Annotated in this window: 220 protein-coding genes, 5 tRNA genes and 1 CRISPR repeat array (2 of these 226 running past the window's edge); of the genes, 60 read left to right on the top strand and 165 right to left on the bottom strand. The window is 64.0% G+C overall.

The window, feature by feature from the left end; all coding sequences use genetic code 11:
• The 15 genes from dapF to LWF01_RS04960 form a co-directional block, all read right to left on the bottom strand.
• On the bottom strand, positions 1-652 hold the 5' portion of the coding sequence (dapF, locus tag LWF01_RS05030; RefSeq protein WP_349640825.1) for a diaminopimelate epimerase. It extends 257 nt beyond the left edge of the window; only the first 652 of its 909 coding nucleotides appear in the window; it begins with the start codon at positions 650-652; its stop codon lies off the left edge, out of view.
• A gap of 12 nt (positions 653-664) precedes the next feature.
• Positions 665-1,594, bottom strand: a complete 930-nt coding sequence (gene miaA / locus LWF01_RS05025; RefSeq protein WP_349639950.1) for a tRNA (adenosine(37)-N6)-dimethylallyltransferase MiaA — start codon at positions 1,592-1,594, stop codon at positions 665-667.
• Between the two features lie 7 nt (positions 1,595-1,601).
• On the bottom strand, positions 1,602-2,510 hold the full coding sequence (locus tag LWF01_RS05020) for a class III extradiol ring-cleavage dioxygenase family protein (protein WP_349639949.1): 909 nt from the start codon (positions 2,508-2,510) through the stop codon (positions 1,602-1,604).
• Positions 2,507-4,051 carry a tRNA (N6-isopentenyl adenosine(37)-C2)-methylthiotransferase MiaB gene (gene miaB / locus LWF01_RS05015; RefSeq protein ID WP_349639948.1) on the bottom strand — a complete coding sequence of 515 codons (1,545 nt, stop codon included), beginning with the start codon at positions 4,049-4,051 and terminating at the stop codon, positions 2,507-2,509. Before miaB ends, LWF01_RS05020 begins: the two co-directional genes overlap by 4 nt.
• A 42-nt stretch (positions 4,052-4,093) precedes the next feature.
• On the bottom strand, positions 4,094-4,771 hold the full coding sequence (locus LWF01_RS05010) for a regulatory protein RecX (RefSeq protein ID WP_349639947.1): 678 nt from the start codon (positions 4,769-4,771) through the stop codon (positions 4,094-4,096).
• 8 nt (positions 4,772-4,779) lie between these two features.
• Positions 4,780-5,817: a recombinase RecA gene (recA, locus tag LWF01_RS05005; protein WP_349639946.1), complete on the bottom strand. Its 1,038-nt coding sequence runs from the start codon at positions 5,815-5,817 to the stop codon at positions 4,780-4,782.
• A gap of 212 nt (positions 5,818-6,029) precedes the next feature.
• Positions 6,030-6,251: a DUF3046 domain-containing protein gene (locus LWF01_RS05000; protein ID WP_349639945.1), complete on the bottom strand. Its 222-nt coding sequence runs from the start codon at positions 6,249-6,251 to the stop codon at positions 6,030-6,032.
• 18 nt (positions 6,252-6,269) lie between these two features.
• Entirely contained in the window at positions 6,270-6,584 is a 315-nt protein-coding gene (locus tag LWF01_RS04995; RefSeq protein WP_349639944.1) for a helix-turn-helix domain-containing protein, read from the bottom strand.
• Positions 6,585-6,789: 205 nt separating this feature from the next.
• Positions 6,790-7,278: a CinA family protein gene (locus LWF01_RS04990; RefSeq protein ID WP_349639943.1), complete on the bottom strand. Its 489-nt coding sequence runs from the start codon at positions 7,276-7,278 to the stop codon at positions 6,790-6,792.
• 1 nt (position 7,279) lies between these two features.
• Entirely contained in the window at positions 7,280-7,909 is a 630-nt protein-coding gene (pgsA, locus tag LWF01_RS04985; RefSeq protein ID WP_349639941.1) for a CDP-diacylglycerol--glycerol-3-phosphate 3-phosphatidyltransferase, read from the bottom strand.
• Between the two features lie 121 nt (positions 7,910-8,030).
• A complete protein-coding gene (locus LWF01_RS04980; protein WP_349639939.1) occupies positions 8,031-10,766 on the bottom strand; it encodes an FtsK/SpoIIIE family DNA translocase in 2,736 nt (911 codons plus the stop codon).
• A gap of 294 nt (positions 10,767-11,060) precedes the next feature.
• Positions 11,061-11,603 carry a nucleoside/nucleotide kinase family protein gene (locus LWF01_RS04975; RefSeq protein WP_349639938.1) on the bottom strand — a complete coding sequence of 181 codons (543 nt, stop codon included), beginning with the start codon at positions 11,601-11,603 and terminating at the stop codon, positions 11,061-11,063.
• A 16-nt stretch (positions 11,604-11,619) separates the two neighbouring features.
• The gene (locus LWF01_RS04970) at positions 11,620-13,251 is read right to left on the bottom strand and encodes a ribonuclease J (RefSeq protein ID WP_349640824.1); all 1,632 of its coding nucleotides are present in this window, start codon (positions 13,249-13,251) and stop codon (positions 11,620-11,622) included.
• Positions 13,252-13,301: 50 nt separating this feature from the next.
• On the bottom strand, positions 13,302-14,207 hold the full coding sequence (gene dapA / locus LWF01_RS04965; protein WP_349640823.1) for a 4-hydroxy-tetrahydrodipicolinate synthase: 906 nt from the start codon (positions 14,205-14,207) through the stop codon (positions 13,302-13,304).
• A gap of 14 nt (positions 14,208-14,221) precedes the next feature.
• The gene (locus tag LWF01_RS04960) at positions 14,222-14,917 is read right to left on the bottom strand and encodes an HAD-IA family hydrolase (RefSeq protein ID WP_349639937.1); all 696 of its coding nucleotides are present in this window, start codon (positions 14,915-14,917) and stop codon (positions 14,222-14,224) included.
• A 62-nt stretch (positions 14,918-14,979) separates the two neighbouring features.
• Between LWF01_RS04960 and LWF01_RS04955 the strand changes: the two genes are divergently transcribed.
• The gene (locus tag LWF01_RS04955) at positions 14,980-16,125 is read left to right on the top strand and encodes a heparan-alpha-glucosaminide N-acetyltransferase domain-containing protein (RefSeq protein ID WP_349639936.1); all 1,146 of its coding nucleotides are present in this window, start codon (positions 14,980-14,982) and stop codon (positions 16,123-16,125) included.
• Positions 16,126-16,181: 56 nt separating this feature from the next.
• On the opposite strand, the gene LWF01_RS04950 is transcribed toward LWF01_RS04955, so the two are convergent.
• The 3 genes from LWF01_RS04950 to LWF01_RS04940 all read right to left on the bottom strand — a co-directional run bounded on the left by LWF01_RS04950 (position 16,182) and on the right by LWF01_RS04940 (position 18,841).
• The gene (locus tag LWF01_RS04950; RefSeq protein ID WP_349639935.1) at positions 16,182-16,628 is read right to left on the bottom strand and encodes a hypothetical protein; all 447 of its coding nucleotides are present in this window, start codon (positions 16,626-16,628) and stop codon (positions 16,182-16,184) included.
• A 48-nt stretch (positions 16,629-16,676) separates the two neighbouring features.
• On the bottom strand, positions 16,677-17,429 hold the full coding sequence (dapB, locus tag LWF01_RS04945) for a 4-hydroxy-tetrahydrodipicolinate reductase (protein ID WP_349639934.1): 753 nt from the start codon (positions 17,427-17,429) through the stop codon (positions 16,677-16,679).
• Between the two features lie 95 nt (positions 17,430-17,524).
• Positions 17,525-18,841 carry an LCP family protein gene (locus LWF01_RS04940; RefSeq protein WP_349639933.1) on the bottom strand — a complete coding sequence of 439 codons (1,317 nt, stop codon included), beginning with the start codon at positions 18,839-18,841 and terminating at the stop codon, positions 17,525-17,527.
• A gap of 137 nt (positions 18,842-18,978) precedes the next feature.
• On the opposite strand from LWF01_RS04940, the gene LWF01_RS04935 reads away from it, so the two are divergent.
• A complete protein-coding gene (locus LWF01_RS04935; protein ID WP_349639932.1) occupies positions 18,979-21,099 on the top strand; it encodes a TRAP transporter permease in 2,121 nt (706 codons plus the stop codon).
• Positions 21,096-22,088: a TAXI family TRAP transporter solute-binding subunit gene (locus LWF01_RS04930; RefSeq protein WP_349639931.1), complete on the top strand. Its 993-nt coding sequence runs from the start codon at positions 21,096-21,098 to the stop codon at positions 22,086-22,088. The genes LWF01_RS04935 and LWF01_RS04930 overlap by 4 nt, the downstream gene beginning before the upstream one ends.
• A 114-nt stretch (positions 22,089-22,202) precedes the next feature.
• Here LWF01_RS04930 and LWF01_RS04925 read toward each other — a convergent pair whose 3' ends face one another.
• The 8 genes from LWF01_RS04925 to LWF01_RS04890 all read right to left on the bottom strand — a co-directional run bounded on the left by LWF01_RS04925 (position 22,203) and on the right by LWF01_RS04890 (position 31,246).
• Positions 22,203-23,513 (bottom strand): glycoside hydrolase family 15, encoded by a 1,311-nt coding sequence (locus LWF01_RS04925; RefSeq protein ID WP_349639930.1) that lies wholly within the window; start codon positions 23,511-23,513, stop codon positions 22,203-22,205.
• 9 nt (positions 23,514-23,522) lie between these two features.
• Positions 23,523-24,857: a M16 family metallopeptidase gene (locus LWF01_RS04920; protein ID WP_349639929.1), complete on the bottom strand. Its 1,335-nt coding sequence runs from the start codon at positions 24,855-24,857 to the stop codon at positions 23,523-23,525.
• Positions 24,858-27,098 carry a polyribonucleotide nucleotidyltransferase gene (locus LWF01_RS04915; RefSeq protein ID WP_349639928.1) on the bottom strand — a complete coding sequence of 747 codons (2,241 nt, stop codon included), beginning with the start codon at positions 27,096-27,098 and terminating at the stop codon, positions 24,858-24,860. It abuts the gene before it with no gap.
• Between the two features lie 265 nt (positions 27,099-27,363).
• Entirely contained in the window at positions 27,364-27,633 is a 270-nt protein-coding gene (gene rpsO / locus LWF01_RS04910; RefSeq protein ID WP_349639927.1) for a 30S ribosomal protein S15, read from the bottom strand.
• 118 nt (positions 27,634-27,751) lie between these two features.
• Positions 27,752-28,750, bottom strand: coding sequence for a bifunctional riboflavin kinase/FAD synthetase (locus LWF01_RS04905; protein ID WP_349639926.1), 999 nt, complete (start codon positions 28,748-28,750; stop codon positions 27,752-27,754).
• A 192-nt stretch (positions 28,751-28,942) separates the two neighbouring features.
• Positions 28,943-30,001 carry a ribosome small subunit-dependent GTPase A gene (gene rsgA / locus LWF01_RS04900; RefSeq protein WP_349639925.1) on the bottom strand — a complete coding sequence of 353 codons (1,059 nt, stop codon included), beginning with the start codon at positions 29,999-30,001 and terminating at the stop codon, positions 28,943-28,945.
• Positions 30,002-30,182: 181 nt separating this feature from the next.
• Positions 30,183-30,572 (bottom strand): hypothetical protein, encoded by a 390-nt coding sequence (locus LWF01_RS04895; RefSeq protein ID WP_349639924.1) that lies wholly within the window; start codon positions 30,570-30,572, stop codon positions 30,183-30,185.
• The gene (locus tag LWF01_RS04890) at positions 30,572-31,246 is read right to left on the bottom strand and encodes a MarR family transcriptional regulator (protein WP_349639923.1); all 675 of its coding nucleotides are present in this window, start codon (positions 31,244-31,246) and stop codon (positions 30,572-30,574) included. Before LWF01_RS04890 ends, LWF01_RS04895 begins: the two co-directional genes overlap by 1 nt.
• Before the next feature lie 166 nt (positions 31,247-31,412).
• Between LWF01_RS04890 and LWF01_RS04885 the strand changes: the two genes are divergently transcribed.
• On the top strand, positions 31,413-31,964 hold the full coding sequence (locus tag LWF01_RS04885; RefSeq protein ID WP_349639922.1) for a hypothetical protein: 552 nt from the start codon (positions 31,413-31,415) through the stop codon (positions 31,962-31,964).
• On the opposite strand, the gene LWF01_RS04880 is transcribed toward LWF01_RS04885, so the two are convergent.
• From LWF01_RS04880 to rimP, 8 genes are all read right to left on the bottom strand, one after another.
• Entirely contained in the window at positions 31,961-32,647 is a 687-nt protein-coding gene (locus LWF01_RS04880) for a hypothetical protein (protein WP_349639921.1), read from the bottom strand. The two genes, LWF01_RS04885 and LWF01_RS04880, sit on opposite strands and share 4 nt — an antisense overlap.
• 8 nt (positions 32,648-32,655) lie before the next feature.
• On the bottom strand, positions 32,656-33,573 hold the full coding sequence (gene truB / locus LWF01_RS04875; RefSeq protein ID WP_349639920.1) for a tRNA pseudouridine(55) synthase TruB: 918 nt from the start codon (positions 33,571-33,573) through the stop codon (positions 32,656-32,658).
• 9 nt (positions 33,574-33,582) lie between these two features.
• Positions 33,583-34,380 carry a VldE C-terminal domain-containing protein gene (locus tag LWF01_RS04870; protein WP_349639919.1) on the bottom strand — a complete coding sequence of 266 codons (798 nt, stop codon included), beginning with the start codon at positions 34,378-34,380 and terminating at the stop codon, positions 33,583-33,585.
• 132 nt (positions 34,381-34,512) lie between these two features.
• Positions 34,513-34,944 (bottom strand): 30S ribosome-binding factor RbfA, encoded by a 432-nt coding sequence (rbfA, locus tag LWF01_RS04865; protein ID WP_349639918.1) that lies wholly within the window; start codon positions 34,942-34,944, stop codon positions 34,513-34,515.
• 504 nt (positions 34,945-35,448) lie between these two features.
• On the bottom strand, positions 35,449-38,340 hold the full coding sequence (gene infB / locus LWF01_RS04860) for a translation initiation factor IF-2 (RefSeq protein WP_349639917.1): 2,892 nt from the start codon (positions 38,338-38,340) through the stop codon (positions 35,449-35,451).
• A 101-nt stretch (positions 38,341-38,441) separates the two neighbouring features.
• Entirely contained in the window at positions 38,442-38,783 is a 342-nt protein-coding gene (locus LWF01_RS19250) for a YlxR family protein (RefSeq protein WP_432761987.1), read from the bottom strand.
• Position 38,784: 1 nt separating this feature from the next.
• Entirely contained in the window at positions 38,785-39,771 is a 987-nt protein-coding gene (gene nusA, locus LWF01_RS04850; RefSeq protein ID WP_349639915.1) for a transcription termination factor NusA, read from the bottom strand.
• A 68-nt stretch (positions 39,772-39,839) separates the two neighbouring features.
• The gene (rimP, locus tag LWF01_RS04845) at positions 39,840-40,304 is read right to left on the bottom strand and encodes a ribosome maturation factor RimP (RefSeq protein WP_349639914.1); all 465 of its coding nucleotides are present in this window, start codon (positions 40,302-40,304) and stop codon (positions 39,840-39,842) included.
• Between the two features lie 136 nt (positions 40,305-40,440).
• On the opposite strand from rimP, the gene LWF01_RS04840 reads away from it, so the two are divergent.
• Positions 40,441-41,508, top strand: coding sequence for a ferritin-like domain-containing protein (locus LWF01_RS04840; protein ID WP_349639913.1), 1,068 nt, complete (start codon positions 40,441-40,443; stop codon positions 41,506-41,508).
• The gene (locus LWF01_RS04835) at positions 41,505-42,530 is read left to right on the top strand and encodes an aminoglycoside phosphotransferase family protein (RefSeq protein WP_349639912.1); all 1,026 of its coding nucleotides are present in this window, start codon (positions 41,505-41,507) and stop codon (positions 42,528-42,530) included. Before LWF01_RS04840 ends, LWF01_RS04835 begins: the two co-directional genes overlap by 4 nt.
• A 21-nt stretch (positions 42,531-42,551) precedes the next feature.
• Here the strand turns inward: LWF01_RS04835 and LWF01_RS04830 are convergent, their stop codons facing one another.
• From LWF01_RS04830 to rpsB, 16 genes are all read right to left on the bottom strand, one after another.
• On the bottom strand, positions 42,552-43,361 hold the full coding sequence (locus LWF01_RS04830; protein ID WP_349639911.1) for a TSUP family transporter: 810 nt from the start codon (positions 43,359-43,361) through the stop codon (positions 42,552-42,554).
• A 3-nt stretch (positions 43,362-43,364) separates the two neighbouring features.
• Entirely contained in the window at positions 43,365-45,152 is a 1,788-nt protein-coding gene (locus LWF01_RS04825; protein ID WP_349639910.1) for a proline--tRNA ligase, read from the bottom strand.
• Between the two features lie 145 nt (positions 45,153-45,297).
• Positions 45,298-46,164 carry a GNAT family N-acetyltransferase gene (locus LWF01_RS04820; RefSeq protein ID WP_349639909.1) on the bottom strand — a complete coding sequence of 289 codons (867 nt, stop codon included), beginning with the start codon at positions 46,162-46,164 and terminating at the stop codon, positions 45,298-45,300.
• A 22-nt stretch (positions 46,165-46,186) separates the two neighbouring features.
• On the bottom strand, positions 46,187-47,323 hold the full coding sequence (gene ispG, locus LWF01_RS04815) for a flavodoxin-dependent (E)-4-hydroxy-3-methylbut-2-enyl-diphosphate synthase (RefSeq protein ID WP_349640822.1): 1,137 nt from the start codon (positions 47,321-47,323) through the stop codon (positions 46,187-46,189).
• Between the two features lie 27 nt (positions 47,324-47,350).
• The gene (locus LWF01_RS04810; RefSeq protein ID WP_349639908.1) at positions 47,351-48,694 is read right to left on the bottom strand and encodes a M50 family metallopeptidase; all 1,344 of its coding nucleotides are present in this window, start codon (positions 48,692-48,694) and stop codon (positions 47,351-47,353) included.
• Positions 48,691-49,875, bottom strand: a complete 1,185-nt coding sequence (gene dxr, locus LWF01_RS04805; RefSeq protein WP_349639907.1) for a 1-deoxy-D-xylulose-5-phosphate reductoisomerase — start codon at positions 49,873-49,875, stop codon at positions 48,691-48,693. Before dxr ends, LWF01_RS04810 begins: the two co-directional genes overlap by 4 nt.
• Positions 49,876-49,938: 63 nt before the next feature.
• Positions 49,939-51,837, bottom strand: coding sequence for an AMP-binding protein (locus LWF01_RS04800; RefSeq protein WP_349639906.1), 1,899 nt, complete (start codon positions 51,835-51,837; stop codon positions 49,939-49,941).
• 6 nt (positions 51,838-51,843) lie between these two features.
• Entirely contained in the window at positions 51,844-52,401 is a 558-nt protein-coding gene (locus tag LWF01_RS04795; RefSeq protein ID WP_349639905.1) for a DivIVA domain-containing protein, read from the bottom strand.
• Between the two features lie 12 nt (positions 52,402-52,413).
• Positions 52,414-53,577 carry a dual-specificity RNA methyltransferase RlmN gene (rlmN, locus tag LWF01_RS04790; protein WP_349639904.1) on the bottom strand — a complete coding sequence of 388 codons (1,164 nt, stop codon included), beginning with the start codon at positions 53,575-53,577 and terminating at the stop codon, positions 52,414-52,416.
• Between the two features lie 6 nt (positions 53,578-53,583).
• On the bottom strand, positions 53,584-55,014 hold the full coding sequence (locus LWF01_RS04785; protein WP_349639903.1) for an FAD-binding oxidoreductase: 1,431 nt from the start codon (positions 55,012-55,014) through the stop codon (positions 53,584-53,586).
• Positions 55,011-55,571: a histidine phosphatase family protein gene (locus LWF01_RS04780; protein ID WP_349639902.1), complete on the bottom strand. Its 561-nt coding sequence runs from the start codon at positions 55,569-55,571 to the stop codon at positions 55,011-55,013. The genes LWF01_RS04785 and LWF01_RS04780 overlap by 4 nt, the downstream gene beginning before the upstream one ends.
• A gap of 20 nt (positions 55,572-55,591) precedes the next feature.
• Entirely contained in the window at positions 55,592-56,473 is an 882-nt protein-coding gene (locus LWF01_RS04775; RefSeq protein WP_349639901.1) for a phosphatidate cytidylyltransferase, read from the bottom strand.
• Between the two features lies 1 nt (position 56,474).
• Entirely contained in the window at positions 56,475-57,032 is a 558-nt protein-coding gene (gene frr / locus LWF01_RS04770) for a ribosome recycling factor (protein WP_349639900.1), read from the bottom strand.
• A 111-nt stretch (positions 57,033-57,143) separates the two neighbouring features.
• Entirely contained in the window at positions 57,144-57,875 is a 732-nt protein-coding gene (pyrH, locus tag LWF01_RS04765) for a UMP kinase (protein WP_349639899.1), read from the bottom strand.
• A 111-nt stretch (positions 57,876-57,986) separates the two neighbouring features.
• Positions 57,987-58,814, bottom strand: a complete 828-nt coding sequence (gene tsf / locus LWF01_RS04760) for a translation elongation factor Ts (RefSeq protein WP_349639898.1) — start codon at positions 58,812-58,814, stop codon at positions 57,987-57,989.
• A gap of 83 nt (positions 58,815-58,897) precedes the next feature.
• Positions 58,898-59,905 (bottom strand): 30S ribosomal protein S2, encoded by a 1,008-nt coding sequence (rpsB, locus tag LWF01_RS04755; protein ID WP_349639897.1) that lies wholly within the window; start codon positions 59,903-59,905, stop codon positions 58,898-58,900.
• 491 nt (positions 59,906-60,396) lie between these two features.
• Between rpsB and LWF01_RS04750 the strand changes: the two genes are divergently transcribed.
• Positions 60,397-61,554, top strand: a complete 1,158-nt coding sequence (locus LWF01_RS04750) for a peptidoglycan DD-metalloendopeptidase family protein (protein ID WP_349639896.1) — start codon at positions 60,397-60,399, stop codon at positions 61,552-61,554.
• A 182-nt stretch (positions 61,555-61,736) separates the two neighbouring features.
• Here LWF01_RS04750 and LWF01_RS04745 read toward each other — a convergent pair whose 3' ends face one another.
• The 21 genes from LWF01_RS04745 to LWF01_RS04645 form a co-directional block, all read right to left on the bottom strand.
• Positions 61,737-62,744, bottom strand: a complete 1,008-nt coding sequence (locus tag LWF01_RS04745) for a tyrosine recombinase XerC (RefSeq protein ID WP_349639895.1) — start codon at positions 62,742-62,744, stop codon at positions 61,737-61,739.
• A 91-nt stretch (positions 62,745-62,835) separates the two neighbouring features.
• Positions 62,836-64,119 (bottom strand): DNA-processing protein DprA, encoded by a 1,284-nt coding sequence (locus LWF01_RS04740; protein WP_349639894.1) that lies wholly within the window; start codon positions 64,117-64,119, stop codon positions 62,836-62,838.
• Entirely contained in the window at positions 64,116-65,630 is a 1,515-nt protein-coding gene (locus LWF01_RS04735) for a YifB family Mg chelatase-like AAA ATPase (protein WP_349639893.1), read from the bottom strand. The genes LWF01_RS04740 and LWF01_RS04735 overlap by 4 nt, the downstream gene beginning before the upstream one ends.
• A gap of 29 nt (positions 65,631-65,659) precedes the next feature.
• Positions 65,660-66,019, bottom strand: a complete 360-nt coding sequence (locus LWF01_RS04730) for a YraN family protein (RefSeq protein WP_349639892.1) — start codon at positions 66,017-66,019, stop codon at positions 65,660-65,662.
• Positions 66,020-66,225: 206 nt separating this feature from the next.
• On the bottom strand, positions 66,226-66,813 hold the full coding sequence (locus LWF01_RS04725) for a PH domain-containing protein (protein WP_349639891.1): 588 nt from the start codon (positions 66,811-66,813) through the stop codon (positions 66,226-66,228).
• A gap of 64 nt (positions 66,814-66,877) precedes the next feature.
• Positions 66,878-67,195: a DUF2469 domain-containing protein gene (locus LWF01_RS04720; RefSeq protein ID WP_349639890.1), complete on the bottom strand. Its 318-nt coding sequence runs from the start codon at positions 67,193-67,195 to the stop codon at positions 66,878-66,880.
• A 7-nt stretch (positions 67,196-67,202) separates the two neighbouring features.
• Positions 67,203-68,045 (bottom strand): ribonuclease HII, encoded by an 843-nt coding sequence (gene rnhB, locus LWF01_RS04715; protein WP_349639889.1) that lies wholly within the window; start codon positions 68,043-68,045, stop codon positions 67,203-67,205.
• A gap of 5 nt (positions 68,046-68,050) precedes the next feature.
• Positions 68,051-68,770 carry a signal peptidase I gene (lepB, locus tag LWF01_RS04710; RefSeq protein WP_349639888.1) on the bottom strand — a complete coding sequence of 240 codons (720 nt, stop codon included), beginning with the start codon at positions 68,768-68,770 and terminating at the stop codon, positions 68,051-68,053.
• 37 nt (positions 68,771-68,807) lie between these two features.
• Complete coding sequence (lepB, locus tag LWF01_RS04705; RefSeq protein ID WP_349639887.1) at positions 68,808-69,392, bottom strand: signal peptidase I; 585 nt, start codon at positions 69,390-69,392, stop codon at positions 68,808-68,810.
• A 95-nt stretch (positions 69,393-69,487) separates the two neighbouring features.
• Positions 69,488-69,829: a 50S ribosomal protein L19 gene (gene rplS / locus LWF01_RS04700; RefSeq protein ID WP_349639886.1), complete on the bottom strand. Its 342-nt coding sequence runs from the start codon at positions 69,827-69,829 to the stop codon at positions 69,488-69,490.
• A gap of 199 nt (positions 69,830-70,028) precedes the next feature.
• Positions 70,029-70,817 (bottom strand): tRNA (guanosine(37)-N1)-methyltransferase TrmD, encoded by a 789-nt coding sequence (gene trmD, locus LWF01_RS04695; RefSeq protein WP_349639885.1) that lies wholly within the window; start codon positions 70,815-70,817, stop codon positions 70,029-70,031.
• A gap of 14 nt (positions 70,818-70,831) precedes the next feature.
• Positions 70,832-71,347: a ribosome maturation factor RimM gene (gene rimM / locus LWF01_RS04690; RefSeq protein ID WP_349639884.1), complete on the bottom strand. Its 516-nt coding sequence runs from the start codon at positions 71,345-71,347 to the stop codon at positions 70,832-70,834.
• 123 nt (positions 71,348-71,470) lie between these two features.
• The gene (locus LWF01_RS04685) at positions 71,471-71,704 is read right to left on the bottom strand and encodes an RNA-binding protein (protein WP_349639883.1); all 234 of its coding nucleotides are present in this window, start codon (positions 71,702-71,704) and stop codon (positions 71,471-71,473) included.
• Positions 71,705-71,706: 2 nt separating this feature from the next.
• Positions 71,707-72,123, bottom strand: a complete 417-nt coding sequence (gene rpsP / locus LWF01_RS04680; protein WP_349639882.1) for a 30S ribosomal protein S16 — start codon at positions 72,121-72,123, stop codon at positions 71,707-71,709.
• A gap of 208 nt (positions 72,124-72,331) precedes the next feature.
• The gene (gene ffh / locus LWF01_RS04675; RefSeq protein ID WP_349639881.1) at positions 72,332-73,918 is read right to left on the bottom strand and encodes a signal recognition particle protein; all 1,587 of its coding nucleotides are present in this window, start codon (positions 73,916-73,918) and stop codon (positions 72,332-72,334) included.
• 42 nt (positions 73,919-73,960) lie between these two features.
• The gene (locus LWF01_RS04670) at positions 73,961-74,299 is read right to left on the bottom strand and encodes a P-II family nitrogen regulator (RefSeq protein ID WP_349639880.1); all 339 of its coding nucleotides are present in this window, start codon (positions 74,297-74,299) and stop codon (positions 73,961-73,963) included.
• Positions 74,296-75,726 (bottom strand): ammonium transporter, encoded by a 1,431-nt coding sequence (locus LWF01_RS04665; protein WP_349639879.1) that lies wholly within the window; start codon positions 75,724-75,726, stop codon positions 74,296-74,298. Before LWF01_RS04665 ends, LWF01_RS04670 begins: the two co-directional genes overlap by 4 nt.
• A 175-nt stretch (positions 75,727-75,901) precedes the next feature.
• Positions 75,902-77,119 carry a signal recognition particle-docking protein FtsY gene (ftsY, locus tag LWF01_RS04660; protein WP_349639877.1) on the bottom strand — a complete coding sequence of 406 codons (1,218 nt, stop codon included), beginning with the start codon at positions 77,117-77,119 and terminating at the stop codon, positions 75,902-75,904.
• 34 nt (positions 77,120-77,153) lie between these two features.
• Positions 77,154-77,585 (bottom strand): hypothetical protein, encoded by a 432-nt coding sequence (locus LWF01_RS04655; RefSeq protein WP_349639876.1) that lies wholly within the window; start codon positions 77,583-77,585, stop codon positions 77,154-77,156.
• A 114-nt stretch (positions 77,586-77,699) separates the two neighbouring features.
• Positions 77,700-81,275, bottom strand: coding sequence for a chromosome segregation protein SMC (smc, locus tag LWF01_RS04650; protein ID WP_349639875.1), 3,576 nt, complete (start codon positions 81,273-81,275; stop codon positions 77,700-77,702).
• Positions 81,276-81,421: 146 nt separating this feature from the next.
• Positions 81,422-82,048, bottom strand: a complete 627-nt coding sequence (locus tag LWF01_RS04645; RefSeq protein ID WP_349639874.1) for a TetR/AcrR family transcriptional regulator — start codon at positions 82,046-82,048, stop codon at positions 81,422-81,424.
• Between the two features lie 105 nt (positions 82,049-82,153).
• Between LWF01_RS04645 and LWF01_RS04640 the strand changes: the two genes are divergently transcribed.
• Complete coding sequence (locus LWF01_RS04640; RefSeq protein WP_349639873.1) at positions 82,154-82,711, top strand: dihydrofolate reductase family protein; 558 nt, start codon at positions 82,154-82,156, stop codon at positions 82,709-82,711.
• A gap of 30 nt (positions 82,712-82,741) precedes the next feature.
• On the opposite strand, the gene LWF01_RS04635 is transcribed toward LWF01_RS04640, so the two are convergent.
• The 13 genes from LWF01_RS04635 to LWF01_RS04575 form a co-directional block, all read right to left on the bottom strand.
• Positions 82,742-83,155 carry a PIN domain-containing protein gene (locus tag LWF01_RS04635; RefSeq protein ID WP_349639872.1) on the bottom strand — a complete coding sequence of 138 codons (414 nt, stop codon included), beginning with the start codon at positions 83,153-83,155 and terminating at the stop codon, positions 82,742-82,744.
• Complete coding sequence (locus LWF01_RS04630; protein WP_349639871.1) at positions 83,152-83,376, bottom strand: type II toxin-antitoxin system VapB family antitoxin; 225 nt, start codon at positions 83,374-83,376, stop codon at positions 83,152-83,154. The genes LWF01_RS04635 and LWF01_RS04630 overlap by 4 nt, the downstream gene beginning before the upstream one ends.
• Positions 83,377-83,501: 125 nt before the next feature.
• Complete coding sequence (mutM, locus tag LWF01_RS04625) at positions 83,502-84,446, bottom strand: bifunctional DNA-formamidopyrimidine glycosylase/DNA-(apurinic or apyrimidinic site) lyase (RefSeq protein ID WP_349639870.1); 945 nt, start codon at positions 84,444-84,446, stop codon at positions 83,502-83,504.
• Complete coding sequence (gene rnc, locus LWF01_RS04620; RefSeq protein ID WP_349639869.1) at positions 84,439-85,161, bottom strand: ribonuclease III; 723 nt, start codon at positions 85,159-85,161, stop codon at positions 84,439-84,441. Before rnc ends, mutM begins: the two co-directional genes overlap by 8 nt.
• Positions 85,162-85,191: 30 nt before the next feature.
• Positions 85,192-85,395: a 50S ribosomal protein L32 gene (gene rpmF / locus LWF01_RS04615; RefSeq protein WP_349639868.1), complete on the bottom strand. Its 204-nt coding sequence runs from the start codon at positions 85,393-85,395 to the stop codon at positions 85,192-85,194.
• 2 nt (positions 85,396-85,397) lie between these two features.
• Positions 85,398-85,931, bottom strand: coding sequence for a YceD family protein (locus tag LWF01_RS04610; protein WP_349639867.1), 534 nt, complete (start codon positions 85,929-85,931; stop codon positions 85,398-85,400).
• A gap of 271 nt (positions 85,932-86,202) precedes the next feature.
• Positions 86,203-86,682 (bottom strand): pantetheine-phosphate adenylyltransferase, encoded by a 480-nt coding sequence (gene coaD / locus LWF01_RS04605; RefSeq protein ID WP_349639866.1) that lies wholly within the window; start codon positions 86,680-86,682, stop codon positions 86,203-86,205.
• Between the two features lie 55 nt (positions 86,683-86,737).
• On the bottom strand, positions 86,738-87,316 hold the full coding sequence (rsmD, locus tag LWF01_RS04600; protein WP_349639865.1) for a 16S rRNA (guanine(966)-N(2))-methyltransferase RsmD: 579 nt from the start codon (positions 87,314-87,316) through the stop codon (positions 86,738-86,740).
• Positions 87,313-88,959: a DUF6297 family protein gene (locus LWF01_RS04595; RefSeq protein ID WP_349639864.1), complete on the bottom strand. Its 1,647-nt coding sequence runs from the start codon at positions 88,957-88,959 to the stop codon at positions 87,313-87,315. The genes rsmD and LWF01_RS04595 overlap by 4 nt, the downstream gene beginning before the upstream one ends.
• Positions 88,956-89,651 carry an ABC transporter ATP-binding protein gene (locus LWF01_RS04590; protein ID WP_349639863.1) on the bottom strand — a complete coding sequence of 232 codons (696 nt, stop codon included), beginning with the start codon at positions 89,649-89,651 and terminating at the stop codon, positions 88,956-88,958. The genes LWF01_RS04595 and LWF01_RS04590 overlap by 4 nt, the downstream gene beginning before the upstream one ends.
• Positions 89,638-91,911, bottom strand: a complete 2,274-nt coding sequence (locus tag LWF01_RS04585; RefSeq protein WP_349639862.1) for an ATP-dependent DNA helicase RecG — start codon at positions 91,909-91,911, stop codon at positions 89,638-89,640. Before LWF01_RS04585 ends, LWF01_RS04590 begins: the two co-directional genes overlap by 14 nt.
• Positions 91,908-93,653, bottom strand: a complete 1,746-nt coding sequence (locus tag LWF01_RS04580) for a DAK2 domain-containing protein (protein ID WP_349639861.1) — start codon at positions 93,651-93,653, stop codon at positions 91,908-91,910. The genes LWF01_RS04585 and LWF01_RS04580 overlap by 4 nt, the downstream gene beginning before the upstream one ends.
• Positions 93,650-94,627, bottom strand: a complete 978-nt coding sequence (locus LWF01_RS04575; RefSeq protein ID WP_349639860.1) for a thiamine-phosphate kinase — start codon at positions 94,625-94,627, stop codon at positions 93,650-93,652. The genes LWF01_RS04580 and LWF01_RS04575 overlap by 4 nt, the downstream gene beginning before the upstream one ends.
• 220 nt (positions 94,628-94,847) lie before the next feature.
• Here LWF01_RS04575 and LWF01_RS04570 point away from each other — a divergent pair, with 220 nt between their 5' ends.
• Entirely contained in the window at positions 94,848-95,318 is a 471-nt protein-coding gene (locus LWF01_RS04570; protein WP_349639859.1) for a DUF3515 family protein, read from the top strand.
• A 35-nt stretch (positions 95,319-95,353) separates the two neighbouring features.
• On the opposite strand, the gene LWF01_RS04565 is transcribed toward LWF01_RS04570, so the two are convergent.
• Positions 95,354-96,490 (bottom strand): D-alanine--D-alanine ligase family protein, encoded by a 1,137-nt coding sequence (locus LWF01_RS04565; RefSeq protein ID WP_349639858.1) that lies wholly within the window; start codon positions 96,488-96,490, stop codon positions 95,354-95,356.
• A 65-nt stretch (positions 96,491-96,555) separates the two neighbouring features.
• Between LWF01_RS04565 and LWF01_RS04560 the strand changes: the two genes are divergently transcribed.
• Both LWF01_RS04560 and LWF01_RS04555 read left to right on the top strand, forming a co-directional pair.
• Positions 96,556-97,719 carry a trans-sulfuration enzyme family protein gene (locus tag LWF01_RS04560; protein WP_349639857.1) on the top strand — a complete coding sequence of 388 codons (1,164 nt, stop codon included), beginning with the start codon at positions 96,556-96,558 and terminating at the stop codon, positions 97,717-97,719.
• Between the two features lie 92 nt (positions 97,720-97,811).
• Positions 97,812-98,390 carry a mycothiol transferase gene (locus tag LWF01_RS04555; RefSeq protein WP_349639856.1) on the top strand — a complete coding sequence of 193 codons (579 nt, stop codon included), beginning with the start codon at positions 97,812-97,814 and terminating at the stop codon, positions 98,388-98,390.
• Positions 98,391-98,442: 52 nt separating this feature from the next.
• On the opposite strand, the gene LWF01_RS04550 is transcribed toward LWF01_RS04555, so the two are convergent.
• The 6 genes from LWF01_RS04550 to leuC form a co-directional block, all read right to left on the bottom strand.
• Positions 98,443-99,027 carry a YdeI/OmpD-associated family protein gene (locus tag LWF01_RS04550; protein WP_349639855.1) on the bottom strand — a complete coding sequence of 195 codons (585 nt, stop codon included), beginning with the start codon at positions 99,025-99,027 and terminating at the stop codon, positions 98,443-98,445.
• 142 nt (positions 99,028-99,169) lie between these two features.
• Complete coding sequence (locus tag LWF01_RS04545; protein WP_349640821.1) at positions 99,170-100,153, bottom strand: NAD(P)H-dependent glycerol-3-phosphate dehydrogenase; 984 nt, start codon at positions 100,151-100,153, stop codon at positions 99,170-99,172.
• Positions 100,154-100,191: 38 nt separating this feature from the next.
• Positions 100,192-100,899 carry a lysophospholipid acyltransferase family protein gene (locus LWF01_RS04540; protein ID WP_349639854.1) on the bottom strand — a complete coding sequence of 236 codons (708 nt, stop codon included), beginning with the start codon at positions 100,897-100,899 and terminating at the stop codon, positions 100,192-100,194.
• Complete coding sequence (gene murA / locus LWF01_RS04535; protein WP_349639853.1) at positions 100,896-102,215, bottom strand: UDP-N-acetylglucosamine 1-carboxyvinyltransferase; 1,320 nt, start codon at positions 102,213-102,215, stop codon at positions 100,896-100,898. Before murA ends, LWF01_RS04540 begins: the two co-directional genes overlap by 4 nt.
• A gap of 61 nt (positions 102,216-102,276) precedes the next feature.
• Entirely contained in the window at positions 102,277-102,870 is a 594-nt protein-coding gene (leuD, locus tag LWF01_RS04530) for a 3-isopropylmalate dehydratase small subunit (RefSeq protein ID WP_349639852.1), read from the bottom strand.
• A 42-nt stretch (positions 102,871-102,912) separates the two neighbouring features.
• Positions 102,913-104,346 (bottom strand): 3-isopropylmalate dehydratase large subunit, encoded by a 1,434-nt coding sequence (gene leuC / locus LWF01_RS04525; protein ID WP_349639851.1) that lies wholly within the window; start codon positions 104,344-104,346, stop codon positions 102,913-102,915.
• 126 nt (positions 104,347-104,472) lie between these two features.
• Between leuC and LWF01_RS04520 the strand changes: the two genes are divergently transcribed.
• Complete coding sequence (locus tag LWF01_RS04520; RefSeq protein ID WP_349639850.1) at positions 104,473-105,192, top strand: IclR family transcriptional regulator; 720 nt, start codon at positions 104,473-104,475, stop codon at positions 105,190-105,192.
• 195 nt (positions 105,193-105,387) lie between these two features.
• Here LWF01_RS04520 and LWF01_RS04515 read toward each other — a convergent pair.
• The 6 genes from LWF01_RS04515 to LWF01_RS04490 all read right to left on the bottom strand — a co-directional run bounded on the left by LWF01_RS04515 (position 105,388) and on the right by LWF01_RS04490 (position 109,440).
• Positions 105,388-105,460, bottom strand: a tRNA-Glu gene (locus LWF01_RS04515).
• Positions 105,461-105,536: 76 nt separating this feature from the next.
• A tRNA-Gln gene (locus LWF01_RS04510) sits at positions 105,537-105,608 on the bottom strand.
• A 114-nt stretch (positions 105,609-105,722) separates the two neighbouring features.
• Positions 105,723-106,577, bottom strand: a complete 855-nt coding sequence (locus LWF01_RS04505) for an alpha/beta fold hydrolase (protein WP_349639849.1) — start codon at positions 106,575-106,577, stop codon at positions 105,723-105,725.
• A gap of 4 nt (positions 106,578-106,581) precedes the next feature.
• Entirely contained in the window at positions 106,582-108,057 is a 1,476-nt protein-coding gene (gltX, locus tag LWF01_RS04500) for a glutamate--tRNA ligase (RefSeq protein ID WP_349639848.1), read from the bottom strand.
• A 32-nt stretch (positions 108,058-108,089) separates the two neighbouring features.
• Positions 108,090-108,887 (bottom strand): fumarylacetoacetate hydrolase family protein, encoded by a 798-nt coding sequence (locus LWF01_RS04495; RefSeq protein ID WP_349639847.1) that lies wholly within the window; start codon positions 108,885-108,887, stop codon positions 108,090-108,092.
• A gap of 25 nt (positions 108,888-108,912) precedes the next feature.
• Positions 108,913-109,440 carry an adenine phosphoribosyltransferase gene (locus LWF01_RS04490; RefSeq protein WP_349639846.1) on the bottom strand — a complete coding sequence of 176 codons (528 nt, stop codon included), beginning with the start codon at positions 109,438-109,440 and terminating at the stop codon, positions 108,913-108,915.
• 149 nt (positions 109,441-109,589) lie between these two features.
• Here LWF01_RS04490 and LWF01_RS04485 point away from each other — a divergent pair, with 149 nt between their 5' ends.
• Complete coding sequence (locus tag LWF01_RS04485; RefSeq protein ID WP_349639845.1) at positions 109,590-110,513, top strand: 3-methyladenine DNA glycosylase; 924 nt, start codon at positions 109,590-109,592, stop codon at positions 110,511-110,513.
• A gap of 7 nt (positions 110,514-110,520) precedes the next feature.
• On the opposite strand, the gene LWF01_RS04480 is transcribed toward LWF01_RS04485, so the two are convergent.
• The 10 genes from LWF01_RS04480 to serA all read right to left on the bottom strand — a co-directional run bounded on the left by LWF01_RS04480 (position 110,521) and on the right by serA (position 123,612).
• Complete coding sequence (locus LWF01_RS04480) at positions 110,521-111,390, bottom strand: DUF1206 domain-containing protein (RefSeq protein ID WP_349639844.1); 870 nt, start codon at positions 111,388-111,390, stop codon at positions 110,521-110,523.
• A 31-nt stretch (positions 111,391-111,421) separates the two neighbouring features.
• The gene (locus tag LWF01_RS04475; RefSeq protein ID WP_349639843.1) at positions 111,422-113,068 is read right to left on the bottom strand and encodes a hypothetical protein; all 1,647 of its coding nucleotides are present in this window, start codon (positions 113,066-113,068) and stop codon (positions 111,422-111,424) included.
• A gap of 81 nt (positions 113,069-113,149) precedes the next feature.
• On the bottom strand, positions 113,150-114,238 hold the full coding sequence (cds1, locus tag LWF01_RS04470) for an L-cysteine desulfhydrase Cds1 (RefSeq protein ID WP_349639842.1): 1,089 nt from the start codon (positions 114,236-114,238) through the stop codon (positions 113,150-113,152).
• 35 nt (positions 114,239-114,273) lie between these two features.
• Complete coding sequence (gene thyX, locus LWF01_RS04465; protein WP_349639841.1) at positions 114,274-115,059, bottom strand: FAD-dependent thymidylate synthase; 786 nt, start codon at positions 115,057-115,059, stop codon at positions 114,274-114,276.
• A gap of 100 nt (positions 115,060-115,159) precedes the next feature.
• A complete protein-coding gene (gene lplAB, locus LWF01_RS04460) occupies positions 115,160-116,209 on the bottom strand; it encodes a lipoate-protein ligase LplAB (RefSeq protein ID WP_349639840.1) in 1,050 nt (349 codons plus the stop codon).
• A gap of 15 nt (positions 116,210-116,224) precedes the next feature.
• Positions 116,225-117,805: a citramalate synthase gene (gene cimA / locus LWF01_RS04455; RefSeq protein ID WP_349639838.1), complete on the bottom strand. Its 1,581-nt coding sequence runs from the start codon at positions 117,803-117,805 to the stop codon at positions 116,225-116,227.
• Between the two features lie 231 nt (positions 117,806-118,036).
• Positions 118,037-119,401 (bottom strand): MFS transporter, encoded by a 1,365-nt coding sequence (locus tag LWF01_RS04450; RefSeq protein WP_349639837.1) that lies wholly within the window; start codon positions 119,399-119,401, stop codon positions 118,037-118,039.
• A gap of 128 nt (positions 119,402-119,529) precedes the next feature.
• Positions 119,530-120,624 (bottom strand): branched-chain amino acid aminotransferase, encoded by a 1,095-nt coding sequence (locus LWF01_RS04445; protein WP_349639836.1) that lies wholly within the window; start codon positions 120,622-120,624, stop codon positions 119,530-119,532.
• A gap of 175 nt (positions 120,625-120,799) precedes the next feature.
• Positions 120,800-121,846, bottom strand: coding sequence for a 3-isopropylmalate dehydrogenase (locus tag LWF01_RS04440; RefSeq protein ID WP_349639835.1), 1,047 nt, complete (start codon positions 121,844-121,846; stop codon positions 120,800-120,802).
• A gap of 176 nt (positions 121,847-122,022) precedes the next feature.
• Positions 122,023-123,612, bottom strand: a complete 1,590-nt coding sequence (gene serA / locus LWF01_RS04435) for a phosphoglycerate dehydrogenase (RefSeq protein ID WP_349639834.1) — start codon at positions 123,610-123,612, stop codon at positions 122,023-122,025.
• A 161-nt stretch (positions 123,613-123,773) separates the two neighbouring features.
• Between serA and pcp the strand changes: the two genes are divergently transcribed.
• Both pcp and LWF01_RS04425 read left to right on the top strand, forming a co-directional pair.
• Positions 123,774-124,445, top strand: a complete 672-nt coding sequence (gene pcp / locus LWF01_RS04430; protein ID WP_349639833.1) for a pyroglutamyl-peptidase I — start codon at positions 123,774-123,776, stop codon at positions 124,443-124,445.
• A gap of 28 nt (positions 124,446-124,473) precedes the next feature.
• Entirely contained in the window at positions 124,474-125,565 is a 1,092-nt protein-coding gene (locus tag LWF01_RS04425) for a GTP pyrophosphokinase (protein ID WP_349639832.1), read from the top strand.
• 25 nt (positions 125,566-125,590) lie between these two features.
• Here LWF01_RS04425 and LWF01_RS04420 read toward each other — a convergent pair whose 3' ends face one another.
• Complete coding sequence (locus tag LWF01_RS04420) at positions 125,591-127,039, bottom strand: GNAT family N-acetyltransferase (protein WP_349639831.1); 1,449 nt, start codon at positions 127,037-127,039, stop codon at positions 125,591-125,593.
• 103 nt (positions 127,040-127,142) lie between these two features.
• On the opposite strand from LWF01_RS04420, the gene LWF01_RS04415 reads away from it, so the two are divergent.
• Positions 127,143-127,385, top strand: coding sequence for a hypothetical protein (locus LWF01_RS04415; protein WP_349639830.1), 243 nt, complete (start codon positions 127,143-127,145; stop codon positions 127,383-127,385).
• Between the two features lie 22 nt (positions 127,386-127,407).
• Here the strand turns inward: LWF01_RS04415 and LWF01_RS04410 are convergent, their stop codons facing one another.
• The 3 genes from LWF01_RS04410 to LWF01_RS04400 all read right to left on the bottom strand — a co-directional run bounded on the left by LWF01_RS04410 (position 127,408) and on the right by LWF01_RS04400 (position 129,977).
• The gene (locus LWF01_RS04410; protein WP_349639829.1) at positions 127,408-128,253 is read right to left on the bottom strand and encodes an ABC transporter permease subunit; all 846 of its coding nucleotides are present in this window, start codon (positions 128,251-128,253) and stop codon (positions 127,408-127,410) included.
• Positions 128,246-129,223, bottom strand: coding sequence for an ABC transporter ATP-binding protein (locus LWF01_RS04405; RefSeq protein ID WP_432762013.1), 978 nt, complete (start codon positions 129,221-129,223; stop codon positions 128,246-128,248). The genes LWF01_RS04410 and LWF01_RS04405 overlap by 8 nt, the downstream gene beginning before the upstream one ends.
• Before the next feature lie 67 nt (positions 129,224-129,290).
• The gene (locus tag LWF01_RS04400; protein ID WP_349639827.1) at positions 129,291-129,977 is read right to left on the bottom strand and encodes a TetR/AcrR family transcriptional regulator; all 687 of its coding nucleotides are present in this window, start codon (positions 129,975-129,977) and stop codon (positions 129,291-129,293) included.
• 18 nt (positions 129,978-129,995) lie between these two features.
• On the opposite strand from LWF01_RS04400, the gene LWF01_RS04395 reads away from it, so the two are divergent.
• The 5 genes from LWF01_RS04395 (at position 129,996) to LWF01_RS04375 (ending at position 135,698) form a co-directional block, all read left to right on the top strand.
• On the top strand, positions 129,996-130,157 hold the full coding sequence (locus LWF01_RS04395) for a hypothetical protein (RefSeq protein ID WP_349639826.1): 162 nt from the start codon (positions 129,996-129,998) through the stop codon (positions 130,155-130,157).
• A gap of 10 nt (positions 130,158-130,167) precedes the next feature.
• Positions 130,168-131,370 (top strand): sensor histidine kinase, encoded by a 1,203-nt coding sequence (locus LWF01_RS04390; protein WP_349639825.1) that lies wholly within the window; start codon positions 130,168-130,170, stop codon positions 131,368-131,370.
• Between the two features lie 134 nt (positions 131,371-131,504).
• The gene (locus LWF01_RS04385) at positions 131,505-132,134 is read left to right on the top strand and encodes a response regulator (protein ID WP_349640820.1); all 630 of its coding nucleotides are present in this window, start codon (positions 131,505-131,507) and stop codon (positions 132,132-132,134) included.
• A 136-nt stretch (positions 132,135-132,270) separates the two neighbouring features.
• Positions 132,271-133,110, top strand: coding sequence for an ABC transporter ATP-binding protein (locus tag LWF01_RS04380; protein ID WP_432761985.1), 840 nt, complete (start codon positions 132,271-132,273; stop codon positions 133,108-133,110).
• Positions 133,107-135,698 carry an ABC transporter permease gene (locus LWF01_RS04375; protein ID WP_349639824.1) on the top strand — a complete coding sequence of 864 codons (2,592 nt, stop codon included), beginning with the start codon at positions 133,107-133,109 and terminating at the stop codon, positions 135,696-135,698. Before LWF01_RS04380 ends, LWF01_RS04375 begins: the two co-directional genes overlap by 4 nt.
• Positions 135,699-135,754: 56 nt before the next feature.
• On the opposite strand, the gene LWF01_RS04370 is transcribed toward LWF01_RS04375, so the two are convergent.
• The 4 genes from LWF01_RS04370 to abmR all read right to left on the bottom strand — a co-directional run bounded on the left by LWF01_RS04370 (position 135,755) and on the right by abmR (position 138,181).
• A complete protein-coding gene (locus LWF01_RS04370; RefSeq protein ID WP_349639823.1) occupies positions 135,755-136,141 on the bottom strand; it encodes a PadR family transcriptional regulator in 387 nt (128 codons plus the stop codon).
• A complete protein-coding gene (locus LWF01_RS04365; protein ID WP_349639822.1) occupies positions 136,128-136,565 on the bottom strand; it encodes a hypothetical protein in 438 nt (145 codons plus the stop codon). Before LWF01_RS04365 ends, LWF01_RS04370 begins: the two co-directional genes overlap by 14 nt.
• A 103-nt stretch (positions 136,566-136,668) precedes the next feature.
• Positions 136,669-137,463 (bottom strand): putative protein N(5)-glutamine methyltransferase, encoded by a 795-nt coding sequence (locus LWF01_RS04360; protein ID WP_349639821.1) that lies wholly within the window; start codon positions 137,461-137,463, stop codon positions 136,669-136,671.
• A gap of 220 nt (positions 137,464-137,683) precedes the next feature.
• Positions 137,684-138,181, bottom strand: coding sequence for an ATP-binding transcription factor AbmR (gene abmR / locus LWF01_RS04355; RefSeq protein ID WP_349639820.1), 498 nt, complete (start codon positions 138,179-138,181; stop codon positions 137,684-137,686).
• Positions 138,182-138,316: 135 nt separating this feature from the next.
• Between abmR and LWF01_RS04350 the strand changes: the two genes are divergently transcribed.
• Positions 138,317-138,520 carry a hypothetical protein gene (locus LWF01_RS04350; protein ID WP_349639819.1) on the top strand — a complete coding sequence of 68 codons (204 nt, stop codon included), beginning with the start codon at positions 138,317-138,319 and terminating at the stop codon, positions 138,518-138,520.
• Entirely contained in the window at positions 138,517-138,882 is a 366-nt protein-coding gene (locus LWF01_RS04345) for a type II toxin-antitoxin system death-on-curing family toxin (protein WP_349639818.1), read from the top strand. Before LWF01_RS04350 ends, LWF01_RS04345 begins: the two co-directional genes overlap by 4 nt.
• Positions 138,883-138,977: 95 nt before the next feature.
• Here the strand turns inward: LWF01_RS04345 and ilvC are convergent, their stop codons facing one another.
• The 6 genes from ilvC to LWF01_RS04315 form a co-directional block, all read right to left on the bottom strand.
• Positions 138,978-140,006: a ketol-acid reductoisomerase gene (ilvC, locus tag LWF01_RS04340; RefSeq protein WP_349639817.1), complete on the bottom strand. Its 1,029-nt coding sequence runs from the start codon at positions 140,004-140,006 to the stop codon at positions 138,978-138,980.
• Positions 140,007-140,051: 45 nt separating this feature from the next.
• On the bottom strand, positions 140,052-140,564 hold the full coding sequence (gene ilvN / locus LWF01_RS04335) for an acetolactate synthase small subunit (protein ID WP_349639816.1): 513 nt from the start codon (positions 140,562-140,564) through the stop codon (positions 140,052-140,054).
• On the bottom strand, positions 140,564-142,438 hold the full coding sequence (locus LWF01_RS04330; protein ID WP_349639815.1) for an acetolactate synthase large subunit: 1,875 nt from the start codon (positions 142,436-142,438) through the stop codon (positions 140,564-140,566). Before LWF01_RS04330 ends, ilvN begins: the two co-directional genes overlap by 1 nt.
• Positions 142,439-142,714: 276 nt before the next feature.
• Positions 142,715-143,818, bottom strand: a complete 1,104-nt coding sequence (locus tag LWF01_RS04325) for a C39 family peptidase (protein WP_349639814.1) — start codon at positions 143,816-143,818, stop codon at positions 142,715-142,717.
• Positions 143,819-143,822: 4 nt separating this feature from the next.
• The gene (ilvD, locus tag LWF01_RS04320; protein ID WP_349639813.1) at positions 143,823-145,556 is read right to left on the bottom strand and encodes a dihydroxy-acid dehydratase; all 1,734 of its coding nucleotides are present in this window, start codon (positions 145,554-145,556) and stop codon (positions 143,823-143,825) included.
• A 107-nt stretch (positions 145,557-145,663) separates the two neighbouring features.
• A complete protein-coding gene (locus LWF01_RS04315) occupies positions 145,664-146,653 on the bottom strand; it encodes an EamA family transporter (protein WP_349639812.1) in 990 nt (329 codons plus the stop codon).
• Positions 146,654-146,725: 72 nt separating this feature from the next.
• Between LWF01_RS04315 and LWF01_RS04310 the strand changes: the two genes are divergently transcribed.
• Positions 146,726-147,643, top strand: coding sequence for a LysR family transcriptional regulator (locus LWF01_RS04310; RefSeq protein ID WP_349639811.1), 918 nt, complete (start codon positions 146,726-146,728; stop codon positions 147,641-147,643).
• Here the strand turns inward: LWF01_RS04310 and LWF01_RS04305 are convergent.
• The 4 genes from LWF01_RS04305 to cysK all read right to left on the bottom strand — a co-directional run bounded on the left by LWF01_RS04305 (position 147,640) and on the right by cysK (position 150,847).
• A complete protein-coding gene (locus tag LWF01_RS04305) occupies positions 147,640-148,221 on the bottom strand; it encodes a hypothetical protein (RefSeq protein ID WP_349639810.1) in 582 nt (193 codons plus the stop codon). The two genes, LWF01_RS04310 and LWF01_RS04305, sit on opposite strands and share 4 nt — an antisense overlap.
• On the bottom strand, positions 148,221-149,174 hold the full coding sequence (locus LWF01_RS04300; RefSeq protein WP_349639809.1) for a 2-hydroxyacid dehydrogenase: 954 nt from the start codon (positions 149,172-149,174) through the stop codon (positions 148,221-148,223). The genes LWF01_RS04305 and LWF01_RS04300 overlap by 1 nt, the downstream gene beginning before the upstream one ends.
• A 108-nt stretch (positions 149,175-149,282) precedes the next feature.
• Positions 149,283-149,906, bottom strand: coding sequence for a serine O-acetyltransferase EpsC (gene epsC / locus LWF01_RS04295; protein ID WP_349639808.1), 624 nt, complete (start codon positions 149,904-149,906; stop codon positions 149,283-149,285).
• Positions 149,907-149,920: 14 nt separating this feature from the next.
• Positions 149,921-150,847 carry a cysteine synthase A gene (gene cysK, locus LWF01_RS04290; protein ID WP_349639807.1) on the bottom strand — a complete coding sequence of 309 codons (927 nt, stop codon included), beginning with the start codon at positions 150,845-150,847 and terminating at the stop codon, positions 149,921-149,923.
• Between the two features lie 208 nt (positions 150,848-151,055).
• Here cysK and def point away from each other — a divergent pair, with 208 nt between their 5' ends.
• Entirely contained in the window at positions 151,056-151,628 is a 573-nt protein-coding gene (gene def / locus LWF01_RS04285) for a peptide deformylase (protein WP_349639806.1), read from the top strand.
• Here the strand turns inward: def and LWF01_RS04280 are convergent.
• The 3 genes from LWF01_RS04280 to LWF01_RS04270 all read right to left on the bottom strand — a co-directional run bounded on the left by LWF01_RS04280 (position 151,625) and on the right by LWF01_RS04270 (position 155,814).
• On the bottom strand, positions 151,625-152,881 hold the full coding sequence (locus LWF01_RS04280) for a dipeptidase (protein ID WP_349639805.1): 1,257 nt from the start codon (positions 152,879-152,881) through the stop codon (positions 151,625-151,627). The genes def and LWF01_RS04280 overlap by 4 nt on opposite strands.
• A gap of 8 nt (positions 152,882-152,889) precedes the next feature.
• Entirely contained in the window at positions 152,890-153,915 is a 1,026-nt protein-coding gene (locus LWF01_RS04275; protein ID WP_349639804.1) for a hypothetical protein, read from the bottom strand.
• Positions 153,916-154,002: 87 nt separating this feature from the next.
• Positions 154,003-155,814 (bottom strand): gamma-glutamyltransferase family protein, encoded by a 1,812-nt coding sequence (locus LWF01_RS04270; protein ID WP_349639803.1) that lies wholly within the window; start codon positions 155,812-155,814, stop codon positions 154,003-154,005.
• Positions 155,815-155,983: 169 nt separating this feature from the next.
• On the opposite strand from LWF01_RS04270, the gene LWF01_RS04265 reads away from it, so the two are divergent.
• Genes LWF01_RS04265 through LWF01_RS04250 form a run of 4 tightly spaced genes read left to right on the top strand, consistent with a single transcriptional unit; the run spans position 155,984 to position 161,601 of the window.
• Positions 155,984-157,825, top strand: coding sequence for an ABC transporter substrate-binding protein (locus LWF01_RS04265; RefSeq protein ID WP_349639802.1), 1,842 nt, complete (start codon positions 155,984-155,986; stop codon positions 157,823-157,825).
• 13 nt (positions 157,826-157,838) lie between these two features.
• Positions 157,839-158,882, top strand: a complete 1,044-nt coding sequence (locus LWF01_RS04260) for an ABC transporter permease (RefSeq protein WP_349639801.1) — start codon at positions 157,839-157,841, stop codon at positions 158,880-158,882.
• Positions 158,879-159,838, top strand: a complete 960-nt coding sequence (locus LWF01_RS04255; protein ID WP_349639800.1) for an ABC transporter permease — start codon at positions 158,879-158,881, stop codon at positions 159,836-159,838. Before LWF01_RS04260 ends, LWF01_RS04255 begins: the two co-directional genes overlap by 4 nt.
• Entirely contained in the window at positions 159,838-161,601 is a 1,764-nt protein-coding gene (locus tag LWF01_RS04250) for an ATP-binding cassette domain-containing protein (protein WP_349639799.1), read from the top strand. Before LWF01_RS04255 ends, LWF01_RS04250 begins: the two co-directional genes overlap by 1 nt.
• On the opposite strand, the gene efeB is transcribed toward LWF01_RS04250, so the two are convergent.
• The 6 genes from efeB to gatC all read right to left on the bottom strand — a co-directional run bounded on the left by efeB (position 161,580) and on the right by gatC (position 168,443).
• Positions 161,580-162,896 carry an iron uptake transporter deferrochelatase/peroxidase subunit gene (gene efeB, locus LWF01_RS04245; RefSeq protein WP_349639798.1) on the bottom strand — a complete coding sequence of 439 codons (1,317 nt, stop codon included), beginning with the start codon at positions 162,894-162,896 and terminating at the stop codon, positions 161,580-161,582. The two genes, LWF01_RS04250 and efeB, sit on opposite strands and share 22 nt — an antisense overlap.
• A gap of 4 nt (positions 162,897-162,900) precedes the next feature.
• Entirely contained in the window at positions 162,901-164,100 is a 1,200-nt protein-coding gene (gene efeO, locus LWF01_RS04240) for an iron uptake system protein EfeO (protein WP_349639797.1), read from the bottom strand.
• A 28-nt stretch (positions 164,101-164,128) separates the two neighbouring features.
• On the bottom strand, positions 164,129-164,986 hold the full coding sequence (efeU, locus tag LWF01_RS04235; protein ID WP_349639796.1) for an iron uptake transporter permease EfeU: 858 nt from the start codon (positions 164,984-164,986) through the stop codon (positions 164,129-164,131).
• A gap of 156 nt (positions 164,987-165,142) precedes the next feature.
• Positions 165,143-166,639, bottom strand: coding sequence for an Asp-tRNA(Asn)/Glu-tRNA(Gln) amidotransferase subunit GatB (gatB, locus tag LWF01_RS04230; protein WP_349639795.1), 1,497 nt, complete (start codon positions 166,637-166,639; stop codon positions 165,143-165,145).
• Complete coding sequence (gatA, locus tag LWF01_RS04225) at positions 166,639-168,147, bottom strand: Asp-tRNA(Asn)/Glu-tRNA(Gln) amidotransferase subunit GatA (RefSeq protein WP_349639794.1); 1,509 nt, start codon at positions 168,145-168,147, stop codon at positions 166,639-166,641. Before gatA ends, gatB begins: the two co-directional genes overlap by 1 nt.
• On the bottom strand, positions 168,144-168,443 hold the full coding sequence (gatC, locus tag LWF01_RS04220) for an Asp-tRNA(Asn)/Glu-tRNA(Gln) amidotransferase subunit GatC (protein WP_349639793.1): 300 nt from the start codon (positions 168,441-168,443) through the stop codon (positions 168,144-168,146). The genes gatA and gatC overlap by 4 nt, the downstream gene beginning before the upstream one ends.
• A gap of 312 nt (positions 168,444-168,755) precedes the next feature.
• Between gatC and LWF01_RS04215 the strand changes: the two genes are divergently transcribed.
• From LWF01_RS04215 to LWF01_RS04200, 4 genes are read left to right on the top strand one after another with little or no spacing between them, the layout of a single operon-like run.
• Positions 168,756-169,937 (top strand): ABC transporter substrate-binding protein, encoded by a 1,182-nt coding sequence (locus LWF01_RS04215; RefSeq protein WP_349639792.1) that lies wholly within the window; start codon positions 168,756-168,758, stop codon positions 169,935-169,937.
• 9 nt (positions 169,938-169,946) lie between these two features.
• Positions 169,947-170,819: a branched-chain amino acid ABC transporter permease gene (locus LWF01_RS04210; RefSeq protein WP_349639791.1), complete on the top strand. Its 873-nt coding sequence runs from the start codon at positions 169,947-169,949 to the stop codon at positions 170,817-170,819.
• On the top strand, positions 170,819-172,906 hold the full coding sequence (locus LWF01_RS04205; RefSeq protein WP_349639790.1) for a branched-chain amino acid ABC transporter ATP-binding protein/permease: 2,088 nt from the start codon (positions 170,819-170,821) through the stop codon (positions 172,904-172,906). The genes LWF01_RS04210 and LWF01_RS04205 overlap by 1 nt, the downstream gene beginning before the upstream one ends.
• Positions 172,903-173,610 (top strand): ABC transporter ATP-binding protein, encoded by a 708-nt coding sequence (locus LWF01_RS04200; RefSeq protein ID WP_349639789.1) that lies wholly within the window; start codon positions 172,903-172,905, stop codon positions 173,608-173,610. Before LWF01_RS04205 ends, LWF01_RS04200 begins: the two co-directional genes overlap by 4 nt.
• A 99-nt stretch (positions 173,611-173,709) precedes the next feature.
• On the opposite strand, the gene LWF01_RS04195 is transcribed toward LWF01_RS04200, so the two are convergent.
• The 3 genes from LWF01_RS04195 to LWF01_RS04185 all read right to left on the bottom strand — a co-directional run bounded on the left by LWF01_RS04195 (position 173,710) and on the right by LWF01_RS04185 (position 178,271).
• Complete coding sequence (locus tag LWF01_RS04195; protein ID WP_349639788.1) at positions 173,710-174,081, bottom strand: hypothetical protein; 372 nt, start codon at positions 174,079-174,081, stop codon at positions 173,710-173,712.
• A gap of 133 nt (positions 174,082-174,214) precedes the next feature.
• The gene (gene ligA, locus LWF01_RS04190) at positions 174,215-176,440 is read right to left on the bottom strand and encodes an NAD-dependent DNA ligase LigA (RefSeq protein ID WP_349639787.1); all 2,226 of its coding nucleotides are present in this window, start codon (positions 176,438-176,440) and stop codon (positions 174,215-174,217) included.
• Between the two features lie 154 nt (positions 176,441-176,594).
• Complete coding sequence (locus LWF01_RS04185; RefSeq protein WP_349639786.1) at positions 176,595-178,271, bottom strand: HNH endonuclease; 1,677 nt, start codon at positions 178,269-178,271, stop codon at positions 176,595-176,597.
• Positions 178,272-178,938: 667 nt separating this feature from the next.
• Here LWF01_RS04185 and LWF01_RS04180 point away from each other — a divergent pair.
• Complete coding sequence (locus LWF01_RS04180) at positions 178,939-180,234, top strand: ATP-binding protein (RefSeq protein ID WP_349639785.1); 1,296 nt, start codon at positions 178,939-178,941, stop codon at positions 180,232-180,234.
• Positions 180,235-180,319: 85 nt separating this feature from the next.
• Here LWF01_RS04180 and LWF01_RS04175 read toward each other — a convergent pair whose 3' ends face one another.
• From LWF01_RS04175 to LWF01_RS04160, 4 genes are all read right to left on the bottom strand, one after another.
• Positions 180,320-181,375 carry a uroporphyrinogen decarboxylase/cobalamine-independent methonine synthase family protein gene (locus LWF01_RS04175; protein ID WP_349639784.1) on the bottom strand — a complete coding sequence of 352 codons (1,056 nt, stop codon included), beginning with the start codon at positions 181,373-181,375 and terminating at the stop codon, positions 180,320-180,322.
• Positions 181,376-181,467: 92 nt separating this feature from the next.
• Complete coding sequence (locus LWF01_RS04170; protein WP_349639783.1) at positions 181,468-183,498, bottom strand: dipeptidyl-peptidase 5; 2,031 nt, start codon at positions 183,496-183,498, stop codon at positions 181,468-181,470.
• Between the two features lie 129 nt (positions 183,499-183,627).
• Entirely contained in the window at positions 183,628-184,857 is a 1,230-nt protein-coding gene (gene mnmA / locus LWF01_RS04165) for a tRNA 2-thiouridine(34) synthase MnmA (RefSeq protein ID WP_349639782.1), read from the bottom strand.
• Positions 184,858-184,945: 88 nt separating this feature from the next.
• The gene (locus LWF01_RS04160) at positions 184,946-186,166 is read right to left on the bottom strand and encodes a cysteine desulfurase family protein (protein ID WP_349639781.1); all 1,221 of its coding nucleotides are present in this window, start codon (positions 186,164-186,166) and stop codon (positions 184,946-184,948) included.
• Positions 186,167-186,273: 107 nt separating this feature from the next.
• On the opposite strand from LWF01_RS04160, the gene LWF01_RS04155 reads away from it, so the two are divergent.
• On the top strand, positions 186,274-187,593 hold the full coding sequence (locus LWF01_RS04155; protein ID WP_349639780.1) for an MFS transporter: 1,320 nt from the start codon (positions 186,274-186,276) through the stop codon (positions 187,591-187,593).
• Between the two features lie 86 nt (positions 187,594-187,679).
• Positions 187,680-188,666: a TIGR03557 family F420-dependent LLM class oxidoreductase gene (locus LWF01_RS04150; protein ID WP_349639779.1), complete on the top strand. Its 987-nt coding sequence runs from the start codon at positions 187,680-187,682 to the stop codon at positions 188,664-188,666.
• Between the two features lie 112 nt (positions 188,667-188,778).
• Here the strand turns inward: LWF01_RS04150 and LWF01_RS04145 are convergent, their stop codons facing one another.
• The 6 genes from LWF01_RS04145 to LWF01_RS04120 form a co-directional block, all read right to left on the bottom strand.
• Positions 188,779-189,726, bottom strand: coding sequence for an electron transfer flavoprotein subunit alpha/FixB family protein (locus tag LWF01_RS04145; protein WP_349639778.1), 948 nt, complete (start codon positions 189,724-189,726; stop codon positions 188,779-188,781).
• 11 nt (positions 189,727-189,737) lie between these two features.
• A complete protein-coding gene (locus tag LWF01_RS04140) occupies positions 189,738-190,526 on the bottom strand; it encodes an electron transfer flavoprotein subunit beta/FixA family protein (RefSeq protein ID WP_349639777.1) in 789 nt (262 codons plus the stop codon).
• Between the two features lie 179 nt (positions 190,527-190,705).
• Positions 190,706-191,533 (bottom strand): amino acid ABC transporter permease, encoded by an 828-nt coding sequence (locus tag LWF01_RS04135; RefSeq protein WP_349639776.1) that lies wholly within the window; start codon positions 191,531-191,533, stop codon positions 190,706-190,708.
• The gene (locus tag LWF01_RS04130; protein ID WP_349639775.1) at positions 191,530-192,192 is read right to left on the bottom strand and encodes an amino acid ABC transporter permease; all 663 of its coding nucleotides are present in this window, start codon (positions 192,190-192,192) and stop codon (positions 191,530-191,532) included. The genes LWF01_RS04135 and LWF01_RS04130 overlap by 4 nt, the downstream gene beginning before the upstream one ends.
• A gap of 92 nt (positions 192,193-192,284) precedes the next feature.
• On the bottom strand, positions 192,285-193,184 hold the full coding sequence (locus LWF01_RS04125; RefSeq protein ID WP_349639774.1) for a glutamate ABC transporter substrate-binding protein: 900 nt from the start codon (positions 193,182-193,184) through the stop codon (positions 192,285-192,287).
• Positions 193,185-193,239: 55 nt separating this feature from the next.
• A complete protein-coding gene (locus LWF01_RS04120; protein WP_349639773.1) occupies positions 193,240-194,001 on the bottom strand; it encodes an amino acid ABC transporter ATP-binding protein in 762 nt (253 codons plus the stop codon).
• A 105-nt stretch (positions 194,002-194,106) separates the two neighbouring features.
• Here LWF01_RS04120 and LWF01_RS04115 point away from each other — a divergent pair, with 105 nt between their 5' ends.
• Both LWF01_RS04115 and LWF01_RS04110 read left to right on the top strand, forming a co-directional pair.
• Positions 194,107-194,460 (top strand): hypothetical protein, encoded by a 354-nt coding sequence (locus LWF01_RS04115; RefSeq protein WP_349639772.1) that lies wholly within the window; start codon positions 194,107-194,109, stop codon positions 194,458-194,460.
• A complete protein-coding gene (locus LWF01_RS04110) occupies positions 194,448-194,876 on the top strand; it encodes a hypothetical protein (RefSeq protein WP_349639771.1) in 429 nt (142 codons plus the stop codon). The genes LWF01_RS04115 and LWF01_RS04110 overlap by 13 nt, the downstream gene beginning before the upstream one ends.
• A gap of 53 nt (positions 194,877-194,929) precedes the next feature.
• Here the strand turns inward: LWF01_RS04110 and LWF01_RS04105 are convergent, their stop codons facing one another.
• The 3 genes from LWF01_RS04105 to LWF01_RS04095 are packed head-to-tail and all read right to left on the bottom strand — an operon-like array spanning position 194,930 to position 199,509.
• Complete coding sequence (locus LWF01_RS04105) at positions 194,930-196,804, bottom strand: DUF8094 domain-containing protein (RefSeq protein ID WP_349639770.1); 1,875 nt, start codon at positions 196,802-196,804, stop codon at positions 194,930-194,932.
• A 9-nt stretch (positions 196,805-196,813) separates the two neighbouring features.
• On the bottom strand, positions 196,814-197,818 hold the full coding sequence (locus LWF01_RS04100; protein ID WP_349639769.1) for a tetratricopeptide repeat protein: 1,005 nt from the start codon (positions 197,816-197,818) through the stop codon (positions 196,814-196,816).
• Between the two features lie 53 nt (positions 197,819-197,871).
• Entirely contained in the window at positions 197,872-199,509 is a 1,638-nt protein-coding gene (locus tag LWF01_RS04095) for a DUF8094 domain-containing protein (RefSeq protein ID WP_349639768.1), read from the bottom strand.
• 230 nt (positions 199,510-199,739) lie between these two features.
• On the opposite strand from LWF01_RS04095, the gene orn reads away from it, so the two are divergent.
• The 8 genes from orn to LWF01_RS04055 all read left to right on the top strand — a co-directional run bounded on the left by orn (position 199,740) and on the right by LWF01_RS04055 (position 205,827).
• Positions 199,740-200,366: an oligoribonuclease gene (gene orn, locus LWF01_RS04090; protein WP_349640818.1), complete on the top strand. Its 627-nt coding sequence runs from the start codon at positions 199,740-199,742 to the stop codon at positions 200,364-200,366.
• Between the two features lie 172 nt (positions 200,367-200,538).
• Positions 200,539-200,985 (top strand): MarR family winged helix-turn-helix transcriptional regulator, encoded by a 447-nt coding sequence (locus LWF01_RS04085; RefSeq protein WP_349639767.1) that lies wholly within the window; start codon positions 200,539-200,541, stop codon positions 200,983-200,985.
• 86 nt (positions 200,986-201,071) lie between these two features.
• The gene (locus tag LWF01_RS04080) at positions 201,072-201,680 is read left to right on the top strand and encodes a DsbA family oxidoreductase (RefSeq protein WP_349639766.1); all 609 of its coding nucleotides are present in this window, start codon (positions 201,072-201,074) and stop codon (positions 201,678-201,680) included.
• Positions 201,677-202,201, top strand: a complete 525-nt coding sequence (locus LWF01_RS04075) for a tRNA-specific adenosine deaminase (RefSeq protein ID WP_349639765.1) — start codon at positions 201,677-201,679, stop codon at positions 202,199-202,201. The genes LWF01_RS04080 and LWF01_RS04075 overlap by 4 nt, the downstream gene beginning before the upstream one ends.
• A complete protein-coding gene (locus LWF01_RS04070; protein WP_349639764.1) occupies positions 202,198-202,518 on the top strand; it encodes a DMT family transporter in 321 nt (106 codons plus the stop codon). The genes LWF01_RS04075 and LWF01_RS04070 overlap by 4 nt, the downstream gene beginning before the upstream one ends.
• 39 nt (positions 202,519-202,557) lie before the next feature.
• Positions 202,558-202,980, top strand: coding sequence for a DMT family transporter (locus tag LWF01_RS04065; protein WP_349639763.1), 423 nt, complete (start codon positions 202,558-202,560; stop codon positions 202,978-202,980).
• Between the two features lie 412 nt (positions 202,981-203,392).
• Positions 203,393-204,148, top strand: a complete 756-nt coding sequence (locus LWF01_RS04060; protein ID WP_349639762.1) for a hypothetical protein — start codon at positions 203,393-203,395, stop codon at positions 204,146-204,148.
• A 407-nt stretch (positions 204,149-204,555) separates the two neighbouring features.
• Positions 204,556-205,827 carry a hypothetical protein gene (locus tag LWF01_RS04055; RefSeq protein WP_349639761.1) on the top strand — a complete coding sequence of 424 codons (1,272 nt, stop codon included), beginning with the start codon at positions 204,556-204,558 and terminating at the stop codon, positions 205,825-205,827.
• A 301-nt stretch (positions 205,828-206,128) separates the two neighbouring features.
• Here LWF01_RS04055 and LWF01_RS04050 read toward each other — a convergent pair whose 3' ends face one another.
• The 4 genes from LWF01_RS04050 to LWF01_RS04035 all read right to left on the bottom strand — a co-directional run bounded on the left by LWF01_RS04050 (position 206,129) and on the right by LWF01_RS04035 (position 211,360).
• Entirely contained in the window at positions 206,129-207,118 is a 990-nt protein-coding gene (locus LWF01_RS04050; RefSeq protein ID WP_349639760.1) for a patatin-like phospholipase family protein, read from the bottom strand.
• A 609-nt stretch (positions 207,119-207,727) separates the two neighbouring features.
• A complete protein-coding gene (locus LWF01_RS04045; protein WP_349639759.1) occupies positions 207,728-208,507 on the bottom strand; it encodes a DUF6602 domain-containing protein in 780 nt (259 codons plus the stop codon).
• A 1,147-nt stretch (positions 208,508-209,654) separates the two neighbouring features.
• On the bottom strand, positions 209,655-210,518 hold the full coding sequence (locus LWF01_RS04040; protein WP_349639758.1) for a hypothetical protein: 864 nt from the start codon (positions 210,516-210,518) through the stop codon (positions 209,655-209,657).
• Positions 210,515-211,360, bottom strand: coding sequence for a hypothetical protein (locus LWF01_RS04035; protein WP_349639757.1), 846 nt, complete (start codon positions 211,358-211,360; stop codon positions 210,515-210,517). Before LWF01_RS04035 ends, LWF01_RS04040 begins: the two co-directional genes overlap by 4 nt.
• A 55-nt stretch (positions 211,361-211,415) precedes the next feature.
• Here LWF01_RS04035 and LWF01_RS04030 point away from each other — a divergent pair, with 55 nt between their 5' ends.
• Complete coding sequence (locus tag LWF01_RS04030; protein ID WP_349639756.1) at positions 211,416-211,649, top strand: hypothetical protein; 234 nt, start codon at positions 211,416-211,418, stop codon at positions 211,647-211,649.
• 16 nt (positions 211,650-211,665) lie between these two features.
• Here LWF01_RS04030 and LWF01_RS04025 read toward each other — a convergent pair whose 3' ends face one another.
• Complete coding sequence (locus LWF01_RS04025) at positions 211,666-211,893, bottom strand: hypothetical protein (protein ID WP_349639755.1); 228 nt, start codon at positions 211,891-211,893, stop codon at positions 211,666-211,668.
• Positions 211,894-212,073: 180 nt separating this feature from the next.
• Here LWF01_RS04025 and LWF01_RS19245 point away from each other — a divergent pair, with 180 nt between their 5' ends.
• Positions 212,074-212,271, top strand: a complete 198-nt coding sequence (locus LWF01_RS19245) for a hypothetical protein (protein ID WP_432762012.1) — start codon at positions 212,074-212,076, stop codon at positions 212,269-212,271.
• Here the strand turns inward: LWF01_RS19245 and LWF01_RS04020 are convergent.
• Positions 212,264-212,339 (bottom strand) — tRNA-His (locus tag LWF01_RS04020). The genes LWF01_RS19245 and LWF01_RS04020 overlap by 8 nt on opposite strands.
• A gap of 408 nt (positions 212,340-212,747) precedes the next feature.
• On the opposite strand from LWF01_RS04020, the gene LWF01_RS04015 reads away from it, so the two are divergent.
• The 4 genes from LWF01_RS04015 to LWF01_RS04000 all read left to right on the top strand — a co-directional run bounded on the left by LWF01_RS04015 (position 212,748) and on the right by LWF01_RS04000 (position 214,790).
• Positions 212,748-212,823: transfer RNA gene (locus LWF01_RS04015), tRNA-Lys, on the top strand.
• Between the two features lie 348 nt (positions 212,824-213,171).
• Positions 213,172-213,708 carry a hypothetical protein gene (locus LWF01_RS04010; RefSeq protein WP_349639754.1) on the top strand — a complete coding sequence of 179 codons (537 nt, stop codon included), beginning with the start codon at positions 213,172-213,174 and terminating at the stop codon, positions 213,706-213,708.
• Positions 213,705-214,343, top strand: coding sequence for an RES family NAD+ phosphorylase (locus tag LWF01_RS04005; protein ID WP_349639753.1), 639 nt, complete (start codon positions 213,705-213,707; stop codon positions 214,341-214,343). Before LWF01_RS04010 ends, LWF01_RS04005 begins: the two co-directional genes overlap by 4 nt.
• Positions 214,344-214,463: 120 nt before the next feature.
• Positions 214,464-214,790: a helix-turn-helix domain-containing protein gene (locus LWF01_RS04000; RefSeq protein ID WP_349639752.1), complete on the top strand. Its 327-nt coding sequence runs from the start codon at positions 214,464-214,466 to the stop codon at positions 214,788-214,790.
• Here the strand turns inward: LWF01_RS04000 and LWF01_RS03995 are convergent.
• From LWF01_RS03995 to LWF01_RS03985, 3 genes are all read right to left on the bottom strand, one after another.
• Complete coding sequence (locus LWF01_RS03995; RefSeq protein ID WP_349639751.1) at positions 214,787-215,317, bottom strand: DedA family protein; 531 nt, start codon at positions 215,315-215,317, stop codon at positions 214,787-214,789. The two genes, LWF01_RS04000 and LWF01_RS03995, sit on opposite strands and share 4 nt — an antisense overlap.
• Positions 215,318-215,396: 79 nt before the next feature.
• On the bottom strand, positions 215,397-215,738 hold the full coding sequence (locus LWF01_RS03990) for a GroES family chaperonin (RefSeq protein ID WP_349639750.1): 342 nt from the start codon (positions 215,736-215,738) through the stop codon (positions 215,397-215,399).
• 50 nt (positions 215,739-215,788) lie between these two features.
• Entirely contained in the window at positions 215,789-216,148 is a 360-nt protein-coding gene (locus tag LWF01_RS03985; protein ID WP_349639749.1) for a DUF3618 domain-containing protein, read from the bottom strand.
• A gap of 155 nt (positions 216,149-216,303) precedes the next feature.
• On the opposite strand from LWF01_RS03985, the gene bcp reads away from it, so the two are divergent.
• Both bcp and LWF01_RS03975 read left to right on the top strand, forming a co-directional pair.
• Positions 216,304-216,783, top strand: coding sequence for a thioredoxin-dependent thiol peroxidase (gene bcp, locus LWF01_RS03980; protein ID WP_349639748.1), 480 nt, complete (start codon positions 216,304-216,306; stop codon positions 216,781-216,783).
• A 77-nt stretch (positions 216,784-216,860) separates the two neighbouring features.
• Positions 216,861-216,942, top strand: a tRNA-Leu gene (locus LWF01_RS03975).
• 93 nt (positions 216,943-217,035) lie between these two features.
• Here the strand turns inward: LWF01_RS03975 and LWF01_RS03970 are convergent.
• From LWF01_RS03970 to LWF01_RS03960, 3 genes are all read right to left on the bottom strand, one after another.
• Positions 217,036-218,190, bottom strand: coding sequence for an IS481 family transposase (locus LWF01_RS03970; RefSeq protein ID WP_349639747.1), 1,155 nt, complete (start codon positions 218,188-218,190; stop codon positions 217,036-217,038).
• A gap of 335 nt (positions 218,191-218,525) precedes the next feature.
• On the bottom strand, positions 218,526-219,776 hold the full coding sequence (locus tag LWF01_RS03965) for a class I SAM-dependent methyltransferase (protein WP_349639746.1): 1,251 nt from the start codon (positions 219,774-219,776) through the stop codon (positions 218,526-218,528).
• Between the two features lie 151 nt (positions 219,777-219,927).
• Entirely contained in the window at positions 219,928-220,392 is a 465-nt protein-coding gene (locus LWF01_RS03960) for a hypothetical protein (protein ID WP_349639745.1), read from the bottom strand.
• A gap of 265 nt (positions 220,393-220,657) precedes the next feature.
• Between LWF01_RS03960 and LWF01_RS03955 the strand changes: the two genes are divergently transcribed.
• From LWF01_RS03955 to LWF01_RS03935, 5 genes are all read left to right on the top strand, one after another.
• Positions 220,658-222,052, top strand: a complete 1,395-nt coding sequence (locus tag LWF01_RS03955; RefSeq protein WP_349639744.1) for an MFS transporter — start codon at positions 220,658-220,660, stop codon at positions 222,050-222,052.
• A 329-nt stretch (positions 222,053-222,381) separates the two neighbouring features.
• The gene (locus LWF01_RS03950) at positions 222,382-222,936 is read left to right on the top strand and encodes a peptidoglycan-binding protein (protein ID WP_349639743.1); all 555 of its coding nucleotides are present in this window, start codon (positions 222,382-222,384) and stop codon (positions 222,934-222,936) included.
• A gap of 212 nt (positions 222,937-223,148) precedes the next feature.
• Positions 223,149-224,092: direct repeats of the CRISPR family, unit length 29 nt; unit sequence GTGCTCCCCGCAACCGCGGGGATGATCCC.
• Positions 224,093-224,262: 170 nt separating this feature from the next.
• On the top strand, positions 224,263-224,574 hold the full coding sequence (locus LWF01_RS03945; RefSeq protein WP_349639742.1) for a CRISPR-associated endonuclease Cas1: 312 nt from the start codon (positions 224,263-224,265) through the stop codon (positions 224,572-224,574).
• On the top strand, positions 224,574-225,029 hold the full coding sequence (cas2e, locus tag LWF01_RS03940) for a type I-E CRISPR-associated endoribonuclease Cas2e (protein ID WP_349639741.1): 456 nt from the start codon (positions 224,574-224,576) through the stop codon (positions 225,027-225,029). Before LWF01_RS03945 ends, cas2e begins: the two co-directional genes overlap by 1 nt.
• On the top strand, positions 224,956-225,348 hold the full coding sequence (locus LWF01_RS03935; RefSeq protein ID WP_349639740.1) for a universal stress protein: 393 nt from the start codon (positions 224,956-224,958) through the stop codon (positions 225,346-225,348). The genes cas2e and LWF01_RS03935 overlap by 74 nt, the downstream gene beginning before the upstream one ends.
• 95 nt (positions 225,349-225,443) lie before the next feature.
• Here LWF01_RS03935 and sucD read toward each other — a convergent pair whose 3' ends face one another.
• Entirely contained in the window at positions 225,444-226,325 is an 882-nt protein-coding gene (gene sucD, locus LWF01_RS03930; protein WP_349639739.1) for a succinate--CoA ligase subunit alpha, read from the bottom strand.
• Positions 226,326-226,337: 12 nt separating this feature from the next.
• Positions 226,338-227,507, bottom strand: a complete 1,170-nt coding sequence (gene sucC, locus LWF01_RS03925; protein ID WP_349639738.1) for an ADP-forming succinate--CoA ligase subunit beta — start codon at positions 227,505-227,507, stop codon at positions 226,338-226,340.
• A 219-nt stretch (positions 227,508-227,726) separates the two neighbouring features.
• Here sucC and LWF01_RS03920 point away from each other — a divergent pair, with 219 nt between their 5' ends.
• Positions 227,727-228,236, top strand: a complete 510-nt coding sequence (locus LWF01_RS03920; RefSeq protein WP_349639737.1) for a MarR family winged helix-turn-helix transcriptional regulator — start codon at positions 227,727-227,729, stop codon at positions 228,234-228,236.
• 69 nt (positions 228,237-228,305) lie between these two features.
• On the opposite strand, the gene LWF01_RS03915 is transcribed toward LWF01_RS03920, so the two are convergent.
• Positions 228,306-228,755, bottom strand: partial view of a GNAT family N-acetyltransferase gene (locus tag LWF01_RS03915; RefSeq protein WP_349639736.1) — the 3' end only. It continues 456 nt past the right edge of the window; only the last 450 of its 906 coding nucleotides appear in the window; the start codon falls outside the window, past its right edge; the stop codon is at positions 228,306-228,308.

Genomic DNA, 228,755 nt, shown 5'->3' with positions numbered 1-228,755 from the left:
CGATGAGCTCGACGTTGGTGCCGTGCTGCGGCGTCGGCGACACCTCAGGAGCGGCGACCAGGCTGAGGCCGTCAAGTTCGTCGTCGGTGGCAAGCGCCACGACGGTGTGCGGATTTCCCATGTCGACGCTCAACCCCGCGCGCGGAACGTCAAGGTCGTCGATTCGGACCAGGGCATCGGCCCCGCGGTCGGTGGATTCCGGAAATGACCAGTTTCCCATCTCGGCCGAATACCAGGCAGCCGTGCCGTCGTGATAGGGATCCTGAATCCGGGTGACAGTTTTCACGCCGGCGCGGGTACCGACCCGGACAACGGACGTGCCGGTGACGAGTTCGTTCTCGAACAGGTAGTGCACGAAGACGCGCACGCCGTTGCCGCACATTTCCGCCACCGAGCCGTCGGCATTGGAGTAGTCCATGAACCACTCTGCGCCATCCTGTGCCGCCGCGACCGCCATCGGATCGGTCAGTGCGGCGCTTCGGACAACCCGGATGACGCCGTCCGCGCCGATGCCGAAGTGGCGATCGGCAAGGGCAGCGACCTGATCCGGCGTCAGCGCGACCGAGCCGTCGGGATCCTCAATCAGGATGAAGTCATTGCCGGTGCCGTGGCCCTTGGTGAACCTGATGTCGGGAAGCGCTGCTGTATCCATCACGTCACAAGCCTATTGCTTCCACGCCTCGACCACACCTCGCGCCTCCCGGAGCAGAGTCGCCGGGGAACTCGACGCATCGAGCCAGTCCACCCGTTTGTCCCGTCTGAACCAGGTTTCCTGGCGCCGCGCGAACTGCCGGGTCTGCACGATAGTGGCCTCGATCGCCTCGTCCTGCGAACATCGGCCATCGAAGTAGTCCAGGATCTGCGCGTAGCCAAGTGCCCGCCGCGCGGTCGTGCCGGAGCGCAAACCGCGCTCCTCGAGCGTTCGCACCTCGTCGACCAGCCCCTGGTCCCACATCGTGACAACGCGGCGGGCGATCCTGTCATCGAGTATGCCTCGGTCAAGCCGCAGGCCAAGCTGGACAGTCGGCATAACGTAGCGGTACTCCGGGAGCGTTGCGCTGAACGGCTGACCGGTCAGCTCGATCACCTCAAGGGCACGGACGACGCGTCGCACGTTTGCCGGCGCGATCTTTTCCGCCGCGGCCGGGTCTCGGGTCAGAAGCTCTTGGTAGAGCACTCCTGGCCCTTCGGTCTCGGCACGACGCTCGAGTGCCGCGCGGATCTGAGGGTCGTGTCCAGGAAACTCAAGATCGTCGACGACGGCTCGCACGTAGAGCCCGGAGCCGCCGACCAGGATCGCCGGACTCGACTGATCGCGCAGCGTCCTGACCACCGCCCGCGCATCCTGCTGGTAGCGGGCAACTGAGGCATCTTCGGTGACATCCAGTATGTCGAGCAGATGGTGCGCGATTCCACGACGGTGGGAAACCGGAAGCTTAGCTGTGCCGATATCCATCCCGCGATAGAACTGCATCGCGTCTGCGTTGACGATCTCCGCCCCGAGCTCCTCGGCCAGGTCGAGGGCGAGGTCGGACTTTCCGGTCGCCGTGGCACCGATGACGGCGATAGCCAGTGGCGGTGTTGTGGTGTGCACGCCGGCCCTAGCTGGAAGATGGCTTGGTCAGGGTCCAGGTCGCGACGAAATATCGCACACCGAACGGGCGGTTCGTGAAGCGGACGGCGGTGCGGAAGCCGTTTTCTGCCCCGGAACCGTCCGTCGCGGCGCTTTCCGGCAGCAGATGCGCCAGGGCGGCCGCGGTCCGCCACGCGGCGACGCCGGAAACCTGCAGCTCGGTCGAATCGGTAGTGGTCGCCCTGATCAGCGCCTCCGGATCCGATTCGGACAGCGCACCGAAGATCTGCTGGTCGAAGCCATCGGCGTCCGGGTGATAGGGGCCCGGCGACATCCTGGTCGAGCGCGCGCTGCCATCGCCGCACACGAGGACGATTGTTGGCCGGGATGCCGATATCTCCAGCAACCACGCGACCGGTGCCGTGGTTTCGAACTGCCCGGAGCTGTCGATGTGTCCGGGGTCGAAACCGGGCCGGTCAAGCTCGACTACCCGAATCGGACCGGCATCCGCAGCCGAGATCTCGGCGAGCAACAGCAGAGCCACCGTCGCGTTCGGGCCCAGCGGCACTGCATCGTCCGGTGGGACCGAATCCGGTTCCAGCCTTCCATTGCGAAGCAGGACCGTCCGTTCGACACCGAAGCCCGCCAGGGTGCCGTAACTAACGCCGGTGGACGCCGGTTCGCCGGCTGGTCCGGTGGACGCCGGTTCGCCGGCTGGTCCGGTGGACGCCGGTTCGCCGGCTGGTCCGGCGTCGTCCGGGCGCTCGGCCAGCACAAGAATTTGTGCATCCGCGCCGGTGGCCTTCCTCGCGGCAGCGAAGGCCGCGCTGCACGCTGATCTCAGTTCGGCCAGCGCGGCGTCGTCGTCGGCATTGACGCCGTCAATCAGAAGCGGCGTCTGTGGCCAGAAAACGAGTGCTCCGACACCCGATGTCATTTCGCGTGGCTTGCCGGCCGGAGCCCGATGCTCGGCATCCCCAGCATCACTTTCGGCTTACCGTTGCCGCCGTCCGTGCTGCCGGGCGCCGGTACGCCGCAGGAGTCGGCCTGCCTTCGATCCCAGGCGTCACCGGCCCGGGTACGTTCCAGGATGTAGCTCCGGGAACTGTCGGCCAGTAGGTAGAAGGGCTTGGCATCCGTGACTTCGGTGCTGACCAGATCTCCCGGTCGCGGAACGGCGCCGTTCTCCGGCACAGTGAAGTGCACAAGCCGGTTGTCTTCGGCGCGGCCGGAGAGTCGGTGCGACGCACCGTCCTTACGGCCCTCGCCCTCGGCGACCAGAACCTTGACTGTGCGACCGATCTGACGCTTGTTCTCCTGCCAGGAAATCTCGTCCTGCAGCGCCGCGAGCCGCTCATACCTTTCCTGGACCACGTGCTTCGGAAGCTGGTCTGGCAGATCGGCTGCCGGAGTGCCAGGCCGCTTGGAGTACTGGAAGGTGAATGCCTGGGCAAACCGGGACTTTCGAACCACCTCAAGCGTGTCCTCGAAATCCTGATCGCTCTCACCCGGAAAACCGACAATGATGTCCGTGGTGATCGCCGCCTCGGGGATAGCGGATCGCACCCGGTCAAGGATGCCGAGGAACTTCGCCGAGCGATACGAGCGCCGCATCTGTTTCAGGATCTGGTCCGACCCAGACTGCAACGGCATGTGCAGCTGCGGCATAACGGTCGGGGTTTCGGCCATTGCTTCGATCACGTCGTCCGTGAACGCTGCCGGGTGCGGGCTGGTAAAGCGCACCCGTTGAAGCCCCTCAATCTGGCCGACTGCGCGCAGCAGCTTGGCGAACGCTCCCTTGTCGCGGAACTCGGAACCATACGAATTGACGTTCTGGCCAAGCAGCGTGACCTCGATGGCGCCATCGGCAACCAGCGCCTCGACCTCGGCGAGAATGTCGCCCGGCCTACGGTCGCGTTCCTTGCCGCGGAGGGCCGGGACGATGCAGAACGTGCAGGTGTTGTTGCAGCCCACGGAAATGGAGACCCAGCCCGCGTACGCCGATTCCCGACGCGTGGGCAAGGTTGAGGGGAAGGTCTCCAGTGCCTCGAGGATTTCGACCTCGGCCTGCTGGTTGTGCCGTGCGCGTTCCAGCAGGCTCGGCAGCGATCCGATGTTGTGTGTTCCGAAGACCACGTCCACCCAGGGCGCGCGCTTCACTATCGTGTCGCGGTCCTTCTGCGCCAGGCATCCGCCGACGGCAATCTGCAGATCCGGGTGTTCACGCTTGACCTCTGCGAGTTGTCCGAGGTTGCCATACAGCTTGTTGTCGGCATTCTCCCGAACCGCGCAGGTGTTGAACACCACCACATCGGCCTGACCTCGTCCCTCGGACCGCTGATACCCGGCGGAATCAAGCAGGCCGGACAGCCGCTCGGAATCGTGGACGTTCATCTGGCAGCCGAAAGTTCGAACTTCGTAGCTGCGGCCAGACCCGGAGTCGGCGGAGACATTGTGGGTGGTGAGTGATGTGGTCATATCGCTGTCAAGGATACGCCGCAATACCCCAGCAGCCGTAACTCACTCACGCTCCGCGTCCAGGACATCGTTGACGATCGTGAAACTCATTGCCGGCGGATAGCCCTTCCGGCCCAGCATGCTGACCAGACGGCGGACTCGCTTCTCCCGGTCAAGAGACACACTGGATCTCGCCTTCTTCTCCACCAGCAGTCTTGCGCTGGCGAATTCGTCGTCATCGCACACTTGGTCCAGAGCCGCCGCAATATGCTCACCCGACAGTCCACGGGTCTTCAGCTCCCGGGACAGCGCATTCCTGGCCAGGCCCCGGTTTTCGCGCTTGGCGCGGACATAGCTCTTCGCATACTCGGCATCATCGATCAAGGAGACGGCTTCGAGCCGGTCGAGCACTGCTCGTGCCACCCCGGGTTCGACTTCTTTTCCGATCAGCTTCTGCTCAAGTTCGTGACGAGAATGATCGCGAATGCCTAGTTGCCGCAGCGCCAGGCTCTTTGCCTGCCGGACCGCATCGTCTGCGGATGCCGACTCAGTCTCGACATCCGCAACCGAGCCATCAGTGTCCGAGCCATCAGCAACCGAGCCTTCCGTGTCCGAGCAATCAGCGATCGCGCCCGTGCCGGCACCATCCCGTAGTTCGGTTTCCGTGCTCTTTGCGGCGATGGCGTGCCGGAGCTTCTCCAGGAGCTCCGGCTTCGATTCATCCGGTTGCACCGAAGCCATTCGACGACCTAGAAGTCGACGTCGGGCTCGGCAGGCTGGTCGACCTTCGGGCCAAGACCGAGCTTTTCCTTGATCCGCTTCTCGATCTCATTGGCAAGGTCTGGATTATCACGCAGGAAGTTGCGGACATTTTCCTTGCCCTGGCCGAGCTGGTCGCCGTCATAGGTGAACCATGAACCGGACTTGCGCACGATTCCGTTCTCGACGCCCATGTCGATCAGGCTGCCCTCTCGGGAGATCCCCTTGCCGTAGATAATGTCGAACTCGGCCTGTTTGAAGGGAGGCGCAACCTTGTTCTTCACGACCTTCACCCGAGTACGGTTACCGACCGCGTCGGTTCCTTCCTTCAGGGTCTCGATCCGTCGAACGTCCAACCGGACCGAAGCATAGAACTTCAGCGCCTTTCCGCCCGAGGTCGTTTCCGGTGAGCCGAAGAAGACGCCAACCTTTTCGCGGAGCTGGTTGATGAAGATCATTGTCGTCTTGGACTGCGAAAGCGCGCCGGTGATCTTACGCAGCGCCTGCGACATCAGACGGGCCTGCAGACCGACGTGCGCGTCACCCATTTCGCCTTCGATCTCTGCCTTGGGCACAAGGGCCGCGACGGAGTCGATCACGATCACGTCGAGAGCACCGGAACGAATCAGCATGTCCGCGATCTCCAGCGCCTGTTCGCCGGTATCCGGCTGCGAGACCAGGAGCGCATCCGTGTCGACGCCAAGAGACTTTGCGTACTCCGGGTCGAGCGCGTGCTCCGCATCGATGAAGCCGGCGATGCCACCTGCCGCCTGCGCGCTGGCAACGGCATGCAGGGCGACGGTCGTTTTACCACTGGACTCAGGACCGTAGATCTCTACCACCCGTCCGCGCGGCAGACCACCAATACCCAGGGCGATATCCAGCGCGATGGACCCGGTCGGAATGACCTCGACCGGCGCGCGGGTCTCATCGCCGAGACGCATGATCGCGCCCTTGCCGTACTGACGGTCAATCTGACCGAGCGCAACTTCGAGGGCTTTTCCGCGATCCGGTTGTTTTGCGGCCATCGTGTTCTCCTAAGTATCTAAGTGCCGGTTGCGTTAACCGCGTGTAAGCACAAGCTAGCTGCCGGCACCGACAGTCCCGATCCAGCTGGCTGATCTGTGGATAATCCGGCCGCCGGCGGTGTCTGTGGACGCAACTGCTTATGGCCATACTCTACTACGCCGGTGGGAACACGTGTTCGAAATGGGCTCGGCGTGTCCTGGCAGAAATGGGGCTATTTACTCGGCGGCTTCGAGATGCCGAGATGGCGTTCGGCCGGCACGTCTGCGGCCTCGCAGACGGCGAGCCAGACCTGGCGTGGATCCTCTCCGGCGCCAAGGGCCTCTTCCGCGGTGCGGGAACTCATCGTGCTCAACGCCAGGTCGTGAAAGAGCGCCTGAGCGCGCCAGGAACCGAACTCATCGTTCATGAGTTCCCAGAAAGCGGTGTGACGCACGCGCTACCGGCTCGAGGCTTAAACCGCCGGCGACACGAGGTCGTCGACTAGCAGGCCGTCGGTGAGGGACTGCGGAACAGTGTCGGGAACGGCAACGCCCTCGCCGACGGCGATCCGATCGCTGACATCGCGTAGCAGCAGCGACAGCGGCATGTTCAATGCATCACAGATGGACGACAACAGCTCGGAGGACGCCTCTTTCTGCCCACGCTCGACCTCACTGAGGTAGCCGAGTGAGACCCGCGCGCCGTTGGAGACATCACGCAAGGTGCGGCCCTGACGCTGCCGGTTGCTGCGGAGTGCGTCACCAATTTCAGTACGAAGCAAAACCATGATGTGCCCTCCTTAATCTGTGCCAGCAATCTTCGTGTTCACTTGCGACCAGGTGGTCCTCGATTGCTGACAACTGGCTCGTGCAGCATTCAATGGATACAACGTCACAGGGTGATCAATTCGTTCCCACTAGCCTAGCGGTTCGCAGCGACACTCGTCACACCAGCCGTAATCCTCTACTCACCGGCAGGCGATCGGAGGCTCGCTAATCCGACGGCGTACGCAGATGCCCCGCAAGGAGCCGAATCGCCTGGTCGACGGTCTCCGTCCTGATCCGGGCACGACTCCCCTCAAGCCCCAGTTCGGCGGCGTGCACTCCAAGCGAATCAGCCAGCCCGATGAACACGGTGCCGACAGGTTGGCCGTCCTGCGGCTCCGGCCCCGCTACCCCGGTAGTCGACACCCCGATGTCGGCACCCAGAGCGAGACGGACACCTTGCGCCATCTGCCGCGCGACCTCCGGATCCACGGCGCCGTTGCGAGCCAGCAGGCCGGCATCCACCCCGAGCACCCGTGCCTTGACGTCGGTGGCGTAGGCGACGATTCCGCCGAGCACCGCCTGCGATGCCCCGGCTACGTCGATCAACCGGGAAGCCAGCAGCCCGCCGGTCAACGATTCAGCTACGGCGACGGTCAGGCCACGCTCACGAAGCAGGGCGATGGTCGCCGACGCTTGAGGAGTCGAATCCGGCACCTCAGGTTGCCTGGCCTGTTTCCTTATGTTCGCTGGCTTCACGAACCAGCACCCGGGCCTTCAGCACGTAGTCGACACCCGTTACCAGGGTCACCACGATTGCCGCGATCATCACCAGCCAGGCCACGATCGCAACGATGAGCCCGCCGGGCTGGCCTAACAGCAGGTCGATCGGAAGCAGGAAAAGCCCGACTGCGGCCGTCTGCAGCACAGTTTTCAGCTTGCCGCCCCGTGACGCCGGCATCACACCGGATCGGATCACGACAAATCGCAATACAGTAATGCCGACCTCGCGGACCAGTATCACCGCAGGCACCCACCAGGGCAGGATGTCGATCGCCGCGAGCCCGATCAGGCTGGCACCCAGCAGCGCCTTGTCCGCAATCGGATCGGCGATCTTGCCGAAGTTCGTGATCAGGTTGTACTTGCGGGCAAGGTTTCCGTCGATTCGGTCGGTCAGCATCGCGACGGCGAAAACCACTAGCGCGGCAATCCGCAGGCCGAGGTCGTTGCCCAGATCCGAGACGAGGAGCCAGAGAAAGACCGGCACCATCAGGATGCGTAGAACGGTGAGCAGATTGGCGATGTTCCAAACGCTTGGTTCACGCACTTCTGATTGAGCTGGAGTCACGACATCAAGCGTAGCCTGTCCCGGGATGTGACGCGTCAGTCGTGGGTTAATTGCGCATTCGTGGGAAACAACCCACTTCTCGGCAACAAACCCGCGACCAGGTGGTCAATCGGGTCACGGATCAGCCGCGGTCGGTGAGCGACCACGCGTCCTCGTCCGTTTCGGCGTTGACGACCTCGAGCGCCTCGGTGTCCGGCCCCATATTCTGGTAGCCGCTGGTCATCGCCGAGCCCTGGCCCGCGGGCGCGCCGACAACCGGATCGGTATGGTTCGCCGCCGGTGGGTTCGCCACCGGCGGTTCCGTTGCCGGAAGACCAGCCTCAGGCAGCCCGGCCAACGACTGATCCGGGCCGGATTCAGCCGAACCGTGATCGACATCCTCACCCCGCATCAGTGCAAGCGTGCCCGGAAGGTCGTCGACCTTGACCAGCACATCCCGCGCCTTGGAACCCTCGGATGGCCCGACGACACCACGGGATTCGAGCAGATCCATCAGACGGCCTGCCTTCGCGAATCCGACGCGCAGCTTGCGCTGCAGCATCGAGGTGGAACCGAACTGGGTCGTCACGACAAGCTCCGTGGCCTGCAGCAACAGATCCAGATCATCGCCGATATCGTCTTCGATCTGCTTCTTCGGCGCCTGCACCGCGACGTCCTGGCGGTAGTTGGGCTTGAGCTCGCTCTTCACATGCTTGACGACGTCGGCGATTTCCGACTCGGTAACCCAGGCGCCCTGGACCCGCATCGGCTTCGACGCCCCCATCGGCAGGAAGAGCGCATCGCCCTGGCCGATCAGCTTCTCCGCGCCGGGCTGGTCGAGCACGACCCGGGAATCGGCGAGCGACGAGGTGGCGAACGCCAGCCGCGAGGGCACATTCGCCTTGATCAGCCCGGTGACGACGTCGACGCTCGGGCGCTGGGTCGCCAGGACCAGGTGGATGCCGGCGGCGCGAGCCAGCTGAGTGATCCGCTGAATCGATGCCTCGACGTCGCGTGGGGCGACCATCATCAGGTCGGCAAGCTCGTCGACGACCACGAGCAGGTAAGGGTACGGCTGAAGAACGCGCTCGCTCCCAGGCAGCGGCTGGACCTTTCCGGACCGCACCGCCTTGTTGAACTCGTCGATGTGCTTATAGCCGAAGTTGGCCAGGTCGTCGTACCGGGTGTCCATCTCGCGGACCACCCACTCAAGCGCCTCTGCGGCCTTCTTCGGGTTCGTGATAATCGGCGTGATCAGGTGCGGAATGCCCTCGTAAATCGTCAGCTCGACCCGCTTGGGATCGACCAGGATCATCCGGACCTCGTCCGGCGTGGCTCGCATCATGATTGACACGATCATCGAGTTAACGAAGCTCGACTTACCGGCGCCGGTGGCTCCGGCGACCAGGAGGTGAGGGGTCTTCGCCAGGTTGGCGACGACGTAGCCACCTTCGACGTCCTTGCCGACCCCCATCACCATCGGATGCTCGGTCTTCCGGGCAGCCTGTGACCGAAGCACATCGCCGAGCGACACTGTTTCACGGTCGGCGTTCGGAATCTCGATGCCGATCGCCTTCTTGCCCGGGATCGGCGAGAGGATGCGCACGTCCGCGGAAGCCACGGCGTAGGCGATGTTCTTGCTCAGCGCCGTGACGCGTTCCACCTTCACGCCCTGCCCGAGTTCGACCTCATATCGGGTCACCGTCGGCCCACGGGAGAATCCGCTGACTTCGGCATCGATGCCGAACTGGTCCAGCACGTCTGTGAGTGCCTCGACCACGCGGTCGTTGGCGGCCGAACGTTCCTTTGCCGGCGTGCCCGGGGTCAACGCGTCAGATGGGGGCAGCGTGTAGGTGACGTCGCCGGCAAGTGAGAGCTGCTCGACCCGTTGCGGAAGCTGCGAGGTCGGCGGCGGCGCGAGCTTCTCGGTCGGGTTCGCCGGAACCGAAGCGGCAGCGGCTCCGGCACCAGCGGCGGCTGGGCCGGCGATGCCTGTCGCCGCGGCATCAGTTCCCCCGGCATCTGGAGCGGTCATGCCGAGCGAATCCTTCAGCTTCGCGATCGCGGTTTCTTGTTTGGTCGGACGACGCTGGCCCGGCTTGAGGCCTGATGCATTTGCCGCGGCTGCAGAGTTCGCACCGGCCTCCGCCGCTTCGCGCTCGGCGATGATGGCCTGCTCGAACGCCTCGGTTTCGGCGATCTCCTCGTCAGTCTTTTTAGCGCCCCGGCGCCTGCGTCCCACCGGCTTGAGCGTGTTGGTAGCGCGTCCCTGGGCTACCAGGTCGGAGTCGTCGTCTTGCCCGTCCGCTTCGTTCCCAGCGGGGGTCTCTCCACCGGTCAGCCGTTCGTAGCCCGCGCGCAGGCGCTGCGGTATCGCTCGTACCGGGGTCGCGGTGATGACCAGGACGGAGAAAATCCCGAGCAGCACCAGAAGTGGGACGGTGACGTAAACAGTGAAGGCGGCGACAAGCGGCGAGGAGGCGATAAAGCCGATGACTCCCCCGCCGTCGGCCATCGCGGTCCGCGAATTCGCCAGTGTCGGAATGCCGGCCGCCACATGCGCCAGGCCCGAGGCCGCAACGATGAGAGCCAGGACTCCGATGAAGATCCGGGTGTTCTCCCGGTTTTTGTCGCCGCGCAGAATAAGCCGGATGGCGTAACCGGCCAGCAGGAGCGGCAGGGCAAGCGCGACCCGGCCAAGGGTGCCTTCGACTACGCTCCGGATGCCGTTGCCCACCGGGCCGCCGACGTTCCACCATTCGAAGGCCGCGATGACCAGGGCGAGAGCGATCAGGAAGAAGGCGGTTCCATCCCGCCTGGTCGGCGGCGTGTTCTCGTCGGGCTCCTCGACCGCTCTGCGGGTTGAGTTTCCAATCATCTGAGCACATCCCATCCAGGCACCGCGTACGGCACGCGTCGGCATCGATGAGCCCGCGCGTTCAGTTTGAGGCTTCCCCTGCGCACGAGGAGTTGCGGGCCGAGTCGATGTCGTCGCGCCTTTTGGCCGCGACGATCCGCCGGTTGCCCGTTTCGTCGTTCGTTTGGCGGGGGAAGAAGTACTAGTCGCCATAGTTACCCACGCTAGTCGCTGCGGTATCCGATCCCCCGTCTTTCGGCGCCGAGCCGGGGTGCGTGTCGCCGGGCGGGGGCGATCCGGTCTTAAGCGCGGCAGCTAACCTGGCGGCTCGCGTCTCACCGAGGTGGCGTACCTCACAGTGTTCTCCCGTTCGATCACGACTGTCTCCTGACTCGCCCACAGCGACCACCACCAGAGTGGGTCCACCGCGGATTCGGCGTCGGGAGCGGCTGCGAGCTCGAGTTCACGTTCGAGCGCGCGGGAGCGGCGAACCGGCTCCGGCGCCTCGACCCAGAGCAACGCGTCAAGATAACGCCGGGACCGGGCCGAGCCGATTCCGCAGCCTTCGACAATGATCAGCCGGCTGTCCGGCACCTCGATCCAGCCACCATAGCGGTCCTTCGCCCAGTCCCACTCGCGCCAGCGCACCGGCACCGCTGCGCTGCCGTGGCGCAGCGGTGCCAGCACCCAGTCGCTGACCAGGTCGACGGCGCGGTCGAGTCCGTGCCAGCCTGGGCATAGCCGGTCAAGCTGGACGACCGGCGCGGCCCACTGCTCGCCAAGTCGCTCGGCCAGCGTCGACTTGCCGGAACCCGAACGACCGTCGATCCCGACGATGACGGGTCGATGCGACCGCACGTCACACCTGGCTGGATCAGACTTCGACGACAATCGGAACGATCATCGGACGCCGACGAAGTTTCGATGCCGCCCAGCGGCCGATCGTTCGCCGGACCACCTGCTGCAGCTGGTGCTGATCGACTCCGCCGCCGCGATGCGCGTCGAGGACTGCTGCGCGAATCTTCGGCTTGATGTCGTCGAAAACCGCGTCGTCTTCCGCGACACCCCTGGCATGGATTTCCGGGCCGGCGATAACCTGGCCCGTCGTTGAATCGACCGCGAGGAAGATCGAGACGAAGCCCTCATCGGCAAGTATTCTGCGGTCCTTCAGATCGGCTTCGGTGACCGCTCCGACGGAAGATCCATCCACGAATACCAGTCCGCAATCAACCTGGCCGACAATCCTGCTGACCCCGTCGACCATGTCGATCACGGTGCCGTCGTCGGCAAGCACAATGTTCTCCGGCGCGACGCCGGTGGCCTCGGCGAGCTTGGCGTTTGCCAGCATGTGCCTGGTTTCGCCGTGAACCGGCATCACGCCACGAGGCTTGACGATGTTGTAGCAGTACAACAACTCGCCGGCGGAGGCATGGCCGGAGACGTGGACCTTCGCCGTCCCCTTGTGAATCACGTTTGCGCCGAGCCGCATCAGGCCGTTGATCACCCGGAACACCGAGTTCTCGTTACCGGGGATCAGCGAAGAAGCCAGGATGACGGTGTCACCATCGCCGATGTCAATCTTGTGGTCCTGGTTCGCCATCCGGGACAGCGCCGCCATCGGCTCTCCCTGCGATCCGGTGCACATCAGCACAACTTGATCGTCGGGCAGGTTTCCCAGGTCCTTGAGGTCGACCAGTACGCCCCGCGGAATGTTGAGGTAGCCCAGGTCGGCGGCGATCTTCATGTTGCGCACCATCGACCGGCCGACCAGCGCAACCTTGCGGCCGTGAGCACTGGCGGCATCGAACACCTGCTGGACGCGGTGCACGTGCGAGGAGAACGACGCCACGATGACCCGGCGTTCGGCGCGGCCGAACTCGGCCTCGAGCACCGGGCCGATGTCGCGCTCCGCGGTGGTGAAGCCGGGAACGTCGGCATTGGTTGAATCAACCATGAACAGGTCGATGCCCTCTTCGCCGAGCCGCGCGAATGCCCGAAGGTCTGTGATCCGCCCGTCCAGCGGCAGCTGGTCCATTTTGAAGTCGCCGGTGTGCAGCACAGTGCCGGCGCTGGTCCGGATGGCGACCGCGAGCGCGTCGGGAATCGAGTGGTTGACCGCGACGAATTCGCAGTCGAATGGGCCAAGTTGCTCGGTCTGGCCCTCTTTGACGCTCAGCGTGTAGGGCTTTATCCGGTGTTCTTTGAGCTTGGCCTCGATCAGCGCCAGGGTCAGCTGCGAGCCGATCAGCGGGATATCCGCCCGCTGCCGGAGCAGGTATGGAACTGCGCCGATATGGTCCTCGTGGCCGTGGGTGAGGATAACGGCGAGCACATCGTCGAGCCGGTCCTTGATGTAGTCGAAGTCCGGCAGGATCAGGTCGACGCCTGGCTGCTGGTCCTCGGGAAAGAGCACACCGCAATCCACGATCAGCAGCTTGCCTGCGTGCTCGAAAACGGTCATGTTCCTACCGACCTCGCCAAGGCCCCCGAGTGCGACGATCCGCATGGCATCGGGTTTGACGATCGGCGGAGCCTTGAGCTCCGGAACTGTAGCTGTCACAAATATCCGTTCTGTCTCAGATCCTCGGTGAGTACCCGGATCTCTTCATCGGTTGCTGGTAGTAGCGGCAGACGGACCATGCGGTTCGTCAGAACGCCTTGCGCTTCGAGAGCGGCTTTAACAGCTATTGCGCCCTGGGTCCGGGTCATGATGGCCCGGACCACGGGCAGGACTTCGTAGTGCAGTTCCCGGGCCCTGAGCAGATTCCCTGCCCGGACGGCGCCGATCATCTCGGCGTATGCCTTCGCGGCAACGTGTCCGACGACGCTGACCACACCCACCGCGCCGTGCGTAAGCAGTGCGTAATTCAGCGCGTCCTCGCCGGAGTAGTAGGCCAGGTCCGATCGGGCCATCACCCATGAGGTCTCATAGAGGTCGCCTTTGGCATCCTTCACGGCAAGAATCCGCGGATGCTCGGCGAGCCGGACCAGGGTTTCAGTGCTGATCGGCACGCCCGATCGACCCGGGATGTCGTAGATCATCACCGGGAGGTCGGTCGCATCGGCCACCGTCTCGATGTGTGCCTGGATTCCGGACTGCGGTGGCTTCGAGTAGTACGGGGTCACCACGAGGACTCCGTGCGCCCCGGTTTCGGCGGCGACCCGGGCCAGTTGCACGGAGTGTGCGGTGTCGTTCGTTCCGACACCCGCGATCACCCGGGCGCGGTCGCCGACGGCTTCCAGCACGACCTTCAGCAGAGCGTCCTGCTCTTCGTCGGACGTCGTCGGCGATTCCCCGGTGGTTCCACTGACGACGAGTGAATTGTTCCCCAGGTCGACGAGGTAGCTCGCCAGCTTGGCTGCACCGTCCAGATCCAGGGCGCCATCCGCGCGAAACGGGGTGGCCATCGCTGTGCTTACGGTGCCGAAAGCGGTGATCGCCGCGGTGTGCGATTCAGACATCTCAAACATAACCCCTACCGTACCGCCGACCGTACCCGGACGCCTGCATCGTCCAGTACGAAAGCAACCGATCCGAGATCGTCGACAACCGCATCCGCCTCGGCGAGTTGCTGCGCCGACGACGAAGTGCGCACCGCCAGCGTGCTCGCGCCGGCAAGCCGACCAGCGCTCACGCCGGCCGGAGCGTCCTCAACGACAAGGCAGTTCGCCGCTTTGACGCCGAGCCGCTGGGCCGCCAGCAGGTAGGGCTCCGGATCTGGCTTGCCCTTCGTGACGTCGGTCGACGTGACAACGAGGTCGGGACGGCTGATCCCGGCGGACTTTATCCGGACCGCGGCCAGCGCACGACTGCACGATGTGGCGATCGCGGCCCACTGCCGCTCTGCGCCGGCAACCGGCACCAGGAGCGTCTTCAGGGCCTCGGCGGCCCCTGGCAGCACTATGACGCCATCGGTGTCCTGCAGCTCCAGATCGTCGATAACCCGCACCGAGTCCTCAACGCGTTCCGGCGGCACCAAAGAAGCCACGATCTGCCGGGAAGGCACGCCGTGCAGCGTCTCGAGGTCTGCCAGATCGACACCTTCGAGTTCCGCCCACTTCCGCCAGCTGCGCTCGACGGCCGGAATCGAACTGATCAGGGTTCCGTCCAGGTCAAAAAGGACAGCGTCGAAGGTTCGCCCTTCCAGGACGCCAAGTGGGGTATTTGTCACCGAACCAGCCTATGCGACGTAGCGAAGTGCCGAGACAGCGCCTCATGCCGCAAGATGAATACATGCCCAAGTCGACAGAGCGCCTGCACGGCGTTGACGCCGCCCGCGGCCTCGCGCTGCTCGGCATGATGGCAACCCACCTGGTCGCGCTCAGCGACGGCTGGGGCAATCCGAGCTGGGCCGCGCTGTTCTCCGGGCGGGCCTCCGCCCTTTTCGCCGTGCTGGCCGGAGTGGGACTGGCACTGTCGACCGGGCGGGAGGCAGCGCCCTCCGGTCGCGGGTTGGCCGCCGCCCGTGCGGGAGTGCTCACCCGGGCGGCGATCATAGTCGCCATCGGTCTAACCCTCGGCCTGGTGCCGACGACGGCCGCGGTGATTCTCGTGCACTACGGCTTGCTCTTTGGGTTGGCAACTCTGTTCCTCGGCATGCGCAAGCGGGTGCTCGCCATCTGGCTGGTGTTGTGGACCGGCCTCTCCCCTGTGCTGGCGCAGCTCCTGCGCGGAAATGCGCCCGAACTGCAGCAAGCCAATCCCACCTGGGCGGACGTCGTTGATCTGCCAACGCTGCTGAGCACCCTCTTCCTCACCGGCTACTACCCGGTGCTGCAATGGCTGGCCTATCTGATCGCCGGCCTGCTGATCGGCAGGCTCGCCCTCGATCGGATCGGAATTCAGTGTGCCCTGCTCGCCTGCTCCGCAACCGTCGCCGTGCTGGCGAAGCTGGCGAGCGCAGCCCTGATCACCCCGGCTGTTCACACCCGACTGCTGGCGGCGGACCAGCCCTCGGGCGGACTCGACCTCGCCTTGGACACCGGATTCTACGGCTCGACTCCGACGGACACCTGGTGGTGGCTGGCGGTGGCCGGCCCGCACTCGGGTACGCCACTGGACCTGGCGCACACGATAGGGACAGCCGGTACGGTGCTGGCCATCTGCCTGCTGCTTTGCAAGGCGCTCGGCAGGCATCAGGCAGCAATATCACCACTCACCGGCGCCGGGTCGATGACATTGACGCTCTACTCGGCTCATGTGGTCATGCTCGGTTTCATCGTGCCGGTCAGCGCGACCACGCTCTACCTGATCCACGCGCTGGTTGCGCTGGCGATCGGCGGCCTCTTCGCCGCGACCGGCTCCCGTGGCCCGCTGGAACTGCTGGCACACGCCGGATCATCGGCGGCGCGAAAGGTCGTTGCCGCCGGGTCGCGCTAACCGCCGCCGGGTCGCGCTAACGGCCGGAGGGTCGCGCTAACGACCGCCGGGTCGCGCTAACGACCGGACTTTTCCATCGCGACTGCCTGTCGCATCGTCGACCGTGCACGTTTCCGATCACCGGAAACGTCGTAGGCGCAGGAAAGCCGGAACCAGGATCGCCAGTCGTCCGGTGCCGCCTCGGCCTCCTGCTGATACTTCTCGAACTCGGCATCCGCGGCCGCGCGGACTATCCGGCCGCCAGGTGTCCTTGGCAGCTCGTCCGGTGGTAGCCCGCCCTCGGCAGCCAGCTGACCAGCCAGGCGTTCCGTCGCGGCCCCGAACATCAGCTCCCTGCAGAGCGCCCAGACGCCGACCACGGGCAGCAGTAACAGAGCCGCGCCAAGCCCCTTGGACAGCGGCTGGTCGGCAGAGAGCAGCAGCCAACCGCGCTGCGCTGTCAGGACCAGGTAGAACAGCAGCAGGGCGACAAGCAGCGCGACGCCGATCTTGGTCTTAGTCAAAGCTGCCTGCCTGGCTGAAGGCACGTCTTTTTTCCACGTCGTGTCCGTTCACCGCAGGTCGAGGTATTTGTCCAGCCCGACGGTCACGCCCGGATGGTCCTGCACTGAGCGCACAGCGGTCAATATGCCGGGCATGAACGAGGTGCGATCAAAAGAGTCGGTCCGGATCACCAGTTGCTCACCCGGTGAGCCGAAAAGGATTTCCTCGTGGGCGACCAGTCCGCGGAGCCGAACCGAGTGGATGTGCACGTCGCCGACGACGGCGCCACGCGCGCCATCGAGACCGTGCTGGGTGGCATCGGGACTGGCGCCGAGGCCGGCTTTGCTGCGGGCCGCAGCGATCCCCTCTGCGGTGTGCACCGCGGTCCCGCTCGGCGCGTCGACCTTGTTCGGGTGGTGCAACTCGATCACCTCAGCGGATTCAAAGAACCGAGCGGCCTGCGCCGCGAAATGCATGGCCAGTACGGCGCCAATTGAAAAGTTCGGCGCGATCAACACGCCCACCCCGGGCCTGGCGGCGGCCTGCTCGCGAAGTGCGCCCAGCGATTGTTCGTCCCAACCCGTGGTGCCAACCACGCAGTGGATGCCCTGGCCGACCAGGAACCTCAGGTTTTCCTTCGTCGAGGCGGGGACGGTCAGCTCCACGGCAATCTGCGCACCCGCATCGACGACATTTGTAAGATCATCGCCCCGGGAAACCTCGGCCACGAGCTCCAGGTCGTCGGCTTGCCGTATGGCGGCGACCGCCTGCTGCCCCATCCGCCCGTTGGCTCCGATTACCGCGACTTTCAGCGCTGCCATCTTAATCTGTACTCCTCGCTTCGCCGGCCCCCGATGGCCGCGGGCAGCCGGGAGGTGGCATTGGATTTCGTCAAGGTCTAAGTCTAGGCGGCGCCCTAGCCTTCGCAGATCATCGAGTCCTTGGCCTTGGCGGAGGTGTCGGTGCTCGACTCGTCGACCGCATCGCTGTCCGTCGACTTGCCCGTCGACTTATCGCTAGGCGGGTCAGCCGGTTTGTCGGCCGCTTCGTCACCCGGCGTTGCATCCACCGATCCGGCCGTGGCAGCCGCTTCCGGGCTCGATCCCGCCGCGTCGCCGTTCGCAGCCGGTGAGCTCTCGGCCTGGTCCGTCTCAGCCGAAGAATCGTCCCGCTTCTTTCCGCGGATGGCATCGAACAACGATTCGGCCTCCTCCTGCTTCCACAGCACACTCGAGCCATCGCCGGAATCGCCGTTGGGCACGGTGACGAACTTGATACCGTCTTCCGGCAACCCGGCCATCGAGGTGCCCAACTTCCGCATGTTGTTCAGATCACCGAGTTCCGGGTCCGTCGTCACCGACGAGGTCGCGGCGTCCAGGAACGAATAGAGTTTGGTCGGATTGCTGAGCGTCTTCGCCGCGGTCAGGTCATGGAACATGGCCGCGAGGAATTGTTGCTGCCGGTTGATCCGGCTGAGGTCGGACCCGTCGGCCGTTGAATGCCGTGACCTGACAACCCCGAGGGCCTCTTTGCCGTCAAGGGTTTGCCTGCCGGCGGACAGGTCGATTGCTGCCTTGCGATCGTGGATGCTCTCGGCAAGACAGACCTCTACTCCGCCAATGCCGTCGACCATCGATTGAAAGCCGTTGAAGTCAACCACGACATAGTTGTCGATCCGGATGTCCGTCAGCGATTCAACTGTTTTCATTGTGCACGCCGGCCCGCCTTTGGAGAACGCGGCATTGAACTTGTCCGTCGCGGCCGGCGTTGTGCCGCCATCTTCGGTTTTGCAGGACGGAATCGCCACCATGGAATCGCGCGGAATCGAGACGACCTCGACGTCCTTCCGGTCGGCTGAAACATGAACTATCGCCGTGGTGTCGCTGCGGGCGCCCTCCACTGCGCCGTAGCTCGCGGTGCCCTCGCGCGAGTCGGATCCCATCACCAGAATGTTCAGGTCACCGTTGACGTATGGGTCGTCGGCGGTGTCGTCATCCGTCGGCCGGTCATTGCCGACCATCGAGGATATGTCCTCGGTGTTGATGTTTCCGGACAGCTTGGTGAAGGCGAACAGGCCGGTCCCGGCGAGCATGACAACCAGGGACATCGCCGCAATGGCGACGGCGAACCTTGCACGGGTGCGCGGAAGTGAACTGGCATGGCGCGGCACATCATCGATCGGCACAACGTAGCCTGCCTGCCCCCGGGCCGGCCTCTTGGTGGATTTGGACATTTGGCGATGGTGACATCCCGATATGAGAGTTTTCTGAATGTCCGGCCCGGCCGATGGCGAAAGGCCGGTGATCCTGCTACGGCCGGCGAATCGGATGTGACTATGATCATATTCGTACCGCAGAGCACCGTTGTCTCATGAACGAGGAAGTCGATACAGCTGAAATGAATTCCAGCACCGCCCGCAACCCTTCCCCACCCACGCCGGGGGCTGCTCCGAACCAGGCGAGCGTCGATGAGCTGATAGCGCAGTTCGATGAGGAACTACCCTCCCGGCAGCTGTCGCCGAAGCTGGAACGCGCGATTTCGATCGTTTGCTTCGTGGTGTCGCTCTTCGTGCTGCGACAGGTGTTCTTCCCGCTGCAAAGCGGCAACCAGTTCTACCTGATGCTCTTCCTTGCCTGCATCCTGCCGCTGATCTTCGTCTGTTACCGGCCCGGTTTCGTCCGTAAAAAGGGCACCGAGCTCATTGACCGCCATGACGACCCCGGCGTCGTCGACTGGGGCCTGGCCGTCCTGGCCGTGCTGACCAGCCTGTATCCAGTGCTTCCATTCACGATTCTCGGGTCCGGGGGCGGATTCGACGAGTTCCTGAACCGGCAAGGCTCGCTGAGCCAGGTGGACATCGTGATGGGCGGCGTGTTGCTGCTGCTGATCCTTGAGGCGACTCGCCGGACGACCGGGTGGATCCTGCCGGCAGTGTGCGTCGTGTTCTTCCTGTACGCCTACTACGGCGGCTACCTGCCTGTCAGCTGGCCAGGCAGTCACGCCGGCCTGTACTTCTCCCAGATCGTCAACGCTCTGTACAACGACGCCAGCGGGTTCTACGGCGTGCCGCTCGACGTCTGCGCCAGCTACATCGTGCTTTTCACCATTTACGGTGCGGTGCTCGATCGGACAGGTGCCGGGCAGTTCTTCATCGATCTGAGCTTCTCCATCTTCAAGAAGTCCAAGGCCGCGCCCGGACGGACCGTAGCGCTGTCAGGCTTCCTGCTCGGCACCGTGTCCGGCTCGGGAACCGCGACCGCGGTCAGCCTTGGCGCGGTGACCTGGCCGGTGCTGCGCAAGGCGGGCTACCCGAAGGAGAACGCCGGAGGCATGCTGGCCGCCTCCGGCATCGGCGCAATCCTCTCACCACCGACCCTTGGCGCTGCGGCGTTCATCATCGCCGAATTGCTCAATGTCTCCTACGGCGCGGTGCTGCTGTGGGCAATAGTTCCGACCCTGCTCTATTACCTCGGAATTTTCCTCGCCATCGAGATCGATTCGCGAAAGATCGACGTCGAAGAGGTTCCGCTCGCGGATAAGAAGGCCTGGAAGATCCTGAAGCGAGGTGGCTACCACTTCCTGTCGCTTGGAATCATCGTTGTTTTCCTTGCCGTCGGGATCGCGCCCTTCAAGGCTGTCGTCTATGCGACCCTGGTCGGGCTCGGTTTCGCCGTGATCGAGGCAATTGTCAAGCACAGGGGAAATGTCGCGGCGATCGCGAAGGACCTCTGGGACATCGTGTTCGGTGCGCTTGCCGCCGGCATCCGATCCGTTCTTCCGGTGGCGGCGGTGTGCGCGGCGGCGGGGGTTATCGTCTCCACGATCACCAAAACCGGGCTCGGCCAGGTGCTCTCAGACATGTTGATCGGCGCCGCAAGTGCCGTGACCGATGATCCGACCGTAGTGCTGATCCTGTCGGCGATCATGGCAGCTGTGGCCGTCACCATCCTCGGACTCGCGGTCCCGGTCACCGCCTCATTCATCATCAGCTGGGTAATCATCGGCCCTGCGTTGATCGCGCTCGGCGTTCCGGAACCAGCGGTTGCAATGTTCATCTTCTACTACGCCGTGCTGTCCGAGGTGTCACCGCCAACCGCGCTCGCGGCCGTTGCCTCCGCCGCGATAACCGGCGGCAAGGTGATCCCGACGATGTGGCAAGCATGCAAGTACGCGCTTCCCGCCTTCCTAGTTCCGTTGGCATTCGTGCTGACTGCGAACGGAAGCCACCTGGTCTGGCAAGGTTCCATTGCGTCGGTCGGCTGGACGTTCCTGGTCTCCGCCGTCGCTGTCGGCTGCCTTGCTGCGGCTGCCGGTGGCTGGATCATCCGGAAGGCCGGACCGGTTGAGCGGGTGCTCGCGCTGCTGGCGGCACTCTTCCTGCTGTACCTGCAGCCGCTGTCCATCGGGCTCGGATTCGCTTGCCTCGCGCTGGCCGTCGTCGTCCACCTCATTGTGATCCGAAACATCAAAAGGAAAGAAGTACAGCCATGAAGATTCCTGGAAAGAAGCGATTTGCTGCCGCAGCCCTGGTCGCGCTGCTGGCCTTAAGCGGCTGCGGCGGCAAGCGCAGCGTTGAAAGTTCGGGCGAAAGCGCGGGCGCCTGCGAGGCCGGCGAAGGCCGGATGACGATTGCCACCGGCAACTCCACCGGCGTCTACTACATCCTCGGCGGCGGTCTCGCGAAAGTGATTTCGGATAACACCAAGATCAGTGCCACCGCCGCGGAGACCGGCGCGTCCGTGCAGAATGTCCAGCAACTAGTCGCCGGCGATTACGATATCGCCTTCTCACTGGCCGATACCGCTGCCGATGCCATCGAAGGCAAAGGCGCGTTCGACGGCCCGCAGGACGTTTCCGCGCTGACCCGGATCTATCCCAACTACACGCAGGTCGTCGTCCGCAAGGACTCGAACATCAAATCGATCGAAGACTTCAAGGGAAAGACGATTTCAACCGGCTCGCCCAACTCGGGCACCGAGGTGATCGCAAACCGGCTGATCGAAACTGCCGGGCTCGGTAATGGCGACGTGAAGAAGCAGCGCCTTGACCTCACCAAGACGGTCGACGGCATGAAGGACGGCTCGATCGATGGGCTGGTGTGGTCCGGCGGACTGCCGACCGCGGCGATGACCGACTTGTTCACGTCGATCGGGGACCAGATCGAGTTCATCGACATCACGCCGCTGCTGCCGAAGCTGCAGGAGATCAACCCGGTCTACCAGCAGAGCACCATTCCCGCGGACACGTACAAGACGCCTGAGGACGTCCCGACAGTTGCCGTGCCGAACGTCCTGCTGGTGAAGAACGACATGGATGAAGGCACCGCTTGCGCGTTGACCAAGCTGGTCTTCGATAAGAAGGACGATCTGGTCGCCGTGCACGCCGCTGCCAAAGACATCGACCTGAAGACAGCCACCGATCTGGGACCGATTCCGCTGCATCCGGGGTCCAAGCGGGCGCTGGACGAACTGCAGAAGTAGCCTGGCCCGGTTAACCGCGAAACGGTCCGGTTTCTCCCCGAAACCGGTGGACATGGCCGCCGCACTCAGGCAGAGAGCGGACCGTTTCGGGTGAAAGGGGCCGGATGAAAGCGCTCAGGTCAGTTTGCGCAGCTTGGCTAGGGTCAGCAGCACCGTCGATGCCGTCCAGCTCAGTGGCGCGACGTCTGCCGGGGAACCGTCGAACAGCACCTTCTCCGGCAGCGAGCCGGCGCTGGTTCTGTGCTCGCTCAGCCAGTCGAGCGTCGCGATTGCCTTGGTTCGGTCGCCCATTGCGGCATCTGTGAGTCCGAAGAGCGCGGTTTGCGGCGTCCAGCTCACGCCGTCCTGCGGCCAGGACTCCCCCGGTGCGATTCCGCCGGCCGGGCGCGCCATCCCGAACCGGGCCGCTGCGGCCGCCTTCGCGACATCCGGATGCACGGTGTCGGCAAACGGCGGCAGCAGGAAGGCAACCGAGGTGTCGCGGGCGCGGCGTCCCAGGCTGCGCGGGTACCCGTCTGCTCCGTATCGGCCGTGGATGGCGGTCTGCAGCCGGTATGCTGCCCGGGTTGCCTCGGTGCCGAGGGCGGCCGAGCCAAGCATCGGCAGGACTTTCGCCGCCGTTCGCAGTCCGGCCAGCAGGGGTGCGGCTATGCCGAGCGTCTGGGTGAACTCGCGTTTCTCCCAATAGTCGGGTGACGGCGGCGGAAGCGCGTCCTCATTATCGACCGCGGCGATACTGCCCGCGGCACAGTGCCGGAGCAGTGATGCGACAGGCTGCAACAGCTCCGCGGCGTCACCGGGCCAATCGGCGGCGAGCTGCCCGGCGGACCACAGCACCCAGCCAAAACTGTCCAGCTGTTTGGCGCGAGCATCCGGCGTGCCCGACCCGTCCGGGCGGTATCGGGATTCCAGCCAGCCCTCATCGGGCAGGTTACTGTCCAGAAACTGCAGCACCCGGCACGCGTCGTCAAGATGACCGGTCGCCGAGAGCGCTGCGGCGGCAAAGGCAGCGTCACGCGGCCAGACGTAGCGCCACGGCGATGACCAGCCAGCCAGCGCGGCGCCATTGGGCAGTAGCAGAACCCGAAGGTCAAGTAGTGCGCAGCGCAGCAGGTCTGCGTGCCGGCCGGGCCGCAGTGTCCAGTCAGCACCAGTGGCGAACCACTCCTGCTCCTGCCTGAGCAGACGTTCCGCGCCGACGGCTGAACGCAGTACACGGCTGCCGGGATACAACGCAGCAACGTCGGCAGTGTCGACCAGGGCGCGGCTGCCGGGACCGGTGAACGCGGCGGTAGCCGATCGAAGCGCCACCTGTCGCGGCACGCCGCGATACCAGCCGAATCCCGCGCCGGTAAGGCCCGCGCCGACAACGCCGGCGGCGATCAGTGCAGAGCGCCTGCTGATTCCGCGCTGGCGAGTGCCCATTCGAAAACCCTATTGGTGCTTCAGACCTGCGGCAAGCTCATAGACGGAGGCGTCTTCGAACGGCCCGACAAGGCTGAGGCTGCGGGGACGGAAGTACAACTCCGATGCCAGCTCGCGGACGTCCTCAGGTGTTACCGAACGGATCTGTTCGAGTACCCAGGCAAGGTCTTCGTACTCGCCCCGAACGAGTTCGCCGCGGCCCAGGCGGTTCATCCGTGAGCCCGAGTCCTCGAGGGCAAGAACTATCCCGCCTGCCAGCTGGCCAACGGCACGTTCGAGTTCTTCTGCGTTGACGACCTCTTGCGCGAGCTTCTTCCACTCGGCGTCGATAAGTCGCAGCACTTCCTCGGATTTCGCCGGGGTGCAGCCCGCGTAGATGCCGAAGTACCCGGTATCCGAGTAGCCGGCGGCAAAAGAGTAGGTGGTGTACGCGAGGCCGCGCTTTTCCCGGATTTCCTGGAAGAGCCGCGACGACATTCCGCCGCCGAGCACTGCGTTCAACACGCTCATGGTGAATCGTTTCGGCGAGGTTGCGGTCAGACCGGCACAGCCGAGCACGATATTGGCCTGTTCGGTCGGCCGGACAACCAGTTCCGTGCTGCCTTCGGCGGGAACAAGCGGCAGTTCGGGCCGGGGCCGGACCTTGGGCGTTTCCGCTTCGTCAAGCGTCCAGCCGGCTCGTTCCAAGCCTTCCTGGACCAGGCGGCATACCTCGTCATGGTCGAGGCCGCCCGCGGCGGACACCACGATCTCGTGCGGAACGTAATTTTGCCGGTAATGCTCCCACACGGCCTCGCGCGGCACGGCCGTAATGGTCTCCGCGGTTCCGCCGATCGGCCTGCCCAGCGGATGCTCGCCCAGCACCGCCAGCGCGAAACGCTCATGTACGACATCCGACGGATCGTCGTCGTTCATGGCCAGCTCTTCGAGGATGACGCCCCGCTCATTGTCTAGCTCCTGGCCGTCGAGCTTCGAGGCGGCGACCATATCGGCAATTGTCTCGATTGCCATCGGCAGGTCTTCGGCAAGCACACGTGCGTAGTAACAGGTGTGCTCCTTGCCAGTCGCGGCGTTGACCTCACCGCCAACAGCGTCGAAGGAACTCGCGATGTCCATCGCGGTGCGCTCGGCGGTGCCCTTGAACAACAGATGTTCCAGGAAATGGGTCGAGCCCAGGTGCCCGTCGGTTTCATCGCGGGAACCGATCCCGACCCAGAAACCTACCGACGCCGATAGCAGACCGGGCATGGATTCGGTCAGAACACGAACGCCGCCCGGGAGGACGGAGCGCTTGACTACAGCTCCGTCCTCCGCGGACAGCGTTACCGGTGCGTTGTCGGCCACTTACGCGTCGGCGCCTTCGGCCGCGGAATCGGCAGACTCGTCTGCCGAACCATCGGCGACGACAGGCGACAGCGACAGCTTGCCGCGATCGTCCACCTTGGTGATCTCGACCTGGATTTTCTGGCCGACACCGACAACGTCATCGACGTTATCGACGCGCTTGCCGTCAACCAGCTTGCGCATCTCAGAGATGTGCAGCAGGCCGTCCTTGCCCGGAGTCAGCGAGATGAAGGCACCAAAGCTGGTGGTCTTCACGACGGTGCCGAGGTAGCGTTCGCCGACCTCGGGGACCTGCGGGTTGGCGATCGCGTTCACGGCGGCGCGGGCTGCTTCAGCCGAATCCCCGTCCGTTGCTCCGATCAGAACGGTTCCGTCATCTTCGATCGAGATGTCGGCGCCGGTGTCTTCCTGGATCTGGTTGATCATCTTGCCCTTAGGCCCGATAACCTCGCCGATCTTGTCGACCGGGATCTTCACCGAGATGATCCGAGGAGCGGTGACAGCCATTTCGCCCGGAGCTGAGATCGCGCCGTTGAGCACATCCAGGATGGACAGGCGTGCCTCGCGCGCCTGGGTCAGCGCGGCAGCCAGAACCGATGCCGGGATTCCGTCCAGCTTGGTATCGAGCTGGATTGCCGTGACGAACTCAGAGGTACCTGCGACCTTGAAGTCCATATCGCCGAATGCGTCTTCGGCGCCGAGGATGTCGGTCAGCGCGGCGTAAGCCGTCTGTGGACCGGACTCGGTCTCGACAACATCGGAAACCAGGCCCATCGCGATACCGGCGACAGGAGCGCGCAGCGGCACACCGGCGTTCAGCAGGCCGAGCGTCGACGCGCAGACAGAACCCATCGACGTCGAGCCGTTGGAGCTGAGTGCCTCCGATACCTGACGGATCGCGTACGGGAATTCTTCGCGGGTCGGCAGAACCGGAACCAGGGCACGCTCCGCAAGCGCACCGTGACCGATTTCGCGACGCTTCGGGCTTCCGACCCGGCCGGTCTCACCGGTCGAGTATGGCGGGAAGTTGTAGTTATGCATGTACCGCTTGCGGGTAACCGGCGCCAGCGAATCGATCTGCTGTTCCATCTTCAACATGTTGAGCGTTGTCACGCCCAGGATCTGGGTTTCGCCGCGCTCGAAGATCGCCGATCCGTGCACCCGCGGAAGGACGCCGACCTCGGCTGTCAGCGGACGGATGTCGGTCAGCCCACGGCCGTCGATCCGGACCTGCTCGGTGAGAATCCGCTTACGCACGACCTTCTTGGTCAGGCCCTTGAACGCACCGGAGATTTCCTTCTCGCGGCCTTCGAACTGCCCTGCGAGCTGCTCAAGGACGCGCGCCTTGATCTCGTCGGACTTGTCGTCGCGCTCCTGCTTGTCGGCGATCTGGAATGCCGCGGCGAGTTCGTCATGAGCGGCGGATTCAACCGCCTGATACACGTCATCCTGGTAGTCGAGGAAGCGCGGGTACTCGGCGACCGGCTTGGCGGCACGTTCCGCAAGCTCTGCCTGCGCCCGGACCAGTTCGCGGATGAACGGCTTCGAGGCTTCGAGCCCCTGTGCCACGATCTCTTCAGTCGGTGCGGTGGCACCGTTTTCCTTGATCAGGTTCCACGAGTTGTCGGTTGCCTCGGCCTCGACCATCATGATCGCGACGTCGTCACCGACGACCCGGCCGGCAACAACCATGTCGAACACGGCGTTTTCCAGATCCGAGTGGTTCGGGAACGCAACCCACTGGTCTTCGATCAGGGCGACTCGCACGCCACCGATAGGACCGGAGAACGGCAGGCCGGAAAGCTGCGTCGACATCGACGCGGCGTTGATCGCCAGCACGTCGTACAGGTGGTCCGGGTGCATCGCCATCACTGTGATGACGACCTGGACCTCGTTGCGCAGTCCCGAAACGAAGGACGGGCGCAGCGGTCGGTCGATCAACCGGCAGGTCAGGATCGCGTCGGTTGACGGACGTCCCTCGCGGCGGAAGAAGGATCCGGGGATCCGGCCGGCAGCGTACATCCGCTCCTCGACGTCGACCGTCAGCGGGAAGAAGTCGAAGTTGTCTTTCGGGTGCTTGCCAACGGCGGTCGCCGAGAGCAGCATCGTTTCATCGTCGAGGTAAGCGGCGGCGCATCCTGCTGCCTGCTGGGCCAGTCGGCCGGTCTCGAAGCGAATAGTGTGTTTTCCGAAGCGTCCGTTATCAAGGACGGCAACGGCGGATTCAGGGTTCAGACCCAAGTCATGCTCCGTTCGTTGGCGCGCCGGCGAGGCGCGCAGTTGCTTGTCGCCATCGAGGCTCGTGCCACTTCCGTCTTGGTTCCGGTCTTCGATCGAGACCCACGGAGCTCAAGCTTTCACTGCTTCCGGAGGCCACTACCGAGGACCGGTGTGCGAGGTGGCATCGTCGCTCGATGCGTTAAGCCCGGATGGGCTCGTTACTTTCCACTCTAACGAATGAAGACGGCTACGAATCTACGTAGCCGTCTTCACAACGTGTTTTTATTTAGCGACGCAGGCCGAGGCGGGCGATCAGCGCACGGTAGCGCTCGATGTCTACCTTCTGGAGGTAGCCCAGCAGGCGCTTGCGCTGGCCGACCAGGAGAAGCAGGCCACGACGTGAGTGGTGGTCGTGCTTGTGCTCCTTGAAGTGCTCGGTCAGGTCTTTAATGCGCTTCGTCAGAACGGCGATCTGGACTTCCGGAGAACCGGTGTCGCCTTCATGGGTAGCGTATTCGTTGATGATCTGCTGCTTTACGTCAGCGGCAAGTGCCATGATTTCTCCTGAGAAGTCGTTGCGCGGCGCCCAGGTCTGTCGCTTTCGCCCTGAGCACTATGGAACCGCGGCCGATCAAACGGCAGCTAACAGACTATCAGCGCGAGCCTTGGCACCGCTAATCCTTGCCGCTGCGCAGCCCAAGGACTTCTCGGGTCTCGCCGACATCGCTGGTCATCTGCTCTACCAGCGGTTCAAGTCCCTTGTAAGCGACCATCGGACGAAGATGCGCGACGAACTCGACCGTCATCACCCGCCCGTACAGATCGAAATCCATCACGTCTGCGTCCGAACGATCGATGACGTGCGCCTCCACCCTGCGGCGGTTGCCCTCGAATGTGGGATTGGTGCCGACCGAAATCGCCGCGGGATGGCGCTGCTTTTCATCATCGAGCGTGATCCAGCCGGCGTACACGCCGTCGGCCGGAACCAGGCCCTCGGTGTCCTCGCCGAGATTCGCGGTGGGGAAACCCAGATCCCGCCCTCGGGCGTCGCCGTGCACCACTGTGCCGCTGACGACATGCGGACGGCCGAGCATCGTTGCGGCGGCTCCGGCATCGCCCTCACTCAGCAACTGACGAATCTGGGTCGACGACCACCGTCCGCCGGAGGGCAGCAGATCGTCGCCGATCCCTTCAGCGTACGAGCCGAGATCGTCGATCACCTCGACGACGAATCCGTACTTCTCACCGAGCGCGCGCATCGTCGCGAGGTCGCCGGTGTTTTCCCAGCCGAATCGCACATCGCGGCCGACCACGACAGTCGCCGCATTCAGCGCCTCGACGAAGACCGCTTTCACGTAATCTTCCGGCGAGTTTCGGGCTAGTTCCAGGGTGTAGGTCTGCACCAGGACAGCGTCAAGGCCGGTGGCCTCGAGCCGTCTGATCTTCTCGGACAAGCCGGTGATCAGCTCCGGCGCATCGTCCGGGCGGTGCACGAGGGCCGGGTGCGGATCGAAGGTGATGGCAATCGAAGACTGTCCTCGCGACCGGGCGTCCGCAACGATCTCGCCGAGCACCTTCTGGTGGCCAAGGTGCACGCCATCGAAGTTGCCGATTGTCACGGCTGACGGACCGAAATCCGCGGGTATCTCCGCGAGCTCCCGGAACAATTTCACGCCCGACCCTCTTTCTGGACACGTTTACGCACGACTTCAGCGTGTTGATCGTACCTGCCAGCCTGGAACGGCAGGCGCGCCGGGCGGCGATCGTGCCGCCCAGCGCACCTAGTGCCAGCGCGCCCTGTGCCCGGCCCGCCCAGCGCCCGGCCCGCCCGACGCCCGACGCGCCCAGCGCTTTGGGCAGGCTGCTTACCGCTTGCGCGGCTTGTCGGCGTTCGCGGCCTTCGCCAGCTTCTGGAACTCGCGGGCTTTCTGCCGTCTGGCTCGTTCGTCCTTCCTGTCGTTGAGGTAATCCAGCTCGCGCTGCAGTTTCCGGTAGCTCTGGTAGCGGCGCTCGGTGAGCCCTCCGTGCTCGATCGCCTGCCGGACGGCACACCCCGGCTCGCTGTCGTGGGCGCAATCGGTGAAGCGGCAACGTCGTGCCAGGTCCTCGATGTCGGCGAACGATCCGGCGATGCCGTCACCGGCATCCCAGAGCCCGAGGCTGCGGATTCCGGGCGTGTCCATCAGCACCGCGCCGCCGGGCAGTGGGATCAGCTCGCGCGCGGTCGTGGTGTGCCGCCCGCGGTGGTCGGCCTCCCGCACGTCCTTGGTTGGTTGAACCTCGGCGCCCACCAGTGCGTTGATGAGGCTCGACTTCCCGACCCCGGATTGGCCGAAGAAGACCGCCGTCTGTCCGGGCTGTAGCCGGGCGCGCAGTTCGGCGATGCCTTCTCTGGCGTGTGCCGATGTCGGCACAATGTCCACCCCTGCGGCGACCCGGGCGATGGCGGCCTGTTCGCCACCGCTGCCCAGGTCGGTCTTGCTGAGCACGATCAGCGGAACGGCGCCGCTGTCCCACACTGTTGCGATGACGCGTTCCACGCCATTGTCCGATATCGGCCGGTCCAGCGGCACGACGATGGCGACGACATCCACGTTGGCGGCGATCAGCTGAGATTCGGTGAGCCCATCGAGCGCGCGGCGGCGCTCAAGCACGGAGGTTCGCTCGACCAGGCCCACGACGACGGGCCCTTCGTCTGGGTCGTCACACAGGGCCACCCAGTCACCGGTGGCCAGGGCGGCGTCGAAGCCGGCGCGGCGGCCGGCCACAGAGTATTGAGTTGCCGGCTCCAGGCCGGTGTCGCCGGCAACCTGTAGCCGGGACCGGTCGACGCGGGTCACCCGGGCGAGACGGTCTGCGCCGGACGAGATGCGGATGAATCGGCTCTGGACGTCTGGCGTCCAGCCGTAATCGATGAGAGACATGAGGAACTCCAGGCATGTGGTGGTGTTCCCCGAACGTCCTTCTACCGCTGGCGGGCGTCACGGGAAACGACTATGGCTTTTTGCGGTAAGTCGTTGAGCACAGTCATGTCATTCCCCTCCTCGCTGTCGGTCCGTAATCCGACTCTAAGGACGTCTTCCGTCATCGCGCCAGTTATTTTCTTTAGATGAACAGCCATCGGGTCAGCACGCCGATCGCGGTGGCCCAGAGCAGCGAGGCGAGCGTTCCGATGATGAAGCGCTCTGCTGCGCCCACTGTGTTCTTCAGCTCGGCGAAGCGGCCAAGTCCCTTCACCGCGATGACGAAGGCAATCGCTTCCGGATAGCCAGCAAGAATAGCTATGGTCACCGCGAGCCGCTCCAGAATCCCGATCCACAGGCCACCGCGGAGCACCTCACGTTCTGCCGCTTCCGATGGCGCCGGGTCCGATCCCACAATGGTGTCGATACCAGCGGCGTCCCGCGACGTGGCTATCTGCAGGAAGGCTGCAGTCACCGGCCAGCCGAGGACGCCGGACACGGTCACCGCGATTAGCGCCACGACGACATCCATTAGCTTTCTCCTTCATCGTCAGCTCGCGCACGCACTGCCGCCAGTACCCGGCCGGCGGCAATCCGTCCGGCCTCTTCTTCGGTCCAGCCGGAGGTACTGAGCGATTTGCTCACCGCCTGCGGTGTTATGCCCAGCGCCTTCGCCGCGGTCTTCTGCCGGCCTCTGACTGTCTCATATCGACCATCGCCCAGCTTCTTGCGAATCAGATTGACGACACGCCATTGCGCCTCGCTTCTTTCCTGCACGAGCCGACCCAGGAGGCGCAGCACGGCCTGTGCGTCCACGGTGCTCAGTGCCGTCTGATCCACTTCGGCCATGTCGTCGGGCAGAGATCGGACCGCGACGGGCACACCATTGCGTTCGTCCTTCGCCGCTTCGACGGCATCGCGCGCGGCAACGAATGCTGCTCCCCGGGCTTCCCGGCTCGAGGTGGGCATCGGGGAATCGATCGTCCCGATCCCGATCCCGACGTACCAGTCGCCCTGCTGCAGAAGCTGCAGGGTTATGTCGACGGCGGCATCGGCGTGCAGAACGACGCCCTGCACCTCATCGCCGACCGTGCGTTCAAATGGAATTGCGCCGACCCACTCCCCGGAGTTCAGCACGTCGAGCAGTTCCGGAACACGATCGGCACTGTCCCGGCTGTTTCGCTGGTCAATCGTCAGTACGAACATGCTTCCATCCTCGCCGGTTGTTTTACAGAAATCAATCACATGAGGTTGATAACTGGAAATCAAACGCTTGAGGTTGACTGTTGCGGCTCGCGATATCCGCCAATACCGGGAATACTGACAACTTTGGACTCGCATCGCCCTCACCTCGCAAGGAGTAAGCCCCACCATGTTCTCAGCACCGTCTGCCCGGCGACCGGCCCGACGACGACCCGCGGCGTCGCGCCTCGCAGTCGCGGCCACCCTGCTGGCACTCACGGCAGGGACGATAACCGGAACAGCGGCAACCGCCCAGACGCCGTCCGGCGACGACCGGCCCACGGTCACCGGGAACGCCGACGGTTCGGAAGAACTGCGCTACCCGGATGGCTCGCGGTTCCGCACCCAGCCATCGATCGCCGCCGCCGGAACCAATGGGCACGGCAGCTTCAGGTGGAGCAGCCAGTTCAAGAAGAAGGTGAATTCCCGGTCGTGGAAAACCGGTAAACGCGCCAACGTGTACGTCAAGGTCAATGAGATCTCCCGTTGCAACCGAGGTGCCATCAAGCTGGAGCTTCGAGACCGGGAGGGCGATCGTGTCGGCACGACCCGCAAGGTCGGTTGTTCGGGGGGCAGCTACGTCTGGAAGCTGGTCAGAAAAGGGACCTACTACTTCGTGCTCACCGACGACAAGAGCGCCCGGACTACGCACGTGGCAAAGGGCGACGTCCGGTACGACTAATCGATCCTGCGATCAATCCGGCGAAAGGCGAACTCACTCAGCACGTAGGCCGATGACGCAGCGACGATGAATCCGAAGGCATACCAGACCTGTGACTCGTAATCGCCGATCGGCGTTACCGCCTCGGACATGCTCCAGAGCAGCCCGAAACCGATGAAGTAGAAAACGCAGGAGAAGGCATACGTGAGCCGGCCTTCCCAGGCACCCCGGGCCAGAGCGACAACGGCAAGCGTGATCGCGACCAGGGCGAGGATTCTGACGATCAGCATCCAGGGCCATTCCCGGGTCAGGGAATCGGCGATCAGCAGTTGCAGAACCCGGGCGCCACACAGCGCAAGGACCATATCGAGGAACGGTCGCAGCAGAACCCAGCGACCGGGCTCCTTGGCGCCGGCCGAAACCGAATCGGACATCGAAGACCTGACCACACAGCGATGCGCAACCCAATACAACCCAAGACACGCCGCAACGGCGGTTACCGCCCCGACCGGCTTGAACGGGACGTTCGCGACCTCGCGGGTGTCCACGATGACGCCGACCGCGCCGACAAAAAGTGCCAGAGTAAAGCCGAAACGGCGCAGCAGGTAGCCGAGCAGATACCAACGTCGGGGCTCCCCCGCTATGGCTATTGGATGCCGCGACGAGTCAGCGATATGTCGGAGATCCGAACTATTTTCCTGCATTGTTCGACCTAGCTGAAAACGACGACAGGCTTTGCCTTGCCCCGAATGTTTTCCACTATGGCCACCAGGTCGCCCTGCTGGCCAATGCAGGCGACCGGGCCGGGATTACTGCTCTCGGCAATCCACTGCCCATACCCCAGCGCCCGGACATCATCGTCGCTGAGATCCCGCACGGCCAGGCACTTCCTGGCGACCTCGGCCAGCGACATCAGAGCCGGAGTTTCCGCCGGTTCATCCCAGCCAGGTAATTCCAATGCCTCATTGACGGAGAATCGTCCGACCAGTGTTCGCCTGAGTGCGGTCAGATGGCCGCCCACCCCGAGTCCGTTACCGAGGTCGCGGGCAAGCGCCCGAACGTACGTTCCGGAGGTGCATTCGACCGTGACGCTCAGGTCGATGGCTCCCACCTCACGCTGCACGTCGAGCAACTCAAAGCGCCGGATCAGCACTGGGCGCGGCTTGAGCACGACGTCCTCGCCGGCCCGTACCCGCTGATAGGAACGCACTCCGTCCACCTTGATCGCGCTAACGGCGCTTGGCACCTGTTGAATGTCACCGGTGAGCGCTGAGATCCCCGCGCGGATGTCGTCATCCGTGATGCCACCGAGGCGGGTCGGATCGGCGAAGGCATCGGCCGTGCTGTCAGCGTCGTCGGTGGGCGTCGAGGACCCGAGCCGGATAACGGCGGAGTATGTCTTGTCCTCGCCGACCAGGTAGGTCAGCAGCCGGGTGCCCTTTCCCACGCCAAGCAGCAGCAGGCCGGTCGCCATCGGATCGAGTGTGCCGGCGTGGCCGACCTTCTTGGTGCCGAGTAGGCGCCGTGCCCGGGCAACGACATCATGGCTCGTCCAGCCCTGGGGCTTGTCGACTAGCAGGATCCCGGTCGGCGCAGGCGTAGTGTCACCGTCGCGCGCAGTATTGCCCATTCAAACGTCTCAGTTGACCGAGACGTGTACGTGGTCCATGTGGTTCGCCGTAGGGCTGCCCCGGTCTGCCATGCTGCGCCAGCTGCTGCTGCCCGACATCGAGATGCGCTGGCGCCAGATGATGTAGCTGACACCGAACTCGCTCGAGTGGTTCTGCAGGTAACGTGAGATGGCGTCACCCAGCTGCTTGTCGCTCGTCATGATGTCGAGCGCGCGTCCATCGTTGTGGTCCGAGTCGGAATCCTGCCGGATGCCGCCGTAGCTCTTCACCTCGGGAAACGCCTTGCAGATGGCCCGGTGGATCTTGATCGTGTTCGACTGCAGGCCCTGCTCGACCGACGAACCGTGTGAGCACGGCGCATCGCTGACCTCCGGAGCTGCGGAGTCAGGCGCCGAAGATGGCGAGTCATCGCTTGGCTTCGGCTTGGCAGGCTCGTCGAGCTCGGAGACCATGCCGGCCTTGGCCTTCGCAGCCTCTTTCTTGGCCTCTGCCTGCTTGGCGTCCTTCGACTGATCACCCTTGGCGACGTCGTTGGACGCCTGACCCGGCGCCTGGCGCTCACTGCTGCGCGAGGCCGGTTCCTGCGATCGCTCGACCGAGGCCTGGGACTGTGCGGCGACGTTATCAGTGGTCGGTTGGCTGGTTCCGACGAAGGCGCTGCCGACGAGAACTACGACCGTCAGCGCGGCGGGCATTGCCAGCGCCGCGCCTCGAGGCGTGCGTGCCCCGAGCACCTTTCGAGGTGACCGCAGAACGCGGACAGCGTCCGACGCCCGGCTGGCACGTGCTTCGGTGTGTTTACCCAAGCTTGAAACTCCTAATACAGATCGCAGTCGTGATCAATTCGTTACCTTCGTATCGAGTGTAGGGCAATGTAACGAAAAGGTGAAGTTGAACTTTCACCGGACCGCACCGCAGGGGCCCTTAGAGCCGCGGGATCAGTCGTCGGAGTCAGTCTTTTGCCGGTACGGGTCTTCCTCGCCGGCCGGCCGGGCCGAGGAGGCGAGCCTCGAAACTTCGGCATCCCGCTCGGCTGCCGCCCGCAACAACTGGTCCAGTTCGGCCGCCTTCTTGGGGACGGCATCGGCAATGAACTCAAGGGTCGGAGTAAGCCGGATGTTTAGATTCTTGCCCACCTCGCTGCGCAGCATGCCCTTCGAGGATGCCAGCGCCGCGGCGGTCGCCTCAAGATCTGAGTCCTCGCCGTACACGGTGTAGAACACAGTCGCGCTCTGCAGGTCGCCGGTCACTCGCACATCGGTGATGGTGATGAAGCCGAGCCGGGGATCCTTGACCCGCTTCTCCAGCGTCTCGGCCACAACGACCTTGATCCGGTCAGCTAACTTCCTGGCACGTGCCGGATCAGCCATTTGGTAACTCCTATGATTCTTCGATCGACAGAAAACTGATTAAGCGTACGACAAGCTGGGCTGCCGGCGAGGAACGCCCTGCTCGCGAGAGGCCGAACCTTCGAGAAATCGGGGCCAGCGCCAGGGAGTGGTTCGGGCATCAAAGCGAGGCCGCTTGCGGCCGAGCCGGGCGAGGCGTTGGCCCCGATTTCTTGACATGCACTACGAACGCGACCCGTCACGGACGGACCATCCGCGAGGAACGCGAACTTCGTGCAAGAACGCGCCTGAATACGCGCGCGGTCCTACACCCAGTCCGCGTTCTGCCACACCTGCTCGCGAGAGGCCATGGCGCAGGATTTTGGGAGACCCGGCAGGGTGTGGCTCGGGCATCAACCCCGAGCCACACCTGCTCGCGAGAGGCCACACGACGGTTGTTTCGAGCCCTGCCAGGGTGTGGCTCGGGCATCTGTCGCGAGGCACGAGCGACATGGGCGAGGCAGGGCTCGAAACAACCGGCAAACACTACGAACGCGGCTTTTCCCGCATCTCGAAGGTCTCGATGATGTCGCCTTCCTTGACGTCGTTGAACGACCCAAGACCGACACCACACTCGAACCCTTCGCGGACCTCGGTCGCGTCGTCCTTGAACCTACGCAGCGATTCGATCGCAAGGTTCTCGCCGACGACGACGCCATCGCGAGTCAGACGCGCCTTGGCGTTGCGGACCATAACGCCGTCGCGAACGATGGTACCGGCGATATTGCCGAACTTCGAGGAACGGAACACTTCGCGGACCTCTGCGGACCCGGTGTGCACCTCCTCGTATTCCGGCTTGAGCATGCCCTTGAGCGAGTTCTCAATATCGTCGATCGCACCGTAGATGACGGAGTAGTACCGCACATCGACGCCTTCGCGCTCGGCCAGATCACGGGCTTTCGCCTCAGGCCGGACGTTGAAGCCGATGACGATAGCGTTATCGACCGTCGCCAGGTTGATGTCGTTCTCGGTGATGGCGCCGACGCCGCGGTGAATAATCCGCAGCGCAACGTCATCGCCGACATCAATCTTGAGCAGCGAATCTTCGAGCGCCTCAACGGCACCGGAGACGTCACCCTTGAGGATGAGGTTAAGCGTGTCAACCTTGCCCTCTTCGAGCGCCTTGGTGAAGTCTTCGAGGCTGATCCGCTTGCGGCTGCGAGCCTGGGCGGCGTTGCGCTCGATGGCGTCACGCTTTTCGGCGATCTGACGGGCGGTGCGATCATCGCTGGTGACCAGGAAGGTGTCACCGGCACGTGGCACCGAGGACAGTCCGAGCACCTGCACGGGACGGGCCGGACCGGCCTCGTCCAGGGACTTGCCGTATTCATCGAACAGGGCACGGACGCGGCCATAAGCCGTTCCGGCCACGATGGCATCCCCCTGGCGCAGCGTTCCGGACTGGATCAGCACTGTCGCAACCGCGCCGCGTCCCTTGTCGAGGTTCGCTTCGATCGCGATTCCGCGTGCGTTCTTCTCCGGGTTGGCACGAAGCTCAAGCTCGGCGTCGGCGGTGAGCAGAACAGCTTCGAGCAGTTCCTTGATACCCATACGCTTCAGCGCGGAGATCTCGACGAACATCGTTTCGCCGCCGTACTGCTCCGCCACCAGGTTGTACTCGGTCAGCTGCTGCATGACCTTGCTCGGGTTCGCGCCTTCCTTGTCAACCTTGTTGACCGCCACCACGATCGGCACATTGGCCGCCTGTGCGTGGTTCAGCGCCTCAATCGTCTGCGGCATGACGCCGTCATCCGCAGCGACGACCAGGATGGCGACGTCGGTGACCTTGGCACCACGGGCACGCATCGCGGTGAACGCTTCGTGACCTGGCGTATCGATGAAGGTGATCGCACGATCCTGGTCCTCGTGTTCGACGTGAACCTGGTAGGCACCGATGTGCTGGGTGATGCCACCCGCTTCGCCGGCGACCACATCAGAGGACCTGACTGCGTCGAGGAGCTTGGTCTTACCGTGGTCGACGTGACCCATAACGGTGACGACCGGCGGACGTGGCATGAGTTCTGCCTCGTCTTCGGCACTGAGTTCGCCCTCAAGGTCGATATCGAAGGTACCCAGCAGCTCTCGATCTTCGTCCTCTGGCGAGACGATTTCGATCTTGTAGCCCAGTTCCTCGCCGAGTACCGCGAAGGTGTCTTCGTCGAGGGACTGTGTCGCCGTCGCCATTTCACCGAGGTGGAACAGCACGGTGACCAGGCTTGCCGGATCGCAGTTGATCTTCTCTGCGAAGTCGCCAAGCGAGGATCCGCGGCGCAGTCGCAACGACGTGGTTCCGTCGCCGCGTGGCACCGTGACGCCACCGACGCTCGGCGCCTGCATCTGTTCGAGCTCCTGACGCTTCGCCCGCTTCGACTTCCGCCCGCGAACCGGACGACCGCCACCACGACCGAAAGCGCCCTGGGTTCCGCCGCGACCGCGGCCACCCTTGCCGAAGCCGCCGCCTGGACGACCGCCACCGGCAGGAGCTCCACCCGGAGCGCCGCCTGGAGCGCCGCCACGGCCTGGGGCACCGGGACGTCCCGCGCCACCACCGGGAGCCGGACGGCCACCGCCGCCGCCACCTGGGCGTCCGACAGTGCTGCGTCCCGGCATCATCCCGGGGTTAGGACGTGGTCCGGCACCGGGACGCGGGCCTGCGCCCGGACGTGGTGCCGGCGGACGAGGACCGCCCGGCTTCTGGGCAGCGTCGGATCGACCTTCGGGACGCTTGTCTGCGGCGTCCTTACGCTGGCCCGGACGGGGCATGCCCTGCGAGGTAGCGAAAGGATTGTTGCCCGGACGCGCTCCCGGTGTCGGGCGTGGACCGCCCGGACGGGGCATGCCCTGCGAGGTGGCGAATGGATTGTTGCCCGGGCGAGTGCTTGCGGGCTTTTCCTTCGTGGCCGGAGCAGGCTTTGCCGCGCCGGAATCGGCGGGCGCTTCCTTCGCGGCAGGCGCAGCAGGCTTTTCCTTCGCTGCGGGCGCAGCGGGAGCCGGCTTTGCCGCCGGGCCGGGCTTCCTGACCGCAGGCTTGGGAGCCGAAGTAGCCTCGGCCGGCTTCTCGGAAGCGGTTGATTCTTCGGCGGCCGGTTTTGCCGGAGCAGGCTTAACCGCGGTGTCCGAATCGGAGGCAGGTGCTGCCTTCGCCGCTGGACGGGCCGGGCTGGCCGGTGACTTTTCTGCTGGCTTCCTTGCCGGAGCCTTCTTCTCGGCTGAACCGGCGTCTGCCGGGAAAGCCTCTTTAAGTTTGCGGACGACCGGCGCTTCGACTGTTGAAGACGCAGAGCGAACGAATTCGCCCATATCTTTCAGTTTCGCCAGTACGGTCTTGCTGTCTGTGCCGAGCTCTTTAGCCAGCTCATGGACACGGGGCTTTGCCACATCTCTCCTGTCTTGGTCCGCAAACCCTGACAGGCGCGAACCAGCTATTTCAGCGCAGAACTCATCGATAGCTCAATTCGTGCTGCGTCATTACTTGGGACTCATTTCTGAGTTCTCACTTGCAGTCCATCGGTGTCTATACCCGCTTCCACATTGGTTTTCACGTACTGAACAACGGCGTCAACTTCCGTTCGCCCACTGACTTTCAGTGCTCGAACAAATGCATTCCGCCGCTGCGCCAGCTCCACGCACTCTACCGAGCGATGCAACCAGGCACCACGCCCGGACAAAGTTCGTCGCGGATCCGGAACGACTACGTTTGCGCCAGCCGTACCTTGCGTCTCCGCCGCGAGGACGGTTCGAAACAGCAGGTGCTGGCTGGCACGCTGACGACAACCAATGCACGTCCTGACGACGTGCCGCGGTTGAACAGCTTCGACCATTCTACCCTGCTTCTGGCGCCGGGGTGACGCCATCGGACTGGATGTCAATCCGCCAGCCGGTGAGCTTGGCCGCGAGACGAGCGTTCTGGCCTTCTTTTCCGATCGCCAGCGACAGCTGATATTCGGGAACGACGACCCGCGCGGACCGGGCCTCTTCGTCGACGATCTCGACGCTTACTGTACGGGCCGGCGAGAGAGCGTTACCGACGAACTTCGCCGGATCATCGTCGAAGTCGATGATGTCGATCTTCTCTCCGTTGAGCTCCGCCATGACCGAGCGGACCCGTGATCCGAGTTCACCGATGCAGGAGCCCTTGGCGTTGACCGTCGGGTTCGTCGCCTTCACTGCCATCTTGGTTCGATGGCCGGATTCCCGGGCGATCGATACGATCTCCACGGTGCCATCGGCAATCTCCGGGACCTCGTGGGCGAAGAGCTTCTTGACCAGATTCGGATGCGTACGGGACAACGTGATCGACGGCCCCTTCATTCCCTTGTGCACGTCAACCACATAGGCACGGATCCGGGCTCCGTGTTCGTACGTCTCGCTGGGAACCTGTTCGTGCGGCGGCAGAACCGCTTCAACGGTTCCGAGACTCACCTGGATCATGTGCGGGTTGCGGCCCTGCTGGATCACTCCTGCGACAAGTTCACCTTCCCGGCCACGGAACTCGCCGAGCACCGACTCGTCTTCGACGTCGCGCAGTCGCTGCAGAATCACCTGACGCGCGGTCTGGGCGGCGATCCGGCCGAAACCACTCGGCGTGTCGTCCCATTCGCCCACCGGCTCGTTCTCGTCATTGAATTCGGTGGCCCAGATCGTGACGTGGCCGCTTTTGCGGTCAAGCTCCGCGCGCGCCACCGGTTCCGCGCCCTCGGTACGGTGATAGGCCACCAACAAGGCCTGCTCGATCGTGGTGATCAGCACCTCGAGCGGGATTTCCTTTTCGCGTTCCAGCATCCGAAGCGCGGCTAAGTCGATGTCCATGACGGTCCCTTCGTTTTCAGTTGTCGTTTTCAGTTGTCGCCGGCTGCGAGATCCGCCGGCATGCGAGGCTACTTGAACTCGAGTTCGACCTGCGCGGTCTTGATCTCCGGGTACTTCAGCGAGGTTTGCTGACCGTCGATGTCCAGCACAGGACCGTCGTCGGCGACGTCAAGCAGGCGGCCAATCAGCTTATCGCCTTCCTGGGTTTTCACCGCAATGAGCCGGTTGAGCGCCCGCTTCCAGTGCCGCGGTTCGGTCAGCGGCCGGGTCGCTCCTGGGGAAGAAACTTCCAGCGTGTAGGCGCGGCCACCGAATGGTTCGTCCTGATCGAGGACGTCACTCGCTGCGCGAGATACCGAGGCAACCGTGTCGAGACTCACAGATCCGGTCTGGTCCTCGGGCAGGTCAACCACGAGTTGCACGACCCGCCGCGACCCGACGACAACTATCCGGATGTCGTCCAGAATCAAATCGTGCGCGGCAACCGCGGGCTCAAGTGTCCCGGCCAGGCTGCTTTCTTCCTCGGTTCGCAAGTGTTGCCCTTCGTTGATTGATCACTTCAACCACCAACCATAATCGTTCCGACGCGCTCATGGCATGATCGTAGCTACGATGGCTGCTCACCTAATACACCCGCCGGCGCCCCGCCGCCTCCCGTCGCGACGATCGATGCTCCTGACAGCGGTGTTCGGTTCAATCGCATCGCCATTGCTTACCGGCTGCGGCGTCCGGGTTGACGACTTCGGTCCGGCCGAGACACTGACACCCGATGCCGCAGAGCTGGCCCGGCGGGCCGTCTCCGAACCGCTGCAGTCCAGCCTGCGTCAGCTCGCAGAGCTTGAGCCACTGATCAAATCCGGAAGCGACACCTTCGTGCTGGTGCAGCAGTGTAAGGACATGCTGGCCACCCAGTTGACAAGTCTCGGCAGCAAAGGGGGCTCCAGCGCGACGGATGCTCCCACCGGCTCGTCAACGCCCACTCCTTCGGCCACGCCGACACCCACCGCATCGGCCGAGGAACTGGTCAACGGCATTGTGGTCTCGCAGTCCACCGCGATCACCACGGCGCTCGGAGCGCTCGACACCGTGTCCGGCCCGTACGCCCGGCGACTCTCCAGCATCGCCGCCGGAGGCACGACCATGGTGAAACGCTGGCTGGCGGTCAATCGGTTGAAGGATCCGGGCACGAATTTCGCTGACTGGGTCGCCGCCATCGACCGGCCGGACAGCACCCCGTCCGCAAGCCCGACCGACCCGGCATCGGCAAGCGGCCCGGCAACCGGATCACCAACTGACACGCCGGCATCCCAGGCGGAGCTGTCCGCGCTCGGCGCGCTGCTGGCCGGCTGTTACGCCGCCAGCTATGGCTATCAGGTGCTCGCAGTGCGACTGCGGGACGCCGAGCGGACCAACGCGGAACGACGGATCGGCGAGCTCGAAGCGCTGGGTGACGAGCTGGCCGGCATACTCGCCGCCGCGAAGGCCGACGTTCCCTCGCCGGAACCCGGCTACGCGCTGCCGTTCGAGGTGACGTCGCGGGAATCTGCCACCCGCCTGGCAGGGCAGCTCGAGTCCGGACTGTCGGATCTGGCCGGAGATGCTCTGGCCAGCAGCTCCGCCGGGGCTCGGATGAAGCCCGCTGAGTGGATGATGACAACCGCCGTGCTCGCCAGCAGTTGGTCTGGAACTCTGGTCGCGCTGCCAGGTTCCTCGAAGGCCGCTGAACCGTCGTCATGATCGCGATACCCGAGGTCCTCGCCCGCAGCGTACGGCTGGAACTCGGCCACGAGGACGCCGCACGCTGGATCCGGGCGCTACCGGATGTCGTCGACGACCTGCTGGCCCGATGGAAGCTGACTGTCGAATCGCTGAGCGGAACTCCCTGGGCCGGCTATCAGAGCATTGTGCTGCCGGTGCGCACTGTCGACGGCGTTCCTGCGGCACTGCGGGTTGCCTCGCCGATCGCAAACAATCCAGCCGCCCACCAGCAACTCCGCTCCGCCCTGGAGACCTGGGACGGGTTCGGCTCGGTCCGGCTGATGGCGGCAGACGCAGGGCACAATGCGACGCTGCTCGAACGACTCGACCAGACGATCGACCTGAATTCGGTTCCGCTGCAAACGGCCGCCTCCATGTGGGGCGGTGTGGTCCGAGCGCTGTCCCGTCCCGCGCCTCCTGGCCTGGTCACCGTGCAGGGCACGGCGCAACGCTGGATCGATGATTTCCCAGGCAAGGCGGCCCAGTTGCTTCCGTCCTTCAGACTGTTCACCGGCACCGACAACATGCTGGTGCAGGCCACGCTGAACACTGCCCGCGCGCTGGCAACGGCACCGGACGCCTACCTGGTGCATGCCGACCTGCACTACAGCAACGTGCTCTCCAGCCATCCCGACCCAGCGAACGGGCAGCGGACCTGGAAGGCGATCGACCCGTATCCGGTGAGCGGCCCGGTGGCTTTCGCGGTGGCTCCTATGCTCTGGAACCGGTTGGCGGAAGTCCCCGCCAACGAACCCGAGGAACAGGCCGCCTGGCTGCGGGCGCATTGCACAAGTCTGTGCCACGCAGCAGGCATCGACCCGGCTCAGGGCGCGGCGGTTTCAGTGGCCCGGGAGATCGAGAACCTGTTCTGGTATCTCGCCGATTTCGCCCAGGGTGATCAGCGAGCACATGCGGACGCGGCACGCTCACTGTGGGTTGCGCGGGCGATCTCCGGGCACAGCGTCGGCGGGATCGACGTGCATTCGCTAGCCGGCCTCTAGCCCACGTGCTGTCAGAGCCGCTCAGCCGAACAGCGGCGCGAGCACGTCGAAGGCGAGTTTGACGATCAACACGCCAACCACGACGAGGAAGATGACCCGGACGAAACCGCTGCCTCGAGCGACCGCCATCCGGGCGCCGAGGTAACCGCCGGCGACGTTGGCCGCTCCGATCAGCAAGCCGAGGCCCCAGAGCACCGAACCGTGCGGGACGAAAAAGAGCAGCGCACCCAGATTCGTCGCGCAATTCACGATCTTGGCCTTCGCGGAGCCTTCGAGGAATGTATAGCCCAGCAGGCCGACCAGGCTGATTACCAGGAATGACCCGGTGCCCGGGCCGATCAGTCCGTCGTAGAACCCGATGCTCAGGCCGAGCAGCCACGCAATGCCGTGGTGTTTTACCGGCGAGTGCCCGAACCTTAGCGCGGCGGCGGTGCCGAGCGACGGTTTGAACAGGGTGTACAGCGCGACGGCGACCAGCACCACGAGGATTATCGGCATGAACAGCTCTGCTGGCAGCAGGGTGGCGCATACCGCGCCGCCGACGGCTCCGGTCAGCGCCCACCCCGCCATTGGCAAAGCTGTCTTCAGATCCGGCTTCACCCGCCGCACATAGGTGGCGGAAGACGTGAGGGTGCCACAGATCGAGCCGAGTTTGTTTGTCGCCAGGGCCTGTACCGGCGAGATGCCTGGAACCAGCAGCAATGCCGGTAACTGGATCAAACCGCCACCGCCGACTACCGCGTCCACCCAGCCGGCGGCGAAACCGGCAATGACGAGCAGGACCAGGGACAGCAGCGATAGTTCGGCGATGCCGGCGCCACTCAGCTCCACAGCTTAGGCGCGGACACGGTCGACCACGTGGTTGACCACGTCGTCGACCGCAATGTTCTCCGCTTCGCCGGTTGCCCGGTTCCGCACCTCAACCACGCCGTCGGCAAGGCCGCGGCCGACGACGACGATAAGTGGCATCCCCAGCAGTTCGGCATCACCGAACTTGACGCCTGGCGATACTTTCGGCCGGTCGTCGTAAATGACGGTGACGCCATTCTTTTCCAGGCTTTCGGCGATGGAATTCGCGGCCGCGAACAGTTCCTCCCCCTTGCCGGTGGCCACCAGGTGCACATCGGCCGGCGCCAGGTGGCGCGGCCAGACCAGGCCCTTCTCGTCGTGGTTGGCCTCGGCGATCGCGGCGAGCGCGCGGGTGACGCCGATGCCGTAGGAGCCCATCGTGACTGTCTGCAGCTTGCCGTTGACGTCGAGCACCTTGAGGTCCAGTGCCTCCGCGTAACGACGGCCGAGCTGGAAGATGTGGCCGAGCTCGATACCGCGGGCAAGTTCCAGCGGGCCGGAGCCGTCCGGGGCAGAGTCGCCTGCCCGGATTTCCGCCGCCTCCACGACGCCATCGGCGGTGAAGTCCCGGCCATAGACCAGGTCGAAGACGTGTCTGCCGTGCTCATTGGCACCGGTGATCCACCGGGTGCCCTCCACGATGCGCGGGTCGACCAGGTAGCGCAGTTTGCTTGCCCGGTCGATGCCGAGAAGCTGCTCCTCGCCGATTCCCGGCCCGATGTATCCCTTGACCAGGAGCGGATTCCGCGCCAGGTCCGCCTCGGTGGCCTGCTCCACGGCAACCTCTCCGGCCCCGAACACGCCACTGGCCTCGATCCGGCCGAGGTCGACTGCCCGGTCGCCGGGCAGCCCGACGACGGCGATCTCGCGTTCGCCGTCCGGGTGCGTCACTGCAACGACCACGTTCTTCAGCGTGTCGGCGGCAGTCCACTCGCGGTCGGTGCGGGGCTGGTCGGCATTGGCGGCGGTAACCAGGGTCTCGATCGTCGGTGTGTCAGGGGTGTCCTCTACGTGCGCCGCCGGGGCGTCCTGGTAGGGGATGGCGTCTGGCACCACCGTGGTGACGGCCTCGACGTTCGCCGCGTAGCCCCCCGCCGAACGCACGTAGGTGTCCTCGCCGACCGCGGTCGGGTGCAGGAACTCCTCGCTGCGCGATCCGCCCATCGCGCCGGACATGGCTGACACGATCACGTAGTCCAGGCCGAGCCGGTCGAAGATCCGGATGTACGCCGCGCGCTGCGCCTGGTACGACCGGTCCAGCCCGGCATCGTCGATGTCGAAGCTGTAGGCGTCCTTCATGCTGAACTCGCGGCCGCGGAGCAGGCCGGCCCTCGGCCGAGCCTCGTCGCGGTACTTGCTCTGGATCTGATAGAGCATCACCGGCAGGTCCTTGTATGACGAATACAGGTCCTTGACCAGCAGCGCGAACATCTCCTCGTGGGTTGGCGCCAGCAGGAGATCGGCATCCTTACGGTCCTTGAGCCGGAAAAGAGCCTCGCCGTACTCGGTCCAGCGGCCGCTGGCCTCGTAGGGCTCGCGCGGCATCAGCGCTGGGAAGTGGACCTCCTGCGCGCCGATCGCCTCCATCTCTTCCCGGACGATTCGCTCCACCTTGGCCAGCACCTTCAGGCCTAGCGGCAGCCAGCTGTAGATGCCCGGCGCCGCGCGCCGGATGTATCCCGCGCGGACCAGCAGTTTGTGACTGGCGACCTCGGCGCCGACCGGATCCTCCTTCTGGGTTCGCACGAAGAGGGAGGAAAGACGCATGGGCATGGCGGTGGGCTCCTGAAGCTAAATGGGAATGCCAGACAAGCCTATCGCAGCGGTCATCCGCCCGGGGTATCGGTTTGGCACGCCCCGGCCACGGACATTCGCGGATCAAAACCGAACTGTCGCGATCAGAACGACCAGGCGCGGATCAAAACAAAACGGTGGCGAACGAGCCGATCTGCTCGAAACCGACCCGGCGATAGGCGGCAAGCGCCCGCTGGTTGTAATCGTTGACGTACAGGCTGACCAGCGGCGCAATTTCGCGCCTGGCCGCCATCGCAACGGCCGCCATCCCCGGAGCTGCCAGCTGCTCGCCCCTCCGACTCGGGTGCACCCAGACACCCTGAATCTGAACAGCGGACGAGCTGCTGGCGCCGATGTCGGCCTTGAACACAACCTGCCGGGCCCCTTTTGCCGGCCAGCCATCGACGTCGTCCTCGATCCGGGCAAATGACTGTCCGCGTGAGATCAGGGATTCAACCCGGCGCCGGTAGTCGTTACCGCCATCGGAGCTGACCGGCGAGTACCCGACTTCTTCTTCGAACATCGCAACAGACGCGGCGAAGATCACGTCGAGATCGCGCTTTCTAGCCCGGGTCACCCCGGGATCAGCAGCTATCCGCGGCGGCCGGTTGAGCAGCATCAGTGGCTGATTTGCCCGGATCTCGCGCGGATCCGGCCAGGTGGAAAGCTGGGACGCCAAATCCAGCACCGGAGCGGAGAGGCCGACGAGCGACGAACATCGGCGCGGCCGGCTGGCCAGATGCTTAGCGAAGGCGGCTATGGCATCAGGCTGGGCGTTGACCGGGATGACATTCGCACCGTTCCATAACGCCGACACCAGCGTGCTGTCCCGGAAGTAGCCCCACAACTCCCCCGCCATTGAATGCGGATCCGCGCTTCCGGCGCCTTCGATCCGCCCCGCGACGAAGACATTCGTCACCGGGTCCAGATCGCACAGTGCGCGCACGGCGGCCGTGTCTGATCGGCCGAGCAGCCTTAACGATGAGCCCACGGTGCTCCGTTGCCTCGGCCGGTTAGGAGACTGACACTTCGGGTACGCCTGAGGGCGTGCCGTCGGCCTCCATCGACTCGGCGATCTTCATCGCCTCTTCGATCAGGGTCTCGACGATCTGCGCCTCCGGCACCGTCTTGATCACCTCACCCTTGACGAAGATCTGGCCCTTGCCGTTTCCGGACGCCACTCCGAGGTCGGCCTCGCGTGCCTCACCCGGCCCGTTGACGACACAGCCCATTACCGCCACCCGTAGCGGGATCTCCATGCCCTCCAGACCGGCCGTCACCTTGTCGGCCAGGGTGTACACGTCGACCTGGGCCCGGCCGCAGGACGGGCAGGAAACGATTTCGAGCTTCCGGGGCCGCAGGTTCAGCGACTGCAGGATCTGGGTACCGACCTTGATTTCCTCGACCGGTGGCGCTGATAGCGAAACCCGGATCGTGTCGCCTATCCCCTGGGACAGCAGGGCGCCGAACGCGGTGGCCGACTTGATCGTGCCCTGGAATGCCGGGCCGGCCTCGGTCACGCCGAGGTGCAGCGGCCAGTCGCCACGTTCGGAAAGCAGCTCATAGGCACGCACCATGACGACGGGGTCGTTGTGCTTGACCGAGATCTTGAAATCGTGGAAGTCGTGCTCCTCGAAGAGCGATGCCTCCCACACGGCCGACTCGACGAGGGCTTCGGGAGTTGCCTTGCCGTATTTTTCCATCAGGCGCGGATCGAGCGAGCCTGCATTGACGCCGATCCGGATCGATACACCGGCATCGCGCGCCGCATCGGCTATCTGCTTGACCTGGTCGTCGAACTTCCGGATGTTTCCCGGATTGACCCGTACCGCGGCGCAACCGGCATCGATCGCGGCATAGACATACTTCGGCTGGAAGTGGATGTCCGCGATGACCGGAATCTGCGACTTTCTTGCGATGGCTGGAAGCGCCTCGGCGTCATCCGCGCTCGGGCAGGCAACACGAACTATGTCGCAGCCTGCCGCCGTCAGCTCCGCGATCTGCTGCAGGGTCGCGTCGATATCCGTTGTCGGAGTCGTAGTCATTGACTGCACGCTGATTGGCGCGTCCCCGCCGACCTCGACCTTGCCGACCTTGATCTTGCGGGTAGCCCTGCGAGGCGCGAGCACCGGTGGGGGCAGGGCGGGCATTCCGAGATTCACATTCACTGTTCAATCCTAGAAGAGTGTTATTGGTTTAACGATGTCGGCGTATGCCAGGAGCACAGTCATCACGAGCATGACTCCCACGACGACGTATGTCAGGGGCAGCAGCCGCGCGGTGTCTACCGGGCCGGGATCCCGCCGTCTGAAGATTTTCGCAACCCAGCGCCGAAGCCCTTCCCACAGCGCACCGGCGACATGCCCGCCGTCCAGCGGAAGCAGCGGCACCAGGTTGAACGCGAAAAGAAACATGTTCAGGGTCGCAAGCAGGTTGATCCCGATCTGGGACTTGTCCACGATATCGAGCTTGTCGGTGCTCGCGATTTCGCCGGCGACTCGGCCAACGCCGATCAGTCCCACGGGGCCTTCCGGGTCACGTTCTTCCGAGGAGAACGCCGCCTTGCCAACGTCGACGAGCCGGGTTGGCAGGTGAATTATCGCGTCGACGATCGTGGTGAACGTGCCCCAGATCTCGCCGGGCAGCTGGGTCAGGGGCAGTTGCACCCGCTCATTCGTCGGGCTCACGCCGAGGAAACCGGCTTCGACTGTCTTCACCGCACCCGAGTCATCGACGACGGCCCTTCCTTCGTCGTCGACGACCGCCTGCTGGGAGGCGATGATCGCTACCCGAAGGGTTTCTGTCTCGCCGCCGCGCTCGATGACGACCGGCACGGTCTTCCCAGCCTGGGCGCGGATGGCGTCTTGCAGCTCTTTCCAGCTGGCCACCCCGGTGTCCGCCACCGACACGATGACGTCGCCCGGCCTGATACCGGCCAACGCGGCGGGTGCCTTCGGATCGGCCGCGAGGCACTTGTTGCGGCTCTCCGCCGAGCGCTTCTGCGCCTCGTCCGCGCTCACAACACATTCCGACACGCTGCTCACGGTTGTGGTTGGCTGCAGAGTGCCGAATCCGCTGAACACCACGCCGAGCAGGACGACGGCGATCAGCAGGTTCATCACCGGACCGCCGAGCATCACGACAAGCTTCTTCGGCACGGAGAGGCTGTAGAAGGTCCTGCGCTCCTCGCCGGGGGCCACATCCTCGTTCGACAGTTTGCGTGCGTCGTCCATCACTGTCTGGAACATCCCGGTCGTTGACCGGCGCACCGAGCCGTCCCTTGCCGGCGGGTACATGCCGGCCATGGCGATGTAGCCGCCGAGCGGCAGTGCCTTCAGCCCGTACTCGGTGTCACCGCGCTTGCGGCTGAAGATCGTCGGACCGAAGCCGACCATGTACTGACTGACCTTCACCCCGAACAGCTTTGCAGGCACCAGGTGCCCGATTTCGTGCAGCGCGATCGACACAGCAATCCCGAGGATGATCAGGATCACACCTGCGGCGTAAAGAAGCCCGGTCATCGCAGTCGCCGCCCTACCTGGGTGCGAGCCCACTTTTCGGCGGCAAGAACTCCATCGAGGGTCAGCTCGTCATCGGGAACGTGCTCGGCGACGATGTCGGCGGTCGCCCGGACAATGTCCACGAAGGAGAGTCTGCCCTGGTGGAAGGCCTCGACGCACTCTTCGTTCGCGGCGTTGAAAACGGCGGGGAATGTCGCTCCTGCCGTTCCGACCTTTCGGGCAAGTTGGAGGGCGGGGAACGCCGCGTCGTCGACAGGTTCGAAGGTCCAGTTCGCGGGAGACGACCAGTCGTTCGGGGTGACCGAGCCGGGCACCCGGCGCGGCCAGCCCAGCGCGAGCGCGATCGGGAGCTTCATGTCCGGCGGCGATACCTGGGCAATTGTCGAGCCGTCGACGAACTGCACCATCGAATGGATCTGCGACTGAGGGTGGATCACCACGTCGATCCGTTCAAAGGGAATGCCGAACAGCAGGTGGGCCTCGATCACCTCGAGGCCCTTGTTCACCAGAGTTGCGGAGTTGGTGGTGATAACCCGGCCCATGTCCCAGGTGGGATGCACGAGTGCCTGTGCCGGAGTCACGTCCGCGAGTTGCTCTGCGCTGTACCCGCGAAATGGCCCCCCCGAGGCGGTCAGCACCAACCGCTGCACCTCCTCCGGCGAACCGGAGCGCAGGGCCTGGGCGATGGCGGAGTGTTCGGAATCAACCGGAATCAGGCTGGCTCCGTTGCGTTGCGCGGCGTCGAGAACCAGCTGCCCGCCGACGATCAGGGATTCCTTGTTCGCCAGCGCCACGTCGGTTCCACGGGCCAGGGCGGCAAGTGTCGGTTCGAGTCCCACCGAGCCGGTTATCGCGTTGAGTACCATGTCACAGCTAGTGGCAGCCAGGTCCGCGGCGGCCCGTTCGCCGAGCAGAATCTCCGGCTGTGGCACGGCTGTGCCGAGTCGGCCGGCAGCGGCAGCGATCGCCTCCCTGACTTCGCCCACTCCTCCGGGCGGCGAGGCGGCAAGCGCCACGGCATCGACGCCGAGCGTCACAGCCTGTTCGGCCAGCAGAGAGAGGTTCGAACCGGCAGACAGCGCGATGATCCGGAATCTCTCCGGATTCGCTTCGACGACCTCTATTGCCTGCGTTCCTACCGAGCCCGTGCTGCCAAGCAGGACGATATTGCGAATATTCACGGGGCCAATCCTGCCATCTCCGCCTGTGTGTTGGCTCTTAAGGTCAAGCCGTGCGCGTTGAGGTCAGGCAGGGTCGCCACGCAGCACAGGAGTCAGTGCGTCGAGCACTCCGGCATCCTCGATCGTCCCTGGAACCAGCGGCTGAGTGCCCTCGGCGATCTGCCGCATTGTCTTCCGCAGGATCTTGCCGGACCGCGTCTTCGGCAAGGCGGCGACGACGTCGATCCGGCTGAGCGCTGCCACCGGACCGATCTCGGCGCGGACCAGATCGACGAGCTCCGAGCAGATCCGCGGGTTCTCCGAACTGGGAATGCCGGCCTTGAGCACGACGAGCCCGCGCGGCAGCTGTCCCTTGAGCCGGTCGGCCACCCCGATCACGGCACACTCGGCGACGTCCGCGTGGGCTGACAGCACGGCTTCCAGTGATCCGGTCGACAGCCGGTGGCCGGCGACGCTGATCACATCGTCGGTCCGGCCCATCACGAAGATGTAGCCGTCCTCATCGATGTAACCGCCGTCGCCGGTGAGGTAGTAGCCATCGAAGGTCGAGAGGTATCCGTCGACGTAGCGCGCGTCATCACCCCAGACCGTGCTGAGCGTTCCGGGCGGGAGCGGCAGTTTGATCACCAGCTCACCCTCGACTTCCGGCGGCAGCTGTCGCCCCTCGGCGTCGAGCGCCCTCACGTCGTATCCCGGCACCGCGACCGACGGTGAGCCGGGTTTCAGCGGGAGTGTTTCCAGGCCCCGAGGGCTGCTGGCGATGGGCCAGCCGGTTTCGGTCTGCCACCAGTTGTCCACGACCGGTACCCCGAGCAGTCTGCCCGCCCACTCGAACGTGTCAGGGTCGAGTCGTTCACCGGCCAGGAAAAGGGTCTCCAGGCTGCTGATGTCGTGCTCGGCGAGACGCTCGCCGTCGAAGTCTTCTTTCTTGATCGCGCGGATGGCGGTTGGCGCGGTGAAGAGTGCCTTGACGTTGTGCTCGGCCACGATCCGCCAGAACGCCCCGGCGTCCGGGGTACCCACCGGCTTACCCTCGTAAAGCACGGTTGTCGCACCAGCCAGCAGCGGACCGTAAACGATATACGAATGACCGACCACCCAGCCGACGTCACTGGCGGTGAACATCACGTCGCCGGCGCCGACGTCGTACAGGTTTGGCAGCGACCAGCGTAGGGCCACCGCGGAACTACAGGCGCGGACGATGCCCTTCGGCTTGCCGGTGGTTCCGGAGGTGTACAGCACGTACAGCGGGTCGGTGGCCGCGACCTCGACCGCCTCGGCCGGCTGGATCGAGCCGTCACGCATCAGCCGTTCAAGGTCGTACTCGTTTTCGCCGAGCTCAGCAACTGCCTGCGGACGTTGGAAGACGAGAAGTGCGGCCGGCGAGTGCTCAGCGCGCTCCAGCGCGGCAGAGATCATCGGCTTGTACTCCACGATCCGGCTCGGCTCGATCCCCGCCGAAGCCGCGACCACGACCTTGGGCTTTGCGTCGTCGATCCGGCTAGCTATCTCGCCCGCCGCGAAGCCGCCAAAGACCACCGAATGAATCGCGCCGAGCCTGGCGCAGGCAAGCATGGTGATCACGGCCTCGGGGATCATCGGCATGTAGATGACGACCCGGTCGCCGCGTTCCACCCCGAACACCCGGAGCACACCGGCGCATTTCGCCACCCGGTCGAGCAGTTCGATGTAGCTGTAGCTGACCTTCGAGTTGGTGACCGGCGAATCGTAGATCAACGCGGCCTGCTCGCCACGGCCCTCGATCACGTGCCGGTCGAGCGCGTTGTAGGAGACGTTGAGCGTGCCGTCTGGGAACCATTGGTAAAAGGGAGGGTTCGAACTGTCCAGAGCCCGGGTGGGCTTCCTGATCCAGCGGATATCCCTGCCGGCTCGCATCCAGAAGCCCTCGGGATCGCCGATGCTTTCCTGATACGCCTGCTGGTACGTCATCGGCTCGGCCATTACGTCCTAGTCGACCGCGGCCATGACTTCGACGACCCGGTCCAGGAAGGCATCGACCTGATCTTCGTCATAGGCTTTTTCGCCTTTGCAGGTCCGGAACACCGCACGACGGGACTCGTCCACGCTCATGCTGACGCCGTCGTTGAAGTAGCCCCTCAGCTTTTCGCAGAGTGCATCGACATCGGCGGGCTCGTAACCAACTTCTCCCCGGGCGGCGCGATTGAAGCGCTCGCCGTCCGGGCGTTCCAACCGGCCGCGCAGCGATGCCGCGGACCGCGAGAGCTCGGCCATCCAGGCATCCTGGCCGCGCTGCTGGATTAGCCGGTCGCGCTGGCGCTGGGCGAAGGCGTCTTCCAGTCGGTCGAGGGCCGCGTCGACCACGGCGACGTGGTAGCCCTTTCGGACCAGATCGAAGCCGACTGTCCGGACGGACTGCGCCGTCAGATCATCGGCTTCCGGTACGTCACGTTCAAAAGACTCCCGGGCCTTGGTGAAGAACCTGTCGACCTGATCGGGGTCGTAACCGTTTTTCCAGCCCGACATAGTGGGAAACGTGGTGCTCATTGAAATGTCTCCTTACTCCGCCGCCGCCAGCTGGCCGCATGCTCCGTCAATTTCTCGTCCGCGGGTGTCCCTCAGCGTGGTGGGGATCCCCGCGTCGCGCAGCCGCCGGATGAACTCCGCCTCGACGCTTGGCTCGGATGCCGTCCAGATCGAGCCAGGGGTCGGGTTGAGCGGAATCGGGTTGACATGAACCCAGCCGCGCCCGCGCTTATTGAGTTTCTTCGCCAACAGGTCGGCCCGCCAGCCGTGATCGTTCATATTCTTGATCAGGGCGTACTCGATGCTGACGCGACGACCGGTTTGCACAAAATAGTTGTAAGCCGCGTCCAGCGCCTCGTCAACTTTCCAACGGGTATTCACTGGAATGATCTCGTCGCGCAGCTCGTCGTCGGGAGCATGCAGGGAAAGGGCGAACGTCACTGGGATGTCTTCCGCGGCCAGCTTGTTGATCGCCGGAACAAGTCCGACGGTGGACACAGTGATGTGGCGGGCGGAGAGCCCCAGCCCTTCGGGAACGTCCGAAACGAATCGGCGAACCGCGGCCATAACCGACTTGTAGTTTGCCAGCGGCTCCCCCATACCCATGAAGACGATGTTCGTGACCTTGTCGGCCGGAGCGTCATCGCCCCTGGCCAGTCCGCTCAGGTCGCCCGCGGCGATCACCCGGTTCGCCTCGATCACCTGATGGACGATTTCGGCCGTCGACATGTTGCGGGTCAGCCCAGCCTGCCCGGTCGCACAGAAGGGGCAGTTCATCCCGCAGCCCGCCTGGCTCGAGACGCACAGCGTGATGCGTCCCGGGTAGCGCATCAGAACGGATTCGACCAGCGCTCCGTCGAACAGCTTCCAGAGGAACTTGATCGTGTTGCCGTCATCGGTGCGCAGCTGATGCACCTTGTGCAGCAGAGGCGGCAGCATCTCGCCGACCAGCTGTTCCCTGGTGCTCTTCGGCAGATCGGTCATCTCTTCGGGATCGACAGTGTTGTGCCCGAAGTAGTGCTGCGAGAGCTGCTTGGCCCGAAACCCCTGGACGCCGAGCTCCCCGGCCCTCTCCTGACGCTCGGCCAGGGTCAGGTCGGCCAGGTGCTGCGGCGGCTTCTTGCGCCGCGGCGATCGGAACTGCAGCAGCGGGCGATCGCCGGCATTGGGCGTGACTTGCGTTTCGGTGGTAGACATCATCGCCTATTGTTCCACGATGTGCGGCTCGGCCTGTAACGTCGCCGCGACAGTCGCGGCGCTGAAAACCTTGCCGGGATTCAGAATGCCGGCCGGATCGAGTGCGGTTTTGATCGCTGAATGCATGTCCAGCACGGCCGGCTGTAATTCCGCGCGCAGCCCGTCCCGCTTCAACAGGCCGATTCCGTGTTCACCGGTGACGGTTCCGCCGAGGGCTATCGCGTCTGCGATGATCTCCTCGAAGGCGGACTGGGCCCGGTGCCGGGCAGCGGTGTCGCCGACCGGTGTGATCAGCAAGGGGTGCAGGTTGCCGTCGCCGGCGTGCGCAATATTGGCGATCAGAGTGTCGTGCCGGACCGCGGCGGCCTCGATTCGGGCCAGCATCTCCGGAACGAGAGCCTTGGGTACACAGACATCCTCGGTGAGCACCGGCCCGAGTCTTTCCAGAGCTGGATAGGCCAGCCGCCTGGCAGCGAACAACGCATCCGCTTCTTCCTGGTCGGTCGACACCGCCGCCCAGGTCGCCCCGCCCTCGGTGAAGCAGCGCTCGATCGTGGCAGCTTCGACATCGCCGGCCTGGCCGGGAGTGTCACAGCGGCCGAGCAGCACGACGTTCGCATCGACGGAGAGACCCATGTTCTTCCAGTCGTCTACCGCCTTCAGGCAATGCCGGTCGATCAGTTCCAGCGCGGACGGGATGACGCCGGACGCCGAGACCAAGCTGACTGCGAGGCCTGCGTCGACAACCGAATCGAAGTAGCCGGCGATGGTGCGCTCCGCCGCACGGGCCGGACGCAGGCTCACGGTCACCTCGGTGATGACGCCAAGCGTGCCCTCGGAGCCGATCATCAGGCCGCGCAAATCGTATCCCGCGACTCCCTTCGCGGTTCGTCGGCCAAGCCGCACTATCTCGCCGGTGCCGGTGACGACCTCAAGTCCGAGCACGTAATCTCCGGTGACCCCGTACTTGACGCAGCAGACGCCGCCGGCATTAGTGGCGACGTTGCCACCGATCGTGGACCAGGGGGCACTGGCCGGGTCCGGCGGGTACCAGAGCCCGTCGACGGCGACGGCGGCTCGAAGGTCATCGTTCACCACTCCGGGCTGAACCACGGCGAGGCGCTCGTCGGTATTGATTTCCAGCACCGAGTTCATTGCGTCAAAAGCCAGCACGATGCAACCGGCCAGGGCGTTCGCACCGCCGGAAAGTCCGGTTCCCGCGCCGCGGGGCACAACAGCCACCCGGTTGGCGAAGCACCAGCGCACGACGGCAGCGACGTCCTCGGTGGTACGGGGACGCACCACCGCAGCCGCTGGCTCATACTCGGCCCACTCTGCCTCGTCGTGCAGGTAGCCGGCCATGACGTCCGGGTCGGTGACCAGCCTGTCGGCAGCGACGAGCGATGCCAGCGCCTCGATGATCTGTTCTGGGTTCACGAGGCTGCGTCCTCCCGCCACGCGCCCCAACCCTGAACCAATACTCCGCGCTCGAGAATGCAGTGATCCGGCATCAGCAGTCGCTCCCAGGCGGCCAGATCGACCGGCGCGCCGGTCAGCTCGCTGACCAGCAGCAACCACGGCGTGCTATGTCCGACCAGCACCAGATCCTGGCCGTCGGCGTCGGCCTCAAGCCTGGCGACCGCGTCGGTGATCCGACTCCTGGTTTCCCGCGCCGGCTCCCAGCCCTCGGCCACCGGCATGTCCTCGGTGACAAGTGCCCGGTGGATGTGGATGGCGAAATCCTTGACCCAGGTGTTGGGCCGCCGCTGTTCGCCGAGCTGCTCGACCTGGAGGACGGGCGTGGAGGTCAGCCGCTCTGCTGTCTGCAGCGCCTTCGGCTCGGTGGAAGAGATCCAGCGAGCGTCGTCCGGAAGGACGCCGCTTGCCAGCAGCCGGTCGATGTCGTCGTGCCCCGCAGGATCGAGGTCCCAGCTCGCGGGCTCCCGATCCTGGTCGATAAGCGGTGCGCCGTGACGTACTAAGTGAAGTCGCATATTCCTAGTTCATTCCAGATCTAGTTCATTCCGGGGAGGATCATGAAGAGCAGGTAGGCCACAGGAGCGGCGGGCAGAATAGAATCCAGCCGATCCATCACGCCGCCGTGGCCGGGCAGCAGTGTGCCCATGTCCTTGAGGCGGAGGTCCCGTTTGATCATCGATTCGGCGAAATCGCCGAGCGTGGCGGTGACCGGCATAACCAGCCCGAGTACGACGGCGATCCACCAGGGGCCATCCAACAGCCACGGCACCAGCCACAGCCCGATGCCGATCCCGAAGACTGCCGAACCTGCGAAGCCTTCCCAGGACTTCTTCGGGCTGATCTTCGTTGCGATCGGATGCTTGCCGAAGAAGATTCCGATGATGTAGCCGCCGAGATCGCTGGCGACGACGAGCGCGAGGAAGATCAGTACCCTTGCCCAGCCCTCGGGATGCTCCAGCATCAGCACAGTGAAGCAGGCCAGCAGGGCGACATAGCCGATGGCGAAGATACCGAGGCTGACGTCCTTGACCGCCTGCGGCTTGCGCTCCAGAACTCCCCAGAGCAGGATCGCGCCGCAGGCGAGGGCGAAGCTGACCCAGAGTGCTTCTGCTCCGCCGAAGTGCGTTGCGACGACCATGCACGCGCCGCCGACCATCGCCGGAACCCGGGCAACCCGCGCGCCGGTGCGGTTCAGCGCGGCGCCTAGTTCCCAGAGCGCCGCCATCACGCCGGCAATCACCACCAGAACGTACAGGTCCGGCATGATCAGCAAGGAGCAGAGCACAGTCGCCCCGATCAGGGCGCCGACGATGATCGCAGATGTGAGGTCTCTTCCGGCCCGTCCGTGATCGATGACGAGTGGTTCAGCCCGTCGGCGGCCGTGCGACCGGGAAACTTCCGGCGAGGAGGACATCATCCTAGACCTCCAGAAGTTCGGTCTCCTTGGAGGACAGCAGCTGGTCGACGAGTTCGACGTGCTTCTTGGTGATGGATTCGAGTTCGTTGGCGCCCCGGGTCACCTCGTCCTCGCCCGCTTCGCCGTCTTTCTGGATCCGGTCAAGTTCTTCTTTGGCCTTGCGCCGGACGCTTCGGATCGCGATCTTCGCATCTTCGGCCTTGGTGCGAACCACCTTGACGTACTCTTTACGACGCTCCTCGGTCAGCTCAGGGAGCACGACCCGGATGATGTTGCCGTCGTTCGACGGGTTCGCGCCGATGTCAGAGTTACGCAGGGCGTCTTCAATCGCTCCGAGGCTGCTTCGGTCGTAGGGGGTGATCACCAGGGTGCGCGCTTCAGGGTTCTGGAAGGATGCTAGCTGCTGAAGTGGCGTCGGCGAACCGTAGTAGTCAACGACCACCCTGGAGAACAGCGACGGGTTGGCGCGGCCGGTCCGGATGGTACTGAAGTCTTCTTTCGCGACCTCAACGGCCTTGTCCATCTTCGTCCTGGCGTCGCCCAGAGTTTCCTGAATCACTGCGTCCTCGCTTCTTTATGTCTTACGTGTCTTCGCCGGTGGCCTTGTTTGCGTGCGTGCCGGCCAGTTGTGGACATATTCATGTCCACCCGGGGCGTGTCTTACGGTGAGTCAGCCGGCCTCGACGACGGTGCCGATTCGTTCGCCCCGTAGCGCCCTACTCAGGTTACCGTCACCCTCCATACCGAACACCACCATCGGTAAATCGTTGTCCATGCACAGCGTAAACGCCGTACGGTCGGCAAACTGCAGTCCCTGGGCCAATGCCTCGGAATACGTTATCGAATCGATCTTTGTTGCGGAGGGGTCTTTTCGCGGATCCGCGGTGTAAACGCCGTCGACGCCGTTCTTTGCCAGCAGGACCTCGTCGGCCTTGATTTCCAGCGCGCGCTGGGCTGCGACGGTGTCGGTGGAGAAGAACGGCATGCCGGCGCCGGCGCCGAAGATGACGACCCGTCCCTTTTCCATATGGCGAATTGCGCGGCGCGGAATGTAGCTTTCGGCGACCTGCCCCATTGTGATGGCGGTCTGCACGCGGGTGTCCACACCGGCCTGCTCGAGGAAGTCCTGCAGCGCGAGACAGTTCATCACGGTGCCCAGCATTCCCATGTAGTCGGCGCGGGTGCGTTCCATGCCGCGTTGGGACAGCTCCGCGCCGCGGAAGAAGTTTCCGCCGCCGACGACGATCGACACTTCGACGTCTTCGACGACGCTGGCGATTTCCTTGGCGACCCGTGCAACGACGTCCGGGTTGACTCCGACCGATCCCGCTCCGAAGACCTCTCCGGAAAGCTTAAGCAATACGCGTCGTCGACTGATTTTCTCTGCTGGTTCCGGAAGCATTGCGCGGGTCCCTTCGTCGCGGTTTCTACAAGCTTTGTTTCTTTGAATTATCAGCACATGGCAAAGGGGCGATCACATGAAGTGACCGCCCCTAAGCGTGAAGGCACGGTTTTATGCGCCTACGCGGAACCGGGCAAAGCTGCTGGCGGTTACGCCTGCCTCTTCGAGCACCTTGGCGACGGACTTCTTATTGTCCTTGGCGAAAGGCTGATCGAGCAGCACGTTCTCCTTGAAGAATCCGTTGACCCGGCCTTCAACGATCTTCGGCAGCGCAGCCTCTGGCTTGCCTTCGTTACGTGCTGTCTCGTCGGCGATCCGGCGTTCGTTCTCGACGTCGCCCGCGGGAACTTCCTCACGGTCGAAGTACTTCGGTGCGAACGCAGCAATGTGAACCGCGACGTCGTGCGCGGCCTCGGTGTCATCACCCTTGTAGCCGAGCAGAACGCCGACCTGCGGAGGCAGATCCTTGTTCGTGCGGTGCAGGTATGCCTCGACCTTGTCGCCGGTTACCCGGGCGACGCGGCGGAGCACAACCTTCTCGCCGAGGGTGGCTCCACCCTCGTCGATCAGGTCCTTGACCGTCTTGCCGTCGACCTCGGTCGCCAGCAGTGCGTCAGCGGACTCGACGCCGGTCTTGACGGCCAGGTCGAGTACCTGGTTGGCGAGCGCGATGAACTTGTCGGACTTCGCTACGAAGTCCGTCTCCGAGTTCACCTCGACGAGAACGCCTACGCCGCCATCGACGTGCGCGGCAACGAGCCCGTCGGTGGTGGAGCGGCCTTCGCGCTTCGTGACGCCTTTGAGGCCCTTGACGCGCAGGATCTCGATGGCTTTCGACTGGTCGCCGTCTGCCTCGTCGAGAGCCTTCTTGACGTCGAGCATGCCGGCGCCGGTCTTCTCGCGCAGTGCCTTAATGTCTGCAGCCGTGAAATTCTTCACTTCTCTCCTGTCAGTTCCGCCCTGGTTATGGGTGGTGAGCCGGGGGCACGATTAAGGTGTACGTGCCCCCGGCATCGAATGGCTTACTTGTCCTCGGTCGAGCCTTCGGCGTCAGCGGCCGGCGTCTCGGCTGCGGGAGCCTCGGTTGCGGCCGGTGTCTCGGCTGCGTCGCTTGCTTCAGCCGCAGGAGCCTCTGCCGTTTCGGCTGCCTTTGCCGCTTCGGCTGCAGGGGCCTCTGTCGTTTCGGCTGTCTCTGCCGTTTCAGGAGCCTCGGCCGTTTCGGCTGCAGGAGCCGTCTGGCCCTTGTCGCCGGAGCCTTCAAGGAGTTCGCGCTCCCATTCGGCCAGTGGCTCCAGCTCTACGGCCGAAACGTTCTTTTCACCCTGTCCGCTTGCCTTGTTGTGCCGGGCGATCAGACCCTCGGCAACAGCGTCGGCGACGACGCGGGTCAGCAGGGCAACCGAGCGAATGGCGTCGTCGTTGCCTGGGATCTTGTAATCGACTTCGTCCGGGTCACAGTTGGTGTCCAGGATGGCGATGATGGGCACGCCCAGCTTCTTGCACTCGTCAACCGCGAGGTGTTCCTTCTTGGTGTCAACGATCCACACCGCGGAAGGCGTCTTGGTCATGTCGCGGATACCGCCGAGGGTCTTCGACAGTTTGTCCTTCTCGCGACGAAGGATGAGCAGTTCCTTCTTGGTCTTGCCGGAACCGGCAACATCGTCGAAGTCGAGTTCTTCGAGTTCTTTCAGCTTGCGCAGACGCTTGGAGACTGTCTGGAAGTTGGTGAGCATACCGCCGAGCCAGCGCTGGTTGACGTATGGCTGGCCAACGCGCTGAGCCTGCTCGGCAATTGCTTCCTGTGCCTGCTTCTTGGTGCCGACGAAGAGCACGGATCCGCCGTGGGAGACGGTTTCCTTGACGAACTCGTAGGCACGATCGATGTAGGACAGCGACTGCTGCAGGTCAATGATGTAGATGCCATTGCGCTCGGTGAAAATGAAGCGCTTCATCTTTGGGTTCCAGCGACGGGTCTGGTGCCCGAAGTGTACGCCGCTGTCGAGCAGCTGGCGGATGGTGACGACGGCCATGCCGACGCCCTCCTTTCGCACGCGGATTTCCCGCGTCTTGTCGCGGCAACCAGCCCGGTGGGCGGTGACCGCATTCGGTTAATTAGCTGCCCGCCTGTTGACGGGCTTCTCCTGGCGTCCAACGAGAAACCTACGCAGACATCAATCAAGATGTCTGCACCGAAGGAATCTGGCCCGCACTTCGAGGGTCGGCTGCACTAAGGCACTCGATCATCAAGCAGCGGTTTTAGACACGCGTAGTCGACCCAAAGAGTTAGATCTTTAAGTCGCTGGGGTTCATCTTACCCAGGTGCTCCCCTTTCGAGCCAACTGAGGTGCCGACGGCTATTGGGTTGTAGTCCTCGTCACAGCCTGGTTAGTCGTCGTCACAGCCTGGTTAGTCGTCGTCAGGACTGATGTAGTCGTCGTCACAGCCGGACGGCTTGCATGCTTTCTGCACAGATCCTCCCGCCGCGGACATTCTCGCTGCCCATGCGCTGCAGAGTTGGCGCATGGTTCTTCTGCTTCGTCGACTGAGCACGTTCTGCCTGCGCTCGGCGCTACAGCGCTCGGCGCTACAGCGCTCGGCAACTGCCGCACCCTCGGCGGCAGGGCGGCGCTCGGCAACTGCCGCCCCCTCGGCGGCAGGGCGGCGATGTCGCGGACTTCTGCTGGTCGGTTTCACGCTGCTGATCGTTATTGCCGACGCTCAGTTGGGGTGCCCGGTAGCTGCGTCGACCCGCCCGGTAGCTGCGGCGGCGGGCGCTGGGTCTGCCGCCGAAGTTGGGATGCCATCGGCTCAGGAAGCGCCGGAGCGCTGGGAGTGGCCGTTGTTTCCGGTGCCGGAAGTGCTTCGGGCGTTCGACGCGCCCGTGCAGAACTGGCTTCCCGGGCATCGCGGCGTCGACCTTTCTGCCGATCCAGGGCAGGTCGTCCTTGCGCCGGCAGCCGGGATCGTCTCGTTTGCCGGCACAGTCGTCGATCGTCCCGTTGTCACGCTGAGCGTGGATGGCGGCACGAAGATCAGTTTCGAACCCGTGGCCGCGCGGGTCAAGGCGGGCAAGAGGGTCGAAGCCGGCCAAGTGATCGGCACCATCGATGCAGCTGAGTCCCATTGCGTCGGCTGTCTTCACTGGGGCGTGCGGAAGGAAGGCAGATACCTCGATCCGATGTCTTTTGTGATGAACACCGATTCGTCCATCCTGTTGCCGCGGCAACGTGAGCCGAAGCCCGATCCCAAGCCGGAATCCGGGTCCGGCCCGATGGCCTGGGGCGGACACCGGAACGGGCAGATACCGAAATCAGCACTATGTCCGATCTCGCATGCGCCGCACCAGTTTCTCAGGTGTGATGCGGCCCGCTCGGTGGCAGCGATGAACGCCGCGTTCCGCTCCCGGTTCGGCGTTGACCTGGTTATCACCGATGCCTACCGCGACCTTGCCACTCAGCGACTGCTCAAACGCACCAAACCACACCTTTCGGCGACACCGGGCAAATCGAACCACGGCTGGGGACTCGCCATCGATTTCGGCGGCGGAATCAATCGTTTCGGATCTGCGCAACACGTTTGGATGCGGGAACATGCCGGCAAGTATGGCTGGTCCCACCCGGCCTGGGCTCGAGCGGGAGGATCCAAGCCCGAGGCGTGGCATTGGGAGTTCCGAAACTAGCCACGACAACGCAGCTACGTCTCGGGCCAACAGCAACCAGGCTGCTGAAGAACGCGAACCTTGTGCACGGGGGGCAATAAACAACGCGAGCTCGGTGCAAGACCGCGCGCGCATTCAGGGGCGTTCCTGCCAGCAGCCCGCGATCCTCGCTGGCGGAATAATCGCCCGGCGGAATCGCTGGTTTACGCTCTGGGGTGGGCCTGACGGTAACTAGATGTCAATCGTTCCATCGAGACCTGGGTGTAAATCTGGGTAGTTGCCAGGCTCGAGTGACCTAGCAACTCCTGGACGCTGCGCAGGTCCGCGCCGCCATCAAGCAGGTGCGTGGCAGCAGAGTGCCGCAGACCATGTGGCGAGGTGTCAATGGCGTCGGGCACCTGTGCGAGCAGTCGGTGCAGCACGTCACGGATCCGGCGCTGGTCGATTCGACCGCCGCGCGCACCGAGGAACACGGCAGGCGGCGATTGCTCCGTCACGAGTGCCGGACGGCCTCGGCGCAGCCAGTCATCGAGAGCGACGGAAGCGGGCACGCCGTAGGGAACTGCCCGTTCCTTGTTGCCCTTGCCGATCACCTTCAGCAGGCGTCGATCGGCGTCAATATCGTCGATGTCCAGGCCGACAAGTTCCGAGACGCGAATGCCGGTGGCATACAGAATCTCAAGGGCGGCGCGGTCTCGGAGGTGTTCGGGTTGTTTGCCACCGGTCTCCGATGCGCGATCCGCGGCGACATCCATTAAGTCTGTAGCCTGGCCGGCCTTGAGCACCGATGGTAGCCGCCGTTCCTGTTTCGGTGCCTTCAACCGTGAGCTGGGGTCGATCTCAATCAGCGATTCACGTCGGCACCAGGAAAAGAACGTTCGGACGGCGGCCGCTCGCCGGCCGATGGAGCTTCTGGCCAGGCCGGCTTCGGCGATAGTGCCCAGCCAGGTGCGTAAGAGGCCAAGATCGATCAGGTCGAAGTCGTCGCAACCCTGGGCGGCAGCGAAGCGGAGCGCATGCTCGACGTCGGCCAGGTAGGCGCGGACCGTATTGGCTGAGCGGTTGCGCTCCGCGCTCAGATGCCGGCTGAATCGGCTAATAGCGGCAGCGAATGGCTCGGGCAGCGGAGTGTCGCGGCCTTCGGCTGGTGGTCGGTCGGCGGATGATGCTGCACGGGCGGAGCTTTCGAGCTCCCCCTTGGCGCCGGTCATCGTGGTTCCACTAGCTCGCAGGACATAAACCTCAGCCTAACCACGTCGCTCCGCGTAGCCGGCACAACTGTCCGCGAGTCGGCCAGGTCGCTCAGCGCCGGGTGGTCCGCCGCCAGCCGGTTCCGGCTCGAGCTGCCAGTTCTGCCAGTTCCAGGCGGGACAGCCCGGAACGCACCTCGGTCAGCGACATCCCGGCGGACTTCTGCAGCGCGGTGACATCGACGTACTGCCGCACCGGCAGTGCATCGAGCAGCCTGGCGTCCGCTGGCAACAGTGCGTCTGACGCCCGACGTTCGGCCGCCGCCTCGAAGGGGAGCATTGCCGGCGCGGCGGGCGCGGTGACTGTGAGCGGACCGGCAAGTTCCACAAGCTCGCTAATATCGGTGACGCATATCGCGCAGGCCTCGCGCAGCAGCCGGTGGCAGCCCGCCGAAGTGGCCGCGAAGACCGACCCAGGAACCGCACCGACCGGCCGCATCAGCTCGGCAGCCTGATGCGCGGTATTCAGCGCACCTGAACGCCAACCGGCTTCGATAACCACCGTGGCCCGCGACGACGCGGCGATCAGCCTGTTCCGCAACAGGAACCGGAACTTCCGCGGCGAACAGCCCGGTGCTGCTTCGGCCACGATCAGCCCGTTCTCGAGGATCTGGTCGAACAGGGAAGTATTCCCGCCCGGGTAAAAGCGATCGATGCCGCCGGCAAGAAACGACACGGTCGGGACACCAGCTGACTCCCCCACATTGAGCGCACCAACATGTGCCTGGGCGTCAATGCCGTAGGCACCGCCGGAAACCACACAGTACCCTCGGTCAACCAGTCCGTAAGCCCAGTCGGCAGCCAACGCCCGCCCGTATGCCGATGCGTGCCTGGAACCGACCAGGGCAACGGATTCCCGCACCGCGTCCGACAGACTTGGCGCACCTCGAACCCATAGGGCCAGTGGTTCGGTCGGGCCGAGGTCGCGCAGCCGTTCTGGCCACTCATCATCGCCCGGAATGACAAGGCGTCCGCCAAACCGCGCCACGGTGGCAAGATCGCGTTCCGGGTTGAGATCGGGCACCCGGGGCCGCCACCTTTGCAATCCCCTGCCCAGATGGGGCATGAACCCGGCAAGCTCCGGATGGTAGGCCAGCTCGTCGCTGAGCAAGCCCTCGGCACCAGGTCTCTCGGAGGAAGGGCCCTCTCCCAATCCAGCGAGCTGTCGGGCAACGGCGAAGCTCAGCTTCCGTGGCGCCGGCCGATTCGACCTGATCAGTTCGAGCGCCCCGACTGCACCGAGCACCTGGACCAGTGCCCAGGCAGTCTCGTCGCCCGGTTCTGCCAGTCGGGACAGCCCGGCCCGGGCCAGTCGTTCGACGTCAGATGCCGTCATTCCATTCCCTCCCCGCGCTGCCGAAGTAAAAGTGCCGCGAGCACCTCATCGCGGCCCGGCACATCGACCCCGCGCAAGTCGGCAATAGTCCAGGCCACCCGGATGATCCGGTGATAGCCACGAAGGCTCAACATTCCGCGTTCCAGGGTCCGGTCGGCATCCACTGTCGCCGCTCGTGACAGCGCATGGTGTGCCCGGAGCCAGGGAATCTCGGCCTCCGCATTCGTTGTCCAGGCGCACCCGGCGAATCGTGCTATCTGTCTGGCCCTGGCGGCTCGAACCCGCCGGGCTACTTCCGCGGTCGATTCACCGACCGAGTCGTCATGCAGATGAGCCGACCCGACCGGAAACAGTTCAAGTTGCAAGTCGACGCGGTCCAGCAGCGGCCCGGAGAGCTTCGAGATGTAGCGGCGTTTCTGCATTGGCGTGCATTCACAGCGCAGCGCCTTGCCTGTTCCGCGGCCGCATGGGCATGGGTTGGCAGCCATCACCAGCTGAAACCTGGCCGGAAACACGCTGCCGCCCTCGCTGCGCAGAATGTGGAGAGTACCGCTTTCAAGTGGCTGCCGCAGACCTTCGAGCACTCGTCGGTCGAATTCCGGCGCCTCGTCCAGAAAGAGCACGCCGCGATGGGCCAGGGACGCCGCACCGGGCTTCGCAACCCTCCGGCCACCTCCGATCACCGCCACTGCGGTCGACTGGTGGTGCGGATCCTGGTAAGGCGGCCGGGTCATCAACCCGCTGCTCGGGTCAAAGATCCCGGCCACCGAGTGGATTGCGCTGACCTCTTCGGCGGCCTCCTCGTCGAGGTCGGGAAGTATGCCGCTGAGTCTCGAGGCCAGCATGGTCTTTCCGGCGCCCGGAGGTCCGGTCATCAGCAGGTGATGGCCGCCCGCCGCTGCCACTTCCAGCGCCCATCGGCCTTCCTCCTGCCCGGCAACGTCCCGCAGGTCCAAGCTGGCACCCGTCGTTCCAGCACTGGGTGGCTGTATGTCGGCGGGTGGGAGGGGCGGCACCGCGAATTCGCCGCCATGTAAGTTCGCCGCCTCCGCCAATGATTCGGCGGCTCTGACCGTAACGCCGGCGACCATCTGCGCTTCGCGCAGGTTGCCGGGCGCTACCATAAACTCCTTGTTCGTCTTCCGCTTCGCTGCCAGTATGGCCGGCAGCACCCCGGGAACCGCCTGAAGGCGCCCGTCCAGTCCTAGCTCGGCCAGGTGGACAGTTCTGCTCGTGCTTTCGTTGTCGACCCGGGAATCCGCGGCAAGGATTGCCAGCGCAATGCCGAGGTCGAACCCCGTGCCCACCTTCTTGAGGTCGGCCGGACGAAGGTTGACCGTCAGCCTGCGGGCCGGCAGAGTGACACCGGAGTTAGCCAGCGCCGCCCTGACCCGTTGTTTCGACTCGGACACCGACGCATCCGGCAGCCCCACCACGGCTATGCCGGGCAACCCGTCGTTGAACGACGCCTGCACCTCAACCATGTCGCCCCGCAGAGCATCAAGTGACACCGATTTGCTTCGGCCGATAATTGCCCGCGCTACCAATGTGCACCCCTGATATGCGTAAGCTCCGGGCTCGATCCACGCCGTGCCACGATGCCGATCACATCAATCCGGATGCCCGCTGCTTCGACCGTGTGCGCCCGCAACCACAGCGCTGCCAGCAGCCGCAGTGTCGCCAGCTTCCGGTAGGTGATCGCCTCGCAGGGATGACCGGCCGAAACCCCGCGCCGGGTCTTCACCTCGACGACCACAAGGCAGTCTCCGTCGAGGGCCACCGCATCGATCTCGCCGTCCCGACATCGCCAGTTCGTGTCCAGCACGCGGTAACCGAGCGACCGCACGTGCTCCACGGCACGCTGCTCGCCCCACCGCCCCAGTTCGTCCTTGACCTGCATTTTCCGTACACCTCCGCCTGAACCAAGCATGAGATGCGGGGCACAGCCAGGGCGGAGGTGAACGGAAATTGTGGATAACTTACGTTGCGGTGCTTCCTGTGGACGACAGTGTTCTGAGGACTTTAAGGTTCAGCCGGTTCTGACATCCGATCTGGTTCACCTACTCAGCGAAGCAGGTCTGGTCGAGCAGTCCTGGTCGCGACCGCCTATTTAGTTGCAAGATTGATGGCGAGGCTGAGCGTCAGAGTGATAGCTAGCATTACTGCACTCACCCAATTCCAGCGCACCGCCACTCGCTGATCGTTTGCGATCTCGGTCTCTTGCGTCGTCGACTCGAGGTGCCTGAGTATGTGTTGCGCTGCCTCCGGGGCCGCGCGCATCTCCTGAGTCCGCGATGGTTCAAAAGGGACAGCGACCGATGGTCTGCCGCCAACGAGTGAGCCCACCCCTGTTGTCCGGCCAGGGAGGGGCACAGCCCATGCGGCGTGCGTGCCTTCAGGGGTTCTTATTCTCAAAGCCCATCGCATTTCTACTGCGAGTATCTGAGACCACGGCACCGTGATCGTACGAAAAACGTTCCTGATTCTGACGTAGTCAGCGGCTACCTCGAGCTTCGGAATTACGAAGATGAACAGCACCGCAGTCGGAAGAACAGCCAGTTGGGCTAGATCTTGTAGTCCTGCCAAGGGCGTTTCATAGATGAAAGTGAGTATCGGCACGACGATGCTGAAGAGGGCGGTGACAATCAAGACAACGATGCTCCAGCGCTGTCTGTACACATGGGGTTCGGCCATTTGCGTCATCCTTTCAGACCTCTGGCCGAGCTCTCCTCAGGCGGTGTTCTCCGGAACGTACAGCCTAGTTTTCCAGGCCTTTCGGCAGTTCCAGGTCACTCTTTGAAAGTTCCTCGACGTTGACGTCCTTGAACGTGACGACGCGAACTGTTTTAACGAAGCGGGCAGAGCGGTAGACGTCCCAAACCCAGGCGTCCTTCAAGGTCAGCTCGAAGTAGACCTCGCCGTTATCGCTGCACGCCCGCAAATCCACATGGTTCGCCAGATAGAACCGGCGCTCGGTCTCCACAACGTAGCTGAAGAGGCCAACGACATCGCGGTACTCCCGATAGAGCTGAAGCTCCATATCAGTTTCGTAATTCTCAAGATCTTCGGCGCTCATTACTCAATCATGCCTCTACGCCAATGGGCCGCACAGCCTGCCCCGGCAGATCGGACAACCCGCCGTCTGCGGCGAGGCCGACGGCGTCACCAAGGTCCTCGCCGACGGCGTCACCAAGGTCCTCGCCGACGCCACCACCGAGGTCCTCACCAAGCCCGTCGCCAGCGCCAACGACGGGATCCGCAATCAGTCGCCAGGTCTGCCGGTGCAAAGGCGTGGGACCAACCGCGGCAATCCGCTCGCGATGGGCGACCGTGCCATAGCCCTTGTTTACCTCCCAGCCGAAACCCGGGAACTGCTGCGCGCTCTCGACCATGATCGCGTCGCGTGCGACCTTGGCGAGCACGCTGGCAGCTGCGACCGACGAGCAGCGCATATCCGCCTTGATCGACGTGACTACCGGGGGCACATGCACACTGGCCGTGTCGTCAACGTCCGCGCTGCCGAGCAGGTCCAGCTGAAGACCGCGGCCGGAGATCCAGTCATGGTTGCCGTCAAGCAGGACGACGTCCGGAACGGATTGCAACTGACCCAGGGCACGTCGTCCGGCAATGCCCAATGCGGCTGTGAGCCCGACGTCGTCAATTTCCTCCGGCCCGGCATGACCGACCGCGCAACCAACCGACCAGCGACGGATTCCGTCGACGAGCGCCTCGCGCCGCGCCGGTGGCAGTAGCTTGGAATCGCGCACACCGCGCAGGCTGCGGGCGACCGTCACATCGACGAGGACAACGCCGACGCTCACCGGCCCGGCCAGCGCACCGCGTCCGACTTCGTCAACGGCAGCGATCAGCCGGTGGCCTTCTGCCATCAGCGATCGTTCCAGTTTCAGGGTGGGTGCTGCGGACATTGCGGCTAACTTTCCGGGACGTGCGCGAACACATCGGCAGGGTTGGAGATCCAGCGGAATCGCTCCAGTGGCCAGTTAATCACGAAGACTGTGCCGACGACCGACGACACCGGAATCGTTCCGTGCCCCTGCTGGTCCATATGGTAACGGGAGTCCGCCGAGTTGGACCGGTTGTCACCCATCACCCAGATCCGGTCGTCGGGCACCTCGACGTCGAAGGCAATATCTGACGGCGGTGAGCCTCGGTGGACGTACTTCTCCCTGATCGGCTGACCATTGACGATCAGGTTCCCATCAGCGGAACAGCATTCGATCCGGTCTCCGGGAAGACCGATGACGCGCTTGACCACCTGCTCGCCGGCATCCTGCGGCAGCAGCCCGATGAAGGTCAGCGCACCACCGACCACGGAATTCTCCTGCTCGGTCTCCGGCAGCCAGCCGCCCGGGTCGTTGAACACCACGATGTCGCCTCGCTCCAGCGGCATCAGCCCAGGCGACAGCTGGTTGACCAGGATCCGGTCGTCGACATCAAGTGTGGATTCCATCGATGCGGATGGAATGTAAAAGGCCCGCACCAGAAACAGCTTGAACAGCACCGATAGCAGGAGCGCCGCGACGACGATGAAGGCGAGTTCACGCAACCAGCCTGCCACCCGTACCCGCGGCGACGGACGGTCGAACCGGGCAAGTTCGTCGGCGAAAGCCGCCTCGATATTCCTTGCCACTCGTTCTCCTCTTAACTGATGGTCGCGTGCCGACCGGCTAGGACCCGTGTTTTACCGTACCGAAGCGAGCCGGTGGCAGCACAATTCCGGTGACTTTCCCGACCACCCGTCCGGCAGGCAGCATGCCGCCGCCGGGGTCGCCCAGATGGGCGCGGGAATCTGCCGAGTCACTGCGATGATCGCCCATCAGCCACAGTCTGCCCTCTGGCACCGTCACGTCGAAGTCGCGTTCGCTGGGAACGTCGCCATTCTGGACGTACGGTTCGTCCAGTGGTTCGCCATTGACTACAAGTTTGCCGCCATCGGTGCAGCAAGTGATGCGATCGCCACCGACGCCGATCACCCGTTTCACCACATAGGCATTTCTGTTCGTGAGGCCGAACCAGGAGCCCACCTCGGAGCCGAGCGCGGCCAGCCCGGTTGGAACTTCCTCGTCGGGAATGAACGTGCCACGGCCGTCGAAGACAACGATGTCACCCCGCTCAGGCCCGGAGATCGTGTACGCCGGGCGCCAGACCACAATCTGATCACCGACCGAAAGCGTGGGCTCCATCGAATCGGACGGAATCGAGTACGTCTGCACAAGAAATCCACGAATCAGGGCGGCCAGCAGGATCGACACCAGCAACCATGCCGGCCATCGACGCCAAGAAAACCCCCGAGGACGAGCCCTGGGGGTTTTCTCTTCTGAAGCTGATGTCACGCGTGCGTGGCTGATTAGCGCTTTTCGCGAATCTTCGCGGCCTTACCGCGCAGCTTGCGCAGGTAGTACAGCTTGGCGCGGCGAACGTCGCCGCGAGTCAGCAGTTCGATCTTGTCGAGGACCGGCGAATGCACCGGGAAGGTGCGCTCGACGCCAACGCCGAAGCTGATTTTGCGGATCGTGAACGTCTCGCGTACGCCGTGGCCCTGACGGCGGATGACGACACCCTGGAAGACCTGCACGCGCGAGCGGGTGCCTTCCACGACCTTAACGTGTACCTTCAGCGTGTCGCCGGGACGGAAGTCCGGTACGTCGGACCGCAGCGAGGCGGCATCTAGAGCATCAAGCTTGTGCATTGTTTCTCTTCCCTGCAGGTGCCACAGGCCACCCGCGATTTTCACGTGCAGAACTCAAAGGCCTGCATTGTCAAAGTGAGAGTCTGTCTGCCATCAGCTGCCAAACCGCAGCCAGTAGATGACGACTCCCCTGTGGCAGGGCGCCATCGGCAGACACAAGGCTCAATTCTGCCACAGCATCGCCTGCGAGCCGAAATCGTCAGATGTGAGCGCGGATCCGGCCGTCGTCCCCTGGTGTGAACCCGAGCTCGGCCAGGATGGCGAGGTCTGCCTTGTCCAGCTCCGTTGCCGGAAGCTCCTGCAGCAGGTCGGGGCGCTGTCGGGCAGTCCGGCGCAGCGACTCGTCGCGCCGCCACCGGTCGATTTTTGCGTGATTGCCGGAGAGCAGTATCTCCGGAACTGCCAGCCCGCGCCAGGTCGAAGGTTTGGTGTACACCGGATACTCGAGCAGACCGTCTTCGTGCGATTCTTCGGTCAGTGACTCAGGGTTGCCCACGACACCGGGGATCAGGCGCGCGATAGCCTCAATCATCGCCATCGCGGCGACTTCTCCCCCGTTGAGCACATAGTCACCCAGGCTGACCGGGATGACCCTGGCCACTGTCGCTGTGTGATCGAACACCCGCTGATCGATGCCCTCATAGCGACCGCAGGCAAAGACGAGCCACGGCTCGATCGCCAGTTCACGGGCCAGCTGCTGGTTGAACCGTATTCCCGCCGGGCTCGGCACTATCACCAGCGGACGTGGATCACCGTCCGCAGTCGACAGCAGATCGTCGAACGCCTCCCCCCACGGTTCCGGCCGCATCACCATGCCGGCACCGCCGCCGTACGGAGTGTCGTCAACTGTGCGATGCCGGTCATGGGTGTAGTCGCGGAGATCGTGAACCGAAAGCCGGATCGTCCCAGCCGCCTGGGCCTTACCAATCAGTGAGAGCCGCAACGGCGCGAGGTAATCCGGGAAGATCGAGAGCACATCTAGTCTCATACCTGCCAAACTCCTTAAGCGTCCGGCGGGTCGAGCAGACCGCCCGGAGGATCGAGCAGAATCCGGCCGGCGTCGACGTCCACCTCAGGAACGATCTGTTCCACGAACGGCACGAGCACCTCGTGACCTGCAACGTGGCGGAAGACCAGCAGGTCCTGTGCAACGCCGTAATCGACCCGAAGGACCTCGCCGACCTTCCGGCGGCCGTCGGCATCCTCGATCTCAACGGTCAGCCCCTCCAGCTCATCGCTGTCCCAGGCGTCGTCCTCGTCGACGATGTCGTCGGCCGCGACAAGCAGCTCGGTGTTGCGAAACTCCTCGGCGCGGTTCCGGTCGGACAGTTCGTCGAAGGTCAGCAGAAGACGCGAGTTGTGCCATCTGGCCGATTTGAGCGTCAGCGTCCCCCGGTCAGGAAGCGTGGCGAACCCGGCGCCGGCTACGAACCGCTGGTCGGGCGCGTCGGTGCGCACCTCGACGGTCACCTCGCCACGGATGCCGTGCGGCTTGCCGATCCGTGCAACAACATTCATCGTCGTCCTTAGTTCATCTTCGGTGATTCGTCCACTGGGGGCAGAGAGTGCGCTAAAAGCAAAGAAGCGACCTTGAGCTCCGTTCGGAGTCGAAAGTCGCTTCTTCACTCATGCGTCGTTCTTCTAGCAGGTCTCCACAAGATCGACCCGCACCGGCTCGTTTCCGGCTAGGGAGGTCACGACGGTGCGCAGTGCTTTCGCTGTGCGTCCGGCGCGGCCAATCACCCGGCCGAGATCGTCCGGATGCACCCGAACTTCCAGCAACTGGCCGCGGCGGCTTTCTTTCGCGCGGACCTCGACATCGTCAGGGTTGTCTACGATGCCTTTGACCAGGTGTTCGAGTGCTTCAGACAGCATTGTCAGCCCTCTGTGGATTCTTCTGTGCTTGCCTCTTCGGCCGGAGCTTCCTCAGACTTCTTGCTCTTCGGGGTGACGGCTTCACGCACAACCGACTCACCGCTCGGAGCAACGAACTCTGCCTTGGCCTCTGGCTGGCGAAGAGTTCCTTCGGCGCCGGGCAGGCCCTTGAACTTCTGCCAGTCACCGGTGATCTTCAGCAGAGCGGCGACCTGCTCGGTCGGCTGTGCGCCAACGCTGAGCCAGTACTGTGCCCGCTCGGAGTTGATCTCGATGAGCGATGGCTCACGAAGTGGGTGGTACATCCCGATCTCTTCGATGGCGCGGCCGTCACGCTTGGTGCGTGCGTCGGCGACGACAACTCGGTAGAACGGGGCGCGAATCTTGCCGAAACGCTTTAAACGAATTTTGACTGCCACTTGGGTGGTGTCTCCTGGTTCTGTGATTTGTTGAGTCTGGCGAGACATAGCCGTGGGGTTGGCTACGAGTCATGGACTACATGGACACGGCACGTACCTCAGATTTAGAGGGCCTGAAGCACACCGGGTACAGCTAGCTATTGTGCCAGAAAGCCGGGCCGTTCGCCCAATCGCCCCTGCCCGGAGACGACTACCCTCCGGGAAAGGGCTACTTGCCCAGGAACGAGCTGAAATCCTTCGGCAGGTTGGACGGGTCGAACGCGTCCTCCGACTTACCGCCGAATGCCGCACCGGGCTCGGACTTCTTCGCCGTCACGCCGGTGGCTTCCTGCGCCCGCTTCGCCGGGTTGCCCGACTTTCCGCCCTTGCGCTTGTTCTTCGACAGAGCCTTGCCCTTCGACTTCTTGGACCCACCACTGAATCCACCCATGCCCGGCGTCCCGCCGCCCATCCCAGGCATGCCCCCCATACCTGGCATGTTCGGCATGCCCTTGCCGGAGCGCATCTGGCGCATCATCTTCTGCGCCTGGCTGAAGCGCTCCATCAGCTGATTGACGTCCGTGACTGTCATTCCGGAGCCACGGGCAATCCGGGAGCGGCGCGAACCGTTGAGAATTTTCGGGTTGGTCCGCTCGTGCGGAGTCATTGACCGAACGATTGCCTCGACCCGGTCGACCTCACGCTCGTCGAAAGCCTCAAGCTGCTCACGCATCTGCGCGGCACCTGGCATCATAGCGATCATCTTCTTGATCGAACCCATATTGCGCAGGCTGGCCATCTGGGTCAGGAAGTCGTTGAGGTCGAAGTCCTCGCCGCCTTCGAGTTTCGATGCCAGGGCCTCGGCGTCCTTGTTGTCGAAGGCCTTCTCGGCCTGCTCGATCAGGGTGAGCACGTCACCCATGTCGAGGATGCGCGAGGCCATTCGATCGGGGTGGAAAGGCTCGAAGTCGTCGAGGCCCTCACCCGTTGAGGCAAACATCACCGGACGCTGGGTTACCTGGGCGACCGAAAGCGCCGCACCACCCCGTGCGTCGCCGTCGAGCTTGGAGAGCACGACCCCGGTGAAGTCCACGCCGTCGGCGAACGCCTGGGCGGTTTGCACGGCGTCCTGACCGATCATCGCGTCGATCACGAACAGCACCTCATCGGGGCTGACCGCGTCGCGGATATCGGTTGCCTGCTGCATCAGCTCCGCGTCGATGCCGAGGCGTCCCGCGGTGTCGACGATGACGATATCGTGCTGTCTGCTTACAGCCTCTGCCACTCCGGCCCGCGCAACCGCAACCGGATCGCCCACGCCGTTACCGGGTTCCGGTGCGAAGACCTGAACTCCGGCCCGCTGGCCGACCACCTGAAGCTGGTTCACTGCGTTGGGACGCTGAAGGTCGCAGGCCACCAGCAGCGGCTTATGCCCCTGCCCGTTCAGCCATTTGCCGAGCTTTCCGGCAAGCGTCGTCTTTCCTGAACCCTGAAGTCCGGCCAGCATGATGACGGTCGGCGGGTTCTTGGCGAACTGCAACCGGCGGCTCTGCCCGCCAAGAATCTCGACCAGCTGGTCGTTGACGATCTTGACGACCTGTTGCGCCGGATTCAGCGCCCCCGAGACCTCATCCGACAGCGCGCGCTCCCGCACGGCTGCGGTGAACTGCTTGACGACGGGCAACGCAACATCGGCATCGAGCAGCGCACGGCGGATCTCACGGACTGTCGCGTCGACATCGGCCTCGGATAGGCGACCTTTGCCGCGGAGGTTCTTAAACGTGGCTGTCAGCCGGTCAGAGAGCGAAGAGAACATTCTCCTAGCCTACTAGCTCGCAGCGAGGGGCTCAGCGCCCTGCTAAATCGCCGCGGCGCCTTCCTCGCCGGTGCGAACCCGGATGACGTTGTCAACGGTGGTCGACCAGATCTTGCCGTCGCCGATTGCTCCGGTGCGGGCAGTTTCCTGGATGACTTTCAGCACGTCATCGACATCGGACTCCGCAACCAAGAGTTCGATCTTCACCTTCGGCACAAATCCGACAGTGTATTCCGCGCCGCGATAGACCTCGGTGTGCCCGCCCTGCCGTCCGTAGCCACGGACGTCCGAGACCGTGATACCCAGCACGCCCTGCTGTTCGAGGGCGGAAAGAACGTCTCCCAACCGGAATGGTTTGAGGATTGCAGTCACGAGTATCATCGCTTGGCCTCCATACCTGCCAGTTGTTCGGCTTCTTCCATACCGGTGTTCCCCGGCGCACCGGCCACCTGCGTCTGTCCGGGTTCGACCGGGCCCGGGGCCCTGGCGCCGTCGTGAACGCGGTGGGGTTCGCTGCGCGACCCTTCGTTGCCTTCCAGGTCATAGGCCGTTTCGGCGTGCACCGTGAGGTCCACTCCGGTGAACTCGTCTTCCTCCGAGACGCGGAAGCCGATGGTCTTTTCGATCACGATGCCGATGATGTATGCCATCACGAATGAGTAGACGAGAACCGCGACCGAACCGAGCGCCTGCTTACCGAGCAGTTCCAAGCCACCGCCGTAGAACAGCCCGACTCCCCCGGCGGGCGCATCGGCTGAGGCGACCAGGCCGATGAACAGGGTTCCCACCAGGCCGCCAACCAGGTGGACACCGACAACGTCGAGTGAATCGTCGTACTTCCACCGGTACTTCAGCCCGACCGCCAGCGCACAGAGCACGCCTGCAATCAGGCCGAGGACTGTTGCCCAAACCGGCGTGATCGAGTTGGCAGCCGGCGTGATCGCGACCAGGCCGGCCACCGCGCCGGATGCCGCCCCGAGCGACGTCGGGTGCCCGTCCCGGATCTTCTCGATCAGCAGCCAGCCGAGGATCGCGGCGGCAGGAGCCGCAAGCGTGTTGACGAAGGCGTAGCCGGCGACCGCGTTGGCGGCTACCGCCGACCCTGCGTTGAAACCGAACCAGCCGAACCAGAGCAGTCCTGCGCCGAGCATGACCAGCGGAAGGTTATGCGGGCGCATCGCGGCCGAGCCGAAGCCCTTCCGGCGGCCGAGAACTAGCGCCAGGGCGAGCGCCGCAGCTCCCGCGTTGATGTGCACCGCGGTTCCGCCGGCGAAGTCGAGGGCACCAAGCCGGTTGCCGATCCAGCCGCCCCCGCCTTCGCCTGAAACGGTCTCGAAGTCGAAGACCCAGTGTGCCACCGGAAAGTAGACCAGGGTTGCCCAGACCCCGGCGAAGATCAGCCAGGCGCCGAACTTGGCCCGGTCGGCGATCGATCCCGAAATCAGGGCGACAGTGATGATCGCGAACACGGCCTGGAAGGCGACGAACACGATCGCCGGCAATGTGCCCGCCATCGCACCGGTGTACTCCCCGGCGTCATTGACCGCGGTATCCAGCAGGCCCTGCAGGCCGAGGTACTGGAACGGATCGCCGAGCAGACCACCGGCGACATCCGTGCCGAACGCCATGGAGAAGCCGTAAAGCACCCAGAGCACCGAGATCAGCGCCAGCGCGCCGAAGCTCAGCATCATCATGTTAAGGACGCCTTTTGCCCGGGTCATTCCGCCGTAGAAGAGCGCCAGGCCGGGCGTCATCAGGAGCACGAGAGCCGCACTCGTCAAGACCCATGCTGTATCGCCGGTATCCATGTCTCACCTCATAGTCATCCGCACGGTGCGCCGATCGGCGCGTGATGAAACAAGGATTGTTCGCAAATGTTGCCTGCGAGCGCGGCTTATGTTTCGGGCAGATGACGTGGCGGCTGCGGATGTTAAAAGGTGATGAACCTGACCAGCATGTGAGATGGGTCATAGGACAAGCGCCCTAGTCGAGCAGCGCGTCCACAAACCCTTCGGCCGTGAACGGCGCCAGATCGTCGGCTCCTTCGCCCAGGCCGATCAGCTTGACCGGAACGCCCAGCGCACGCTGCACGGCGATCACGATGCCGCCTTTCGCTGTGCCATCGAGCTTGGTCAGCACGATGCCGGTCACGTCGACGACCTCGGCGAAGACCTTCGCCTGTTGTAACCCGTTCTGGCCGGTGGTCGCGTCGAGCACCAAAAGCACTTCGTCAATTGTGTGGCCCTCGCTCAGCGGTCGTTCGGCGATCCGCTTCACCTTGCCGAGCTCGTCCATCAGGCCGACCTTGTTCTGCAGCCGGCCTGCGGTGTCGATCAGCACGACATCCGCGTCGGTCGAAATGCCGGCCGTCACGGCGTCGAAGGCAACGGATGCCGGGTCGGCTCCGTCTTTGTCGGAGCGCACTGTGGGAACTCCTACCCGGCTTCCCCAGGTCTCGAGCTGGTCTGCCGCGGCGGCGCGGAACGTGTCTGCGGCACCAAGGACGACGTCGAGGTTCTCGGCGACGAGCACGCGGGCCAGCTTTCCGACAGTTGTGGTCTTGCCGGTTCCGTTGACCCCGACCACCAGGGCAACCTGGGGATCAGTTCCCTTGCGTGCCACGTTCAGCCGGCGGTCGAGGCTCGGATCGACCAGCTTAATCAGTTCCTCGCGCAGCAGCGCCTTGACTTCCGCCGGCTCCCGGGTGCCGAGAACCCGGACTCGCTGCCTGAGTGTCTCGACCAGCTCAGTCGCCGGGTCGACGCCCACATCAGCGAGCAGGAGGGTGTCCTCGATCTCTTCCCAGGTCTCTTCATCGAGCGTCTCCCGGGACAGCAAAGACAGCAGGCCACGGCCTAGCCCAGAGTTGGACTGGGCCAGCCGGGCCCTGAGCCGGGCGAGCCGCGTCGTGGGTTCCGTCGGCCGGTCGAGAGCCGGGACTTCGGTGGCGACCTGTCCCGGCTGCAGGGTTTCCACTTCGTCGCCGGGCAGCGGGACAACGTCGACATCAGGTCGGGCGGAATCCCTGGGCTCTTCGGCGTCATCGCCAACTCCCGGCAGCGTCTCGGGTGGCGGCTTTGGCTCCCCCCGGCGACGTTTGGCGCGGGATTGCAGCCCGACGGTGATAGAGCTGACAATAACTGCCAGCACGAATACGGCGATGATAAGAGGTAAGGCGTCCACGAGAGACAAGTTTGTCATGCTCGCTGAACCACCCGCGACCGCCGAGTGCGGTTTACTGCCTGTCGGCGCCTTTTCCGAACAGCAGACGCAGCCCGGTCTTCATTCCCGTGCCGGATTCAGGTACCTCCCAGTGACGAGTCCTGGGGCGGACTGTCCAGACCGGCGGGACGGCGTGCCGAAGGTTCTGCAGCATCGGCGCTTCCAGCGGCTGCTCCTCGGCTTCGAGGACGGCGACGCTCCCCTGAGCGCCTTCCGATTCCTGCGCCGTGTCGGGCACTTCGGCCTGATACTCGTCGACATCGTCGAAAAGGCTGATCCCCTCGCGATCGTCGTCGGAGCCCGTCCACGACGATGGGAGCCGGAACGCGTCCGACTCATTGTCGGGAAGCCGGCCCTCGGCCCGGAGCCCCGGCAGCGCGACCAGCAGGACGATTATCGCCGCGATCGCGACACAGACGATCAGTCCGATGACGATAACACTCATCGTGCTACCTCCAAGAGACGGCTCTCAGCCACGTGTTGGCTCCAGTACATCGCGGTTTCACATCTGTCAGGCCAAGCTTAACGTGATTCCGTCAAGCAAAAATCACGTTTTGGTTCAGGTGAGGTCTCTAAGTCGCTGACTAATCACCGTGGTGACCCCGTCGCCGCGCATCGTGACACCGTATAAGGCGTCCGCAACCTCCATGGTCCGCTTCTGGTGCGTAATCACAATCAGCTGGGAAGACTCACGGAGTTCTTCGAATATTGTGATGAGTCTCGAAAGGTTCGTATCGTCCAGCGCGGCCTCGACTTCGTCCATAACGTAGAACGGGCTCGGCCGAGCCTTGAAAATCGCCACCAGCAGGGCAACGGCGGTGAGCGAGCGTTCCCCGCCTGACAGCAGTGACAGCCGCTTCACTTTCTTACCGGCAGGCCGCGCCTCGACCTCGATCCCGGTGGTCAGCATGTCGTCGGGGTCGGTAAGCACCAGCCGGCCCTCGCCTCCGGGAAACAGCCGGCCGAAGACACGTTCGAACTGTGTGGCGGTGTCGTGGAAGGCTGCGGTGAAAACCTGTTCGACCCGCTCGTCGACCTCGCGCACGATGTCGAGCAGATCCCGCCGCGATTTCTTCAGGTCGTCGAGCTGGGTCTCCAGGAATTTGTGCCGTTCCTCGAGCGCGGCGAACTCCTCGAGTGCCAGCGGATTCACCCGGCCGAGCTGGCTCAAGTCCCGCTCTGCCTTCTTCAGCCGCTTTTCCTGCTCGCTGCGAACATACGGTATCTGTTCGGGCGTGTCGGCATCCTCGTCGTCGTCCGTGCCGGTAGACCGTGCCGGGGTCGCGAACACCGGAACCGGCTTGTCGGGGCCGAACTCCTCCATGAGTTTCTCGGCCGAGATGCCAAGTTCTTCGATCGCCTTCGTCTCCAGCGCCTCGATGCGCAGCTTCTGCTGTGTGCGGGCCACCTCGTCCCGGTGCACGGTGTCGGTCAATTCGGCGAGCTCAGCCTGCAGCGCGTCGAGCGCCTTCCGTAGTTCCGCGAGCTGTTCCTCCCCCTCGCCGTGCTGCCGTTCGGCCACGTCTCGTTCCTCGGCGGCCAGGCGCACGGATGCTGACAATGCCGCGGTCAGCCGCTCGGCGCCAATCGCCACGGCCTGCGCGGTCGCGGCCTGGCGCCGTCGTTGTTCGGCCCGTTCCGCCGCGCGTTCGCGGGCGACCCGTTCGGTTCGCGCGGCGTGCTGCAGCGACTGCACCCGGGACGACAGAGCCTTCACCCGCTCCTCCCCGGTGCGCAGGGCGAGGCGGGCGTCCATGTCCGCTGCGCGCGCAGTCCGGGCGACCGCGGCCAGCCGGTCCCGTTCCGCCGTACTCGGCTCGGCGGCGTCATCGGGTGCGCTTTCTGCGTCGGCGAGCCGGCTGACGGCGGCGCTCAGCTTCTCCCGTTCCACGGCAAGCGCGGTCTCAGTGCTGGCAATGGCCTTTTCGGCCCGCTCGGCTTCTGCGGAGGCCGATCGGGCCGCAGAGCCAAGCTGACCAAGCTGCTCGGCGACTGCCGCCAGCCGGGCATCCGATGAGTGCAACCCTTCGAGTGTTCCGTCGGCGGCCTGCTTTGCCGCGGCGTGATCCTCGCGAACCACCTTCAGCTCGAACCGGGTTCGTTCCAGGTCACTCGTGACGTCGTCCAGTGTGCCTTCGGCCTCGGCGTAAGCTGTCTGCAGTTGAAGCAGGCTCGGTGCGTCCTCCTGACTGCCGCCCGACACCACGGTGCCGGACAGCACATCACCAGCCGTGGTCACCGCAGTGAGTTGCGGATGAGCCGCTATCAGTTCCCGGGCCTCCGCCAGACCGGGCACGATGGCGATATCACTGAGCAGTCGGTTGATCGGTGCCGCGACCGAAGCGGCGGGCGTGACGACATCGATCGCCCAGCGTTCCTCGCCGGTGAGTTTCGTCCGGTGGGTAGCAGCAGCCGACGGTTGGCCGCCCGCGACCAGGACCTGGGTCAGGCCGCCTTTGTTGTCCTTGAGGAAGCGGATGGAATCGACCGCAGTGTCGACGGATTCCGCGGCGACACCGAGCGCCAGTTGTCCAAGCGCCGCGGTGATCGCGGTCTCATAGCCGGCCTCGACCGCCACCAGTTCGGTGACCAACCCGAGCAGACCGGGGGTTTCCGATTCGAGCAGGGCACCGGCACCGTCCTTGCGTGCCAGCCCGATGTGCAGCGCCTCGATCCGAGCCTGGAGCGAGTTCCGCCGACCTTCGAGCTCGCGTTCCCGGTCGATGAGTCCGTCAAGCTTCGCCTGGACGGCTTCCAGAGCCGCGAGGGCTTCTTCATGAGCCTGGTCGAGTCCTTCTTCGCCTTCTTCAACCCCGGCCACCTGGTTCTCGACCAGGGTGAATTCTTCCTGTGCCGCGAAATGCCGCTTGTGCGCTTCGGCAAGCGACTCACGAAGCCGGCCGATCTCGGCCTCGGACGCCTCGACCCGGGAACGCTGCGCCGCCACCACGCCGGTAAGCCTTGCCAGCCCTTCCCTCCGGTCGGCGGCGGCCCGAATCAGCCCGGCGATTCGTTTCTCCTCGGCTCCGTGTGCCGCCTCGGCGGCGTTCCGCTCCGCCACCGCCTCATCGAGGGCGGTCTGCAGCCCGGCAACTTCTGCTTTCAAAGCCGCTTCCTCGGCTGCCACCTTCTTGGCCTGGCCCTCGAGTTCGTCCGGGTCCCGCCCGGTCTCCTGCTGCTGCGAGCCGGTGCCGAGTAGCCTGATCCGCTCGGATGCCAGCTGCCCGAGTCCCTGAACGCGCTCCTGAAGCGATGACAACCGGTACCAGGTGTCCCGGTGCCGGCTGAGTTCCGGTGCTGCCTCGGCCAGCTGTTTTTCGAGGTGGTTGTGTCGGGTCCTGGCCACGGCAAGGGACTTCTCAACTGAAGCGCGCTTTGCTCGCAGCGCCGATTCGTCCGCGACTTCCTGCTGCAGGTTGGCGGTCAGCTGTACCAGGTCGTCGGCGAGCAGACGGGCCCGCGCATCCCGGACGGCGATCTGCACGGTTTGCGCCCGGCGGGCGATATCCGCCTGCCGGCCGAGCGGTCCCAGCTGGCGGCGAATTTCGGATGTCAGGTCATTCAACCGGGTCAGGTTGGCCTGCATCGCCTCGAGCTTGCGCACCGCTTTTTCCTTGCGTTTGCGGTGCTTGAGCACACCGGCAGCCTCTTCGATGAAGCCACGCCGGTCTTCGGGTGTCGCTCGCAGCACGGTATCGAGCTGCCCCTGACCGACGATGACGTGCATCTCGCGGCCGAGGCCCGAATCGGACAGCAGGTCCTGGATGTCGAGCAGGCGGGCAGGCGTGCCGTTGATCGCGTATTCCGAGCCGCCGGAACGGAAAAGCGTCCGGGAAATGGTGACTTCTGTGTATTCGATCGGCAGCGCGCCATCGGTGTTGTCGATGGTCAGAGACACCTCTGCCCGGCCGAGCGGCGCCCGGCCAGACGTCCCGGCGAAGATGACGTCCTCCATCTTCCCGCCGCGCAGGCTCTTGACTCCCTGCTCGCCCATCACCCACGACAGCGCGTCGACGACGTTCGACTTACCGGATCCATTCGGGCCAACGACGCAGGTGACGCCGGGCTCGAATTGCAGGGTGGTTGCGGAGGCAAACGACTTAAAGCCCCGGAGGGTCAGAGTCTTCAGGTGCATTTCGGTGCGTTACCTCCCTCCGGCGAGTTGCGAATCCGCTCTTACCTTAGCTAAACCGCCGCGGTTAAGCGGCAAAACCACAATCGGCTACCACCGTGAGTTGCGGGCAACGTTCTGACAGGCCGGGCAAAAGTACGACGAGCGGTTCATGAACTTCTCCCGTAGCGCGCGACGATCGTCCGAGCTGCTTCGTCTATCACTTTGCGCGTCTCTTCTTCGCTGAGCGACCACCCGCCGTGGATGAGGCGGGGCCAGAAGACGACAGTGGAGATCATGCCAAGGAACTGTGCTGCCGCCGTGTCCGGATCGTCGACGTTTGCGGTTCCCGCGGCGTTCTCCGCTCGGAGGTGGCGCCCTAGCGCCGCGAGCACGGGCAAGGTGCCGAAATCGAACGTCCGCTCACGCAGTTCCGGGAACTTCGGGGACTCGGCGATCACGACCCGGATCAGGTCTTCTATCCCGGGCCGGGTCAGCAGCTCCGCGTACGCGATGCCCAAGGCGGTCAAACCCGCATGGAAGTCTCCGGGCGGCAAGTCCACGAGCTCTCCGTCAGGCGTGCCGCCCGCCGCGAGCACCGTGGCCTCGAAAAGCTCCGCTTTCGTCGGGAACTGCTTGAACAGGGTCGCTTTGGAGACTCCGGCGCTCGCAGCGACGCGCGCCAGCGAGGTCCGGTCGTAGCCGGAAGCGAGGAACAGATCCGTGGCCGCGTCGAGAATCGCCGCACGGTTGGTTGCGGCGACCTGTCGATGGTAGGCCGGGAGCTCGCGTGACATGCACCCAGTATGACATGAGGTGAGCCCATTGACTCACCTCATGAAAATCGATACGCTCATTGAGGTGAGCCGATTGACTCACCTCAATGAAAGGAGGAGTCGAACATGGCCAAGCTCATCTATTCGATGATCACCTCGCTCGACGGCTACGCCGAAGCGACGGAAGGTGACCTCGGCAGAGGTCCAGAGGATCCGGAGGTGCATACATTCATCGGCGATGTCTTCCGTCACGTGGGCACGTTCCTCTACGGCCGACGGATGTACGAGACGATGGTCTACTGGGAGACGGTGCACAGCCAGCCCGACGTGCCGCCGCACATCCTGCAATACGCCAACGACTGGAAGGCCGCAGAGAAGGTCGTGTACTCCACAACGCTGGAGTCGGCGTCAAGCGCGAAGACCCGGATCGAGCGGAGCTTCGACCCGGATGCGGTGCGCAGGCTCAAGGCCGAGGCTGATCACGATCTCACAATTGACGGCCCGAACCTCGCCGCCCAGGCGATCGCTGCCGGGCTGGTGGACGAGTACCACCTGTTCATCACCACGAGCGTAGTCGGCGGCGGCAAGCGGTTCTTCCCCGACGGCGTCCGCCTTGATCTCGACCTGGTCGAAGAGCGGACCTTCGACAGCGGCCTGATCTACGCGCGCTACCGGACCCGCTGAACCGCACCGGTTGGTGACACGACCGTGGCGTCACGACGAGGGCTCGACGTACTCGTTCCTTAGGTCGGCCACCCTCGCGATATGGTCGAAGTCGTGGTCCGCGGCCAGCACCGTCGCATCGTTCGCGATGGCGTACGCCGCGATGAGGATGTCGAGGGAGCCCGCCGCGCGAACGGGGCCCAAATTCCACAGGGCGCTCTGGAAGTCGAGCACCAGCGACTCGTCGGGCGCGTGCTCCAGCGGGAATCCGAGGGAGACTTGCTCCCGGTAGCGCGCATGCTCCTCGGGAGTCCGGGCACTGTGGCAGAACTCCAGCACCTGCGGTGGGCAGGTGACGAAGAGATCCGACTGAGCGCGCTCGATGCGCCGCAGCCGCGAGGCGACGCCTGCGTCGCCGGACGCGAGCCTGGCGCAGACGGAGTTGTCGACCAGATAGTCGGTCACGAGACCGGAGGCCTGGGAGACGCAGGCGGGACGACCGGCGCGCCGAGCTCCGCCTCCAGGTCGGTCAGCGCCGCGATGCCATCGATCATCGCACCCTTCTGCTTCGAGGCGATGAGGCGGCGCAGCGCGAGGTCGAGGACGGCGCGGTTCGACTTCTCGCCGGTGAGCGCCCTGGCGCGCTCGATCAGCTGCGGGTCCAGGTCAACGCTCGTCAGTGCCATGATGCGCTCCTCTCGCTATATGGATGTTTATATACTGAATTCGACGCGTCTGCGCCGTTCAGTCGTGTCCACCCGATGAACGAATCGACGGGGCCCTCAGGGCCACGGCTCCGCCCTACCCGTCTTCAGCGTGGTCGCTGACAGACCGGGCAAAAGTACGACGAGCGGTTCATGAACTTCTCCCGCTCGATGATTCCGCCGCACCGCCGGCATTCCTCACCGGCCTGGCCGTACACGTTCAGCGAGCGGTCGAAGTAGCCGGACTCTCCGTTGACGTTGACGTAAAGCGCATCGAAGCTGGTTCCGCCCTGGTCGAGGGCAGCCGTCATGACCTCCCGCACGCCCTCAAGCAGGGACTCGATGTCGGCCTCGGTCAGTGCTTCGGTCGGCCGGGCGTAGTGCAGCCGGGCAAGCCATAACGCCTCGTCTGCATAGATATTGCCGATGCCCGAGATCAGCCCCTGGTCGAGGATGGCGCGTTTGAGGCCGGTTTTCCGGCGGCGGATCGCAATACTGAACGCTTCGGCATCGAAGAACGGATCGAGAGGATCGCGCTCAATGTGCGCCACGGCAGGTGGAATCAATGGCAGAGCCATTTCGGGGTGGGCGCTCAGGCCACCCGGGAATCCGTCCCGTGTCGGCACCATAGGCGCGTGCTGCAGGCCGCCGAAGATCCGCTGATCCACGAAGCGCAGTTCGTCGACCGGCGAACCGCCGGGTTGCGCGGGCGAGTTCGAACCGACGTTGTCCAGCGACATCCGGATTCGCAGATGCCGTTCGTCAGGGGCAGCCGAATCCAGCAGCAGGATCTGACCACTCATGCCAAGGTGTGCGACCATCGCCGTCGGTTCAGCTGTGTCCGGGTGGTCGAGCACCAGCCAGAGGAACTTACCGCGCCGGACGACATCCGTTATCGTCGACATTCTGACCCCGGCGACGAAATCATCCGGCCCATCCAGGTGCCGGCGCAGGCTGCGAGCCTCGAGGACATCGATGTCGGCGATCCGGGCGCCCAGCACCCAGTTCGCCAGACCGCGCCGGACGACCTCTACCTCTGGTAGCTCAGGCATCCTGACCGGCTGCGTCGCCGAACGCGGCCGCCAAGGCGTTGATTGCGGATTCGGCGGCTACCGCCTCCGCCTCCTTCTTAGACTTTCCGCTTCCGGTGCCCCAACGGTCTTCTCCGAGCAGCACTGTGGCCGTGAACACCCGATTGTGGTCGGGGCCGGCACCCTCGACGGCGTACACGGGCACGCCAAGGCCGTAGCCGGAGCTGGCTTCCTGCAGGCTGGTCTTCCAGTCCATCCCGGCCCCGAGTTTCTCGGCGTTGTCCAGCAACGGGTCGATCAACCGGTGCACCAGGTCGTGCGCGGCGGCCATGCCAAGTGTGTTGTAGGTGGCGCCGATCAGCGCCTCGACGCTGTCGGCAAGGATCGAGTCCTTGTCGCGGCCACCGGTGGCTTCCTCACCTTTACCCAGGTAGAGGTGATCGCCGATACTCAGCCGACGGGCGACGCCTGCCAGGGCACGTGTGTTGACCACGGCAGATCTGCGCTTGGCCAACTGGCCCTCCGGCAGCCCAGGATTGTCGTTGTAGAGCGCCGATGTGACGACCAGGCCCAGCACGGAGTCGCCGAGGAACTCCAGGCGTTCATTTGTCGGCAGCCCGCCGTTCTCGAAGGCGAAGGAGCGATGCGTCAGGGCAAGCGAAAGCGTCTCGGGGTCAAGGTTGACCCCGAGACGCTGACAAAGCTGTGCGTCGTCCGCACGAGCAAGATCGCGCACCTTTTTAGGCGATGTCACGAACTGGCTCGATTAGGCGTCGGCGACCTTGCGGCCCTTGTACTCCAGGAACAGCGCGGTGCCAGCCGAGTCTTCCACGACCTTCGCGTGGTGGGGGCGCGAGTACACAACGCGACCGTTCTCAACAGTCTTCACCAGGGTTGGCGCGGTGGCCTTCCACTGCGACCGACGGTGGCGGGTGTTGCTGCGCGAAAGTTTCCGCTTTGGAACAGCCACGTCTAGCTCTCTTTCTTCTCGTCCAACAAACTCTTCAGCGCCGACCATCGAGGATCGTCGCTCTCTTCATTGTCACTCTCAGCACTGTCGCCAGTCTGATAGCTGAACTCGGTGTCGTCCTCTTCTGCCACCGGCCGGAACGGAAGTGCCATAACCATGGCGTCCCGCAGTGCCGGCTCGAAGTCCAGTCGTTCAACGTCGAGGGAATACAATTCATCGTCCGAATCGAACTCCTCGTCCGGGTAGACGAACAGCTCCTGGATCTCTGCAACGATTTCGCGTTCCAGCGGTTCAAGAGTCCGGATATCGATACCGGACGCGAGGCCCCGAACCGTTCCCGAAACGTATACGCCCTCGACGACGGACTCCAGTTGGAGATCCAGCGAGAGGTCGCTTCCCTCTTCGATCCCAATGACCTCGATCTTAAGATCGGCCGGTGCCTTGACGACGAGCTCAAGCTTTCGCCAGGATCCCGGCTTCCGGTACAACCCGAGCTGGCGCGTGTTGAACACCAGATCGGAGCGTGCGTCTGCCACGACACTCCTAAGAGCTAGTTACTTGAGATTCTTCGACAAAGCGCCGTATCCGGGTGTCTTGAACAGACCTCGGCATCAGGCGACTTCTCAGGTTACCGCAGGAAGTGCCAAACACTCAAAACGAGGCCGACGTTCGCGATAAAGCCTAGTGCCGCCCGCACACTTCACCGCATTCCCGGTGGTGAGAACCGCGAGCACGGCGTCAGGCCGCGCGCGTATTCAGACCCGATCCTGCACGCTGCCCGCGTTCCTCGTCGGGTCCTTCCGGCGGTCAGAGTAAACGGAGCCGGTGCAGCAGTGGCCCGAGGACGGCGTCCGGCACCAGGCCCGCGACGTCGCCACCGTGACTAGCGACCTCTTTGACCAGGGACGACGAGACATGCTCGAACCGCGGATCGCCGGGGATGAAGATTGTTTCGAGTGTCGTGAGGTGCTTGTTCATCAGCGCCATCGGAAGTTCGTATGCGAAGTCAGTGCCGGACCGTAGTCCCTTGATCACGGCTGGCGCGTCCACATCGCGGCAGAAGTCGACCAGCAACCCGGCTGACAGTTCCTCGATCCGGACATTACCGAGATCTCCGATGCTGGCCTCGAGCAGTTCGACCCGCTCCTCGATCGAGAAGGTGCCCTCCTTGGCAGGATTGTGCACGACCGCGACAATCACCTCGTCGCAGAGTCTCGCTGCTCGCCGGATGACGTCGACATGTCCGTTGGTCACGGGATCGTATGAGCCTGGGCACACCACTCGCATGGACCAACCGTAACCGACCGTCGTCAGGTACCGGCCGCGGACAGGCCGGCGCGCCCTAAATCGGACGTTCTGCAAACCACAGCATCGTTTCGCCATGCTTCGCGCGACGGTACCGGGCAAGCTCTTCCGGCCAAACAGGCTCCGGCGAACGAGAGGAACGCTCCACCACAATCACACCGCCAGGTTCCAACCAGCCATTGTCGGTGACTGCCGCGAGCAAAGCGGCAAGCTCGGCTTCTGCCAGCGGGTATGGCGGATCGGCGAAGATCAGGTCGAACGGAGTGGCGACGGACTTGTCCAGGAAGCCGTCGACCGGCGACTTCACCACTTCTGCACTGCCCTGGCAGCCCGGGACGGCCTTCACGATCGCGGTGACGTTCGTTTTCGCCGCGGCGACCGCCGGTTGCCATCGATCGACCAGCACGACCTTGCGGGCTCCCCTGCTCAGGCTTTCCAGCCCGAGCGCGCCGGAACCAGCGAAAAGATCGAGCACCCGGGCGTCGTCGATTAGCCCGGCATGTTGTAGAGATGAGAACAGCGACTCACGTACCCGGTCGCTGGTCGGCCGGGTGCTTTCGCCCTTCGGGGTGGCCAGCCGGAGCCCGCCGAACGCCCCGGCAATGATCCTGGTCACTGATTCTGTTTCTGTTTTTCAGCCTCTTCGCTCATTCGCTCCATCCACGACTTCTTCGGCGGGATCGGGTTGCGGGAGGCAAGCATCCACAGCAGTGCGCCAAGCGCGAGGCCGGCGACCAGCACGACCTCGGGCACGGCACCGAGGAACAGTGCGACTCCAAGGGCCAGGCTGCCGATCAGCGCGAAGTCGGGTCCGCGGCGCAGCGAGGCGATCGCCGAGAGCGGTATCGGGCCCGCAGGCGTGGCCACGACGCTGCCCGACCAGTTCGGCGCGGTGCGGTAAGCGCTTCGCAGGCCGGCGGCGGCGAAGCCGGGCACGCTCACCACTCCGAGAAGCACGAGCTGCCAGCCCATTCCGGCAATTCCGGCAATCACGCTGCAGACAACTGCCATCCACACAGTCATCACCACGAGGGCGATAACGCTGCGCACCCGGAAAACCGTTGTCGCCGGCAGCGGCAGCAACCTGTCCAGACTCGGGTTCAGCTCCGCCTGCCGTGCAGATTCAACGCAGGTGAGCGCGGCGAAGTACGCGCTGATCAGCATGGCGACGTAGACCATCGCCACCGACGACAGCACGCCCTGGATGATGGCGACAACCGGCGGCACGCAGGCAAGCACAATCAGTTGGCCGAACCGACGGGGGCTACGAATGAACAGCTTGATCTCGCTGGCCAGCAATGCGGCCACCGGGGTGTCCACCAACCGGAATTTCGCGCTCTTCCGGCGCGAGCGGCTCACCGTCGGGTTCAGCACCCGGGATATTTCCCTGGTGTCGAAGGTCATCACGGACGAGGCCACCCGGCTGGATACGGAGCCCGCCGCGCGAAGCTGGCGCAACCGAAGCCGGTCAACCCTGAGCACGGCAGTAATGACGGCGCCGACGAACAACACGATCGCCAGTGCCAGCGCAAGGTTGCCGCCGGGCCCATTCAGCAGCGGCCACAGCGGTGGAATCGCAAGCGCGAACGAGGTCAGCGAGGCATCGCTGAGCTGGCCCAGGCTCAACAGAACGACAAGCACGCCGGGCAAAACGACAGCGGCGATATCCGCAACCACCACGATGCCGCGCCGCCAGCCGAGAATCTGTCCCAGAATGACCAGGGAGGCCAGCAGCGCGCCGCCGATGATTCCCACCGCGATACCGGACGCGGACACCGCTGCGGCGCCGATGCTGGCCAGGATTGCTCCGCACGCGCCGACAATGGCGAGCACGCCGCTGAGCCGCCACACAGACGGTGCGATGAAGGCACGCCGGCTGACCGGCAGCGAAAGCCACCAGACGGCCTGGTCCTCGGACGCCGAGATCGGGCCGAGCCTGGCAAGCAGCCCTGCGGCAATCGCCGTACCGGCGAGCAGCAACATCACCGCAACCCAGAAAACCGGAATCGGCGTTGCCGGGGCAAGCGTCCGGAGCAGGCCCCCGCCGCCCGGGCCGCCGGCGCTGCGTTCCAGGCCGACCACGGCGCCACCCATCATGGCGACCGCGACGCCGATGCTGATCAGGGCCGTATACAGGTCGCCCAACACAACGGAGAAACTCTTGTCGGAGCGTTTACGGGTGGCACTTGCGGTGAGCGCCTTGATCTGGCGGGCCGAAAGCTGTGACCGTTCGTCAACCTCTGGGTGCTGGGTTGTCATGACTGGAGGTGCGCTACCGCTTCTTCGACGGTGAGCGCGTACGGTTCGTCGTCGATCACGATCGCCCAGTCCGCGCAGCCCGAGAGCAGTTCTGCATCGTGGGTTGCCATCACGATCGCCGCGCCGTCGGCGGCAATGCCGCGCAGCCGATCGGCCAATGCCAGCCGGGTGGCCGGGTCGAGCCGTTGTTCCGGTTCGTCGAGCACCAAAACTCTGAACGGCCGGATGAAGGCACTGGCCAGCAGCATTCGGCGCCGCTGGCCGGACGATAACTCGGAGGGCAGCGCATCCTCGCGATCGATGAGGCCGAAGGCGCTGATTTCGGCATTGACTGCAGCTTCCGGATCGGGCAGACCGTGGCCCTTCGCCATCAGAATGAGGTGCTCGCGGACGGTGAGCGACGGGAAGAACGCGTCCTCGTCCATCACTGACGAAACATCCCGGCGAAACGTCAGCTCGCGATCGTCAACCGGACTGCCGAGCAGGTACACCTTGCCCTCTGCCGGCTCTAGCGCTCCCAGTAACGCCTTAAGCACCGTCGACTTGCCGGTTCCGTTGGCGCCGATCAGCGCGAGCACATCACCGGGTTCGACGGAGAAATTCAGTTCGCCGCACACCGTGCCCTGGTCGTAGCCGACCAGCATCTCTTCGGCGGCGATCGCGACCTGAGGAGTTTTCTTAGCCGCGCTCAAGGTATTCCTCGTTTTCTTCATTCAGCAGTGCGCCCATCAGCGCCCGCAGATCTGGGTATGCACTGAGCAGCGGATCGGCCTCTACTATCCCGGTGGCGTCGTCACGAGCCTCAGAGATCACCTTTTCATCGTGCAGCACTCTCAGCAACTTTAGCGATGACTTTCCGCCGGACTGGGCGCTACCGAGCACATCGCCCTCGCGCCTCGCACCGACGTCGATCTTTGACAGCTCGAAGCCGTCGAGGGTGTCCGCAACCGCCTGCAGCCTCTCATAGCTGGGATGGCCGGACTGCATCGCGGTGACGAGGAAACACAGCCCGGGAAACCGCCCGCGCCCCACCCGGCCCCTCAGCTGGTGCAGTTGCGCGATGCCGAACCGATCCGCGTCCAGGATCACCATCACGGCGGCATTCTCGACGTCGACGCCCACCTCGATGACCGTCGTCGACACCAGGATCCCGACGTCGCCGGCGGCGAAGCGGTCCATGGTGCGCTCTTTGTCCTCCGGCGTAAGTTGTCCGTGCAGTACCTCGATGCGTACGCCGTCGAACACCTCGAGATCGCGCAGTTCCTGCACCACGTCCGTCACCGCGTTCAGCGGCGGTTGCTCCGAGCTGTCGGGGGCTTCGGCGAGTTCCGGCTGGTCGAAGACATCAGGTCCGTCACCGATCTCCGGGGTGGCGGCGTCATCGTTTCCGGTGATCCGGGGCGCCACGACATAGGCTTGCCGGCCGGCATCGATTTCCTCGCGCACCCGCTGCCAGATCCTGGCCACCCAGCCCGGATGCTCCGTCACCGACACCAGGTGAGTCGCTATATCCTTTTCGCCGCCGGGCAGGTCGGTCAGGGTGGACACATCGAGGTCGCCGAAAACCGTCATTGCGACGGTGCGCGGAATCGGCGTCGCGGTCATCACGAGGGTGTGCGGTGCCTCGCCGCCGAGGGTCTTGCCGCGCAGCGCATCGCGCTGCTTCACGCCGAATCGGTGCTGCTCATCGACGACGACCAAGCCAAGGTCGTTGAAGGTGACCGAGTCCTGGATCAATGCATGCGTGCCGATCAGGATGCCGATGTCCCCTGCGATCAGGTCGAGCAGGACACGTTGTTTCGCGCCATTCGTCATCGAACCGGTGAGCAGGCCGACCCGGGTGACCGGCATGCCCTCGTCGTTGCCGATCAGGATCGTGCCCTGGCCTAGTTCTCCGAGAAACTTGCTGATTGAACGGTAGTGCTGGGCGGCAAGCACTTCGGTTGGCGCGAGCAGCGCGGCCTGACCGCCGGAATCGATGACCTGCAGCATGGCACGCAGCGCGACCAGCGTCTTTCCTGAACCCACCTCGCCATGCAGCAGGCGGTGCATCGGATGTGGCTGGGATAGGTCGTCGGCGATCTGCGCACCAACTTCCTTCTGGCTACCGGTGAGTTGGAACGGCAAGCGCTGGTCGAAGATCTGCAGCAGTCCGGGTTCTGCTTGAGCACCGGGTCGCGCCGTCGTTGTCTGCCCAAGGCTCACGACTCGGCGCTGCGCCAGTGCAGTCTGCAGGGCGAAAGCCTCCTCGAAGCGGAAGCGGGCAAGGCCTGAATAGGCGTGGCCGATCGACATCGGCCGATGCACGGCAAGGAACGCTTCCTTGACCGATGGCAGATCGCGCCGTTCGACGATCCCGGCCGGCAGCGGGTCGGGGATGGCATCCAGGTCGACTGTCTTCAGCAGAGTGCGGACGGCGGCGAATATCGTCATGGTCCCGAGTTTTTCGGTGGCGCGGTACACCGGTATCGGACGGGTCACGTCTGCCGCTGCCAGGCGGTCGTCGGCCGGCCGCTCCTCGCTGTCGATCAGGTCGGAAAGGTCGAACCAAACGGGCGATGCCAGCTGGAGCTTGTTCCGGTAGCGACTGACTTTTCCGGTGAAGACGGCCAGCGTGCCGACCGGAAGTTTGTCCGCCAGCCATGCCTGATTGAAGAACGTGACAGTTCCGGAGCTGACGTCATCACTGATGGTGACCTCGGTGATGGAGCCGCGCTTTTGCCGCATACTGCGAGTCGAGATGGCTGTCACCTTCGCCTGTACGGTGACTTCCTCGCCCTCGATCAGGCCGGAGAGGTCGGTGAGTTCACCGGGCTGAATATATCGACGCGGGTAGTGGCGCAGCAAGTCGCCGAGCGTCTCCAGGCGAAGCTTCTTGCTGAACAGATTGCCCGAGCGAGTGCCAAGGACCTTCGTCAGCGGTTTGTCCAGAATGGATTCGGCGCCAGTCATTCAACACCGACCAGCAACAGCGCGGTTTCCTGCTTGCCGTCGATCACGCTGACGTCGAGGTCGGGATACTCGCGTTCCAGGCGTTCCCGTAATGAGGAGATCAGCGCCGCCGGGCAGTGCGCCCCGGGCACGAGGGTGATGATCTCGCCTCCGGCGCCGAGCAGCCTTTCCACCAGGCGCCAGCTCAGTTCGCCCGGATCGGGATCAATGGCGCGGATGCTGCCATTGATCCGGGCCAGCGCATCGCCTTCCCGCCAGGCCCCTGCCGCCGAGTTGCCGGGATGTTCAGCGATGAACACAGCGGCCTGACGGGTTCCGGCAGCGGCAGCTGTCATCGACGCGGTCAGTTGACGGAAGCCGGCCGCGGGATCGAAAACGGCGGCGGCGGCCAGGCCTTGAACGTGTCCGCGCGCAGGGATTACCGCGAGTTCGGTTTCAGCACCCTGCTGCTGTGACGTCATCCGCGCCTCGACGTCGCGTGCGAGACCCATCGCGATCGAGTTGTTCGGCAGCAGGATCATCGGCCGGCCGGCGTTCCCATCGATGACGTCCCATAGCGATGCCGCGAGCTCATCGGCCTTCACGTCGAGGGAGAGGACTTCCGCGCCGGCCGCGGCGAATGTGTACATCAGGCCGGCGCCACGGGCCAGCGCGATCATCAGCGGACCGAAGCCGCCCTCTGCGTCGATCGCACCTCGGCCATGGCCGCCTTCGACCAGGGGTTCAACCCGCAACTCCATTACGTCGGCAACCTCGGCGAACAATCCGACCGCGGCGCGTGCGCTCAGGTCATCCGGGAGATGCACGTGCACGATGAACGACGTCCGTTCCCGGAACCGGGACGGCTCCTCGGAGATGACCAGAGAGTCGCCGCCGAGTGCGCTCAACCCCTGGCTCAGGGTGTCGGCCGGACTTCCACCCTCGACCCGGGCGACGACCTCGACGCCGGGACGATTCGGCGCGGTTCCGCTAGCCGGGTGCGCCGGGCGCGGGTGCCGGTTCGAGCCGCGCTGGTTCGAGCTGGCTGGGCGCGGGTGCTGGTTCGATGTGGAGGGTCCGGAACCGGTCGACCCGCCGAGGGCGCTCCCGGTGCCGGTCAGCCGCGGCTCTCCGCCTGCGACCTCGCAGAGCGCAGAAAGCAGTTCGATGATGCCGGTGGCGCCGGCATCCACGACGTCAGCCTCCGCAAGCACCTCGAGCTGCTCGGTCGTGGCCTGCAGGGCAGAGGCGCCTACCGTCCGGCAGTGGGTGAGCATCTCCGGAATGCTGGCTCCCGCCTCGGCCTGAGCCTGCGCCTCCTCGGCAATTGCGGCGAGCACTGTCAGCATGGTGCCCTCGACCGGGTCCGCGACCGCCCGGCGCGCCCGCGAGCTGGCGAGCATCAGCGCCCTGGCCAGGGAGTTGGAGTCGGCAACCTCAATAGTTTCCAGCGCGTCGGCACAGCCACGAAGCGCAACGCTCAGGATGAGACCGGAGTTGCCCCGGGCGCCGCGCAGTGCGCCGGTCGCCATCGCGCCGATCACGTCGGGCAACGAGGCCGACGCCGGCAGCCGGTCGACGGCAGCGTTGGCCGAGCGCAGGGTGAAGAACAGGTTGGTCCCGGTGTCTCCATCCGGCACCGGGAACACGTTCAGGTCGTCGATCGCTTCCCGCTCCTGCTTGAGCTGGGCGACCGCCCGTCGCGACCATGCTCGAGCAACGTGGGCGTTGAATGCCACCGCTGAATGGCTGCCGCTGGTCATTGTCCACCCGCGAAGTGCTGCCAGCCGGCGTTGAACCGGCTTGGGCTCCCGTTGAACGTGACGCCGGGGCCAGCCTCCGACGCACTGAGCACGGTGCCGATTTCGCGGAAGCCTTCCGGCAGGGGCACGTCGGGCGGGAAGCAGGCAAGCAGGCCGTGGTCTTCCCCGCCGCCGTGCAGCCACTTCAGTGCGGGGGCGCCCAGCACCTTCGCGGCTGGGGCGAGGCGTTCGGCCAGGTCGACGAAGGCATCATGGATCTCCAGCCGGACGCCGCTGGCGCGAGCGATCCGCGAGGCGTCCTTGACCAGACCGTCGGAAACGTCGAGCATCGCCGACGCCCCGGCTTCGGCTGCGGCAACGCCGGACAGGTAGGGCGGTTCGGGACGCAATTGGGCCATGATCAGCCCGGCAAGCGCAGGGTCGGCCCGGTGCTGCTCGGCGTCATCGACCAGCAGGTCGAGCCCTGCGGCAGCCAGCCCGACGGTACCGGCAAGTGCAACGACGTCGCCTGGCCGCGCGCCGTCCCGGCGTACCGGTTGCCGGCCCTCCAGCTGGCCGAAGGCCGTTATCGACACCATGATCTGTTCCGCACCCGAGAGGTCTCCGCCCGCAACGGAGGTATCGAGCTGCGCGCATTCGGCATCCAGGCCGCGGGCCAGACCCTCAAGCCAGGAAATGTCGGTCAGTTCCGGCACTGCCAGCGAAACCAGCAGGCCGACCGGCCGCGCCCCCATCGCTGCGACGTCCGCCAGGTTCTGTGCCGCGGCCTTGTGCCCGACGTCCTCACCACTGGACCAACGAACGACGAAGTCGTGATTTTCAACCAGCGCGTCGGCGGTGACCACCAGGTCTCCGGCTACGGTCAGCACGGCAGCATCGTCTCCGGGCCCCAGGACCACCGGGCCGCGAGAGGTCAGCAATGGGAGGATCCGGCTCAGCACCCCGTCTTCTCCCAGCTCGGCGCAGCTCACCATGGACTTAGACTGACCCTCCTACTCGTGGTTGTTCACCCTTAGTTTTACCTATCCCGCCGACATGCCGCCGGTTCGCCCCCTGCGTGCCGCCGGTTAGGACCCTGCGTGCCAGCGTTATGCGCGCTGCGCACCGTCGTTTATGCCCGCCGGCCACTGCCGTTTATGTCTGCCGGCCACTGCCGTTTATGTCCGTCGCACACTGTCGTTATACCGTGCAGGAGTGGCACGTTCCTTCCGTATTCCCGCAGTCCTGCTCGCCGGCCTGGCTGCCCTGGCCGGGTGTTCCGACGTGGTCAATGTGAATCCGGCAACGAACGCTGCCGACCCAGCGTGCGCGAAGGTAATGATTCAGTTGCCCCAGGACCTTGGCGGCAATGCACTGCGTGACACGACGTCCCAGGCCACTGCCGCCTGGGGAGATCCCACGGTCGCTGTGCTGCGCTGCGGGCTCAAGCCCCCCGGCCCAACCACAACCCCCTGCGTATCGGTCAACGATGTCGACTGGCTCTCAGAAGACGAGGGAGATCACTGGCGGTTCACCAGCTATGGCCGCACCCCCGCGGTCGAGGTGCTGATCTCGACCACCGACACCTCGGGACAGAGCGTGCTGAACAGCGTTACGCCGGCCGTCGCGAACCTGCCGAAAACCGGCGCGTGCGTCGGCACGCAGGACGCCGACCCGGCGCCGTAACGGCACTGGCCGACGTCGATCCAGCTTCCAACTGCCTAGCGCAACCCGATGGGCCGGCTGAGGGCCAGTTGGATCAGCCGGTCGACGAGCTCGGGATAGTCGAGTCCCGACGCCTGCCACACCCGGGGAAACATCGAGAACGGCGTGAATCCAGGCATGGTGTTGAGTTCGTTAACAATCACCGAACCGTCATCGGTCACGAAGACGTCGACCCTGGCCAGCCCCTCCGCGCCAACGGCGTCGAATGTCTGAGCTGCCAGCTCCTGCACGCGCGCCGTGATGTCGTCCGGCAGGTCGGCCGGGCAACGGAGTTCAACGTTGCCCTCATCGAGGTACTTGGAATCGAAGTCATAGAACGCCGTCGCCGCGTCAACGACGATCTCCCCGAGCTTCGAGGCCTCCGGAGGAGCGTCGCCGAATCCCTGCAGGACGCCGCACTCGATTTCCCGGCCGACGATCCCCGCTTCAACAATGACTTTTCGATCGTGTTCACGAGCCTGCTCGATCGCCGCCGCGAGGTCTTTGGCCGATTCGACCTTGCTGATCCCGATACTCGAGCCGGCCCGCGCAGGCTTGACGAAGAGCGGGAAGCCCAGGGCGAGCGCGCGCTTGGTTGCCGATTCCGGGTCGGTGCGCCACTGCCGGTCGGTGATCACCGTGTAGGGCCCGACCGGGATACCGGCCCCCTCGAGGACGACCTTCATGTAGTGCTTGTCCATGCTGGCTGCCGAGGCGAAAACACCTGCGCCGACATACCTGGTGTCGCTGAGTTCCAGCATTCCCTGCAGCGTGCCGTCCTCACCGTACGGTCCGTGCAGCAACGGGAATACGACGTCGACGGCGCCGAGCTCCTGCGGGACATGGCCCGGGGTGAGCTCCACCAGCTGCGCAGACGTTGTGGACAGCGGCGGCACGATCGAGGATTCCGAGCCGTCGACCTCCGGCAGGTTGGCGGCCTCAAGGACGTACCGGGACGCATCGCTTCCCCTGACCCACTGCCCCTGCCGGGTGATGCCCAGCGGAACGACGTCATAACGCTCGCGATCAATCGCACCCAGCACTCCGGCGGCTGTCGCGCAGCTGACCGAGTGCTCACTGGAACGGCCGCCGAATATCACGGCCACTCGTGGTTTGCGGCTTTGCGGCTGGGGCATCTCATGCTCGGTATTCATCACCGGCAAGCTTATAGGGAACCTGCCCGAGGCCGCGCATTTCCCGGTCGAGTACGGTGATTTTCATGACCCACATCGCAGCCGGTTCCAGCCTGTACACCCGGACCGTCGTCGCCGGGCGCCCGGCGAAAGTCCCAGACGCACCGGTCGTGTCCCCGCTCACCATGTCGTCGACCTACGTCGCCGACCACGATTCCCAGCAGCCGCCCGGCCGGACCTACGCGCGCTCCTCGCAGCCGAACTGGGAAGATCTCGAGGCGACTATCGCCGACCTGGAATCGGCCCGTGACGCCCTGGTGTTCTCCTCCGGCACCGCCGCAATGGATGCCGCCCTGTCGCTCCTGCCGGCACACGGCACGGTTGTCTCGCATCGCCACCTGTATGCGGGGTCGCTTGTGCTGATGCGCGATCACGTCGAAACTCGCGGCATAACGTTCATGAGCTGCGATTTCACCGACCTGGCCGAGACCCGGCAAACGGTGGAGCAGGCGGCCGGTCAAGGACCGATCATGGTCTGGGCCGAGAGCAGCACGAATCCAATGATCGAGGTGCTCGATCTGCCTTCGCTGGCGAAGATAACCCAGGACTGCGGCGGCACCCTGGTGGTCGACAACACGTTCACCACTCCCCTGCTCGTCCGACCGCTGGAGCACGGAGCCGACCTGGTCGTGCACTCGGTGACGAAATATCTTTCCGGTCATTCCGACGTCGTAGCTGGGGCCATCGCAGTCCGGGACGAGGCGACCGCCGAGCGCCTGCACGATTACCGGACACATCGCGGAGCGATTCTGGGCCCGCAGGAGGCCTGGCTCGCACTACGCGGCATCCGCACCCTCGGCGTCCGGCTAGATCGGGCCAGTCAGAACGCGAGCGAGCTGGCAGCCCGCCTGGCCCGGCATCCAGCCGTCGCGCACGTCTACCATCCATCGCTTCCGGCAGATCCCGGGCATCAGCTGGCGAAATCGCTGTGGTCCGACTTCGGTGGCATGCTGTCGTTCGTGCCTGCGGGAGACTCGGAGCAGGAACGCGTAGCCCGCGCGGATGCCGCGATCTCGCGCGCGAAGCTGCTGGTGAGCGCGACAAGCCTCGGTGGGGTTGAAAGCAGCTGGGAACGTCGGCATCGACATGGCGAACCCGGCACGGTGCCGGCCGCAACAATCCGGATCAGCACCGGCATCGAGCATATCGACGACCTCTGGGCCGACATCGATCAGGCGCTGTCCGACTGAGCCTCAGGCGACAACGCGGCCCATTTCGCCTTGGCGGCCTTGCGCTTACTATCGGACTCACCAGATACCCCACATCCTGAGGACGAGACGCCATGGCTGTTCAAGACCCATCCTGGGAACCCCCGTTAGCCGGCACCGACCTGGAGCACCTCGCCGGGACGCTAGAGCGACTCCGCGCGACGTTCCGCTGGAAGGCGGACGGCCTCGACGTGGACCAGCTCCGTGCCCGGGCCGTGCCCACCTCCGACCTGACAGTGGGCGGCCTCCTCAAGCACCTGGCGGTATGCGAAGACGACGTCTTCTGCTGGCGGATGTCCGGTCAGCCGCCGGTCACCTGGATGTCGGCGCCGGAGGACGACGTAGCGCGCTGGCAGTTCACGGTGGATCCCGACGAGACGGCGGAGCAGGTCTACGCCCTCTGGGAGGCCGCTGTCGGTCGCTCCCGCGCCAGGCTGGGCGAACTCGTGGGCGATGGCGGGCTGGATCAGCCGGGCCACCTCGAGTTCGAGGGGGCGCACCCCAGCGTGCGCCGGCACCTGCACGACATCATCGAGGAGTACGGCCGTCACACCGGCCACATGGACCTGCTGCGCGAGGCGATCGACGGGCGCGTCGGGGAAGACCCGCCGGCCGACTGGCCGATGCTCCCACGGGAAATGGCCAAGGGCTGAGCCCGGGTCGGCTGGCCTGCTGGCCTGCTGGCCTGCTGGCCTGCGGAGTGCTTCACACAGTGTCGACGAGTTTGCCGCTCTTCGAAAGGTCGGGGTCGGTGCACGCCGCAAGATCGAAGCAGCATGGCCGCCGCTTACCGGATCGAAGTTTCGAGATACTGACTTCGACTCGTCGCTTGCGTGTTTCGGCGTTCTTCGTGGCGTTGATCCAGCGCACCCATTCCCAGCGCGCCATCGGCGTGATGCTTTTCCACTCCTCGGTGATATCCGGGGCGTCGGCCAGAGCAGCCTGGAAGTCCGCCGGGATGTCGGGCTCTGGCCAGTCTTTGGTCGGTTCGACCTCGATGGACACGGTGTCGCCATCACCGAGTGTCAGGGCTTTCAGCAACTTCTTACCGACCTCGAGCCAATGACCCCGCATGCCATCCGGTTCGACAACTGCGTCGAAAGCGTGCCCGTTCGGTGCCGCCTTGACAGTCAGCACGGCCTTCACCGCGACCTGGCCACGGGACGGCAGCCTGGCGCTTGCATCATCGGGGAACCGCACTATCGTCCGGTCGCCGATACTTTGCACGTGCCCTTCGAATCCGATCGCCGGCGGATCAGATGCGTTTCGTTGAAGTGTTTTCTCAGCCATTGCACCGCTCCCGGACGTGGGTCGTGATCTCCATGGCAGCCAGACTAGCCGCCGTTCAGCCTACGGCGCTTCTCGATTCCTGACTTGTTCCGGGATTGTCCACGTTTCACTGTCCACGTTTCGCAACGCGGGCTGGATGCAGCTATTTGTTCTCGGATTTCCGGGCGCGGGACAACAGCAGATCGGCGAGGTCCTCGACCGACAGTTTGCCGGCGATAACCGCGACAACGGCCTCCGTTATCGGCATGTCCGCGCCAACACTCGCGGCCAGCTGCAAAATGGCGGCGGACGACTTGACGCCTTCGGCAGTCTGCTTGGTCTTCGCGACAACTTCCTCGAGGCTTAGGCCCTTGCCGAGCAGCACGCCCACCGAATGGTTGCGCGACAACGGCGAGGCGCAGGTGGCCACCAGGTCGCCAAGGCCCGCCAGGCCGGACATGGTCTGCGGGTCGGCGCCCATTGCGACAGCCAGACGCGTGGTCTCGGCAAGGCCGCGGGTTATCAGCGAAGCCTTGCTGTTATCGCCAAGGCCCCGGCCTTCGGCAATTCCGCAGGCCAGCGCGATCACGTTCTTCACCGCCCCGCCAAGCTCAACACCGATCACATCGGTGTTGGTGTACGGCCGGAAGTATGAGTTGGCGGTCGCGTGCGCAAGCAGCTCAGCGGTCGCCTCGCTTCTCGAGGCGACGACCGTCGCACACGGCTGACGCTGGGCGATCTCCATTGCGAGATTGGGGCCGGAGACGACGGCGACCTGCTCCTCGGGCCAGCCGGTCGCTTCTACGATCACCTGGCTCATCCGCAGATGGGTGCCCCGCTCGACCCCCTTCATCAGGCTGACCAGAATTGCGTCGTGGCGAAGCTGGGGTTTCCAGATCTCGAGCTGCGCCCGCAGGGACTGCGCGGGCACGGCTAGAATGACGATCGGCCGGCCCGCGAGCGCCTCCGAAGGATCCGTCGTGGCACGGATCCGGTCGGACAGCGCGATATCGCCGAGATAGTCGGAGTTCTGGTGACGAGTGTTGATTTCGTCGACAACTTCCTGACGCCGGCCCCACATCATCACGTTGTGACCGGCATGGGCGACGACCTGGGCGAAGGTTGTCCCCCAGCTGCCGCAGCCCATCACGGCTACGTCGAGGTCGGCTTCGGGTACTGACACGCTCACGGTTTGGCTCCTCTGTAAACAAAACGACGTTCCGGCGGAGTCTCGCCCCGAAGCTTCGCAAGTAGTTCGACGGTCGCATCCTGGATGGTACTCGTCGCCTCCCGCAGTGTTCCGCCGTCGAGCGAACGATCGGCATAGGCCGAAAGGTCGACCGGCTTGCCAGCTGTCACCGTGAACTGTCGTCGCGGAAAGATCTTGGGCGCTTTGGAGTAGGGCGCCAGCACCTTCTGGATCCCCCAGTGCGCCATCGGGATGACAGGAGCGCCGGTTTCCAACGCCAGCCGGGCGGCACCGGTCCTGCCTCGCATCGGCCAGAGCTCCGGGTCCCGGGTGAGTGTTCCCTCGGGATAGATGACCACCAGTTTGCCCTCGGCAATCGCCTGCCTGGCGAACGTGAGCGCCTTCGAGGCGTCCCGGGTGTCGCGCAATACCGGAATCTGCCCACCGCGGGTCAGCGCCCAGCCGGCCGGCCGGAACTTGAACAGCGATGACTTCGCCAGAAAGTACGGCAGCCGTCCGCTGTTGTACAGGTAATGGCCGATCAGGATCGGGTCGACGTGGCTCAGGTGATTCGGGCAGACGATGGCCGGGCCGGAAGCGGGGATGTTCTCCAGGCCCATCCACTTGTGCCGCGCCATGATGTTGATGACCGGGCGCAGCGCATTGGCCAGCAGATCAACGCCGGGGTCGTGAGCGTCGGTCATGAAAGGGTGACGTTCGCGCCGAGTGCGTTCAGCTTTTCCATGAAGTTCTCGTAACCGCGGTTGATCAGCTCGATGCCCTGCACGGTCGATTCGCCTTCGGCGGCAAGCGCGGCGATCAGGTGGCTGAAGCCGCCACGCAGATCGGGCACCACTATGTCAGTGCCATGCAGCTTTGCCGGACCGGAGACGACGGCCGAATGGTTGAAGTTGCGCTGGCCGAACCGGCAGGGGATGCCGCCGAGGCATTCCTTGTACACCTGGATGACGGCGCCCATCCTGCCGAGCGCCTCGGTGAAACCAAACCGGTTCTCGTAGACAGTCTCGTGAATGATCGAGAGTCCGCGGGCCTGGGTCAGCGCAACGACGAGCGGCTGCTGCCAGTCAGTCATGAAACCAGGATGGACGTCTGTCTCCAGCACGAGGGAATTCAGGTCGCCGCCCGGATGCCGGAACAGGATGCCATCTTCGTCGACATCGAATTCGCCACCGATCCGGCGAAAGACGTTGAGGTAGGTCATCATGTCCGGCTGGTTGGCGCCGCGCACGTAGATCTCGCCCCGGGTCGCCAATGCGGCAGATGCCCAGGAACCGGTTTCCATCCGGTCCGGCAATGCACGGTGAACGTAGCCGCCAAGCTTCTCGACGCCCTCGATCCGGATCACCCGGTCGGTGTCGACGCTGATGATCGCGCCCATCTTCTGCAGGATCGCGATCAGATCCATGATTTCGGGTTCGATGGCCGCGCCGGTGAGTTCAGTCAGGCCCTCGGCGCATACCGCTGTCAGCAGGACCTGTTCCGTGGTACCGACGCTGGGATATGGCAACTGCACCTTCGTGCCGCGGAGCCTGTCCCGGGTGTAGATGTGAATACCCGAGTCCAGCTTGTCGACCGTGGCGCCGAAGCTCCGGAGCACATCGAGGTGGTAGTTGATCGGCCGATCGCCGATCCGGCAACCGCCGAGATCCGGGATGAATGCCTCGCCGAGCCGGTGCAGCAGCGGCCCGCAAAACAGGATCGGGATCCGGCTGGAACCGGCGTGCGCGTCGATGTCGGCGACGTGAGCGGACTCAACGTTGCGCGGGTCAACGACCAGTTCGCCATCCGGGTTGCCCGCATCCGGGCCGGAGGAAACCGTTGCGCCGTGCAGCTCGAGCAGGCCCCGGACGACATCGACATCGCGAATTCCTGGCACATTTCGCAACACACTCGGTTCTGAGCCGAGTAGCGAAGCCACCATTGCCTTTGGCACCAGATTTTTGGCACCGCGCACACTCACGGTGCCGCGAAGCGGAGTCCCGCCCTGAACTGTCAGCATAGATTTAGTCCTTCCCGGTGAAAAGTCACCGGGATAGACTTTACCCGCTTTTCGATGCCGCTCAGAGCGAGAGCGTTTTTGGACGCCAGGCAGCGCGCCGCGCTTCGAAGTCTGTGATTTCGTCCTCGTGGCGCAGGGTCAGGCCGATGTCGTCCAGGCCCTCGAGCAGGCGCCAGCGGGTGTAATCATCGATCTGGAACGGAACGGTGAGGGTGTCGCAATGCACGATGCGGGCTTCTAGATCGACCGTCACCTCGGTGCCCGGATGATTCTCCAGGATCTTCCAGATCAGCTCGATGTCGTCCTGCGCCAGCTGGGCAGCGACCAGCCCCTGCTTGCCCGAATTGCCCCGGAAGATGTCCGCGAACCGGTTCGAAAGCACTGCCTTGAAGCCATAGTCCTTCAGCGCCCAGACCGCATGCTCACGGGAGGACCCGGTGCCGAAATCGGCGCCGGCCACCAGCACAGAACCGTTCCTGAACGGTTCCTGATTCAGGACGAAATTCTCGTCCTGACGCCATGCGGAGAAGAGCCCGTCCTCGAAGCCCGTGCGGGAGACCCGCTTCAGATAGACGGCGGGGATGATCTGATCGGTGTCGACGTTGCTGCGGCGCAGCGGCACACCGACTCCGGTGTGCGATGAGAACTTTTCCATGATGCTTAATCCTTTTACTTACTTGGCGTCCGCGAGCTTTACTTACTTGGCGTCCGCGAGTTCCGCGGCGACGGGTACCAGGTCGGCGGGTGACGACAGCGTGCCCCGCACGGCCGTGGCGGCAGCTACCTGCGGGCTGACGAGATGGGTACGACCGCCCTTGCCCTGCCTGCCTTCGAAGTTTCGATTCGAGGTTGAGGCGGCACGCTCTCCCGGCTTCAGCTGGTCCGGATTCATCCCAAGGCACATCGAGCAGCCGGCAAACCGCCATTCGGCGCCGAAGTCCTTGAACACCTGGTCGAGGCCTTCGGCCTCCGCCTCGAGGCGCACCCGGGCAGATCCGGGAACGACCATCACCCGGACACCGTCGGCTTTCGTGCGGCCCTTGACGATATCGGCAGCGGCACGCAAATCCTCGATCCGGCCGTTGGTGCATGAGCCGAGGAACACTGTGTCGACCGCAATGTCCTTCAGCCTGGTGCCGGGCTGCAGATCCATGTACCGCAGCGCATTCTCCGCCGCGACCCGGTCGCTTTCGTCGGCGAAGTCCGCAGGGTCGGGCACATTGGCCGAAAGCGGCAGTCCCTGGCCGGGGTTCGTTCCCCAGGTCACGAACGGCTCGATATCTGCGGCCTGCAGCACAACCTCGGCATCGAAAACCGCGTCGTCGTCGGTGTGCAGTGTCTTCCAGTACTCGACGGCGTCATCCCAGTCGGCACCGGTGGCGGCGTGATCACGGCCATTGACGTAGTCGAACGTCGTCTCGTCAGGCGCAATCATGCCGGCTCGTGCGCCGGCCTCGATCGACATATTGCAGATCGTCATCCGGGCTTCCATGCTCAGCGCCTTGATCGCTTCGCCGCGATACTCCAGCACATAGCCCTGGCCTCCGCCGGTGCCGATCTTGGCGATAACGGCCAGGATGATGTCCTTGGCGCTCGACCCTTCCGGCAGATCGCCCTCGATCAGGATCGACATGGTCTTGAACGGCGCCAGCGACAGCGTCTGGGTAGCCATGACATGCTCAACCTCGCTGGTGCCGATGCCGAAGGCCAGCGCACCGAACGCGCCGTGTGTCGAGGTGTGCGAGTCGCCGCACACAACAGTCATACCCGGCTGCGTCAGGCCCAGCTGCGGGCCGACAACGTGAACGATGCCCTGCTCGGCATCGCCAAGTGAATGAATCCGGATGCCGAATTCCTTCGCGTTGTTCCGAAGCGTCTCGATCTGCGTCCGCGAGGTGAGATCGGCAATAGGCTTGTCGATGTCCCAGGTCGGCGTGTTGTGGTCTTCGGTCGCGATGGTCAGGTCGCGGCGGCGCACCTGGCGGCCGGCCAGGCGCAGGCCCTCGAACGCCTGCGGTGACGTGACCTCGTGCACGAGGTGGAGATCAATGTAGAGAGTGTCCGGTGTTCCATCCTCACCTCGACGCACGACGTGTGCGTCCCACACCTTCTCAGCCAGTGTCTGGCCCATTGAGTCCTCCTTGGCAATACCTAGCAATTGAACGAGCAAGCCGCGATGGCGGCGAATTAACACTGTAGAACGCCGTAATGCGCCTTCGGATTTGCATCTCACGCTTCGAGACGGCAATATCGTCCTATGGACAATAGTAGCGGAGTTGGCGTCATCGACAAGGCGGCCACGGTGCTCTCGGCCCTGGAAGCCGGCCCGGCAAGCCTTGCCGAATTAGTGGCAGCCACACAGCTGGCCCGGCCCACGGCCCATCGACTGGCGGTCGCCCTGGAGCACCACAGGCTGGTCAGCCGAGATCTACAGGGCCGGTTCGTACTCGGGCCCCGGCTGGCCGAGCTGGCGGCCGCAGCGGGCGAAGACCGGCTGCTCGCAACCGCAGGCCCGGTCCTGAGCACGCTCCGGGATAGAACCGCCGAAAGCGCCCAGCTGTACCGCCGGCAAGGCGATGTGCGGATCTGCGTTGCCGCGGCAGAACGTCCGATCGGCCTCCGGGACTCGATTCCGGTCGGCGCGACGCTCAGCATGCAGGCTGGCTCGGCAGCCCAGGTCCTGCTGGCCTGGGAAGAGCCGGACCGTCTGCACCTCGGGCTTCGCGGAGCCAGGTTCAGCGCCACCGTCCTATCCGGCGTCCGGCGCCGTGGCTGGGCGCAGAGCGTTTCCGAGCGGGAAGCCGGCGTTGCGTCTGTCTCCGCGCCGGTCCGCGGGCCGAGCGGCCGGGTTGTTGCGGCGGTGTCCATCTCGGGCCCGATCGAACGCCTCACCCGCCAGCCCGGTCGCCTGCACGCGCCAAGTGTGGTCAACGCGGCAAATGCCCTGACCGACTCCCTCGCCAAGTCCAGCGTCTGAGTCCTCGCCCCTGGCGACAGACCGCGAGCCCTGTGCAAGACCGCGCGCGCATTCAGACCCGTTCCTGCACGCAGCTCGCGATCCTGATCGAGGGCCGGCCGGAAGTTCGCGTTCTGGCTCGCGGGCAGACGTGTTCTGGCTCGCCGCCAAACCAAAAAGAAGCCCGTCTCCATTAATGGAGACGGGCTTCAGCTGTACCCCCGAGCAGATTCGAACTGCCGTTACCGCCTTGAGAGGGCGGCGTCCTAGGCCACTAGACGACGGGGGCCTTTGCTGCTTCGCGGATGCGAGGCAACCTGCAAGAACGCACATCATGCTTTCGCACTTTGCGTTGCTCCTGCGAGCTGGGGTACCAGGACTCGAACCTAGACTAAATGAACCAGAATCACTCGTGCTGCCAATTACACCATACCCCAACAGGGTATAACCCGCGCTAAACCGAAGTTGTTTTTCGCAAGTCGTACCGTCGAAAAACATTACCGGATGAACGCCCTTTCGCCAAAACGAGATCGACCGTCAGCGCCAATTTGTTAGGCACGCCACATTTTCGGCCGGCTGCCTGCGCATGCTTCGAGTCCGTTGGTTGCGCCTACGTTGAGCTCGACCCGATCGAGCCAATCGCCCAGCAGCGTCTCCGTGCGCTCTGGCTGATCCAGGTGCGCGTTGTGGCCCGCGTCCTCAAGCACTGCGCTTACCGCCTGCGGATAGTGCTCCAGCAGGCGCTCAACGTCCGAGTAACCGACGACATGGTCCCGGCGACCGGTAATGAACACGACGGGCCCGCCAAAGGCCGGCGCGGATGCTTCCGGATCACGGCTGAGCGAATATCGGCCGGCAATTCGAGCTGTGGCCCGCCGGTCCCGGCACCGTAGGCCGGGCAAGACCCAGGTGCGGAATCGTTCGAAGTTCTCCGCGGACTGAATCACGGCGATGTCGGCGTACTCCGCTGCATCGTCAGGATCCAGCCCCGATAGCAGATCGGCATCCTCGACCACGACGGATCGCGGCGGCACCGTGCGGCCCGCCGCGTCGGAGATGACCACAGGACAGAGCAGGGCCAGGCCGGCCACCTGGTCACCGAAGACCGAGGCAACGTGACGGGCGATCAAGCCGCCAAAGGAGTTGCCGAGAACCGCGAAGCGCTGATCCCCGATCTCCGCCCGGACGAAGTCCACGACGGATGCCGCGACGGCGTCGGCGCTGTCGATTTCCGGTCCGGCGACGGTGTGTCCCATTCCGGGCAGGTCGACATAGATTCGTCGCCACCCGGTCCTGGGCTCGAACAGCGGTTCCAAGCTGAGCAGCAATCGATGATCGACGCAGAAGCCGTGGATCATCAACAATGGAGTGCCGCTGCCTTTGCCGACGTGGTGCACTCGGGTCACCCCATCAGCCCAGCTTGCCGGCCAGAGCCCGCAACCGGGTCAGCGTCGACTCCCGGCCGAGGATCTCCATCGACTCGAACAGCGGTGGCGACACCCGCCGGCCGGAAACCGCGGTGCGCAGCGGCCCGAAGGCCAGTCGTGGCTTCATCCCCAGCCTCTCGACCAGTTCCGCCTTCAGCGCGGTCTGCAAGGCCTCAACGGTCCAGTCGTCCAGTTCATCGAGGACAGCGATACTGCTGGTCAGCACCTCGGCCGGATCACCCTTGAGCCCGGCGAGCGCGTCCTCCTGGATGTCGAGCGCCGCATCGGAGACGAACAGGAAGCCCAGCATGTCGGGTGCCTCACCCAGCAGGGCGATTCGCTCCTGGATCAGCGGCGCAGCATCGGTCAGGATTTGTTCCTGTTCGGCGCTGAGCGACTCCCCCAGATATCCTTCCGCCTGCAGGTACGGCACGAGCCGGGCGCGGAAGGTCTCAGGATCCAGCAGCCGAATCTGCGATCCATTGATCGCCTCGGCCTTCTTCTGGTCGAAACGCGCGGGATTGGGGTTGACGTCCTGGATATCGAACTTCTCGATCAGTTCGTCGATGGAGAACACGTCCCGATCGGGGCCGATCGACCAGCCAAGCAGCGCCAGGTAGTTCAGCAGGCCTTCCGGAATGAACCCCCGGTCACGGTGCAGGAACAGGTTCGATTCGGGATCTCGCTTTGACAGCTTCTTATTGCCCTGGCCCATCACGTACGGCAGGTGGCCGAACTGCGGGACGATCTCCGCAACGCCGACAGCGATCAGGGCCTGGTACAGCGCTACCTGTCGTGGTGTGGAGGAGAGCAGGTCTTCGCCGCGGAGCACGTGGGTGATGTCCATCAGGGCATCGTCCACGGGGTTGACCAGCGTGTAGAGCGGTTTGCCGTTGGCACGCACCACGACGAAGTCCGGAACCGATCCGGCCGGAAATGTGATCGTGCCGCGGACCAGGTCGTTGACGACTATGTCCTCGTCCGGCATCCGCAACCGGAGCACCGGGTCGCGACCCTCGGAGCGGAAGGCCTCTTTCTGCTCCTCGGTCAGTTCGCGATCGAAGTTGTCGTAGCCAAGCTTGGGGTCGCGCCCGGCAGCCTTGTGCCGCGCCTCGACTTCGTCCGGGCTCGAGTATGACTCGTAGACGTGCCCGCCGGTCACCAGTTTGTTGATCACGTCGCGGTAGATGTCCGCGCGCTGCGACTGGCGATACGGCTCATGCGGGCCACCGACCTCTACACCCTCGTCCCAGCCCAGCCCGAGCCAGGACAATGCCTCAAGGAGCTGCTGGTAGCTCTCTTCGGAATCCCGGGCGGCATCGGTGTCTTCGATTCGGAAGACCAGCTTGCCGCCGGTGTGCCGGGCATAAGCCCAGTTGAAAAGGGCGGTGCGGATCAGGCCGACATGAGGCGTGCCGGTTGGCGAAGGACAGAAACGGACGCGTACATCGGAGCTCACTTTGTGACAGCTTTCTGGTGTTGGGGGAAGGTCTAGTCGAGAACTGGATTGCTGAGGACGCCGATGCCCTCGATATCGATTCGGACCCGCTGGCCGGCAACAATCTGTCCGACCCCGGCCGGCGTGCCGGTCAGGATGACATCGCCGGGAAGCAGGGTGATCATCTCGGAAACGTAGGAAATCAGATCGGGCACGTCGTGGATCATTTGCGAGGTTCGGCCGTCCTGTTTGAGGTCGCCGTCAACCCAGGACCGGATCGCAAGGTCTTCGACATCCAGGTCGGTTTCGATCCACGGCCCGAGCGGGCATGACGTGTCGAACCCCTTGGCCCGTGCCCATTGGCCGTCGGTCTTCTGCAGGTCTCGTGCGGTGACGTCATTGGCGATGGTGTAGCCGAGAATGCAGTCCTGCGCACGTTCGCGCGGCACGTTCTTGCAGATTCGTGAGATGACGACGGCGAGTTCCGCCTCGTAGCTGACGTTCTCCGAGCGTGCCGGCAACCGGATCGGGTCGTCCGGTCCGATTACCGCTGTGTTCGGCTTGAAGAACATCAGCGGTTCCTTTGGCACTTCATTGCCGAGTTCGGCCGCGTGTTCGGCGTAGTTGCGGCCGATGCCGACTACCTTTGACCGCGGAATAATCGGCGCGAGCAGACGCACGTCGTCGACCTTGACCCGCTGACCGGTCGGCTCGGCCGGCGAGAAGAAGGGGTCGCCGGACAGCACAACGAGCTCGAGGTTCCCGAAGCCGTCGGCGTCGTCAGTCCTCAGATCGCCTTCGACGATGCCGTAGTGGGGTTCATCTTCCAGGGTAAATCTCGCGATACGCACGCCCCCAAGCCTACTGCCCCGGCTATCACCCCGGCAGGGCAGCCAATGCGTGCACCGTGCGGCCGGCCAGGTTCGCCCGGCCGGAGAGTCCCTCGAGTTCGAGTACGACCCCGATGCCGGCGACGGTGCAGCCCGCCTCCTCAAGCAGTTCGCAACTGGCCCCAAGTGTGCCGCCGGTTGCGAGCACGTCATCGAGCAGCAGTACCCGGGCGCCTGCGGCAAGCCCGTCCGGCTGGATCTCCAGCGTCGCAGTGCCGTACTCAAGGTCATAACTGTGCGCTAACACCCGGCCCGGCAGCTTGCCGGCTTTGCGAATCGTGATCACGCCGAGGCCCGCCGCGTAGGCGGCCGCAGACGCCACCAGGAATCCCCTGGCCTCTACGCCTGCGACAGCATCGATTGAGCCGGCGAAGGGGGCAAGGAGTTCGTCCGTGACTGCCCGGAATGCCGATGGATCGGCGAATACCGGCGTCAGGTCGCGGAAGGTGATTCCCGGTTTCGGGAAACCGGGAACGCTGGCGGTTAGATCGTGGATTTGCTGCTGGGCGGTCATAGCGCCCAACCATATCCGGCCTGGACGCCCGCGCTTTTCCTCGCCCGGGCCTCCGAGGTCCGGGTTCCGAAAGGTAGATGGCTGCAGAACCTCACGATCTGCCTGGCGCTCGTTTCCGAGCCAGTCCCCGCTGCGGGCACAATGGGGCTATGCACGGTAATGGTTCGCACCTCGCTTCGACCAGCGGCGACGCCGGCCTCTCGCGGCCACGGCTCAGTCCGGCCGAGTGGCGCGCTCGGGAGGCAGCGCATCTGGAGCGGGCGACCGCACTGACCGAGGCGCACCTGGCCAGGCGCTCCCGGGCCGAAACGCACCCGGTGCAGGACTTTCTATTCACCTACTATCCGTTCAAACCGGGCCAGTTGAAGCGCTGGCACCCGGGTGCGGAAGTTGAGCTCGTCGGCGCCGCCGAGCGTGCCGATTGGCGCTGGTACTCGGTCGATCCGGCTGGAACGGCGTCCGTCGATGCCGACAGGTACCTGGCCGATCGCGGCGATGGGCTGCTGTTCATCCGGGAGCTGTTGCTGAACACGAGCGAGCGGCGGGCGGAGTTCGGCTGCTTCGGCTTGCACGAGTGGGCGATGGTGTACCGGCAGTCAGATGACGATGTGCGCCACAATGGTGTGCCGCTACGACTGGGCTCCGATGGAACCGACGCGGTCGTCGAGCGGCACCGGATTCGTTGCAGTCATTTCGATGCGTTCCGGTTCTTCACCGACGAAGCCGCGCCGATGAACGAATTCCAGCCGACCCGGGAGCGGATGCGCGAGCTGGAGCAGCCTGGGTGCCTGCACGCCGGCATGGACCTCTACAAATGGGCCGCGAAACTCGGGCCCCTGGTGCCCGGGGAACTGCTGCTCGACTGCTTCGACCTCGCCCAGGACATTCGTGAACTGGATATGCGGGCTTCGCCATATGACCTGAGCGGCTGGGGCTATGTTCCGGTGGCCATCGAGACACCGGACGGTAAGGCCGCGTATGTTTCCGCGCAACGGGAGTTCGGCGACCGCGGCAACCGGCTAAGAGCTCGTTTGCTGGCCGCGCTGGAAGCGATCAACGTGGCGCCGCGCTGAAGCTTCTTTACATCTTGCCCGTCTTGGTCCGCCCCATCAGGTAAAGGCCGAAGACGATGACGCCGAGCCCAACGATGATCAGCAGCACCGATCCGGCCGGAGAACTGCCCAGCGTCTTCACCGCGGCGTCGATACCCTGAGCCTTTTTCGGATCGGCGGTAATCGCTGCGAACGCAAACAGGATCCCGACCACGCCGAGTGCTACGCCTTTGGCTGGATAGCCGATCGTGCCCAGCCACACCACGGTCCTGCCCAGCGTGCTCGATGTGTCCTTGAGTTGCTCACGATGCTTCTGCCGCAGGCCCTTGACCACGTAATACACGCCGACGCCGAGAATGATCGCTCCGCCGACAATCAGCACGCCCTTGCCCGCAGTCGACTGCATCAACTGGGCACTGACGCCGCTGCTCTGTTTTCCGCTGTCTTTGCTGCCACCAAGTGCGAAGGTCAGGGCGCTGGAACCAAGTGCGAAGTAGACAATCGCCTGGCCAAGCGATTTTGCCCTGTGTTTCAGCTTCTCCCGGTCTTTCGCCGCCCTGGCGCCGAACAGAATCTCGGTCACCTGCCAGAGGCCGAGGGCAAAAAACGCGCAAACTGCCACCCAAAGCACGGCCGCTCCGCCGGGTTTGCCAGCTATCTCTGCCAACGCCCCGGTTTGGTCGGCGTTGCCTCCGCTGCCGCCGAAACCGATGCGCAGGGCCAGTAGCCCGATCAACACATGCAGTAGCCCGGAGAAGAAGAAGCCCCAGCGGCCGACTGTTTCCAGAGTCTTGCTGTCCCCCGCCTGCCGCGCCGCGTTACCGGCCTGTTTTCCGGCGTGGGCGGCGGATTCCGATGCATCATCCGCGGCGTCCTTGGCTCCCTTACCCGTCACCATGACGTTTCCTCCTTAGTTGAACGCGGGCTCATCATTGATAGGAGACAAACCACGGCTTGGGATCAATAGCGTACGTCTGCTCGGGCGAGAATGTCGGCTTGTCTTCGTCATAGAAGTTTTTCCACCCCATCCAGACCGACTTCGGCAGGCCTTTTTGCAACGCCTGCCACGTCGACATCTTCTCCCCTGGGCTGCCGTGCCCGTCGGCGTGCAGTACGATTGCGAGTTCCTCGCGGGATGTGTCGAGCCGCTCGCGATCCTGGATCATCTTCAGTTTGAACTGGTGCAGCGTGAAAACCTTCTGCGGAAGCTTGTTCTCCCGGGTGAGGTCGGCCAGCCAGTTCAATACCTCGTTGACCTCCTCAACTTTCACCGAGCCGACCTGCGCCAGGTGCTTCTGGTTCGACTTCAGACGCCACTCCGGGTCCAGGGCAAGTCCCACGTTCGGACGCTTGAGCAGGTCCTCGTAGAGCTTTGCCTGGGTAAGGAAATCGGTGCGCCCGGGCTGGATATCGAGCACCACATAAACGCCAGCCTTCTCGGCGGCGTCGATCCACGGCTCGATGTCCTTCGCCGGGGTCTCATAGGAGTAGTCGCCGTCCTTGCCTTTGGCAGCGGATGCAACCGTGGCGATCAGTTCGAAGGTGGGCACCACCGGTTCTTCGCTGTGCTTCTGGTAGCTTTTGGCGACCTTCTTTGCCCGGGCGATCGATTCATCGATGCCCTGCTCACCGAGCACTCCCATCGACTTCGTGCCCGGGTGGCCGTACAGCGCAATCATTCGTCGCCCCGGAAACACCGTCTGGCCGCCGCCGGGGAGCTGGTATCCGGTTTGAGCGCTTTCCAGCCGGTACTGAACCACCGATTCGGGACCGATGCCGATGCCGATAACCGGCTTGTCCTGACGCTTATGAACCGCGTCGATAACTTCCTGCGAACCGAACACGTTTTCGCTGTCGGCGTTGAGAACCGGCGAGTTTGCCGCCCGGGCCGTCGCCAGGGCGGGGGCGGCGGCGGTGCCCTGCCGGCCAGCGACCACCGTAGCGTCCACCGACTTTGCCGACGCGGCTGTATCCGGGAGTTTCTCATCCGAGGGTTCGGTCGTGGTGCGCCCGGCCGTATCGGCATCCTGAACGCTGATCAGGCCGAGCTTATCGCGCTGCAGCGCGGCCACGCTCTGCTGCAGTTCGTTTACCTTGCTGTCGGCCGGCGTAGCCTTCAGACCCAGGTTCTTGTCGAAACCCTCGGCGCTGTCCGGTCCTGCAACGACCGTGCGATCGCCGGTGTAAGGCTGCCAGCCGCCCGTCGGCGAGCCGAATGCCACGACGGTGCCGGACCCCAGTCGATCGAGCTCGGCAGCGATGGGGCCGGTGTCGCCGGAACCTCGCTCGGCGACAATCAGCGGAACGCCGAGGCCGACTGCGGCAGTCGAGGCGTGTCCGATTGCGGCGTAATCCCCGTCCACCGCAACGACAACTGTTGGGCTCGTCTTGAAGAACCGCCCACTTGCCGCTATCGACATTTCCGCGGCGGAGCCATCAATCACGGAAACCTTGTCCCGGACTGCCGCCAGCGTCGGGGACGAAGGCGCTTCCTGCTCGGCGGTTGCGGTACATCCGCTGACAACGAGTGCCAAAGTCAGTAAAATCGCTGCCGGCCTGGTGATCCGCCACCCCATAGATTGCTCCTTATTCGTGAAACGGCTCAGTCGGCCGAGTATGTCTTCTCCTTTGTCTGCCACGGCTTCCCGCGGCACGGCTCAGGCGGTAAACGATCCGGTGGCAAGCAAGCCCGCGATCTGCTGTTCGTAGGGCTCCGGCTGTAGTCCCTTGGCGGCCAGCCACTCGTCATCGTAGTAGGTCGTGGCGTACAGATCTCCGGCGTCGCACAGCAGTGTGACGACACTGCCGCGTTCGCCTCGCTCAAGCATCTGCGCAATCAGGGTCCACACTCCCCACATGCAGGTCCCGGTGGACCCGCCCACGCTGCGGCCGGTGTACGCCGCCAGCTGGCGCATCGCGGCGATGCTGGCGGCATCCGGCACCGGGATCATCTGATCGATGACGGTCGGGATGAAACTAGGCTCCATCCGCGGACGGCCGATCCCCTCGATTCGAGAAGGCATCCCGGTCGAATAGTCGCTGATGTTGTCGGCCCAGCCCGGATAGTACGAGGAGTTCTCCGGGTCGACGACTGCCAGCCTGGTCTGATGCCGCCGATAGCGAATGTAACGGCCAATCGTGGATGACGTCCCGCCAGTTCCTGCAGCCACCACGATCCAGCTCGGAATCGGATGCCGTTCCAGCTCGAGCTGTCCGTAGATCGATTCGGCGATGTTGTTATTGCCACGCCAGTCGGTGGCCCGTTCGGCATAGGTGAACTGATCCAGGTAATGGCCATCGCACTCGGCGGCGAGCCGCTCGGCCTCCGCGTAGATATCCGGCGCGGCATCGACGAAATGGCAGCTGCCGCCATACGCCTCAATCCGGGCAATCTTCACCGGACTCGTGCTGCGCGGCATCACCGCGACGAAAGGCAGGCCGATCATCCGGGCGAAGTAGGCCTCGGACACGGCTGTATTGCCGCTGGTGGCTTCGATCACTGTCGTGCCTTCGCGTAACCAGCCGTTGGACAGCGCGTATAGGAACAGCGACCTGGCCAGGCGGTGCTTCAGGCTGCCGGTCGGGTGTACCGACTCGTCTTTGAGATAGAGGTCGATCCCCCACGACTCCGGCAGCGGGATCTGGTGCAGGTGGGTGTCCGCCGAACGTTGCGCATCGGCCTCAACCTTCCGGATTGCCTCGGAACACCAATCCCGGTCCGCGGCGCTGCATTGAAAGGAAGTCATGGTTAACAGTCTGCCTGACTCGCCCGGTGCCCGGCCTATGCCTTGCGCGTCCCGGGAATCCAGCTGCCGTCTTCGACGGTGTAATCGGCAAAGATAGCTGGCGCCTCCTGCTTCATGATGTCGGCGACCTGGCCGAACACCAGACGAATTTCCTCTTCTGCTCCCTTGGCGGTGCGCATTTCGATAACGTGCCGCAGCGAGCGCAGGTTTGCGGTGTAGACAATGCCCGTGGCGAGGCCTTCTGGCGCGAACCGCCGCATGAACGACGTCTTGTGCTTCTTCTCCGAGAACGGCAGGCCTGCCTTGTCGAGATCGAAGTGCCCGGCCATCCACTTCTGGTGCTCTTCCATCTGGTCGAGCAGCTTGAGCGAACGCTCCATCAGTTCGGGGTCTTCCTTGGCCCAGTCCGGGAACCAGAACGGCAGGTCCTCCAGCCGCACGAAGCGCAGCGACTCCTGGCTGTAGGCACATCCGGCCCGATGCCGGATCAGCTCATGGGTGTAGACCCGCGAGACATTGTGCAGGATGAATGTGTAGTTCGCGTGCTCCATCACCGAGCCATGCTGCGAGGAGATAACGTTCGCCAGGTACGAAGAGGAGTCGGTGCGCACTTTGGAGACATTCGGGTTCAGCCCGGGCTCCCAGGACCGATAGCACATCCGTCCGGAGAACTCGACCAGATCCTCACCATCGGGGCTATCCGCCTCCTGGACACGGTCAGCCCAGGTGGTGCCGCCGACCTCATCGAGGTATCCGCGAATGGCATCCCAGTCGATTTGAGGCTTGGCAATGAGCTGAACGCTGGGCTGAACCTGACGCAAGGGTACTCCAGGGAATGAAGACTATTAGGACGCGTGCCCGATGGGCACTGAAAGCCAGATTACCGTAATACCGTCGGGCCCTCGGGTACCGCCACTTTTGCTAGGGCACCCTTTCGGTCCACTCCCTGGTGCCGAACTTGGTGGCAACGCTCTTCTCGGCGAGAGCCATCTCATGATCGGAGATCGTGTCGGCACTGGCGCCATAGCGCGATACGAATGTATCGATCATCCGCTCGATGATGTCCTCCCGGGGCATGCCGGTCTGCCGGCGAAGCGGATCGACCCGTTTCTTCGCCGAGCCGTGGCCCTTGTCGGAGAGCTTTTCCTTCCCGATCCGCAGCACCTCGACCATCTTGTCGGCGTCGATGTCGTACGACATCGTCACGTGATGCAGCACGGTTCCAGCACCGAAGCGCTTCTGGGCCGCGCCTCCGATCTTGCCGTTCGCCGAGGTGATGTCGTTGATCGGCACGTACCAGGCCTCGACCCCCGCGCTTTTCAGTGCGGATAACACCCAGTCGTCCAGGTAGGCGTACGAATCAACGAATGACAGCCCCGACACCAGCTTGGACGGGAAGTACAGCGAATAGGTAATGCAGTTGCCGCCCTCCATGAACATTGCTCCGCCGCCCGATACCCGGCGGGTTACCTGCACTCCGTGCCGGGCGGCCCCCTCGGGATCGACCTCATTCTTCACGGACTGGAACGATCCGATGACGACTGCCTTGTCCTCCCACTCCCAGAACCGAACGGTTGGCTTGCGTCGCCCGGCCGCGACCTCCTGCGCGAGCACCTCATCCAACGCGACGTTCTGCACTGTCGGCAGCACCGGCGAGTGGATGATCTGCCAGTCGAAGTCTCTCCAGTCCGCGGCATTACCGATCGCCCGGCGGACGGCGATGGCCACCGCATCGGGCGTGAAGCCGTTCAGCTCTGCGTCGAGTCGAAGCGCCGCCTGAATCCGGGACGCAAGCGTTGCCTGATCGGTGTCCGCTGGAGCACCCCTGACTGCCCGGTTGATGTCGTCCAATGCCTCTTCGGGTTCGAGGAAGAAGTCACCGCTGAGCTGGAAGTCATCGATCCTTCCATCGCGGACCTCAAGGTCCACAACGACCAGCTTTCCGCCGGGCACTTTGTACTCGCCGTGCATGCTCCCCCTACTTGCTTAGTTCTTCACCAGGAAGTAGACCAGTGAATCGAGCAGCGCCTGCCAGCTGGCTTCCACCACATTCGAGGCGACACCGACAGTTGTCCACCGACGATCACCGTCCGTCGATTCAATCAGAACCCGGGTGACGGCATCCGTACCGCTGGCGGAATCGAGGATGCGGACCTTGTAATCGACCAGCCGGACCGCGGACAGCTGCGGATAGGCCCCGGACAACACCTGGCGTAATGCTTTGTCCAGCGCGTTCACCGGGCCGTTGCCCTCGACCGTCGTGATCAGCTTCTCGCCCTTGACCCGGACCTTGACCGTTGCCTCGGCGGTGTCGATGTCGTTCGCGCCATGGGTGCCCTTGGCGACTACGATGGTCCGCCAGTTCGCCACCTGGAAGAACTCTGGTCGACTTCCGTCTGCTTCTTCACGCAGCAACAGCTCGAAGGAGGCGTCGGCGGCATCGAAGGTATAGCCCTTTGCCTCGAGCTCCTTCACCCGATTGGTGAGCCGGCCGAGCAAGTCGTGGTTGCCGGCCAGGTCGTAGCCAAGTTCCTTGCCCTTGAGTTCGATGGATGCCCGTCCGGCCATGTCCGAGATCAGCATCCGCATATCGTTGCCCACCTGGACCGGGTCGATGTGCTGGTACAGGTCCGGATCGACCCGGATCGCAGAGGCGTGCAGGCCCGCCTTATGGGCAAAGGCGCTAGAGCCGACGTAGGGCTGCCGTGCGCCGGCCGGAATGTTCGTATGCTCGCTGATTGCGTGCGCGATGGAACTGGCCTCAGCGCGATGGCCCTCCGGAAGCGTATTCAGTCCGAGCTTCAGATCCAGATTGAGTGCCACGGTGAGCAGGTCCGCGTTTCCGGTTCGCTCGCCATAGCCGTTGATCGTGCCCTGTACGTGCGTTGCGCCCGCTTCGACGGCGGCAATCGAGTTGGCCGCCGCGCAGCCGGTGTCGTTATGGGCGTGAATGCCGAGCCGTGCATTCGGCACCTCGGCGTGCACCCGGCCGACAGCTTCGGTGATCCAGCTGGGCAGCATGCCGCCATTCGTGTCACAGAGCGCCACGAGTTCGGCACCCGCTTCATGCGATGCCGCAACCACGTCGAGGGCGTAGGAGGTACTCGAGCGGAACGAATCGAAGAAGTGCTCTGCGTCGAGGAACACTCGCCGGCCCTGGGCGGTCAGAAACCGGATCGTGTCGGTGATCATCGCCAGGTTCTCGTCAGCCGTGGTTTTCAGCGCCCGCTCCACGTGACCCAGGTGACTTTTTGCCACCAGAGTGACAACGCTCGTGTTCGCAGCGAGCAAGGCATTGACCTGCGCGTCGTCCTCAACCGCAACGTTGGCCTTCCGGGTTGAACCGAACGCGGCGAGTGTGGCGTGTTTCAAGTCCAGTTCACCGGCGCGGGCAAAGAACTCGGTGTCTTTAGGGATGGCGCCCGGCCAGCCGCCTTCAATGAAGTCAACTCCGAGTTCATCGAGTAGCCCGGCGATGGTGATCTTGTCGGCGATCGAAAGGTTGAGCCCCTCCTGCTGGGCGCCGTCGCGCAGGGTCGTGTCGTAGATATGCACCGAGTTACTCATGAGCCGATTCCTTGCAAGTCCAACTATTTCTGCCAACAAAAAACCCTCCGCTTCGGGCAGAGGGTAGACGCGCGGCGTGCCTTCGGTCAGAAGGCGCTACTCGCGCGCTAGGTAATACTGATCGCCGTGGTGTGCATCACCCGGTCATAATTGCAGCTTTCCCGGCTCCCTGCAACAACGTCTCAGTCGTTGGGCGGCCACGCCCGGAACCGGTGTGCCACGGCCGAGCGGTCAGGCCAGTTGCTCGGCCCGGGTTTCCCGGGTGAGCACGGCCATCGCGATTACCGCTACCAGCACAAGTGCCGCCGTCCCGGCGAAGGTCCAGGTCAGACCGAAAAGCGGCCACATTATCGCGAAGAGTAGCGGGGCTATGCCGGTGGCGAGCCGGGATGCCGCGGAGGCCCAGCCAAATCCAGAACCGCGCAGCTGGGTCGGGTACAACTCGGAGACGTAGGTGTAGAGGGCAGGAACCGATACCTGGATGAAAAATCCGAAGCACAGAATCGAGATTTGCGCCGCCACTGGATTGCCAAGCATGAGGGCGAACGCCAGCAATGAGGCCGCGGATAGGACCGCGGAGACACCGAGAATCCATTTCCGGCCCACGATTTCTACCAGCCAGGCGCAGACAATGACGCCCAGTATTCCGATTCCGGTCATACCTGCCGTCACCATGAATGCCGCCTGGTCGCCGTAGCCGACCGATTTCAGGATCTTCGGCAGCCAGGTCAGTGCGGCGTAATAGGTCAGCAGCACGCTGACGAACAGCAGCCAGCTGACCAGCGTGATCCGCCAGGAAAATGTCCATAGCCGGGCCAACTGCCCGGTGAGGGCGGAGAGGCTCATCGACGGCTTGATGCCGGCGGCCGGCAGGGTCCACTCCGTTTGGCTACCTCCGGTTCGCTGCACCAGCCAGCCGATCACCTTGTTCGCCTCATCGCGCTGACCTGAGCGAGCCAGGTAGAGCGGCGATTCCGGCACTGACCGGCGAACCCAGACGACGAGCAAGGCGGGGAGCACCATCACGAGCATCAGCAGGCGCCAATTGTCGAAGACGAGGAGCGAGGCGGAAACCACGGCGCACAGGGTCGCACCAATCGGCCACCAGCCGTCCATCGCGGTCAGAACGCGGCCGCGCTGCCTGGTTGGGGTGAACTCGCCGACCAGTGCGTAGTCGACCGGTATGCAGCCGCCGAGGCCTACGCCGGCCAGGAACCTGAAGAGGCAGAACACCTCGATTCCCGGACTCGCGGCGCCGGCAACCGTGAACAGCGAGAACATCAGCAGTGTGAGGGTGAATGCGCGCTTTCGACCGATCCGGTCAGCGATGCCGCCCCAGACGAATGCCCCGAGTGCCATCCCGATCAGGTTGGAAGTCGCCATCCACGCTGCCTGTCCCGGCCGCAGGGACCATTCCTCGCTGAGCAGCGGAATCAGGAAGCCGTTCAGCGCAACGTCCCAGGCGTCGAACATGAATCCCAGGCCGCCGATCACGAAGATGGCGCCTTGGGTACGCCAGCGCCAGGGCAAGTTGCCAACGACCTGGTCACTGGTGGGCAGGACGCGCTGGGCCGGGCTCGCGGCATTGCCGATCATCAATTGCTCCAAGTCATCGAGTCAGCGGTCATCGAGTCGCGGTCATCGGGCGGCAGTCGTCTGGGCGGCAGTCACTCAGCGAAAGGGGACCAGACCGACATCCGGCCCGGTCCCCTCGGTATCGCTGCCTAGACCAGCCGGGTGAGCCAGCCGTTAGTGTCCTCGACCCGGCCGTACTGCAGGTCGAGCAGTTGCTTGCGAAGGGCGCTGGCCACCGGTCCGGTGGCGTCCGTATCGTGCTTGATCCGGTCGTCCGGGGTGACAAGTTCCCCGATCGGTGTGATCACGGCAGCGGTTCCGCAGGCAAACGCCTCGGTGATCTCGCCGCTGGCTGCGCCCTCGCGCCACTCGTCGATCGACACCCGGCGCTCCTCCGGCGTGTAGCCGCTTTCCCTGGCCAGCTGAAGCAGCGAGGAGCGGGTCACGCCGTCGAGGATCGAGTCGCTGAGCGAGGGCGTCACGATCCGCCCGTCCTTGTAGACCAGGAACAGGTTCATCCCGCCGAGTTCTTCGAGGTACTTGTGCTCGACCGCGTCAAGGAAGGCGACCTGGGCGCAGCCGTTCGCTGCTGCCTCAGACTGTGCGAGCATCGATGCGGCGTAGTTCCCACCGCACTTCGCGAAGCCGGTCCCGCCTGGCGCGGCGCGATTGTAGGTCTGTGACAGCCAGATAGACACCGGCTTCACTTCTCCGCCGAAGTAGGCGGCCGCCGGCGAAGCGATCACGTAATAGTCGACCTCGTGCGAGGGGCGCACGCCGAGGAACTTCTCACTCGCAATCATGAACGGCCTCAGGTAGAGGCTGCACTCGTCCGCATCGGAAGTTGGCGTCGGAACCCAGGCGGCATCCGTGCGCACCAGCGCGCGAAGCGAATCGAGGAAGGTCTCGGTGTCGAGCTCCGGCAGCGCGAGCCGCCGGGCCGACTTCTTGAAGCGCTCGGCATTCTTCTCCGGGCGGAAGGTCCAGACCGAACCGTCCGCATGCCGGTAGGCCTTGATGCCTTCGAAGATCTCCTGCGCGTAGTGCAATACGGCAGCCGCCGGGTCCAGGGATAGCGGGCCGTAAGGAACAACCTCGGCGCCATGCCAGCCCTGTTCGGTCGTGTAGCGAACATGCGCCATGTGATCGGAGAAGTAGTCGCCGAATCCGGGCTTGGCCAGGATGGCGTCACGCACGGCGTCGGAAGTGGGCTGGGAGTGCTTTCGTAAGTCGAAGCTAGTCATCGTGGCTTCCTTTTAAGACGGTGGGATATAGCTATGACGATAACGCCACCGGATGACGGCGGCGAGGGCCGGATGGAAAATGCGCCCGGGGAATGGCATAGGCGCGGCCGCTGACCTTTCGGTCGTTGCGGACGCGCCCAAGCCGTTGACGTCGCTCAGTGGTTCGGTGCGGGCCTTACCCGGCGACCAATCCCGCGAGGGCATCCCCGATGTCGCTCGTGCTGCGGATCGCGCCGCCCCGGGCAGCGAGGTCCTTCTCGACGGCGGACTCGATCAGCTCGGCAACGTCGTCGAGGCCGAGATGTTGGGCCATCAGGGCGGCAGACAGCACACATGCCGTCGGGTCCGCTTTCTGCTGCCCGGCGATATCCGGTGCCGAGCCGTGAATCGGCTCGAACAGCGAGGGCGCCGTCCGGTCCGGGTTGATGTTCCCGCTGGCGGCCAGCCCGATTCCGCCGCTGACTGCGGCTGCCAGGTCGGTGATGATGTCACCGAAGAGGTTATCGGTCACGATGACGTCGAAACGAGAAGGGTTCGTGACCATGAAAATTGTGCACGCATCCGTGTGCAGGTAGTCGACCGCGACCTCCGGGAACTCCAGCGCGACCTTTTCGACCGTGCGGCGCCAAAGGTGGCCGGCGTGCACCATGACGTTGTGCTTGTGCACGTAGGTGAGCTTCTTGCGTCGGGACTGCGCGCGGGCAAAGGCATCGCGAACTACCCGCTCGACCCCGTAGGCCGTGTTCACCGAGACCTCGGTGGCAACTTCGTGCTCGGTACCGTAGCGCAGAACGCCACCCTGACCGGTGTATGGGCCTTCGGTGCCCTCGCGGACGACCACGAAGTCGATTTCACCGGGGTTTGCCAGCGGGCTTTCGACGCCGGCGAACAGCTTGGTCGGGCGGAGATTCACGTAGTGGTCGAAGCCGAAACGCATCTTGAGCAGCAGGCCACGCTCAAGCACGCCGGAAGGCACATCGGGATCGCCCACGGCGCCGAAGAAAATGGCGTCATAGCCGCGCAGTTCCTCAAGCTCCTGATCGGTTAGCGCTTCGCCGGTTTCGTGCCAGCGCTTCGCACCGAGTTCATAGTGGGTGAAGTCCAGGCTCGCGTCTGTGCCGGTAGCCTCAATCGCGGCTTCGAGAACCTTGAGGCCTTCGGGGACGACTTCGTGTCCGATGCCATCGCCCGGAATGACTGCAATCTTGAATTCGGAAGACATGGCTTTAGCCTAACCCGCCCGTCTCGCGATTCGACACCATCTGCCAAATAGCGAGACGGTCCGCGGGCTTCGAGCCAACCGCGGACTCAGTCGTGCCAACCGCGGACCTCAGTCGTGCCTTTGCTGCCGACTCGTGGGCTATTTCCCACGTCTCGGCGACAAAGGCACGATTGACCTCAGTCTTCCAGGCTGACCGCCGTCACTGTGTCGGCTCCGATCTGATCGGCGACCCGCCCGACGGTTTCCGAAGGAATCAGCGAATCGACGGCGAGTACCGCGAGAGCATTTCCGCCCTCATTCTTCCGCGCGACCTGCATCCCGGCGATATTCACCTTTTCGGCGCCCAATGCCTGGCCCAGCACGCCGATAACACCCGGACGGTCGGTATACGAAACGATCAGCAGATTGTCGCTCAGCGGGATTTCCAGGTCGAAACCGTTGACGCCGACCAGCTTCTGAATCTGCTTCGGCCCGGTGAGCGTTCCGGACACCGAGATCTGCGAGCCGTCTGCCTTGGCGGCACGGAGGGTGAGCACATTGCGGAACTCGTCTGCCTCGCCGTCGGTGATCAGTCGGACATCGATTCCGCGCTGCTCGGCAAGGACCGGGGCGTTCACGTACGACACCTGCTCCGACACGACATCGCGGAAGAGTCCCTTGAGCGCTGCCAGCTTCAGTGCGGATACGTCCTTGTCGGCGATCTCGCCGTGTACCTCGACATCGAGCGAGGTAATGGACGAACCGGCGAGCGCGGTGACGACCCGGCCCAGGCGTTCGATCAGCGGGATTCCGGGCCGGACATCTTCATCAATGGCTCCGCCGGCGACGTTCACGGCATCGGGCACCAGCTCGCCGGAGAGCGCCAGGCGGACCGACCTCGCGACCGCGACACCGGCCTTTTCCTGAGCTTCCTCGGTCGAAGCGCCCAGGTGCGGCGTCACAACGACGGAATCGAAGTCGAAGAGCGGCGATTCGGTCGTCGGTTCCGTTTCGAACACGTCGATGCCGGCGCCGCCGACCCGGCCATCGGCCAGGGCGTTCGCCAAAGCGACTTCGTCAACGATTCCGCCACGGGCCACGTTGATGATCCGCACGGTCGGCTTGACCTTGTTAAAAGCCTCCTCGCCGATCAGGCCGATCGTCTCGGGGGTTTTCGGCATGTGAACCGTGATGAAGTCCGACTCGCTGAGCACCTCGTCCAGGCTGAGCAGTTGCACGCCCATCTGAGCGGCTCGCGCCGAGGAAATGTAGGGGTCGTAGGCAACGACCTTCATGTCGAACGCCGCTGCGCGCGCCGCGACCAGGGCGCCGATCCGACCGAGCCCGACGATACCGAGTGTCTTTTCATACAGTTCGGTTCCGGTGAACTTCGAGCGCTTCCACTCCCCTGCCTTCAGCGAGGTGTTGCCGGCGCCGATATTGCGGGCAGAGGCAAGGATGTGCGCGAGCGTCAGTTCCGCCGCTGAAATGATGTTGGAGGTCGGTGCGTTCACGACCATGACGCCGGCGCGGGTGGCTGCCGGAACATCGACATTGTCCAGGCCGACACCTGCCCGGGCAACGATCTTCAGGTTTTTTGCTGCCTCTAGGGCCTCGGCATCCACCTGGGTGGCCGAACGTACCAGGATGGCGTCCACGTCGGCGAGTGCCGGAAGGAGGTCGGATCGGGAAGCGCCGTCGACGTGCCGGATCTCGAAATCCGGGCCGAGGGCCTCGATTGTCGCCGGTGAGAGTTCTTCTGCAATAAGAACTACTGGCTTGCTCACGCGGGTTTCCTCCTGGGAATGATGGTCGAGTGAAAGAATCGGATGGGTTACTCGGGCGCTACAAGTCTACGGGTCGCTTGTGAATGCATTCACGAGAGTCCACGATCCGGAATTTCCCAAGCAGATTCGACGAAAGGCAGGTAAGCGTGAAAAGTGTCTTGATGACCGGGTTCGAGCCGTTTGACGGCGAATCGTCCAATCCATCCTGGGACGCAGTACGCCAAGCGGCCGCAATCTGGGATCGACCGGAGCCCTTGGTTACTGCCCGGCTTCCGTGTGTCTTCACACGATCAGCCGAGGCACTTCGCGGTCTGTTGCAGGAGCACCGGCCCGACGTTGTGATCTGCGTGGGGCAGGCGGCGGGCAGGTCGGACGTGACACCTGAGCGGGTGGCGATCAATATCGACGACGCCCGTATTCCGGACAATTCCGGCGAGCAGCCGGTTGATGAACCGGTTGTGCCCGACGCGCCGACGGCATACTTCTCAACCCTGCCCATCAAGGCCGCCGTGAGCGCAATGCGCTCCGCGGGGGTGCCCGCCTCGGTGTCGCAGTCCGCCGGCACCTTCGTGTGCAATCACGTCTTCTACCAGCTGATGCATATGGTGGCCGGGCCCGACGAAGCCGATCGACGGCAAATCGGCAATGGCGTTGAGGCCCCCACCGGGATCCGGGCCGGCTTCGTCCACGTCCCCAATTCCATTGAGCAGGCTGCCGGCTCGGGAAAACCAGGACTAGGGATAGATGTGATGGCGACGGGCCTGATCGAGACCGCTTTGGCAGCGCTCACGGTTGAGGCCGACCTTCGGATTGCGGGCGGCGCAGAATACTGACGATTGACCCAGCAGCTAGATTAGAACTGTGATCAACGACGTCGGCGAGGGAAATAGCTCCCAGATATCACCCGTGTCCATTGCCGATGCGGTCGACGTGTACGCCGAAGCGCTCGGCGACTTCTCCGAAACCACGACGGCGCTGGAGCGCCGGGTGATTGAGACGCTTGCGGATGATGGGGTGGACGTCCTGTTCGTTCAAGGCCGTACCAAGACCCCCGAGTCGTTGGCGCGCAAGCTCGCCCGACTTGATGCCGCCGGCCGGGATTTCGACGATCCCGTGCGCGAGATGCACGACCTGAGCGGGCTGCGCATTATCACCGCGCTTCCGGAACAGGTCCCCGACGTCGTCCGCTCACTCAAGCGGGGTCGTTGGTTCTATTGCCTGCGCGATCAGGAAAAGGACACCACGATCCGGGAGTCCGGTGTCTACGGCTACATCAGCCGCCATCTGGTGTGCGCGGTGCGCAGCACGGGCGAGCTTGGCAAGGCAGAGATCCCGCTGACCTCTGCCAGCACCGGCGCGGCACACCGACGCACCTCGCGAGCAGTCACTTTCGAGATCCAGGTTCGTACGATTCTGTCCCACGCCTGGGCGGAAATCGAGCACGACATCCGCTATAAGAATCCGAATCCAGTGGCGTGGACCCCGGCGCTTGACCGGGCATTCACCCAGACTGCAAGCCTGATCGAGGCGGCCGAGACCGCGTTCGCCTCAATTCACGACAATCACCAGCAGCTGCTGCGCTGGCACAAGGAACCCGAGAAACTCAACAGCAAGAACCTCACCGAACTCTGTGACATCGTGCTGCCACACGTGGACCGGAACACCGAGGAAAGCCTGGAATTCGCCGTCCAGCTGCTGGCCGACAACGACATCACGTCGACCCGCGAACTGATGGACCTGATCTCGGCCGAGGATGTCACCCTGGTCCGGAAGCGGATGGCGCACAGCTATGAGCCCGGGCTGGCCCGGCTGATCGATGATCTCCTGCTGCAGCGATACGGCGAAAAACACATCGCCGCCACAGTGCAACACGGCGGCGAAGACCGGGAAGCCAAGCTGCGCTCACGCCTCAGGCTGCTGACCGAACCCGAAGCCGAGCCCGAGGACGCGTAGCGGCCCGCGGCTAGTAGCCGTCGGCTTAGAAGTGGGTTATGCAGTAAGCCGCTCGATCCAGGGCGAAGAGCTTCCGGGCTCGCTCCGCGCTCCCGGCGGAATGCACGTCGATCTGACCTCCGGCGGCGAGCACGACTGGATCGGCACCGCCAAGGTAGATCGACGCGAGCGCCGACACGTCCATGCTCAGGTCCGGGTGCGCGGTTTCGGCGCCGGCCAAACTGTCAACCGTGGCCACGCCGTCGGTCACCGAGATCCGGTAGGACCCATCGGCGAATCCGAGTCGGTCCTGCAGCGCGATGGTAAGTGTTCCATCATCGGCATAGCGACGGGTTTGCAGCGCGGCAATCGGATCGAGAATGCGTAGCCACAGCACGTCCTCTGTATGGGTGGTATTCACCCGACGGGAGTCGGTCAACATCCATGGCAGCGGATCGTCGATGGCCGCCTCTTCATAAGTAACCCGATTCACCAGGTCGATCGATCCGAGGAACTGCCAAAGGCCCTGTCGGGCCTCGCCGTTGGCGGCGACCAGGTCGCTCACCTTCACAGTGGTGGGGTCGGTGTCCCAGCCGGCGAACTTGTACCGGACGTAGCCGTCGATCTCGCCGTTCTCGTCGTAGTGCAGCGCGGCCCGCGCGCCGCGATCGGGTTCGGCGCTATCCTCGCTGATTGTTCCGGCGGCGAGCTCCCGGTAGAACGCCTGGCGGCCGACCGAGCCCGGTGTTTCGGCGTGAAACTTCGCGAATATCTTCGGGGCCAGCTCGCGCAGCGCGGCCGGCTTCGTCAACTCCACCCGGCCGGTGGAGGGGCGGAGGAAAGACAGCCCGCCAGTCGTGTCGACCGAAATAGTCCGCGACCAGGTCGCCGGCCCAAAGCCGAACCGACGGTAGATGCTTGCCTCGGAAACGGTCAGCGCGGCGATCGGAAAACCGGCTTCTTTCGCACCGGCCAGGTCGTTGCTGATCAGCGTGCGCAACAGGCCCTTGCGACGATGGGTGGGCCGCACCGTGACGGAGGTGATCAGATGGCCGTTCACGCTTTGGCCGAAGCCGATATTGATCGGGTTGTTGAATGTGCTGTACGTCGCCACCGGATGGTCCATGCCGAGCGCGCCATCCGGCGTCTCAAGCTGATATGCGCCGATCAGCGCGCGATTGTCTTCGATAACCAGAGCGACTCGCTGCTTCAGCTGTTCGTCCGTCGGCTCGTTCATATGGAAGCCCTGCGATGTTGCCGCCATCCAGGCAGCCGTCTGCGCACCGGCAGCCTCGTCGTCCCGGGCGGCGCGGAACGTCCGAAGCTCGTAGCCCGGCAAGTTGACCGGCCGCGTCACCTGCTGCTCCGACGCCAGCCCCTGAGCCGGGTTCCCGGCAGCTGGCTTTGCGGGCGAGCCGGCGGCCTGCTCTGCTGAATTCTCCCCTGCCACGTTCCCGAACGAGGCGTCGGCGGTCTGCTGTTCTAAATTAGTCACCGGTTCAGCCTAGCCGGAACCACCGACAGCCTGCGCGGGTTTATAGTTCGAACCAGCGCTCGTCTCTTCACAAGTCGAACGCGCGCCGATAGTAGGAGAGCTGTTGACTAAAGCACTGTTCACCCTCGCCGCAATAGTCGTCATCAGTGTGATCGCAGCGACAATCTCGGCGAGCCGGCTGATTCTTCTGGGCCTTGCTATCGACGCCGACCCGCCGGCCGAGGTCTCAGTCGACACCGCAGGATGGGTAATTCTGCTGGCATCGGTCATCCTGTTGACTGGATCAGTCATCGCCATCATCGGCTTGCTAGTCACTAACCGGGGACGCAGCCAACGCGCGGGCTAACGACTGGTCGCCCGAGTTTCCTCTAGACCCCGATGTCGCGCCGCCGCAGCGTGAATGCTGTTACGGCTCCGAGGACGAGAGAAACGGCGTAAAGCCCGATCACGGCGCCCCAGTCGGCGCCGTTCGTCATCGGATCATCCGCATAGGCCCAGCTGTACGGCGACAGTGCGTGCAGCCATTCGAAATCGGCGCCCTGGTTGCCGATGGCATTGAAAACGTAGCCAAGCACGGCAATGAACGCACCGCCACCGATCCCCCACACCCGCCGTCCGGTGAGTGCCCCGGCCAGCAGGGCGACAGTCCCGCTCAGCAGCGCCAGGCCACCGAACAGCAGGCAGCTTCCGAGCAGGTGAACGCCGTCGATGTCCAGCTCGGCAGGCTCGTTCAGCAGCAGCACCAGAACAAAGACCAGCGCGGAGAGCAGCAGCACCTTGACCGCCATTGCGGCAAAACGCTCCACCGCGACCTGGACGCGGGTGACGCCATGCGCCAATGTGAGCTCAAGCTGCCCTGATTCCTCGTCACCGCCCAGTGCGGCCGCGCCCCAGCCGATCGAGGCGATGCTTGCCAGCAGAAAGCCGATCAGTCCGAAGATGGTCGACTGAGTGTAGCCCGCCCCGGTGCTCAACTGGTTGTAACCAATTGTCTCGGTGAGTTCCTTGGGCAGGGTGTCGATCAGGTCCTGCATCTGGGCATTGCCACCCAGGCTGGGGAACAGTGGCAGGTACAGGAAGATGGCGGCGGCCAGTCCCAGTGCCCAACCAAGCAGGGAACGCCAACCGTCGCTGAATGCCTTGGTGAAAACAGGCAGCTGCGAGCGGCTGACATCCACGCCCCTGGTAGCGGCCGCAACAGATGGACTAGACATGACGGTTCTCCTTGCCATCGATTGAGCCGCCATCGATTGAGCCGCCATCGATTGAGCCGGCATAGAGCTTGAGCACTGACTCTTCCAGGTCAGGCTCCTCCAGCACCAGATCGCTGAGCCGCAAGGTCGAGATGGCCTGGATAAACGGTTGAATATCGCCTTCCAGCGAGGCCGTGGCCTCGGCTCCCCCATCCTCGGAAGCGCGGCATTCAAGGCCGCCCAGGCCGTCGAGTCCGGCAAGGCGGCGGCGTAGTTCCGGGGCAGTTATCCCGGTTGCGGTGATCCGGAGGTGCCGGATCGCGGAGTTGCGCAGTTCCTCCACCGTGGCGGTTTTGACTATCTGGCCATCCCGCAGAATGGCGACTTCGTCCGCAGCCTGCTGGATTTCGCTGATCACGTGCGACGAAAGGAATACAGTCTGGCCCGCGTCGCGCGCCTCGCGGACCATCCGCAGAAATTCCTGCTGCATCAGCGGATCCAGTCCGCTGGTTGGCTCATCGAGGATCAACAGTTCCGGCTGGTGCATGAACGCCTGAACTATGCCCAGCTTCTGCTTGTTTCCCTTGGACAGCTTGCGTACCGGACGATTCAGATCCAGGGAGAAGCGGTCGGCGAGCTCCTCGATTCTGCCCCGGCGCACCGGGCCGGAAATGTCGGCGTAATGCTGCAGCAGCCGCTTTCCGTTGATCCTGCCTTCAAGGATCAGTTCACCGGGCAGGAAACCGATTCGCCTGCGCAGCTCGGGCCCCGCGTTCCGGGAGTCGACGCCCAGCACGGTTGCGTGCCCCGAGCTGGGTCGGATGATGTCAAGGAGCGAGCGCATGGTGGTGGTCTTTCCCGCGCCGTTCGGCCCGATCACCCCGAAAACGCTTGCCCGTGGCACCGCGAAGCTGACGCCGCGCAGGGCCGGCTTGCCGCCAAATGTCTTGGTCAGATCAACGACCTTGATGGCGTTGCCGACCGCTACCATAGCTGGAGCCTGCCGGCCCGTCCTGCTGGTCGTCCCGATGTGACTCATGGTTTCAGTTCCTTTCAGTTCACCTGGTCGTGGACGAAGTCGTCGGCGTGCCCTCTTCATCGGCAGAAAACGCTTCCCGGGTCGCCTTGAGAAAGCTGTCGTCGGTGTAGAGGCCGTAGGTGTAGAGCTCAAGAGCCGGCACGGCCATCCGGCGCATCAGCTCCGGACCCAGTCCGTCGTAGCCGAGCGCATTCGCCAGGGGTGGGTTCATGGTCAACATGCCTAGGCTGGTCGCCACGATCAGCACCGCTAGTCCGCGGGGGTCCGAGGATTGGCGCATGCTTCCGTCGGCAATTCCGGCCTCGACGATCGCCTCCGTCTCATCCACCAGGCTGTCCACGAACTTGTGACCGGTGGGGGTCTCCTCGGACACGGCGCGCGCCAGGTACCCGATATGCACCTGGTGTTCGGCGGGATTCTCCAGATACTTGCGGATGACGTCCTGCAGGCCGGCCGGTTTCGCCTTGTCGTGGGCAGTGTCGATCAGGTCACCCAGCACATAGTCGTCACACGCGGTACGGAGGGCCTGTTTGCTGCCGAAATGGTGGATGACCAGCCCGGCACTGACCCCCGCGGTGGCCGCGATGGCGCGCAGATTCGTCTTTTGGAAACCGTCCCGGGCGAAGTGCCCGATGGCCGCGTCCCGGATTTTCGCCTTGGTGTTGAGGTCCCCTGTCGCCGGAGCGGCCTCACTCGCTATACGCATGTTCAATATACTAAACGCGTGTTTAGTCCGAGGCAAGCACAGGACGAATCAGTGCTGGATCACGTGGAAACTGCCGCGGAAACTCCGGATGTCGATCGGCTGGCCTACGACCCTGGTCTGATCCGGCGAAGGGCCAGATACCGCGCCGGGGCGAGGCCGGAGGCCAGGCCGGGTGGATAGAGTCTTGAGTATGCGAAAACGGGAACGGATCTATCTTTGGCTGCGCGAGCATCCAATCCTGATCGATTCGATTTTCGTTGCCGGCCCGCTGACACTGCTGTCACTGCTCTTCATCGGCGTCAATACATTTCCACTCTGGCCACTCACCCTTCTGCTGACGCTCGGCATGACGGTGCCGCTGGCCCTTCGCCGAACCCAACCGGTGCTGTCCGGGGGAATTGTCGCCTCGTCCGCTCTGCTCTATTGCGTACTTGGCATCATCCCGGTGACAAACATCATTGCCGTGCCGCTATCGGTCTATGCACTCACCGCTTATGCGCCGCGCCGCGCCGGCCGGGCCGGCCTGATTGCCGGTCTGGCCGGCAGCGCACTGTTCGGCCTGCGATATGGGCCGATGATGGACACCGGCAGCCTACTGTTCTCGCTGATCACCGGCGCATTTCTTGCCCTGATGTGTGCAAGCCTCGTTCTGGTGTCATGGACGCTCGGCGACCTCACCCGGGTACGACGACAGCAACTCGCCGATCTCGCCGAGCGCAACCGGCTGCTGGAGATCGAACGCGACCAGGAGGCGCGGCTCGCCGCCAACGCCGAGCGGTCACGGATTGCCAGGGAGATGCACGATGTCGTTGCGCATTCCCTGTCGGTGGTGATCGCCCAGGCCGACGGCGGGCGCTATGCCGCCGCAACCGACCCGAAGGCCGCCGCCGAGGTACTTGAAACAATTTCAAGCACCGGCCGGGCGGCCCTCGCGGATATGCGCCGGCTCCTCGGCGTACTGCGCGAAGGCGCAGACGACATCGACACCCGTCCACAGCCCGGCATCGTCGATCTGCCGGAGCTGGTTGACGCGGTTCGGGCCGCCGGGCTGCCGGTGAGCTACGAGATACGCGGCCCCCAGGTCGAGCTTCCGGCCGGTCCCGCGCTGGCTATCTACCGGATAGTTCAGGAAAGCCTGACGAACACGATGAAACATGGCGGTCCCGAGGTGTCCTCGCGGGTGCTGCTGGACTTCGCACCGAACGGCGTCGTAGTCACAGTTCAGGATGACGGCCGCGGCGCCGGCGCAGATCCCGTCGACGGCAGGGGTCATGGGATCGTCGGAATGAACGAACGCGCGACGCTGTACGGCGGGACATTTTCCGCCGGGCCGCACCCGGGTGGCTACCTGGTGACGGCGTTCTTCCCGTATATGATCCCAACCTCCGGCTAGCCTCCCAATAGACCCGACCATCACCAGCACGAGATATTCAGAATCGGAGACCATTCGTGTCCCAGCCCACAGCCCCCGCCCCCATCCGGGTAGCCCTTGTCGACGACCAGGAACTGCTGCGCCGGGGATTCAAGATGGTTATCGATTCCCAGCCCGACCTCGAGGTAGTGGCCGAGGCGGCAAACGGCAACGACGCCATTCAGACGCTGCTGGCCACCCGCGTCGATGTCGTTCTGATGGACGTCCGGATGCCGCAGCTCGATGGGATCGAGGCGACGAAGCGTTTGCTTGCCGAGCAGCAGGCGGGCCGGATCGCGGACCTGAAAATTGTGGTTCTCACCACCTTCGATATCGACGAGTACGCTCTCGCCGCGATCAAGGCAGGCGCCAGCGGCTTTCTGCTCAAGGACGCGCCACCCGAGGAACTTCTCGACGCCATCCGCACGGTCTACCGGGGCGACGCCGTTATTGCTCCATCGACCACCCGGCGACTGTTGGAACACGTTGCGCCGCTGATCACGGTGGAGAAGGACAGTTCCGGTGCGCCCAGTCCGCTCGAGCGGCTCACCGAGCGCGAGCTGGAAGTGATGAAGGAAATTGCCCAGGGCTTGTCGAATTCCGAGATCGCAGCGAAGTTCTTCCTTTCCGAAGCAACTATCAAAACGCACGTCGGCCGGATTCTGTCCAAGCTCGAGGTCCGCGACCGGGTACAGGCCGTTGTGCTTGCCTACGAACAGGGACTGGTCAAACCAGGGAGCCCCTGACAGCTGACTTAGGCGTACGCAGCCTGCCTGCTCCGTCATCCTCAGGTCGTACCGAACCCGGCACCGGTTCGGAGTGCGGGGCGATGAAAGATCGGCCGGGAATTCATAGCGTTGGGAATGAACGAATTCACCAACCATGAGGAGTTACCCCTTGAGCGTCGATCCGTCCGGCCACGGTCGTCACAGCGACAGCACGACACCAGCAACCGCAGCCCCGCAGACCGCGGCAGAGATCAGGGACTTCGCCGTTTCCGCGGTCGACCTGCGCAAGTCCTACGGGAAAGACCAGACGAAGGTGCACGCCCTCGCCGGCGTCACCGTGGGATTCGAACGCGGCCATTTCACTGCCATCATGGGCCCATCCGGCTCAGGCAAATCGACGCTGATGCACTGCCTGGCAGGCCTGGACAGCGCCACCACCGGTCAGATCTGGCTCGGCGAGACCGAGATCACCGGGTTGAAGGACAAGGAACTGACCAGGCTGCGGCGCGACCGCGTCGGCTTCGTGTTCCAGTCGTTCAACCTGGTGCCGACTCTCACCGCCCGGCAGAACATCCTGCTTCCGCTGGAGCTTGCCGGTAGATCCCACGACGCCGAGTGGTACGACTACGTCACCGAGGTACTCGGGCTCACATCCAGGCTGCGACACAAGCCGCACGAGCTCTCCGGAGGTCAGCAGCAACGGGTTGCCGTTGCGCGCGCGCTGCTCAGCCGGCCCGACGTGATTTTCGGCGACGAGCCTACCGGTAACCTCGATTCCGTTTCCGGTGCCGAGGTGCTCGGCCTGCTTCGCCGGAGCGTACGGGAGCTCGGACAGACCGTCGTGATGGTCACCCACGATCCCGTGGCTGCGTCCTATGCCGACCGGGTCGTCCTGCTGGCCGATGGAAAGCTGGCAGGAGAAATCACAGATCCAACCGCGGACGACGTTATCGAAGCCATGCGCGGACTAGGTTCGGCTGGTGTCGCGGCATGAAGACGGCAACCTGGGCGCAGCTACGCGCCAACATTCCCCGGCTGCTCGCGGCGGCCGTCGCGATCATCCTCTCGGTCGGATTCATCGTCGGCACCCTGACCCTGTCCGACACCTTCAACCAGACGGTTGAGAAGGCTTTCACCGCGACCCTGGCGAAATCCGATGTGACTGTAACCCCTGAGGAAACGACGCCAGAGCAGCAACCGTCGGATGCTGCGGCTACCAAGGAATCGGCAGCAGCGGAGAAGTACCTTTCGGCGCTCCGTTCGACCGAAGGGGTCGACACAGCCGGTGCGCTCTACCAAAGCTATGCGGAGCTCCGCTTCGGCACCAAGAGAACCTACGCGGAACTCACCGCGCTCCCAGCGGAAAGGCTGCGTTGGCAGCAGCTTGCGTCTGGCGACTGGCCACGGACTGCCGACCAGCTCACCGTCGACAAGGACACCGCGATGGCGCAGAGCGTCGGCGTCGGCGACTCCGTGACGCTGTTGAAATCCGAAATCGACGCCGAGTCCGGAGCACTGAAAGAGACCCCGGTCGACCTCACCATCATCGGAATTACCAAACCGGAGGGATCGGTGATCAACAGCGGAGCGGCGACCGTGGGAATGACCGAGGCGGGACTCAAAGAGGTTTTTCCCGACCTGACACCAATCTCCTATGGCGTGGCCGGGGCCGGCAGCTCGGACACAGACCTGGCGACCTCCGTTTCTTACGCCCTTGACCAGGCCGGCCTCGGCTCGGCACAGGTTCAAACCCGCCAGGAAGCACTTGCGGAGAAACTGGACCAGGTGGTTGGCAGTACCCAGATCCTGACCACTGTCGTGCTGGTCTTCGGCTTTATCGCCCTATTGGTTGCCGGCATCGTGATAGCAAATACGTTCCAGGTGCTCGTCGCCCAGCGCACCCGGGAACTCGCCCTGCTTCGATGCATCGGCGCGGACGCCGGCCAGGTGCGGCGTTCCGTGCTCACCGAATCGCTGGTCCTCGGCCTTGCAGCTTCCGCTCTCGGGGTGCTGGTTGGTTACGGCCTGGCCAGTGGGGTTGCACTGTGGAGCCGGATGGCGAACAGCGGGATTCAGCTCGGAACAGCGCAGCTCAGCGTAGCCAGCATCTCGATCGGCATGGTCGTCGGGGTCGTCGTGACAGTCGGCGCGGCGTTGTCACCCGCGAGGCGGGCTACCCGGGTCCGTCCGCTGGCAGCCCTGCGACCCGCCGACGAGGTCGACGTGAAATCCAAGCGCGGCATGGTCCGGCTGATCATCGCCTTCCTGATGATCGTCGTCGGGATCGTCGGGCTGATTGCCGGCGCTCTCAAAGTTGGCATCACGCTGGCATTGCCTGCCGGCGCACTCACGTTCCTCGGGCTCCTGCTGGCGTCCTCGCTGCTGATTCCACTGGCAGTGCGCGCAGTCGGCATGCTGGTCAGCTGGACCGGTGTGCCCGGTAAGCTCGCGGCGCTGAACGCGGTGCGCAATCCGGGCCGGACGGCCGCGACGGCCGCTGCCTTGTTGGTCGGCGTCACCCTGGTCGGGATGATGATCGTCGGTTCCGCCTCGGTTCGCACATCGGTTCAGAACCAGATCGACGAGCGTCGCCCGGTTGATCTTTGGGTGCAGACGACCAATCCGGACGGCCTGACCGAGAATCAGCTCAGCGCCGCGGCCACAGAGCCCGATGTCCGCGAATCGGTCGTGCTCGACGGGACGCCGGTCAGCTTCGGCACGGAGGACAGCGCCGCCGATAGCACGGAAGCCAGCACGGACAGCCCACTGATAGCGCTCGGCGCACCGGCTTCCGACATCCAAAAAGTTGCCCATTCCGGTGGCCTGGTACCAAAACCGGGGCAGCTGCTGGTTAATCCGATCACGCTGAACGAGCTGGGAATCGCCAATCAGACGGTGAAGACCGGTTCCTCAATCGCCGTTACCGCCGGCCACGACACGATTGAACTGACGATCAAACATGAAAACCGGGTGCCGGACGGCGTCATCATGGTGGCTCCCGGCGACCTGACCAGACTTGATTCCACTCCTACGGCACAACAGGTGTGGCTGGAGCTGGATCCGGACCTGAGCTCGTCGGAGATTCAGAGCGTGCAGTCGAACATCATGTCGCACGGTGACGAGCTCAGCGTGTACGGCGGTGCAGCTGAGCGTGCAATCTACGGCGAAGTGCTGGACATGCTTCTGCTGGTCGTACTGTGCCTGCTGGCGATTGCCGTTGTGATCGCACTTGTCGGCGTCGGAAACACCATGGCGCTGTCGGTGCTGGAACGACGCCGGGAGTCTGCCCTGTTGCGGGCCATGGGCCTCACCAAGGGGCAACTGCGCGGCATGCTCGCGATCGAGGCGGTACTGGTCGCCGCGGTCGCCGCGGTGCTCGGCGTCATTTTCGGTGTCTTCTTCGCCTGGGCAGGCGCCGCATCGATCCTGATGGAGACCGATATCACCGCGAGCTTGAGCATTCCGTGGGCGCAGATCGGGACGGTCGTTGCCGTGGCCGCCATCGCCGGTTTGCTTGCCTCGGTGCTGCCGGCCCGCAGAGCCACGAAAATGACTCCGGTGGAAGGCCTGGCTGTCGACTAAGCCCTGCTTGCCGGCGGCTGCCCTCGGGCCGCCGCCGGCTGCGGTGGCTCCGGCGACTATTCGACGACTGCCGCCAGCGCCTCCAGGTACCTGGAGCTTCTGGCATAGCTCAGCGTCGTCTGCAGATAGTGCCGGAGCACCCGTTCGCCTGTCTGGGTCAGCTGATACGTCTTCCGCCGTGCACCGGTTCCGGGAGCGGGGCCGGAGGTGAACGTGATCAGGTTGTTTCCGGCCAGCCGTCGTAGCGCCCGGTGCAGGCTTTGCTCGTCGACGTGCAGGCTTCCTTCGCTCAGGGCACTGATTCCATCCCGGATCTCGGCAGACCAGCAGGGTTTTTCATGCAGCACCAGGAGAATGAACTGCATGAGCGCACTCTTCTTGTGAATATCGGACCACGACGCGACCATAGCGGCTTCGAAGTCGGTGACGTCAGACGTCGACATCTTCGAACCCCTTCGATAGGAACGCCCCGAGCGTGTGTATCAGCAGCCCGATCCCCCAGAATGTCGCCATCGCGTAGAGCGCGCCCGACCAGGTCGCCGCGACGACATCGGCCCGGCCATCCAGGCTCAGGATGCCTGCATGCAGCCAGTAGCTTCCGTTGACGAGCAAGAACGCCATGACGTGCAGGAAGTAGTAGGCGTAGCGCCGTTGCCGGATCGCCGGCCGTCTGACCAGGTAGAAACCTGCGATGAAACATGCCACAACGGCCAGCAAAAGCGTCGAGCGAACGGTTATTCGCCCATCGTCAGCAAATGCGATCACGGCATGGGTAGCGATAAGGCCGGCAATGACACCGGCAACGTACACGACGACGTCCTTGCGGCTCAGCGAGCGGTGCCCGGCTGGTCTGGCGATAGCAGACATATCAATCAGCTCCTTAGGTACTATTCCTTAAGCATAGTACCTTCGGCGAGCAATAGGCAACAAATTTCTTAACCCTCGCCGACAGCTGCCGGGGCAGCACGGGTCACGAGTCGGCCAGGCCGATCACGACCGTCGCATCCAGTTCGTCGGAACTGGTCACCCTCGGAGTCAGTCCGTTGCGGGCGAAGATGCGGGATGTCTCACTAGACTGACGCTCGCTTGTCTCGATCAGCAGATGCCCGCCTGGCGCCAGCCATTGCGTTGCCGCGGCGGCCACTCGCCGCTGGACATCAAGGCCGTCCGCACCGCCGTCGAGCGCAACCCGGGCCTCGTGCAGCCGGGCTTCCGGAGGCATAGTGGCGATCGCCGCCGTAGGGACATAGGGCGCGTTCGCGACCAGGACATCGACCCGACCGCGCAGCGCTGTAGGCAGCGGCTGATACAGATCGCCTTCGAGCACCTGCCCGGCCGAGCCAATGTTTCGCCGGGCGCAGCGCACCGCCTCCGGGTCAATGTCCGTGGCGTACAGCTCGATGCCGGGCACGGCCGCGAGCAGCGCGGCGCCGACCGCGCCCGAACCACAGCACAGGTCGACACCGACCGGACTATCGGCTTGCTGTGCGAGCATGATGGCCTGACTGGCGAGATACTCGGTGCGGCGACGTGGTACGAAGACGCCGGGCTCGATCGCGATTCTTAAGTCCCGGAACTCCGCCCAGCCGAGAACCTGTTCGAGCGGCTCACCTGCGACCCGGCGGGCCACCATTGTGTCGAGTCCGGCTGCAGACGATGCCGCGGACACGAGCAACCGCGCCTCGTCCTCGGCGAAGACACAACCAGCGGCCCGCAGGCTGGCTGTGATTGTGGATTTAAGCTCGGTGGAAGGAGAAACTGACATGGGAGCGCCTTTCGATTCTGCTTACGGGCGCTACCTGCGTCACCTGCGTCGGATGAACCGCACGGCCGTGAGAGGGAGCACCCGACCTGATACTGCGGTAATGGGTCTCACCTCCATCAACTGCGTCACGTGCTGAACACGGCAATACTAGCGAAGCCAGTCCCGATCAGACACGACAGGGCAAGGCATGCCCAGCGCACGAACATTCCAGTCGGTTCACTTACACCTTTGGGCCGGCAGCTCGTGCCGCCTCGACTCCGACGAGCGCCTCCCGAAGCTGCCCGATCCACTCACCCTGGTGCTGCCCGACCAGGCGGACCGACCAGACCAGCGCATCCGAGCGCGACCGCGCAACGCCGGCATCCACAAGCGTGTCGAGAACCTGACGCTCGGACTGCCTGAGCCGGGTCATCACCGGCACCGAAAGACTGGTGAACAGCTGACGCGTCTGGCCGCATACAGCTCCCCAGGCAACCTTGCGCCCGAACCGGAGCTCAGCTTCGTCCGCGATTCGCATTCGCTTTCCCCGGGTCTCCTCCCGGAATCGCTTGATCCGACCGGCTTCCGCCGCTCGCTGTGCGCCTTCGGACTCGGCACCTGTCGGAGCCTCGAGTCGGCCGACGACCACGATTTCGTCCCGGTCGACACTCACCTCGGGTGCAGTCTCGAACCATTCGTCCGGCAGGCGCCCGATCATCCAGCCCTCGTATTCATCCATGTGATGATTACACGCTTACACTAATTACCTGTCAAGACTTCGACGAGAAAGATGGCCGCTGATCGCTCAAGATAGGGGGCCTCGCAACCGAAGGTGCGAATAGCGGCAGTAGTACCAAAGCGGTACCATTGGTTCATGGCACTCAATCTCAGATTGTCGGAAGAGCAGGACGCCGCGCTGACCCGGCTCGCGAAAGAGCAGGGAACCAGCAAACAGGTCGCCGCGACGACGGCGATCATGGCCGCCGCAGATGCCGCCGAACGCAAGTTGCAGTTCGACGCAGCGCTCGATGAGATCCTGAATCGTGACGCAGGACTGCTCAAGCGCCTGGCCGAGTGAAATACCTTCGAACCGAAGAACTCCTGGTCATCGCCACTCGGCTCGGCGTTGCCCAGGTGCGCGACATAGGCCTCTTGGACTCGGCCGCGTTCCGACCGCAGAGCGTGCTCTTCGGCGAGGCAGCCTATCCCACGATTGAGGCGAAGGCGGCCGCCCTGTTCGAGTCGCTGGTCCGCAATCACCCGCTGGTGGACGGCAACAAGCGGCTCGCCTGGACCGGCACCAAGCTGTTCCTGGTCCTGAACGGATACGGCCTGTCTTCCGCGGAAGACGATGCGTACGACTTCGTCATCAGCGCCGCGGCCGGCGAGCTGAGCTTCGACGAGATCGCTCGGTGGTATCGCGACCATCTAACCGGCTGATCGCCTCCGCTTACACGAACGAACCGGGCCGCCACTCCCTGGATAAGGAAGTGACGGCCCGGTGCTCAAGGGCGATCGGTTAGCGCCGAGAACACTTAGCGTGCGGCGGTGCCTTCCACGTAGTCGTCTTCACTGCTCTTGACCCAGCTGAACATCTTGCGCAGTTCGCGGCCGGTTTCCTCGATTGGGTGCTGTTCGGACTTGGCCCGCAGCTCCTTGAACTCCGGAGCTCCGGCGTCCTGGTCGTCGATGAAGCGCTTGGCGAAGTTGCCGTTCTGGATGTCGGCGAGGACAGCCTTCATATTGTCCTTGACATCTGGTGAGATGACCCGGGGGCCGGACACGTAATCGCCGTACTCGGCAGTGTCGGAAACCGACCAGCGCTGCTTCGCGATGCCACCCTCGACCATCAGGTCAACGATCAGCTTGAGCTCGTGCAGCACCTCGAAGTAGGCCACCTCGGGCTGGTAGCCAGCCTCGGTCAGCGTCTCGAAGCCATACTGGACGAGCTGTGAGGCGCCGCCGCACAGAACGGCCTGCTCGCCGAACAGATCGGTTTCGGTCTCTTCGGTGAATGTGGTCTTGATGCCGCCGGCCCGTAGTCCGCCGATGCCCTTCGCGTACGACAAGGCGACGTCCCAGGCGGTGCCGGACGGATCCTGCTCGACGGCGACGATGACCGGAACACCGCGGCCGTCGACGAACTCGCGGCGCACGATGTGGCCGGGTCCCTTCGGCGCGATCATCACGACGTCGACATTCTCCGGCGGCTTGATGTAGCCGTATCGGATGTTGAAGCCATGGCCGAAGACCAGAACATCGCCCTCGCCGAGGTTCCCGGCAATCTCGTCTGCGTAGAGGTGACGCTGCACCTGATCGGGTGCGAGGATGACAACGACGTCCGCCCAAGCGGAAACCTCAGAAGGAGTGCCTACGGCAAGGCCTTCGGCTTCCGCCTTTTCCCGGCTCTTCGAGCCTTCCTTGAGTCCCACCCGGACCTCGACGCCGGAATCACGCAGGCTTAGCGCGTGGGCGTGTCCCTGGCTGCCGTAGCCGATCACAGCAACCTTGCGGTTCTGGATCAGCGAAAGGTCGGCGTCATCGTCATAGAAGAGCTCAGCCACAGTAAATTTCTCCTTCAATTGATCTTGCTTGTTTCGTAGTTCAGCTTATGCGCTGCGTAGCGCACGGTCGGTAATCGACTTGGACCCTCGTGAGATGGCCACCGCTCCGGACTGCACGATCTCGCGGATCCCGAACGGTTCAAGCACGCGGCGCAGGGCCTCGAGCTTGTCCATCTCTCCTGTGGCTTCCACCGTGACGGCGTCTGGTGTGACGTCGACGACCGTGGCTCGGAACAGTGCCGCCGAGTCGGCCACCTGGGATCGCGTGACCGCGTCGGCTCGCACCTTGTACAGAACGTGAGCCCGTTGCACCGAGTTCTCCGGTTCGAGCTCCACAATTTTGATCACGTTGATCAGCTTGTTCAGCTGTTTGGTGATCTGCTCGAGCGGCGCGGACGCCACATCGACGACGAAGGTGACCCGGGACAGCTCGTCGACCTCGGTCACTCCGACCGCGAGCGAATGAATGTTGAATCCACGGCGGGCAATCAGGCCGGTCAGCCGGGCGAGCACGCCCGGCTTGTTCTCGACAAGTACTGACAGTGTGTGGCGGGACATTAGTCTTCCTCCCGATCGAAGTTGGGGCTGACGCCGAGGGCGTACTGGATTTCGTCGTTGCTGACCCCTGCGGCCACCATCGGCCAGACCATGGCATCCCGGTGCACCACGAAGTCGACGACAACCGGGCGATCGTTGATGCTCATCGCCTTCTCGATCGTCGCGTCAACGTCCTCCGGCCGCTCGCAGCGCAAGCCAACCGCGCCGTAGGCATCCGCCAACTTGACGAAATCAGGAATCCGAACCGTGTCCGGGCCGGTGTTCAGATCGGTGTTGGAGTACCGGCCGCCGTAGAACAGTGTCTGCCACTGCCGCACCATGCCGAGCGACGAGTTGTTGATCACCGCCACCTTGATCGGGATGTTGTTGATCGTGCAGGTGGCCAATTCCTGGTTTGTCATCTGGAAGCAGCCGTCGCCGTCGATCGCCCAGACGACGCGATCCGGTTCGGCAACCTTTGCGCCCATTGCCGCCGGAACCGAGTACCCCATGGTGCCGAGGCCGCCGGAGTTGAGCCAGGAGTTCGGCCGCTCGTACTTCACGAACTGTGCTGCCCACATCTGGTGTTGCCCGACGCCGGCCACGTAGATGGCCTCCGGACCCGCATGCGCGCTGATCCGCTCGATGACGTGCTGCGGGTTGCCGCTGCCGTCCTCCGCCTTGTCGTAGCCGAGCGGATAGGTTTCGCGCAGTTCGTCCAGCACGCCCCACCAGGCGGTCCGTTCGCGATCCATATCGTCGAGATGGTGAGCGGTCAGTTCATCGATCAGGTCGGCGATCACCTCGCGAGCATCACCGACGATTGGTACGTCGGCGATCCGGTTCTTCGAGATCTCTGCCGGGTCGATATCCGCGTGGATGACTTTGGCCTGAGGTGCGAAGGATTCCAGCTTGCCCGTCACCCGGTCGTCGAATCGGGCGGCAAGCGAGATCAGCAGGTCGGACTTCTGGATGCTGGCCACCGCCGGGACGGTGCCGTGCATTCCGGGCATGCCGAGGTGCTGCCGGTGTGAATCCGGGAAGACTCCGCGCGCCATCAGGGTGGTGACAACCGGGATGTTCGTCAGTTCCGCAAGCCTGAGCAGTTCCTTGTCGGCGCGCGCACGGATGACGCCGCCGCCGACATAGAAGACCGGGCGCTTGGCGGCAGCAATCAGCTTTGCCGCCTCACGGATCTGCTTGGCGTGCGGCTTGGTCACCGGCCGGTACCCCGGAAGCTCAGGCTGCGGATCCCATTCGAAATCGCAGATCGCCTGCTGGGCGTCCTTGGTGATGTCGACCAGCACCGGACCGGGGCGGCCGGTCGAGGCGATGTGGAATGCCGCGGCGATGGCGCTGGGGATGTCCTCGGCTTTCTGCACCAGGAAGCTGTGCTTGGTCACCGGCAGGGTCATACCGACGATGTCGGCTTCCTGGAATGCGTCGGTACCGAGCATGGACGAGGCCTGCTGCCCGGTGATCGCCACGAGCGGCACGGAGTCCATGTGCGCGTCGGCTATCGCGGTGATCAGGTTGGTGGCGCCAGGCCCGGAGGTGGCAATACAGACTCCGACCCTGCCGCTCGCCACCGCGTATCCTTCGGCGGCGTGGCCGGCGCCTTGTTCGTGCCGGACCAGGATATGGCGGACCTTGGTGGACGCCATCAACGGGTCGTAGGTCGGCAGGATGGTGCCGCCGGGAATGCCAAAGACGGTGTCGACGCCAAGAAGCTCTAGCGAGCGCACGACTGCCTGCGCTCCGGATAGCTGCTCTTTGGGCTGCGGCTTTGAGTCCTGCTCCGGGTTCTGTAGCGAACGAACCGGGGGTGCGGGCTTTGCTACAGCAGGGCGGCTCGGGGCATCGACGCCCCGTGCTGGCTGGTCTGGCGTAACCATCGAATGGCTCCTTGCTGATTGAGCTTTAGTTGTTGATGCAAACCCCTGCGCGATGTGGCATAAAAAAACCCCTTCGATTGTCTTCGAGGGGGCGCGCGCGGGACGTAGTGACCGTCAGCTGTACGGGGTTACCGCGCGCTGCATAATGACTACGAGAAGGACTGTTTGCACGATATAACCTTCACTCAGGGGCGAGAACGATGTCAATAAATGGGCAAGCTGATCTCAGATGCTGGATTTACCCGGACGTCAAAGTAGTTCCGGGTCTGGTGCCGGTCAACCGGTGATCCCCGCCGGGCCGGCACCCTCATCGCCGCAGACGTAGGCGATTCCGGCAGACGCCGACGCCGGCAACCAGGCTCGTTCGAACGCGCCCCTCGGGTAGGTCCGCCGCGCGCCCTCCGGCGTCGGAGCGGCCGGGTCGTAGACGATGACATCGCCCTCGGCCGAGAAGCCGGCGATCACCAGCAAGTGTCCCTCGGTGTCGTAGCCGGCCTCAGGCATTGTCTTGCGGTTCAGCGTGACGCTCGCGATGACCGGTCGCTCACGTTCCAGATGCGGCTCGACGTCACGCAGGTCCCGCAGCCGGCTGACATAGAGATCCACCCCGTGGGACTGTGCGAACGCAGCATTGAACGCCCAATTGCCGGTCCCGCGGTAGGAGTAGTCGTAAGTAGCCCGGGCGGCATCGACAACGTCGGATCGCGGATCCGTCGCGTCGCCCAGATAACCGAGCAACATCGCCGTCGACGTCGGCGAGCACCAGGCGTCTCCCCCGCCGCCGAGCTCGGGATGGGTCCCGGCATGCACCCGCTGCGAGCGGGCAGGAACCTCGAGTTCGATCGCCGCCTGCCGGGTGTAAGGGCTGGTCGTGCCGGTCTCCGCCCCTGCTCCGCGCGAGGTCAGCACGGTCACCGAGCCCAGTCGCGCAACGTCCGCCGAACCGGCTGGCCGCAACAGGCTGACCCGCAGTTGCAGGGCGGCCAGCGGGCTGTTGTCGACCGACGCCAGGAAGGTATCGGCATCCACCCTGCCGAACACATTGTGCTGACCGCGCACCGTGCAGCGATGGATGTCCGCCGGGAAGTCGTTTCCCGCCGTCCAGCGCGCCGTCACGAACCACTGCTCGCCCGGCCGATGGGACCACGCCGCCGATCCGTGCCCGGCGACTCTGAGCTCGACCTGAATCCAGCAGCCTGGCGGCGTCTCGGCAGCCCAGCTCGGAATTACCTGGTCGAATTCACCGGGCAGCAGCTCCTCGGAGGTCCACCGGACGCATTCGTACTCCCGATCCACGGCGTCACCATAAGGATCGCGATAGCGAAGCACTCCGACATCGCTGAATTCGAAAGGACCGGTGAACCGCTGAACCCTGATCACGGCGTCAGCCGCAAACCGCGCCCTCCGAGGCGGACGTCACGAGCTTTGCGTACTTGGCCAGCACTCCGCGGGTGTAGACCGGCGGCAGCGGCTCCCAGCCGGCCTTCCGACCGGACAGCTCGTCCTCGCTGATCAGCAGGTCCATGCTGCGGTTGGCGATATCGACCCTGATCGTGTCACCGTCGCGCACGAAGGCGATCGGGCCGCCGTCGACTGCCTCGGGCGCGACATGGCCGATGCACAGGCCAGTCGTGCCTCCGGAGAACCGGCCATCGGTCAGCAGCAGCACGTCCTTGCCAAGACCCGCCCCCTTGATCGCACCGGTAATCGCCAGCATCTCGCGCATGCCCGGGCCGCCCTTCGGACCCTCATAGCGAATCACGATGACCTCACCCGGGTTGATTTCGCCATCGAGCACCGCACGCATTGCGGACTGCTCGCGCTCGAAGACGCGGGCGGTTCCCTCGAAGACGTCGGTGTCGAAACCCGCGGTCTTCACGACAGAGCCGCCCGGGGCAAGCGAGCCGTGCAGCACGGTCAGTCCACCGGTCTTGTGAATCGGGTTGTCCATCGCACGCAGGATCTTGCCGTCCGGGTCCGGCGGGTTGACCTCGGCGAGATTCTCCGCGACTGTCTTGCCGGTCACGGTCAGGCAGTCACCGTTCAGCAGGCCGGCGTCGAGCAGTGCCTTCATGATCACCGGCACACCGCCGATCTTGTGCACGTCGTTCATCACGTACCGGCCGAACGGCTTGAGATCGCCGAGATGCGGAACCTTGTCGCCGACCCGGTTGAAGTCGGAAAGCTGGAGATCGACCTCGGCCTCGCGGGCAATTGCCATCAGATGCAGCACGGCGTTGGTCGAACCCCCGAAGGCCATGGTCACCGCGATGGCGTTCTCCAGGGATTCCTTGGTGATGACGTCGCGGGTGGTGATGCCGCGGCGCAGCAACTCGACGACGGCGACGCCGGACTCCTTGGCAAAACGATCGCGCGCCCGGTCGATGGCGGGAGGGGCCGCCGAACCCGGCAGCGACATTCCCATCGCCTCGGCGGCAGAGGCCATCGTGTTGGCGGTGTACATGCCGCCGCAGGCACCCTCGCCCGGACAAACCGCCTTTTCGATCGCGGTCAGATCCTCCATCGACATCTTGCCGGCACGGCAAGCCCCGACTGCTTCGAAGGCGTCGATCAGGGTGACCTCCTTCTCGGTGCCGTCCGACATCTTCGCGAATCCCGGCATGATCGAGCCGTTGTAGAGGAAGACGCTTGACAGGCCGAGCCGGGCCGCAGCCATCAGCATGCCGGGGATCGACTTGTCGCAACCGGCCAGCAGAACGGAGCCGTCCAGACGTTCCGCACTCATAACCGTCTCGACCGAATCGGTGATCACTTCGCGGGACACCAGCGAGAAGTGCATTCCCTCATGTCCCATCGAGATGCCGTCGGACACCGAGATCGTGCCGAACTCCAGCGGGTAGCCGCCCGCCTCATGCACGCCCTCTTTGGCGGCCTTGGCCAGCCGCTCCAGGGAGAGATTGCATGGCGTGATCTCGTTCCAGGAGGATCCGACGCCGATCTGCGGCTTCTCCCAGTCGTCGTCGCCCATCCCGACGGCGCGGAGCATGCCTCGGGAGGCTGTTTTCTCGATGCCGTCGGTGACGTCGCGGGAACGGGGCTTGATGTCTGGCTTTTCGGCTGCTGGGCCGCCCGGATTATTCGTCGATGCGGAAGTCATGCTCACGAGTGTAGGACCGATGCTCTCAGCCCGTCACAGCGCCCATATTCCGATACGAATATCTTGCCAAAAGAGACACCGGCTATCGACTACGCCGTCCGCCCGGGCTATCGCCCGACGATTCTTTGCTCCGCGGGGTCGACGACGGGGTCGGCGACGGGATCGACGACGTTCGCGGGTGCCTCCGAGCTGGCGCCGGCGGGCATCGGCCTGCGAAGTCTGCGGAGCGGCTTGCGAAACCGCAGGCTTGCCAGCAGCACGCCGGAGATTACGATTCCCGCGCCGACTATCTGCAGTCCGCTGATTCGTTCTCCGAGCATGAACGCAGAGGACGACAGCCCGATCACCGGCACCAGCATCGAGAATGGCGCAACCGTGCTCGAGGGATACTTCGACATCAGCGTGGTCCAGATGCCGGACCCGAGAATCGTTGCAATCAGCACGATGTAGAGCACGCCGAGCACCGCTGGCAGGGCGTCCACGGTGAAGGCCGTGGACAGCGATGCGCCGATCGCCGTCGGGCCCTCGATCATCATCGAGAGCGCGAACATCGGCAGCGGCGGGACGACCGACATCCACAATGTGAGCCGCAGCGGGCTGTCCGGCCGCGCCTGGCGCGAGCAGAGGTTGCCGATCGACCAGCCCAGGGCGCCCAGCAGCGTGAGGACCACCGGCATCAGCGAGGACACCTGGGCCTGATGGGCGGCAATGATTCCCAGGCCGGCGACAGCTAGCAGCACACCGATTCCCTGGATCGGGGTGAGCCTCTCGCGCAGGAACAACCCGGCGAGCACAACGGTGAACGGCGCGGATGCCTGCAACACGAGCGAGGCAAGCCCGGTCGGCATCCCGCTGCTCATCCCGAGGTAGAGGAACGCGAACTGCAGCACGCCGAAACCGACGCCGTAGCCCAGCAGCCAGCGCCATTTCACCTGCGGCCGGCGAACGAACAGCACGGTCGGCACGGCAAGCAGCGCAAAGCGAAGGGCGACCAGCAGGAATGGCGGGAACTGCTCGAGGGCGTAGGCCGTTGCTGGAAAATTCAGCCCCCACATCACGGCAACCGATATGGCGAGGAGGCGGTCACGGGCGGTCATGCGTTCAATTCTGGCCGCTGGGACACTTCAGCACAATCGCAGCGTACTACCGTAATACTTTAGACTGCCTACATGGACGTTTCGCATCTGAGCCTGCTGCGCGAACTCGCAGAACGAGGCAGCATCACCGCGGTTGCCGAGGCGACCCACCGAACCCCGTCTGCCGTGTCGCAGCAACTAAAGACAATGCAGCGCGAGCTCGGCGCACCCCTGGTGGAGCGGCACGGCCGCGGCGTCAGGCTGACTTCCGCCGGGAACACCCTGGCAGCGGCGGCGGTCGATGTCGCGACGGCCCTATCCACCGCACAGGCGGTGTGGGACGAATTCCGCGGCAGCAACAGCGGCACCGTCGATCTAGTGCTCTTCCCCTCGGCCGGCCAGCTCCTGTTGCCTCGACTACTGGCCAAGGAAGATCTGCTGTCCGGGATCGAACTGCGCTGCGACGACCGGGACGTACGGACGGAAGCCTTCGCAGCACTGACCGCCGATGCCGACATCGTCGTCGCACACCACGTATTCGAGCCGCCACCGTGGACCGGATCCAGGCTCACTGCCGTGCCGCTGCTGCGCGAGCCGCTGGACATCGCACTGCCAGAGGACCACCCCCTGGCCGCCAAAACAACGTGTTCGCCGCGTGACGTGCGAGGCGAACGCTGGATCGGCGTGCCCGAGGGGTTTCCGTTCGATCATCTGGTCAAGCAGATCGGCGACCTGGCAGGTCAGCCGGTGACCGTGGTGCAACGGCTCCGGGACAACCGGATCATCGAGGCACTGGTTGCCGCGGGTCACGGAATCTCAGTTCTGCCACGCTACGCGCAGGCAGCGACCCCGGGTTCCGGCGTCGTGTTGAGGCCGATCACCGGCCTGAAAGCCGGACGGCGCATGGTCGCGCTGATGCGGCCGGACCGGGCGGAACGCCGGGCGGTCCGACAGGTGCTCCGCGGCTTGACCGAGGCAGCCGCAGAGATCACCGCCGGCGACAGTTCCTAGCCGAGCACGAGCGAGTCGCCGAGGCTCACAGTGCCCGCCTCGGTCGGCACGCTTCGATAGCCGCGGATGCCGTGATCCAGGAAGTCCAGCGCGGCACGCACTGCGTCGGACACCTCGGAGGTGGGTTCCTCCCGGAGGCAGTAGCGGGAGAATTCGACGCAGGGCTTGGCCACCCGGACGCTGCTCAGCCGCACGTCCCCGCCAGCTGTGCGCAGGGTGACCTCGGCTGGGATCTCCCGGTTGGCCAGGCCGGCGGGCGCGTCAACCAGCAGGGTCTCCCCCGCCACCTGGTCGAAGATATGCGTGCCGTACTCGGCCCGGATCTTCTCATAGTCGCCGGTACCCATGAACGTGATCGCGGAGCGCCCCTTCGGATCCCGGGTCCTCGGGTGGTTGCGATTGTGCACATCAAGCTGGGTCGTTCCGGCCTCGTCGGTGTGCCAGACGCCGGTGAGGTCGAAGTCGATCCGAGTCACGGGCAGCCGCACCTCGGGCAAGTATCGGCGCAGCGGGGCCTTCCCGGGCTTCATCCGGTCGCGCTGAATCTGGATTCCGACGATCGGAAATTGCTCAGGCATCAGGCGTCGACCCGGTTCATCAGGTCCTCGCCCGCGCAGATCCTGCGCAGCTGTTCTGCCAGCAGGTTCTCGATTCGCGGAACGAACGCGCTGGTGTTCCCGCCGACATGCGGCGTGACCAAGGTGTTCGGCGTCCGCCACAGCGGGTGTCCTTCCGGCAGCGGCTCGGGGTCCACGACGTCGAGGGCGGCGTGCAACCGGCCGGAAGCGAGCTCGGCAACCAGTGCGTCGGTATCGACGACCGGGCCCCGGGCGACGTTGACGATCAGGGCGCCGTCCGGCAGTCGGGCGAGGAAGTCCTTATCGACAAGATGGTGGGTTTCGTCGGTCAGCGGCGTGATCAGGATGACGACCTCGGCTGTCGGCAGCAGCCGTGGCAGATCGCCGGCATCGAAGACATGGCCCCGCTCGTCGTCTCGCTCGCGGGTGCCGACCCTGGTCAGGTCGACCTCGAAGGGATCGAGCCGCTTGGCGATCTCCTCGCCGATACCACCGACGCCGATCAGCAGTACCCGGCGATCCGCAAGCGAAAGCCTCCGGGTCGGCGACCATTTTTCCTCCCTCATGTCGCGAGCGGCGTCATCGATGCCACGCAGCGAGGCGAGCGCGAGGCCGACTGCGAGTTCCGCGGTCGCCGCGGCATGCACGCCGGAGGCGCTGGACACCGCAACACCGGGACCTGCAGCCTCAAGCACTCCGTCGTAGCCAGTGCTCTGACCCTGGACGAACTTGAGGTTCGGCAGCTCCGGGAGCCTGGCCAGGGTCTCTGCCGTGCCCAGGTACGGCAGGATCACGGCATCGATATCGTCGACCGACGTGCCCTGCGGGTTTTCGGTACCGTTCCAGATGACGAAGTTCAGCTTGCCGGTACTGTTCTCGTCTACCCGGGCCCGGACCGCGTCGAGCAGGTCGGCGGCGGGAAAGGCGATTGTTGTGATGTCCATCGTCGTCATGGCTCGATTCTGCCACGGCCCCACGTGGGCCCGCCCGGCTGGCGGCGTCCGGCCGCTGTCATCCGGCGCCAACCGGCAGCGTCCGGCACCAACTGGCGGCGTCGGTAGTTAGATCCAGAGCGCCGGATCGGCAAGTTCCCATTCGACCGCGGCATCGGCGGCCTGCGACGGCACCGCGAGCGGCGGGGTGGTGGAGCGGGGCTGCCGGAGCTTCGCCGGGACACCGACCGCGATACTGTCCGCCGGGACGTCGTGCACAACCACGGCGTTTGCCCCGATCTGCGCGTTGTCGCCGATGTGAACCGGGCCGAGCACCGCAGCCCCGGCGCCGACCGTCACGTTGTTGCCCAGGGTCGGATGCCGCTTCACCTGCTGCATGGAACGACCGCCAAGGGTCACGCCGTGGTACAGGAAGACGTCGTCGCCGATTTCCGCGGTCTCACCGATCACCACACCGATCGCGTGGTCGATGAAGAACCGCCGGCCGATCTTCGCGCCGGGGTGAATCTCGACGCCGGTTGCGGTCCTGACCGCCTGCGACAGCAGACGCGCGGGTACCCGCATGCCCGGCATATTCCACAGTGCGTGGATGCCGCGATGTGCCCAGATCGCGTGCAGGCCCGGGTAGGACAGCAGCATCACGACCTTGCTGCGCGCCGCCGGATCGCGGCGCACAGCAGTGGCGAGGTCTTCGGACAGGCGCGCGCGCCAGCCGAGTGATTCGTTAGACACTTCTCGAGTACCGCTTAGTCCATGTATTCGGCGAACAGCGGCGTCGAGAGGTAGCGCTCGCCGAATGAGGGAATGATCACGACGATCCGCTTGCCGGCGTTTTCCGGCCGGGAGGCAACCTGGCGTGCAGCCCACACCGCGGCGCCGGAGGAGATACCGACCAGAAGGCCTTCATCCCTGGCCACCTGGCGTGCCGACTCGAAGGCGTCGTCGTTGCTGACATCGACGATTTCGTCGTAGACGTCGGTGTCCAGGATTTCCGGCACGAAGTTCGCCCCGATGCCCTGGATCTTGTGGCCGCCGGGCTGACCGCCGTTAAGGATTGCCGAGTCCGCGGGCTCCACGCCGATCACCTTGACGTCTGGATTGCGTTCCTTCAGCACCCGGCCGACGCCGGTTATGGTGCCACCGGTGCCGATCCCGGCGATGAAGATGTCCAGCTTGCCGTCTGTATCGGCCAGGATCTCCTGCGCGGTGGCGTCCCGGTGGATTTGCACATTGGCCTCGTTGGCGAACTGCCGAACCAGTACCGCCCCTTCTGCGCCGAGCTCTTCGGCTTTAGCGACTGCGCCCTTCATGCCTTCGGCCGCCGGCGTCAGCTCGAGCTGTGCGCCGAACGCTCGAAGCAGTGCGCGGCGTTCCTTACTCATCGACTCCGGCATCGTGAGGATGACCTTGTAGCCGCGTGCCGCGCCGACCATGGCCAGCGCGATTCCGGTGTTGCCGCTGGTGGCTTCGACGATCGTGCCGCCGGGGGTCAGCTGACCGGACTTCTCCGCCGCATCGACCATGGAGACGCCGATCCGGTCCTTGACGCTGTTGGTCGGATTGTAGAACTCAAGCTTGCCGATGATTTCGGCTCCGGTGTCTTCGCTGGCCTTGTTGAGGCGAACCAGCGGGGTACGTCCGACGAGTTCGGTGACATCGTTGTAAATCGGCATGAACTTACACCTCTTCTTGAAAAAGAAAACTACTGATCAGTTGGGGGTCGGCGCACTTCGTACATGCGCCTCGCACCAGCCAATGGCTTCAGCTGCTGATTGTTGTGTCAACTATTTTGACTGAACAACGTCGATTCGACCAACTTACATTCCTCTGGCTGCCGGGGCTGGACTCGGCCTCGGCTCTCCTGGCCTAGAATCGATCACCGTGACTATTCATCCCATCGTCGTTCTTGGCGAACCCGTTCTGCACCGTCGAGCATCGGAGGTTGCTGAGTTCGACGACGATCTGCGCCGGCTGATCGACGACATGTACGACACGCTTGCCGCGTCCAACGGCGTCGGCCTTGCCGCACCCCAGATCGGTGTGGCCTTAAGAATCTTCGTCTATGACGCGCCCGACGACGACGGGGAACAACACCGGGGCGTGTTCGTGAATCCGACGCTGGTGAACAGCAAGGTGCCGGGCACCGCGCCGGACCGTGACGACGACACGGAAGGATGCCTGTCCGTGCCGGGTGAGGACTTTCCGCTCAAACGTGCCGACTGGGTAAAGGTCTCAGCCCTCGACGGCGACGGACATCCGGTCGAGCTCGAAGCGCGCGGCTGGCTGGCACGGGTGATGCAGCACGAATTCGACCATCTGAACGGCACGCTGTACGTCGACCGGCTCAGCGAACGCTGGTCGAAGAAGGCTCGCAAGCTGATCAGGTCAAACGGCTGGGGCGTGCCGGGGCTCTCCTGGATGCCGGGCGTCGATCCCGACCCGTTCGGCCACTAGCACTCCGGCCAGAGTGGCTCGTGCGCAGCGTGCTCGACGGCGCGCATGACCCGCAGCACATTGCGCCCGGCCAGCTTCTGCAGGTCGGCTCCGGACCAGCCCCGCGACGCGAGTTCGGAGAACAGCGCGGGGTATCGGCTGACGTTCTCCAGTCCGATCGGCAGCGTCGAGGTGCCATCGTAATCACCGCCAATGCCGATGTGATCGATTCCGGCAGCCTCCCGCGCATGCTCCAGGTGGCTGACCACATCGGACAGATCGGCCTCCGGCCGGGGGTTCTCCTCGATCCAGCTGTTCAGCGCTGCCCGTGCCTCGGCAGGTTTACCCTCGTCCTCGTCGGCCGCGAGCAGCTCATCGTTGCGCCGGCGCACCGACTCCAGCGATTCACCCGGCTTCGGCGCGACAGCGAAGTCGGACCGCAACGCTGAGGATCCAGGATGGCCCTGCGGCGTGTGCGGGTCGAGACCGAGCTCGACCCGTTTGGCGAGCATCTCCCGGCGCCAGTCGACGCACGGCTGCGAGATGAATCCCGGCACGAACGTTATCTGCACGACCCCGCCGTTACCGGCGAGTTCGGCCAGTACCGCGTCTGAAACATTCCGCGGATGGTCGGCGACCGCCCTGGCCGAGGAATGCGAAAAGATCACCGGCGCGGATGTCGTCGCGAGCGCATCGAGCTGGGTTGACTCGGCGGTGTGGGACAGATCGACGATCATGCCGATCCGGTTCATTTCCGTGACTATTGCCCGCCCGGCCTCGTTCAGCCCCGTGCTCTGCCGGACACCTGTAGCCGAGGCGGCCCACGATGTGTCGTCGTTGTGGGTCAGGGTCATGTACCGCACGCCGAGCCGGCCGAACATTCGCAGCGCGCCTAGCGATTCCGCGATTGAATGGCCGCCCTCGATGCCGATCAGCGAGGCGATCCGTCCGCTGCCGAAAACCCGTTCGACATCGTCGGCGGTGCAGGCCAGGCCGAATGTGTCCGGATAGGCGGCAACAATCCGGTGTACAGCGTCGACCTGCTCAAGCGTGGCGACGACTGCCGCGTCCTCTGAAATATCCGATGGCACCCAGACCGACCAGAACTGGCCGCCGACCTTGCCCTGCCGAAGTTTCACGATGTCGGTGTGCAATTCAGGACGCTCCACATCGAGGCGAGCCACGGAGTAGCCGGCTTTCTCTCGCAGCGCGGCCGGAAGATCGTTGTGGCCATCGATCAGCGGGGTGGCGTCAAGAAGCCCCGGTACCTGCATGTTTGTCCCTACTTTTCGTCGGTTTCGAGATAGTCAACCGTGACGGCCAGATCACTGAGGATCGCATCGACCGTTTCGGCGTTGACTTCGGTGTCGGACTTCAGTTCCCTCAGTTGCTCGTCCGCGTGCTCATCGCCCGCGGTCGCCGCCATCACGTCGAGCACCCGGTCGGAAAGTGAGTTCGCGCGCTCGATCTGCTCAAGCTGCCACAACCGCCCATCCAGTTCTCGCAATTGCTCCAGGTAGTCGTGCATTGTCACCACCCGGGCCGCCAGGGATGCGAAGGCGGCGTCGAGGCTGCGAACGTGTTCCTCGACGACTGGCTGGGTTGCCGGCGACCGGCTGGTTTCGAGCTCGGTTCGAAGCCGACGGATTTCAAGTAGCCTGCGACCGATCTGCCCGACGTTCTCGTCCAGATCGAGCCGCGCGGGGTGGCTGTCGAGCAGCGGTGATTTCCAGGAGTTCGTTGCGGCGATCCGCTCTGCGATCCGGACGCTGAGGTGAAAGAGCCGCTCCTCGTCGGTGCTGCGGGCGATGCCGTGCATCCGACGGAAGCCGAGATCGGCCGGCGTGATCCAGACCGCCTTCTGCGCCGCGGCGCGATCGGCCTTGCGAAGCCGCCGCGGATCGCGCCAATAGCGCAGCCCGGCGATGGAAGCGCCAACTCCGCCCACCGCAAACACCGTGCCGAAGACAATTCCGGCCGTCCCGTCGCCGATCAGCCCGATCCAGTTCGACGGAAAGACGACTGCCGCGGTGGCAACATCGGCCGCTACTGCCGTCCCACCGACCCCGGTTGCCACTACGCCGCTGCGGATGAAGTTCCGGCCGAGCAGCTGCTGGGGATAGAACCGCATTGCGGTGCCCGGCTTCAGCGGGACCTTCCGGGCGGACCAACGTTCGCGGACCACGGCGGGGACGCTGGCAAGATCGAGGACCCGGTATGCGGGGCGGTCAGTTCCGACCTCAACCCGGTGCAGTTGTTTCCAGCCCGGCACGACGCCGCTGCGCCACACCCGGGGCACTTTGGGCACAACAACCACTCCTGCCTGGCAACCGTCGCATCGAAAGTATCAGTCTATTGGCTCACACCTGGCCGCGGCAGCCGCAGCGCACGCCGATCACCTGCCGACGGCGTAGCCCTGCATCCCGCGCGGATTCGCGGCAGCGGTGAGTACGCCGGTCTCCGGGTCCCTGCCGACGCTCGACAGCCGGCCAAGCGCCCAGTCCCCCGCCCTGGTCACCCGGTGGCCCCGGGCCTCGAGGCTTGCGATCACATCGTCGCCGAGCCGGTCTTCGACCACGGCGCCACCGGGCTCCCAGGTCCGCGGCCAGAACGAGCCGGGCATCGAGGTGGTGTGGAACGCCGGGGCGTCGATAGCCTCCTGCTGGCCGTAGCCACCGACCAGCATCCTGAGCAGAAACAGCAATTGCCATTGATCCTGCTGGTCGCCGCCGGGCGAACCGAGAGCGAGCACAGCCTCGCCTTCGCGGATGACCAGGGTCGGGGTCAACGTGCTGCGCGGACGCCTGCCGGGCACGAGCGCGGAGGGCGACTCGGGATCGAGCCAGTTCATCTGCAGCCGGGTACCCAGGCAGAAGCCGAGACTCGGAATGTACGGCGACGATTGCAGCCAGCCGCCGGACGGCGTCGCCGAGATCATGTTGCCCTGCGAGTCGACGATGTCCAGGTGGCAGGTGTCACCGCGCACCTCACCGTTCGGCCGGACGGTGGGTTCGCCCGCAGCGCCCGAGACGGCCTGAGCCAACGCTCCGATCCGCAACTGCGCTCCGGTCCGCAACTGCGGCCGGTACGCCGGATGGCCGTCGATCGCGCCTGGCCGGAATTCGGCCGAGGCTTGCGCGCCGATCTGCGCCCGGCGCCCGGCCGCGTACGCATCGGAGAGCAGGGTCCTAAGCAGGCTGACCGGCATGTCCTCGCCGTAGTACGCCTCCCGGTCTGCCAGGCACAGTTTGAGCGTCTCCAGAACTATGTGCGCGCCGGAGGCAGTCGACGGGTCTATGTCGTCGTCATCGAAGCCGTCCAGGATCTTCAGCGCTTGCAGCAGCGCCGGGCCCTGGCTCCAGCCGGATACCTTGACGATGGTGTGACCGCGGAAGTCTATAGTCGCTGGCTCTTCCCAGTCGGCCCGGAAGCCGCGCAGATCGTCCCGGTTGAGCACTCCGGCATGATCCGTGCCGCTGGAATGCCGGTGCGGCTCCCGGACGAAGTCCTCGATCTCCCGGGCAACGAACCCTTCCGCCCAGGCCGACCGCACCCCCTCGATCCGGGCTTCCCGATCGCCGTCCGCTCCGGCTCGGGATCGTCCCTCGGCCAGCAGTCGTTCCATTGTGTCCGCCCAGGCAGGGTTGCGGATCAGTTCGCCCTCGACCGGCAATCGTCCGCCTGGCATCCACTGCTCCGATGAGCCCGGCCAGTGCTCGGCGAACAGGTCACTGACGGTGCGAATCGTCGTCGCCACCTGGCCCAGCACCGGGTGTCCGTTGCGCGCATAGTCGATCGCGTACTGCCAGAGCTCGTCGAGCTCCCAGCTGCCATAGTCACGACTGAGCAGCAACCAGGCGTCCACCGCTCCGGGCACCGCTGCGGCGAGCGCTCCCGCGCCGGGAATCAGATGCAGGCCCTCGGCGTGGAAATGCTCGATTGACGCGCCGGCCGGCGCCGGGCCCTGCCCCATCAGCACCCGTGGACTCTGCTGGTGGGCGGCCTTGATGATTGCGGTCAGATCGCCGCCGGGGCCGTTCAGGTGCGGTTCGACGACGTGCAGCACGAAGCCTGCGGCGACGGCGGCGTCATACGCGTTGCCGCCCCGTTCCAGCACGGATGACGCCGTCGCCGACGCGAGCCAGTGTGTGGAGGCCGCCATCCCGAATGTGCCGCGCAGAGTTGGCCTGGTGGTGAATGAGGTCATACAGCTATCTGTACACCCCGGCATCCGGATGTCCGCGAGCGCGGTGTCCGGATCACGGTTCAATTACCGGTTCCCGGCAAGACCCGTAAGTCGTTGACACTATTGGCACCATGATGGTTGATTAGCTTCATTCGGCTTATCGTGCTCCCCTTGGCACCCTGGAGGAAAAATGGCGTTCACCCCACCCACGGCCGGCGGCCGGTTGCTCAGCCGCCCACTCGCCCTGTTGGCATCGCTGGCGATCGCGGGCGGCATCTGCTTCGCGCCGATGTCGCCGGCCTCGGCCACCCCGGAGGCGAGTGACACCAGCAAAGTGATCAAGGTCGCGACGAACGCCACGATTGACACCTTCAACCCGTTCATCTCCATTTACGCCACGCCGACCGGAATCAATCGGATGGTGTACGAAAACCTGGTGCAGTACAGCGCCGAAGATTCCTCGGACACCGAGGGGCTTGCCGAGAAGTGGGAAACCAGCAGCGACGGGAAGACCTGGACATTTCACCTCCGGCCGGGCATGAAGTGGTCTGACGGCGAGCCGATCACGGCCAAAGACCCCAAATGGACCTACGAGCAGATGATGAACAACGAGGTGATGGGGTCCGCCAACGGCTCCCTGGTCAGCAACTTCGACACAGTCGAGACTCCGGACGACACCACGCTGGTGATCACCATGAAGGAACCCCAGGCGTCCAACCCCGGCGTGGAGATACCGGTGGTTCCGGAGCACGTCTGGTCGAAGCTGGATGACCCGGGCAAGCACGAAAACAACAAGGACGTCGTGGGATCCGGTCCGTACACGCTGAAGTCGTACAAGCCGAGCCAGTCCGTCGAACTGACCGCGAATCCGAACTTCTGGCGGGGTGCTCCGAAAGTCGACGGCATCCAGTACATCTATTACAAGAACACCGACGCCCAGGTTCAGGCACTCCGGGCGGGCGAGGTGGATATCGTCAGCAAACTGACCCCTGCCCAGTTCAAGGCGTTGGAGGGCCAGGACGGAATCACAACCAATTCCGGCAAGGGGCGGCGCTTCACCGGGCTCGGCCTGAATTCCGGCGCGGAGTCGAAAGACGGCAAGCCGATGGGCGATGGACATCCGGTGCTCAAGGACGTTGCTGTGCGCACCGCGATCCGGCAGGCCATCGACACCGAAACCATGATGGCCAAGGTGCTCGACGGCCACGGCACGCTGGCGACCTCGTTCATCCCGGCGGTATTCCCGAAGTGGCATCTGGATGACACCTCGGTGTTGAAGGGCTACGATCCCGAGGCCGCGAACAAGATGCTCGACGAGGCGGGTTACAAGCGGGGCGACGACGGCATCCGGCTCGACAAGCAGGGCAAGCCGATCAAGTTGCGCCTACTCGGCACCAGCGACGAACCCGACGAGCAGCAGATGGCCGACTTCATCGGGCCGTGGCTGAAGGAAGTCGGCATCGATACGGCGGTTGAGATGACCGACGGCGACACTGTGTCGGTCGACTCGACAATGGGAAATTACGACATGTACTTCACAGCCTGGGGCGTCGGAGCGGACCCGGACTTCCAGTTGGGCATCAACACCTGCGATTCCCGCCCGGATGAAAAGGGTGAGGGCGCCACCTCGATGGACAACTGGTGCGATCCGGAGTTCGACAAGCTGTACAACCAGCAGCATGCCGAGCTCGATCCGGAGAAACGCAGCCAGCTGGTGAAGGAAGCGCAGAAGGTGCACTACGCCGCCACGCCATCGATTGACTTCTGGTACAAGGACTCGCTTGAGGCCTACCGCTCGGATCGATTCACCAACCTGACCAAGCAGCCCATCGAGGGCGGCGTGATCACCGAACAGTCCGGTTACTGGTCGTTCTATGGCGCAACCCCGGTGGACGAGACCAAGACAGCTGCCGATGCCGATTCAGGGATGAGCGTCGGGCTGTGGATCGGCGTCGGTATCGCTGTAGCAGCCGGTATCGTCGGCGCAGTGATATTTGCCCGGAGCCGGAAAACCGCGGACGAGCGCGAGTAGGGAGTCAACTTTCATGTCCAGTGCGCCGGGTGCGCAGGACGTGGCCGCGACCGAGACAGATCGGACAGACGATGTCCGGCAAGGTACGTCGTTCTGGCGTTACGCCGGCCGAAAGGCCGGCGGCGCCCTGGTCAGTCTCGCGATGGTTGTCGTCCTCGGTTTCTTTGCCTTCAGGATCCTTCCGGGCGATCCCGTTCTGACCCTGACCCGGGGCAAACGGGTCGATGCCGAGCAGGTCGCCGCGCTTCGGCGCGAGTTCGGTCTGGACGAATCGTTGTGGAACCAGTTCCTGATCTATCTCAGGAACCTGTCTCACGGGGACCTGGGTGATTCGTACACGTTTCGACGCCCGGTGGCCGACCTGATCTACGACCACCTGGGCCCGACACTTTTGCTCACCGGTGTTTCCGCTGTGCTCGCCATCGCGCTCGGGCTGTGGGTCGGCCAGAAGGCGGCCTGGCGCCGGGAGAGCTTCTTCGACCGGGCGAGCACCGGAACGGCGCTGGTGCTGTGGTCGGTGCCGACCTTCTGGCTCGGCCTACTGCTTTTGCTGATCTTCGGCGGCACGCTGCAGATTCTGCCTACCGCCGGCATGGTGACAACCGGCCTTGACGCGACCGGTATCGACTATGTCGTCGATGTCGCAAGGCATCTCGTGCTGCCGGTCATCACGATGGTCGCGGTCACCTATGCGCAGTACGTTCTGGTGATGCGCGCCTCGCTGATCGAGGAGATGACCTCCGACTACCTGGTCACCGCGCGGGCCAAGGGCCTGCGCGAAGACCTCGTCCGTCGTCGGCACGCCATCCCGAACGCCCTTCTGCCGACTGTGACCCTCGTCTTCATGCATATCGGCGGGCTGATCTCCGGAGCGGTCACCGTTGAAACTGTGTTCTCCTGGCCGGGTCTCGGCTATCTCACCTTCCAGGCGCTCACCGGCCCCGACCTGCCACTGTTGCAAGGAACCTTCGTTGTGTTCTCGTTTATCGTCATCGTGATGAACTTCATCGCCGACCTGCTGTACCGCGTCCTTGACCCTCGGGTGCGTGCGGCATGACGACTCAACGAACTGAAGCCCCGGGCTCTCCAGCTCCAGGCTCGCCGCGCTCAGCAGCAAAGCCGCCGCACTCGGCACGCAGCGTCGCCAACGCCCGCCGACGTCAGCGACTCGTCGAGGTGTGGACCGAGTTCCGCAAGAGCCCCAGCGGGCTCTTCGGACTGATCTTCCTGATCATCGTGATTCTGCTGGCGATTCTTGCCCCGGTGATCGCCGACCGCTCACTGCTCGACGTCACCCAGATCGACAATGCGGCCAACGAGCCACCTTCGATGCAGAATCCGCTCGGCACCGATCCCTCCGGCCGCTCGGTCCTGGTGATGCTGCTGTGGGGCTCCCGGGTGTCGTTGATGGTCGGCGTGGCTGCCACCGCGATGTCCATGGTGATCGGCACGGTTGTCGGTATGGCAGCCGGCCACTTCGGCGGCCTCGGCGGGGCACTACTGATGCGAGTCGTCGACTTCTTCCTGGTGCTGCCCTCCCTCGTGCTCGCCATCGTGCTGTCCAGCGTGCTGCAGCGCGGCGTGTGGACGATCGTCATCGCCATCGGCATAACATCCTGGGCCGGGACGGCACGCGTTGTGCGGTCGCAGACCCTGACGATCGAATCCAGGTCCTATATCGAGCGATCACTGGCACTCGGCGCCGGTCATCGGCATATCATCGGCAGGCATGTTCTGCCCGCCGTCATGCCGCTCGTTATGGCGAACACCACCCTGACGGTTGGCGCCGCGATCATCGCCGAGTCAACGCTGTCCTTCCTCGGGCTCGGCGACACGACGCAGACCTCGTGGGGCTCGATGCTGAAGCTGTCGATGGACTCCGGCGCGGCGACGGGTGGCTACTGGTGGTTCGTGCTGCCGCCGGGCCTCGCGATAGTCGTCGTGGTGCTCGCCTTCACCCTGGTCGGCCGGGCTTTCGAATCCGTTATCAATCCAACGCTCAGAGGACGCTAATGCCCGACCTTCGCTTCGACGGTGTCAGCATCAGCTACACGACCCAATCGGATTCCGGCCGCGGAGAGGTTCCGGCCGTCGTCGACCTGAATCTGGATATCCCGGCCGGGACCACGCTCGGCATCGCCGGAGAATCCGGCTCGGGCAAATCCACTCTCGCGATGGCCGTGCTGCGCCTGCTGCCCCGCAATGCGCGGATTTCCGGCCGGATCATGCTTGGCGAGCGAAACGTGCTCGAGCTGAGCTTCGGCCAGCTGCGCGCTGTGCGCTGGAGCGAGGCGGCGATCGTATTCCAGGGCGCGATGCACTCGCTGAACCCGGTTCGGAAGATCGGCCCGCAGATCGCCGAGGCGCTCGAACTGCATATCAAGGACGACTACCGCACCGAGGATGCCCGCAGAAGCCGGGTACTGGATCTGCTCGCGCAGGTGGACCTTCCCGCGGTGAAAGCTGACGCCTTTCCGCATGAACTGTCCGGCGGCCAGAAGCAGCGGGTGATGATCGCGATGGCGCTGGCCTGCGACCCGGAGGTGATAATTGCCGACGAGCCGACGACGGCGCTGGACGTTGTGGTCCAGGCTCAGGTGCTCGATGTGCTGGGCGCGCTGGTCAGGGATCGTGGCATCACACTGCTGATGATCAGTCACGACCTTTCGGTTCTCGGCGCGGCGTGCTCGAAGATCGCTGTGATGCAGGCCGGCAGAATCGTCGAGGAAGGCCCCTCGGAACAGATCGTGAACGCTCCCCGGCACCCACACACCCAGGCGCTGGCCGAGGCCTTTCCCACCATCGGCGACCCGGCGTCCCGGCTGAATCCGGTGAGCCGGCACTCGGCGGACGAAGCTGCCGCCCTCACCGGAGCCGCCGCCGTCACCGGAACCGCCGGGCCGATCGATGACCGGACTCCTGCGGACGGTGCGCAGCCGGAGCGGGAAGTGCTGCTCGAGGCGAGAAACCTGAACGTTTCGTTCCGCGGCCGATCCGGGACCGTGCAGGCGGTCAAGGACGTATCGCTGCGCGCTCATGCGGGTGAGGTCGTTGCGCTGGTCGGTCAGTCCGGCTCAGGCAAGACGACGCTCGCCCGCACCCTGCTGGCGTTGCAGGGAGCCGATAGCGGACAGGTGCTGTTCCGCGGCGAGCCAGTAACGGCAAGGGCCGGCCAGCTCAAGTCCTATCGCCGGCAGGTTCAGCTCATCCTGCAAGACCCGAGCAGCGCGCTCAACCCGAAGCACTCAATTTACGAATCCGTGGCCGAGGGCATTCGAATCCATGGCCTCCCCGGCGATGAACGGGAGCGGGTCTCGGCGGCGATGAAGCTCGCCGAGCTGAACCCGCCGGAACAGTTCTTCTCCGCAATCCCCCAGGAGCTTTCCGGCGGTCAGCGACAGCGCGTCGTAATCGCGGGCGCACTGGCGCTGGAACCGGATTTTCTGGTGGCCGATGAGCCGGTGGCATCGCTGGACGCCTCGGTGCGCGGCGAGATCCTCGCGCTCTTGCTCAGGTTGAAGAACACGTTGAACCTCGGCGCTCTGGTGATAACCCACGACCTGGGCCTGGCCTGGAACATCGCCGACCGCGTGCTGGTGATGTATCAGGGCCGGATCGTCGAGGCCGGCCCGGTCGAGGATGTGCTGCTCCGCCCGCAGCACGAGTACACCCGGAAACTGCTGTCCGTCGTGCCGGTCGCTGACGGCCGGCTACCCATCGACGCGCCGGAAGACGCGCCGGAAGGCCTCGCTGGTCAGTCCGCGAACAGCCGCTGACCGATGAAGCCTCCGTCGCTGATGCCGGGCGGCACCGCGAACAGACCGCTGGAGACATGCCGGACGTACTCATTCATCGCGTCCCGGCGAAGGTTGGCCTGAATCGCCGAGAAGCCGGTGCGGTGGTCGCTTTGGAAGCTGATGAAGAACAATCCGGCATTCAGTCTGCCCAGTTCGTCGTTGCCGTCCACGTAGTTGTAGCCACGGCGCAACAGCTGGATACCGGAATTCTGCTTCGGATGCGCCAGCCGGACGTGCGCCGCGACATCGATCATCGGGTTCCCGCCGGTGCCGGGGGCCGCGAAGTCGGGCTCGTCGAACTCCTTGCCGCCGGATAGCGGGCCGCCTTCGCCCTTGCTGCGCCCGAAGACCCGTTCCTGCTCCTGCAGTGATTGCCGATCCCAGGTCTCGATGATCATCCGGATCTTCCGGGCGACCAGGTAGGAGCCGCCGTTCATCCACGCTTCGCTGCCGCTGCCCTTCGCCCACACCCACTTGTTGACAGTGCCTGCATCCTCTGACTTGATGCTCGCGGTGCCGTCCTTGAAGCCGAACAGGTTGCGCGGGGTGGTCTGACTTTTGGAGGTCGACGACGTCCGGCCGAAACCAAGCTGGGACCAGCGGATGGACGCCCGCCCGAACGCGATCCGGGAGAGGTTTCTGATCGCGTGCACGGCGATTTGCGGGTCGTCCGCACAGGCCTGCACGCAGAGGTCGCCGTCGCTTGAGGCCTCCGACAGGCTGTCGATCGCAAATGGCGGGATCGGCTCAAGTGCGTCCGGCATCCTCCTCCCCAGACCGAAGCGATCGTCACCGTCCTTCGTCCGGAACAGGCTGCGACCGAAGCCGAACGTTATCGTCAGCCCGGCGGCAGGCAGGCCCAGCGCTTCGCCGGTGTCTTCGGGCGGAGCCGACTGCGGGCCGCCGACCGCACCGTGCCGGCCGATGTCCTGCCCGGCGGTCATATTCGCCGCTGCTACCGTCCAGTCCTGCAGCAGCTCGATCAGCTCGTCCCTTGACACGTCGAGCACATCGAATGCCGCGAAGTGCAGCCGGTCCTGCGCGGGCGTGACTATGCCCGCCTGGTGTTCGCCGTAGAAGGGATACGTCGTGCCGCTGCCGCCATTGAACTCCTCGTACGCTGCCATGGCACCGACGCCGATTGCCGCGCCGGCCACCGAAGCACCGCCGAGGCCGAACAGCGCGCGGCGGGACAGCCTGAGCTTCGCCGGCTTTGCTGGCGTTGCCGGCTTTTCCGGCTTTTCCGGCTTTTCCGGATCAGTGGGTGAAGCCATAGGCCTAGCTGTCCGCCTGGATGCCCAAAACGGCCGATGTCAGCTGGGACAGGGGCTCGCTCAGGGCATTGACCTGATCGGAAAGCTCCTTGATCTCGTCCTTCGACAGCTTGTCGTAGCTGGTGAAGCCCTTCTCCGGGTCACCGTACTTGGCCAGAAGCTCGTCCATCGCCTTGAACTGACCGTCGATCTTGCTGACCAGCGCCTTGCCCTCGTCGCCTTTCGATGCCGCCAGGTCGCGGACGTTCCCATAGGCTACCGAGGCACCCTCGACATTGGCTTTGACGTCGGAAAGGTCGGTGTGCGAGAACTCTTCCTCCTCGCCGGTGATTTTCGATGAGGCGACCTCGTCGAGCAGGCCGATGGCACCGTTCGAGATGGCACCGATGTCCAGGCCGGCGGAGAACTCATCGGCGTAGACCGCCTTGTACAGGTCTTTGGTGTCGCTGACCAGCAGCTCGGCAAGCCGGTCGCGTTCCTGATCGGAGCTGCCCTGGAATCCCTCGGGCGCCCAGAGGTCCTTTTCGATCCGGTGCCAGCCGGTCCAGTCGATGCCTTCTTCCTTGGCCATCGGCTCGCGGAAATCGAGCTTCGGGTCGAGATCGCCGAAGGATTCGGCCGTCGGCTCGATTCGTTCGTAACTCGCCCGAGTGCTGGCGTAGAGGTCGCGGGCCTTGTCGTCATCGCCGGCCCGATATGCCTTGGCGAATTCTTCGGTGCCGGTGACGAGCTCGGCAACCTGATCCTTGACGTAGGCAACGTAGTTGTCCACCGCCGCCTGGACCTGCTCGTCATCGCTGCCCGGGTTGGCTTCTGCGCCGGAATCGGTGACCTTGAATGCTGCCATTCCTACGCCTTCGCCGACCATTCCCGGCTTGCACGAGGTGAAGTAGTCACCGGGCTGCACGCTGATCGTGAAGTCAGTGGTGGTTCCGGCGAGGATGTTCTCCTTCTCGCCGACGATGCGCAGCTTGTCCTCGGCAAGAACATAGAACTCGGTGACCCGGTCTGTCTTGTTCGTGATCCGGAAGGTCGCCGTCCCGCTGGGAGCCTCGGCGGCCGACACCGCGCAGTCCTGGTCGGTGCTGGTCACGGTGATCGCCTTTGCCGCGGCGTCCGAGCTGGCCGGAACCTTCGCAGTACAGCCTGAGAGGGCGAAAACGGTCAGCGCTGCGGCCGCAACCGGGTACTTGAGATGACGCAAGGGATTAGCTCCTGGTGTGAGGTGATGGTTAGCCGGCCGCGGTGGCGGCGCTGGGCGTTGAAGCGGAAACGGAGGCCTGCCGCCGCCTGAGCGCGCCGACGATGAAGACCGTCAGGGTTATGCCGACGTAGAGCGTCCAGGCGATAGCCGAAAGCCACGTGGTTTCCGGGGTGAAGTTGAAGATTCCGCCGAGCAGGGTGCCGACCCAGCTGTCAGGCCGGATCACGTCGCCGATCTGGAAGGCGAAACTGTTCAGGCCGGGTAGCAGGTTGGCCTCCTGCAGGCTGTGCACCCCGTAGCTCAGGATTCCGCCCGCAATGAAGATCAGGAAAACACCGGTCACTGTGAAGAACCGGGTCAGGTTGATCCGCAGCATGCCGCGCTGCATCAGGAAGCCGAGCAGCACCGCACTGAGAATTCCCAGGCCGGCGGCGATGAAGGGCCGCACATCCTGCAGTCCGTAGGCGGTGGCGGAAGGCACGATGATCAATGCCGTCTCGAGTCCTTCGCGCGCTACGGAGACAAATGCCAGGCCGACCAGTCCCCATCCCGCGCCGCCGATCTTAGCGTCCACGCTATCCCGCAGCTCCGCGCCCATTTTCCGACCGGCCTCCGCCATCCAGAAGATCATCCAGGTGACGAAAACGACGGCGACAACTGAGAGGCAGCCCTCGAGAATCTCCTGGGCGCGGAACGTCAGCGTCTGGGAGCCGAAGGTGATGACCGCGGCGACGGCGATCGAGAGGATGATCGCAGCCCAGACACCAAGCCAGATCCGGCCCAGCACGTCGCGGCGCCCGACCTTGCCGATGTAGGCGACCAGGATGACCACGATCAGGGCGGCCTCCAGCCCCTCACGCAGACCGATCAGATAGTTTGCTAGCAACGATTCCCCGCCAGAAAGTTCGATAGGGCCGATAAGGCTAGGTATGCCTAACCAGATTGAACCTTAATACCGGCGGCGGGAAAGCACAAAGCGCGGCGGCAGTGAGATCCCTCACCGCCGCCGCGCCTGCGCCGGCTCGTATCTGACGACCGGCCGTCAGACCCCGAGCTTCTCCACGATCAGCTCACGGATCTTGGCGGCATCGGCCTTGCCGCGCATCTCCTTCATGATCGGACCGATCAGCGCTCCGATTGCCTGAACCTTGCCGTCCTTGATCTTGGCGACCACATCGGGCTGGGACTGCAGGGCACGGTCGATCGCCTCGCCGAGCGCCCCGTCATCTGAGACGAGTTCGAGGCCGCGCGCGGCGACCACCTCGCTCGGAGTGCCCTCCCCCGCGATAACGCCCTCAAGCGCCTTGCGCGCCAGCGCGTCGTTGAGCTTTCCGGCCTCGACGAGCCCGGCCAGTTCCGCGACGTGGGCGGGGCTGACCCCGAGGGCGCCGACCTCGACGCCCTGAGTGTTCGCCGATCGGGCCAATTCGCCGGACCACCATTTCCGGGCGGCAGCGGGCGTTGCACCCGCCGCGATGGTCTCCCCGATCAGCTCGCTCAGGCCGGCGTTGATGACGTCACGCATCTCGAGGTCGGTGTAGCCCCACTCGGCCTGCAGGCGCTTGCGCCGCACCGAACCGGGCTCGGGCAGGCTGGCCCGGATTTCCTCGATCCACTCCCGACTCGGGGCGACCGGTACCAGGTCCGGCTCCGGGAAGTATCGGTAATCGTCGGCATCGGACTTGACCCGCCCGGATGTCGTCACACCGGTGTCCTCGTGCCAGTGCCGGGTCTCCTGGGTGACTGTGCCACCGGCGGCCAGCAGCGCGGCCTGGCGCGAGACCTCGTACCGGACAGTCCGCTCGATCGAGCGGAAAGAGTTGACGTTCTTGGTCTCGGTGCGAGTGCCGAGCGGAGACTGCGGCGAATCGCGCAGCGAGAGATTCACGTCTGCCCGAACATTGCCCTGCTCCATCCGCGCCTCGGAAACGTCCAGGGTACGGAAGATATCCCGCAGAGTCTGTACGTAAACCCGGGCAACCTCCGGTGCACGCGCCCCGGCGCCTTCGATCGGCCTGGTGACGATCTCGACCAGCGGGACCCCGGCACGGTTGTAGTCGACCAGCGAGTGCACGGCGCCATGGATCCGTCCGCCGCCACCGCCGACGTGGGTGTTCTTACCCGCGTCCTCTTCCATGTGCGCGCGCTCGATCTGGACCCGGAACGTCTCGCCGTCGTCCAGCTCGATGTCGAGGTAGCCGTCGAAGGCGATCGGCTCATCGTATTGCGAGGTCTGGAAGTTCTTCGGCACGTCCGGGTAGAAGTAGTTCTTCCGGGCGAAGCGGCACAATTCGGCGATCTCGCAGTTGAGCGCCAGCCCGATCTTGATGGCGTACTCGACGGCTTTCCGGTTCAGAACGGGCAGCGCGCCTGGCAGGCCGAGCGATGTCGGAGTCACCTGGGTGTTGGGCCCGGCGCCAAAGCTCGCCGGCGCGCCGTCGAACATCTTGGTCGCCGTGCCGAGTTCGACGTGCACCTCGATGCCGAGAACCGGGTCGAAACGTTCGATCGCGGCGTCGTATTTCATCAGCTCAGTCATTACCTGGTGGCTCCTTCCAGTTCGGGAGCCCGATCAAGTAGCGGACCATTCCACTCCTTCTCAAGCAAACCTTCCAGCACCGCGCCAACGCGGTACAAACGATCGTCTGCCTTCGCAGGTGCCAGAATCTGGAAGCCCACCGGGAGCCCGTCATCGGACAGGCCGCTCGGCAGCGACATCCCGGGGATTCCAGCCAGGTTGGCGGGGATCGTGGCCACGTCGTTGAGGTACATCGCCATCGGATCGTCGAGCTTGGAGCCGATCGGGAACGCCGTCGTCGGCGCGGTGGGTGAGACCAGGACGTCGGCCTTCGAGAAGGCAGCATCGAAGTCGCGCTGGATCAGGGTGCGGACCTTCTGCGCGCTGCCGTAGTAGGCGTCGTAGTAACCGGCCGACAGGGCGTACGTTCCAATGATGATCCGACGCTTCACCTCGTCGCCGAATCCGGCGGCTCGGGTTGCCGCCATCACGCGTTCTGCCGTCACCGGCCCGTCTTCTGGCTCGACCCGCAGCCCGAAGCGCATACCGTCGAACTTCGCCAGGTTGCTGGAGGCCTCCGACGGCATGATCAGGTAGTAGGCAGATAGCGCGTAGTCGAAGGAGGGACAGTCGACTTCTACGACCTCGGCACCGGCGTCAGCCAACCGGTTAAGCGAGGCTTCGAAGCTGGCGCGTACGCCGGGCTGGTAACCCTCACCGGTGAGCTGCTTCACGACGCCGAGCCGCATGCCGCGCACGTCTCCGTGCCGCGCGGCCTCGACGAGGGCGGGAACCGGATCCGGAATGGAGGTCGAGTCCCGTGGGTCGTGGCCGCCGATGAGTTCATGCAGCAGCGCCGAATCGAGCACGCTGCGGGTTACCGGGCCGGCCTGGTCGAGGCTGGACGCCATCGCGATCAGGCCATAGCGGGAAATGCCGCCATAGGTCGGCTTCACCCCGACGGACCCGGTGACGGCGGCCGGCTGGCGAATCGATCCTCCGGTGTCGGTGCCGATGGCAAGCGGAGCCTCGTAGGCGGCGACAGCGGCCGCCGATCCACCGCCGGAACCGCCCGGAATCCGGTCCAGGTCCCAGGGGTTGCGGGTGTTGCCGTAGGCAGAGTGCTCGGTGGATGAACCCATCGCGAACTCGTCCAGATTGGTCTTACCGAGAATAGGCAGGCCGGCTTCGCGCAGCTTTTCGACCAGCGTGGCGTCGTACGGCGGAACCCAGCCCTCCAGGATCTTCGAACCCGCGGTTGTCTGCATGCCCTTGGTGACGACGATGTCCTTGACCGCGATCGGCACACCGGCCAGCGGATGCAGCGTCTCGCCCGCGGCACGCCGGGCATCGACATCGCGCGCGGTTGCCAGCGCCTCGTCGGCGGAAACATGGATGAACGCATTCACGTCCGGTTCGACCGCGGCAATCCGGTCCAGATGCGCGGAGGTGACCTGCTCGCTGCTCAGTTCGCCGGCGATCAGCTTCTCGGACAGCCGCGCAGCAGTCAGCCTGATGATGTCGCTCATTGTTCCTCCCCGAGAATCTGGGGTACCAGGAACTTGTTGTCCTCGGAGGCCGGCGCGCCTGCGAGCGCATCGGCCACAGGGAGTGTCGATTCGACGATGTCCTCCCGGAACACGTTGGTCATCGGAATGGGGTGGCTGGTTGCCGGCACGTCGGACTGGGCAACCTCGGCGACCTTCGCTATCGACCCGACGATGACGTCGAGGTCGCCGGCGAGCTTTTCCAGCTCGGCATCGGTCATAGCGATTCTGGCCAGCCGCGCGAGGTGATCCACCTCGGCGCGGGTAATGGCAGGCATAGGAACCCTTTCGGTTTCTGCGGTTCGTGAAGATACTGCGGCAATCGGGCAGAGGCCCTGCGCTTAGTAAAGTCTAACGAACGTCGATCATCGTCGTCCGGCACTGGGTGCCTGCCCGACCAGCGCGAAGCGGCTTCGCTGGTTACAACTCGATCTAGTTACCGGGGACCCGCCCGCTCTGCGCTTGCGATTGCGATCCACGTCACATAGCTTTTAGACGACGGTGAATAAGCGACTAACCGGTCGGTAATTTCATCTGGCAGCTGGAACCGCCGTGAACAGTGACGTTCACGGCCACTCAAGGAGTTTCCCATGAAGTGGTCTCGCTTACGTTTTGCCATTCCCGCAGCCATTGCGACTCTCGCGCTCGGGCTTACAGCCTGCGGTAGCAACCTTGGCGGGGACTCCGGTTCCGGTGACGAGGAAGGGCCGATCAAGATCGGTGCGGTGCTCGACATCACAGGGGTCGGAGCAAACCTCGGCGTACCGGAGCAGAACACGCTGAAGATGCTCGCCAAGAAGCTCAATGACTCGGGCGGCATCGATGGCCGCGAAGTCGAACTGATCATCAAGGACAACCAGTCGACCGAGGACGGCGCCGCCAAGGCAACCACCCAGCTGATCCAGGACGACAAGGTCAACCTGCTGATCGGCGCCTCCCGTACCGGACCGAGCCTGGCAATGCGCCCGATCGCCGAACAGAACAAGATCCCGCTGATCTCGGTCGCCGCGAACGCCTCGATCGTCGAGGGCTCGGAATGGGTGTTCAAAACAGCCCAGAACGACAACGTCGTGATCGAGCGAATTCTCGACGATGCGCAGGACAAGGGCTACAAGAAGGTCGCGCTGGCAAGAGACGCCACCGGCTTCGGCGAAGGCATCGCGGATCAGATCACCGCGATGGGCAAGGACCGCGGCATCGAGCTGACGGCGACCGAATCATTCGAGCCGAGCGCTACCGACTTCACCGCACAGATGACGAAGCTGCGCTCGGCCGATGCCGATGCGGTCATCATCTGGGGCATCACGCCATCCGCCGGCCTGGCACAGAAGGCCTACAAGCAGATCGGCGTCGACAAGCCGGTCTACCAGTCGCATGGGGTGGGCAACAAGGAGTTCTTCGACGCGGCCGGCGATTCCGCCGACGGGGTTATTGCGCCGATGGGCCGCCTGCTCGTCGTCGATCAGCTCCCCGCGGATGACAAGCAAGCGGACGTTATCAAGGCATACGTCGATGACTACAAGGCAGAATTCGGCAGCGACCCGTCGACGTTCGGCGGCCATGCCTACGACGCCTGGAACGTCGCCGTCGAGGCATTCAAGAAGGCCGGCACCGATCCGGAGAAGCTTCGGGACACCATCGAAAGCACAACCGGGCTGGTCGGCATCAGCGGGATTTTCAACTTCTCGAAGGAAGATCATTCCGGCCTCGACGCCTCGGCGCTCATTCTCGCAGTTGCCAAGAATGGCCGCTGGAACCTCGATAAAGTCTAACGGGCAGCTTTGTTCACGGACTTTCTGCAGCTGACCGCGGCAGGGCTGTCACAGGGATCGGTGTACGCCCTGCTCGCCGTCGGGCTGATTGCGATTTACAGCGTCCGGCACATCGTCAACATCGCGCAGGGCGAGTTCGCCTCGCTCGCCGGCCTCGGCGCCCTCTGGCTGGTTGCTGCCGGAATGCCGCTCGCCCTGGCGGTGGTCGTTGCCGTGCTATCGGTCACTGTCGTTGCCATTGCGATCGAGCGGCTGGTGATCGCCCGGGTCAAGAACATGACGACGCTGATCTCGATCATCCTGACGCTCGGTGTTTCGACGCTGCTGCAGGCCCTGATGCTGCTGCTGTGGGGACCGGAGGCCCGGGGCCTCCCCGCCTTCGCGGGTTCCAATATCGACCTGGCCGGGGTCAGCATCCGTTCCCAGGAATTGTGGATGCTCGGAGCCCTGGTCGTGGTCGGTGGCGGCGTGCTGCTGTTCTATGAGAAAACCCGATTCGGAAAGGCCCTGCGAGCGTGCGCCGAGCAACCGGTTGCGGCCCGGATCGTTGGCATCTCGCCCGTGCTGGCGTCGATCGCGGCCTTCGCGATCGCTGGGCTGTGCGGGGCAGTTGCCGGCGTCGTGTCGTCGCCGATCTTTCTCTCCAGCTGGTCGGGCGGCCTGCTGCTCGGGCTGAAGGGGTTCGTGGCGGCCGTGCTCGGCGGACTCGTGTCGTTTCGCGCCGCAGTGGTCGGCGGACTGCTGCTGGGAATGCTTGAGTCCTACGTCGCCGGCTATGTCGATTCGGGCTTCCGCGACGGCGTTGCCTTCTTCATCCTGATCCTGGTGCTGATCGTTCGCCCGGCCGGACTCGTCATCCGCCGTGCCGAAGCGAGGGTGTAATGACTACGAATCTCTCCCCCGAGGCGCCGAAGCTGACCAAGGCGCCGCCGAGTCTTGGCGCCGGGCGGTCACGGGCAAAACGCAGCAACCTGATCGGATTCGGCATTCTGCTGGTCGTCATCGTCGTCATCCCGTTCGTGGTGACGCCGTCGCTGATGAACATCGCCGTGTTCACGCTGATCTTCGCGCTTCCTGCCATCGGGCTGAATCTGCTGATGGGGCTCGCCGGTCAGGTGAGCCTCGGCCAGGCGGCATTCTTCGCCGTTGGCGCCTATACCCACGGGATCCTGCTGACCAAGTACGACGTGCCGGGACCGTTGGCGGCACTCATCGCGGTCGTGGTAGCAATGCTGATCGCACTGCTGGTCGGCCTGCCGCTGATGCGGCTGCGTGGCCACTATCTTGCGCTGGCCACCCTCGGGCTCGGCTTCATCGTGATGATCGCCGTCCGGGAGTCCGAGTTCACCGGGCGGACAACCGGCATCTACGGCATCGAACGTCCGGAGGTTTTCGGCCTGGTGATCTCCAGCAACGGACTGTTCTTCTGGTTCGTCGCCCCGTTCGTGATCGTGGCCCTGATTCTGGCGCTCAATCTGTCGCGCAGCCGGGCCGGCCGGGCACTGTCCGCGGTCAACGACTCCGAGCTCGCCGCCGAATGCCTCGGCGTCAGCACATACGCCTTGCGGCTGAAAGTGCTGGTTGTCTCCGCCGGGCTCGCCGGGCTGGGTGGAGTGTTCTATGCCTACCAGGTGACGATCGTCAGCCCCGAGATCGCCAACTTCCATTATTCGGTCGAGATGCTCCTGATGGTCGTCATCGGTGGCCTCGGTTCGGTCTGGGGAGCGCTGGCCGGTGCCTTCGTGGTCGAGCTGCTCGGCGAGGGGCTCCGCGACGTCATCCCGCTGTTGATCCCGAATGCCTCGGGCGAGGTGCAGCTGGTGGGCTATGGCCTGGTGCTGATCATCGTGATCATCCTGCTGCCTGGCGGACTGCATCAGGCGGTCACCTCGCTGCTGAAACGACGCCGATCGGGAGCGGATGGCGGGAGCGGCGCGAAGAACTCCCGTAGGCCGGCGGCAGCCACCGGCAGCACGTCGACGGGCGCCACTTCGGGAGCCACGTCGCCGGACGATCCGGGTGCCACGTCGGGAGCCGCTTCGGGCGCCACTTCGCCGGACGATCCGGGCGCCACGTCGCCGGACGCGGCATCCACTCCGAAGCACGCAGAGTCGGCCGATGCCGATGCCGATATCGCCTCGAGCCTGCCCACGATCAGCACACCGCTCGAACCCGGCGAAGTCATTTTACGAATCAGCGATCTGAGCAAGCAGTACGGCGGGGTCACCGCCGTGGACCATGTGAGCTTCGATGTGCCGGCCGGCCGAATTCTCGGCCTGATCGGGCCGAACGGCGCGGGAAAGACCACCTGCTTCAATATGATCAGCGGTGCGTTGGCGCCGACCACCGGCGAGGTCACCTTCCTTGGGCAGACCATCTCCGGTCATAAGCCGCACATCGCGGCCAACCGCGGCCTGACCCGGACCTTCCAGAACCTCCAGGTCTTCAGCTCGACCGATGTGCTCGGCAATGTGTATATGGGCCGGTACCGGCTGGGCCGGGCCGGCATTGTCCGCGGGATGCTGGGGCTACAGGGCTCCGAGCAGCGAGCACACCGGGACACCGCGACGTCGATTCTCGATGCCATGCGGCTTGGTGATGTCGCCGGCACGGAGGCAGCCTCGCTGCCTTTCGGACGGCAGCGAATGATGGAGGTCTGCCGAGCACTCGCCGCCGAGCCGGCATTGCTGTTGCTTGATGAGCCGATGGCGGGGCTCTCCGGGCACGAACGGGATATGCTCGCCGGCCTGCTCCGCAGCCTGCGCGACGCCGGTCTGACAATTGTTCTGGTCGAGCACGACGTCGCCCAGGTCATGTCGTTGGCGGATTCCGTCGCCGTGCTCGACGACGGGGTCCTGATCGCTCACGGTGATCCGGAATCCGTTCGCAACGACCCCAAGGTCATGAAGGCCTACCTGGGAACCGACAACGTCGACGAAGCGCGATCCGAGTTGGAGGAACTGTCATGAGCCTCGCTGTGTCACACCTTGAGGCCGGCTACGGCCAGCTGAACGTGCTGCATGATGTTTCGCTGCAGGTGGCCGATGGCGAAATGGTTGCGGTGGTCGGCGCCAACGGTGCGGGTAAGACCACCCTGCTGCGGGCGATCAGCGGTCTGATCCGGGCGACCAGCGGATCGGTCGAGCTCGACGAACAGCCGATCACCGGCAAGCCCGCCGAGCGGATGGCCGGGCTCGGGCTGACTCACGTGCCGGAAAACCGGTTGGTCTTTCCGACCCTCTCGGTGCGGGACAACCTGACGCTCGGCGCTTGGTCCAAGCGCGGCTTGGGGAGTTTCGAACAGATCCTTGAGCTCTTCCCCCGGCTGAAGCCACGCCTGGCCCAGGCAGCGGGCACGCTTTCCGGTGGCGAACAGCAGATGCTCGCCATCGGTCGCGGCTTGATGTCCAATCCGACCACGATAATCCTGGACGAGCCGAGCATCGGCCTGGCGCCTAAGGTGGTCGTGGAGATCATGGCCGTGCTGGGAAAGCTGCGCAGCGAGTCGAATCTGGCGGTGTTGCTCGTGGAACAAAATGTCCGCGCCTCGTTCGGCGTGGCCGACCGGGCAATCGTGATGCAGCGCGGTGCGGTCGTGCTGGAGGGAAGCCCCGCGGAACTCGTGGAGCTTCCGGAGGTTCGTGCCGCGTACCTTGGCGGGAGTGCAGCGTAGGCAGTCGAAGCCCAGCGCAGCGTAGCAGTCCAAGCCCAGCGCAGCGATCAGCCAGATCCGGGATCAGACAATGTAGCCCGGACTCAGCCAGATCCTAACTCAGCCGATGTAGCCGGCGATCTCGTTGCGGAATCGTTGAGCCTGCTCCGCGGTGACATGGCCGAAATAGACCGCCCTGGCCAGGTCCTCCTCGACACCGCTGAGCCGCGCGGATGCCGAGGCGTTCGACCTCTGGCGGCTTGGGCGATCTGCTGCCCGTACGGATGCGACTTGGACAGCGGTCTCGGCGGTAGTCTCGGCGGTGCGGTTTTGCCCCGCGGGGCGGACTTCGCTCTGGCCAACATGCCGGGCGGTCGTCGTCGATGCGGGGGCCAGAGCGGTTACCGCAGCGATAGCGCAGGCGGCTATCACTCCTTTGCTCACGGTCCGAGCCGCGATCAGGCTCTTGTGCATCGCCGATTCATGCTTCATGGCAGGATTTCTCACTTCTCATCCGCGGGGCCGGTGGTAATACCGACCTTCCAATACCCAACCTTTCAAGTGATGATGTGAACGAACTGGGCAATTGCCCGTGCAATTGCTGAAAGTCGTGATCACCCGTGGCTCAGACGGGATTCTCCGCGACCGCGTTCGCTGCTTCCGGACCGTCGTCCAGCAGCACGCGGAACCCGTCCTCGTTCAGCACCGGAATGCCTAGCTCGATCGCCTTGTCGTACTTACTGCCGGGCGAGTCCCCGACCACGACGAAGGAGGTGTTCTTCGAGACGCTTCCCGCCGCTTTCCCGCCGCGGCTCACGATAGCTTCCTTCGCGTCGTCGCGGCTGTAGGTCGGCAAGGTTCCGGTCACCACGATGCTGAGACCCTCGAGGTGGCGCGGAATCGAAGCATCTCGTTCGTCGACCATCCGGACACCGGCAGCGGCCCATCGTTCGACGATCTCCCGGTGCCAGTCCACCGTGAACCATTCCACTACTGCGGCGGCAATCGTCGGCCCGACACCGTCAACCGCACTCAGCCGTTCCTGATCGGCGTCGCGAATGTCCTCGAGCGAGGCAAACTCCTCCGCGAGTGCCCGCGCGGCAGTCGGTCCGACGTGACGAATCGATAGTGCGACCAACACCCGCCACAGCGGTTGTTCCTTGGCCTTCTGCAGTTCCTGGAAGAATTTTCGGGTGTTTGCGTTGGGTGCGCTGGGCTTCTTATCGGTGCCGCGGGAGTAGAAGTACGGCACGAGTTCTTTCTCACCGGTCAAAACGCCCTTCTTCCGCACCTCCCGCTCGATTTTCACGTCGGCCAGGTCTTCGATCTTCAGGTCGAACAGTCCCGCTTCGGTTTCCAGTGGCGGAGTTTCGGGCTCGGCCGGCGAAGTGAGTGCGATGGCGGCTTCCCAGCCGAGGGCTTCAATATCGAAGGCAGCACGCGATGCCGCGTAGAACAGCCGCTCACGAAGTTGCGATGGGCAGGAGCGTGCGTTCGGACAGCGGATGTCCTTGTCGCCGGCTTTGGCTTCCCGAAGCTCGGTGCCGCAGGAGGGGCAGTGAGTCGGCATGACGAACTCGCGTTCGGCGCCGTCACGCAGATCCACAACCGGTCCAAGCACCTCAGGGATGACGTCACCGGCTTTACGCAGCACAACTGTGTCGCCGATCAGCACTCCCTTGCGCTTGACCTCGTAACCGTTGTGCAGGGTCGCCATTTCTACTGTCGAACCAGCTACCCGCACGGGCTCCATAACGGCGAACGGTGTGACGCGACCAGTCCTGCCAACATTCACCTGGATGTCGATCAGCTTGGTGGTCACCTCTTCCGGCGGGTACTTGAATGCGATTGCCCAGCGGGGCGCGCGACTCGTGGTGCCGAGCCTGCGCTGTTGACTGAGCTCATCGACCTTGACGACGACCCCATCGATCTCATGGCTCACATCGTGGCGGTGTTCGCCGTAGTACTCGATGAAGGCATCAACGTCTTTAAGCGAATCGACCACCTTGTAGTACTCGCTGATCGGCAGACCCCATTCAGCCAGGAGCTCGTACGCATGGGACTGCCGGTCCAGCGGCGGCTGGCCCGGCTGACCTTCCCAGGCGGCGATGCCGTGCACCAGCATGTGCAGCGGGCGGCTGGCTGTTATCGCCGGGTTCTTCTGGCGCAGCGAACCGGCAGCGGCGTTTCGCGGGTTGGCGAAGGGCGGCTTTCCTTGTTCGACTAGGCCAGCGTTCAGTTCGCCGAAGGCTTCGATCGGGAAGAACACCTCGCCGCGGATCTCCACCTGACTGGGATAGCCCTCACCGGTGAGGCGGTGCGGAATGTCGGAGATCGTCTTGACGTTGGCCGTGATGTCCTCGCCGGTCCTGCCGTCGCCGCGGGTCGCCGCCCGGGTGAGCACGCCGTTTTCGTAGAGCAGGTTCACGGCGAGGCCGTCGATTTTCAACTCGCAGAGGTAGTCGCGCTTGGCATCACCCAGCTCGCGGGTGACGCGATCGTTCCAAGCGGCCAACTCATCCAGCGAGAACGCGTTGTCGAGACTGAGCATCCGTTCCAGATGGTTGACCGCGGCGAACGTCGACTGGTCGACGGCGCCACCAACGTTCTGGGTCGGCGAATCGGGTGTGCGCAGTGCCGGGTACTGGTCCTCCAGGGCTTCGAGCTTCTGCATCAGCTCGTCGAACTCCGAGTCGCTGATCGTCGGCGCCGCCCGCTGATAGTACGCCTCACGATGCTGCGTTATCTGCTCGGCAAGGCGCTGGGCCGTCTGGCGGACTTCGACGGACGGATCCTTCAATTCAATTTCAGCAACGGTTCTATTCTCAGCCACGGTTCTATACTGCCGCATGGCACTGACGATCCGAGGGTGCAACGGCTGAGTCTCCGCCTCTGCACCACTGCCGTGGATTCCTTCCCCAGTTCCGTCTCCCGGACGTGCGGTGGCCATACCAGTGGCAGTTCAGCTGCCTCATTCCAGCTGTTCGCTCATTCCAGCGACGGACTCATTCCAGCGGCAGTTCGGCCGGCGGGGCTGGGCCTTCGCTCCGGCGACGAGAGCGTCCGGTACGTTTACCACTCTGGCGTGCTCGCCGGTCACCCGCTAGTGAATCTCTCGTAGCGGTGCTCCCGGCTCGCCCTTCACCGGTAATCCTGTCGCCCGCGCGCCCGTCACCGGTAGTCCTGCTTCCAACGCAGTCTCCGTCAACTCCGCCGCCATCGCTGCTGCCGACGCCTGCGTCAACTTCCCCGGTATCACTACCGCCAACCCGATCATCGTCTGGGCTGCCTCTGGGTTTTCGGGGCTGTTGCCGGCTGGCATGGTGTCGAAACTGGTGTTCGCCGATCAACACACCATCGGCGCTAGTGAAACGGAAGCCACCCGGGACCGGGGTGATCACCGTCCTGGTCGCGTGGATCAGGTGATGGTGAAAGGAACACAGCAGCATCCCGTTATCCACACTCGTCGAACCCTGACCGGCCGCCCACTCGTCAATGTGGTGCCCGTCGGTGAACTGGGCCGGCATCCCACACGCCGGCCACGCACACCCACCATCCCTCAAATGCAGGGCCTTACGCAGCGAACCGGTAAACGTCCGGGAATCCCGGCCAAGATTCACCGGCTGATTCTCCGCATCCAGCACCGCACGCATCACCACCGAATCACACAGTAGAACATCCAACTCCACCGGCGGCACCGGAACCCCATCACCCAACACCGGAACCCCACCAGCCCCGGCAGTAGCGGCGGTGGCTGCGTTATCGGCGTCAGTAGCCGGGCGCATGAACGCGCTGCCAGCCGCTGCAGCAGCGGCGTTACCGGTAGCGACATCGCTCCCGCCGGTCGGCACTCCTGCCGCCCCGCTACCGGCGGTCGCGCGTTGCGCCTGCTGGTGTTTCTGCCGGTGTTTCCAGTGCTGCCACGCGGCCCACTGGCCCTGGGTCAGGGTGACCATCACATGCGGGCGGACCTGCCCACCCGGCTTAAACTCCCCAAGATTCAACAACGCCGACGCCAGAGTCTCCAAGGCATCCGCCCGTAACTGATCCGGCGACCGCCCATCCCCGGCCCCCGGCCGCGACGACGCCGCATTCAACGCGACCGCGAGTTTCTCCCCCGCGACCGGGTCCAGCAACGCCTCCAACACCACCCCGCCACACCGCTTGAACACCCGCGCATACCGACGCTCACGCACCGCATCCTGACCCCGCTGCAACGCCGCCACATCCACCGCAGCCAGCCGATGCCTCAACGACTTACCAAACACCCCGGCATCCGCACCCTTCGCGCCTCGCAGCAGTTCTACTTGGCCCTGCGGGCTAGTCAGTGCGGCGCGTTGCGGGGCAGAGGCGTGCTCGAACTGCCGGGACACCACCCGGACATGCTCCCCACTCACCTCACCGGACTCCAACGCCTCCCCCAACGCCGGAAGCTCCGCCAACACACGAGACACCGCCAGATCCGCCTTCGCCTTCCCGTACCCGGACTTCGTCTGTTTCCCCAGCCACGACTCGATAGACCGCTCGCCGTCGCCCTGCCAGTCACCGGAGCGCTCCTCGGCCGCGATCAGCCGTGCCTGCACCAACTCCAACAACCCAGCCATCTCCCCAACCACCCGCAGCGCGTCCCGCCGCGTACCCCGATCCCAAGACGACATCACCACGGCAGACGACCGAGACACCTCATCAGCTAACGCCCGCGCGAGGACAGCAAACGGCGACCCGCCCGCCACCTGCCCAGCCGTCACTGCCCTCACCCCCTTCCCGCCATCGAAGCCAGCCCGTAGAAACACGGTCCCTTACTTCTACTTCAAACGTATCCTTCAGCACTGACAGTGCCTCAAAACCTGGCTAATAGCTTCATCAGCATGAGACCGTTGTTTTGTCTGCTTGTGTTCTATTGCTAATCGTACGACACGACACTGACAGTCGCCTCGAACTCGGTAGTGTTGGCGGAGGACCCGCTGGCCAACTATGGGAGCGATGACAAGTAACCGCACACAAAAACGGCCCGTGAACTCCCGCAGGCCGGCATTGGTGGGCGCCGTCCTCGTCGTGATTGCGGACCGTCGCGCGGTCCGAACACGCCAACCCAGCCCCGAACCCGGCCAGCCCCGAACCTGGGCACTCAGGCCCGAGCACGAACTGGAATCCGACCAACCAGACGCAAACAGAACGGTCCACTGTCCCGCGCGATCGACATTCACGGCGTCGTCCTCGACTCGAGACGGTGGACCGTTCCGCGAGCCGACTGTGCCATGATGCTTCCACATGATCGGCAATCGGCCGTGGCAATCGGCAGCGGCAGCGGCAATCGGCAGCGGCAGCGGCAATCGGAGGAGTTCTTAAATGACAGGGTGGCACATCAGGGACTTCCACTCGGCCGATATGGACGCGATCCTGCGGCTGTGGGAGGAATCTCGCTCGGCCGGAGCCGAGCCGGTGTACGCACTGGCCGAGGTGGTGGCGTCGTGTCAGAAGGACCATGCCGTAGTAGCCGTGCACGGCGATCTGATCGTTGGCGCCGCGGTGGCTCGCGCGGCACATGACCAGGGCTGGATCGTGTTCTTCGGCATCGACAATCAATGGCGCAAACGGGGAATCGGCAGTGCCTTGCTTGCCGCCGTCGAGAGCAGAATGACGCCGCACGGGCTCGCAAAGCTGTCAATCCTGATGCCGGACACCGAACAGCGCCTGGATGCCTTGCTCAACGCTGGTTTCCAGGACAAAAAGCATCTCCGCTATTTCGAGCGTGAAATCCCAGTCCAGGGCCAGGAGATGGGGTTGCTGGGTGAACTCGGCGGCAGGCTGATGCCGCGGAACCTCTGGAACGGCGTCGGGGGAATGCAGCGGGAAAAGGAACTGCTCGAACGGCGCCTGGTCCTGCCGCTGTCCAATCCCGACCTGGCCCAGCAGTACGGGGTGGTGCCGCCGCGCGCGGTTATGCTCTTCGGTCCGCCCGGCACCGGCAAGACGACGTTCGCCAAGGCGATTGCATCCCGGCTCGAGTGGCCGTTCGTCGAAGTGTTTCCATCCCGGCTGGCCGCCGACTCGAAGGGACTTGCCGGAGCGTTGCGGGAGACGTTCCTGGAAATCGCCGGTCTGGAGCATGCCGTCGTCTTCATCGACGAGGTTGAGGAGATCGCCGCCCAACGTCAGGGCGAACCGCCTTCGCCACTGCAGGGTGTGACAAACGAGCTACTGAAGATCATCCCGGCGTTCCGCGACCAGCCCGGCCGACTGCTGGTGTGCGCGACTAACTTCATCCGCGCGCTGGATTCAGCGTTCCTGCGCCATGGCCGGTTCGATTATGTCATCCCGATCGGCCTGCCCGACGAGGCCGCGCGTTATGCGATCTGGCAGCGCTATACCCCCGAAGGGGTGTCCGCCGACGTAGATCTGGACCTGCTGGTTGCCAAGACAGATGGCTTTTCGCCGGCAGACATCGAGTTTGCGGCACGGAAGGCGTCGCAACATGCCCTGGAGAAGGCCGTATACGGGCAGCAGGACGGCGGCAGCACGGCTAATGCGGCCGGGCCGTCCAACGACGACTATCTGGAAGCCATCGCTCAAACCCGTACCACGGTCTCGGCCGAGGTCGCACAGCAATTCCGCGACGACATCGAGCGGATCGCCCGGCTCTAGCAAACACCGCCCTGGCAGCCCCCGGCTGGCCCCGATCGCCCGGCTCTAGAAGAACGCAGCCCCCGGCTGGAGCAAACTGTCGCGCCTACCCCTCGTGTGCGGCTTCGCTGAGTGCCCGGCGCACAGCGACAAGGCCTGCCAAGGTTCGGCGAGCCGCTGGGACGCTGCCGGCGGCCAAGGATCCGGCGTTCATCAGCACGATGTCGTCAAGCAGCATCAGCGGCAGACCCAGCTCCCGCCAGGGCCGGCGCACAGCGTCGACACCGGCGGTTACTGCGGTTTTCGGGTTCGACTCTCCGCTCGGTATGCCTGCCCACAACCGGGTTCCGGATCCAACTATCCGGGCGACCGATTCCCAGCGCGCAACGTTCAGCTCGGGCAAATCAACAGCTATCGCATCCGCGTCGGCGCCTGCGGCGAACTCGATCATCGACCTCGGACCGTCGGCGGACTGCCATTCGAGTGCCTCGGCACTGCCCGCGAGCCGCATCGCCACGGTTGAGGCGCCGGCGGTCCGCAACCGCTTCACTACCGAGCGCAGACCCAGCTGAGCGTGCTGCTCAGGAACCGAAGGCAGCCGGCCGAACCCGGAGACGGTTGGCAGGCGTCCGCTGAGAACGTGCGATAGCGCCGTCTCTTCCAACCGCACAACGATGTCGGCATCCGGCACCGCGTTTCGTACCCGGCTGATGAAGTCCGCAACGCCTTCCGCGTATGACTGCAGCACATCTCGCCTGGCTCCCGGATCCACGACGACTCGTTCGCCGCGGCCCAGCCAGAGGTTCGCCGTCAGCGACCATGGCCCGAGCACCGTCAGTCCGAGCGGTCCCGCATACCCCTCGGCGAACTCGGCCAGAGTGTCGATATCCCGGTTGCGGATCGCCGCGGTGCGCCTGGCATCCTTCCCGGCATGGTCGACGATCCGCCAGCCGTGCGGTTGCATATCCACGTGCAAGTCGACGAGCAGTCCTGCGGCATAACCTGCGAGGTCCGCACCCGGCCCGCGGGATTCAAGCCGCGGCAGGAACGGCATCGGATAAGCGCTCTCCGACACTGGCACACCGGCGCCAAGCTCACCGAAGACGATGTTGTGCGCCTCTCGGACGTCCGTTCCCGGCCATGAGCCGTCGGCCGTTACCACTGCTCGTTTTTCGGCCGCGGCAAGACTCGTCTCAGAGCCCGCGTCAGCGCCAGCAGAGCCCGCCCCAGCGCCAACAGCGTTCCGCAATCCGTTCATCGGGACAACTCCAGAACCGGGATGTCGGCCGGCACAAAGCCCATCACCTGACCGTAGAACGACAGTTCGGCTTCACGCGAGCTGATGATGTTCTCGGCCTTCCGGAAGCCGTGTGATTCTCCCGGGTAGGCAAGGTAAGCGTGTGGAATGTGCTTCGCCTCCAGCGCTTCCTTGAATCTTTCGGCCTGCGATGGCGGCACAATCGGGTCGTCCAGTCCCTGCAGTAGCAACACCGGGCAGCTCAGGTTCTCGACGTTGTTCAGCGGTGCACGAGAAACGTACAGTTCCTCGGCTTCCGGCCACGGTCCGATCAGCCCGTCGAGGTAACGAGATTCAAAGTCATGGGTTTCGAGTCGGAACTTTTCCAGCTCCGCGACGCCGAAGTACGAGGCGCCACAGGCGAACGCGTCCGAGGTCGTCAGCGCGGCCAGCACGGTCCAACCGCCGGCTGAGCCGCCCTCAATCGCGAGGCGGCGCGGGTCGGCAAGCCCGGCCTCCGCTAGGCCAAGCACCGCAGTGACCGTGTCTTCCACGTCGACGATGCCCCACTGTCCCCTCAGCCGCTCCCGATATTCCCGGCCGTAGCCGGTCGAGCCGCCGTAATTGATGTCGATGACGCCGATTCCACGCGAGGTGAAGAAGGCATACGTCATGCTGAGCAGTTCGGAGACGTGACCGGTCGGGCCGCCGTGCACAAAGGCAATATACGGCGGCAGCTCGTCGTCGAGCCCCTGGTAGCCCGGATTGCGCGGCGGATACACGAAGGCGTGCACTTCACGATCACCCCGCTCCGGGCCGCCGTGGAACGTCATCGGCCTGGCGACCGGCAGATACCCGGGATCAGGCAGGTCATCCACGCCGGCCCGGCACAGCGTTGCGACCCCGCTGGCCAGGTTCAGCTGGTACAGACCAGTCGCAAGTCTGGCGCTTCCACCGAGCACAAGCGCTGAACTCCCATCGGGACTCACATCGGCGAGGGCAACGCTGGTCAGTTCGGCCGCGAGGTCGCTGGCCGTCCCGGTTTCCGGGTCGAGCAGCACCAGCTGACTGGTGCCAAGGGTCTTCGTCAGCAGCACCCGCCCATCGGCGAGCACTGAGTACCACCGGCTGCCGAGCGTCCACAGCGGACCGCCGATTTCGGCCGGGAGTTCGTAACGCGGTCGAAGCGAATGCTCGTAATCGAAGGACTCCGGGCGAAGTTCGAGCTCATATAGATTCCACCAGCCGTTGCGGTCGCTGATCACGTACAGGGAATCGTCGTCGATCCACTCCGGCTGCAGCACCGACTCGGTTGCCGAACCGATCAGCGCCTGCGGTTCGGCAACCGAACCGTCCGGCCCGATCGCGCCAACGCGCAACTCGGTGCCGTCCCACGGCATCTGGGGGTGATCCCAGGCGATCCAAGCCAGTTTCGAACCGTCCGGCGACAGACGAGGAAAAGCCAGGAAGCGCGAACCGGAGACAACAGACAGTATCGATGTCGGGTCGTCGGCGGCGGCTCCGTCCAACGGCACCGTGCAGATATCGCGAACCAGTTCTCCATCGGAATGGGTCTCGCGCACGCACCAGATCAGCTGGCCATGCACGGCGAGTTCGGCGAACCGGAAGCCATGACCGGCGGGTGTCAGCGCGACCGGTTCCGCCGCTCCCGGATCGAGCCGGTACAGGCGCTGGTCACTGAACTCGGCGAATACGAGTGTCGGCCGGGCATCCTGGACGACAGCCCAGGCACCGCCGCCGTATTCATGCACCCGGCTGCGGGCATTCCATGGCGCCGGGAGTACGTCGACGGCTACGGTCTCACCAGCCTCACCCGCGTCCTGGGACTCCCCTGGCCGCGCCTCACCGACGTCCCCTGGCCGAGCGAAACGCCGGATGGCGGTACGGCCCGCTTCGCTGGGTCGCTGCTCTGCCCACCAGACCTCGTCGCCGGCAAATACCCCTCCGCCGACCGGGTGTCCGCTGCCGGCAAGATCGGCGGCACTAATCGGTGACTTCCACGATCCGTAGGCTGCTTTGACGCTCATTGCTCCAGCTTACGGATGCCGCGAACCGAAACTGCACCGACTTCGCTCACAGCCGACACGCGATGCACCGACACGCGGTCAGGCACCACGGACACGCGGTCCAGCGGACACGCGATCCCGCCGAAACGGCTACGCCCCGAGCCGCTCCAGCGAATGGGCCGCGTCGATCGTTGCCTGGCCGAGGACGCGCGTGCCCTGGTACAACACCAGAGTCTGCCCCGGTGCGACACCGCGCATCGGCTCGTCCAGGCGCACAACGATTCGCTGGCCGGCGCTCCGCTCCCTCGGCATCGCTTCATCGTCAGGGTCCGCTTCCCCGGCCGTAGCCGGGCTGGGTTCCTGAGCGGAAGGCTGCCCGGTGCGGGCTGTTTCGGGTTCGCCATCGAGCCAGGCGCGGGCCGGCACCGGATCGCCGTGAGCGCGCACCTGCACCAGGCATTCAATAGCGCTCGCTTCGCCCTGACCGATATCGCGCGGAACGGTTCCGCACCAGCTGGTGCGGATACCCTTCATCTCGTCGACGGCGAGCAGCCGTTCCGGCCCCACGACGACGGTGTTGTCGTCCGGGCGCACCTCAAGCACGTAGCGCGGCTTGCCATCTGCGGCCGGACGGCCGAGTTGCAGTCCGCGTCGCTGTCCGACTGTGTAGGCGGTGGCGCCGTCATGCTCGCCCACCTGCTCGCCCGATTCATCTACGACGGCACCGGGTCGCATCGGGATCTTGTCCGCCAGCCAGGCCTTGGTATTTCCGTCCGGAATGAAACAGATGTCGTAGCTGTCCGGCTTGTTCGCTACCGCGAGGCCTCGTTCGGCCGCCTCTGCCCGCACATCGGCCTTCGATGCCGATGCACCGATCGGAAAGTAGGAGTGCCGAAGCTGTTCGGTCGTCAGCACGCCGAGCACGTACGACTGGTCTTTGTTCCAGTCCGCGCCACGGTGCAGCTCAGGGTTACCCTCGGCGTCGTATTTCACCTCGGCGTAATGACCTGTCGCCACGGCGTCGAATCCGAGCGCGAGCGCCTTATCGAGCAGGGCGGCGAACTTGATCCGTTCATTGCATCGCATGCAGGGGTTCGGGGTGCGACCGGCCGAATACTCGGCGATGAAGTCGTCCACGATGTCTTCTTTGAACCGCTCGGAGAAGTCCCACACGTAGTACGGAATGCCCAGGATGTCCGCGGCCCGATGCGCATCGCGTGAGTCTTCGATAGTGCAGCAGCCACGGGATCCGGTGCGGAGCGTTCCGGGCATCCTGGACAGCGCCAGGTGCACACCGACCACCTCGTGTCCGGCGTCGACCGCTCGGGCGGCCGCGACCGCGGAGTCAACTCCCCCGCTCATTGCCGCAAGTACTCGCATTACCGCCTCCTGTCGTCATTCGTGCCGGTGATTTTAGTAAATGTCAGTTGTGCCGGGCTGGTCGGCGCGGCCATTGCCGTCTGGCCTGTCATCCCGCCGCTTTCCAGGCTGGAGTCTGGGACACCATGCCTGCGCTTTTCGCCCGCCGCCAGGCATCCGGGAAAACCTCGAGCAGCCGGTCAACCTCTGCATCGGTGGTCGAGTGGCCAAGCGAAAAACGCTGAACCGACCTCGCCTCGTCCTCGGTCTTCCCCAGCGCCAGCAGGACGTGCGAGGGCCGGGCAACGCCAGCCTGGCAGGCCGAGCCGGTCGAGCTTTCGATCCCCCGCGCATCGAGCAGAAACAGCAGTGAGTCGCCCTCGCAGCCCGGGAAGACGAAGTGAGCGTTGTTCGGCAGCCGTTCGGCGCTGTTAGCTCCGTCGGCACTGTTGGCTCCGGTGAGCTGCGCCTCGGGCACGGCTTCGGTGATGCCGGCCACCAGCCGGTCACGCAGCGCACCGAGCCTGGCCGACTCGGTCTCGCGGTCCTGCACGGCAATCCGGGCGGCTGCCGCAAATGCGACGGCGCCGGCCACGTCGAGCGTGCCGGAGCGCACCCCGCGTTCCTGGCCTCCGCCGTGTTGCACCGGCGTCGGCGCTAGGTGACGCGCCAGGATCAGCGCGCCGATGCCGACCGGGCCACCGATCTTGTGCGCGGAAAGGCTCATCGCGTCCACGCCCAGCTCGGCGAAATTCAGCGGAAGCTGGCCAAGTGCCTGCACTGCGTCGGTGTGCACCGGGATGCCGTTCGCGTGCGCCGCGGCGACAATTTCGGCCATCGGCTGGATCGTGCCGATCTCGTTATTGGCCAACATGATCGAAACCAGCGCGATCTCGCTTGCGTGTTCGGCCAGTTCGGCACGCAGCACGCCAAGGTCGACTCGCCCCTGCCCATCAACCGGCAGCCACGTCACCTGGGCGCCCTCATGCGATTCGAGCCATTCTGCCGGCTCCATGACGGCGTGATGCTCTATCGAACTGACCAGTACTCTGGTCCGTTTGGGATCGGCCGACCGGCGCGACCAGAACAGTCCCTTGACCGCAAGATTGTCGGCCTCGGTTCCGCCGGACGTCAGGATCACCTCTGAGGGCGTCTTGGCACCCACCGCGTCGGCAATCTCCTCGCGGGCCTCCTCGAGGCGGCGTCGGGCGCCCTGCCCTGAAGCGTGGAGGGATGACGGATTCCCGAGCCTTGCCAGCTCGGCGGTGTATGCCGCGAGCACATCCGGCTGCATGGGGGTTGTCGCGGCGTGATCGAAATATGCACGCACTTATTCAGTGTAGGACCTAACCGCTGGGGGCGCCCATTTGTTGATCCGTTTCACATTCTCGTCCACCCAGCGGCAGGCTGGCGGTTTCGCATATGATCACGCCCACTATGACTTCTCCCTCCCCTACCTCCCCAACGGCCCCGGCGAGCGCTCGGGAACAATCCGCCATCCGCAAGGTTGCGGCCGCCAGCGGATTCGGCACCGCGATCGAGCTGTACGACTTCCTGATCTACGGGCTCGCCGCAGCCCTGGTCTTCAACAAGCTGTTCTTTCCGCTGAGCGATCCGATAGTGGGCACGCTGCTGGCCTTCGCCACCTTCGGTGTTGGATTCGTCGCCCGGCCACTGGGCGGCCTAGTCATCGGTCACTTCGGCGACCGGCTCGGCCGCCGCCAGATGCTCGTGCTCACCCTGACGGCGACCGGCGCCTGCACGACGCTGATCGGTCTGCTGCCCACGTACGATCAGATCGGCGTGCTGGCGCCGGTCGCGCTGGTGGTCTTGCGTGTTCTGCAGGGATTCTTCATGGGCGGCGAGCAGGGCGGGGCGTTCCTGATGGTTACCGAACACGCCCGCCCCGGCACGAAGGCTTGGTACGGCAGCTGGGCGACATCCGGTTCACCGGTCGGCAGTTTCCTCGGTATCGGTATCTTCACCATCATGTCCGCAGTTTCCGGCGACCAGTTCCTGACCTGGGGCTGGCGGGTGCCGTTCCTGCTCTCGGCAATCCTGGTCCTGGTCGGCATCTACGTGCGACTTGGCCTGACAGAAAGCCCGGAATTCGAGGAACTGCGCGGGACGAATCGAACCGTGAAACTTCCGCTCGGCCAGGTCCTGCGCACGTCACCAGGGCTCATCGTGGCGGGAATCCTGGTCAATATGGGCTTCAACATGTTCATCTTCATCATCAACACGTTCAGCATTTCCTATGGCACCGAAACGCTTGGAATGCAACGGTCGACGCTGCTGAATGCCGGCCTGCTGGGGTCGGTGAGCATGCTGGTCACAGTGCTGCTGGCTTCACGGCTGGCCGACCGGATCGGCCTCACCCGGGTCATGGTCGCCGGCGGCATCTTCCTGGTGCTCTTCGCCTTCCCGTACTTCTGGCTGTTCCAGACAGCCGACCCCGCGTTTGTCACTTGGGCGATTGTGCTCGGCTATGCCGGCGGCGGCGTAATCTTCGGACCGATGGCGGCGTACTACGCGGCGCTGTTCGATGGGCAGGTCCGCTACACCGGCGTTTCGCTGAGCTATCAGGTCGGCGCCGTGCTCGGCGGCGGCTTCTCACCGGCAATCGCCACCTGGCTGCTGCAGACATTCGACAGCTCCACCACGAGCATCTCGGCATACCTCGCCTTCGGGGCACTGCTCGCACTGGCGGGTCTCTGGTGGACCAGGCATCGGATTGCGACCGCGTTCGCGCGCTAAGAAGCCGTGGGCGCGGATCCGCCGCAGCTAGCCGGCGCGGTCGCGCGCTAGCCGAATGCTCTGCGGCGTCGATATAGCCTTGGGGCATGAGTCTGACTATTGGCTATGCCGCAATGCTGGAACAGTTCCACCCGACCGAGGTGGTTGAATACAGCGAGTACGCCGAGCAGAACGGCTTCTCCGGTGTTATGGCCGCCGATCATTTCCAGCCCTGGGTGCCGCAACAGGGCCAGTCCGCCTTCGTCTGGAACGTGCTCACGGCCCTAGGCGAGCGAACCACCGGTGATATCGGCCCCGGGGTCATCGCCCCGCATTTCAGGTGGCATCCGGCGCTCGTCGCTCAGGCGTCGGCGACGCTGGCCGCGATGTATCCCGGGCGGCACTGGCTCGGCATCGGCGCAGGTGAGGCACTGAATGAGCACCTGATCTCCGGCTATTGGCCCGAAGCCGCAGAGCGCAGTCATCGCATGTTCGAGGCGATCGAGCTGATCAAGAAGCTCTTCACCGGCAAGGACGTCAAGCATAAGGGCGAATACTTCCAGATGGAGACCGTCCGGTTGTGGACAATGCCGGAGGTACCGCCGGAGATTCTGGTGGCAACCGCCGGGCCTTTCAACGCAAAGCGCACCGGCAAGTTCGCCGATGGGATCATCACCGTCGGCGCTCCACTGGAAAAGATCGACATGCTGTTCGGCAAGTTCGCCGAGGGTGCCCGTTCAGTCGGGAAGGACCCGGACACCATGCCGAAGGTGCTTCAGCTGCATATGTCCTGGGCCGCGACAGATGAGGAAGCTCAGCAAAACGCGCTGGTGGAATGGCCTAACGGCGGCATGAGGTTCCCCAAGGCGGATATCCGCTCACCGCACGATTTCGCTGAGATGGCGAAGTTGGTCCGGCTTGAGGACTTCGACGGGCGGATGGTGATCTCCGCAGATCCGGACGACCACCGCGCGTACATCCAGAAGTTCGTCAACCTGGGCTTCGACCGGATCTACCTGCACAATGTCGGCCGCAACCAGAAGGAATGGATCGACGTTTTCGGCAAGGAAGTGCTGCCCAAGCTCAGCCGCTGATGCGCGCGACCAGACTTCGACCCACAGCCGCCAGCATCAGAGCACAGCCGCCAGGACAGAGCTAGGGCCCCCGGGATTACCCCAGGGGCCCTCGTTCTGCTGGTTCTGCCGGTTATCCCTTGCGGGCCGCCGCAGCCTCGGTGGCCTGTGGCAGCACTGTGAACAGATCGCCGACGACGCCGTAGTCCACGAGCTCGAAGATCGGAGCTTCGTCGTCCTTGTTGATCGCAACGATCGTTTTCGACGTCTGCATTCCGGCCCGGTGCTGGATGGCGCCGGAAATGCCAGCGGCCACGTAGAGCTGCGGCGAAACCGTCTTCCCGGTCTGGCCGACCTGCGATGAGTGCGGGTACCAGCCGGCGTCGACGGCAGCACGTGAGGCGCCAACCGCCGCACCGACTGCATCGGCAAAAGCCTCGACCGGAGCGAAGTCCCCATTGGTTCCCCGGCCGCCCGAGACAACGATCGAAGCCTCGGTGAGTTCCGGGCGGCCCGAGGCGGCCTTCTCTTCACGCTTGGCCACCCTGGCGCCCTTGGCGGCATCCGACACCTGGAAGTCGACGTTCTCGACCGTGCCGGTGGCCGGCGCGGCCTCCGGGGATATCGAATTTGGCTTGACCGTGACGATGGGGGTTCCCTTGGTGACGCGAGCACCGACCGTGTACGAGCCGGCGAATACCGACTGTGTCGTCTCAAAACCAGCGCCAACGGCAACGGCATCCGTGATTACGCCGGATTCCGTCTTGATCGCCAGCCGCGCAGCGATTTCCTTGCCATCGAACGACGACGGCAGCAGGACGCCGGCCGGCGCGGTCGTTCCGACCAGGTGCGCCAGCAATTCGGCGTGCGGCGCAACCAGGAATTCGGAGTACTCGGGGCCGCTGGCCGCGTAGATCTTCTCCGCGCCGTATTCCGCAAGCGTGGCCTGCGCGGCGTCCAGTCCGTCTCCGACGAATACAGCCGCCGGGGTTCCGAGTCCTCGTGCGATGGTCAGCAGCTCAAGCGTGCTCTTACGAACCTTGCCGTCTGTGTGATCTACCAGAACTAGTACATCTGCCATTGGTGTTCTCCTTACACAAGTTTCTGAGCGGCCAGGAAGTCGACAAGTTTCGTTCCGCCGTCGCCTTCATCCGTGATGATCTCGCCGGCCTGGCGCGGCGGGCGGGCGGCGATGTCGGTTACCTCGGTCCACGATCCCGCGAATCCGACCTGATCGGCGTTCAACCCCAGGTCGTCGATCGTCCACTCGTCGAGCGGCTTCTTCTTCGCCGCCATGATGCCCTTGAACGAGGGGTATCGCGGTTCGTTGATCTGATCGGTGACACTGACGACGGCCGGCAGCGAAGCCTCGACAGTCTCGGAGGAGACGTCACCGTCGCGGCGGATCGTCACGCCAGAGTCCGTCGCGTCAAGCGTCGAAGCGAAGGTGACCTGCGGCCAGCCGAGGCGTTCCGCCAGCTGCGCCGGAACCAGCGACGTCGATCCGTCTGTGGACGCAATACCGGTCAGCACGAGGTCGACCGGTGATTCCTCGCCTAGTTTCTCGATGGCCTTGGCCAGAACGAGTGAGGTCGCCGAGGCGTCTGAACCGTGCAGCGCATCGTCGAGAATGTGCACGCCGGAGTTCGCGCCGATCTGCAGCGCCTTGCGCACGGCATCCACGGCGTCATCCGGGCCGACGGTCAGTGCGATGACTTCGCCATCGGAGGCTTCTACGATTTTCAGCGCCGCTTCCAGCGGGTACTCGTCCAGCTCGGAGAGCAGGCCGTCAACGCTGCGGTCAGTGGTCTTGTCGGCATCGACGAACGTCCGGTCGGACTGGGCGTCGGGCACGTACTTTACGAAGACAACGATCTTCATAACTGAGGTACTACCTCCCTATTCGCTTGGCACCTTCGTTAGCGCAAGCATCGTGACTATCCATGCTACTGGCGAGTAACTTACCGGCAAAGTTAGCCGTGGTTACTCGAACTGCTCTGCCTCCTGAAGCATACTCAGGTATGCCTGACCCGCTCCTAATCAGGTGGGTGACGGAGCCCTTAATCCGCGGTTGAGCCTACGCCCACCTTGCCGGCCGTCTTACTGCTGCCGCGCTTCTCGATCCAGCGGGCCAGGGCGGCGACCAGCAGGTTGATCACGATGTAGACCGCCGCGCCGACGATGAACGTCGGCAGCAGGTTCTGATAGTCCCGGCCGATGTTGCGGACCTCGGCAAGCAGGTCCCGGTAGGTGACCAGATATCCGAGGGCGGAGTCTTTGAGCAGAACGACGATCTGGGCAATGATCGTCGGCAACATCGAGCGCACGGCCTGCGGAATGAGCACCAGGCGCATCGTTGCCGACTTGCGCAGCCCGATCGCCGACGCCGCTTCCCACTGGCCCCTCGGAACGGCGAGGATGCCGGCCCGGATGATTTCGGCCAGCACCATGCCGTTGTAGAGCGAAAGTCCGATAACCACTGCGGTGAACGGGCTGACCGATCCCCTGCCGAGGAAGAACGCGGCGAAAATGAGCAACAGCACCGGCAGCCCGCGGAAGAACTCCAGCAGGATCAGGGCCGGGACGCTGACCCATCTGCGTTCCGACAACCGCGCCACCGAGAAGACGACTCCGAGAGCGAGGGCGAACACCGTGGCGACGATTGCGGCTTTGAGCGTCGCCCATATCCCGCCGAGGATGACCAGCTGGATCTGGGTGTAGGTGAATGGGGTCCATTTGGCCGGGTCGAGCTGCCCTGCGTCGTAGAAGCGCCAGAGTATCCAGGCAATGACCGCAAGCAGCGCCAGCACGGCCAGGATGGAGATGATCACATTGTTTCGGCGGGCCTTCGGGCCCGGTGCGTCGAAAAGTACCTGCTGGGCGCTCATCGCACAATCGCCGCCTTCCGTTCAAGCACACGGAACACCTGGCCGAGGCCGAGGCTGAGTATGAGGTAGGCCGCCGCCGTCGCACAGAGTACCGGGATAACGATGTCGGCGCGGAACTCGATCGTGTTCTTCATCGCCGAGATGAGCTCCTGGTTATTGAACCCTGAGGCAATCGAGGTGTTCTTCACCATGGCAATTATCTGGTTGCCCAACGGCGGAATCACTGTCCGGATGGCCTGCGGAAGGATGATGAACCGCAGCGACTGACCGAATGTCAGGCCGATCGCGCGGGAAGCTTCGGCCTGCCCGACGGCAATGGTGGCGATGCCGGACCGGATTGCCTCGGCGATGAAACACGAGGTGTACGCGGTCAACGCCAGGACTGCGTAGTAGAACGCCCGGGTTGACGTCGACTCGCCGAAGCGGATGTCAAGGTACGGCAAGCCGAAGGCGCAGAAGAACATCACGAGCGTCAGTGGCGTGTTCCGCACCAGGTTGATGTATGCCGTGGCGGCACCACGCAGAATCGGTGTCGGCGAAACACGCATTGCCGCAAGAACCGTGCCGAATATCAGGGAGCCGATCAGCGTCAGAAACGCCAGTTTGATCGTGCCCCAGAAGCCACTGGCGAATAGGGCCACCAGGTCAGAGGTTTCCACGCGTGCGGTCCTTCCTCGCAGCAGCGTTCAGGTGCGGCGCCGGATAGGCGCCGCACCTGACGGTAGGTTCGAGCAAATTGATGCCGATCGACCTAGTAGCGATCGACCTCGGGTGCGGTGACTCCATCGGAGCTTCCCAGGGTGTATTCGAAGGCCTTCTTCCAGGTGCCGTCCTTGGCGCCGGCTTCCAGCGCATCGTTCACCGCGTTGCGGAGCGCGTCGTCACCCTTGGGCAGTCCAACGCCGTAAGGCTCTTCGCTGAACGGCTTTCCGACCACCTTGAACTGGTCTCCGTACTGCTTGGCGTAGCCGCGAAGGATGGCGTCATCCGTGGTGACCGCGTCGGTCTCGCCGCTCTCCAGCTTGGTGACGCACTCGGAGTATCCGCCGAGCTGCTCGAGTTCGGCATCCGGGTACTCGTCGGCGATCCGCTTGGCCGGGGTGGAGCCATCGACCGAGCAGACCTTCTTGCCTGCCAGGTCCTCCGGGCCGGCGATATCCGAATCGGCCTTCACGAGAAGGTCCTGGCCCGCGATGTAGTACGGGCCGGCGAAGTCGACCTGCTGCTTGCGCTCGTCGTTGATCGTGTACGTTGCGACGATCAAGTCAACCTGCCCGTTCTTCAGGAACAGCTCGCGGTTGGCCGACTGGGCCTCGCTCCATTCGATCTGGTCGGCGCTGAAGCCAAGTGATGCCGCAATCATCTTGGCGATCTCGACGTCGAATCCCTCGGGAGCGTCGCTGCCGGCCTTCTTGTTGCCGAGGCCGGGCTGATCGTACTTGACGCCGATCCGGATCTTTCCGGCGCTGTCGGCTTTCTCCCAGGTCGGGCTGTCCTTGAGGTCGACATCAGACGCCACCGAGTACTCCGGAGCGGCAGCCGTTGGCTCTTCCGCGCCGCTTTCGGCCTCTGGTGTGCCGCTCTGTCCGCAGCCGGTCAGGGCGAATGCCCCGATGACGGCGAAGATCGCGAGATTTCTCAGCTTCTTCATATCTCTCCTTGTGGGTTTGTCCGTGGGACTGCCGATACTCGTCAGCCCACGGTGGTTAGTGGGTAAGAATCTTCGAAAGGAAGTCTTTTGCCCGGTCGCTGCTGGGGCTGGTGAAGAAGGTCTCCGGGTCGGCGGTTTCGACGATCTGGCCCTCGGCCATGAACACGACCCGGTTCGCTGCCTTGCGGGCGAAGCCCATCTCATGGGTCACGACGATCATGGTCATACCCTCTTTTGCCAGGCCGACCATGGTGTCGAGTACCTCGTTGATCATCTCCGGATCGAGCGCGGACGTCGGCTCGTCGAAAAGCATCACCTTCGGCTTCATCGCCAATGCGCGGGCGATCGCGACACGTTGCTGCTGCCCGCCGGAAAGCTGGGCCGGAAACTTATCTGCCTGGTTGGCCACACCGACATGTTCGAGCAGGTCCATTGCGTCCTTGCGCGCCTGCTCCGGCTTGACCTTTCGTACCTTGATCGGGCCGAGCGTGACGTTCTCCAGGATCGTTTTGTGCGCGAACAGGTTGAAGGACTGGAAAACCATGCCGACGTCCGAACGCAGCTTGGCCAGCTGCGCGCCTTCTTCCGGCAGTCGGGCGCCGTCGATCGAAATCTCGCCGTCGTCGATCGTCTCCAGCCGGTTGATAGCGCGGCACAGCGTGGATTTTCCCGATCCCGAAGGACCGATAACCACCACGACCTCACCGTGCGCCACCTCGAGATTGATGTCACGCAGAACATGCAGCTGGCCAAAGTGCTTATTTACAGATTTCAGGCTGACGAGCGCCGCACTTGTGTTCTGAGTCTCACGGGTCATAGCACCAAAACCTATCCGACCGGGAGCGCCCAACCGGCAATGCGACTGAACCGGCGAATATTTGTGACAGAAGTGATATCAACGCCCACGATAGAGTTGGGTCACGTGATCGATCTCCTGACCTGGCTGCTGCTCGGCGCCTCTGTGCTCATGGCCCTCTGGGCGTTGGTGCTGACGTTTGCCAACAAGCCCACCGGCCTACCTGTCTTTTTCGGACTCGCCCTTGTCGAGTTGCTGTTGCTGATCCAGCTCGTGGTCGCAATTGTGCTGTTCAGCCAGGGTGCGGACGCCGACGGCGTACTGTTCTTCGGCTACCTGCTGACGGCGATAATCATCGTTCCCGCCGCCGGATTCTGGGCGCTGGCCGAAACCAGCCGCTGGGGTGCCGGCGTACTGACCATCGGCTGCGCGACGACGGCGATTATGGTTGAGAGAATGGTGCAGATATGGGCTCAGTAGGCAACGGATACGGCGCGCTGAGGTCCGGGCCGGGACGGCTGTTGATCGCCGTCTACGGCATTCTCGCGCTCTCGGCGACGGCGAGGGCCAGCGTCCAGCTGATCAGGAGCTTCGACGAGGCTCCCCTGGCTTATTCGCTGTCCGCTATTGCCGCGGTGGTCTACATCGTGGCAACCGTCAGCATGGTTCGTGCATCCCGGGTTTCGCACCACGTTGCGGTGGCGGCGTGCACAATCGAGTTGATCGGGGTGCTGGTGGTCGGTGTGCTCAGCATCGTCGACCCGGCTGCCTTCCAGCATCCTACGGTGTGGTCGCTCTTCGGCATCGGCTACGGATTCGTGCCACTGGTGCTGCCGGTATTCGGGTTGCTGTGGCTGCGCAAGGTGAGCAGAACCGCCGCGAACTCCCCGGCCTAGCCGCGCGCTCCCCGGCCCCTCGCCTAGCTGGTCCCTCGCCTGGCCGCGGACGATCACTTGGTGCTAGCGCCGATCAGGGACCAGTCGTCGGTGCCGAGCGTCGCCTCGCCCTTGTCGTTGACCCAGACGACCAGCGGATGGCTGGTCGTCACTTCAACCGTGCTCCCCTCGTTCTTGTCGCCGAGAAGCGCTTCGATCGCGGTGCCGAGATCAAGGCTGAACGATTCGTCGACCTTGACAGTCAGCGTGCAACGCACCTCGGCGAGAGCTAGAGCATTGTCCTTGGCCTCGATCGCGTGTGAGGTCAGATCGGCGTCGGCGAACGGTTCGCATCGGGTCTCTACCGAGCTGAAGCCGCTGTCCTTCTTCTTGAAGTTCGACACGTAGTCCCGGTAATCGGCGAACGCGGCGGCATCCACCGAAGTGCCCTGTTCCGGCTTCTTTCCGGTTTCGAGGAAGTCCGAGGCAACGTTCACCGCACCGTTGATCGCCTCCACGTCGGCGTCGGTGGCGACAGCAACACTTCCGTCCTGCTTTCCGATGAAGGCAGGGATGTCGTTCTTCGGGCCGAAGACCGACTGCAGAACCTTCCAGTCCGAGGTCGACGATTCCCTGACGACCAGCAGGAGCTGGGATGTCTTCTCGGCGCCATTCGGCGTTGCCCTGGCGATCGCCCACAACGGATACTCATCGAGCCGTGGCGCGGCGACTGTGACGTCGGAGTACCCGAACACAGTCGCTTTTTCTCCGGTCTTCTCCCGAATGATCTGGTCGGCTTTCGTACGCGTCAGCAGCGGTTCGCCCTGCAGGTCATCGATGCCGGCCAGGTTGTCCTGGTAGGACTTGTTGAGGCTTTCGGTGTATGAGGCGATCAGCTCGGGGCCGTCACCCTTCGACATCGCCACCTTCGATGGCGGCGTCACCTCGACCTTGCTCGGCTGCACCGGCATCGCGCAGCCGGAAAGGACGACAGTTCCCACGCTCAGTGCGGCAAAAGTGGCTGCCCTGCGACCGCTCTTCTTCTGGCCGGGCTTCTTCCTGGTTGCGCTGCCAAGCACCTTGGTCACCTTTGGCCGCGACGGCTTGTCGGATGGCGCCGCGCGCCGGGCGCCGCGCCGGGTCGTCGGGTCGCCGGTACCGGCTGCGGGCACATCGGCCCCAGAAGCCGGCGGCGCGTCATCGTCGCTGTCCGTGGCGTCATCGGCCGGCTCCGGCACGTTCGGCCGGCGGGTCTCGACCCCTCCGCTGCCGCTGGTACCCGCAGTGCTGACGGCCGCGGAGGCCGAGGGTCCTGATCGTGACGACCGCGACCTCTTCGGCGGGCGCAAGCGATTCATCCACCAACCAAGAGCCAGGAAGACAGCAAGCCCGAGCAGGAGTACCGCCACGCCTGCGCCAAGCACACACCAACCGAGGACACCCTTGACCTGCATGCCCATACTGATCGTCGCGTCCAGCTTCTGCTCAGGGTCCGCAGACGTGACGACGATCCATTCAGGCTCGCCATCCAGATCAAAGCTTGCCGAGGACGAACCGGCCGCCTTCTTGCTCGACGTCCACCAGTCCAGACTCGCGGGATCCGCTAACGGGTCCCCCGCTCCACTGATGTCCCGGAGCACGAACTTGTCGTTGAAGTCGACCTCGGTGATTTCCTGATGGCTGCTGTCCTTCAGGTAATCGGCGACATCGACACCGTTGCCCGTCCCGATGAAGACTTCCTGGTCGGACTGAACCGTGACAGACGCATTGCTGTGCGCGAACGGCACTATCGCCTCGTTGAGTACGACGGCGCGGCTTTGCTCCGAGACCTGCACGGCCGGAGTGCGCATTACCTCGTCAGTTCCGACCTTCGCCGCCGTGGCTCCCGCAACTGACAGGATGCCTATCGCCAGGATAGCCAGGATCACCGAGGAAATAAGTCTGATCACGGCGCTACCCTAGAACAACGCCCTGGTCAACGCGCTGCGGGCCTTATTGACCCGAGGATCCGCGGTGCCGACGACCTCGAAGAGGTCCAGCATCCGCAACCGCAGCTGTTCCCGGTCATCACCAGCGGAACGACGGATCAGATCGAGGATCCGGATGAAGGCATCCTCGACATGCCCGCCTGCCACGTCGAGGTCGGCTACCCGCAGGGCCGCATCGACGTTGGTCGGATCCTGGGCGGCTTCCTGCCGGACCTGCTCAAGAGTCAGACCGCGGGTGCGCTGCAGCAGACCGACCTGGGCCAGTCCGGCTTTGGCGTCTGCATCGGCGGGCGCCTCTGCGAGCGCTGACGAGAACGCGCTGGCCGCAGCGTCGAGATCGCCTCTTTCCAGGGCGTCGTACGCTTCCTGATGTTTCGGCGGCAGCGGCTGCTCCTCGGCTGCCTGTCCTTCGACGACAGCTGTTCCGCTGACCCCGTTGGTCTCGGCGACTTTCAGCAACTCCTCGAAGTACTGACGCACCTGCGGCTCGGGCAGCGCTCCCTGGAAGAGCGGAACCGGCTGGCCCTTGACGATTGCCACAACCGTCGGAATGGATTGCGCCTGGAACAACTGCTGGATTTGCGGGTTGGCGTCGACGTCAACCTTGGCCAAAACGATGCGTCCTGCGTATTCGTCAACCAGCTTGTCCAGAATCGGGGACAGCTGCTTGCAGGGCTGGCACCAGTCGGCCCAAAGATCGACGACCACGGGAACACTCGCCGACAGTTCGACGACGGAGTTGAACGTTGCCTCAGTCGTATCGAAGACCAGTGATGGCACCACCGGCCCTCCGGCGCCCTGGCCTGGTTGGCCGGGGGCAGTTCCGGCGACAGGTTGGCCGGGGGCAGCGGCGGTTCCGGCAGGCCCTCCGGTTGCCGGTCGTGGCGTACGCACTGCCGAGAGGTCGAGACCTGGGGGCGGCTGATTCGTCGCTGCTGGCTGACCGTCGGGTGCACCATATGGTTGCTGGCTCATCGAGGAATTACTCTCCGTTATGTGGTTTTGGCTTACGCGGTTGTCAACGCCCGTCAGACTTCGGTCGCCGAGATCAGCGACGAGCTGATGCCCAGAACCTGAACCTGCTCGTCTTTCGAGGATGGCACGAAGAACGTGACGGCCGTGCCGGTTTCGGTCTTCACGCCTTTCGATGTCTCCGTTTTACCGATGATCTTCGCGGCCGTCTCAGGAATGCTGATCTTACCGGTCTGGTCGTCCTTCTTCTCGGGTGTGATCTGCGTGCTGCCCTTAATGTATGCGGTGACAATTGCGCCGCCGTCGGCTGTTGACGTCGCGATCAGCTGGCCGTCATCCGGCTTCTGGTTCAGCTTCAATGTCGCCTTGGCCTTGTCGGCTGCCTTCTTCTGCTCGCTTTGAGAGGTCTGCAGCTGGGTCCGGTAAGGGTCCTTGGCAAAGACATCCTTGAACTTGCTGCCGTCACCCTTCAGCAGCACATCGGCGTACTGGCTGGCGGCATCCTCAGGGGTCACCCGCAGGCTTCCCTGATCGGGGGCGAGTAGCTCGGCGCCAAAACGCGGGTCCGGTGTCTCGGGGACGGTAACCCCCGGGAGCAGGTCGGTGGCCGACCACAATTGATAGGAGCTGCGAGCGTCGGCCTGGAAGAGATTCAGCAGCTGCGGAACGTCTGATCCCTCCGCCTGGGTGACCACTGAGGTGACCCTCGGCCAGGAATCGCTGGCCGTCGTGTAGTTGATCTTCATCGGCGAGGCGGCGATGGCCGTCGGAAGCGGGAAGTCGTCCTTCTTCTTCCGAATGTCATAGGCGGCCTTACGAAGCTCAAGCGCGGGGCCGGTGACCCGGTCTTCGATCTTGCTGGCATCGTTGGCCGCATCCCCTTCGGCGACGTCCGAAGAGATCTGCTCGAGCACGCGCTTCAATTGGGCCTCGCTGACCACTGGCGGCGCGGTTGACGGCGCCGCTGAAGGCTCAGCTTTCGGCAACTCTGGTTCACTGGCGCACCCCGTCAAGGCAAGCGCGCCGACGATCATCATTGCGGTCCCGGCGGTGGCCGCCTTCCTCCGCCGCTCGGTCCGCTCGACTCGACGCTTCTTTCGCCGCGCGCTGTCATTCATCGCCATGACCAGTAGGAGAAGCCCGAGAATGAGCAAAACCCCGCCGCCGATCATGAGCGGGATAGCCGTGGGCGTTGAGCTGTCTGCCGGCCAGCTGATGCTGATCTCCTTCGGCGCCTGCTGGGTGCCGTCCGAGGCAATGAGCAACGCCGTCCGGTTCGCGTCCCGGTCCCAATTCACTGTGGCCGCGCCATCGCCGGTGATCTGGTTCTCCCACAGGTCGGCTCCGGCCGGGTTCGGCGTCTTCTGCTCGCCGTCGACCTTGGCCGTCGCCAGTTCGGACGCGCTCTTCAGCCCAGTGACCTTGGTGTGCGCGGATTCTCCAACCCACGCCTCAATATTCTTGTCGCTGGCAAGCGCCACGACGACGGCGCCCTCGCCCTTGACGTTCAGGGTGGAGTTCTTGCCGTAGAGGTTCATCACACCGGGCTCGACGACCACCACGGAGCCAGGCTCATTCAACGTCGCACTTGCGACGGTGGTATCCGATGGCGCCCACAGGGTTCGCTGCAGGTACCCGAGAGCGCCGACAACTAACCCGGCGACAATCAGAAACACTGCAAGGGCATACCGCACGTGAAGATCCTCATTTCATCAGCTGACGTTGGACGGGTGCGTAGCTCCGCTACGACCATGACCGCACCAAACTTCAAGGATAAGTGGTCGCAGGCTCAAAAACCGAGTCGGGAAGCGCCGGTGCCGATACTTCGGAGCCATTTGCCAGCTCGGGAATCGCGCCTGTCAGCCGTGGCGGCTAGGTTAGTACCGTGCCGAATATAGACAGAATTGTATGGGTCGACTGCGAGATGACCGGTCTGGACCTCAAGAATGACGTGCTTGTCGAGGTTGCCTGCCTGGTGACCGACACCGAGCTGAACGTGCTCGGCGACGGGGTCGACATCGTGATCAAGCCAAGCGACGAGGCGCTCGCCCAGATGAACGACTTTGTGCGTTCTATGCATGAAACATCCGGACTGCTTGAGGAACTGTCCGGCGGCGTGACGGCCGCCGAGGCGCAGGACAAGGTGTTGGCCTACATTCGCGAGTGGGTGCCGGAGCCGGGCAAGGCACCGCTCGGCGGCAATTCCGTCGGCACCGATCGTGGCTTCCTGGTCCAGGAGATGAAGGAGCTTGCCGACTACCTGCACTATCGGATTATCGACGTGTCGTCGGTAAAGGAGCTGGCCCGTCGCTGGTACCCCAGGGCATACTTCCAAAGCCCGAAGAAGGATGGCGGACATCGCGCGCTTGCCGACATCAGGGAATCCATCGATGAACTGAAGTACTACCGCGAGGCAATTTTCGTTCCGCAGCCCGGACCTGATTCCGCCACCGCACGGAAGATTGCCGGGAAGTACCAGCAGTCGGTGGGCGCGGGGGCTGGGATCGGCGAGGGTGTCGAGGCGGCTGCCGCCGAGCAGGCGAAGGCGTAGCGCCGGCTGCGAAGGCGTAGCGCCGGCTGCCAAGGTGGAGGCGGGCGCCGCCGCAGTGCGGGCGCCGGCCGCGGTGCAAGCGCCCCACCACAGTGCGAGCGTTTGCCAAACGGCCGGGGTGCCTATAGTTTAAATGCATGTACATACAGTCTCAGAGTTCAGGAGATGCGCGATGGATCGCGACGTCAGTTCAGACTGGTCTCAGATCGCCGTCTTCGCTGCGGCGGTTGACGCGAGCCTTGGCAAGTGGCTGACGGAACGTCACGGCATTGGGCTCACGGAGTATAGGTCTATCGCATATCTCAGCCAGGCTCCCGACAAGGAACTGCGGGTGAACGACCTCGCCCAGAAGGTTGGCTTGAATCAAAGTTCCGTCACTCGCCTGGTCTCGCGCCTGGAGGCAAAGGGGCTGACGAATCGCGACATCTGCCCCGATGACGGGCGCGGGGTCTACGCCGTCATCACCGAAAAAGGGGAAGCACTACTCCGAGACGCACGCACCCCGTACGAAGAGCACATCCGTGATCTCCTGCAAAACGCGGCGACGCACTTTCCACATCTGGACGCGCGTCGCCTGAGCAGGGCCCTCAGTGACATCGGTAACCTGATCCACCCGTAAAAGCCAAATTGAGACGACCAAGCCATCGATTCGTAGCTAAATACATGTATGTACATACAGAAATAACGAGAGGAGTGCAATTCAGGATGAGTACGAAAGTCGAGGTGTTCGTGGACTACGTGTGCCCGTTCTGCTTCCTGGTGGAAGACGCGGTAGCTGAGCTCAAGCGTGACCGCGATGTGCAGGTCGAGATCCGGCCCTTCGAATTGCGGCCCGATCCGGTGCCCACGTTGAAGCCGGAGGACGACTACCTCCCTCGAGTTTGGGATGGCGCTGTCTACCCGATGGCGCACCGCCTGGGAGTAGACATCGTGCTGCCTTCGATCTCTCCGCAGCCGCGGACGGCAAAGGCGTTCATGGTGCTGCAGCTGGCGAAGGAACGAGGTGTCGGCGAGGAGTACTCCACGGCCATATTCCGTGCGTTCTTCCAGCAGGACCTCGACATCGGTGCGGAGGATGTGATCGTCGAGGTCGCTGGTTCGGTCGGGCTTGACCGATCCGATGTCGCACTAGCGCTCGCGAGCGGTGAACGCAGCGCGCGTCAGATGGCCGATCAGCGGGACGCGGTCGAATCGGTGGGCGTGACCGCTGTTCCCAGCGTCCGGGTGAACGGCCGCCTCTACTCCGGAGTATTGGACGCGGGCCAGCTGAAGAACGCCGTGGACGACGCGCTCCGGTCGGAACCGGTGTCATGAGCCGGACCGAGGCGGAGATCGCGGGTCTGATGGCGGACGCTGTGGAGTTCAGTCTGCACCACGTCGAGGCCGGCGGCCTTCCCTTCATTGGCGTACTCGTCGGTGACGACGGCTACGTCTCCGACTTTGGCGTCAATGAGGTGGCTCGAACCGGAGACCCGACCGCTCATGCCGAGATCGTGGCGATGCGCACGGCGATGCATGACCTCGGTCGCTCCGACCTGGAGGGCTCTTGGCTACTGGCTACCGGAGAGCCGTGCGGTCTGTGCTACAGCTTCGCCCTCGACCATCGAGCCGACCGGATCTACGTCGCCGTGGACGGCGACGCTGTCACTGGACAGGGATTCGATTACGGCGGCAGCTACGCCGCATTCGGTATCGACCGCGCCCAACTGGCCGGCATCATCCACCGCATACCGGTCGCGCGCGGACTTGCGCCGTTCGAACGATATCTGGACCTCAGGCACCGCGGCATCAGCACGCGGCCGCCCTCATCAACACACCCGAAAGGCACATCATGAGTTGGCTCTACCTGGGAATCGCTGTGATCTTCGAGATCACGGTCGCGCTCTGCGCAAGCAATGCGAAAGGTTTCACCCGGCTGTGGTGGACCATCGCAACACTCGTCAGCGGTGGAATCGCCACCTTCTTCCTGAGCCTGGCGCTGATCACTTTCGATGTCGGTGTCGGCTACGCGATCTGGACCTCGGTCGCGGGCGTCGGGATCGCCATCGTCGGCGCCCTGTTCCTCGGGCAGCGACTGAACTGGAAGAAGTTCCTCGGCATCCTCGCGGTCATCATCGGCGTCGCTGGGCTTCAGCTCAGCGGAGCCGCGTGACAACCTCGGCATTCTCTCCATTACAAAAGGACTGAAAAAATGACTGTGACATCCATTGCTGTGACATCGACGAAAGACACCAGCAATACCGGAGCCTGGTTGGTCATGCTCCTGGCCGGAGTATTTGAAGTTGGCTATGCCATCAGCGTCGGAGGAAGTGAAGGATTCACCGTCCTCGGCTGGTCGGCCTCCGCCGTGATCTTCTTCCTGCTGACGCTTTACTGCCTCAGCGTCGCCCTGAAGAAGATCGACGTAGGGATCGGCTACGCGGTCTGGGCGGGCATCGGAGCCGTCGGTGCTGCCCTGCTCGGCCCGGTCTTCTTTGACGAGACACTCACTCCCGTCCGTGCGCTGTGGCTGGCCGTCATCATCGGCGGCGTCGTCTGGCTCAAACTCGCTGACAGTCCCAAGCTGGCAACGAACCAGGGTGCTGCGGCTGAGCCAGACGCCGAGCGGGAGTGAGCGATCCTCAGCGCCGGTAGGTCGCTGGCGTCGCCGCTGCGGGAGGAACGTTCGCGTATTCCTTTCCAGAAGATGAAGGACCTTGTCAACCACGACGAGACGACTGCGGACGAGGCTACGAAGGCGCAGCGGCCGGAGGTCGCTTATCTGGCATTGCGTGGCGCTCTCTCAGCCTTCTCGCCTCCAGGATGCGGGCCTGCTCCGTCTGGGACGTGCCCCGCGGACGCCACACTTCCTTGGCTCGTCCTATTTAGGCACAGGCGTCGGCGCCTGTGGCGCTAGGTCATCCCTTGCGGTTGGCGTCTCACCACTCCCTACATCCAAGCGGAGGCGGGGCCTGGGCAACGTCAAGATCTCACTGCCAGTTCCATGGGAGATGTCCATTGTCAGTGCCATAAGCAACGCTGATTTCATGAGTAATCACAGCAACGCAACAGTCAGTGGAATTCGTGGATGGTGGACTGATGCGATTGGCGCAAAATGGACCCTGGCAGTGACGTTCTTAACATACGGATTGGCATCGGCCTGGTTCACCGACTACCTAACATCGGGCCGCTATCCGGTGGAATCCTTCGAGTCATCCCTTGCGAACCTCCACATTTTGAACCCTTATTGGCTTACTACAGGCCTCGCTTGGTACGAAGCCAATGGACTTGCTTTGCTTCCGTATCTCTGGCCATTGGCCTCACTCCTCTTCTTGCTTGGGGCAACCTCGAAAGCAGATTCCATTCAGCCAACAGTGGGGCTAGTTCTCACATTGCTCGCCGTGGATGCAGCGAAGAGTTTGATGCCAGTTGTCTGGGTGTTGGTAGTGATCAGCGCTCTTTGTATCGGCAACTGGGGCCTGAAACGACTTCAGCAAAACAATTCTCCGCGCGATAGAAGCGAGCCAACTCGACGGTCATCCAGCAGGATATTTATTGACGTCTTACTTGCTGTTGTCGCTCCTATCGGCTTTCTGTTTATGGTGTGCGCGACCTTATCGAACTGCTTCTACTACCCGCCCCGGAGCGAGTCCTGGAGCACCATCTCAAGTCTTCTCAAGCAGCTCGAGGACGAAGATTCAGTCCAAGCGAAACAGGCGCGAATTTCAATTCTTATGCAGTTACTTAACGACGATGACGTTGTAGATCGTTCAATGATCAAACACGTCATTCGTGAAAGCTAGACGACATGTTGGGTTTGAATGAGTCGGTTCGGCATGGCGAGTAGGCAGACGGGCCTGGATTGAAGGACGTTCGAGGGCCGATCGTGGGACGAATCGAGGCGGCTCAAGCAGTGCGTGCCGCTGCTAAGAGCGACAATCATGTTCGTCGTCACCTAGCTCGATGCTCACCCGCTACTTCGGTGCCGATCGACATCGGCGGACAAGAGTCGCTCCTGTGGCTGGCATCTCCCTACTGAGCGCCTCACAAGCCACCTGCTCATTAAAGTGTGGCAGGGCGTGTGTCTCCCGTTGATCTATCCATCAGTACCCGGCCGGGAGCTACCGTCTTATTGAGCGCCGGCTCAATACCACTCGCCGATATCGTGGCTCCACGGAACGGAATCGCCACGGCTTGTCGTATAAGAGATATGACTGATCAGAAAACCGCCAAAGAGACTGTGCCTATGTGTAACGAGGACTTTACCGAACCTACGGAGGCAGAGATCGAGGTGTTGCGCCAGGAGGAGGTGTTCGCCTCCACGGACCAGTCTGGACCTGACCTATATCCGCGGATGTTCAACATGTCGGCTGGCTTCATGTATTCAGCTACGCTGCACACCCAGGACCCGGCTGCACCCGAGTACCTGACTCTGCCAATGCCGTCCCCATCGTTTGAGGACGGGGAGTCACTTCGTTTCGAGCTGGCGGTCGCAAAGTGGAATACCGTGTGGGAGTCGGCGCAGTACCGTAGACGCGTCTTCGGCGCGGAGGACTTACCTCCTCGGCTGTACCGGATCGCCGATCGAGGCGACAACAACATCGTGTTCGTGCCCAGGACTCGTTCGCGCTACTACGAGTACGCTCCGCTGTTCCACCTGCTCCCGACTTCGACCCTTCAGTTGTTCGGTTTGCCACAGTTGACCGCGGGTCAGTGGCCTTTCAGCATCCGGACGGTGGACATTGACAACTACCTACCCGCGGACTTCGAAAAGCGCCTGGCACGAGCATGGGCGGCCACTGTCTGGCGGCACATGGTTCCCGGTTCGCCTCTGCGCGGTTTCAGCAAGGACGACCCCCTCCGTCTCCTCGCTCATAACCTGGACTACTGGTTGCCAGCTGCCACCGAGGTGATCCAGGACATCCTCAGAACATTCCCAACCGTGGACCAAGAGCTAATCTCCCCCACCGCCAGGCTCCTGGACAGTTCAGTACTTCCGGGTGTGACGGTAGAGTCCCCACGAAAGGGTGGAGATCTGTGGAGGGGCGAAGCCGATGCAAAAGATGTCCTTGCCGAGGTGGTCCATCGGGCCGACACCACAGGCCAGTTGCGAGCGATTCTGGAGGCGGTGCGCTCCAATAGAGTCGTCGACGACTTCTCCGACTTCTGGTCCTTCGAGAAGGAAGACTTTGAGCGCCGCCTGTACCACAAGCGCTCCAAGGTGAAGGTGACATTCGTTGAGCTCACGGACACAATTCCGGTCCAAGGCCCAGAGACCCAGGTCGTCGGCTCGATCGTGCATGGAGACTTTCTCGCGCTGCTCAACGCAAAAGATCGAGAGGTCGTCGTCCTGCTGTCTTCCGGAGTCACCAAACTAACCGAGATCGCACAGGTGCTGGGATACGCGAACCACAGCGCAGTCTCCAAGAGGCTCACACGGATACGCCGGCAGGCTGAGGAGTTCTTCGGACAGGTGGACTGACTGCGTAACGGAGATGCGGTCGGCCGGATGGGTCGCCACCAAAGGACATTCGAGGCGGAACCGTGCGGCAGGCTCGACACGGTTCAATTCTTTCTCACGTCCACCTAGACCGACGGCGACCACTGCGCTGGAGCCGACGTCCGAGACCTGGCCGAAACGCTCCAGGATTCACCCATGATTCCAGCTCCCGTTCGGCGACACAACATCCGGGTCTCGGTGCAGGACTCGTTGTCGACGCCCATGCGAAAGCCTCCGGGCTCTACCACGAGGGAGCCAACCGCCGCGCGGGAGTAAACGATCCTCACCGCGGCCGATAGGTATCCTTCCAACGCTGCCAATCCCAGGTGCTGAGGAATTTCCTTCCGGCACGCAGTCCGTTCTCGAACAGTAGGAGCTTGTCCTGCTGAGAGAGGTCGAAATCGGTGCTGCTGAAATCGCTGGTGTCGACGAAGGTCGTCCGAGCGGCCACCTCGGGGTTATCGATGTGGATCCGGTCGCGAGCATTGATCAGCGTTGTCAGCAGGGAGACGGCGAACTCGACCGTGTTGCGGTTGGACCGCCAGCCGGTTCTCGCCGTCTCCCGGCCCGAGAGCTTGATACCGAAGGTCGGCCAGCGAGCGGGCGCGGAGTCCGTGCGGTCGAAGATGCCGACCGGGAAGTTCGACAGCAGACCGCCGTCGACGCACAGCACCGACCGGTGGCCGACCACGGCGGGATTCGCCGGCAGTTTGACAGGGCGGAAGAAGAAGGGGATTGCCGCCGAGGCGCAGACAGCATCGGCGACCGGCTGGGTGTCCGGATCGAGCCCGAGCTGGGGACGATAATCCCAGGGCAGGCGCAGCATCCGTCCACGGGAGACATCGGAGACGATGACGACGAGCCGGTAGCGGCGCTCCGGCGGCAGCGAGCTGTCGGGATCGTCCTGCCGCAGGTCGCTCCATGTGTGCACCCCGTGCGTCGCAAGCGCCGCGGTGAGGAACGCATGCAGTGCGTCGTTGCGGTACATGCCCTTGTGGAAGATAAGCCCGAGCCCCTTGCCGAGCCACGGCGTGAAGCGGGACCAGGGCGGAAGATCCTGGAACTTGGTGAAGTCCTGGCGGAGCACTGTCGCCTTCATCGACTCCACGGAGGCACCCGCAGACACCAGGGCACCCACGATGGCACCAGCCGATGCGCCGGCGATGCGATTGAAGGAGTACGGGTCGGGCGCCTCCGCAAGGGCGTCGATCGCGCCGATCAGTCCCGGCAACTTGACCCCGCCGCCTTCAAGAACGAGATCCGCGACCGGCATATCTCCTCCAGCTGCCTCGGCCGGGCTGGGGAGCGCTCGGCCTGGTGGGCCTCAGTATGGCACGGAGCCGGCGGGAGCTGAGTGAATGCCGAGCACGCCAGGCTAGGTATGGCTTGGGAAGACGGGAAACGCGAGACGGCCTCGGCGCTTTGGCCGAGACCGTCTCGCTGGGGTGCCTGCGTAGTAAGTTCGTCAACTTTGCCCCAGGTCTAACACCCTGGTCCACGGTTGAAGCGGGTTGTCTTGCGGATGGCGCAGCGTCCGGGTTCCGCCCCGATCAGGGACTCGCGTGGCCCCGTGGTGCGGAGGATCGAAAATCTTCAACCTTTCCTCACCGCCTCCGAGGTCGACTGTCTCATAGACGATTATCGCAGCGGAGCGAGCCTCAACGAGCTTGTCGAGCGGTACGGCGTGCATCGGGCTACGGTTTCGAATCACTTGATTCACCGTGGCATCGACGGACTCCCGACTTGGGTGTCCAGGAAGCGGCCGAGGCGTGAAGCTTCGCTTGGGACGTGTGTCGATGCGATCGATTGCGCACAGCATGGGAGTGGGCCGCAAAGCCGTACGGCATGCGCTGCTCGAAGCATCGGCGATCAAACCACCGAGCTAGAAAGCAAACCCGTCCGGGATGTATCGCTGAACGGCGATTGGAGGGACTTGAGCCTGTAGAACATAGCGACACATGAGGATGTAGAAGAACAGGAGAGGGTGCTTCGTCTGTGAACTCAGTACATGTGATCCGGGAAAAGGTATTGCGTCGATGCCGCTTAACGGAAGGTTCCCATTTACCACGACTCCGCTGTTCATTACGCAGACCATATCGATACGCTCTTCTAATTCTCGATTCTGGTGCTCAACCTTGACCGCGTTCCCGATCACATCGATTGAAGGCCCATCAAAAGCGAATACAAAGTAGAAGACAGGAAGTGCATCCCACTCTTTCCCGTAGGCGGTCTTAACGGAGCGGATGACTGGGTTATCTTGCAGATAGTAGGCCGTCTTGTCGAGGCTCTTTAACAACTCCGCACTCTGCGCCAAATCTGGAACCTCTGACGTCCGTAAATTTGTCTTGCACTCGATCGCGGCAACCACGCCTTCGACCGGGAGGATCTGATTGTTGGCCGCGGCGTCGGAGAACAGTATTGGTGTTCGTTGAGCATCATAGAGGATCACGTCAAGTTGTTTGCTAATTGCGCCATGCCTATCAATCACTTGTCCGTGTGTGACTCCAATCGAGGCAGGGAGGTGGTTGCGCAGAAACTGGCGAAGAGCCTCCTCCACAGCTTCACCTTTAGTGAGGTTATGAGAAAAAGCCATTCGGCTTGCTTCCATTGAGGCGGACAACTGCGCGGAGACCTGACTCATGATGTCGACTAGCGAGGGCATGAGGAAAGGGTAGCCCCTGCGGAATCGATCAGAGGATCAGCAACGCGAAAACCCCTGAGGGAAGGCTGGTGTGAATCCAATCACAGCAGAGATCACCACTCCGGTGGCTTCGAGATCCGGGCGCCGAGCGTGGGTGGAAGCTGGTGTGCTCGTAACAGATGGAAGGTTGTAGCTGGTACCACCAGTGGTTGCCGGCTCCATCCGAGGGGTGCCCGGCCAGCTTGCCGGCTCGGTAGCCCTTGGTCGGGTTGATCAGACCGACAGGCACGCGGTTTCGACCACGCCATTAAGCACGTCAATGAGCAGGTACGAGGCGACATTGACGTCGGCCCCCTTCTCCTCCCGCCGAGCGACTGAAGCCATGAAGCGCGCTTTGGGCACATCGTTCTCTCCGCGCCGTCCAGCACCATCACCGGCCACCGGGGATGGGAGATCATTGGTTTCCCGTTGCGACCGGCGATCGCCAGCGGGGCTGTCGCCACGCGAGAAACGTAGTTGCCATAGCCGATGACAGAAGCCGATCCCGAATGCTCCAATGCTCTGAGATAGACGTCTTATTCCCGCTGGCCGGCCGGATTACTCGCGCCGCTGATCCGCGCGGTGCAGTAAGTGATGCTTTCGATCTCGGAGTCATCCCAGCGCGAGTGCTCTGTGATTATGTCAAGGGCAAGCGCCCGAAGATCGAGTCAACGCCACTCCGGGGTCGAACGACCGCAAATGCCACAACCTCCGTAGTAGAGGTTGTGGCCATCGATGTAGATACCGGCTTTCATAACGATGACCGTAGATCCCACTACCGACACGCTAAGGTGAGCGAGCCTCCGAGCAGGGCAGTGCGAGCCTGGTTGCATGAGCAAGAAGCGAAAGCCCCCAGTCGAATCAGGACCGTCGACTGACGAACTATGATCCTTGCTGGCTTCGTTGGAAGATACCGCTGCCGCGTTCGCCAGGCTTCTCGCGTTCGCAAGATCAGCAGAGCGCCTCGCGAACATCACCATGGAATCGCCACCGACGGGGCAGATGACGGCAGCGCCGCGCAACCATCTAGGAGCTTCACCCCAACAGCAGAGGAGCGGAAGGGCACTTTGGGCGCGGAGTCGCCCTTAAGAGGTGCGTAGTTCGGCCTGTCCTCGTTCCCGTCAGCGGGCTACAGGCTACCCACCGCCAGGTCGTTGCTGATCCAGCCGCGGACGATCTCGGCCACGGTTTCCTCGGCCGACAGGTCTACCGACTTATAGATCATCCCAATGAAGTCGGTCGGCATCCTCTCGATCGAGCCGTCCTTCAGGAGCGCGCAGCGGCGGCCGCTCATGATCATCGCGCCGACCTCGATGAGCAGGTTGTGGTTCACCCCCCGGTCCACCCGATCCTCGAACAGTGCGACGCCGTAGCGGCACGCCCACATGTGCGCAGTGACGTTGTCCCACAGATCATCCACAATCGCCCGGTCGGAGGCGAGGTGAAACTCCAGCCCGGCGTCGGCGCACACCTCTCGCACCACGGCTAGAGCACGGCCGACCGGGTCAGCGGTCCCCGCCTTGGCGTCCGGGAAGCGGGTCATACCGAAGACGTTGGTGTTGAACGGATGGTCGGCGAGGAACCCACGCAGCGGCTGGATGACGGCCGGCGGAGCCATGTGTACCGGGACCAGCGCGTGCTCGGTGTGACCGAGCACCGGGGCGTTCTCGTGCGCGGACTCGGCGACGAGGGCGACCAGGTCTAGGTTCGTCATCTGCTCGCGCACCCTGGCCTGCCCCTCGGGCGTCACCCTGTACGTGCCCCGTTGCGGCTGCTTGGTTAACCACCGCTTGGTTGACAACGCGGTGAAGACGTTCCCGATTCTCCCCGGCGCTGGCAGTGCGAAGGCATAAAATAGTCTGGCCACGTCGCCTGGGGAGAACGTACGGTCGGCGCACCGGCCCGCGGCCAGTTCGCTGAGGATTAGGGTCTGGAGCTGCAGGTCAAGCCGCTGCAGGCGCAGCGCGACCTGGTCGACGTGGCCCTCGGTCACGACTCAGCGCCGACGGTCTTCAGGTAAGCCTCGCCGTCTTCAGTGATGCGGACTGTCTTGTCCGTCGTAGAGGGGTTCAGATAACCGGAGGACCGGGGACCGCGCACTGCCCCGGCGATATTGCCACTGGGCACGCCCGCCCCGAGGTGGTCGGTGAGCCAAGCGATGTCTTTGTTGCTGAGGCCCCTGATGCCCCGGTTCTTCGCGAACTGCAGCGCCCACAACACCCGGTTGCCCTCGGACTTCATCTTGGCGTAGCTGGCCACGCCGTCCATGCGCGTCGGGAACTCGTCGATCGTGGAGAACACCTCAGGCTTCTCCTTCGCCGTCTTGGCGGCGCTGCGCGTCCTTCCGCCACCCGACGCGGACTTCGGGAACTTGAAGCCGCCATCGAAAATGCCGTCAATCTTGTTGGTGACGTAGTACTCGCCGTCGTCACCCTCGGCCAGCCAGCCCTCCCTCACAGCGACGCCAAGATCGCGGGTGAAGTTTGCAGGCGGGGTCTCGCGGGCCCGGCGGAACCGCGTCTTCACGTCCTCGACCTTGAACGTATCGCCACCGTCCTGCATGACGTACTGGCCAAGGGCGACGATCTTCTCCGGATTGGTTTTCGCCCCCGAGATGTCGAGCGCTTCGCGGGCGCTGGCGATCGCGTTCCCCCGATTCTTGGGGTCAGAGCCGCCGAGATCACCGGGGACCTCGGCACTGTCGCCGGTGAGGGACGCGCCGTTGCCCTCGTCGGCATTGAGGAATGTGATGATCTTGGCCGCTTGCGCGATAGTGATCTCGTCCTCGTAACTGATCTTGCCGGTGATGCTGAGCTTTACGGGGTTCTGACTCATATGGATCACTGTACTACATCCCGACCGTCATGTCGCAATGTCATACTTCAAGACAATGGCAGTGCAGGTATCCCGATTAGCGCCCTTGTTGCCGGGAACTCCCGCCGCGGGCACCAGGGTCGGAGGGCTGCATCTGGTACCAACAGTGGTTGCCGACGCCGTCGGTCTGCTCGCCGGCGAGATTGCCTGCGCGATAGCCATTGGTGGGGTTGACGAGTCCGATCGGGACGCGACCTCGTGCGAGGCGACGTTGACGTCGAAAACCCATCTCTTTGCGGCGAGCGACTGATGCCATGAACCGTGCGTCAGGGATGTACTGCTCGGCTCCGTCGTGCACCATCAACGGCCGCTGAGGATGGCTGACGACGGCCGGCAGTCGCGAGCGGAACCGTGGCAACCCGAGCGACGTAGTTGCCGTAGCTGATCTGAGTAATGAAGTCAGAGCGTTCCAGCGCACGAAGATAGACGTCCAGTTCGCGTTGGCCGACGGTGTTGCTGGCTCCGCGCACACGCGCGGTGCGGTAGGTGACCATCTCGATGATCCGGCCTTGCCAACGCGAGTGCGCAGACGGTATTGACTCAAGTGCAGATTGCGAAGAAGCGCGGACTCCACGGTCAGACCGTTCGAAAGCGCCTCATTCAGGCCGGTGTCGACACTCGTGGCCCGCCTTTGCGTGCTGACCGACGAGGACGTACGAGCAGCTCGCGCGGCCATGGACGACGGAGCCAGTGTCGGTGAGATCGCACGCGGGCTTGGCGTCGCACACACGACGGTCACGCGGTCGCTGGTACGTCGTGACGAAGCGCTGGCATCACCATCGCGCACCAGGCCGAGAAGGCCTAATGATCAGGGCAAACGCGAAAAGCGAGACGGCCTCAGCTCTTTGGCCGAGACCGTCTCGTTGGGGTGAGTAACGGGGCTTGAACCCGCGACCTCCTGGACCACAACCAGGCGCTCTGCCAGCTGAGCTATACCCACCATGTGCCGTGTAGATCGGTGCCGGATCCGGTCCCGTTCTGCACTGCAGCGTGTTCGAGTGTACCCAATCAGATGCCCAAGCCCCAAATGCGGATGAGGATTGGCACACCGCAGGGCAGGGGCACGCAGGAGGCCCGGCGGCGCAGCTCACGTCTCCCCCGCCGGCTTCACCCGCGGCGGATAGAAACAAGGCCCCGTTTGTGCGCTCGGCAATGGGCGATGACGTCAGTTCCTTGCCGCGATTCCCCCAGCAACTACGCGTGAAGGCGAACGTCCCGTGGCCTCGGATTCGGGCACTCCCCGGCCCGGTTTTCAGTGACCCCGATCACCTTTTCCTGGTGCTTAAACGGGCCGAAAACCTCGATTTTTGTTCGAGGCATAACTGCTGCTAGAGTTACGTGTCGTTGCGCACCTCTAGCTCAATTGGCAGAGCAACTGACTCTTAATCAGTGGGTTCTGGGTTCAAGTCCCAGGGGGTGCACCAAACGAAGGCCTCCGACCGGCCGCTATGCCGATCGGAGGCCTTTCTCGTTCCCCCGAACCGGTTGGACCGCGAGCTCCTAGTCAGGCCGCATTCAAGGCGCATTCCCGCACAGGGCTTAGGACGCGCGCCCACCCCGACTCCCATCCGAGATCCCGACGCCCCGAAGCAGCGCGACGCGCTCAACGATGTCGCGGCTCATCATGTTGGTCTCTTACGAAACTTGAACCCAGAACCCACTGATTAAGGGTCGTAACGGCTTCACGGCAACTCACATTCTCCGAACGCCCCAGGCGGCTGACAAAACTGACATAATGGAGCTAACGTAAGTTAATCAGGAAGGAGAGCCCAATGTCTCTAGCTCAGGCGTCGTCATCCCGTGTCGCAAAGGCTGACTCCCTTGCCCGATCCCGCGAGGCTCTTCTGCAAAGTCTGGAAGCCCTTGGGGAGGCATGGCGGTCGGTCCCGGATGAAGGCAGGGCTTCGGCTGCTTCGGTGCTGTCCACCGAAAACGCCTTTGACAAGATCAACCGCGAATTTGGCTTGTTGACCAGCGCGCAGGTCGCCGAACAGGTCGGCACGAAGTCCGTCAACAGGCAGTGGGCCTCCGAGCAGCGGCGGCTCGGAAAGCTGCTCGGTTTCCGTCGGGGCAGGCGCGACTACCTCTATCCCGGGTATCAGTTCGACGATCGAGGCGGCGTGCGAGACATCGTGCTCAAGGTAGCCGAGATCGCCAACGAAGCCGGTGCACACGAATCAGACGTAGTTCTCTGGTTCGTTTCAAAATCCCGCTGGTTCCCCAATGACGGCAGACCGGTCGATCATCTCGACTCCGTCCCGGAACTCGTCGTCGAGGCCGCGCACTCGGTGTTCGACACCCAGTGGTGAGCCAGAACGTCCCGGCCCCGCCCGAGCCGTTTGAGCCGCTCGAAGAGATCATTAAACGGGACGCACTGTTGTTTCGCGTGTTCACCGTGGCGGCGGGTAGGGGTGCCCTCTCGTTCAATCCCGGCTATGGAAGCGTCACAAGATTCGGCTTCTTTGGGCAACCTCGTGTGCCGATCCTGTATGCCGCCGATTCCTTGGAGGCAGCGGTGTGCGAGACGCTACTTCACGACGTGCCGGTCGAGGGCGGCCAGTTGCTGACGACGAACGTCGACCGGTCAGCTGCCGCAGGAATTCGACCTACCCGCAACCTGCGATTGGCCAAGTTTCATGGAACCGGGCTGCGCCGCTTGAAGGTGACGCAGGCCCAGCTCACCGATACGCCTCCCACCAAGTACGACCGCACAGTCCGATGGGCGGAAGCGGCTTACAGCGCGGGCTTCGACGGAATCAGTTGGATGAGCGCCAAATGCAACACCGATCGAGCCTTCGTTCTTTTCGGAGGCGACCGGGTTGCCACGGAAGATCTGCGAATTGATCGCGAACATGGTCACATCTTCCTCGCAGGCGCCGACCGGGAGTGGCTGATCGAGTTCTGTGCGACCTTGCACATAGACGTATCTGCACCGGTCCGGTAGAGGCAACAGCCTCCCCCACCGGCACTCCGGGATGTCTTCGCTCAGGGCAGACAGAATCCTGCCCGGTTATGGGCCGGTCTGGGCGTAGGGTCAAAGTGCCCCGGTTCAACGAGCTCAAGGATGACGATGCTGCTTCTTCGCGAAATTCTCGGCGACGCGCTTCGACGTATTCGTGTCGAGCAGAAGCGATCACTGCGCGAGGTTGCGGGGACCGCCCGAGTGTCGGTTCCTTACCTGTCGGAGATTGAGCGGGGACGCAAAGAGGTCTCGTCAGAAATTCTGGCCGCAATCTGCCGGGCGCTACACCTTGACCTCAGAAGCCTGCTCTCGGAGCTTCGCTTCCAGGAGGAAGCGACAGTGATTACTCTCCGCTCCTCCGGCGACATTGCGGCCGTCGGGTCCCAGCGCCGTCCGGTCTCCGGCAACGCCGTTCTTCGCGCCGCCTAGACCTGCGCCCGGCCGCGGACAACTTGCTCGTCCGCATCAATGGCCTCCGGTGCTTCTCTGCCCGCACGCCGCCTGCGCCATACGACCAGGGAGACCACGGCGGCGACGATGAGCGTGGCGATCACAGCGGCGCCGAACGGCGATTCGGCGGCAATCGCCACCCAAGCCCAGAGTGCCGCGATCCCAATCGTCGAATACACCAGCGCCCAGGCCGCACAGCCGACCAGCATCGCCAGCAGGTACTTCAGGAACGGCATCCGGGCAGCGCCGGCCAGCGCATTGATCGCGGTTTGGAGTCCCACGGTGAGGAATGAGAGCGAGATCGCCGGTGCGCCATAGCGATTCAACCGCTGCTCGGCCAACTGAACCTGCGGCCGATCAAGCAGCCGACGGCCCCAGCCGATACGCCGGGCACCGACCCCGGCCAGCCGTCCAAGCCAATAGGTGAGTTGCGCCCGCGCAAAGACAATGGCAAACAGAGCGAGATACACCAGGGAAAACGGTAATCCGTCCAGTTGCGCCAACACCGGCCCAGCTTAGCATTACCTAACTTGGACCTTCGGCGTACCCGGCGAAGGCGGATCTCCGAGCTAGTGACAGCCGAGATCAGAGATAGAGGCCGGTAGCTCCGTCTTCGACTTCGGGTGCGGCCACGGCATGGACGTCGCGCTCCCGCAACAGCACATAAGTGCTGCCCTGTAGCTCGACTTCGGCACGTTCTTCCGGGTCGAAAAGGACCTTGTCGCCCACCGAGGTTTGCCGGACGTGCGGCCCGGTGGCAACGACTTCCGCCCAGGAGAGGCGCTTGCCCATGGCTGCGGTTGCCGGAATCACGATGCCGGCTGAGGACTTTCGTTCGCCGGCATCCTTGTCAAGGGCGGCGAGGATCCGGTCGTGCAGCATGCGGATGGGCAGCTGGCCGGATGGCGATGCAGGACTATTGCTCATAACGAAAGCCAAGTGTACTTGCTTGTCCGGGTATCCCCGGTGGCCAGTGCCTAGCGATCGAGCTTGGCGAGCTTCTGCCTGAGTTTCGTCACCTTGCGCTTCTTGTTCGTACCTCGGTTGATCACGAGGGCGATCAGCGCGGCAACTGCGGCGGCGGCGACCGCACCAGCAGCGGCGACGCGTTCACCGCGAAGGTCGCCGTTGTCGGTGAAGAACGTATCCTTCGCCTTCTCCTGGAACGTTTGGCTGCTCCGGGCGATAACGGCCTTTGGATGCACCCGGCCAAGGAACTCATCGACATTGGCGGCCAGACGCTCCTGTCGCGCCTTGATGACCGTTTCCAGTTCCTCAGGACTGGACGATTTCGATGGTGTGAAGTCAGGGGCCAGGTTGGTTCCAGAGTGGCTCATTAATACTCGCTTCCTTGGCGATGACGGCGTCCCAGCAGTTACACCTGACGTTATCGTAAACAGTGCTGGCCCGCCGACGACGGCCCGATCGGTTATTTAAACTCCGACCAGTAAGCTCGGAAAAGACGACATCGATCGATACCGAGGAGAAGACCGTGGCAACCGAAGATTCACGACTCAGCGTTGGCGACCCGGCGCCCGACTTCACGCTTTCCGCCGCCGATGGGAGCCAGGTCTCGCTGTCCGATTACCGCGGGCAACGCACGATTGTCTACTTCTACCCCGCAGCCATGACCCCGGGTTGCACGACGCAGGCCTGCGACTTCCGCGATTCGATCGCTTCACTGACGGCGGCGGGATTTGCGGTGCTTGGCGTCTCACCCGACAAGCCGGAAAAACTGGCTCAGTTCGCCGAGCATGATGCACTCACGTTTCCGCTGCTTTCCGATCCCGATAAGAAGGTGCTCTCCGAGTGGGGCGCATATGGCGAGAAGAAGAACTACGGCAAAGTGGTGCAGGGCGTCATCCGCTCCACAGTTGTCGTTGACGGTGACGGCAAGGTCGAGCTGGCCCAGTACAACGTGAAGGCCACCGGTCACGTTGCCCGATTGCGCACCCAACTCGGCCTGGACTAACCCTGTTCAGCGGCCTCGGTGGATGCCATTCGGTGATTCTGATTTCGCTCCGGGGTGCCCTATAGTTGAAAGCTGTTGCGCGAGTGGCGAAATTGGCATACGCGCTAGGTTTAGGTCCTAGTGTCTTCGGACGTGTGGGTTCAAGTCCCACCTCGCGCACGATTGTGATGAGTCGGGACATCGTTTACGGATGAGTCGCGACATCGTTGACATAGAGAGCTCGCCTTGGTCTTCGGATCGGGGCGGGCTCTTTTATTGTCTGGGTTGGTAGTCGCGGTCGGGGTCGATGGTGAGTTCGCGGAGGATTTCTCCGGTGGTGGTTTCGGTGATGACTACGTCGCGGTTGTGGATGAGCATGAGCACGGGCTTGTGGGCGTGGGCGCGTCCGATGCCGATGTGGCGTAGGCGTGCGTTGTAGCGCAGGGAGATTTTTCCTGTGGTGTCGATGCGGTCGGTGCGGATCCGCCAGTGGCCGCCTTGCCGGGCGTTGAGGGGCAGTGCCTTTGGGGCGTTGTTGTAAACGTTGGCGGGTGTGCGTCGGTCCAGGGCGCGATGGGGGCGTTCGTGGTTGTAGATCTGCCGGAATTTTCCCAGTTGGTCGTTGAGTTCGATTAGGGTGTGCGCGGCGGGTTGACCGGTGAGCCATTTCTTCAGGGTTTGGTGGAAGCGTTCGATCTTGCCCTGGGTCTGCGGGTGTCCGGGTGAGCCGTTCTTCTGGGTGATGTTCAGGGCTGCGAGGAGCGTTTCGAAGCCGTTGCGTCCGCCTTTGCCGCCTGCGAAACGGGCGGTGTAGACGAGCCCGTTATCGGTCAACGTGGAGGCGGGGAGCCCGTAATAGCTGGAGGCTTGGGCAAAGGTGTTCACGACGACGGTTCCGGTCACGGGCCGGTAGGCGGTGCAGGCTAGTAGGTAGCGGGAGTGGTCGTCGAGGAAGTTGAGAATTTCTACGTCGGTGCCATCAGCCAGGGACCAGTGGGTGAAATCTGATTGCCAGGTCTCGTTTGGTTGGGCTGCTTCGAAGCGGTGGAGTGAGGCTTTGGGGCGTTTTTTCGGTTCCGGGGTGATCAGTCCTGCGGCGTGCAGGATGCGGCGGATGGTCGAGGTCGAGGGGGTGGCGTGTCCTTGGCGTTGTAGGTGCCATGCGATGGTTTGCGGGCCGGCGTCGAGCCCGGCAGCTTGGAGCGTGCCTCGGAGGTGGACGATTCTGGTGGCGATGTCATCCGGGGTGCGCTGTGGCACTGAATTTGGTCGTCGGGAACGTGGCTCGACCGCACTCAGGCCGCCGGCCCGATAGCGGCGGATCAACTCATGGACCCATTGCCGTGAGACGGCGTATTTGGCTGCGGCCTGGGAATGGCTCAACCCCTGCTCGGTAACGGCAAGAACGATGACTTTCTGCTTCGACATAGGACATCGTTGCCCACCCCGAGTGTCAACGATGTCTCGACTCACCGGCAAAGCATCACTGTCAAGGATGTCCCGACTCAGCTGTCAACTATGTCCTGAAACTACACACCACCTCGCGCACGATTGTGATGAGTCGCGACATTTTTCACAATGAGCCCGCCTTGGTCTTCGGACCGGGGCGGGCTTTCGCGTGGTCTAGGTTGGTACCCTCGGTCGCCGGATAGCCTGTTCCCTGGCCCTCGACTGACAGCTTAGGGACGTTGCGATTGAGAAATTTCGCACCCAACGTGGCAGTGGAACACGTCCGAGGGCCCGATCAGGGCCACCGCAAGCCGCTACCCCTTGACCGTGCGGGTGACGGTGAATTTTGGATTCCGCGCGATCTGCTCCGTCGGCCCCACCAGGCGTCTCAGTTCCTGCCGATATGGCAGGTGCGAATTGAACACGGTCCACATGGTCCCGCCCGGGATGAGCACCCGGGCCGCGGCCCGGAAGAGCTTGGCTGCAATGCCGGCATCGATCGCGGTTCCGTTGTGAAACGGCGGGTTACACAGCACGACATCAACACAGTCGGCCGGGAACGACGACATCGCGTCGTCCCGGATGACCCTGATCTGCCCGGAACCCGGCGAACCGTCCAGCCCAGACCCTGGCGGAACGTCGCCCGCCGCTCCCTCGGATCCCGAAGCGCCGAACGTATTAACCGTGCCGGCCGCGAGCCGGTCGCCGAACCCGTTGGCCAGCAGTGTGGCCAGGGTCGAGTTCACGGCTGCGCGCGACTCGTCGGTGGCTATAACCGTTGCAGCCGGATGCTGCGAGGCCAGCCACACACTGATAAGTCCGTTGCCGCAGCCCAGATCGACCACGGTCTCCGGGTTGCCAAGTTTGCCGTCAACAACTTCGAGCAGGAACCTGGTACCGAGATCCACCTTGGTGCCGCCGAACACAGCGCCATACCCGGCCAAGGTCAGGGCTAGGTCGGCGTGGAACTCGGTGCGCGGAAAGCCTGATTCATTGGCCGGAGTTCGGCGGCCGGAGGCGCGTAGCACCCGGGATTTCTGCCGGGCCAGGCTGGCCGAAACATCGGTAAAGTGTTCGCCCAGCACCCCGTTCATCGCCGGTGTTAGGTGCTTGATTCGGCCACCGGCGATGATCCGGACATCGGGGGCGGCGTGGCGCGCAACCGCCTCGACTATCTCTTCAAGCGCACTCAGGTTCTTCGGCAACTGCAGAAGCACCAATCGCGCGCCCTTCAGCAGCTCGGGGCCAATCCCTGGCATCGAAGCGGAAACGTCCGTCGCACCGTATTCATGTGCGTTGTGCTCCAGCGCCAGCTCCCCGATCCGTGAGTCCTGGTAGACCCGGATGCCGGTCGGGCGATCCCCCTGCGCTTCCTGGAATAGCTTGGCGATGCCGAGCGTCAACGCCCCAAACCGGTCCTCGATCACCACGATCTCGCCGGCGGCAACGGAATGCACGATCGACCGCGACTCATCGAGAATCAGCCGGTCGCTCGCATCGACCGCAACCAACGCGGTCGATTCCCGATCCGGGTAGCGGCGAAGGCGGCTCAGATAATCCTGCATCCCGCCATTGTTTCGCACGACGGGGTACACGAATGACGGGCGTCCCGCGGGACTAGGAAGACTCCGTCCGGAAGTTCGCTCGGCCGCAAGGGCGGTTGGGCAACAGTGCTACTTCGCACGGACGCGCCATCACGAGGATGGGACACGCCCATCATGGGGACCGGACGTCCGGGAGGCGACCTGGGTAAGGGATCTCGGGGCGCAGAGACTGGAGGTGCTCGATTTGGGCCCGCGTCAGTTCTCCCTTGCGCGCTTTTGTCGCGACGTTCATTGCGACAATGTCATCTGTAACGGCGCGAGGACTGTTTTCGGGCCTACCGTCGTGGATGTTCTGCGAGTGCTGTTGCATTATTGCCCACGCATAGACGGCACGCTGTTCTTTGGTGCTGCTCGCGATTTGCACGATTAGCCAAATGAGTGTGATCAGGAAGGCGATACCGATCAGGATCAGCATGAGGCCCCGCCCCGGTTCGGCATGTTTTCCGCCATCTGCGTTCGCTTCGAAGAGCAAGAAGCCGCCACCGATAAAACCGAGAAGCGTCATCAATGCGCAGAAGGCGATCTGGGTTGTCCAGTAGCCAGTGCCTTTATAGCTGCGCTGGGGTCTCTGGGGCATCGTCAGGAATCCTTGCGAATCGGGGGGCTCAAACAAATCCTAGCGAGGTACCCGGGCCGGTAGAACGCCGCCGTTATTTCGAACCGGCGGCACGAGTGCGGCCACGGCAACGCCGCCGGAGGAGCAGGTGATCTACAGCACCCCCGCTCAAACTTCAGGAGGATGTCCACCAACTGAGACCCGGCGGCATACGATTTACCCAACGACTCATTCCCTTGCCGCCCATGCGGAAGCGACAGACCGATTGCAAACGGAGCTCCCCTTCATGTCAGTTACCAAGGCAGCGCCGACCGGCGCGCCGCAAAACACCCGAGGCCGCGTGATCTTCGCGAGCCTGATCGGCACCTCAATCGAGTTCTATGACTTTTACGTCTACGCGACAGCCGCAGTTCTCGTCTTCCCCGCCCTGTTCTTTCCGAACGCGGACCCGACCACTGAACTACTGTCATCGTTCGCGGCCTTCGGGGCTGCCTTCGTAGCCCGCCCGCTCGGTTCGATTGTCTTCGGGCATTTCGGCGACCGGATCGGCCGCAAGGGCACGTTGGTCGCCTCGCTGCTGACGATGGGCATCGCCACCTTCCTGATCGGCTGCCTTCCGACGGCGCACACGCCAGGCTGGGCATTCCTTGCCCCTGCTCTGCTGGTGCTGATGCGGTTCGCACAGGGCTTCGGCCTGGGCGGCGAATGGAGCGGAGCGGCCCTGCTGGCAACCGAAAACGCGCCAAAGGGCAAGCGGGCCATCTACGGCACCTTCCCGCAGATGGGCGCCCCGATCGGGTTCATTATCGCCAACGGCGTCTTCCTGACTCTGAACCTCTCGATGACCCCAGAGGACTTCGCGGCCTGGGGTTGGCGTATCCCGTTCCTGCTCAGCTCGCTGCTCGTCGTTGTCGGACTGTACGTCCGGCTGAAACTGATCGAGGCGCCCGCCTTTCAGAAGGTCCTGGATAAAGGTGAGGTCGCCAAGCTCCCGGTATCGCGCGTTTTCCGCACCAGCTGGAAGCCGCTGGTTCTCGGCACCTTCATCATGCTGGCCACCTATGTGTTGTTCTACCTGATGACGGCGTTCACCTTGACCTACGGCACCACACCGAGCTCGGCGGATGCCGCGGCCGCCGCAGCCGAAAAGGCTGGCAAACCATTCGACCCGGCAGGTTTCGTTCCGGGCCTTGGTTACGAACGAACCGACTTCATCCTGATGTTGATCTTCGGTGTCGTCTTCTTCGGAATTTTCACCCTGGTCGCCGGGCCGCTAGCAGAAAAGTTCGGCCGCAGGAAGATGCTGATGCTCGTCACGCTGGGCATACTCGTCTTCGGCGCCCTCTGGGTGCCGCTGTTCTCCGGCGGCCTGATCGGCACCCTGGCCGTACTTGTCATCGGCTTCACCCTGATGGGGCTCACCTTCGGCCCGATGGGCGCGCTGCTGCCCGAGATGTTCCCGACCAATGTGCGCTATACCGGTTCCGCGGTGAGCTACAACATGTCGAGCATCCTCGGTGCCGCGGTAGCTCCGTTCATCGCCATCGCCCTCTGGGAAGCAATGAAGGGCAGCACGCTGCTGGTCGGGCTATACCTGAGTGGATCTGCGCTACTGACGCTGATCGCGCTCTTCCTGAGCAAGGAAACTCGAGACGTCGACTACGAAGGCAATATCTCGTAGCTGATCCCGCCGCCGATTGAGGCCCGGTTCCCTCTGTGGAGCCGGGCCTCATTTGCGCGCAGTTTGCGTTACCCATTCGTTACCTCGTACCGTTGATAACGAAAACATAACGGCGCGCTCGACCTAGCGCCGCCGAGCTGGCCATCGCCAGGAGTTGGCCAACGCCAGCCGGATCCAGAGGCAGTCGGACCAGAGGCTTGCTGCCGCAGGTACACGGGAGCTACACCGTCCGCCGGGTTCAACCGGATCCGCCCAGTCGACACGCCAACGGCGTTCCCGGCAGCAGATTCCTGCACTCCATACCGCCAACCGTAAGGACCTACTCTTCTATGCCGCTTACTCATCGTTCGCCACGCGGAACCATCGCCGCCGCCATCATCGCCGGTGGCGCACTGCTACTGACACCCGGAATGGCGCATGCAACAACGCCGGATACCGCGGCTGCGCACCAGGTCGCCGGTGCTTCATTGGCGCTCGACGAGGTCGAGAACGCCCGCACCGTCATCGCCGTGGGTAAAGGCGCGGGCATCTCGAACGAGGGCATCGTCATCGCCTTGATGACCGCCCGGCAGGAATCGCAGTTCAAGAACTACGAGCAGGCTGTCGACCACGACTCGCTTGGCATCTTCCAGCAGCGGCCGGCGATGGGTTGGGGCTCGCCCGACCAGATCACCGATCCTGAAACCGCCGCCAAGTCGTTCTATGGCGTGTCCGATGTGACCTCTAACCCAGGATTGACGGACATCGATGGCTGGGAAGACATGGCGCCCACCGAAGCCGCGCAGGCAGTGCAGCGCTCCGCCTACCCGGATGCCTACGCACAGTGGCAGGGCTGGGCCGAAGACTTCCTCGACCAGAACGCGGGTGTCGCCCCAATCAAGTAGGTCAACTGCACTCAGGGCGGTTTGTTACCGGGTCTGCCGGGACATTTCGTGTTAACTCTTGGGCGTTCCGTCATTTAATTCCGAGTCGGTCGGCGCAGTTCAAGCCTCTTGAACGGCAAGGTCAGGAGCGCTGCAACGACGCCGGGTGGGATTTCAAAAGTAAAGGGAAGAGCTGCCCGCTGATATCGTCGTCCCAGGTCAGCAAGTGTGCTCAGCTCCCCGCAACCGCGGGGATGATCCCTTTTGGCCGACCCGGACGACGCTGTCAATGTGGTGCTCCCCGCAACCGCGGGGATGATCCCAGGCCCTGCAGCGGCAGGCAGGCAAGGGGCTGGTGCTCCCCGCAACCGCGGGGATGATCCCAAATACTCCAGATCTTCGCCGAGCTTCGCCGCGTGCTCCCCGCAACCGCGGGGATGATCCCAATCCGACCAGTAGGAAGTGAGCCGGGCGTGTGTGCTCCCCGCAACCGCGGGGATGATCCCCGCCACGGCCCGACGTCGAGCAGAGCTTCGGGTTGCTCCCCGCAATCGCGGGGATGATCCCTCGCAGCCGGGGTTGGACGCATAGTTGGTTCGGTGCTCCCCGCAACCGCGGGGATGATCCCTCGCAGCCGGGGTTGGACGCATAGTTGGTTCGGTGCTCCCCGCAACCGCGGGGATGATCCCAATGCGGGTCTCGTCTGGTGCGGACTGCCGTGGTGCTCCCCGCAACCGCGGGGATGATCCCGACCACTTCTGGGCGCAAATGGACTACCTGACGTGCTCCCCGCAACCGCGGGGATGATCCCTTGCCGTCGTCGTAATATCGGTAGGCTTTCTGGTGCTCCCCGCAACCGCGGGGCTGATCCCTCATACACGAAAGCGGCGAACCTGAGTTCCGCGCGCTCCCCGCAACTGCGGGGATGATCCCAGCAACCTTTTCGGGCGGGGTGAATGGTGATGGTGCTCCCCGCAACCGCGGGGATGATCCCGCGCCCACCAAAGCCTACTCGTGGGCTGGCACGTGCTCCCCGCAACCGCGGGAATGATCCCAGGCCCGATGGACGATCTTGGGACACGATTCGGTGCTCCCCGTAACCGCGGGGATGATCCCTCTTTCGTCGCGCCGCGAGGCGCATACGGGAGGTGCTCCCCGCAACCGCGGGGATAATCCCGATCCGTACACCCTCGCTCTGTATGGCCTGCCGTGCTCCCGCAACCGCTGGGATGATCCCGTGAACAAGGCGTTCGGTGACGTGGGTGACTTTCTGCGGCGAACACAACCCTGTACGGGGTTGTACATGCCGTCATTGTCGCTCTCGGTTGTTCGCCCGGTTTAGGCTTCGTGCACACCGGGCATATCCGATCCTTTGTCTACGATATTGCCGATTTGTACAAGGCAGATCTCACGATTCCGCTAGCCTTCGACTTGGCAAGCAAAGAAATCGAAGACTTGGGGCGTGCCGCGCGACTCGCTTTGCGCGATAAATTTCACGGCAGCGCATTCCTCAATCAATGCGTGAAGGACATCCGACATTTACTATTGCCCGACGATGAGGTACAGGATTCCGACGATCTGGGTCACGACGTTGTCCAGCTTTGGGACGGATCACAAAGAAGCGTCGCTGCGGGCACTTCGTATGACGTGGATTTCTGATGGTCGTGCTGGTGCTATCCGCCTGCCCCGTCGGACTTCGCGGACAGCTCACGCGCTGGCTGCTTGAGATCTCAGCGGGCGTATTTGTGGGCCGCGTCTCGACCCGGGTACGGGATTTGTTGTGGCAGCGAGCTGTCGAAATGGTCGGTCAGGGCCGCGCAATCATGGTCTATTCAGCTGCAAACGAGCAACGCTTGGAGTTTAGGGTGCATGGACATCATTGGGAACCGGTGGATTTTGACGGGATTTCCTTAATGATGCGGCCAAATGAAGGTGGCGACGTAGAGTCTCGAACAATGCCCCAAACAGGTTGGAGCAGTGCCTCCAGCGCCAACACCTCAACCGCCGGTAGTCTTTGGCGAGACGAAAGCGAGTGTGAAAATGACCATTCTTGTTGGCTACACCCCGAACCGAGAGGGCGAAGCAGCCCTCGACTACGCGATCAAGCAGGCTGAGTTCTTCGCGGAGGATTTGCTCGTCGTCAATGCTGCCGCCGAACAGACCCAGGCCGATGACCTGCGGCTGATCGACGAGCAGCAGGCGAACCGGATTCGCACCTGGCTGGCTGAAACCCCGCTGAGCTACGACGTCAGGAAGTACATCCGCGGCAAGGACGCGGCGGAAGAGATCATCGAGCTATCCGAAAAGCACCAGGTCAGCCTGATCGTGCTCGGCATCCGCAAGCGCTCCCCCGTCGGCAAACTGCTGCTCGGCAGCGTGGCACAGTCCGTGCTGCTACGAGCTACCGTGCCGGTCACCACCGTCAAAGCCTGACCGCGTAAGCATCCCCGCACGGCCCGAGCGCAGCACAATGGCCCGGCACCCCTACTACAGGGGCACCGGGCCAGCAAACGCGTTCAGTCGTGCTTTTAAGCGAGAATGTCCCGCATCAGCTGAGCAGTCTCGCTTGGCGTCTTGCCAACCTTGACACCGGCAGCCTCAAGCGCTTCCTTCTTCGCCTGGGCGGTACCAGCCGAGCCGGACACAATTGCGCCGGCATGGCCCATCGTCTTGCCCTCTGGCGCGGTGAAGCCGGCAACGTAGCCGACGACCGGCTTGGTCACATTCGCCTTGATGAAGTCAGCCGCGCGCTCCTCGGCGTCGCCACCGATCTCACCGATCATCACGATGGCCTTGGTTTCCGGATCGGCCTCGAATGCCGCCAGGGCATCGATATGCGTCGTGCCGATCACCGGGTCGCCGCCGATACCGATGGCGGTCGAGAAACCGAGGTCGCTCAGTTCGAACATCATCTGGTAGGTCAGGGTTCCCGACTTCGACACCAGGCCGATCGGGCCCTTGCCGGTGATGTTTGCCGGGGTGATGCCGACCAGCGATTCGCCCGGCGTGATGATCCCGGGGCAGTTCGGTCCGATGATCCGCGTCGTGTTTCCCTTTGCCTGGGCGTAAGCCCAGAACTCGGCGGAATCCTGTACCGGAATACCCTCGGTGATGACGACCAGCAGCTCGATCCCGGCATCGATAGCCTCGATTACCGCGTCCTTGGTGAAAGCCGGTGGAACGAAAACGATGGAGACCGTGGCACCGGTCTTTTCGATCGCCTCGCTCACCTTGCCGAAGACCGGAAGCTCGACATCGCCGTGCGTCACCGTGGTGCCGGCCTTGCGAGCGTTGACCCCGCCGACGACCTGGGTGCCGGCCTTCAGCATCAGAGCTGTGTGCTTGGTGCCTTCGCCTCCGGTGATGCCCTGGACGATGACCTTGGAATCCTTGTTTAGGAAGATTGACATGTTGTAGTCCCCTTACTTCGCTGCAGCAGCGAGCTCGGCGGCTTTGTCGGCCGCGTCGTCCATGGTGCCGACCAGGGTGACCAGCGGATGCGCGGCCTCTTCGATGATCCGGCGTCCCTCTTCCACGTTATTGCCATCCAGGCGAACCACCAGCGGCTTCGATGCCTCGTCGCCGAGGATGCCCAGCGCCTTGACGATCCCGTCGGCGACCTTGTCGCAGGCGGTGATTCCGCCGAAGACGTTGACGAAAACACTCTTGACCTGCTCGTCGCCGAGGATGACGTCGAGTCCGTTGGCCATCACCTCGGCGGAAGCTCCACCGCCGATGTCGAGGAAGTTGGCCGGCTTGACGCCGCCATGCTTCTCACCTGCATAGGCAACGACGTCCAGAGTGGACATCACCAGCCCGGCGCCGTTTCCGATGATGCCGACCTCGCCGTCGAGCTTGACGTAGTTCAGGTCGTTTTGCTTGGCCTTGAGTTCCAGCGGGTCAGCGGATTCGTTGTCGGCAAGTGCCGCGTGATCCTCGTGACGGAACTCGGCGTTCTCGTCCAGGCTGACCTTCCCGTCAAGGGCGATGATGTCACCGCTGGCAACCTTCACCAGGGGGTTAACCTCGACGAGCGTGGCGTCCTCGTTCTTGAAGACATCCCACAGCTTGATCAGCACAGCCGCCACCTTGGGAGCGGTCTCCGCGTCAAAACCAGCGGTCTCAACGATCTCTTTAGCCTTGGCCTCGTCGATTCCGTGGATGGCGTCCACCGGCACCTTGGCTAGCGCCTCGGGGCGTTCCTCGGCAAGCTGCTCGATTTCCATACCGCCCTCAACCGAGCACATGGCCAGGTAGCTGCGGTTTGCCCGGTCGAGCAGAACCGAGAAATAGTATTCCTCGGCGATGTCGGCGCCCTGGGCAATCATGACCTTCTTGGTGATGTGCCCCTTGATATCGAGACCGAGGATGTCGTTCGCACGGGCTTCCGCCTCGTCCGGGTTCTTGGCGACCTTGACGCCGCCGGCCTTGCCGCGACCGCCCATTTTCACCTGGGATTTAACGACGACAACGCCGCCTAGCTTCTGCGCGGCTTCGCGCGCTTCTTCCGGGGTTTGCGCGACGACTGCGTCGAGCACGGGCACACCGTGCTTGGCGAAGAGGTCCCGCGCCTGGTACTCAAACAGGTCCACGAGTTTCTTCTTTCTGTTTGGCGATCATCATCAATCAGTCCATCCGAAACTTTAGTGCGCAACCGGGATCCACGCACGTTTACCGGCGAAAATGCGACCAAGCGCACACCGGCATCTGCAGTGAAGTCGCGGTAGTCACGGACAGCGGCGGCAGGCAAGTTAAGTCGACATCAAGAAACTTGACGTCAAGAACCTTGACGCAAGAGTAAACTTGTTTTCATGGATGAGGTTGACCGGATTGTAGCGGCCTGGCGCCGGGAACGGCCCGATCTCGACGTCGCGCCAATGGAAGTGCTTTCCCGGGTTTCCCGCCTGGCCCGGCACCTCGACCTGGCCCGCAAATCCACCTTCGCCAAGCACGGCCTCGAGGTCTGGGCTTTCGACGTGCTTTCAGCCCTTCGCCGGTCCGGCGACCCGTACAGACTGTCGCCGAGCCAACTGCTTACCCAGACACTCGTCACCTCGGGCACGATGACGAACCGGATCGACCGGCTGGTCACCGCGGGCCTGGTGCAGCGGCATCCGGATCCTGCCGACCGGCGCGGCGTCCTCGTGCAGCTGACCGAGGCCGGCCGGGCCAAGGTCGACGGCTCATTGCAGGACCTGCTCGACATCGAGCACGAGCTGCTGGCCGAACTCGCCGACCCGCAGCAGCGCCGGCTCGCCGATCTGCTGCGGAAGCTGTCCAGCAACTTCGAGCTGGACCACAGCTCGGCCGGCGTTGCCTGAAGCTGTTCCCACCGCTCCCAAAGTGGCTGCCGGCGTTGCCTGAGCTGTTGCCGTCGGCCGCTGCTAGGGTCAGGTACCGATCACCAGCGTTTCGCTGACCACCCGGCCCTTTCCTGCGGCAACCACCTCGTCGACCACCTCGGCAACGGAGCCCAGAGAATCATCGACCTCCACCTCGACCGGATGATCAACTATGAGCTGGCCGATCAGGGCCCTGACGTCGTCACTGCCGCCCTCGGCCCCTTCGGCCACCGAAGTGCCGACCAGTAGTTCCGCCGGCGATTCGTCACCCTCCTCGGCGTAGCTGATCGCGAACGCGCGGAGCTTCCCGTTCCGGCGCAGGATGGCGGCGGCCCGGGCACCGGACGCTTCGCCGAGGAACATCGCATTCACCCGGCCGATCCCGGGATTCGCCGCCGGGTCCCAGTCCTGGTGAGCTGCGGCATACCAGTCCCACAGCGCGGTCGTGAGCTCCACTGATCCGGTCGCGACAACCTCGATATGCAGCGCGGCGTCCCT

It is taken from the genome of Saxibacter everestensis, assembly GCF_025787225.1.
Taxonomy (GTDB): Bacteria; Actinomycetota; Actinomycetes; order Actinomycetales; family Brevibacteriaceae; genus Saxibacter; species Saxibacter everestensis.
The sequence above is the reverse complement of the archived record's forward strand: the minus strand, read 5'-3'. Positions and strand labels throughout refer to the sequence as shown.

Bases quoted from the DNA above. Each gene is read 5' to 3' on its own strand.
- LWF01_RS05020 (WP_349639949.1), bottom strand. From the start codon at position 2,510: ATGACATCGGGTGTCGGAGCACTCGTTTTCTGGCCACAGACGCCGCTT.
- miaB (WP_349639948.1), bottom strand. From the start codon at position 4,051: ATGACCACATCACTCACCACCCACAATGTCTCCGCCGACTCCGGGTCT.
- LWF01_RS05010 (WP_349639947.1), bottom strand. From the start codon at position 4,771: ATGGCTTCGGTGCAACCGGATGAATCGAAGCCGGAGCTCCTGGAGAAG.
- recA (WP_349639946.1), bottom strand. From the start codon at position 5,817: ATGGCCGCAAAACAACCGGATCGCGGAAAAGCCCTCGAAGTTGCGCTC.
- LWF01_RS04995 (WP_349639944.1), bottom strand. From the start codon at position 6,584: ATGGTTTTGCTTCGTACTGAAATTGGTGACGCACTCCGCAGCAACCGG.
- LWF01_RS04980 (WP_349639939.1), bottom strand. From the start codon at position 10,766: ATGATTGGAAACTCAACCCGCAGAGCGGTCGAGGAGCCCGACGAGAAC.
- LWF01_RS04970 (WP_349640824.1), bottom strand. From the start codon at position 13,251: ATGCGGATCGTCGCACTCGGGGGCCTTGGCGAGGTCGGTAGGAACATG.
- dapA (WP_349640823.1), bottom strand. From the start codon at position 14,207: ATGTCTGAATCGCACACCGCGGCGATCACCGCTTTCGGCACCGTAAGC.
- LWF01_RS04955 (WP_349639936.1), top strand. From the start codon at position 14,980: ATGCCCAAGTCGACAGAGCGCCTGCACGGCGTTGACGCCGCCCGCGGC.
- dapB (WP_349639934.1), bottom strand. From the start codon at position 17,429: ATGGCAGCGCTGAAAGTCGCGGTAATCGGAGCCAACGGGCGGATGGGG.
- LWF01_RS04940 (WP_349639933.1), bottom strand. From the start codon at position 18,841: ATGTCCAAATCCACCAAGAGGCCGGCCCGGGGGCAGGCAGGCTACGTT.
- LWF01_RS04935 (WP_349639932.1), top strand. From the start codon at position 18,979: ATGAACGAGGAAGTCGATACAGCTGAAATGAATTCCAGCACCGCCCGC.
- LWF01_RS04930 (WP_349639931.1), top strand. From the start codon at position 21,096: ATGAAGATTCCTGGAAAGAAGCGATTTGCTGCCGCAGCCCTGGTCGCG.
- LWF01_RS04925 (WP_349639930.1), bottom strand. From the start codon at position 23,513: ATGGGCACTCGCCAGCGCGGAATCAGCAGGCGCTCTGCACTGATCGCC.
- rpsO (WP_349639927.1), bottom strand. From the start codon at position 27,633: ATGGCACTTGCCGCTGACGTAAAGCAGCAGATCATCAACGAATACGCT.
- rsgA (WP_349639925.1), bottom strand. From the start codon at position 30,001: ATGTCTCTCATCGATTACGGCTGGACGCCAGACGTCCAGAGCCGATTC.
- LWF01_RS04895 (WP_349639924.1), bottom strand. From the start codon at position 30,572: ATGGATGTCGTCGTGGCGCTAATCGCGGTGACCGTGTCCGGCGTCCTC.
- LWF01_RS04890 (WP_349639923.1), bottom strand. From the start codon at position 31,246: ATGTTCGTACTGACGATTGACCAGCGAAACAGCCGGGACAGTGCCGAT.
- LWF01_RS04885 (WP_349639922.1), top strand. From the start codon at position 31,413: ATGTTCTCAGCACCGTCTGCCCGGCGACCGGCCCGACGACGACCCGCG.
- LWF01_RS04880 (WP_349639921.1), bottom strand. From the start codon at position 32,647: ATGCAGGAAAATAGTTCGGATCTCCGACATATCGCTGACTCGTCGCGG.
- truB (WP_349639920.1), bottom strand. From the start codon at position 33,573: ATGGGCAATACTGCGCGCGACGGTGACACTACGCCTGCGCCGACCGGG.
- rbfA (WP_349639918.1), bottom strand. From the start codon at position 34,944: ATGGCTGATCCGGCACGTGCCAGGAAGTTAGCTGACCGGATCAAGGTC.
- LWF01_RS19250 (WP_432761987.1), bottom strand. From the start codon at position 38,783: ATGGTCGAAGCTGTTCAACCGCGGCACGTCGTCAGGACGTGCATTGGT.
- nusA (WP_349639915.1), bottom strand. From the start codon at position 39,771: ATGGACATCGACTTAGCCGCGCTTCGGATGCTGGAACGCGAAAAGGAA.
- LWF01_RS04840 (WP_349639913.1), top strand. From the start codon at position 40,441: ATGCTCCTGACAGCGGTGTTCGGTTCAATCGCATCGCCATTGCTTACC.
- LWF01_RS04835 (WP_349639912.1), top strand. From the start codon at position 41,505: ATGATCGCGATACCCGAGGTCCTCGCCCGCAGCGTACGGCTGGAACTC.
- LWF01_RS04825 (WP_349639910.1), bottom strand. From the start codon at position 45,152: ATGCCCATGCGTCTTTCCTCCCTCTTCGTGCGAACCCAGAAGGAGGAT.
- ispG (WP_349640822.1), bottom strand. From the start codon at position 47,323: ATGCCCGCCCTGCCCCCACCGGTGCTCGCGCCTCGCAGGGCTACCCGC.
- LWF01_RS04810 (WP_349639908.1), bottom strand. From the start codon at position 48,694: ATGACCGGGCTTCTTTACGCCGCAGGTGTGATCCTGATCATCCTCGGG.
- LWF01_RS04800 (WP_349639906.1), bottom strand. From the start codon at position 51,837: ATGGCCGAGCCGATGACGTACCAGCAGGCGTATCAGGAAAGCATCGGC.
- LWF01_RS04795 (WP_349639905.1), bottom strand. From the start codon at position 52,401: ATGAGCACCACGTTTCCCACTATGTCGGGCTGGAAAAACGGTTACGAC.
- rlmN (WP_349639904.1), bottom strand. From the start codon at position 53,577: ATGTCTACCACCGAAACGCAAGTCACGCCCAATGCCGGCGATCGCCCG.
- LWF01_RS04780 (WP_349639902.1), bottom strand. From the start codon at position 55,571: ATGCGACTTCACTTAGTACGTCACGGCGCACCGCTTATCGACCAGGAT.
- LWF01_RS04775 (WP_349639901.1), bottom strand. From the start codon at position 56,473: ATGATGTCCTCCTCGCCGGAAGTTTCCCGGTCGCACGGCCGCCGACGG.
- pyrH (WP_349639899.1), bottom strand. From the start codon at position 57,875: ATGCTTCCGGAACCAGCAGAGAAAATCAGTCGACGACGCGTATTGCTT.
- rpsB (WP_349639897.1), bottom strand. From the start codon at position 59,905: ATGGCCGTCGTCACCATCCGCCAGCTGCTCGACAGCGGCGTACACTTC.
- LWF01_RS04750 (WP_349639896.1), top strand. From the start codon at position 60,397: ATGGTTCTTCTGCTTCGTCGACTGAGCACGTTCTGCCTGCGCTCGGCG.
- LWF01_RS04745 (WP_349639895.1), bottom strand. From the start codon at position 62,744: ATGACCGGCGCCAAGGGGGAGCTCGAAAGCTCCGCCCGTGCAGCATCA.
- LWF01_RS04740 (WP_349639894.1), bottom strand. From the start codon at position 64,119: ATGACGGCATCTGACGTCGAACGACTGGCCCGGGCCGGGCTGTCCCGA.
- LWF01_RS04730 (WP_349639892.1), bottom strand. From the start codon at position 66,019: ATGCAGGTCAAGGACGAACTGGGGCGGTGGGGCGAGCAGCGTGCCGTG.
- LWF01_RS04725 (WP_349639891.1), bottom strand. From the start codon at position 66,813: ATGGCCGAACCCCATGTGTACAGACAGCGCTGGAGCATCGTTGTCTTG.
- LWF01_RS04720 (WP_349639890.1), bottom strand. From the start codon at position 67,195: ATGAGCGCCGAAGATCTTGAGAATTACGAAACTGATATGGAGCTTCAG.
- rnhB (WP_349639889.1), bottom strand. From the start codon at position 68,045: ATGTCCGCAGCACCCACCCTGAAACTGGAACGATCGCTGATGGCAGAA.
- rplS (WP_349639886.1), bottom strand. From the start codon at position 69,829: ATGCACAAGCTTGATGCTCTAGATGCCGCCTCGCTGCGGTCCGACGTA.
- trmD (WP_349639885.1), bottom strand. From the start codon at position 70,817: ATGAGACTAGATGTGCTCTCGATCTTCCCGGATTACCTCGCGCCGTTG.
- rimM (WP_349639884.1), bottom strand. From the start codon at position 71,347: ATGAATGTTGTTGCACGGATCGGCAAGCCGCACGGCATCCGTGGCGAG.
- LWF01_RS04685 (WP_349639883.1), bottom strand. From the start codon at position 71,704: ATGCTGTCTGAAGCACTCGAACACCTGGTCAAAGGCATCGTAGACAAC.
- ffh (WP_349639881.1), bottom strand. From the start codon at position 73,918: ATGTTCTCTTCGCTCTCTGACCGGCTGACAGCCACGTTTAAGAACCTC.
- LWF01_RS04670 (WP_349639880.1), bottom strand. From the start codon at position 74,299: ATGATACTCGTGACTGCAATCCTCAAACCATTCCGGTTGGGAGACGTT.
- LWF01_RS04665 (WP_349639879.1), bottom strand. From the start codon at position 75,726: ATGGATACCGGCGATACAGCATGGGTCTTGACGAGTGCGGCTCTCGTG.
- ftsY (WP_349639877.1), bottom strand. From the start codon at position 77,119: ATGACAAACTTGTCTCTCGTGGACGCCTTACCTCTTATCATCGCCGTA.
- LWF01_RS04655 (WP_349639876.1), bottom strand. From the start codon at position 77,585: ATGAGTGTTATCGTCATCGGACTGATCGTCTGTGTCGCGATCGCGGCG.
- smc (WP_349639875.1), bottom strand. From the start codon at position 81,275: ATGCACCTGAAGACTCTGACCCTCCGGGGCTTTAAGTCGTTTGCCTCC.
- LWF01_RS04645 (WP_349639874.1), bottom strand. From the start codon at position 82,048: ATGTCACGCGAGCTCCCGGCCTACCATCGACAGGTCGCCGCAACCAAC.
- LWF01_RS04640 (WP_349639873.1), top strand. From the start codon at position 82,154: ATGGCCAAGCTCATCTATTCGATGATCACCTCGCTCGACGGCTACGCC.
- LWF01_RS04630 (WP_349639871.1), bottom strand. From the start codon at position 83,376: ATGGCACTGACGAGCGTTGACCTGGACCCGCAGCTGATCGAGCGCGCC.
- mutM (WP_349639870.1), bottom strand. From the start codon at position 84,446: ATGCCTGAGCTACCAGAGGTAGAGGTCGTCCGGCGCGGTCTGGCGAAC.
- coaD (WP_349639866.1), bottom strand. From the start codon at position 86,682: ATGCGAGTGGTGTGCCCAGGCTCATACGATCCCGTGACCAACGGACAT.
- LWF01_RS04595 (WP_349639864.1), bottom strand. From the start codon at position 88,959: ATGACAACCCAGCACCCAGAGGTTGACGAACGGTCACAGCTTTCGGCC.
- LWF01_RS04585 (WP_349639862.1), bottom strand. From the start codon at position 91,911: ATGACTGGCGCCGAATCCATTCTGGACAAACCGCTGACGAAGGTCCTT.
- LWF01_RS04580 (WP_349639861.1), bottom strand. From the start codon at position 93,653: ATGACCAGCGGCAGCCATTCAGCGGTGGCATTCAACGCCCACGTTGCT.
- LWF01_RS04575 (WP_349639860.1), bottom strand. From the start codon at position 94,627: ATGGTGAGCTGCGCCGAGCTGGGAGAAGACGGGGTGCTGAGCCGGATC.
- LWF01_RS04565 (WP_349639858.1), bottom strand. From the start codon at position 96,490: ATGAATACCGAGCATGAGATGCCCCAGCCGCAAAGCCGCAAACCACGA.
- LWF01_RS04560 (WP_349639857.1), top strand. From the start codon at position 96,556: ATGACCCACATCGCAGCCGGTTCCAGCCTGTACACCCGGACCGTCGTC.
- LWF01_RS04555 (WP_349639856.1), top strand. From the start codon at position 97,812: ATGGCTGTTCAAGACCCATCCTGGGAACCCCCGTTAGCCGGCACCGAC.
- LWF01_RS04550 (WP_349639855.1), bottom strand. From the start codon at position 99,027: ATGGCTGAGAAAACACTTCAACGAAACGCATCTGATCCGCCGGCGATC.
- LWF01_RS04545 (WP_349640821.1), bottom strand. From the start codon at position 100,153: ATGGGCTGCGGCAGCTGGGGGACAACCTTCGCCCAGGTCGTCGCCCAT.
- LWF01_RS04540 (WP_349639854.1), bottom strand. From the start codon at position 100,899: ATGACCGACGCTCACGACCCCGGCGTTGATCTGCTGGCCAATGCGCTG.
- murA (WP_349639853.1), bottom strand. From the start codon at position 102,215: ATGCTGACAGTTCAGGGCGGGACTCCGCTTCGCGGCACCGTGAGTGTG.
- leuD (WP_349639852.1), bottom strand. From the start codon at position 102,870: ATGGAAAAGTTCTCATCGCACACCGGAGTCGGTGTGCCGCTGCGCCGC.
- leuC (WP_349639851.1), bottom strand. From the start codon at position 104,346: ATGGGCCAGACACTGGCTGAGAAGGTGTGGGACGCACACGTCGTGCGT.
- LWF01_RS04520 (WP_349639850.1), top strand. From the start codon at position 104,473: ATGGACAATAGTAGCGGAGTTGGCGTCATCGACAAGGCGGCCACGGTG.
- LWF01_RS04490 (WP_349639846.1), bottom strand. From the start codon at position 109,440: ATGACCGCCCAGCAGCAAATCCACGATCTAACCGCCAGCGTTCCCGGT.
- LWF01_RS04485 (WP_349639845.1), top strand. From the start codon at position 109,590: ATGCACGGTAATGGTTCGCACCTCGCTTCGACCAGCGGCGACGCCGGC.
- LWF01_RS04480 (WP_349639844.1), bottom strand. From the start codon at position 111,390: ATGGTGACGGGTAAGGGAGCCAAGGACGCCGCGGATGATGCATCGGAA.
- LWF01_RS04475 (WP_349639843.1), bottom strand. From the start codon at position 113,068: ATGGGGTGGCGGATCACCAGGCCGGCAGCGATTTTACTGACTTTGGCA.
- cds1 (WP_349639842.1), bottom strand. From the start codon at position 114,238: ATGACTTCCTTTCAATGCAGCGCCGCGGACCGGGATTGGTGTTCCGAG.
- lplAB (WP_349639840.1), bottom strand. From the start codon at position 116,209: ATGCACGGCGAGTACAAAGTGCCCGGCGGAAAGCTGGTCGTTGTGGAC.
- cimA (WP_349639838.1), bottom strand. From the start codon at position 117,805: ATGAGTAACTCGGTGCATATCTACGACACGACCCTGCGCGACGGCGCC.
- LWF01_RS04450 (WP_349639837.1), bottom strand. From the start codon at position 119,401: ATGATCGGCAATGCCGCGAGCCCGGCCCAGCGCGTCCTGCCCACCAGT.
- LWF01_RS04445 (WP_349639836.1), bottom strand. From the start codon at position 120,624: ATGACTAGCTTCGACTTACGAAAGCACTCCCAGCCCACTTCCGACGCC.
- LWF01_RS04440 (WP_349639835.1), bottom strand. From the start codon at position 121,846: ATGTCTTCCGAATTCAAGATTGCAGTCATTCCGGGCGATGGCATCGGA.
- pcp (WP_349639833.1), top strand. From the start codon at position 123,774: ATGACCGGGTTCGAGCCGTTTGACGGCGAATCGTCCAATCCATCCTGG.
- LWF01_RS04410 (WP_349639829.1), bottom strand. From the start codon at position 128,253: ATGTCTAGTCCATCTGTTGCGGCCGCTACCAGGGGCGTGGATGTCAGC.
- LWF01_RS04405 (WP_432762013.1), bottom strand. From the start codon at position 129,223: ATGGTAGCGGTCGGCAACGCCATCAAGGTCGTTGATCTGACCAAGACA.
- LWF01_RS04400 (WP_349639827.1), bottom strand. From the start codon at position 129,977: ATGCGTATAGCGAGTGAGGCCGCTCCGGCGACAGGGGACCTCAACACC.
- LWF01_RS04390 (WP_349639825.1), top strand. From the start codon at position 130,168: ATGCGAAAACGGGAACGGATCTATCTTTGGCTGCGCGAGCATCCAATC.
- LWF01_RS04385 (WP_349640820.1), top strand. From the start codon at position 131,505: ATGGTTATCGATTCCCAGCCCGACCTCGAGGTAGTGGCCGAGGCGGCA.
- LWF01_RS04380 (WP_432761985.1), top strand. From the start codon at position 132,271: ATGAGGAGTTACCCCTTGAGCGTCGATCCGTCCGGCCACGGTCGTCAC.
- LWF01_RS04375 (WP_349639824.1), top strand. From the start codon at position 133,107: ATGAAGACGGCAACCTGGGCGCAGCTACGCGCCAACATTCCCCGGCTG.
- LWF01_RS04370 (WP_349639823.1), bottom strand. From the start codon at position 136,141: ATGTCGACGTCTGACGTCACCGACTTCGAAGCCGCTATGGTCGCGTCG.
- LWF01_RS04365 (WP_349639822.1), bottom strand. From the start codon at position 136,565: ATGTCTGCTATCGCCAGACCAGCCGGGCACCGCTCGCTGAGCCGCAAG.
- LWF01_RS04360 (WP_349639821.1), bottom strand. From the start codon at position 137,463: ATGTCAGTTTCTCCTTCCACCGAGCTTAAATCCACAATCACAGCCAGC.
- abmR (WP_349639820.1), bottom strand. From the start codon at position 138,181: ATGGATGAATACGAGGGCTGGATGATCGGGCGCCTGCCGGACGAATGG.
- LWF01_RS04350 (WP_349639819.1), top strand. From the start codon at position 138,317: ATGGCACTCAATCTCAGATTGTCGGAAGAGCAGGACGCCGCGCTGACC.
- ilvN (WP_349639816.1), bottom strand. From the start codon at position 140,564: ATGTCCCGCCACACACTGTCAGTACTTGTCGAGAACAAGCCGGGCGTG.
- LWF01_RS04330 (WP_349639815.1), bottom strand. From the start codon at position 142,438: ATGGTTACGCCAGACCAGCCAGCACGGGGCGTCGATGCCCCGAGCCGC.
- ilvD (WP_349639813.1), bottom strand. From the start codon at position 145,556: ATGACTTCCGCATCGACGAATAATCCGGGCGGCCCAGCAGCCGAAAAG.
- LWF01_RS04315 (WP_349639812.1), bottom strand. From the start codon at position 146,653: ATGACCGCCCGTGACCGCCTCCTCGCCATATCGGTTGCCGTGATGTGG.
- LWF01_RS04310 (WP_349639811.1), top strand. From the start codon at position 146,726: ATGGACGTTTCGCATCTGAGCCTGCTGCGCGAACTCGCAGAACGAGGC.
- LWF01_RS04305 (WP_349639810.1), bottom strand. From the start codon at position 148,221: ATGCCTGAGCAATTTCCGATCGTCGGAATCCAGATTCAGCGCGACCGG.
- LWF01_RS04300 (WP_349639809.1), bottom strand. From the start codon at position 149,174: ATGACGACGATGGACATCACAACAATCGCCTTTCCCGCCGCCGACCTG.
- cysK (WP_349639807.1), bottom strand. From the start codon at position 150,847: ATGCCGATTTACAACGATGTCACCGAACTCGTCGGACGTACCCCGCTG.
- LWF01_RS04280 (WP_349639805.1), bottom strand. From the start codon at position 152,881: ATGCAGGTACCGGGGCTTCTTGACGCCACCCCGCTGATCGATGGCCAC.
- LWF01_RS04270 (WP_349639803.1), bottom strand. From the start codon at position 155,814: ATGACCTCATTCACCACCAGGCCAACTCTGCGCGGCACATTCGGGATG.
- LWF01_RS04265 (WP_349639802.1), top strand. From the start codon at position 155,984: ATGGCGTTCACCCCACCCACGGCCGGCGGCCGGTTGCTCAGCCGCCCA.
- LWF01_RS04260 (WP_349639801.1), top strand. From the start codon at position 157,839: ATGTCCAGTGCGCCGGGTGCGCAGGACGTGGCCGCGACCGAGACAGAT.
- LWF01_RS04255 (WP_349639800.1), top strand. From the start codon at position 158,879: ATGACGACTCAACGAACTGAAGCCCCGGGCTCTCCAGCTCCAGGCTCG.
- LWF01_RS04250 (WP_349639799.1), top strand. From the start codon at position 159,838: ATGCCCGACCTTCGCTTCGACGGTGTCAGCATCAGCTACACGACCCAA.
- efeB (WP_349639798.1), bottom strand. From the start codon at position 162,896: ATGGCTTCACCCACTGATCCGGAAAAGCCGGAAAAGCCGGAAAAGCCG.
- gatB (WP_349639795.1), bottom strand. From the start codon at position 166,639: ATGACTGAGCTGATGAAATACGACGCCGCGATCGAACGTTTCGACCCG.
- gatA (WP_349639794.1), bottom strand. From the start codon at position 168,147: ATGAGCGACATCATCAGGCTGACTGCTGCGCGGCTGTCCGAGAAGCTG.
- gatC (WP_349639793.1), bottom strand. From the start codon at position 168,443: ATGCCTGCCATTACCCGCGCCGAGGTGGATCACCTCGCGCGGCTGGCC.
- LWF01_RS04215 (WP_349639792.1), top strand. From the start codon at position 168,756: ATGAAGTGGTCTCGCTTACGTTTTGCCATTCCCGCAGCCATTGCGACT.
- LWF01_RS04205 (WP_349639790.1), top strand. From the start codon at position 170,819: ATGACTACGAATCTCTCCCCCGAGGCGCCGAAGCTGACCAAGGCGCCG.
- LWF01_RS04200 (WP_349639789.1), top strand. From the start codon at position 172,903: ATGAGCCTCGCTGTGTCACACCTTGAGGCCGGCTACGGCCAGCTGAAC.
- LWF01_RS04195 (WP_349639788.1), bottom strand. From the start codon at position 174,081: ATGAAGCATGAATCGGCGATGCACAAGAGCCTGATCGCGGCTCGGACC.
- ligA (WP_349639787.1), bottom strand. From the start codon at position 176,440: ATGCGGCAGTATAGAACCGTGGCTGAGAATAGAACCGTTGCTGAAATT.
- LWF01_RS04180 (WP_349639785.1), top strand. From the start codon at position 178,939: ATGACAGGGTGGCACATCAGGGACTTCCACTCGGCCGATATGGACGCG.
- LWF01_RS04170 (WP_349639783.1), bottom strand. From the start codon at position 183,498: ATGAGCGTCAAAGCAGCCTACGGATCGTGGAAGTCACCGATTAGTGCC.
- mnmA (WP_349639782.1), bottom strand. From the start codon at position 184,857: ATGCGAGTACTTGCGGCAATGAGCGGGGGAGTTGACTCCGCGGTCGCG.
- LWF01_RS04155 (WP_349639780.1), top strand. From the start codon at position 186,274: ATGACTTCTCCCTCCCCTACCTCCCCAACGGCCCCGGCGAGCGCTCGG.
- LWF01_RS04150 (WP_349639779.1), top strand. From the start codon at position 187,680: ATGAGTCTGACTATTGGCTATGCCGCAATGCTGGAACAGTTCCACCCG.
- LWF01_RS04145 (WP_349639778.1), bottom strand. From the start codon at position 189,726: ATGGCAGATGTACTAGTTCTGGTAGATCACACAGACGGCAAGGTTCGT.
- LWF01_RS04140 (WP_349639777.1), bottom strand. From the start codon at position 190,526: ATGAAGATCGTTGTCTTCGTAAAGTACGTGCCCGACGCCCAGTCCGAC.
- LWF01_RS04135 (WP_349639776.1), bottom strand. From the start codon at position 191,533: ATGAGCGCCCAGCAGGTACTTTTCGACGCACCGGGCCCGAAGGCCCGC.
- LWF01_RS04125 (WP_349639774.1), bottom strand. From the start codon at position 193,184: ATGAAGAAGCTGAGAAATCTCGCGATCTTCGCCGTCATCGGGGCATTC.
- LWF01_RS04120 (WP_349639773.1), bottom strand. From the start codon at position 194,001: ATGACCCGTGAGACTCAGAACACAAGTGCGGCGCTCGTCAGCCTGAAA.
- LWF01_RS04110 (WP_349639771.1), top strand. From the start codon at position 194,448: ATGGGCTCAGTAGGCAACGGATACGGCGCGCTGAGGTCCGGGCCGGGA.
- LWF01_RS04100 (WP_349639769.1), bottom strand. From the start codon at position 197,818: ATGAGCCAGCAACCATATGGTGCACCCGACGGTCAGCCAGCAGCGACG.
- orn (WP_349640818.1), top strand. From the start codon at position 199,740: ATGACCGGTCTGGACCTCAAGAATGACGTGCTTGTCGAGGTTGCCTGC.
- LWF01_RS04085 (WP_349639767.1), top strand. From the start codon at position 200,539: ATGGATCGCGACGTCAGTTCAGACTGGTCTCAGATCGCCGTCTTCGCT.
- LWF01_RS04080 (WP_349639766.1), top strand. From the start codon at position 201,072: ATGAGTACGAAAGTCGAGGTGTTCGTGGACTACGTGTGCCCGTTCTGC.
- LWF01_RS04075 (WP_349639765.1), top strand. From the start codon at position 201,677: ATGAGCCGGACCGAGGCGGAGATCGCGGGTCTGATGGCGGACGCTGTG.
- LWF01_RS04070 (WP_349639764.1), top strand. From the start codon at position 202,198: ATGAGTTGGCTCTACCTGGGAATCGCTGTGATCTTCGAGATCACGGTC.
- LWF01_RS04065 (WP_349639763.1), top strand. From the start codon at position 202,558: ATGACTGTGACATCCATTGCTGTGACATCGACGAAAGACACCAGCAAT.
- LWF01_RS04060 (WP_349639762.1), top strand. From the start codon at position 203,393: ATGAGTAATCACAGCAACGCAACAGTCAGTGGAATTCGTGGATGGTGG.
- LWF01_RS04055 (WP_349639761.1), top strand. From the start codon at position 204,556: ATGACTGATCAGAAAACCGCCAAAGAGACTGTGCCTATGTGTAACGAG.
- LWF01_RS04050 (WP_349639760.1), bottom strand. From the start codon at position 207,118: ATGCCGGTCGCGGATCTCGTTCTTGAAGGCGGCGGGGTCAAGTTGCCG.
- LWF01_RS04045 (WP_349639759.1), bottom strand. From the start codon at position 208,507: ATGCCCTCGCTAGTCGACATCATGAGTCAGGTCTCCGCGCAGTTGTCC.
- LWF01_RS04035 (WP_349639757.1), bottom strand. From the start codon at position 211,360: ATGAGTCAGAACCCCGTAAAGCTCAGCATCACCGGCAAGATCAGTTAC.
- LWF01_RS04030 (WP_349639756.1), top strand. From the start codon at position 211,416: ATGGCAGTGCAGGTATCCCGATTAGCGCCCTTGTTGCCGGGAACTCCC.
- LWF01_RS04025 (WP_349639755.1), bottom strand. From the start codon at position 211,893: ATGGTCACCTACCGCACCGCGCGTGTGCGCGGAGCCAGCAACACCGTC.
- LWF01_RS19245 (WP_432762012.1), top strand. From the start codon at position 212,074: ATGGACGACGGAGCCAGTGTCGGTGAGATCGCACGCGGGCTTGGCGTC.
- LWF01_RS04010 (WP_349639754.1), top strand. From the start codon at position 213,172: ATGTCTCTAGCTCAGGCGTCGTCATCCCGTGTCGCAAAGGCTGACTCC.
- LWF01_RS04000 (WP_349639752.1), top strand. From the start codon at position 214,464: ATGACGATGCTGCTTCTTCGCGAAATTCTCGGCGACGCGCTTCGACGT.
- LWF01_RS03990 (WP_349639750.1), bottom strand. From the start codon at position 215,738: ATGAGCAATAGTCCTGCATCGCCATCCGGCCAGCTGCCCATCCGCATG.
- LWF01_RS03985 (WP_349639749.1), bottom strand. From the start codon at position 216,148: ATGAGCCACTCTGGAACCAACCTGGCCCCTGACTTCACACCATCGAAA.
- LWF01_RS03970 (WP_349639747.1), bottom strand. From the start codon at position 218,190: ATGTCGAAGCAGAAAGTCATCGTTCTTGCCGTTACCGAGCAGGGGTTG.
- LWF01_RS03965 (WP_349639746.1), bottom strand. From the start codon at position 219,776: ATGCAGGATTATCTGAGCCGCCTTCGCCGCTACCCGGATCGGGAATCG.
- LWF01_RS03960 (WP_349639745.1), bottom strand. From the start codon at position 220,392: ATGCCCCAGAGACCCCAGCGCAGCTATAAAGGCACTGGCTACTGGACA.
- LWF01_RS03955 (WP_349639744.1), top strand. From the start codon at position 220,658: ATGTCAGTTACCAAGGCAGCGCCGACCGGCGCGCCGCAAAACACCCGA.
- LWF01_RS03950 (WP_349639743.1), top strand. From the start codon at position 222,382: ATGCCGCTTACTCATCGTTCGCCACGCGGAACCATCGCCGCCGCCATC.
- cas2e (WP_349639741.1), top strand. From the start codon at position 224,574: ATGGTCGTGCTGGTGCTATCCGCCTGCCCCGTCGGACTTCGCGGACAG.
- LWF01_RS03935 (WP_349639740.1), top strand. From the start codon at position 224,956: ATGACCATTCTTGTTGGCTACACCCCGAACCGAGAGGGCGAAGCAGCC.
- sucD (WP_349639739.1), bottom strand. From the start codon at position 226,325: ATGTCAATCTTCCTAAACAAGGATTCCAAGGTCATCGTCCAGGGCATC.
- LWF01_RS03920 (WP_349639737.1), top strand. From the start codon at position 227,727: ATGGATGAGGTTGACCGGATTGTAGCGGCCTGGCGCCGGGAACGGCCC.